This window comes from Streptomyces sp. CRCS-T-1 (assembly GCF_024442335.1).
Taxonomy (GTDB): Bacteria; Actinomycetota; Actinomycetes; order Streptomycetales; family Streptomycetaceae; genus Streptomyces; species Streptomyces koelreuteriae.
Genome location: NZ_CP101651.1, coordinates 115,344 through 345,062, shown reverse-complemented (window position 1 = coordinate 345,062; position 229,719 = coordinate 115,344). Strand labels below are relative to the sequence as shown.

Annotated in this window: 203 protein-coding genes, 1 pseudogene and 3 riboswitches (2 of these 207 running past the window's edge); of the genes and pseudogenes, 122 read left to right on the top strand and 82 right to left on the bottom strand. The window is 71.9% G+C overall.

The window, feature by feature from the left end:
• A protein-coding gene (locus NNW99_RS01525) for a maleylpyruvate isomerase family mycothiol-dependent enzyme (RefSeq protein WP_215116763.1) crosses the window boundary here: on the top strand, positions 1-53 show its 3' end. The gene continues 580 nt to the left of window position 1, outside the view; 53 of the gene's 633 nt are visible here — the last part of the coding sequence; its start codon lies beyond the left edge, outside the window; its stop codon occupies positions 51-53.
• A gap of 83 nt (positions 54-136) precedes the next feature.
• Entirely contained in the window at positions 137-832 is a 696-nt protein-coding gene (locus NNW99_RS01520; protein ID WP_215116762.1) for a L,D-transpeptidase family protein, read from the top strand.
• A gap of 27 nt (positions 833-859) precedes the next feature.
• Here NNW99_RS01520 and NNW99_RS01515 read toward each other — a convergent pair whose 3' ends face one another.
• The 4 genes from NNW99_RS01515 to NNW99_RS01500 are packed head-to-tail and all read right to left on the bottom strand — an operon-like array spanning position 860 to position 5,355.
• The gene (locus NNW99_RS01515) at positions 860-2,059 is read right to left on the bottom strand and encodes a Gfo/Idh/MocA family protein (protein WP_215116761.1); all 1,200 of its coding nucleotides are present in this window, start codon (positions 2,057-2,059) and stop codon (positions 860-862) included.
• Between the two features lie 28 nt (positions 2,060-2,087).
• Positions 2,088-3,437, bottom strand: a complete 1,350-nt coding sequence (locus tag NNW99_RS01510) for a sugar ABC transporter substrate-binding protein (RefSeq protein ID WP_215116760.1) — start codon at positions 3,435-3,437, stop codon at positions 2,088-2,090.
• Between the two features lie 10 nt (positions 3,438-3,447).
• Positions 3,448-4,371, bottom strand: coding sequence for a carbohydrate ABC transporter permease (locus tag NNW99_RS01505; RefSeq protein ID WP_215116759.1), 924 nt, complete (start codon positions 4,369-4,371; stop codon positions 3,448-3,450).
• Positions 4,372-4,389: 18 nt separating this feature from the next.
• The gene (locus tag NNW99_RS01500; RefSeq protein ID WP_215116758.1) at positions 4,390-5,355 is read right to left on the bottom strand and encodes a carbohydrate ABC transporter permease; all 966 of its coding nucleotides are present in this window, start codon (positions 5,353-5,355) and stop codon (positions 4,390-4,392) included.
• 172 nt (positions 5,356-5,527) lie between these two features.
• Between NNW99_RS01500 and NNW99_RS01495 the strand changes: the two genes are divergently transcribed.
• Positions 5,528-6,688, top strand: coding sequence for an ROK family transcriptional regulator (locus tag NNW99_RS01495; protein ID WP_215116757.1), 1,161 nt, complete (start codon positions 5,528-5,530; stop codon positions 6,686-6,688).
• A 100-nt stretch (positions 6,689-6,788) separates the two neighbouring features.
• Complete coding sequence (locus tag NNW99_RS01490) at positions 6,789-6,974, top strand: hypothetical protein (RefSeq protein ID WP_215116756.1); 186 nt, start codon at positions 6,789-6,791, stop codon at positions 6,972-6,974.
• Between the two features lie 107 nt (positions 6,975-7,081).
• Here the strand turns inward: NNW99_RS01490 and NNW99_RS01485 are convergent, their stop codons facing one another.
• The gene (locus tag NNW99_RS01485; protein ID WP_215116755.1) at positions 7,082-8,419 is read right to left on the bottom strand and encodes a S1 family peptidase; all 1,338 of its coding nucleotides are present in this window, start codon (positions 8,417-8,419) and stop codon (positions 7,082-7,084) included.
• A gap of 117 nt (positions 8,420-8,536) precedes the next feature.
• On the bottom strand, positions 8,537-9,550 hold the full coding sequence (locus NNW99_RS01480) for a hypothetical protein (protein ID WP_215116754.1): 1,014 nt from the start codon (positions 9,548-9,550) through the stop codon (positions 8,537-8,539).
• A gap of 24 nt (positions 9,551-9,574) precedes the next feature.
• On the opposite strand from NNW99_RS01480, the gene NNW99_RS01475 reads away from it, so the two are divergent.
• A complete protein-coding gene (locus NNW99_RS01475) occupies positions 9,575-10,753 on the top strand; it encodes a MalY/PatB family protein (protein ID WP_215116753.1) in 1,179 nt (392 codons plus the stop codon).
• A gap of 44 nt (positions 10,754-10,797) precedes the next feature.
• Positions 10,798-11,184, top strand: coding sequence for a PPOX class F420-dependent oxidoreductase (locus NNW99_RS01470; protein WP_215116752.1), 387 nt, complete (start codon positions 10,798-10,800; stop codon positions 11,182-11,184).
• Positions 11,185-11,238: 54 nt separating this feature from the next.
• On the opposite strand, the gene NNW99_RS01465 is transcribed toward NNW99_RS01470, so the two are convergent.
• Complete coding sequence (locus NNW99_RS01465) at positions 11,239-11,652, bottom strand: Zn-ribbon domain-containing OB-fold protein (RefSeq protein ID WP_215116751.1); 414 nt, start codon at positions 11,650-11,652, stop codon at positions 11,239-11,241.
• Positions 11,653-11,805: 153 nt separating this feature from the next.
• Positions 11,806-12,474, bottom strand: coding sequence for a TetR family transcriptional regulator (locus NNW99_RS01460; RefSeq protein ID WP_215124106.1), 669 nt, complete (start codon positions 12,472-12,474; stop codon positions 11,806-11,808).
• Between the two features lie 202 nt (positions 12,475-12,676).
• On the opposite strand from NNW99_RS01460, the gene NNW99_RS01455 reads away from it, so the two are divergent.
• Together NNW99_RS01455 and NNW99_RS01450 are read left to right on the top strand one after the other, a co-directional pair.
• On the top strand, positions 12,677-13,372 hold the full coding sequence (locus NNW99_RS01455; protein WP_215116750.1) for a peptidoglycan-binding protein: 696 nt from the start codon (positions 12,677-12,679) through the stop codon (positions 13,370-13,372).
• 572 nt (positions 13,373-13,944) lie between these two features.
• On the top strand, positions 13,945-14,424 hold the full coding sequence (locus NNW99_RS01450) for a flavin reductase family protein (RefSeq protein WP_215116749.1): 480 nt from the start codon (positions 13,945-13,947) through the stop codon (positions 14,422-14,424).
• A 29-nt stretch (positions 14,425-14,453) separates the two neighbouring features.
• Here NNW99_RS01450 and NNW99_RS01445 read toward each other — a convergent pair whose 3' ends face one another.
• The 4 genes from NNW99_RS01445 to NNW99_RS01430 form a co-directional block, all read right to left on the bottom strand.
• Positions 14,454-16,838 carry a SpoIIE family protein phosphatase gene (locus NNW99_RS01445; protein WP_215116748.1) on the bottom strand — a complete coding sequence of 795 codons (2,385 nt, stop codon included), beginning with the start codon at positions 16,836-16,838 and terminating at the stop codon, positions 14,454-14,456.
• Between the two features lie 107 nt (positions 16,839-16,945).
• A complete protein-coding gene (locus NNW99_RS01440) occupies positions 16,946-17,512 on the bottom strand; it encodes an antibiotic biosynthesis monooxygenase (RefSeq protein ID WP_215116747.1) in 567 nt (188 codons plus the stop codon).
• 60 nt (positions 17,513-17,572) lie between these two features.
• On the bottom strand, positions 17,573-17,953 hold the full coding sequence (locus tag NNW99_RS01435; protein WP_215116746.1) for a hypothetical protein: 381 nt from the start codon (positions 17,951-17,953) through the stop codon (positions 17,573-17,575).
• 285 nt (positions 17,954-18,238) lie between these two features.
• Positions 18,239-19,180: a MurR/RpiR family transcriptional regulator gene (locus tag NNW99_RS01430; RefSeq protein ID WP_189727611.1), complete on the bottom strand. Its 942-nt coding sequence runs from the start codon at positions 19,178-19,180 to the stop codon at positions 18,239-18,241.
• Positions 19,181-19,313: 133 nt separating this feature from the next.
• Between NNW99_RS01430 and NNW99_RS01425 the strand changes: the two genes are divergently transcribed.
• Together NNW99_RS01425 and NNW99_RS01420 are read left to right on the top strand one after the other, a co-directional pair.
• Positions 19,314-19,475, top strand: coding sequence for a hypothetical protein (locus tag NNW99_RS01425; RefSeq protein WP_215116745.1), 162 nt, complete (start codon positions 19,314-19,316; stop codon positions 19,473-19,475).
• Positions 19,476-19,539: 64 nt separating this feature from the next.
• Positions 19,540-19,941, top strand: a complete 402-nt coding sequence (locus NNW99_RS01420) for a DUF3662 domain-containing protein (RefSeq protein ID WP_215116744.1) — start codon at positions 19,540-19,542, stop codon at positions 19,939-19,941.
• Positions 19,942-19,976: 35 nt separating this feature from the next.
• Here the strand turns inward: NNW99_RS01420 and NNW99_RS01415 are convergent, their stop codons facing one another.
• The 3 genes from NNW99_RS01415 to NNW99_RS01405 all read right to left on the bottom strand — a co-directional run bounded on the left by NNW99_RS01415 (position 19,977) and on the right by NNW99_RS01405 (position 24,709).
• Complete coding sequence (locus tag NNW99_RS01415; protein WP_215116743.1) at positions 19,977-21,656, bottom strand: phospholipid carrier-dependent glycosyltransferase; 1,680 nt, start codon at positions 21,654-21,656, stop codon at positions 19,977-19,979.
• A gap of 37 nt (positions 21,657-21,693) precedes the next feature.
• Positions 21,694-23,610 carry a phosphatase PAP2 family protein gene (locus tag NNW99_RS01410; protein WP_215116742.1) on the bottom strand — a complete coding sequence of 639 codons (1,917 nt, stop codon included), beginning with the start codon at positions 23,608-23,610 and terminating at the stop codon, positions 21,694-21,696.
• A 199-nt stretch (positions 23,611-23,809) separates the two neighbouring features.
• Positions 23,810-24,709, bottom strand: a complete 900-nt coding sequence (locus tag NNW99_RS01405) for an N-acetylglucosamine kinase (RefSeq protein WP_215116741.1) — start codon at positions 24,707-24,709, stop codon at positions 23,810-23,812.
• Between the two features lie 239 nt (positions 24,710-24,948).
• On the opposite strand from NNW99_RS01405, the gene NNW99_RS01400 reads away from it, so the two are divergent.
• The 5 genes and pseudogenes from NNW99_RS01400 to NNW99_RS01380 all read left to right on the top strand — a co-directional run bounded on the left by NNW99_RS01400 (position 24,949) and on the right by NNW99_RS01380 (position 31,374).
• On the top strand, positions 24,949-26,070 hold the full coding sequence (locus tag NNW99_RS01400) for an ROK family protein (RefSeq protein ID WP_215116740.1): 1,122 nt from the start codon (positions 24,949-24,951) through the stop codon (positions 26,068-26,070).
• A gap of 274 nt (positions 26,071-26,344) precedes the next feature.
• A complete protein-coding gene (locus NNW99_RS01395; RefSeq protein WP_215116739.1) occupies positions 26,345-27,667 on the top strand; it encodes an ABC transporter substrate-binding protein in 1,323 nt (440 codons plus the stop codon).
• Positions 27,668-27,798: 131 nt separating this feature from the next.
• Positions 27,799-28,710: a carbohydrate ABC transporter permease gene (locus tag NNW99_RS01390; RefSeq protein ID WP_215116738.1), complete on the top strand. Its 912-nt coding sequence runs from the start codon at positions 27,799-27,801 to the stop codon at positions 28,708-28,710.
• Positions 28,707-29,609, top strand: a complete 903-nt coding sequence (locus NNW99_RS01385; RefSeq protein WP_215116737.1) for a carbohydrate ABC transporter permease — start codon at positions 28,707-28,709, stop codon at positions 29,607-29,609. Before NNW99_RS01390 ends, NNW99_RS01385 begins: the two co-directional genes overlap by 4 nt.
• Before the next feature lie 2 nt (positions 29,610-29,611).
• A pseudogene (locus NNW99_RS01380) lies at positions 29,612-31,374 on the top strand (hypothetical protein).
• Here the strand turns inward: NNW99_RS01380 and NNW99_RS01375 are convergent.
• Positions 31,325-31,930, bottom strand: a complete 606-nt coding sequence (locus tag NNW99_RS01375; protein WP_215116735.1) for a hypothetical protein — start codon at positions 31,928-31,930, stop codon at positions 31,325-31,327. The pseudogene NNW99_RS01380 and the gene NNW99_RS01375 sit on opposite strands and share 50 nt — an antisense overlap.
• A gap of 2 nt (positions 31,931-31,932) precedes the next feature.
• Positions 31,933-32,589, bottom strand: coding sequence for a nucleoside/nucleotide kinase family protein (locus NNW99_RS01370; protein ID WP_215124105.1), 657 nt, complete (start codon positions 32,587-32,589; stop codon positions 31,933-31,935).
• 227 nt (positions 32,590-32,816) lie between these two features.
• Here NNW99_RS01370 and NNW99_RS01365 point away from each other — a divergent pair, with 227 nt between their 5' ends.
• Together NNW99_RS01365 and NNW99_RS01360 are read left to right on the top strand one after the other, a co-directional pair.
• Complete coding sequence (locus tag NNW99_RS01365) at positions 32,817-34,325, top strand: hypothetical protein (RefSeq protein ID WP_215116734.1); 1,509 nt, start codon at positions 32,817-32,819, stop codon at positions 34,323-34,325.
• Between the two features lie 89 nt (positions 34,326-34,414).
• Complete coding sequence (locus tag NNW99_RS01360) at positions 34,415-34,906, top strand: DUF5709 domain-containing protein (RefSeq protein WP_215124104.1); 492 nt, start codon at positions 34,415-34,417, stop codon at positions 34,904-34,906.
• Between the two features lie 53 nt (positions 34,907-34,959).
• Here NNW99_RS01360 and NNW99_RS01355 read toward each other — a convergent pair whose 3' ends face one another.
• Complete coding sequence (locus NNW99_RS01355; RefSeq protein WP_215116733.1) at positions 34,960-35,166, bottom strand: hypothetical protein; 207 nt, start codon at positions 35,164-35,166, stop codon at positions 34,960-34,962.
• Between the two features lie 218 nt (positions 35,167-35,384).
• Here NNW99_RS01355 and NNW99_RS01350 point away from each other — a divergent pair, with 218 nt between their 5' ends.
• Positions 35,385-35,621, top strand: coding sequence for a chaplin (locus NNW99_RS01350; RefSeq protein ID WP_215116732.1), 237 nt, complete (start codon positions 35,385-35,387; stop codon positions 35,619-35,621).
• 64 nt (positions 35,622-35,685) lie between these two features.
• Here the strand turns inward: NNW99_RS01350 and NNW99_RS01345 are convergent, their stop codons facing one another.
• On the bottom strand, positions 35,686-36,795 hold the full coding sequence (locus NNW99_RS01345; protein ID WP_251057669.1) for a PP2C family protein-serine/threonine phosphatase: 1,110 nt from the start codon (positions 36,793-36,795) through the stop codon (positions 35,686-35,688).
• Between the two features lie 317 nt (positions 36,796-37,112).
• On the opposite strand from NNW99_RS01345, the gene NNW99_RS01340 reads away from it, so the two are divergent.
• On the top strand, positions 37,113-38,000 hold the full coding sequence (locus NNW99_RS01340) for a GNAT family N-acetyltransferase (RefSeq protein ID WP_215116731.1): 888 nt from the start codon (positions 37,113-37,115) through the stop codon (positions 37,998-38,000).
• Positions 38,001-38,024: 24 nt separating this feature from the next.
• On the opposite strand, the gene NNW99_RS01335 is transcribed toward NNW99_RS01340, so the two are convergent.
• Positions 38,025-38,909, bottom strand: a complete 885-nt coding sequence (locus NNW99_RS01335) for a Gfo/Idh/MocA family protein (RefSeq protein WP_215116730.1) — start codon at positions 38,907-38,909, stop codon at positions 38,025-38,027.
• Between the two features lie 204 nt (positions 38,910-39,113).
• Here NNW99_RS01335 and helR point away from each other — a divergent pair, with 204 nt between their 5' ends.
• On the top strand, positions 39,114-41,327 hold the full coding sequence (helR, locus tag NNW99_RS01330) for an RNA polymerase recycling motor ATPase HelR (RefSeq protein ID WP_215116729.1): 2,214 nt from the start codon (positions 39,114-39,116) through the stop codon (positions 41,325-41,327).
• Between the two features lie 28 nt (positions 41,328-41,355).
• On the opposite strand, the gene NNW99_RS01325 is transcribed toward helR, so the two are convergent.
• Positions 41,356-42,801: a sugar porter family MFS transporter gene (locus NNW99_RS01325; protein WP_215116728.1), complete on the bottom strand. Its 1,446-nt coding sequence runs from the start codon at positions 42,799-42,801 to the stop codon at positions 41,356-41,358.
• Positions 42,802-42,820: 19 nt separating this feature from the next.
• Between NNW99_RS01325 and NNW99_RS01320 the strand changes: the two genes are divergently transcribed.
• On the top strand, positions 42,821-43,768 hold the full coding sequence (locus tag NNW99_RS01320; protein ID WP_370869190.1) for a LacI family DNA-binding transcriptional regulator: 948 nt from the start codon (positions 42,821-42,823) through the stop codon (positions 43,766-43,768).
• Positions 43,769-43,792: 24 nt separating this feature from the next.
• Here NNW99_RS01320 and NNW99_RS01315 read toward each other — a convergent pair whose 3' ends face one another.
• On the bottom strand, positions 43,793-44,206 hold the full coding sequence (locus tag NNW99_RS01315; protein ID WP_215116727.1) for a VOC family protein: 414 nt from the start codon (positions 44,204-44,206) through the stop codon (positions 43,793-43,795).
• 186 nt (positions 44,207-44,392) lie between these two features.
• On the opposite strand from NNW99_RS01315, the gene NNW99_RS01310 reads away from it, so the two are divergent.
• The gene (locus tag NNW99_RS01310) at positions 44,393-45,244 is read left to right on the top strand and encodes an aldo/keto reductase (RefSeq protein ID WP_215116726.1); all 852 of its coding nucleotides are present in this window, start codon (positions 44,393-44,395) and stop codon (positions 45,242-45,244) included.
• Positions 45,245-45,305: 61 nt separating this feature from the next.
• On the opposite strand, the gene NNW99_RS01305 is transcribed toward NNW99_RS01310, so the two are convergent.
• Positions 45,306-45,542, bottom strand: a complete 237-nt coding sequence (locus NNW99_RS01305) for a hypothetical protein (RefSeq protein WP_215116725.1) — start codon at positions 45,540-45,542, stop codon at positions 45,306-45,308.
• A gap of 193 nt (positions 45,543-45,735) precedes the next feature.
• Between NNW99_RS01305 and NNW99_RS01300 the strand changes: the two genes are divergently transcribed.
• The gene (locus tag NNW99_RS01300) at positions 45,736-47,457 is read left to right on the top strand and encodes a hypothetical protein (protein WP_215116724.1); all 1,722 of its coding nucleotides are present in this window, start codon (positions 45,736-45,738) and stop codon (positions 47,455-47,457) included.
• Between the two features lie 76 nt (positions 47,458-47,533).
• Here the strand turns inward: NNW99_RS01300 and NNW99_RS01295 are convergent, their stop codons facing one another.
• The 6 genes from NNW99_RS01295 to NNW99_RS01270 all read right to left on the bottom strand — a co-directional run bounded on the left by NNW99_RS01295 (position 47,534) and on the right by NNW99_RS01270 (position 57,986).
• Complete coding sequence (locus tag NNW99_RS01295; protein WP_215116723.1) at positions 47,534-48,175, bottom strand: cutinase family protein; 642 nt, start codon at positions 48,173-48,175, stop codon at positions 47,534-47,536.
• Positions 48,176-48,324: 149 nt separating this feature from the next.
• Positions 48,325-49,542, bottom strand: coding sequence for a CdaR family transcriptional regulator (locus NNW99_RS01290; protein WP_215116722.1), 1,218 nt, complete (start codon positions 49,540-49,542; stop codon positions 48,325-48,327).
• Between the two features lie 122 nt (positions 49,543-49,664).
• A complete protein-coding gene (locus tag NNW99_RS01285) occupies positions 49,665-50,621 on the bottom strand; it encodes an alpha/beta hydrolase family protein (protein WP_215116721.1) in 957 nt (318 codons plus the stop codon).
• Between the two features lie 22 nt (positions 50,622-50,643).
• On the bottom strand, positions 50,644-54,618 hold the full coding sequence (locus tag NNW99_RS01280; protein ID WP_215116720.1) for a type I polyketide synthase: 3,975 nt from the start codon (positions 54,616-54,618) through the stop codon (positions 50,644-50,646).
• On the bottom strand, positions 54,615-56,378 hold the full coding sequence (locus NNW99_RS01275) for a fatty acyl-AMP ligase (protein WP_215116719.1): 1,764 nt from the start codon (positions 56,376-56,378) through the stop codon (positions 54,615-54,617). The genes NNW99_RS01280 and NNW99_RS01275 overlap by 4 nt, the downstream gene beginning before the upstream one ends.
• A gap of 69 nt (positions 56,379-56,447) precedes the next feature.
• Positions 56,448-57,986, bottom strand: coding sequence for an acyl-CoA carboxylase subunit beta (locus NNW99_RS01270; protein WP_251057668.1), 1,539 nt, complete (start codon positions 57,984-57,986; stop codon positions 56,448-56,450).
• Between the two features lie 219 nt (positions 57,987-58,205).
• Between NNW99_RS01270 and NNW99_RS01265 the strand changes: the two genes are divergently transcribed.
• On the top strand, positions 58,206-58,457 hold the full coding sequence (locus NNW99_RS01265; protein ID WP_215116718.1) for a DUF5133 domain-containing protein: 252 nt from the start codon (positions 58,206-58,208) through the stop codon (positions 58,455-58,457).
• A 44-nt stretch (positions 58,458-58,501) separates the two neighbouring features.
• On the opposite strand, the gene NNW99_RS01260 is transcribed toward NNW99_RS01265, so the two are convergent.
• Positions 58,502-59,473: a GlxA family transcriptional regulator gene (locus NNW99_RS01260; protein WP_215116717.1), complete on the bottom strand. Its 972-nt coding sequence runs from the start codon at positions 59,471-59,473 to the stop codon at positions 58,502-58,504.
• 188 nt (positions 59,474-59,661) lie between these two features.
• Here NNW99_RS01260 and NNW99_RS01255 point away from each other — a divergent pair, with 188 nt between their 5' ends.
• On the top strand, positions 59,662-60,135 hold the full coding sequence (locus NNW99_RS01255) for a hypothetical protein (protein WP_215116716.1): 474 nt from the start codon (positions 59,662-59,664) through the stop codon (positions 60,133-60,135).
• A 147-nt stretch (positions 60,136-60,282) separates the two neighbouring features.
• On the top strand, positions 60,283-60,486 hold the full coding sequence (locus tag NNW99_RS01250) for a hypothetical protein (RefSeq protein WP_215116715.1): 204 nt from the start codon (positions 60,283-60,285) through the stop codon (positions 60,484-60,486).
• 51 nt (positions 60,487-60,537) lie between these two features.
• Here the strand turns inward: NNW99_RS01250 and tgmB are convergent, their stop codons facing one another.
• The 3 genes from tgmB to NNW99_RS01235 form a co-directional block, all read right to left on the bottom strand.
• Positions 60,538-61,521 (bottom strand): ATP-grasp ribosomal peptide maturase, encoded by a 984-nt coding sequence (gene tgmB / locus NNW99_RS01245; RefSeq protein WP_215116714.1) that lies wholly within the window; start codon positions 61,519-61,521, stop codon positions 60,538-60,540.
• A 16-nt stretch (positions 61,522-61,537) separates the two neighbouring features.
• Positions 61,538-61,729, bottom strand: coding sequence for a putative ATP-grasp-modified RiPP (gene tgmA / locus NNW99_RS01240; RefSeq protein ID WP_193482685.1), 192 nt, complete (start codon positions 61,727-61,729; stop codon positions 61,538-61,540).
• A 131-nt stretch (positions 61,730-61,860) separates the two neighbouring features.
• Entirely contained in the window at positions 61,861-62,172 is a 312-nt protein-coding gene (locus tag NNW99_RS01235) for a YkvA family protein (protein ID WP_215116713.1), read from the bottom strand.
• A 1,285-nt stretch (positions 62,173-63,457) separates the two neighbouring features.
• Here NNW99_RS01235 and NNW99_RS01230 point away from each other — a divergent pair.
• The gene (locus tag NNW99_RS01230; RefSeq protein ID WP_215116712.1) at positions 63,458-64,573 is read left to right on the top strand and encodes a hypothetical protein; all 1,116 of its coding nucleotides are present in this window, start codon (positions 63,458-63,460) and stop codon (positions 64,571-64,573) included.
• Between the two features lie 3 nt (positions 64,574-64,576).
• On the opposite strand, the gene NNW99_RS01225 is transcribed toward NNW99_RS01230, so the two are convergent.
• The 4 genes from NNW99_RS01225 to NNW99_RS01210 all read right to left on the bottom strand — a co-directional run bounded on the left by NNW99_RS01225 (position 64,577) and on the right by NNW99_RS01210 (position 69,471).
• Complete coding sequence (locus NNW99_RS01225) at positions 64,577-66,733, bottom strand: xanthine dehydrogenase family protein molybdopterin-binding subunit (protein ID WP_215116711.1); 2,157 nt, start codon at positions 66,731-66,733, stop codon at positions 64,577-64,579.
• Positions 66,730-67,734, bottom strand: a complete 1,005-nt coding sequence (locus NNW99_RS01220; RefSeq protein WP_215116710.1) for a xanthine dehydrogenase family protein subunit M — start codon at positions 67,732-67,734, stop codon at positions 66,730-66,732. Before NNW99_RS01220 ends, NNW99_RS01225 begins: the two co-directional genes overlap by 4 nt.
• Entirely contained in the window at positions 67,731-68,261 is a 531-nt protein-coding gene (locus NNW99_RS01215) for a (2Fe-2S)-binding protein (protein ID WP_215124101.1), read from the bottom strand. Before NNW99_RS01215 ends, NNW99_RS01220 begins: the two co-directional genes overlap by 4 nt.
• Positions 68,262-68,355: 94 nt before the next feature.
• A complete protein-coding gene (locus tag NNW99_RS01210) occupies positions 68,356-69,471 on the bottom strand; it encodes a hypothetical protein (protein WP_215116709.1) in 1,116 nt (371 codons plus the stop codon).
• 425 nt (positions 69,472-69,896) lie between these two features.
• Here NNW99_RS01210 and NNW99_RS01205 point away from each other — a divergent pair, with 425 nt between their 5' ends.
• A complete protein-coding gene (locus NNW99_RS01205) occupies positions 69,897-70,811 on the top strand; it encodes an alpha/beta hydrolase family protein (RefSeq protein WP_251057667.1) in 915 nt (304 codons plus the stop codon).
• On the opposite strand, the gene NNW99_RS01200 is transcribed toward NNW99_RS01205, so the two are convergent.
• Positions 70,805-71,872 carry a D-2-hydroxyacid dehydrogenase gene (locus NNW99_RS01200; RefSeq protein WP_215116707.1) on the bottom strand — a complete coding sequence of 356 codons (1,068 nt, stop codon included), beginning with the start codon at positions 71,870-71,872 and terminating at the stop codon, positions 70,805-70,807. The two genes, NNW99_RS01205 and NNW99_RS01200, sit on opposite strands and share 7 nt — an antisense overlap.
• Positions 71,869-72,507, bottom strand: coding sequence for an RraA family protein (locus NNW99_RS01195; protein WP_215116706.1), 639 nt, complete (start codon positions 72,505-72,507; stop codon positions 71,869-71,871). Before NNW99_RS01195 ends, NNW99_RS01200 begins: the two co-directional genes overlap by 4 nt.
• A gap of 434 nt (positions 72,508-72,941) precedes the next feature.
• Here NNW99_RS01195 and NNW99_RS01190 point away from each other — a divergent pair, with 434 nt between their 5' ends.
• From NNW99_RS01190 to gdhA, 8 genes are read left to right on the top strand one after another with little or no spacing between them, the layout of a single operon-like run.
• Entirely contained in the window at positions 72,942-74,318 is a 1,377-nt protein-coding gene (locus NNW99_RS01190) for an MFS transporter (protein WP_215116705.1), read from the top strand.
• A 28-nt stretch (positions 74,319-74,346) separates the two neighbouring features.
• Positions 74,347-75,153, top strand: coding sequence for a LamB/YcsF family protein (locus NNW99_RS01185; RefSeq protein WP_215116704.1), 807 nt, complete (start codon positions 74,347-74,349; stop codon positions 75,151-75,153).
• A 19-nt stretch (positions 75,154-75,172) separates the two neighbouring features.
• Positions 75,173-75,910, top strand: coding sequence for an allophanate hydrolase subunit 1 (locus NNW99_RS01180; RefSeq protein WP_215116703.1), 738 nt, complete (start codon positions 75,173-75,175; stop codon positions 75,908-75,910).
• On the top strand, positions 75,907-76,935 hold the full coding sequence (locus NNW99_RS01175) for a biotin-dependent carboxyltransferase family protein (protein ID WP_215116702.1): 1,029 nt from the start codon (positions 75,907-75,909) through the stop codon (positions 76,933-76,935). The genes NNW99_RS01180 and NNW99_RS01175 overlap by 4 nt, the downstream gene beginning before the upstream one ends.
• 53 nt (positions 76,936-76,988) lie before the next feature.
• Positions 76,989-77,786, top strand: coding sequence for an SDR family oxidoreductase (locus NNW99_RS01170; protein ID WP_215116701.1), 798 nt, complete (start codon positions 76,989-76,991; stop codon positions 77,784-77,786).
• 23 nt (positions 77,787-77,809) lie between these two features.
• Positions 77,810-78,982: a pyridoxal phosphate-dependent aminotransferase gene (locus tag NNW99_RS01165; RefSeq protein ID WP_215116700.1), complete on the top strand. Its 1,173-nt coding sequence runs from the start codon at positions 77,810-77,812 to the stop codon at positions 78,980-78,982.
• A 32-nt stretch (positions 78,983-79,014) separates the two neighbouring features.
• Positions 79,015-79,602 (top strand): TetR/AcrR family transcriptional regulator, encoded by a 588-nt coding sequence (locus NNW99_RS01160; protein ID WP_215116699.1) that lies wholly within the window; start codon positions 79,015-79,017, stop codon positions 79,600-79,602.
• A 31-nt stretch (positions 79,603-79,633) separates the two neighbouring features.
• Complete coding sequence (gene gdhA, locus NNW99_RS01155; RefSeq protein WP_215116698.1) at positions 79,634-80,980, top strand: NADP-specific glutamate dehydrogenase; 1,347 nt, start codon at positions 79,634-79,636, stop codon at positions 80,978-80,980.
• Between the two features lie 236 nt (positions 80,981-81,216).
• Here gdhA and NNW99_RS01150 read toward each other — a convergent pair whose 3' ends face one another.
• The 5 genes from NNW99_RS01150 to NNW99_RS01130 all read right to left on the bottom strand — a co-directional run bounded on the left by NNW99_RS01150 (position 81,217) and on the right by NNW99_RS01130 (position 87,965).
• The gene (locus NNW99_RS01150) at positions 81,217-82,014 is read right to left on the bottom strand and encodes a nitrilase-related carbon-nitrogen hydrolase (RefSeq protein WP_215116697.1); all 798 of its coding nucleotides are present in this window, start codon (positions 82,012-82,014) and stop codon (positions 81,217-81,219) included.
• A 65-nt stretch (positions 82,015-82,079) separates the two neighbouring features.
• Positions 82,080-82,676 (bottom strand): TetR/AcrR family transcriptional regulator, encoded by a 597-nt coding sequence (locus NNW99_RS01145; protein ID WP_215116696.1) that lies wholly within the window; start codon positions 82,674-82,676, stop codon positions 82,080-82,082.
• Positions 82,677-82,695: 19 nt separating this feature from the next.
• Positions 82,696-84,756, bottom strand: coding sequence for a discoidin domain-containing protein (locus NNW99_RS01140; protein ID WP_215116695.1), 2,061 nt, complete (start codon positions 84,754-84,756; stop codon positions 82,696-82,698).
• A 184-nt stretch (positions 84,757-84,940) separates the two neighbouring features.
• Positions 84,941-86,941: a glycosyltransferase family 2 protein gene (locus NNW99_RS01135; protein ID WP_215116694.1), complete on the bottom strand. Its 2,001-nt coding sequence runs from the start codon at positions 86,939-86,941 to the stop codon at positions 84,941-84,943.
• 118 nt (positions 86,942-87,059) lie between these two features.
• Complete coding sequence (locus tag NNW99_RS01130) at positions 87,060-87,965, bottom strand: LysR family transcriptional regulator (RefSeq protein ID WP_215116693.1); 906 nt, start codon at positions 87,963-87,965, stop codon at positions 87,060-87,062.
• Positions 87,966-88,101: 136 nt separating this feature from the next.
• Here NNW99_RS01130 and NNW99_RS39040 point away from each other — a divergent pair, with 136 nt between their 5' ends.
• The 11 genes from NNW99_RS39040 to NNW99_RS01080 all read left to right on the top strand — a co-directional run bounded on the left by NNW99_RS39040 (position 88,102) and on the right by NNW99_RS01080 (position 99,399).
• Positions 88,102-88,182: a putative leader peptide gene (locus NNW99_RS39040; protein ID WP_370869189.1), complete on the top strand. Its 81-nt coding sequence runs from the start codon at positions 88,102-88,104 to the stop codon at positions 88,180-88,182.
• Between the two features lie 199 nt (positions 88,183-88,381).
• On the top strand, positions 88,382-89,509 hold the full coding sequence (gene sfnG / locus NNW99_RS01125; protein WP_215116692.1) for a dimethylsulfone monooxygenase SfnG: 1,128 nt from the start codon (positions 88,382-88,384) through the stop codon (positions 89,507-89,509).
• A 41-nt stretch (positions 89,510-89,550) separates the two neighbouring features.
• Positions 89,551-90,108 carry an NADPH-dependent FMN reductase gene (gene ssuE / locus NNW99_RS01120; protein ID WP_215116691.1) on the top strand — a complete coding sequence of 186 codons (558 nt, stop codon included), beginning with the start codon at positions 89,551-89,553 and terminating at the stop codon, positions 90,106-90,108.
• Positions 90,105-91,292, top strand: a complete 1,188-nt coding sequence (locus NNW99_RS01115; protein WP_215116690.1) for an SfnB family sulfur acquisition oxidoreductase — start codon at positions 90,105-90,107, stop codon at positions 91,290-91,292. Before ssuE ends, NNW99_RS01115 begins: the two co-directional genes overlap by 4 nt.
• A 32-nt stretch (positions 91,293-91,324) precedes the next feature.
• Positions 91,325-92,482: an LLM class flavin-dependent oxidoreductase gene (locus NNW99_RS01110; protein ID WP_215116689.1), complete on the top strand. Its 1,158-nt coding sequence runs from the start codon at positions 91,325-91,327 to the stop codon at positions 92,480-92,482.
• On the top strand, positions 92,479-93,663 hold the full coding sequence (locus tag NNW99_RS01105; RefSeq protein WP_215116688.1) for an SfnB family sulfur acquisition oxidoreductase: 1,185 nt from the start codon (positions 92,479-92,481) through the stop codon (positions 93,661-93,663). The genes NNW99_RS01110 and NNW99_RS01105 overlap by 4 nt, the downstream gene beginning before the upstream one ends.
• A gap of 7 nt (positions 93,664-93,670) precedes the next feature.
• The gene (locus NNW99_RS01100) at positions 93,671-94,846 is read left to right on the top strand and encodes an acyl-CoA dehydrogenase family protein (protein WP_215116687.1); all 1,176 of its coding nucleotides are present in this window, start codon (positions 93,671-93,673) and stop codon (positions 94,844-94,846) included.
• Positions 94,847-94,869: 23 nt separating this feature from the next.
• Positions 94,870-96,237, top strand: coding sequence for a sugar ABC transporter substrate-binding protein (locus NNW99_RS01095; RefSeq protein WP_215116686.1), 1,368 nt, complete (start codon positions 94,870-94,872; stop codon positions 96,235-96,237).
• Positions 96,234-97,112 (top strand): carbohydrate ABC transporter permease, encoded by an 879-nt coding sequence (locus NNW99_RS01090; RefSeq protein WP_215116685.1) that lies wholly within the window; start codon positions 96,234-96,236, stop codon positions 97,110-97,112. The genes NNW99_RS01095 and NNW99_RS01090 overlap by 4 nt, the downstream gene beginning before the upstream one ends.
• Positions 97,109-97,993, top strand: a complete 885-nt coding sequence (locus tag NNW99_RS01085) for a carbohydrate ABC transporter permease (RefSeq protein ID WP_215116684.1) — start codon at positions 97,109-97,111, stop codon at positions 97,991-97,993. The genes NNW99_RS01090 and NNW99_RS01085 overlap by 4 nt, the downstream gene beginning before the upstream one ends.
• Positions 97,990-99,399, top strand: a complete 1,410-nt coding sequence (locus NNW99_RS01080; protein WP_215116683.1) for an LLM class flavin-dependent oxidoreductase — start codon at positions 97,990-97,992, stop codon at positions 99,397-99,399. Before NNW99_RS01085 ends, NNW99_RS01080 begins: the two co-directional genes overlap by 4 nt.
• Positions 99,400-99,406: 7 nt before the next feature.
• Here the strand turns inward: NNW99_RS01080 and NNW99_RS01075 are convergent, their stop codons facing one another.
• From NNW99_RS01075 to NNW99_RS01040, 8 genes are all read right to left on the bottom strand, one after another.
• A complete protein-coding gene (locus NNW99_RS01075) occupies positions 99,407-100,786 on the bottom strand; it encodes an FAD-binding oxidoreductase (protein WP_215116682.1) in 1,380 nt (459 codons plus the stop codon).
• Positions 100,783-101,886, bottom strand: a complete 1,104-nt coding sequence (locus NNW99_RS01070; protein WP_215116681.1) for an LLM class flavin-dependent oxidoreductase — start codon at positions 101,884-101,886, stop codon at positions 100,783-100,785. Before NNW99_RS01070 ends, NNW99_RS01075 begins: the two co-directional genes overlap by 4 nt.
• 8 nt (positions 101,887-101,894) lie before the next feature.
• The gene (locus NNW99_RS01065; RefSeq protein WP_215116680.1) at positions 101,895-102,878 is read right to left on the bottom strand and encodes an ABC transporter substrate-binding protein; all 984 of its coding nucleotides are present in this window, start codon (positions 102,876-102,878) and stop codon (positions 101,895-101,897) included.
• Positions 102,875-103,642 (bottom strand): ABC transporter ATP-binding protein, encoded by a 768-nt coding sequence (locus NNW99_RS01060; RefSeq protein ID WP_251057666.1) that lies wholly within the window; start codon positions 103,640-103,642, stop codon positions 102,875-102,877. The genes NNW99_RS01065 and NNW99_RS01060 overlap by 4 nt, the downstream gene beginning before the upstream one ends.
• Before the next feature lie 7 nt (positions 103,643-103,649).
• Positions 103,650-104,609, bottom strand: a complete 960-nt coding sequence (locus NNW99_RS01055) for an ABC transporter permease (protein WP_215116679.1) — start codon at positions 104,607-104,609, stop codon at positions 103,650-103,652.
• 35 nt (positions 104,610-104,644) lie between these two features.
• On the bottom strand, positions 104,645-105,508 hold the full coding sequence (locus NNW99_RS01050; protein WP_215116678.1) for a sulfurtransferase: 864 nt from the start codon (positions 105,506-105,508) through the stop codon (positions 104,645-104,647).
• The gene (locus tag NNW99_RS01045; RefSeq protein WP_215116677.1) at positions 105,505-106,236 is read right to left on the bottom strand and encodes an alpha/beta hydrolase; all 732 of its coding nucleotides are present in this window, start codon (positions 106,234-106,236) and stop codon (positions 105,505-105,507) included. Before NNW99_RS01045 ends, NNW99_RS01050 begins: the two co-directional genes overlap by 4 nt.
• Positions 106,237-106,427: 191 nt before the next feature.
• Positions 106,428-106,589, bottom strand: a complete 162-nt coding sequence (locus NNW99_RS01040; RefSeq protein ID WP_215116676.1) for a hypothetical protein — start codon at positions 106,587-106,589, stop codon at positions 106,428-106,430.
• A 96-nt stretch (positions 106,590-106,685) separates the two neighbouring features.
• Here NNW99_RS01040 and NNW99_RS01035 point away from each other — a divergent pair, with 96 nt between their 5' ends.
• Together NNW99_RS01035 and NNW99_RS01030 are read left to right on the top strand one after the other, a co-directional pair.
• On the top strand, positions 106,686-107,564 hold the full coding sequence (locus NNW99_RS01035; protein ID WP_215116675.1) for a LysR family transcriptional regulator: 879 nt from the start codon (positions 106,686-106,688) through the stop codon (positions 107,562-107,564).
• Between the two features lie 60 nt (positions 107,565-107,624).
• Positions 107,625-110,759, top strand: a complete 3,135-nt coding sequence (locus NNW99_RS01030) for a BTAD domain-containing putative transcriptional regulator (RefSeq protein WP_215116674.1) — start codon at positions 107,625-107,627, stop codon at positions 110,757-110,759.
• On the opposite strand, the gene NNW99_RS01025 is transcribed toward NNW99_RS01030, so the two are convergent.
• The gene (locus tag NNW99_RS01025) at positions 110,740-111,531 is read right to left on the bottom strand and encodes an ABC transporter permease (protein ID WP_215116673.1); all 792 of its coding nucleotides are present in this window, start codon (positions 111,529-111,531) and stop codon (positions 110,740-110,742) included. The genes NNW99_RS01030 and NNW99_RS01025 overlap by 20 nt on opposite strands.
• On the bottom strand, positions 111,528-112,511 hold the full coding sequence (locus NNW99_RS01020; RefSeq protein ID WP_215116672.1) for an ATP-binding cassette domain-containing protein: 984 nt from the start codon (positions 112,509-112,511) through the stop codon (positions 111,528-111,530). The genes NNW99_RS01025 and NNW99_RS01020 overlap by 4 nt, the downstream gene beginning before the upstream one ends.
• A 174-nt stretch (positions 112,512-112,685) precedes the next feature.
• On the opposite strand from NNW99_RS01020, the gene NNW99_RS01015 reads away from it, so the two are divergent.
• Positions 112,686-113,432: a sulfite exporter TauE/SafE family protein gene (locus NNW99_RS01015; RefSeq protein ID WP_215124099.1), complete on the top strand. Its 747-nt coding sequence runs from the start codon at positions 112,686-112,688 to the stop codon at positions 113,430-113,432.
• A 256-nt stretch (positions 113,433-113,688) separates the two neighbouring features.
• A complete protein-coding gene (locus NNW99_RS01010; protein ID WP_370869110.1) occupies positions 113,689-115,578 on the top strand; it encodes an ATP-binding cassette domain-containing protein in 1,890 nt (629 codons plus the stop codon).
• Positions 115,579-115,598: 20 nt separating this feature from the next.
• Here NNW99_RS01010 and NNW99_RS01005 read toward each other — a convergent pair whose 3' ends face one another.
• A complete protein-coding gene (locus NNW99_RS01005) occupies positions 115,599-116,816 on the bottom strand; it encodes an MFS transporter (protein ID WP_215116670.1) in 1,218 nt (405 codons plus the stop codon).
• Between the two features lie 120 nt (positions 116,817-116,936).
• Between NNW99_RS01005 and NNW99_RS01000 the strand changes: the two genes are divergently transcribed.
• Positions 116,937-118,136 (top strand): CaiB/BaiF CoA-transferase family protein, encoded by a 1,200-nt coding sequence (locus NNW99_RS01000; RefSeq protein ID WP_251057665.1) that lies wholly within the window; start codon positions 116,937-116,939, stop codon positions 118,134-118,136.
• A gap of 26 nt (positions 118,137-118,162) precedes the next feature.
• Here the strand turns inward: NNW99_RS01000 and NNW99_RS00995 are convergent, their stop codons facing one another.
• The 7 genes from NNW99_RS00995 to ltnD are packed head-to-tail and all read right to left on the bottom strand — an operon-like array spanning position 118,163 to position 125,051.
• Complete coding sequence (locus tag NNW99_RS00995) at positions 118,163-118,909, bottom strand: FadR/GntR family transcriptional regulator (RefSeq protein WP_215116668.1); 747 nt, start codon at positions 118,907-118,909, stop codon at positions 118,163-118,165.
• A 42-nt stretch (positions 118,910-118,951) separates the two neighbouring features.
• Positions 118,952-119,965 (bottom strand): D-erythronate dehydrogenase, encoded by a 1,014-nt coding sequence (gene denD, locus NNW99_RS00990; protein WP_215116667.1) that lies wholly within the window; start codon positions 119,963-119,965, stop codon positions 118,952-118,954.
• On the bottom strand, positions 119,962-120,765 hold the full coding sequence (gene otnI, locus NNW99_RS00985; protein ID WP_215116666.1) for a 2-oxo-tetronate isomerase: 804 nt from the start codon (positions 120,763-120,765) through the stop codon (positions 119,962-119,964). The genes denD and otnI overlap by 4 nt, the downstream gene beginning before the upstream one ends.
• Positions 120,766-120,798: 33 nt before the next feature.
• Complete coding sequence (locus tag NNW99_RS00980) at positions 120,799-122,100, bottom strand: MFS transporter (protein ID WP_251057664.1); 1,302 nt, start codon at positions 122,098-122,100, stop codon at positions 120,799-120,801.
• Between the two features lie 56 nt (positions 122,101-122,156).
• Positions 122,157-122,855 carry an aldolase gene (locus NNW99_RS00975; protein WP_215116664.1) on the bottom strand — a complete coding sequence of 233 codons (699 nt, stop codon included), beginning with the start codon at positions 122,853-122,855 and terminating at the stop codon, positions 122,157-122,159.
• Complete coding sequence (otnK, locus tag NNW99_RS00970) at positions 122,852-124,132, bottom strand: 3-oxo-tetronate kinase (protein WP_215116663.1); 1,281 nt, start codon at positions 124,130-124,132, stop codon at positions 122,852-122,854. The genes NNW99_RS00975 and otnK overlap by 4 nt, the downstream gene beginning before the upstream one ends.
• A gap of 1 nt (position 124,133) precedes the next feature.
• Positions 124,134-125,051: an L-threonate dehydrogenase gene (gene ltnD / locus NNW99_RS00965; protein WP_215116662.1), complete on the bottom strand. Its 918-nt coding sequence runs from the start codon at positions 125,049-125,051 to the stop codon at positions 124,134-124,136.
• 149 nt (positions 125,052-125,200) lie between these two features.
• Positions 125,201-125,388: riboswitch (cobalamin riboswitch) on the top strand.
• Between the two features lie 228 nt (positions 125,389-125,616).
• Here ltnD and NNW99_RS00960 point away from each other — a divergent pair.
• The 8 genes from NNW99_RS00960 to NNW99_RS00925 all read left to right on the top strand — a co-directional run bounded on the left by NNW99_RS00960 (position 125,617) and on the right by NNW99_RS00925 (position 132,674).
• A complete protein-coding gene (locus NNW99_RS00960) occupies positions 125,617-127,140 on the top strand; it encodes a CoA-acylating methylmalonate-semialdehyde dehydrogenase (RefSeq protein WP_215116661.1) in 1,524 nt (507 codons plus the stop codon).
• A gap of 6 nt (positions 127,141-127,146) precedes the next feature.
• Positions 127,147-128,295 (top strand): acyl-CoA dehydrogenase family protein, encoded by a 1,149-nt coding sequence (locus NNW99_RS00955; RefSeq protein ID WP_215116660.1) that lies wholly within the window; start codon positions 127,147-127,149, stop codon positions 128,293-128,295.
• A complete protein-coding gene (locus NNW99_RS00950) occupies positions 128,292-129,356 on the top strand; it encodes an enoyl-CoA hydratase/isomerase family protein (protein ID WP_215116659.1) in 1,065 nt (354 codons plus the stop codon). Before NNW99_RS00955 ends, NNW99_RS00950 begins: the two co-directional genes overlap by 4 nt.
• Complete coding sequence (gene mmsB / locus NNW99_RS00945) at positions 129,353-130,234, top strand: 3-hydroxyisobutyrate dehydrogenase (protein WP_215116658.1); 882 nt, start codon at positions 129,353-129,355, stop codon at positions 130,232-130,234. The genes NNW99_RS00950 and mmsB overlap by 4 nt, the downstream gene beginning before the upstream one ends.
• An 8-nt stretch (positions 130,235-130,242) precedes the next feature.
• Complete coding sequence (locus tag NNW99_RS00940) at positions 130,243-131,022, top strand: enoyl-CoA hydratase (protein ID WP_215124098.1); 780 nt, start codon at positions 130,243-130,245, stop codon at positions 131,020-131,022.
• Positions 131,023-131,117: 95 nt separating this feature from the next.
• Positions 131,118-131,190: riboswitch (cobalamin riboswitch) on the top strand.
• A 63-nt stretch (positions 131,191-131,253) separates the two neighbouring features.
• Positions 131,254-131,475, top strand: a complete 222-nt coding sequence (locus NNW99_RS00935; RefSeq protein ID WP_215116657.1) for a CbtB-domain containing protein — start codon at positions 131,254-131,256, stop codon at positions 131,473-131,475.
• A 21-nt stretch (positions 131,476-131,496) separates the two neighbouring features.
• The gene (locus NNW99_RS00930; protein ID WP_215116656.1) at positions 131,497-132,252 is read left to right on the top strand and encodes a CbtA family protein; all 756 of its coding nucleotides are present in this window, start codon (positions 131,497-131,499) and stop codon (positions 132,250-132,252) included.
• Positions 132,253-132,374: 122 nt separating this feature from the next.
• On the top strand, positions 132,375-132,674 hold the full coding sequence (locus NNW99_RS00925) for a hypothetical protein (RefSeq protein ID WP_215116655.1): 300 nt from the start codon (positions 132,375-132,377) through the stop codon (positions 132,672-132,674).
• Here NNW99_RS00925 and NNW99_RS00920 read toward each other — a convergent pair.
• Both NNW99_RS00920 and NNW99_RS00915 read right to left on the bottom strand, forming a co-directional pair.
• Positions 132,669-133,274: a histidine phosphatase family protein gene (locus tag NNW99_RS00920; protein WP_215116654.1), complete on the bottom strand. Its 606-nt coding sequence runs from the start codon at positions 133,272-133,274 to the stop codon at positions 132,669-132,671. The two genes, NNW99_RS00925 and NNW99_RS00920, sit on opposite strands and share 6 nt — an antisense overlap.
• On the bottom strand, positions 133,271-134,728 hold the full coding sequence (locus tag NNW99_RS00915) for a short-chain fatty acyl-CoA regulator family protein (RefSeq protein ID WP_215116653.1): 1,458 nt from the start codon (positions 134,726-134,728) through the stop codon (positions 133,271-133,273). The genes NNW99_RS00920 and NNW99_RS00915 overlap by 4 nt, the downstream gene beginning before the upstream one ends.
• A gap of 200 nt (positions 134,729-134,928) precedes the next feature.
• Here NNW99_RS00915 and NNW99_RS00910 point away from each other — a divergent pair, with 200 nt between their 5' ends.
• The 5 genes from NNW99_RS00910 to NNW99_RS00890 all read left to right on the top strand — a co-directional run bounded on the left by NNW99_RS00910 (position 134,929) and on the right by NNW99_RS00890 (position 140,084).
• Positions 134,929-136,437 (top strand): MmgE/PrpD family protein, encoded by a 1,509-nt coding sequence (locus NNW99_RS00910; protein ID WP_215116652.1) that lies wholly within the window; start codon positions 134,929-134,931, stop codon positions 136,435-136,437.
• Positions 136,437-137,342, top strand: a complete 906-nt coding sequence (gene prpB, locus NNW99_RS00905; protein WP_215116651.1) for a methylisocitrate lyase — start codon at positions 136,437-136,439, stop codon at positions 137,340-137,342. The genes NNW99_RS00910 and prpB overlap by 1 nt, the downstream gene beginning before the upstream one ends.
• Before the next feature lie 18 nt (positions 137,343-137,360).
• Positions 137,361-138,482, top strand: coding sequence for a bifunctional 2-methylcitrate synthase/citrate synthase (locus NNW99_RS00900; protein WP_215116650.1), 1,122 nt, complete (start codon positions 137,361-137,363; stop codon positions 138,480-138,482).
• 115 nt (positions 138,483-138,597) lie between these two features.
• Complete coding sequence (locus NNW99_RS00895; protein WP_370869109.1) at positions 138,598-139,428, top strand: hypothetical protein; 831 nt, start codon at positions 138,598-138,600, stop codon at positions 139,426-139,428.
• Positions 139,425-140,084, top strand: a complete 660-nt coding sequence (locus NNW99_RS00890) for a class F sortase (protein WP_215116649.1) — start codon at positions 139,425-139,427, stop codon at positions 140,082-140,084. Before NNW99_RS00895 ends, NNW99_RS00890 begins: the two co-directional genes overlap by 4 nt.
• 37 nt (positions 140,085-140,121) lie before the next feature.
• Here NNW99_RS00890 and NNW99_RS00885 read toward each other — a convergent pair whose 3' ends face one another.
• The 3 genes from NNW99_RS00885 to tsaD all read right to left on the bottom strand — a co-directional run bounded on the left by NNW99_RS00885 (position 140,122) and on the right by tsaD (position 142,201).
• Positions 140,122-140,481, bottom strand: coding sequence for an antibiotic biosynthesis monooxygenase (locus tag NNW99_RS00885; RefSeq protein WP_215116648.1), 360 nt, complete (start codon positions 140,479-140,481; stop codon positions 140,122-140,124).
• Positions 140,482-140,573: 92 nt separating this feature from the next.
• Positions 140,574-141,146 (bottom strand): GNAT family N-acetyltransferase, encoded by a 573-nt coding sequence (locus NNW99_RS00880; protein ID WP_215124096.1) that lies wholly within the window; start codon positions 141,144-141,146, stop codon positions 140,574-140,576.
• Positions 141,147-141,151: 5 nt separating this feature from the next.
• Positions 141,152-142,201: a tRNA (adenosine(37)-N6)-threonylcarbamoyltransferase complex transferase subunit TsaD gene (gene tsaD / locus NNW99_RS00875; protein WP_215116647.1), complete on the bottom strand. Its 1,050-nt coding sequence runs from the start codon at positions 142,199-142,201 to the stop codon at positions 141,152-141,154.
• Between the two features lie 193 nt (positions 142,202-142,394).
• Between tsaD and cbiE the strand changes: the two genes are divergently transcribed.
• Together cbiE and cobM are read left to right on the top strand one after the other, a co-directional pair.
• Complete coding sequence (gene cbiE, locus NNW99_RS00870) at positions 142,395-143,666, top strand: precorrin-6y C5,15-methyltransferase (decarboxylating) subunit CbiE (RefSeq protein WP_215116646.1); 1,272 nt, start codon at positions 142,395-142,397, stop codon at positions 143,664-143,666.
• Positions 143,663-144,412: a precorrin-4 C(11)-methyltransferase gene (gene cobM / locus NNW99_RS00865; RefSeq protein WP_215116645.1), complete on the top strand. Its 750-nt coding sequence runs from the start codon at positions 143,663-143,665 to the stop codon at positions 144,410-144,412. Before cbiE ends, cobM begins: the two co-directional genes overlap by 4 nt.
• 34 nt (positions 144,413-144,446) lie before the next feature.
• Here the strand turns inward: cobM and NNW99_RS00860 are convergent, their stop codons facing one another.
• Complete coding sequence (locus tag NNW99_RS00860) at positions 144,447-145,565, bottom strand: cobalt-precorrin-5B (C(1))-methyltransferase (protein WP_215116644.1); 1,119 nt, start codon at positions 145,563-145,565, stop codon at positions 144,447-144,449.
• A gap of 18 nt (positions 145,566-145,583) precedes the next feature.
• Between NNW99_RS00860 and NNW99_RS00855 the strand changes: the two genes are divergently transcribed.
• Together NNW99_RS00855 and NNW99_RS00850 are read left to right on the top strand one after the other, a co-directional pair.
• Positions 145,584-146,348 (top strand): cobalt-precorrin-6A reductase, encoded by a 765-nt coding sequence (locus NNW99_RS00855; protein ID WP_215116643.1) that lies wholly within the window; start codon positions 145,584-145,586, stop codon positions 146,346-146,348.
• 110 nt (positions 146,349-146,458) lie between these two features.
• Positions 146,459-147,607 carry a HoxN/HupN/NixA family nickel/cobalt transporter gene (locus NNW99_RS00850; protein WP_251057663.1) on the top strand — a complete coding sequence of 383 codons (1,149 nt, stop codon included), beginning with the start codon at positions 146,459-146,461 and terminating at the stop codon, positions 147,605-147,607.
• Between the two features lie 16 nt (positions 147,608-147,623).
• Here the strand turns inward: NNW99_RS00850 and cobJ are convergent, their stop codons facing one another.
• From cobJ to cobG, 3 genes are read right to left on the bottom strand one after another with little or no spacing between them, the layout of a single operon-like run.
• Complete coding sequence (cobJ, locus tag NNW99_RS00845) at positions 147,624-149,114, bottom strand: precorrin-3B C(17)-methyltransferase (RefSeq protein ID WP_215116642.1); 1,491 nt, start codon at positions 149,112-149,114, stop codon at positions 147,624-147,626.
• Complete coding sequence (locus tag NNW99_RS00840; RefSeq protein WP_215116641.1) at positions 149,111-149,791, bottom strand: precorrin-8X methylmutase; 681 nt, start codon at positions 149,789-149,791, stop codon at positions 149,111-149,113. The genes cobJ and NNW99_RS00840 overlap by 4 nt, the downstream gene beginning before the upstream one ends.
• Complete coding sequence (gene cobG / locus NNW99_RS00835) at positions 149,788-151,074, bottom strand: precorrin-3B synthase (RefSeq protein ID WP_215124094.1); 1,287 nt, start codon at positions 151,072-151,074, stop codon at positions 149,788-149,790. The genes NNW99_RS00840 and cobG overlap by 4 nt, the downstream gene beginning before the upstream one ends.
• Before the next feature lie 44 nt (positions 151,075-151,118).
• Positions 151,119-151,270, top strand: a riboswitch (cobalamin riboswitch).
• Between the two features lie 69 nt (positions 151,271-151,339).
• On the opposite strand from cobG, the gene cobN reads away from it, so the two are divergent.
• The 11 genes from cobN (at position 151,340) to NNW99_RS00780 (ending at position 167,183) form a co-directional block, all read left to right on the top strand.
• The gene (cobN, locus tag NNW99_RS00830; protein WP_215116640.1) at positions 151,340-154,933 is read left to right on the top strand and encodes a cobaltochelatase subunit CobN; all 3,594 of its coding nucleotides are present in this window, start codon (positions 151,340-151,342) and stop codon (positions 154,931-154,933) included.
• Positions 154,934-155,130: 197 nt separating this feature from the next.
• On the top strand, positions 155,131-155,772 hold the full coding sequence (locus NNW99_RS00825) for a superoxide dismutase (RefSeq protein WP_215116639.1): 642 nt from the start codon (positions 155,131-155,133) through the stop codon (positions 155,770-155,772).
• Between the two features lie 320 nt (positions 155,773-156,092).
• A complete protein-coding gene (locus NNW99_RS00820) occupies positions 156,093-157,934 on the top strand; it encodes an APC family permease (RefSeq protein ID WP_215116638.1) in 1,842 nt (613 codons plus the stop codon).
• A gap of 216 nt (positions 157,935-158,150) precedes the next feature.
• The gene (gene kdpF, locus NNW99_RS00815) at positions 158,151-158,240 is read left to right on the top strand and encodes a K(+)-transporting ATPase subunit F (RefSeq protein ID WP_016434100.1); all 90 of its coding nucleotides are present in this window, start codon (positions 158,151-158,153) and stop codon (positions 158,238-158,240) included.
• An 8-nt stretch (positions 158,241-158,248) separates the two neighbouring features.
• Positions 158,249-159,913 carry a potassium-transporting ATPase subunit KdpA gene (gene kdpA, locus NNW99_RS00810; protein WP_215116637.1) on the top strand — a complete coding sequence of 555 codons (1,665 nt, stop codon included), beginning with the start codon at positions 158,249-158,251 and terminating at the stop codon, positions 159,911-159,913.
• Positions 159,910-162,039 carry a potassium-transporting ATPase subunit KdpB gene (kdpB, locus tag NNW99_RS00805; RefSeq protein WP_215116636.1) on the top strand — a complete coding sequence of 710 codons (2,130 nt, stop codon included), beginning with the start codon at positions 159,910-159,912 and terminating at the stop codon, positions 162,037-162,039. Before kdpA ends, kdpB begins: the two co-directional genes overlap by 4 nt.
• Positions 162,040-162,044: 5 nt before the next feature.
• Positions 162,045-162,713 (top strand): potassium-transporting ATPase subunit C, encoded by a 669-nt coding sequence (locus tag NNW99_RS00800; protein ID WP_215116635.1) that lies wholly within the window; start codon positions 162,045-162,047, stop codon positions 162,711-162,713.
• 123 nt (positions 162,714-162,836) lie between these two features.
• On the top strand, positions 162,837-163,520 hold the full coding sequence (locus NNW99_RS00795; protein WP_215116634.1) for a response regulator: 684 nt from the start codon (positions 162,837-162,839) through the stop codon (positions 163,518-163,520).
• Position 163,521: 1 nt separating this feature from the next.
• Positions 163,522-166,077, top strand: a complete 2,556-nt coding sequence (locus NNW99_RS00790) for a sensor histidine kinase KdpD (protein ID WP_215116633.1) — start codon at positions 163,522-163,524, stop codon at positions 166,075-166,077.
• Between the two features lie 57 nt (positions 166,078-166,134).
• Positions 166,135-166,470, top strand: a complete 336-nt coding sequence (locus NNW99_RS00785; protein ID WP_215116632.1) for a helix-turn-helix transcriptional regulator — start codon at positions 166,135-166,137, stop codon at positions 166,468-166,470.
• Positions 166,470-167,183, top strand: a complete 714-nt coding sequence (locus tag NNW99_RS00780) for a cation transporter (protein ID WP_215116631.1) — start codon at positions 166,470-166,472, stop codon at positions 167,181-167,183. Before NNW99_RS00785 ends, NNW99_RS00780 begins: the two co-directional genes overlap by 1 nt.
• Before the next feature lie 43 nt (positions 167,184-167,226).
• Here the strand turns inward: NNW99_RS00780 and NNW99_RS00775 are convergent, their stop codons facing one another.
• Entirely contained in the window at positions 167,227-169,197 is a 1,971-nt protein-coding gene (locus NNW99_RS00775; protein ID WP_215116630.1) for a potassium transporter Kup, read from the bottom strand.
• 303 nt (positions 169,198-169,500) lie between these two features.
• On the opposite strand from NNW99_RS00775, the gene NNW99_RS00770 reads away from it, so the two are divergent.
• The 21 genes from NNW99_RS00770 (at position 169,501) to NNW99_RS00670 (ending at position 198,110) form a co-directional block, all read left to right on the top strand.
• Positions 169,501-173,778: a HAMP domain-containing protein gene (locus NNW99_RS00770; RefSeq protein WP_215116629.1), complete on the top strand. Its 4,278-nt coding sequence runs from the start codon at positions 169,501-169,503 to the stop codon at positions 173,776-173,778.
• 67 nt (positions 173,779-173,845) lie between these two features.
• Positions 173,846-176,314, top strand: coding sequence for a SpoIIE family protein phosphatase (locus tag NNW99_RS00765; protein ID WP_215116628.1), 2,469 nt, complete (start codon positions 173,846-173,848; stop codon positions 176,312-176,314).
• 184 nt (positions 176,315-176,498) lie between these two features.
• Positions 176,499-176,753, top strand: a complete 255-nt coding sequence (locus tag NNW99_RS00760; protein ID WP_215124093.1) for a hypothetical protein — start codon at positions 176,499-176,501, stop codon at positions 176,751-176,753.
• A complete protein-coding gene (locus NNW99_RS00755) occupies positions 176,753-179,035 on the top strand; it encodes a cation-translocating P-type ATPase (protein WP_215116627.1) in 2,283 nt (760 codons plus the stop codon). Before NNW99_RS00760 ends, NNW99_RS00755 begins: the two co-directional genes overlap by 1 nt.
• Positions 179,032-179,559 (top strand): copper chaperone PCu(A)C, encoded by a 528-nt coding sequence (locus tag NNW99_RS00750; protein ID WP_215116626.1) that lies wholly within the window; start codon positions 179,032-179,034, stop codon positions 179,557-179,559. The genes NNW99_RS00755 and NNW99_RS00750 overlap by 4 nt, the downstream gene beginning before the upstream one ends.
• Positions 179,560-179,568: 9 nt before the next feature.
• Complete coding sequence (locus NNW99_RS00745; RefSeq protein WP_215116625.1) at positions 179,569-180,282, top strand: hypothetical protein; 714 nt, start codon at positions 179,569-179,571, stop codon at positions 180,280-180,282.
• 114 nt (positions 180,283-180,396) lie between these two features.
• The gene (locus NNW99_RS00740; RefSeq protein WP_251057662.1) at positions 180,397-181,041 is read left to right on the top strand and encodes a sigma-70 family RNA polymerase sigma factor; all 645 of its coding nucleotides are present in this window, start codon (positions 180,397-180,399) and stop codon (positions 181,039-181,041) included.
• Between the two features lie 10 nt (positions 181,042-181,051).
• A complete protein-coding gene (locus NNW99_RS00735) occupies positions 181,052-181,816 on the top strand; it encodes an aspartyl/asparaginyl beta-hydroxylase domain-containing protein (RefSeq protein ID WP_215116624.1) in 765 nt (254 codons plus the stop codon).
• Complete coding sequence (locus NNW99_RS00730) at positions 181,813-183,246, top strand: MFS transporter (protein WP_215116623.1); 1,434 nt, start codon at positions 181,813-181,815, stop codon at positions 183,244-183,246. The genes NNW99_RS00735 and NNW99_RS00730 overlap by 4 nt, the downstream gene beginning before the upstream one ends.
• Positions 183,247-183,319: 73 nt before the next feature.
• Positions 183,320-184,213 carry a TauD/TfdA family dioxygenase gene (locus NNW99_RS00725; protein WP_215116622.1) on the top strand — a complete coding sequence of 298 codons (894 nt, stop codon included), beginning with the start codon at positions 183,320-183,322 and terminating at the stop codon, positions 184,211-184,213.
• Entirely contained in the window at positions 184,210-184,707 is a 498-nt protein-coding gene (locus NNW99_RS00720) for an FcoT family thioesterase (RefSeq protein ID WP_215116621.1), read from the top strand. The genes NNW99_RS00725 and NNW99_RS00720 overlap by 4 nt, the downstream gene beginning before the upstream one ends.
• Before the next feature lie 18 nt (positions 184,708-184,725).
• The gene (locus tag NNW99_RS00715; protein WP_215116620.1) at positions 184,726-186,243 is read left to right on the top strand and encodes a long-chain-fatty-acid--CoA ligase; all 1,518 of its coding nucleotides are present in this window, start codon (positions 184,726-184,728) and stop codon (positions 186,241-186,243) included.
• A 64-nt stretch (positions 186,244-186,307) separates the two neighbouring features.
• Positions 186,308-186,553: a phosphopantetheine-binding protein gene (locus NNW99_RS00710; RefSeq protein WP_215116619.1), complete on the top strand. Its 246-nt coding sequence runs from the start codon at positions 186,308-186,310 to the stop codon at positions 186,551-186,553.
• Positions 186,550-190,812 carry a non-ribosomal peptide synthetase gene (locus NNW99_RS00705; protein WP_215116618.1) on the top strand — a complete coding sequence of 1,421 codons (4,263 nt, stop codon included), beginning with the start codon at positions 186,550-186,552 and terminating at the stop codon, positions 190,810-190,812. Before NNW99_RS00710 ends, NNW99_RS00705 begins: the two co-directional genes overlap by 4 nt.
• A 91-nt stretch (positions 190,813-190,903) precedes the next feature.
• The gene (locus NNW99_RS00700) at positions 190,904-191,929 is read left to right on the top strand and encodes an ABC transporter substrate-binding protein (protein ID WP_215116617.1); all 1,026 of its coding nucleotides are present in this window, start codon (positions 190,904-190,906) and stop codon (positions 191,927-191,929) included.
• Between the two features lie 56 nt (positions 191,930-191,985).
• The gene (locus tag NNW99_RS00695; protein ID WP_215116616.1) at positions 191,986-192,960 is read left to right on the top strand and encodes an iron ABC transporter permease; all 975 of its coding nucleotides are present in this window, start codon (positions 191,986-191,988) and stop codon (positions 192,958-192,960) included.
• Positions 192,957-193,850 (top strand): ABC transporter ATP-binding protein, encoded by an 894-nt coding sequence (locus tag NNW99_RS00690; RefSeq protein WP_251057661.1) that lies wholly within the window; start codon positions 192,957-192,959, stop codon positions 193,848-193,850. Before NNW99_RS00695 ends, NNW99_RS00690 begins: the two co-directional genes overlap by 4 nt.
• Positions 193,851-193,925: 75 nt before the next feature.
• Positions 193,926-194,336, top strand: a complete 411-nt coding sequence (locus tag NNW99_RS00685; protein WP_215116615.1) for an SAV_915 family protein — start codon at positions 193,926-193,928, stop codon at positions 194,334-194,336.
• A complete protein-coding gene (lysA, locus tag NNW99_RS00680) occupies positions 194,333-195,676 on the top strand; it encodes a diaminopimelate decarboxylase (protein WP_215116614.1) in 1,344 nt (447 codons plus the stop codon). The genes NNW99_RS00685 and lysA overlap by 4 nt, the downstream gene beginning before the upstream one ends.
• Before the next feature lie 207 nt (positions 195,677-195,883).
• On the top strand, positions 195,884-196,909 hold the full coding sequence (locus NNW99_RS00675) for a magnesium and cobalt transport protein CorA (protein WP_215116613.1): 1,026 nt from the start codon (positions 195,884-195,886) through the stop codon (positions 196,907-196,909).
• A 103-nt stretch (positions 196,910-197,012) separates the two neighbouring features.
• On the top strand, positions 197,013-198,110 hold the full coding sequence (locus NNW99_RS00670) for a magnesium and cobalt transport protein CorA (RefSeq protein ID WP_215116612.1): 1,098 nt from the start codon (positions 197,013-197,015) through the stop codon (positions 198,108-198,110).
• A gap of 41 nt (positions 198,111-198,151) precedes the next feature.
• On the opposite strand, the gene NNW99_RS00665 is transcribed toward NNW99_RS00670, so the two are convergent.
• On the bottom strand, positions 198,152-199,063 hold the full coding sequence (locus NNW99_RS00665) for a MerR family transcriptional regulator (protein WP_215116611.1): 912 nt from the start codon (positions 199,061-199,063) through the stop codon (positions 198,152-198,154).
• 149 nt (positions 199,064-199,212) lie between these two features.
• Here NNW99_RS00665 and NNW99_RS00660 point away from each other — a divergent pair, with 149 nt between their 5' ends.
• Complete coding sequence (locus NNW99_RS00660) at positions 199,213-199,998, top strand: hypothetical protein (RefSeq protein ID WP_215116610.1); 786 nt, start codon at positions 199,213-199,215, stop codon at positions 199,996-199,998.
• A gap of 135 nt (positions 199,999-200,133) precedes the next feature.
• Here NNW99_RS00660 and NNW99_RS00655 read toward each other — a convergent pair whose 3' ends face one another.
• On the bottom strand, positions 200,134-201,018 hold the full coding sequence (locus tag NNW99_RS00655) for a LysR substrate-binding domain-containing protein (protein WP_215116609.1): 885 nt from the start codon (positions 201,016-201,018) through the stop codon (positions 200,134-200,136).
• A gap of 73 nt (positions 201,019-201,091) precedes the next feature.
• Here NNW99_RS00655 and NNW99_RS00650 point away from each other — a divergent pair, with 73 nt between their 5' ends.
• Genes NNW99_RS00650 through NNW99_RS00630 form a run of 5 tightly spaced genes read left to right on the top strand, consistent with a single transcriptional unit; the run spans position 201,092 to position 205,044 of the window.
• The gene (locus NNW99_RS00650; RefSeq protein WP_215116608.1) at positions 201,092-201,757 is read left to right on the top strand and encodes an RraA family protein; all 666 of its coding nucleotides are present in this window, start codon (positions 201,092-201,094) and stop codon (positions 201,755-201,757) included.
• Complete coding sequence (locus tag NNW99_RS00645; protein ID WP_215116607.1) at positions 201,754-202,419, top strand: RraA family protein; 666 nt, start codon at positions 201,754-201,756, stop codon at positions 202,417-202,419. Before NNW99_RS00650 ends, NNW99_RS00645 begins: the two co-directional genes overlap by 4 nt.
• Positions 202,416-203,036 (top strand): RraA family protein, encoded by a 621-nt coding sequence (locus NNW99_RS00640; RefSeq protein WP_215116606.1) that lies wholly within the window; start codon positions 202,416-202,418, stop codon positions 203,034-203,036. The genes NNW99_RS00645 and NNW99_RS00640 overlap by 4 nt, the downstream gene beginning before the upstream one ends.
• 5 nt (positions 203,037-203,041) lie before the next feature.
• On the top strand, positions 203,042-204,220 hold the full coding sequence (locus NNW99_RS00635; RefSeq protein WP_215116605.1) for an aminotransferase class I/II-fold pyridoxal phosphate-dependent enzyme: 1,179 nt from the start codon (positions 203,042-203,044) through the stop codon (positions 204,218-204,220).
• Complete coding sequence (locus NNW99_RS00630) at positions 204,217-205,044, top strand: alpha/beta fold hydrolase (protein WP_215116604.1); 828 nt, start codon at positions 204,217-204,219, stop codon at positions 205,042-205,044. The genes NNW99_RS00635 and NNW99_RS00630 overlap by 4 nt, the downstream gene beginning before the upstream one ends.
• A gap of 30 nt (positions 205,045-205,074) precedes the next feature.
• Here the strand turns inward: NNW99_RS00630 and NNW99_RS00625 are convergent, their stop codons facing one another.
• On the bottom strand, positions 205,075-206,361 hold the full coding sequence (locus NNW99_RS00625) for a cytochrome P450 (protein ID WP_215116603.1): 1,287 nt from the start codon (positions 206,359-206,361) through the stop codon (positions 205,075-205,077).
• A 17-nt stretch (positions 206,362-206,378) separates the two neighbouring features.
• Complete coding sequence (locus NNW99_RS00620) at positions 206,379-207,728, bottom strand: glutamine synthetase family protein (protein ID WP_215116602.1); 1,350 nt, start codon at positions 207,726-207,728, stop codon at positions 206,379-206,381.
• Between the two features lie 337 nt (positions 207,729-208,065).
• Between NNW99_RS00620 and NNW99_RS00615 the strand changes: the two genes are divergently transcribed.
• The 10 genes from NNW99_RS00615 (at position 208,066) to NNW99_RS00570 (ending at position 218,113) form a co-directional block, all read left to right on the top strand.
• Positions 208,066-208,254 (top strand): ferredoxin, encoded by a 189-nt coding sequence (locus NNW99_RS00615; protein ID WP_215116601.1) that lies wholly within the window; start codon positions 208,066-208,068, stop codon positions 208,252-208,254.
• A gap of 1 nt (position 208,255) precedes the next feature.
• Complete coding sequence (locus NNW99_RS00610) at positions 208,256-209,467, top strand: NAD(P)/FAD-dependent oxidoreductase (protein WP_215116600.1); 1,212 nt, start codon at positions 208,256-208,258, stop codon at positions 209,465-209,467.
• Positions 209,464-210,276 carry an acetoacetate decarboxylase family protein gene (locus tag NNW99_RS00605; protein WP_215116599.1) on the top strand — a complete coding sequence of 271 codons (813 nt, stop codon included), beginning with the start codon at positions 209,464-209,466 and terminating at the stop codon, positions 210,274-210,276. The genes NNW99_RS00610 and NNW99_RS00605 overlap by 4 nt, the downstream gene beginning before the upstream one ends.
• A 96-nt stretch (positions 210,277-210,372) precedes the next feature.
• Positions 210,373-211,836, top strand: coding sequence for an aldehyde dehydrogenase (locus NNW99_RS00600; protein WP_215116598.1), 1,464 nt, complete (start codon positions 210,373-210,375; stop codon positions 211,834-211,836).
• Positions 211,829-212,749: a 3,4-dihydroxyphenylacetate 2,3-dioxygenase gene (locus NNW99_RS00595; protein ID WP_215116597.1), complete on the top strand. Its 921-nt coding sequence runs from the start codon at positions 211,829-211,831 to the stop codon at positions 212,747-212,749. Before NNW99_RS00600 ends, NNW99_RS00595 begins: the two co-directional genes overlap by 8 nt.
• Positions 212,742-213,587, top strand: a complete 846-nt coding sequence (locus NNW99_RS00590; protein ID WP_215116596.1) for a fumarylacetoacetate hydrolase family protein — start codon at positions 212,742-212,744, stop codon at positions 213,585-213,587. The genes NNW99_RS00595 and NNW99_RS00590 overlap by 8 nt, the downstream gene beginning before the upstream one ends.
• A gap of 82 nt (positions 213,588-213,669) precedes the next feature.
• A complete protein-coding gene (locus NNW99_RS00585; RefSeq protein WP_215116595.1) occupies positions 213,670-214,272 on the top strand; it encodes a TetR/AcrR family transcriptional regulator in 603 nt (200 codons plus the stop codon).
• A 180-nt stretch (positions 214,273-214,452) separates the two neighbouring features.
• Complete coding sequence (locus NNW99_RS00580; RefSeq protein ID WP_215116594.1) at positions 214,453-215,904, top strand: APC family permease; 1,452 nt, start codon at positions 214,453-214,455, stop codon at positions 215,902-215,904.
• Between the two features lie 29 nt (positions 215,905-215,933).
• Positions 215,934-217,424, top strand: a complete 1,491-nt coding sequence (locus NNW99_RS00575) for an aldehyde dehydrogenase (protein ID WP_215116593.1) — start codon at positions 215,934-215,936, stop codon at positions 217,422-217,424.
• Positions 217,421-218,113, top strand: a complete 693-nt coding sequence (locus NNW99_RS00570) for a gamma-glutamyl-gamma-aminobutyrate hydrolase family protein (protein ID WP_215116592.1) — start codon at positions 217,421-217,423, stop codon at positions 218,111-218,113. The genes NNW99_RS00575 and NNW99_RS00570 overlap by 4 nt, the downstream gene beginning before the upstream one ends.
• A 14-nt stretch (positions 218,114-218,127) precedes the next feature.
• Here NNW99_RS00570 and NNW99_RS00565 read toward each other — a convergent pair whose 3' ends face one another.
• Positions 218,128-218,700: a MarR family winged helix-turn-helix transcriptional regulator gene (locus NNW99_RS00565; protein ID WP_215124091.1), complete on the bottom strand. Its 573-nt coding sequence runs from the start codon at positions 218,698-218,700 to the stop codon at positions 218,128-218,130.
• A gap of 119 nt (positions 218,701-218,819) precedes the next feature.
• Here NNW99_RS00565 and NNW99_RS00560 point away from each other — a divergent pair, with 119 nt between their 5' ends.
• A complete protein-coding gene (locus NNW99_RS00560) occupies positions 218,820-219,761 on the top strand; it encodes a TIGR03619 family F420-dependent LLM class oxidoreductase (RefSeq protein WP_215116591.1) in 942 nt (313 codons plus the stop codon).
• Positions 219,762-219,776: 15 nt separating this feature from the next.
• On the opposite strand, the gene NNW99_RS00555 is transcribed toward NNW99_RS00560, so the two are convergent.
• Positions 219,777-220,808: a LuxR C-terminal-related transcriptional regulator gene (locus NNW99_RS00555; RefSeq protein ID WP_215116590.1), complete on the bottom strand. Its 1,032-nt coding sequence runs from the start codon at positions 220,806-220,808 to the stop codon at positions 219,777-219,779.
• A gap of 227 nt (positions 220,809-221,035) precedes the next feature.
• On the opposite strand from NNW99_RS00555, the gene NNW99_RS00550 reads away from it, so the two are divergent.
• Genes NNW99_RS00550 through NNW99_RS00535 form a run of 4 tightly spaced genes read left to right on the top strand, consistent with a single transcriptional unit; the run spans position 221,036 to position 226,304 of the window.
• Positions 221,036-222,046 carry a sugar ABC transporter substrate-binding protein gene (locus NNW99_RS00550; RefSeq protein WP_215116589.1) on the top strand — a complete coding sequence of 337 codons (1,011 nt, stop codon included), beginning with the start codon at positions 221,036-221,038 and terminating at the stop codon, positions 222,044-222,046.
• Between the two features lie 8 nt (positions 222,047-222,054).
• Positions 222,055-223,569 (top strand): sugar ABC transporter ATP-binding protein, encoded by a 1,515-nt coding sequence (locus tag NNW99_RS00545; RefSeq protein ID WP_215116588.1) that lies wholly within the window; start codon positions 222,055-222,057, stop codon positions 223,567-223,569.
• The gene (locus NNW99_RS00540; RefSeq protein WP_215116587.1) at positions 223,566-224,549 is read left to right on the top strand and encodes an ABC transporter permease; all 984 of its coding nucleotides are present in this window, start codon (positions 223,566-223,568) and stop codon (positions 224,547-224,549) included. Before NNW99_RS00545 ends, NNW99_RS00540 begins: the two co-directional genes overlap by 4 nt.
• Positions 224,550-224,588: 39 nt before the next feature.
• Entirely contained in the window at positions 224,589-226,304 is a 1,716-nt protein-coding gene (locus NNW99_RS00535) for an amidohydrolase (protein ID WP_251057660.1), read from the top strand.
• Here the strand turns inward: NNW99_RS00535 and NNW99_RS00530 are convergent.
• From NNW99_RS00530 to NNW99_RS00515, 4 genes are all read right to left on the bottom strand, one after another.
• Positions 226,267-227,340 carry an LLM class flavin-dependent oxidoreductase gene (locus NNW99_RS00530; protein ID WP_215116585.1) on the bottom strand — a complete coding sequence of 358 codons (1,074 nt, stop codon included), beginning with the start codon at positions 227,338-227,340 and terminating at the stop codon, positions 226,267-226,269. The two genes, NNW99_RS00535 and NNW99_RS00530, sit on opposite strands and share 38 nt — an antisense overlap.
• Positions 227,337-228,167, bottom strand: a complete 831-nt coding sequence (locus NNW99_RS00525; protein ID WP_215116584.1) for a DUF1684 domain-containing protein — start codon at positions 228,165-228,167, stop codon at positions 227,337-227,339. Before NNW99_RS00525 ends, NNW99_RS00530 begins: the two co-directional genes overlap by 4 nt.
• A gap of 130 nt (positions 228,168-228,297) precedes the next feature.
• Positions 228,298-229,473: a homoserine O-acetyltransferase gene (locus NNW99_RS00520; RefSeq protein ID WP_215124090.1), complete on the bottom strand. Its 1,176-nt coding sequence runs from the start codon at positions 229,471-229,473 to the stop codon at positions 228,298-228,300.
• Positions 229,470-229,719, bottom strand: partial view of a bifunctional o-acetylhomoserine/o-acetylserine sulfhydrylase gene (locus NNW99_RS00515; protein WP_215116583.1) — the 3' end only. Its footprint extends 1,112 nt past the window's final position; 250 of the gene's 1,362 nt are visible here — the last part of the coding sequence; its start codon lies off the right edge, out of view; its stop codon occupies positions 229,470-229,472. Before NNW99_RS00515 ends, NNW99_RS00520 begins: the two co-directional genes overlap by 4 nt.

Sequence of the window (229,719 nt, the reverse complement as noted above, 5' to 3'; positions counted from 1 at the left end):
TTCCGCCCGGCCGGCTGACCGGTGAGGTATGTCACCGTTTCGTCGCCGGCTGAACTCCCGCACAACCGAACCGCCCCTTCGCCCGTCTAGCAGGCAGCACACCGCAGACCATCCTCGCGAAAGGGCATGACGAGCCATGGGGGACATCCGCAGACGGGGAGCCGTCGCACTCGGGGTCACCGGCCTGGTGGCCCCGCTCACACTCGCGCTCGGCGCCACCCCGGCGCAGGCCGCGAGCTGCACCACGCAGGCCGGCCCGCACCAGAAGCAGGTCGAGAAGTTTCTCGGCCGACCGGTCGACGGCAAGCAGTCCGCCGCCGACTGCAAGGCGATCCGCGCCTTCCAGACCAAACACGGGATCTCCCCGAACATCGGCTACGCCGGGCCCGTCACCTGGGGCGTGATGGACCTGATGCAGAAGCAGAAGGCTGTCGGGACGAACCCCAACAAGGACGGCAAGTGCCCGGTGAACAAGGGCCGGATCGCCTGTGTGAACCTGACCCTCCAGCTGAGCTGGATCCAGGACGGCAAGAAGCTCGTCTACGGTCCGGTCCCGGTCCGCACCGGCCGTAACGGCGACGAGACCCGCACGGGCCTGAAGAAGATCTACTGGCGCAACATCGACCACGTCTCCTCCATCTACGACGTGCCGATGCCCTACGCCCAGTTCTTCGACGGCGGCCAGGCCTTCCACTCGGTCGGTATCAGCGTCTGGAACCCGCCGGGTTCGCACGGCTGCGTCAACATGACCAAGACCGACGCCAAGAAGTACTGGTCGCTGCTGAAGAAGGGCGACGACGTCTTCGTGTACGGCCGCAAGCCGGGCACCTGATCCCAGGCACCCGGCCCGCCCCGGCACCTACTGGGGCGCGTCCCCGAAGTCCGGGATCTCCAGCCGTACCCCGCCCTGCCGCGCGGACTCGTGCGCGATGATGCCGGGCAGGGTGTAGCGGGCGGCCACCCACGCGTTCACCGACGGCAGGGTGCGCGAGTTGACGGCGGTCACGAAGTCGTCCACCAGGAAGTGGTGGCTGCCCTCGTGGCCGTTGTGGAGGTGGTCGAACTCCCTCGGCAGCCGCTCACGGTCGTGCACGGGAGCCGACCCGGAGGTGAAGGCGGCCCGCAGCTCCGGCGCGATGTGCCGCAGCGACGGGTCGTCGGGAGCCATGGTGGGCTTGGGCTCCAGCAGTTCGCTGATGTCCTTCACCCCCTGCTTGTCCTGCCACAGGGCGACCGTGGCGAGCTGCTCCATGCTCGCCTCGGTGCCGAAGAAGCGGAAGCGCGACTCGCGGATGTGCGAGGGGTAGCCGACCCGCCGGAATTCGTTCGTACGGAACGAGCCGCCGCCGGCGACCTCGAACAGCGCGGTGGCGTTGGAGAAGTCGTTGCCGAACTGGCTGACGTCCTTGTCGAAGACGCCGTCGCCCCGGTCGTCGAGGACACCGATCGCCGACACGCTGACGGCGTGCGTCTGCCAGGCGCCCAGCACCCCGCCGATCGCGTGCGTCGGGTACAGCAGCGGGGGATAGCTGGCGGTGGCCTTCCAGTTCTCGCCGCCGCTGTACTGGTAGGCCTCGTAGAAGCCCAGGTCCATGTCGTGGACGTAGTCGCCCTCGGCGTAGAAGAGCCGCCCGAAGGCGCCTTCGGCGATCTGGTTGCGGGCGTGGACGGTCGCCGGGTTGTACTCGCTGGTCTCGCCCATCATGTACGTCAGGCCGGTGGCCTTGACCGTGTCGATGATCGCCGCGATCTCCTCCGTGCTGATCGCCATGGGGACCGCGGAGTACACGTGCTTGCCGGCGTTGAGGCCCTGCAGCACCAGCGGGCCGTGCGTCCAGCGCTGGGTGAAGATCGCGACCGCGTCGACGTCCTCCGACTCCAGCATGGCCTGGTACGACGGGAAGGTGCCCGCGAGCCCCTGGGCGGAGGCGAGCTGTTCGGCCCTCTCGGGCAGCAGGTCGGTGACGTAGACGTCGCCGACGCCGGGGTGGGCCTGGAACAGGGTGGCGAACTGGCCCGAGAACTGTCCGGCGCCGACGATGCCGAGGGAGAACGTCATAGGAGCATGCCCTTCACTGTGCGGGTGATCACTGCGAGAGGATCAGGTTGATCTGGTCGTTGGTCTGGTCGAGGCTGCTGACGGGCTTTCCGTTGCCGTAGATGTCCTCCATCGCCGGCTGCATGAGCGCCGTCATGTCCGCGGAGTAGCTGGCGATCGGGTAGGAGAACGTCCGGAAGCGCTTCTTGTCGGCCACGGGTTCGGTGAACGACGAGACGTCGATGCCCTTCTTCCGGTACGCGGCGACGGCGGCCTCGGTCCCGGCCGCGGTGGCGGGGAAGACGACGCCGTACTTGCCCACGACGGTCTGGCACTCGTCCGAGGCCAGATACGCCACCCACTTCTTGGCGCCCGCCTTGTTCTTGGACGCCTTCGTGATGGAGTCCGCGAGGCCGTTCATCATGGTGGCGCGCTTGCCGGTCGGTCCGACCGGCGTCGCGGCCGTCTTGATGTCCCGGCCCTTGAAGCCCGTGTAGGTGGAGATCATCCAGGCCCCGTCGAAGGTCGTGGCCGCCTTCCCCGCCGCGACCTGCGTGTTCTGCTGGTTGGACTGGATGTTGTAGTCCGACAGCGGCGGCATGTAGCCCTTCTTCGCCAGGCCGAAGTACCAGTCGACGACCGACTGGAAGGTCTTGCTGTCGTACTGGTACTTCGTGCCCCAGCGCGCCTTGTTCAGGTAGTTCCACCCGGCGGAGCCGGTGAAGGGGCTCCACTGCGTCTGGCCGTCGCCGAAGCCGCCGCCGCCCGTGGCGAGGCCGTACACCTTGACGTTGTTCTTGTCGAAGCCCGGCTCGTCGCCCCGCTTGCCCTTCCTGTCGATCGTGAGGTGGGCGATGGCCTTCTCGAAGGTGCCGCCGTCCTTCGGGTTCCAGGACAGCTCGCCCATCTGCTCGGCGGTGAGCCCGGCCTCCGCGGTCATCTTGGAGTTGTAGAACAGCGAGACGGTGTCCCAGTCCTTGGGAGCGCCGTAGCGGTGGCCGTCCTTGCCGATCCAGTTGGCGGCGAGGCCCGGCTGGTAGTCGGAGTTCTCGATGCCGAGGTCGTCGAGCGGTTCGAGGGCCTTCAGATCGACGAACTGGCCGAAGTTCTGGATGTGGTCGGTGAACACGTCCGGCGCGGTGCCCGCGATCAACCCGGCGGTGAGCTTGGTCCAGTAGTCGCTCCAGCCGAGCTGCGTGATCTTCACCTTGAGCCCGGGGTTCTCCTTCTCGAACCCCTTGGCACAGGCCTGGTAGGCGGGGAGCTGGTTGGCGTCCCACAGCCAGTACGTGACGGTGTTCGCGGAGGATCCGGCAGCGCCGCCCCCCGCGCATCCGCTGACCAGGGACAGCGCCAGCGCTCCGGTCGCCGCGAGAAGCGGACGAAGTCGAATTCGCATCATAGTCCCCTTACTTGATCCCGGTGAAGCCGATGGAGCTGACGATGCGTCGCGCGAAGCAGGCGAACAGCACGAGCATCGGCAGCGCGGCGATCAGCGTCGCCGCCATGAGCCCGGACCAGTCGACGCCGGTCGCCGGGGTCTGCGCCCGGAAGACCGCCAGCGCCACGGTCAGCACCCGCGAGCTGTCGCTGTAGGAGACCATCAGCGGCCAGAAGTAGTCGTTCCAGGAGGTGATGTACGTCAGCACGCCCAGCGTGATGATCGGTGTGGACGCCATCGGCAGCACCACCCGGAAGAAGATCTTGATCTTCCCGGCGCCGTCGAGCAGCGCGGCCTCCTCGACCTCGCGGGGGATGTTCATGAAGAACTGCCGCAGGAAGAACACCGCGAACGGCGTCATGAACATCGTGGGCAGCGCGATACCGAGGAGCGTGTCGATCAGGTGCAGTTGCTTGATGAGCACGAAGTTCGGCAGCAGGGTGAAGATGGCCGGCACCATCATCCCGGCCAGGAACAGCCCGAACACCTTGTCCCGGCCCCGCCAGCGCAGCCGCGAGAAGGCGTACGCGGCCATCGCGGAGAAGAAGATCTGACAGCCGGTGATCAGGGTCGAGACCAGCACGGAGTTGAGCAGATAGCGCCAGAAGTCCAGCCCGCCGCCCGCGCCGCCCTGTTTGACGGCCTCCTCGGCCGACTGCATGCCCAGGGCCCGCTCGAATCCGCTCGTGGTGAGGTCCACCGGCAGCGGGTTGGTCGGGTCGGCGCTGAGGCCGGCGTTGGTGGAGAGCGCGGTGCGCAGGATCCAGTAGAACGGCAGCATGGTGATGAGGACGATCAGTCCCATCACGGTCCAGGCGGCGGCTTTCCCGAAGGAGAACCTGCGCCGGGCCGGTCGCACGGTCGTGGGCGTCGTTGTCGTCACGGTGGCCATGTCGGTGTCTCCCTTCCGTCAGCCGAGGTCGGTCCGGCCGGCCCGGGTGAGCCGGTACTGCAGGATCGTGATCGCGCTCAGCACGACCAGCAGGGCGACGGACATGGCCGAGGCGTAGCCGAACTGGAAGCGCCCGAAGGCCGAGCCGTAGATGTAGTACTGGAGCACGTTGGTCGCGTTCGCAGGACCGCCCGCGGTGGTCACGGCCACGGTGTCGAACACCTGGAACGACCCGATCACGGTCATGATCAGCACCACGGCGAGCACCGGCCGCAGCAGCGGCATGGTGATCCGCCAGAACATCCGCCACTCGCTCGCGCCGTCCACCCGGGCCGCCTCGTACATGTCGTTGGGGATGGCCTGGAGGCCGGCGAACAGCAGCAGGGCGGTGTAGCCGACGTGCCGCCACACATTGATGAGTGCGATCGTCGGGATGGCCCAGGTTTCGTCGGCGAGGAACGGGATGCGGCCGGCGCCGAGGGCGCTGACGATCTCGTTGCCGATGCCGAGTTGTGTGTCGAGGATCCACAGCCAGACGAGGCCGGCCACGACGTTCGACATCAGGTACGGCGTGAGCACGATCCCGCGCAGCATCGCCGACCGGGTCAGCCGCTGCAGCAGGACGGCCATGGCGAGCGCCGCGAGCGTCTGCACGCCGATGTTGATGACGACGTACTCGACGGTGACCCACAGCGAGTCCCAGAAGATGGGGTCGTTGACCATGCGGACGTAGTTGTCCAGGCCCACCCACTCCGCCGGGGTCAGCAGGTTGTAGCGGGTGAAGCTCAGATAGATGCCCCGGAGCGTCGGCCAGAGCAGGAAGACCAGGAAGCCGAGCATCGCCGGCGCGATGAACACCGCGGCCAGCCGTCCGTCTCCCCGGTCGTCCCCCACCTCGGTCCGATGTGTCCTGGGTTTGGTGCGTGCCTCCGCGGCGCCGCCCGCGGGCAGACGCGACGGAGGACTGCTGGAGGCGATGGTCATCGGGCGACTCCCTCGCATACGGCGGCTCGTCCTCTGGCGGGACTTACTTTTGGTGCGAAACAATTGCTGCGTCAAGGGGTGCGCAAACATCTTTTCGCACGAACCTTCATCGCCGTAGAGTGGTCATGTTGGTTTCAGTGCGAAAAAAAGAGCTGAGGGGAGTCGGACGTACATGACCGCAGGCACCGCCGGCTGGCTGCCGCTGAGCGCGGGGGAGCGCTCCGTGGCGATCGAAGTACTCGTCCACGGCCCGCTGTCCCGGACCGAGCTCGCCCGCAGGCTCGGCCTGTCGCCCGGCAGCCTCACCCGGCTGACCAAGCCGCTGATCGAGTCGAACCTGCTGATCGAGGCCGCCGAGGCCGAAGCCCCGGCGGAGGCCCGCCAGGGCCGCCCCTCGCAGCCGCTGGACGTCGTCGCCGACTCGGGGTCCTTCCTCGGCTTCAAGATCACCGAGGACACGGTCTACTGCGTCGTCACCACCCTGCGCAGCCATATCGTCGCCCGCCACGACCGTCCGCTCACCACCCACGACCCCGCCGAGGTCGCCGACCTGCTCGGCGCGATGACCGCCGAACTGGCCGCCGAGCACCCCCGGATCGCCGGGATCGGCATCGGGGTGGGCGGCTTCGTCCGGGACCGGGCCGTGGTCGGAGAGTCCCCCTTCCTGCTGTGGCGGGACGTCCCCCTCGCCGAACTCGTCGAGGAGCGCACCGGGCTGCCCGTGGTCGTCGAGAACGACGTCGCCGCCCTGGTCGAGGCCGAGACCTGGTTCGGCGCCGGACGCGGCCTGGACCGCTTCGCCGTCCTCACCATCGGCGCCGGCATCGGCTACGGGCTCGTCCTGGGCGGCAAGCGGGTGTCCTGCGCCGAGGAGGACCGCGGCTTCGGCCGTCACTGGATCGTCGACCCGAGCGGCCCGCTCACCCCGGACGGCCGGCGCGGCAGCGCCGTCTCGCTGCTGACCATCCCCAACATCCGCTACCAGGTCCAGGCCGCCACCGGCCGCGACCGGACCTACGAGGAGATCCTCGCGCTCGCCGCCGCCGGGGACCCGATGCCCGCCCGGGTCATCGGCGAGGCCGCACGCGCGCTGGGCACGCTCGTCGCCCAGATCTCCAACTTCGTGATGCCGCAGAGGATCCTGCTCGCGGGGGAGGGGGTCGGGCTGATGGATGTGGCGGGCGAGACGGTCGAGGAGACCATCCGCGACAACCGGCATCCCCTGGCCGCACCGGTCGACCTCGAGACGAAGGTGTCCGATTTTCACGACTGGGCGCGCGGCGCGGCCGTGTTGGCTATCAAGGTGCTGGTCCTGGGATCAGCCGAAGCGTGAACAGGCTCACGTTTACCGGGAGATGGACGTGATCAGCAACACTGTCCGGAATGCCCGATTGGCTCGTGATTACTCACATCGCCTTCACGTCCGGGACCGTATGCTTCACACCATGTCCACCACTGTTGAATCCTCACCCGAGCGATCGGCTGACGAGGTCAACGAGGAGATCCGGGCCCTGTGGCGCCGGTCGGGCGGGACACTGAGCGGCGAGCAGCGTGAGGAATATCGGCGGCTCGTCCTGGAGTGGGCCGCCGCGGCCCCGCAGCCCGCGCCGGCGGCCTGAGCGTCATCCAGGTCCGCTGACGCGTCGGACCCTCGTCCCCGGGGCACCCTGAATCCACGGGTGCCCCCCTCGCACTTTCCTCTGCTGTCTGCTCCCGCGGAGCGGGGTCACCCCCAAGTGGCGGAGTAGTACTGCCGATACGCCTTGCGGTCCTGCTCCGAGCGGATCCAGCGCGTCGCCACCAGGGCGAGGAGGCTGCCCGCGATGACCAGCATGCCGGGGCCGACGTTGCGCGGGTCGGTGAGGCGGGTCAGCAGGCCCGCCACGTCCTCACCCGTCACCGGTGCCGACGAACCGGGCGAAGCGGCGCCCGAGGCCGACGGAGCGGGTGCCGTGCCACCGGCCTGCTTGGCCACGATCAGCTTGACCCCCAGCTCGGTCAGCGCCTTCGTCACCGGCTGGAAGAACGTCGTACCGCCCGCGGCGCAGTCACCGCTGCCGCCCGAGGTCAGACCGAGCGCGATGCCGTCGGCGAACATCGGGCCACCGCTGTCGCCCGGTTCGGCGCACACGTTCGTCTCGATCAGCCCGGTGACCGTGCCCTCGGGGTAGTTGACCGTCGCGTTCAGCGCGGTCACCTCGCCCTCGCGCAGCCCGCTGGTGCTGCCGCTGCGGAAGATCTTCTTCCCGACCTCGGCATCGGCCACGCCCGTGATCCGCACACCCTCGCCCTCGCCGACCGCCACGACCTCCGCGCCCTTGCCCGCGTTGCCGCTGTCGTACTTCACCAGGGAGTAGTCGTCGCCGGGAAAGCTCCCCTTCAGCGAGGTGCCGACCTGATCGCGGCCCCGGTCGTCCGAGAACCAGACGGAACCGTCGGGCCCGCAGTGCCCGGCCGTGAGGATGTAGTCGGTCTTCCCGTCGGTCACGTTGAAGCCCGCCGAACAGCGCCCGGCGGTCGACAGGATGGGCTCCGCGCCGTTGATCCGCGTCGTGAAGGTGCCCTCGGTGCGCTCCATGCGCACAAAGCCGCCGATGCCGTCCGCGACCTCGGTCAGCCGGGACCAGTCGGAGGAGGAGACCGTGCTGTCGCCCCGTACCACCACCTGGTTGTTCTGGTAGTCCAGGGACCAGGAGGTCCCGGACACCCGCGGCGCCGAACGCAGCGCCGACGTCGCGGACTTGAGGTCGCTCATGCTGCGGGGCACCATCTTCGCCTGCGCACCGGCGCGCTTGACCTCCGCGGCCGCCTTCTCGTCGGTGACCGCGACGACCGGCCGCCCGGAGGAGTCGACCCAGCTCCCCGCCGTGCGGGAGGTCCCGAGCCGGGACACCAGGTCGCTGCCCATGCCCGTGCCCGGCTTCGCCGAGTAGGGGACGCCGACGGTTGGGTCGGGGGGCTCGCTCGCCACAGCGGTGGTGACCATCGTTCCTCCGAGGAGGAGTCCGCCGACGGCCGCCAGCTGTGTCACTCGCCGGACGACCCGTCGTCGTGCGTGCCTCATGCATGGCTCCCGAACCCGAACATCGCGGTGCGAACACCGCGGGGCCCTCCTGGAGTTGAGCGCCCTGTTCTCCATACGGAGCGGAGCCGTGCCGTGTTCAGCGCGCGCGTGATCTCTTCACCGCCGGCCGGTGGCCGGGGCGGCCGGGGCGGCGAGCAGGGCCAGGCTGCGGGTGTCGCCCCAGACCGAGGCCGGATCGACGTACGGCCGCAGCAGGGCGGTGAGCACGGGGTCCCCGCGCCCGTTCAGCTCGTCGGAGGCGATCTTGCGGGCGATCCCGGCCAGGAAGTCCGCCACCTGCACCCGCGCGTCCTCGCGCGCGACGACGAGCCGCAGCCCGGCCAGTCCGACCCCCGCACGCCGGGCCGCCTCCTCGATCCACGCGATGCGGTCGGGCGTCAGCATGTTCTGCCGGTCGTGCACCAGCCGGACCTCCCGCCCGCCCCCGCTCCACAGCGCGGCCGTCCGCACGATCGCCGGAAGCAGCGGGTTGAGCACCGGGATCAGCGGCGGTCCGTCCAGGAAGTCCGCCCGATAGGACACCGCGCGGGACCGGGTCGCCCCGAGCCGGGCCAGGACCCTCCCCGCGTCGGTACGCGGATACGCCCGACACAGGGCGTCGACCGTGTCGTAGAACCCCTCGACGGGGGCGCCCGGTTCGCCGTTGTTGCGCACCCGCAGCAACTGGTTGGCCGCCTCCAGGAACGCCCGCCAGCCCTCCTCCCCGAAGGTCCGGCGTCCCGCGCGGAACAGGACGACGGCCGCTGCCGGGTCGCCCAGCAGCAGGCCGACCGCCCGGTCCACCACGAAGAACGTCTTCTCCATGAGATGGACCCGCGCCTGACCGTGCATCGGCCCCTCCGGCACCAGCAGCCACTCCAGCACCGCGCGGTGCTTCTCCCGCAGCAGGTGGTTCGCCTTGTACTCCTCGGCGGGCGACCGGATCCGGTCCCGGATCTCCCCTACGGCCGCCGCGGCCGATGCCTCGGACAGCGAGACGCTGGCGTGCGCGAACACGTCCGTGTTCCCGCCCGTCAGGTTCTCGCCGTCCGATCCCGATTCGTCGCAGGCGATCTCCAGGAACGGGCCCGCCGCCCCGCCCCGCACCCCGTCCACAAGATTCCCGGTCACCGCACAGCCCCCTATCGTGTGCCCATGACCAGGATCCCGCACGAGACGTCCGGTGAACCGAATCCTCTGCGAGCTCTCACTCTCGACCGTCTCCGCCGCCGCACGAGCATGAAGTGGCGGACCTACCCCGAGGACGTGCTGCCCCTGTGGGTGGCCGAGATGGACGTGCCGCTGGCCGAGCCCGTCCTGCGGGCCGTCACCGACGCGCTGGACCTCGGGGACACCGGCTACCCCGCCGGCACGGCCTACGCGCAGGCGCTGGCCGCCTTCGCCGAGAAGCGGTGGAACTGGCACGGGCTCGCCGTGGAGCGCACCGCGATCGTGCCCGACGTCATGCTGGGCGTCGTCGAGATGCTGAAGCTGGTCACCGGGAACGGCGATGCGGTGGTCGTGAACCCGCCGGTGTATCCGCCGTTCCGCCAGTTCGTCGCGCACCTGGACCGGCGTGTGGCGGAGGCCCCGCTCGGGGCGGACGGGCGGCTCGACCTCGGTGTCCTGGAGGAGACCTTCCGGCAGGCGGTCGCCGACGGGGGCCGGGCCGCCTACCTGCTGTGCAGCCCCCACAACCCGACCGGCGCCGTCCACACAGTGGAGGAACTGTCCGCCGTCGCCGCGCTCGCCGAGCGGTACGGCGTGCGGGTCGTCGCCGACGAGATCCACGCGCCGCTCGTCGTCGGCGGCACGGACTTCGTGCCGTATCTGAGCGTGCCGGGCGCCGAGCGCGGCCTGTCGCTGATGTCGTCCTCGAAGGCCTGGAACCTCGCCGGGCTCAAGGCCGCCCTGGCCATCGCCGGGCCCGGGGCCGCCGCCGACCTGGCGCGCATGCCCGGGGAGGTCGGGCACGGCCCGAGCCACATCGGCATCATCGCCCACACGGCCGCCCTGCGCGACGGAGGCCCCTGGCTGGACGCCCTGCTGACCGGCCTCGACGCCAACCGGCGGTTGCTCGCGGACCTGCTGGCCGAGCACCTGCCCGCGATCCGCTACCGCCCGGGCGACGCCACCTACCTCGCCTGGCTCGACTGCCGCGCGCTCGGCCTCGGCGACGACCCGGCGGACGTCTTCCTGCACCGCGGCCGCGTGGCCCTCAACTCCGGCCTGCCCTTCGGCACCGGCGGGGCCGGGCATGTCCGCCTCAACCTGGCGGCCTCGCCGGAGGTGATCACGGAGGCGGTACGCAGAATGGCCGCCGCGCCGCGCTGAACCCCGGGGCGCGCCGCGCGGGTCGCGCTCGTACACTGCCCGCCATGGACGACAGTGCGCTGGACGAACTGGGCGCGGGCAAGTACCTGCTGATCACCAGCTACCGCAGAAACGGTACGCCGGTCGCCACCCCCGTCTGGGTGGTACGTGACGGAAACGCGCTCGGCGCTTGGACGGTCGCCGACTCCTGGAAGGTGAAGCGGATCCGCAACCGCGCCGACGTCCTGGTCGGCCCCTGTGACCTGCGCGGCAACCCCACCGGCGAGCAGGTGCCCGCGACGGCGGAGATCGGCGACCCCGACACCACCGCCCGCTACCGGAAGCTGATCGCCCGCAAGTACGGACTCACGGGCCGGCTCACCCTGCTCGGCAGCCGGCTGCGCCGGGGCCTGGACGGAACCGTGGGTCTGCGGATCGTGCTCGCTCCCTGAGGGCGCCCCGGCGTCTCCCCGAGTTCCCGGGCCGGCTCGCACCGTGAAGGGCGGTCAGCTCCAGGCCCGGTAGGGCTCGTCCAGGAGCTGGAAGACCGGCTCACTGCGTACCGGGTCCTTGGCCGTGGACAGCCGCACTCGATCCCCGCTGTGGATGCCGATCGGCGGGCCCATCACCCGGCCGCGCACGACGAACCCCTCGGCCATCTCGACCATGGACACATTGCGCGCCGCGGGCGTGTTGCGGTGCACCACCGTGGAGTGGCGCACCGTGCCCGTGCCCTCGCTGCGCTCCGTCCGCAGGTCGCTGCCCCGGCAGACCGGACACAGCAGGCGGTGGAACATGGCGGTGCCGCACCAGGTGCAGCGCTGGAAGAGAATGGCGTCCGTGTCCTGGCCCCTCGGGTCGAGGAGGCCCGTAGAGGATCCGGCTGCCTGCTGAGTCACGCTTCCTGAGTGGTGGTACACGCTGGTCAACTCCCTGCACTCGGGCGGAATCCCGGGTGCGCGGTCACCCGCGCACATGCGTGCCCGGTTCGCCGTGCCACCGTGCACGCAGCACAGCGTATGGCACTCAGTGCCACTCGTAAAGGCACTCCGTACCCTCAAATGTGCGGACCCTCAGGACCGCCCCAGGGTCGACTCGATCTCCTGCACCACCCGCCACAGCGGTGCCCCGCGCCGCGACACGACCACCACGACGTCCTCCGGCTGCGGGTCCGCCACGGGTGCCGGCGCGTCGCCGAACGCCGACTGCACATACGCCAGCGCGTGGTCCACCGTGGCGCTCGCCTCGTCCTGTCCGTCCGAACGCAGCCAGGAGCGCAGGGCGTTGTTGTGTGCCGCGACCACCGCCGCCGCGATCACATCGGCCTGCAGGGTCCCGTCCCGGCGGGCCGAGAAACGCCGGCGCAGATACTCGGCGAGGGCGCGTTCGTAGCGCCACACCACCGACAGCTCGTAGGCGCGCAGCCCGGGGACCTGCTTGGTCAGGCGGTAGCGCTGCACGGAGAACGTCGGGTTCTCGGCGTACATCCGCAGCACCAGCCGGGCCGCGTCGCAGACCCGCCGCACGGGCTCGTCGCCGTCCGAGCCCTCCGCCAGGAAGGCCGTCATGTCGGCCAGGCACCGCTCGTGGTCCGGGAAGACCACGTCCTCCTTGGAGGGGAAGTAGCGGAAGAACGAGCGCCGTCCGACGCCGGCGAGCGCCACGATGTCGTCGACGGTGGTCTGCTCGTAACCCCGCTCCAGGAACAGCTGGAAGGCCGCCGCCACCAGGGCGTCCCGCATGGGCGGCTTTCCGTTCCCGAGGTCGGATTTCTCGGAGCTCATGGGCTGGAACGTAGCACCCCAAAGGCCACTCATGGCACTGAGTGCACTCACAGGGAGGAACTGAGTGCTCTCTGAACTCCTGGCGCGGCAGCCGCGTATCTAGCGGCGGAACGGTCCTCGAAGACGGGCGCCCCTTGAGCCCGGACGGAAGGAGAGCAACGTGTCGACACCGTCCGAGCCCGGGCAGCCGCACGACGGCCCGGCCCTCGAACCCATCCGCGTCCTGCGGCCCCGGCGCACCGACGGGCTGGCCGAACTGATGCGGGAGTACCGGGAGCAGACCGCCTCCGCGTCCGGCGGCCCCGAGCCCGGCGGCTACGAATCCGTCACCCTGCCGGGACCGCCGCCCGGCTCCGAGGCCCTGACGCAGGAGATCCCGCCGGTGGCTCGCGCCCGCCGCGACGGCCCCGCCGTACGCGCCGGGTCCGGACTGGGTCGCGCCGCCGTCGCGGTGGCGGTCGTCGCGGCCGCGGTGATCGGTTTCGGCGGTGCGCTGCTGCTCCGCGGGGGCGAGAAGACCGAGGACAGCGCGGCCCCGGCCCCCCGCCCGACCGCGTCCGCCGCCACCCCCACACCGACACCCACCCCACCCGCCGCGGCTCCGGCAGACCCCGACGGCCCCGGCACCCTCCGCGAGGGAGCCACCGGCCCGGAGGTGACCGAACTCCAGGAACGCCTCCTGCGCATCCCGGACGTCTACCGCGACGGCTCCACCAGCGGCAGCTACGACCCCACCCTGACCGCGGCGGTCGCCCGCTTCCAGCTCTGGTACGGCATCCGCGGCGACGAAACGGGCGTCTACGGCAACGACACCCGCACGGCCCTGGAGTCCCGCACAGCACCGAGCACGAGCTGACGGGCATTTTGCCGGGCGGGGTGAGGGGGAGTCCGGATGCCACAGCCGCCCAGTGCTCCGCCTGGCGTTCGGTCCGCGTGCCGGACGGCTCCGGGCGTCCGGTGGCCGGTGAGCCCGGTCGGGCCGCTCACCCCAGGCGGGTGACCCGCCGACCGGACGGGGCGCGGGCAGGCCGGCACCCCTCGTGGGACAAGCCGCTCGTCGGGTGGGGCTCACCTCTCGGTGGCGCCGCCCGGGGCGTTCCCTGGTCGGCATCGGCGTCGGCATCGGTCCCGGTGGCCCGCCCGCCGGACGGAGTCTGTCCACCTGGTCGGCGCTGTCGGCCGGCCTGCCGGCTGCCCCACGTCCAGCAAGCCGCCGGCCTCGCGGCGCCATCGGTCGGCAGGCGACCGCACCCGGCAGTGCTGTGGCCCCGCCGCCTCACCGGAACGGCCGCCGCTCGACCGCGAAGGCCGTCAGGGGCCCAGGCCCGCGCGGCGGCACCGGTTCCCGGGATGGCACCCCCACCCCCGGCATGGTGAGGTGATGGCGAGGAGCGTCAGCCGCCGTGGTGGAGGAGTAGTGGTGTGGGCATGGACGCGTTCGTCGGTCGGCTCGATCCCGACATGTGCGTGGTCACGGCCGCCTCGGGGGGTGAACGGGCGGGCTGTCTGGTCGGGTTCGCCTCGCAGTGTTCGATCCGGCCCGTGCGGTTCGTGGTGTGGCTGTCCGAGGTCAACCACACCTTCCGCGTGGCCCGGAACGCCGACGTGCTCGCCGTGCATCTGCTCGACCGCGAACAGCGCGGCCTCGCCGAGCTGTTCGGCGGGCGGACCGGTGACCGGACGGACAAGTTCCAGGGATTGCGGTCGCGGGAGGCGTACGGCGGGGCCGTCGTCCTGGAGGACGTGCCCGCCTGGTTCGTCGGCCGGATCGTGACGCGGGCCGGCGGCGGAGACCACATCGGCTTCGTCCTCGACCCGGTCGAATGGGGCGGGAGAGAGGCGTACGACGGGCCCCTGCTGCGCCTGTCCGACGCCCACGGCATCGCGCCCGGCCACCCGGTCGACTGAACGTCCCCCATGGCCAGGCCCGTGCTGCCCTACCGCTCCCTCGGAACCCGGACGTCCACGACGCACACATCGTCCCGCCGCTCGTCCGGCAGCATCCGCGCGAGCAACGGCCCGAGCGACCCGGGCCCGTCGGTGTGCGGGGCCGCCACCGCCTCGGCGAGCCGCTCCAGCCCTCGGTCGATGCTTTCAGGCGGGTGCTCGACCAGGCCGTCGGTGAAGAGGATGAGCCGGTCGCCCGGTTCGAGGCGGCACTCCGCCTCCTCGTAGACCGGCGTGGCGGTCGCCCCGAGCACCATGCCGCGGGGCCGGCCCAGATATCGCACCTCGCCGTCCCGCAGCAGCAGCGGCGGGGGATGCCCGGCCTGGGCCCAGACCAGGCGCCGCTGCCGGGGGTTGTAGCGGGCCAGCACCATCGTGGCCGTCGCATGGGAGTCGCGGGAGTGCAGCAGCAGCGTGTTCAGCCGGGCGAGCGCGCCGGTCAGCGACGAGCCGGTGATGACCATGCCCTTCGCGGTGAAGCGGAGCTGCGCCATCGTGGCGACGGCGCCGACGCCGTGCCCGGCGACATCGCCGACCACCAGCAGCGCGCCGTCGTCGGGCAGTTCCACGGCGCTGAACCAGTCGCCGCCGACGTGCACCCCCGTCTGGGCGGGCAGATAGGCGACCTCGACGCGCAGCCCCGCCAGTTGCACCGGCCGGTTGGCCATCGGCAGCAGCGCGTGCTGAAGCCGCGACGCCAGGGTCCGCTCGGCCCGCAGCACATCGTTCTGCGTGAGGATCGCCTGCTCGCTCTCGACCAGGGCCAGCTCCGCCCGCCGCCGGGCGGTCAAGTCCTGTACGACACCGTGCACTTCGACGGGCGTGCCGTGCATGTCGGCCACGGTCTCGGCGACCAGGCGCAGATGCCGGATGACACCGGACGCCCTGATGCGGAACGGCAGGTCGAAGGCCCGGCCCTCGTCGACGAGCGCGCGGACGGCCCGGGTCAGCGCCGGCGCGTCCTCGGGCAGCGCGAGCTCCGGAAGACCGGCCAGACTCACCGGACCGTCCGCGGGGTCCCGGCCGAAGATGGCGAACACCTGGGTCGACCAGGAGGCCTCCAGCGTGGCCACGTTCCAGTTCGCCCAGCCGAGGTTGCCCAGCCGCTGGAGATCCGCCAGCCGCTGCTCCTGCCGGTCGGAGGAGCCGTGCCGGACCCAGCTGACCACCAGCGCGTCGCCGAGCCGTGTCACCCGCGCCGTGTACGTGGACAGCGCGGCGATGCCCGCCAGGACCTCCTCGTGCGCGAACGGCTCGCTCTCGTACGGCTCCCCGCTGGTGAGCGTGTGCACGCAGCCCCACCACAGCGGCTCGCCCGCCAGGGCGGGCCGGAAGTCCAGCAGCCGCCGCCCGGCCAGCTCCTCACCGGGACGGCCCAGCAGGTCGCCCGCCTGGGCGGTCGCGGCCTCCACCCGGAAGTCCTCGGTCTCACCCGTCGCGGCGCTGAGCGGGGTGAGCAGCATCGCCGCGAGCGGCAGTGCGTCGAACAGCGTCTGCACCGCGTCCGTGGCCGCGTCGTCGGACCGCTCCGGCGGTGCGTCGAAGGCGCGCAGCCGGCCCGCGCACAGCCCGGTGACGCCCCGCAGGTGAGCGCGGTCGCGGGGTGTGAACGCCCCGGCCCTGCCGCGCAGCACACCGACGCAGACCTCCGCCGAGCCGGCCGCGTGCACCGGCAGCCAGGCACGCGAGCGCCACCGCTCGGGAGGCTCCCCGATCAGCAGGTACCGCCGGGCGTCCGAGGCGAGGTCCTCCAGCCAGCGCGGTTCGCCCGCGCGCAGCGCGTCGAGCGCCGCGATCCCGCTCAGCGGCGGCACCTGGCTCCACTGGGCGGCGAGCTGGTCCTCGATGCCGGCGTGCCCGATCAGTTCGAGGCCGCCGTCGGGCCTGCGGGCGTAGAGCATGACCGCGTCCGCCGCCATGTCCGGCCCGAGATGTTCCAGCAGACACCGGGCGAGGTCGTGCGGTGTCGTCACCCGGACGAGGGCCTGGCCGAGGCGGGCCAGGGCGGCTGCGACGTCGTCCGGCGTGGTCGTCTCCTCGGGCACCGCGGACCCGGGGCCCGTGGTGCCGGCGGGGCCAGGCGCCTCGCCCGGGTCGGGCGCGACCGGCGCCAGACTCCCGAGCGTGATCCAGCACTCCTCCAGCAGGGTGTGACGGGCCGCCTTGGCCCGCTGGAGCAACTGTTCGCCGGCCACGTCCGCGGCACACCCGGTCAGCGCCATCTCGGCGCCCGTGGCCCGCTCCACGACAGCGGACATCGCCGCCTGGTCGCGCAGCCGGTCCAGCTCGGCGCGCTGCCGGGCGACGATCTTGGCCAGTTCGACCAGGTCCGGTGCGGCACCGGGCTGCGCCGGCGTCACAGGCTCGCTCGTCACGGGTCGAGCATGGCACACCCTGGCCCGTTCGAAGACCGCCTTGTGCGCACGGACCGCCCCCGGAATCCGTGGGTGTCCCGTCCGTCAGGTCCGGATCCCCGCGCTGGTCAGTGGCCGTCGCGCGGATACAGCCACAGCCGCAGCAGCCGGCTGAGCCTCGGCATCACCAGATAGGTCAGCACCGGCAGCAGTATCAGGGGAAACACGGCGGCCCGCAGCGGCAGCGGCCAGCCGGTGGTCTGCGGCGTCACCAGCCAGGTGATGAGCAGCGTGAACGGATAGGCGCCGAGGAACGTCGTGAGGACCATCTTCCACCGGGGCGGGGCCTGCACGGTGGTGCCCGGCAGGCTGAACCATGTCTCCATCCCGGTGGTCGACTGGCGCTCGCTGCTGACCTCGGTGGCGATGTCCTCGATCTTCCGGTGCCAGTGCGCCCGCTCCTCGGACTCCAGCCAGGCGGCGAGCCGGTGCTGGTCGGACCAGCGCAGCACCGCGTGGAAGCGGTGGCCGTCCTCCGGTGTCAGCCAGGAGACGCCCTCGTTGCCGGGGAACTCACTGGCGCAGCGGGCGATGCCGCGCGTCCACTCCTCGAACTCCTGCTCATGGCCGGGGCGTACCTGCCAGGTCAGGACGGTGGTCACCGGCTCTTGGCGCCGGACTTCGGTGGTGCTCATTGCCTCACGTGTGCCACGCACGGCGCGGGTCATGCACCCCGGGCCCTCAGGGGCCCCGGGTCACGGATGGCGGTTCGCCTCCACCAGCGCCTGGGAGACCGCCCGGACGCTGCGCGCGATGTGCTGCAACTGCATGACCTCGGCCGCGTACAGCTTGATCGTGTGCTCGATGACGCCCTCGTGCAGGCCGAGGCCGGGCAGATCGGCGCGGGCCGTCTGCAGGGCGGTGCGGGCCACCCGGATCTCCTGCTGGACCTGGATCTGGGCGTGCCGGGCGAGGAGGACGGGGTGGCGGATGAACACCGGGTAGCCGCCGTAGCGCGTGGGCACCAGCTCACGCAGCCACCTGGCCGCCGAGCGTTCCCAGTCGTAGCTCCCGGGGGTCTTGACCTGGCAGGGCCAGTCCGGGCTGATGCGCGTGGTCGTCAGGGGCATGATCATCGCTTCCGGGTGTGCGGCGTCGTGAGGGTGGACGACGGGTCGGGGCGGCCCCGGCCTAGGGGATGGCCGGGGCCGCCACGGACACCCGGGACGCCGGAGTGGGTAGGACCCGGCCTCCTCGGGTGGGAACGGATCCGGAAGGGCCCGGGTCGCGATCCGTGAGCAGTATTTATATATGCCATCCGGTTTGCAAGGAGCATGAAAACATTCATGCGCGCTTTGTTGTGGATGGTCCCTTTGTCTGGTCCTGTGACCGCTCCAGGGGCCGGCCCCGCCGGCTGTCCGTCAGTCCCTGAGGAAGAAATGGTGCTGGTCGGCGACCTGTTCGTACTCCTCCAGCCGGGCCTGCGTCCGCTCCGGGTCCGCGTCCGTCATGGCCTGCAGCAGGGCCGAGCACATCACGCCCGGGGCCGCGTAGGAGTCGAAGACCAGGCGGGATCCGGTGCCGGTGGCGAAGGCGACGTCGGCCTCGTCCGCGAGCGGCCCGAGCGCCAGGTCGGTGATCAGGGCGACCTTGAGCCCGGCACCGCGTGCCACGCGCACGGCCGTCAGGGTCTCCTGCGCGTGCCGGGGCATGGAGAACGCCAGCACCCAGGTGCCGCCTGCCTCACGCGACTGCAGCAGCGCGTCGTAGGCGACACTGCCGCCCCGGGTCACGAGCCTGACGTCCGGGTGGATCCGCCGGGCGGCGTAGGCGAAGTACTCGGCGAGCGAGACGGAGATGCGCAGGCCGAGGACCGTCAGCGGGGTCGACGACGACAGCTTGCGGCCGATGTCGATCACCAGGTTCGGATCGGCGAGGTCCCGCCGCAGGTTCTCCAGGTTCTCGATCTCGGCGTCGACCGCCGCCTGCAGTTCGTTGCCCCGGATCTCCTCGGCCGGGCCGCCCGCGAGGGTGCCGAGCGCGATCGACTGGAGCTTCTCCCGCAGCGCCGGGTACCCGCTGAAGCCGACCGCCGAGGCGAACCGCGTCACCGACGGCTGGCTCACGCCCACCCGGTCGGCCAGGTCCGTGATCGACAGGAACGCGGCCTCGGTGATGTGCTCGATCAGGTACTGGGCGATGCGCCGCTGGCCCGGGGACAGCCGGGGCCGGTCGAAGAGTGTGCGCAGCTGGGAGGACGGGGAGACCTCCGCTTCGGGTGCGGCCTTCCCCGAGGTGATCGCGGATGCCTGTGCGCGTGCCTGCTGCGGCGATGGCACCGGTGCGCCTCCTTCGTCTCCCATTGACGTTCAACATAGCCCACGCACCGTGGTGACCAGGGCTTCTCCGGACAGCACATGAATGGCCCGGCGCGTGGATACCCGGAGGCGGTGCGGGAACCCGCCGTCACACAAGATCCCGAGAGGAGCCCCCGCCATGACCGCCCCCGAGGAGAACCGGCCCAAGGCGCGGACCACGGACGAGATCCCGGAGCACCGGGACGACAACCCGTCCCGGCCGCCCGGCGCCACCGGCCGCACCCTGCGCGAGGCCCTGGAGGAGGCCGAGGTGCGCCCCGACGACTACGACGAGCGGTAGCACCCTTCCCCGGCCGCCCCGCCACTCCGACCGAACCGACGAAGCATCCGGCAGGTGACACCGTATGGGCGCGCTGAGTGCGCTGGAAGAGACACTGGAAAATCGCTGGGACGCCCTGTGGGCGAAGGTCCTCGACAAGGACCCGGTCGAGGTCGTCGACGCCCTGCGACGCGAGTGCGACGACAACGCCGTGGTGTGCGGGAAGGACCATGTGATGGTCCCCAACGCCTACGACGTGGAACTCGCCGACGAGGTGCACGACCGACTGGCCAGCCACAGCACCCATGTGTGCCAGGCCCTCACCGACGCCCTGGTCCGCCACGCGGAACGCAAGGGCTACGAGTTCGCGGGCCCGCTGGCGGTACATGTCGCCAGGTGCCCGGAGGTCCCCAACGGCCGCTACCGCGTGGCCAGTCGCGTCATGGAGCACGTGAGCGTCGACGGCTTCTTCGACGCGGCACACTGAGAAACGACGCGGCACATTGAGCACGGGACGAGCCCTCAACGGCGATAGATCGTGATCGAGTGCCCGACATCGTCAACGGGGCGGCTGCTGCGGATCAACCCGGCCAGCCGCCCCGTCGCCTTCGCGGCAGCCGAGTCGGACACCACCAGCAACCCCCGGACCTCATCGACGGGCACCGCACGCGGATCCCCGGCCTCGACGCCGTAGGCGGCCGGCACCCCACTGCCCTTGTACACGAGCCACACCCGCTCACCCGCGTACCGCTCCTCCCGCAACCGCTCCGCGAGCCGCCCGAGATCCTGCCCCCAGTCCACATTGGAGTCGTGCAGCAGCTCCCGTGTCCGGCCCGGCCCGCCGAACGCCTCGTTGGAGTACGGCAGATAGCAGGGAAACGTACGCACCGAACTGACGGCGACGAACACCACCAGCGCCCCCACCGCACCGGAGACCCACAGCCGTCGCACCACGAGAACGCAGCCCGCCCCCACCGCGAGAAACAGCGGCAGGAAGACGGCGTACCGGGTCCCGAAGTCCCGTGCCCCCTGCATGGAGGCCAGCAACAGCACCACGGGAGCGGCCAGCACGTACGGCGCCGCGGGCCGCAGCCGTCGCACCGCGATCACCACCACCGCACCGCAGACCCACAGGCCGAGCATCCCCAGCGGTGTCTTCACCAGCAGCGCGGCCGGCAGGTAGTACCAGAGCGAGCCCGAGTACAGCCGGCCGAACAGAAACCCCTGCCACGGCCGGTTCTCCAGGCCGAACTGGATCCGCATCCCGTCCCGGTACGCCTCAGGGAACGGCAGCATCTCGACCAGCAGCCCCCGCACCCCTCGTACGTGCGGCACCTGCTGCTCGGGGTCCCAGCGCAGCCGCGGATCGACCATCAGATACGTGGCCCACACGACCGCGACCGCGGCCAGCGCCACCACCCCCGCGCCCGCCACCGCCCTCAGCAGCATCCGGCCCCGGCCGCCCGCCGACGCGTGCCACACCGATACGGCGCCCAGCGCCATCAGCACCGGTACGGCAGGCAGTGTGCTTATCCTCGTCGCCAGGGCCGCCCCCAGCGCCACCCCGGCGAGCGGCACGTACAGCCGGGGCCTGTGGCGGGCCCGCCACAGCAGCCACGCCGACGTCAGCACGAACCCCGCGGCCGGCACGTCGAGCGTGGCGAGTGAACCGTGGGCGATGACATCGGGGGAGAAGCAGTACAACGCGAGTGCGGTCAACGCCCCTGCGGTCCCGGCCAGTTCACGGGCGAAGGCGAGCACGACCAGACCGAACAGCAGCGTCAGCGCGATCACGGGAAGCCGGGCCCAGAGCATCAGCCGCCAGGGATCGTTGCCCGACTCGTAGAGCAGGTGCCGCCCCAGCTCGCCCTGGTCGCCGCTGAAGGAGGGGTCGAGGTGGGGATCCGCGAGCGTCACCCCGGCGCCGATGAGCAGCTTGCCGAGCGGCGGATGCTCGGGGTTGCGGCGCAGCCGGTGCTCCTGTGTGTACTCGGCTGCCGCGCCCACGTACACCGGTTCGTCGATGGTCGGGGTCTGCCGCACGGCGGTCGTGACCATCGCGAAGGCCATCTGCGCGAGCAGCACGACCACCAGGAGCGGCACCCACCACCGGCGGCCGGGCCGCCGCGCGGCCCCGGCCGGTGCCGGGGGAGGGAACGGCACCGGCCGGGGAACGGCGGGAGCGATCCGGAGGTCCCACATGGACCCAACTCTGCATCAGCCCCCGCCGCGCACGGCGCTACCGCCGCACGAGTCGCACCGACAGGCCCTGAGACGTGTGCACGGGCACGGCCCGCAGCGTGTCGGAGTCCAGCTCGACGCGGGCGAACCCGCCGCGCAGCGCCGGAGCGGACAGCACCGGGACGGTCGTCCCCGCGACCGGCGGGCGCTCGGTGTCGAGCCGCAGCGACAGCACGCTGTCCCGGCCCAGCAGGACCCGCCGGCTCACCGTGAGCGCCGGGCCGTGGTTCTTGCGGAGCAGCAGCTCCAGCGTCGACTCGCCCTCCTGGACGTAGGAGCCGCGCACCCGCAGGACCTTGTCCGCGCGGAGTGTGCCGCCGGCGACCCGGACGTCGCCCTCGCCGAGGGCGTTGGGGGAGGCGGCGACCAGCACGCCGTTCTCGACGACGGTCCCGCCGTGGTAGCGGTTGTGGCCCGTGAGGGTGAGCGTGCCGGTGCCGCGCTTGGTGAGTCCGCCGTCGCCCTCGATGTCGTTGCGCCAGCGGTCGGCCGCGTGGAAGCCGCCGGCCGCCGCGTCCAGCGTCACGGTGACGTCGCGGTCGAAGGAGCCGTACCCGTCCGCCGCCGCGAACAGGTTCAGCCGGCCCCACTGCTCGAAGCCGTCCAGCAGGACGTACCCGGAGGGCAGCGCGGTCGTGCGCAGCACCTCGCGCCGCTGGGCCGCGTCCAGATAGGGCAGCCGGGTCTCCAGCAGGACCTCCGCGCCCTTGGGCACCGTGAGCGGGTCCTTGCGGCCGTGGCGGGTCAGGACGTACGTCAACCGGGGCTCGATCGCACGGGCGTTGGCCTCGCGGTCGGCGTAGGCGTCACCGGCGTCCGGGTGCGCGTGGGCGTACAGCGTGTCCGGCGTCGTGCCCGTCTGCTGCGTGAAGTAGGCGAGGGCCTGGGCGCGGGCCGCGGCCTTGAGCTCCGCGTTCGCCGGGTCGGCCAGCGTCGCCGCGGTCAGGGCGGTGGCCATGATCCGGCCGCCGATGACATCGACCGTGGAGTGCATGCCCGACATGATCCGGGTGTGGCTCAGCTCGAAGGCGCGCGTCACGAGCTCCTGGAAGCGCTCGGGCACCGCGTACGCGTAGGCCAGTCCGGCCAGGTGGAAGGCGTTGGTGTGGCCGCTCGGGAAACCGCCGTCCTCCTTGGGCTCCTCGGCGCGCTGACGCAGCAGCTGCGTGGCGACGACCACCTCCGAGTCGTACACCGGGTAGCCGAGCGCGTCCTTCTTCCCGGTGTCGACGACCTCGCTGTCCTCGTTCATCCGCCAGGGACGCGGGTACTGGAAGGCGAACTTGCCCGGGTTGCCCGAGGCGAACGGCCCGCGCACCGTGTCGACCAGCTTGGCCACCTTGCCGAGCTCCGAGTCGTAGGAGCCGGCGCCGAGCGCGGAACCGGCCGGGGCGTCGGCGGGCACCGCGTCGTTGATCTTTCCGGCGGGCGTGCCGTCCGGGGCACCGGTGATCGACGTGACGGCCTTGGCACCCGCCTTGTACAGCTCGGCCAGCGGGCCCAGCGCGGCGATCATGGCGTAGCTCTGGTGCTGGCGGTCGTAGAGGAAGGCCTCCTTGGCCTGGGCCTCGGTGCGGGCCTGCGTGATCCGGGCGCAGTAGCGCATGTTGGCGCGCAGCACCTCGCCGTCCAGGACCCGGCCGGTGTCCCAGGTGCCGCCGGTCTTCCACACCTTCGACATGCCGCCCAGGATCCGGACGACCGCGTTGGTCTCGGGGGTCAGGTTCGTCGTGACGTTCGACTTGTAGTCGTCGACGAACGCGGCGGGACCGGTGGCGGCCTTCGCGTCGGCTGCGGTGAGCCAGGTGGCGAAGGCCGGTGCGGCGAGCAGGCCCGCCGAGGCCCCGAGGGAGGTCTTGAGGAAGCCCCGTCGGTCGACGGTTGCGGTGCTGCGGTGCCCGGCTGATGACGGCATGGGTGCGCCTCTCTTGAGTTCTGCGACGGGTGCATCGGCCGTACGGCCGGGGGCGGTGCGGAGTGTGCGACTCGGGGTGCCTCTGGCGACTTCTGTGGCACCTGTTGCGTACGAGCGAAGATCTACGGCCGTGTTGTGACCCTTCGGAGAGGGAACGGCCACGGGCCGGTGTCCGGGATGTGAACGGCGGCCGTCCGGCTCACAGGAGTGAACGGGCCAGCGCCAAGGCGCCCTCGACCGGCGGCACACGCAGGGGGTGCGGCCGGGCCCCGGGCAGGACTTCGGTGAGCGCGGAGACGAACGCCGTGTACAGCGCGGGCTGAGCGAGCACCATGCCGCCCGCCACCACCACGTCGTCCACCGCGACCCCGCGCCGGGCGAGCCGTACGACGAGCGCGGCCAGCGCCCGGCCGCCCTCGGCGATCACGGCCCGGGCGAGCGGCGAGCCCGCCTCGGCGGCGGCGAACACCACGGGGGAGTGGCGGCCCCACTCGGCGGAGACGTCCGCGGCGGCCTCCAGTGCCGCGCCGAGCGCGGGCACCTCGGCCACCTCGAAGGCGGTGATCAGCCCGGCGGCCAGCGCGTCGGGCCCCTCGCCGCGGTCGTGCGCCGCCCAGACGGCCCGCGCGGCCTCGCGGACGAGTCCGGCCGCGCCGCCCTCGTCACCGAGTACGGCACCCCAGCCGCCGACCTGGACCGGACCGCCGTCGGGCAACCGCCCCACCGCCACCGAACCGGTACCGGCGACCAGACCGACGCCCTTGTCCAGCCCCGCGGCCGGGACGAGCAGTTCGGCATCGCCCACCACCAGGACGGGCGCCCCCAGCCGCTCGTGGAGCGCGGCCCGGATCGCTTCGCACTGGCGTGGTGTCTCGCAGGCGTGAGCGCCCACGGCGACGGCGGACGGATGTGCGCCGGCCGGAAGGGCGTCGTGGATCAGAGCGGCCAGCCGGTCGGCGGCGGCCCCGGGGTCGTGCGGTCGCCAGCCCGTACTGCTGCGGACGAGGTCGACGACGACGCCACCGCCCGAGAGGGCGCGGAGCTGTGTCTTGGTGCCGCCCACATCGATACCGACCGCGTAAGGAGTGGAGTCCTGCACGGGTCCTCTTTCGTCGTTGCGCGGTCATGACGGACGCAGGCGAACTACCCGTCGGACCACGGCAGTTGAAGAGGTAGGGAAGCCCCGGGACGGGCTTCTGCCGACCACGGCAGGCGAGTACCGTGAAGTTCGTTAGGAAGTTAACTAACGAAGTATGGTGCGTCAAGAGGCACGGAAGACCCGATGCCGCGCCACCCTCGCGACCGGCCGGCACGGCCGCAGCACGATCTGGGGAGACCATGCACCTGAGTGAGAGTGCCCGTGTGGTGTTCGACGTACTGGCCGAGGCGGGCACGGCCACCCGCCCCCAGCTCGCGGCCGGTGCGGGCCTTTCCAAGCCGACCGTCTCCGCCGCCGTCGCCGAGCTCGAGGCGGCGGAGCTGGCCGCCCACTCCGGGCGGGCCTCCGGCGGCACCGGCCGCAGCGCCGCCGTCTACCGGCTCGGCCCGGCCGCCGGGGCCGTGCTCGCGGTCGACCTGGGCCCGGCCAGGACCCGGGTGCGCGGCTGCGCCCTGGACGGCACCCTTCTCGCGGAGGACACCGGCTCCCGCCGGGAAGCCGCCGGCACCGTCCGCAAGGTCCTCGGCGCACTGCCCGCAGGTGCCCCGCTGCGGGCCGTCGTCGCGGCCGTCGGCGACGTCACCACGCGCGACGGGGAGGGCGCCGGGGAACGCCCCGCCACCGCCAAGGCCGGACCCGTATTCGACGCCATGGCCGTCGCCCTGCCTGAGGGTGTGCCCGTCCACCTGGAGAACAACGTCAACTGCGCCGCGCTCGCCGAACTGCACGAGGGCGCCGCCGTCGGCCGCGACACCTTCGGCTATCTGCGCATCGGCGTCGGCATCGGTCTCGCCGTCGTCATCGGCGGCCGGGTCCTGCGCGGTGCGAACGGCGCCGCCGGCGAGGTGGCCCGGCTGCCCTACCCCTGGGACGACAGCCGCGCCCCGCACTACGAAGGCCTGGAGCAGCGCATGGGCTCGCGCACCCTGCTCCGCCGGGCGGCCGAGACCTGGCAGGACACCGACGGCCCCCGCCCGCGCACCGCCGAGCGGCTCCTCGCCCTCTCCGCGCAGGGGCACGCCACGGCCCGTGCCGTCCTCGACGCGCACGCCACCGACGTGGGCCGGCTCGCCGCCGCCGTCGTCGCCGTCATGGACCCCGGGCTGATCGTGCTGGGCGGAGCCACCGGCGCCGATCCGCAGCTCCTGCCCGGTGTGCGGGCCGAGCTGGCCCGGCTGAGCTGGCCCACCGAGGTGGTCAACAGCGTGGTGGGGGACACCGGCACGGTCGCGGGCGCCGCCAAGCTGGCGGTCGCACATGGAATTCAAACCGTGACCGGAGCGGTGCTGGCGAAGCATTGACGGCTGCGCCATCGGTCTGCCAATGTCCGGACAAGCGCTTTCTGAGTCGGCCGGGACGCCGACTCCGGGTGAGCCTCCCGTCCGTACGCGAAGTACGGCAGCCGCACGAGGGCGTGCTCGTGCGACGTCGGCCGACATGGCCGGGGACCCCACCCGTCAAGGCGTCGCGGCCGGGCGAGGCCGTGCCCCCGGAAAGCGAAATTTCCTGCAAAATGCACCCGTGCCGCCTCGGCTGGCGCCGTGCTTCTTCCGCTACGACGAAAAGGGACTGAAGATGACCAGTCTGGGTGTGCGGCGCTCTCGCCGAATCGGCCGCGGTGGCATACGCCGCGTTGTTCCCCTCGCTGCCGTGGCGACGGCGGGCGCCCTCCTGCTCTCCGCCTGCGGGTCGGAATCCGACTCGGGCGGGACCTCCAAGTCGCTGACGTTCTGGATCTCCACGGTTCCGGGCCAGGACGCGGGCTGGAAGAAGATGGTGGCGCAGTACAAGAAGGAAACCGGCGTCAAGGTCAACCTCGTCAACATCCCCTACGACGGTTACGACGCGAAGCTGCGCAACGCCGCGCAGGCGAACTCCCTGCCCGACGTGGCGGCGGTGCCGAAGCTGGACCCGATCTGGGCGAACAAGCTGATCGACCTCGGCTCCATCGCCAACAAGAAGAGCAACAAGATCAACAAGAACTTCATCGCCAAGGACTCGTCCGGGAAGGTGCTGTCCATCCCCTCGGACATCACCGCGTCCGGCCTGTTCATCAACGAGACGCTGTTCAAGAAGGCCGGCGTCTCCGTCCCGGCCTCGCCTGAGAAGACCTGGACCTGGACCGAATTCATCAAGGCGGCGAACAAGGTCCGGGAGAAGACCGGCGCCAAGTACTCCCTCACGTTCGACCAGTCGCCCTCCCGGCTCCGCGCCATGGTGTACGAGCTCGGCGGGAAGTACGTCCACGCGGACTCCTCCGGCAAGTTCTCGGTGGACGCCGCGACCAAGAAGGCCGTGAAGACCTTCGTCGAGATGAACGACGACAAGACCATGCCGAAGTCGGTGTGGACCAGCGGCGCCGACCCGTCGGCCATGTTCCAGAGCGGTGACGTGGTCGCCTACTGGTCCGGCGTGTGGCAGGTGCCCGCCTTCGCGGAGAGCATCAAGAAGTTCGACTGGGCGAGCGTCCCGACTCCCGCCGAGCCGGTGCAGGCCAGTGACGTCAACAGCGGCGGCATGACGGTGGGCTTCAACAACAACGCCGCCGCGGCCGACGCCGCGACGAAGTTCCTGTCCTGGCTGTACGAGCCGGCCCACTACCAGGCGCTGTGCGAGGCGTCCGGGTTCCTGCCCGTCGAGAGCGGTCTGAGCCCGAAGTACCCCTTCAAGTCCGAGGCGGCGCAGGCGGCGTTCAAGCTGTACAACGAGTCGATCCCGCTGTACGCCCCGATCTCCGGCTACTTCAACACCGCGCAGACGAACTGGGTGCTGAAGGGCAAGAGCCTCACCGAGGACCCGACCAAGACGGAGCTCGGCAAGGCGATCAACGGCCAGCAGTCGGTCGACAAGGCGCTGGACAACATCGTGGCCGGCTACAACCAGCAGGTCGGCGGCTGAGCGCAGGCCGACGGGCCAGGGCGGCGGGGTCGAGACTCCGCCGCCCGGCCTCGGGCCCCCGTGATGCCGGGCTCATGGTCTGAGTGGTCTGAGCCCACCGGAACCCCCTTCACCAGCACGGAGTCAGGAAGATGACCAAAAGCGCCTCGGACGTGTCCGTGAGCCCGCCCAGGAGACGCAGTAAGTACACCCTCGCGCCGCTCGTCCTCATCGCGGCCAGCGTCGTGCTCTTCGCGCTGTTCTTCATATGGCCGGCGGTGATCGGGCTCGTCTACTCCTTCACGAACTACACGGGCGTAGGGGCGTTCCAGTTCGTCGGACTGGACAACTACAGCACCCTGTTCGGGGACTCCATCTTCTTCGACGCGCTGACCCGGACGCTGCTGTACACCGTGCTCTTCGTTCCGCTGAACTTCGTGCTCTCGCTGCTCATCGCCAACGTGCTGGTGAGCAAGCACGCCAAGGGCGTGTCGGTCGCCCGCGTCTTCTTCTTCATCCCGTGGCTGCTGTCGCCCATCGTCGTGGGTGTCCTGTGGCGGTGGCTGTTCGGTGAGAACTTCGGACTGGTCAACTACCTCATCGAGAAGGTCGGCGGCAGCGCCGTGCCGTGGCAGTCGAACGCGGACCTGTCGCTGATCGTGGTGGTGGTGGCCGCGTCCTGGGCCTGGACGGGCTTCTCGATGCTGCTGTTCATCGCGGCGATCAAGAACGTACCGACGTCGTACTACGAGGCGGCCGCGCTCGACGGCGCCGGTCCTTGGCGCCAGTTCGTCAGCATCACACTGCCGAGCATCGCGCCCACCTCCTTCATCGTCATCCTGCTCAACACGATCCACGGGATGAAGGAATATCCGCTGTTCGCCTCCCTCAACAACGGCGGACCCGGAACGTCGAACAACCTGCTGGTCCAGTACATCTACCAGACCGGCTTCAAATCGGGCCAGATCGGCTACGCGAGCGCCGCGTCGTTCGTGCTCATGCTCATCCTGATGGCCGTCGCGATCATCCAGCTGATGGTCAACCGGCGGGTGGAGAACCGATGACAACCACAGACATGCCACGCAAGGTCGACTCCGCGCACGGACGGGCTGTTTCCAGGAAGCGGCCCGGTAGCGCGGCCGGTGGTGGGCTTCGGCGCGCGATTCCCGCGACGACACTGCTGTGGGTCCTGGCGGCCCTCTACGGGTTGCCGGTGCTGTGGTTCGTCCTCAGCTCCTTCAAACCGGCCGGAGACCTGTTCTCCCTTCCGCTGACGCTGTTCCCGCACGACCCCACCGTGTCGGGATACAAGGCGGCGTGGGACAGCGCCAACTTCTCCCAGTACTTCATCAACTCGACCATCGTGTGTGTGATCGCGACGATCCTCACGGTGGGAGTGAGCTGCTGCACCGGGTACGCGCTGGCCAAGTACGACAACAAGTGGCTCAAGGTCTTCTTCGTCGGCATCCTGGCCACCACGATGCTGCCGGGCGAGGTCATGCTCGCCCCGCAGTTCCTGGTGGTCCGCGACCTCGGCCTCTACAACTCGCTCGCCGGCATCATCCTCCCGGCCGTGCTCACCGCGACCGGCTGCTTCATGTTCCGCCAGTTCTTCCTGACGGTCCCCGACGAGCTCATCGAGGCCGCCCGCATCGACGGCGCCCGTGAACTGTCGATCTTCCTGCGGATCATGGTGCCGATCTCCCGGCCCATCATGCTGACGCTCGCCATCCTGTCGTTCCAGTGGCGGTGGAACGACTACATCTGGCCGCTGCTGATGCTCAACGACCCCGAGAAGTTCACCGTGCAGATCGGCATCCAGAGCCTCGTCGGGGCGCAGAACATCAACTGGTCGGTGGTGCTCGGCGGATCGGTCATCTCCATGATCCCGCTGATCGTCGTCTTCCTGGTGTTCCAGCGCTACGTCATGAACGCCGACATCAACGCCGGACTGAAGGACTGACCTTGCCCACCCCGCTCGACCACGAGTTCGTCCGCGCGGCGGCCCGCGCCGCCGACCGGTCGGTCGCCCCCTGGCGGCCGACCCCGACGAGGAACCCGCCGGTCTGCCCCACCGCGCTCTGGCGCGCCGGGTGAAGACCCTCGTCGCGGCGTACCGGTCCCCGGACTCGGCACTGCACGGCAGCGGAGGGGCCGTCGCGGCGGCGACGACCCACCTCCGCGCCCTGCGGGCCACGCAGACATCGACCGGCCTCTTCGCCGGCGGCGACAACGTGCAGTCACCGCCGGACTCCGGGTTCACCGTCAACGACGTGTGCGACGCGCACGTCCTCGCCGCGGGCGCGGGGCCGGAACTGCACGACGTGACGGCGGCGCTCGCCGAGATCGCCGGCGCCGCCTCCGGCAGCCTCCTGACCGGCGGGGTGCACACCCCGAACCACCGCTGGGAGCTGTCCGCGGCGCTTGCCCGGCTGCACCGGTCGTTCCCCGACGACCGGCTGCTCGCCCGCATCGAGGAGTGGCTCTCCGAAGGCGTCGACATCGACGCGGAGGGCCTGTACTCGGAACGCAGCGCCAACTACGCGGCCCATGTGTCCAACCCGTCGCTGCTGCTCCTGGCCGAGGTGCTCGGCCGCACCGACCTGCTGGACGCCGTCGAACGCAATCTCGCCACCACCCTGGACCTGATCAGGCCGGACGGCACGGTGGAGACCGTCCTCTCGCGACGGCAGGACCAGAAGCACCCGTTCCCGCTGGCGCCCTACCTGCCGCACTATCGGCTGCTCGCGATCCGCACCGGCCGGGGCGACTTCGCCCGGGCGGCACGGCTGGCGGCCGCCGGCGGCATCGACGACCCCGACCTGCTCGCCGAGACCCTCCTCACCCCGGACCTGTGCCGCGTGCTGCCGGAACCGGACGCGGAGACACTCCCGCGCGACCGGTACCTCACCACCGCGCGCCTCGCCGCCCGCGCCTCGGCCACCGCGCACACGGTGGTGTACGGCGGCTCCGACGTGCCCGAGCACCGGCGCATCCGCTCGGGCCTCGCCTGCAACCCCACCTTCCTGCGCCTGTTCGCCGGTGACGCGGTCCTCGACGCGGTCCGCCTCTCGCGGGGATTCTTCGACCTGGGCCCGTTCCGCGCCGCCGGCATGGAACAGCCCGCCGACCACCGGTATCGGCTCACCGAAACCCTCACGGCCGCCTACTACCAGCCGCTGCCGCCGGACCTGCGCCGGGACGACGCCGCCTACCGGATGGCGGACGAGGGACGCTTCTCGGCCGCGATGGCCTTCCCGGAGCGGCCCCGGGACGAGGTCTCGCACACGACCCGCGTCGAGGTGGACCTGAGGGACGACGGCGCCGACCTGCGGATCGACATCAGCGGACCACGGGTGCCCTGGGCCCTCGAACTGACCTTCCGGCCCGGTGGAGTGCCGGAGGGCGCCGTACCGCTCGGCGACGGGCGCTGGTGCCTGACGACCGGGCCGATGACCTACCGGGTCGGTGACGACGAGATCCGGATCGAGGCCGACGTCGAGGCGGGCGAACCGCTGGCCGGGCCGGAGCGGAGCGACGTACTGCGGTACGACCCGGGGCAGGACTACACCGTGGTGGGCGGCACCGACGCGACGACCGGGAACCGCGTCTACATCGGCGGACTCGGCCCGCACACCCTGACCGTCGCACTGCGCGCCCACCGGCCCGGCCCCGGCATCACAGGGGCAGGCCGACCAGACCCCACCCCCGCCGTTCGGTCTCGGTGACCACCACGCCCCACTCGCGCAGCAGCACCGAGAACTCGTCGAAGTTCTCGATCCACCGACCGGGGCGTGTGGGATGCACGCGGAAGGGCTCGCGCAGGCTTTCCAGCATGGGCTCGACTCGTGCCCAGTGGCCGGCCAGGGTGGAGACGGTCGGTGGCGGGCAGGCGAGCAGCAGCCGGGGGCGCCAAGGGGTGGGGTCCCCGGCAAACAGGGCGGAGACCGTATCGTCCTCGGTTCCTTCGTCCCAGATCAGTTCCCGCAGGAAGCCGTCCAAGTGCTCACGCGGCTCCGGGGCCGCGTGCCTCCGTATGTCCTCCCATGCCTGCCCAGCCCAGAAGTGGGGCTTGTAGGAGCCGCTGGTGCTGTGGAACTCATACCGGCCGCACCACGGGACGTTCGACGCGGCCGGCCACACCCAGCCCTCCTGAAGGTCCGCGTCCCAGTCGAGGTCGTCGTCGGGCGCGGCGGCGTCGGTGAGCCGCGCGTACCTCTCCTCGAACGGCGTCCGCTCGAGCCGCTCCCAGTCGACCGCCAGCACCGTGATGTCCAAACCCATGGTCACGTCTCCACACGCGGCAGCGCCGACTCCGGCACCACCAGGTCGGCCCGTGCCCGGGTCGTGGCGACCAGTTCGGCGTTGGGCTGGTCCGAGCGCGACACCCACGCGACCGCCCCCTCGTGGGACTTGCCGAACTGCTCGTGACGAGCGATGAGTCGGCGGACGCGCTCCCGCTCGGGGAGTTCGCAGAACCACACCTCGTCGAGCCCGTGGCGGACCCGGGCCCAGGCGCCGGTTTCCAGGAGCAGGTAATTGCCCTCGGTGACGACGAGCCGGGCCGTCGGCGGCACCGGGATCGCCCCCGCGAGCGGCTGCTCCAGGACGCGCTCGAAGCCGGGCGCGTACACCACCTCGTCGTCCGTCCCCTCCCGCAGCCGCCCCAGCAGGGCCGCGTACCCGGCCGCGTCGAACGTGTCGGGCGCGCCCTTGCGGTCTCTGCGGCCGAGCCGCTCCAGTTCGGTGTCGGCGAGGTGGAAGCCGTCCATGGGGACGTGCGCGACCCAGGGTTCGCCGGATCCGTTCAGTTCCCGCACCAGGTGCTCGGCGAGCGTCGACTTGCCCGCGCCGGGGCTGCCCGCGATACCGAGGATCGTGCGCCGGCCGCCTCGGGAGAGGGCGCGGGCACGGTGGACGAGGTCGTCGAAGGTGAGCGGCACACCGCAGAGTGTGTCACCCGGCGCCCGGGCCAAAGCCATCCAGGCCTGCCCCTTCGACCTTGACGGCGTCGTCTCTGATGCTCCATCACCCGCACCATGCCCCGCACGCCCACTGACGTTCACTTCGCGTCAGGCACTTGGCCGTATTCCGCCCTGCGTTCCCTCACACCGCGGGTTAGTTTTTCCGTGTTTGTCAGTTTATGTGACACAAGGGCAAGGGGCGGAACATGACCATCGGCTCGAGCGCCATCCTGGTTCGCAGGCGAAGACGCGAACCGACGGCCGGGCCGGGCGCGCCCCTCGGGGTCCGGGGGAACCGGGCGCTCGCCGCGGTGGCGGTCGTCTTCGCGCTGGCCCAACTCGCCCTGGTCCAGCCCGTCCTGGGTCTCGGCTGGGACGAGATCGTCTACGTCAGCCAGGTTACCCCCCACACCCCCGCGGCCTTCTTCAGCGCACCGCGCTCCCGGGGCGTCTCGCTGCTCGTGGCGCCCGTGGCGTCCTGGTCGACATCCGTGCCGCTGCTGCGCGTCTACCTCGCCTTGCTGTCCGGCCTCGCCCTCTACCTGGCCCTGCGCGCCTGGCGGGGGCTGTTCCCGACCCGTGTCCTGGTCGTCGGCGGCGCCCTCTTCGCCTCCCTGTGGGTCACCCTCTTCTACGGCCCGCAGGCCATGCCCAACTACTGGGTCGCGATCGGAGCCCTGATCTGCGTGGGCTGCTTCCTGCGAGCCCGGCGGGAACCTTCCGCCCGAGCGGCCCTGTGGGGCGTCGCCGCCGGCGCCGCGCTCATGGCGTGGATGCGGCCCACCGACGCGGTCTACGTCACCGTGCCGCTGCTCGTCCTCGCGCTGGTGCGCCGCCATCGGCGCCTGCTCCTCACCCTCCTGGCGGGCCTCGCCGCGGGCGCCGTCCCGTGGGTGATCGAGGCGTACGTGGGCTACGGCGGTCTGGGGGAGCGCCTGGCGGAAGCCTCCCGCATCCAGGGCGGTCTCGGCTGGCACATCGCCGTCGACGACCAGCTCCGCAGCCTGGGCGGCCGGGCCCTGTGCCGGCCGTGCACCGGGCCGATGCCCAACCCCCTGGTCGTCATCTGGTGGTTCGTCCTGCCCGTACTGGCCGGCCTCGGACTGCTCGTCGCGGCCCGGGCCCGGCGCCTGGGACGGACCCTCGTCCCGCTGGCCTGCGCCGCCACGGCCGCCCTGCCGTACCTCTTCATGATCGGCTACGCGGCGCCCCGCTTCCTCACCCCCACCTACGCCCTGCTCGCGCTCCCGGTCGCCGACGCCCTGTGGCACCTGGTCAAGGCCCCGGGCGGGAAGTGGCGCCCGGTGGCCGCGACCCTGGTCGCGCTCGGCCTGGCCGGGCATCTGGCGGCACAGCTCGCCGTCCTGAACGGCGCCGTGTCCCGCAACACCGAAAACCGCCGCGACTGGGACCGCACCGCCACCGCGCTGCACCGGCTCGGCGTCCGCCCGCCCTGTCTGCTCACCGGCCACGAGGCCATCCCGATCGGCTACTACACCGGCTGCTCCTCGGGCGCGACCTCCGGCAACAACGAGAACACCACCCCGGGCGCCGTCCTGCGCACCGCCGACCGTCTCCCGGTCGCCCACATCGCACCGGCCGGCGGCACCCCGCCCCGCTACGCCCGCGCCTGGCCCGTCCACCGGATCTCGGACCTGGACGTCCGCGTCGCACCCGCGCCCGCCGCGGGACAGGGTGCCGGCCGCCGAGGTTAGAGCCCGCGTATCGGGAAACGCGGAACGGGCACATGAGACCGACGAGTCGACGCAGCGACAGGGAGGCAGAAGTGATGGGCACGCAACCCATGCGCCCCGAACCGATGGCGGACGACGCGTACCAGCCCACCGGGACCAACGAGGAGCAGGCGGACGCCGCGCCGCTGGATCTGCAGGACGCCGTCGGTGAGCGGACCTACGACGACACTCTCGACGAGGGCTACTCCCCGCCGGAGAAGCCGCTCGGAGTCACCAAGACGGGCACCACCGCCGCCGAGCAGCACGAGGGCGAGACCCTCGACGAGCGGCTGTCCCAGGAGGTCCCCGACGTGTCGGCCGAGCCGGCCGGGGACGGCGTGGGCGACAGCCCCGACAGCGACGGCGAACCGGTGGACCCGCAGGCGGGCACCGCCCGTGCCGGCCGTCTGGTCGCCCCGGACGAGGGAGCCCACGCCGACACCACGAGGGAGACCGTCGCGACCGACATCGGCATCGACGGCGGAGCGGCCGGCGCGGAGGAGGCCGCCGTGCACGTGGTGGAGGACGACAGCACCCTGCCCGGGGACGACGACAGGGCGTGAACCGCCAGCGGCCCCAAGTCGGCCCCCTCGGCGTCCGCCGAGGGGGCCGTCGGTTACGGAAGCAGCTTCTCGAGCGCGGCGGGCCCCTCGGCCGCCAGCTTGCGCTTGGCCCATTCGAGGTTGTGCGGGGTGAGGTCCTTGCCCGAAGCGAGGACGAGGTCCTCCGGCGACACGTCGGTGCCGGTGCGGGCGTGGAGCAGGCGGTCCGGGGTGGCGCGGTCCTCGGGCGGCCGGGACGCGGGGGGCTGTGACGTCGACATGTTCTCTGCTCCTAGGGTCCGGATCGCTGGGGGCGGCCCCGGTGCTGAAAAACGGGTCCGCTATCACCATTCCCCGCGGGAGCGCGGCGTGCATCCGGAGGGCGTGGTTCCGGCCCGGAGAAACCCCTGTCCCCGTTCGGACGCCCACCGATGTCGCGGCGCCGCACCCCGGGCGACGGTGGAGACACGTGTCCCCACCGAATGACAGGAGCTCTCCCATGCGCACACGTATGACCGCCGCGTTCGGCCTGGCCTGCGCCGCCCTGCTGGCCTGTGCCGGTACGGCCAGCGCCGACGCGGAGGCCGAGGCCATCGCCGTCGGCAGCCCCGGCGTCCTTTCCGGCAACGTCGTACAGATCCCCATCGACATCGATGCCAATATCTGCGGCAACTCGGTCAACTTCATCGGCGCGTTCAACCCCGCCATCGGCAACAAGTGCTCGATCGAGGACTGATCCACCGGTCGTACGGCCCGCCGGCGGCGGCCCGCGCTGTTTCGCGGGCCGCTGTCGGCCGCCGTCAGGGCCCGGCCTGCGGACGGGGCGCGAGCACGAGCATCGTGACGTCGTCCCGCACGTCCGGGCAGTGCCGTACGAGGTCGGCCCACACCCGCTCGGCCAGGGCGGCCGGCTCCTCCCCGGCGAAGCCCGGCAGCCGCTCGGCCAGCGGGTAGAAGACCCCGTCGGCGTCCCTGGCCTCGGTGACCCCGTCGGACGCCAGGAAGAGCAGGTCACCGGCGCGCAGCCGCACCGAGACCACCCGGGGCGGAGCCGCGTCGGCGAGTCCGAGACCGAGCGGTGTGCACGGCTCGATGTCCAGCTCCATGGCCCGCCCGTCGCGCAGCAGCAGCGGCCCCGCCTGCCCGCACGCCACGATCCGCACCACCCCGGCGTCGGCGGAGAAACCGAGCAGCACCGCCGTCGCGAACAACTCGGCGTGCGGCACTCCCGCCGAGTCCACCACCAGCCTCCGGTCGAGCCGGGCCGCCACCGCCGCCGGATCCGGCTGGTCCAGCACCGCCTCCCGGAACGCCCCCAGCAGCGACGCGACCGTGGCGACGGCCGAGAGACCGTGTCCCTGGACATCGCCCATGACCGCCCGGACGCCGTAGGGACCCGCCCGTACGTCGAAGAAGTCGCCCCCGACCAGCGTCCCGCTCTGCGCGGCCCGGTACAGCCCCGCACACCGCACCGGCCCGACCCGCTCCCGCAGCGGCGGCACGACGGCCCGCTGCGCGGCCTCGGCGACAGCCCTTTCGGTGACCAGCTGCGCGTCACGCCGACTGCGGACGAACGACAGCAGCACACTCAGCACCGCCACGAAGCACACGGTCAGTAAATCGGTGCTGCCCGGGTCGTTCAGGCTGAAGACCGGGATGGTCAGCACGACCACCACCAGAGCGCCCAGCACGGCCGTCGCCACCGGCCCGTGCGCGAGCACGGCCAGCGGCGGGATGGCACCCAGCAGAAAGCCGATGTCGAGCGGCTCCGGACTGATCAGCTCCGCCGCGCACACCCCCGCCAGCAGCGCGGACGGCAGCACCCGCGCCCAGCCCGGCGGGGGCGCGCCGCGCAGCCAGCCGCGCCGGTCCCGGTCCCGGCGCGACAGCCGGCCGCGCACACTGCTCACACCACCACGCTGCTACGCCCGACCGGGCGCCGCACGCCGGGCCCGCACGGACGCCCCACGGCCGGCCGCAAGGGCGCGAGCCCCGGCCGGGCGTCGTCGTCGGTCAGGCCCGGGGGCCACTCGAGCCGAGCCGATAATTCGGTGGACGGTCCGCCGGTGGCCCCGTAGCGTGTGGCGCGCCACGCCCCGAGACCCGTGGAAGGAGGGCAGAGCCGTGCAGTTCACACCGTTCCAGCGCTCCCTGCTCCCCGTCCCCGGCGTGTCTCGACCGACCTGACCGGGAGCGCTCCTCGCAGCACGCTTCCCGGAGGAAGTCCATGACCGACGTGGTCATCCGCGCGCTCGACGCGAGCGACGCCGAACTCTTCGACACCCTGCCCGACCCGCTGGGCGCCCGTGAGGTGCACCAGCGGACCCTGCACCGCCCCGACTGGAAGCGGGTGGCCCTGCGCGACGGCGAGGTCGTCGCCCGCGGTGCCTGGTGGGGCGGACCCGACGACACCGAGCCCCTCAGCCTCAACTGGTTCGACGTGGCGGAAGGCGAGGAGGAAGCGGGCGCCGCACTCCTGCGCACCGCGCCCTGGCAGGTGGAACTCGAACTGAACCTGCCCGTCGGCTGGCGCGACACCCCGGCCCTGCGCACCGCCGCCGAGACCCGCTTCACCGCCGCACGAAACGCAGGCTACGAGCTCCTGGTCGAACGCCTGCAGTACCGCTGGACCCCCGAGCACGGCCTGCCCGAACGCCCCGGCCGCCTGGTGTTCCGCCCCGAACCGGACGACGCCGTGTTCTTCGACGCGCTGCGCCGGATCCACGCCGTCACCCTGGACGCGCACGCGCTGAAGGCCATCGAGGAGGGCGGACTCGACCGGGCGGCCCAGGAGGAACTCGACTTCTTCCACTGGTGCCCCTCGCCACGCGCATGGTGGCAGGTCGCCTACACCCCGGAGGGCGAGCCGGCCGGCATCCACATCCCGGCCCACAACCCGTCGGGCCCCTGCATCGGCTTCATCGGGGTCCTGCCGGACCAGCGGGGCCGCGGCTACGCCTACGACCTCCTGGTCGAGTGCACCCGCTTCCTGGTCGAACAGGGCGCGGAGTTCGTCGCCGCGGCCACGGACCAGGGGAACTTCCCCATGGCCGCGAACTTCGCCAAGGCCGGGTACCCGGTGGTCAAGGAACGGCTCAACTTCCACCCGGTGTAGGCAGGTGTTCGGCGGCGACGCGCACTAGCGTGCGCCGCCGTTCAGCAGGTCGTCGGCCGCCGTGAGGATCTCCGTGACACGGAGGCCGAAGGCCGCGTCGCAGGCGTGCGGACGACCGGTGCGGGCCGCGGTGAGCAGGGCGTCCGCGGCCCGCATCAGGGCGGGCACCGCTCCGTCGGAGCTCTCCGGCAGGACGGCGACCCCGGCCTCTCCCCGCAACTCCACCGCGGCACCGGCGGCGGCGGGCGGGGCTGTCAGGCTCAGGGTGAGGGTGCTCGATGCGCCGACGGCATGGTCGAGGACGACATGCACCGTGTCCCCGGGACCGTAGGCGGCGGCCGTCACGCGCCGTACGTCGCCGAGTACCGGCAGCAGCACGGACAGGGCGTGCGGCCCGACGTCCCACAGGGCGCCCTTCTCCCGCCGCCACGGCGTCGCGAAGGGGCTCTCGCTGGTGAACACCGCCCCGAGCCACTGCGCCCGCCCCGTGAACCAGCCCGGCACTCCCGCCTGTTCGGCGATCCACGCCTCCGGCTCCGGCTGGAAGCGGGTCGTGAAGAACACGACCGAGGCGACCCCCGCCTCCTCGACGGCCTCGACCACGGCCCGCCCCTGCTCCACCGTCGGCGCGAGAGGCTTGTCGAGCAGCAGATGGCACCCGGCCCGGGCCGCCCGCGCGGCCAGGTCCGCCTGCACCTGGGGAGGCAGCGCCACGGCGACCGCGTCCACATCGGCGAACAGTTCGTCGGCGTCGTCGTACGCGCGCACGCCGTGCAGCTCGGCCAGCTCCTTCGCGGCCTCGGGACGGCGGCCCCACACACCGGCGAAGTCCAGCTTTCCGTGCCGGCTCAGTGCGGGTGCGTGGGCCATCTGCGCCCACGGTCCGGTGCCCAGCAGTCCTATCCGCATACCGCCGCCTCTCCACGGTGCCTGAACGAAGAGAGTGCCACAGGGAATGGACCGACGACCGGGAGGGCCGGACAAAAAGAAAGGCAAGGAGCTGTCTCCTTGCCACTCTCAACTTATAGCGCACAGGGGGTCTTGCGGCAAGGCCCCCTCCATGCCGCAAACTGTCCGGCCTAAGCCCAGGACCTGCGCAAACGGGAGCATGACGTGACCCCCCTGACCACGAGCGCGTTCGCTCTTCCCGACCGCCTCGCCCACAAGGCCGACCCCGCGCTGATCGCCGGGGACGAGCGGCACTTCGCCGCCGTCGCCGCGTGCCTGGAGCAGTCGATCGCCGAGGTGTCCGGCCGGCTGGAGGCCGAGCGCCGGGCACCCGGCGGCACGGGCCGGCAGGCGATGGACCGGGACGCGGAGATCCACCGGCTCACCGGCCGGCTGCGCACACTGCGCCGCTTCGGACTGGACCTGTGCCTCGGGCACATGGTCGGCGCCGACGACTCCGATCCCGTGTACGTGGGACGCCTCGGCCTCACGGACGGCGAGGGCCGCCGGCTCCTGGTCGACTGGCGTTCCCCCGCCGCCGAGCCCTTCTTCGGAGCCACCCACGCCGACCCCATGGGCCTGGCCAGCCGCCGCCGATACCGCTGGACCGGCGGCCGGATCGGCGACTACTGGGACGAGGTGTTCACCGCGGACGGCATCTCCGGGCACGCCGCGCTCGACGACCAGTCCGCCTTCATCGCCAGCCTGGGCACCGACCGCTCGCCCCGGATGCGGGACGTGCTCGGCACCATCCAGGCCGACCAGGACGCCATCATCCGCGCGGGCTCCCGCGGCGCCCTCGTCGTCGACGGCGGCCCGGGCACCGGCAAGACCGTCGTCGCCCTGCACCGCTCCGCCTACCTCCTCTACTCCGACCCGCGCCTCGGACAGCACCGCCGGGGCAGCGTGCTCTTCGTCGGCCCGCACCGGCCCTACCTGTCCTACGTCTCCGACGTCCTGCCCGGCCTCGGCGAGGAGGGCGTACAGACCTGCGTCCTGCGGGACCTCGTCGACGAGGGAGCCACGGCCGGGACCGAGACCGACCCGGACGTGGCCCGCCTGAAGTCGACCGCGGACATGGTGAGGGCCATCGAGAAGGCCGTCGCGTTCTACGAGGAGCCGCCCACCGAGCCGATGACCGTCACGACCCACTGGAACGACGTCCACCTCGGCGCCCGCGACTGGGCCGTGGCCTTCGCGGCGGCGGAACCCGGCACCCCGCACAACGAGGCGCGTGAGCAGGTCTGGGAGGAACTGCTCACGATCATCGAGGACAAGCACGACGGCGACGTGTCGACGGACCTCCTGCGCAGATCGCTGTCGCGGAACAGGGAACTGCTCACGGCCTTCAATCGCGCCTGGCCGCTGCTCGAAGCGACCGACCTCGTGTCGGACCTGTGGTCGGTGCCCGCCTATCTGCGGATGTGCGCGCCCTGGCTGAGCCGCGACGAGGTCCGCACGCTGCAGCGCGCGGACGCCCGGGCCTGGACGGTCTCCGACCTGCCGATCCTGGACGCCGCACGGCAGCGGCTCGGCGACCCGGAGGCGGCCAGGCGGGGGCGCCGGAACAAGGCCGTCCTCGCCGGCCAGCGCGAGCACATGGCGCGGGTCGTCGACACCCTGATCGAGGCCACGGCCAACTCGGGCGCCGACGGTGACGAGGGCGAAGGCCTGGTGTCCATGCTGCGCGGCGAGGACGCCCAGGTCAGCCTGGTCAACGAGGCCGAACTGACCACCGTCGAACCGGACGTGCTCACCGGCCCCTTCGCGCACATCGTCGTGGACGAGGCCCAGGAACTGACCGACGCGGAATGGCAGATGCTGCTGCTGCGCTGCCCGTCCCGGAGCTTCACCATCGTCGGGGACCGCGCCCAGGCCCGGCACGGCTTCACGGAGTCATGGCGGGAGCGGCTGGAACGGGTCGGGTTCGGCAGGATCGACCTGGCTTCCCTGAGCATCAACTACCGCACGCCGGAGGAGATCATGACGGAGGCCGAGCCGGTCATCCGCACCGTGCTCCCGGACGCCAACGTGCCGACCTCCATCCGCAGCGGCGGCGTCCCCGTCGTCCACGGAGCCGCCGCGGAGCTGCACTCGGTCCTCGACACCTGGCTGGCCGCCCACGCCGAGGGGATCGCCTGTGTCATCGGCGATCCCGCGTTCCGGCCCTCTTCCTCCCGCGTCCGGTCGCTGACCCCGGAGCTGTCGAAGGGGCTGGAGTTCGATCTGGTCGTCCTCGTCGACCCGGAGGACTTCGGCACCGGCGTCGAAGGAGCGGTCGACCGCTATGTCGCGATGACCAGGGCCACCCGGCAGCTCGTCGTCCTCACGACCCCGGTTCCTACGCGGCGAGCTCCTTCCGCATCCGGTCGGGCATGAACGCCGAAGGTGTCCCAGTCGACCTCGCTCAGGAAAAGCGCGCCCGAAGCTCCGCCTCGAGGGTCTCGAGGGTGCGGCCCCTGGTCTCGGGGACGTACAGCTTCACGAAGGTGAGGGAGAGCAGGCCCGCCACCACGAACAGGAAGAAGGTGCTGGATATCCCGATGCCGGAGACCAGGGACGGGAAGACCAGGCCGATCACGAAGTTGGTCAGCCACAGCACCACGGCCGCGACCCCCATGCCGAAGCCGCGCATCCGCATCGGGAAGATCTCCGACAGCATCAGCCAGGTCACCGGCGAGATCGCGCCCTGCTGGAAGGCGAGGAAGGTGACCGTCATGGCGAGCACCGCGAACGCCCGCGGATCACCGGAGGGCAGCACGAGGGAGAACACGCCGATCAGCAACAGGGCGACGGTCGTGCCGAGCTGGCCGGTCATCAGCATCGGGCGGCGGTCGACCCGCCCGAGCAGCCAGATGCCGACGAAGGTGGCCAGCACCGAGATCACACCGTTGGCGATGTTCGCCGTCAGCGCGCTGTCGGCGGTGAAACCGGCGTCGGTGAGGATCTGCGTGCCGTAGTACATGATCGTGTTGACGCCGGTGATCTGCTGCACGATCGCGATGCCGAACCCGACGAACATCAGCTTGCGCACCCACGGTGTGCTCTTGATGTCCTGCCAGCCGCCGAGCTTCTCCCGCTCGTCCTTGACGGCGAGCGCGGAGACCTCCTTCAGCTCGGCCTCGGCCCGGGCCTGGGACCGCACCTGCTTGAGGACGTCGAGGGCCTCGCCGAAGCGGCTCTGGGAGGCCAGCCAGCGCGGGCTCTCCGGCATCACCAGCATCCCGAACCAGAGCACCACCGCCGGCAGGGTGGCGATGACCAGCATCCAGCGCCACACACCGCCGGACTCGCCGCCGAGCCGCGCGATGATCGCGTTGGACGTGAACGCCAGCAGCTGACCGGAGACGATCATCAGCTCGTTCCGGGTGACGAGAGCACCGCGCCGCTCGGCGGGCGACACCTCCGCGAGATACACCGGCACGGTCACCGAGGCGCCGCCGACCGCGAGACCGAGCACGAACCGCGCCACGATCATCACCTCGGTCGTCGGGGCGAGCGTGCAGCCGAGCGCGCCGACGAAGAACAGCACGGCCAGCAGCAGGATGTTGTGCCGCCTTCCGCGCGCGTCCGACAACCGGCCGCCGGTCACCGCGCCCAGCGCGGCACCCAGCAGCAGCGAGCTGGTGACCATGCCCTCGGTGACCGGGGTCAGGCCGAGGTCGTCGGTCATATAGGGCAGGGCGCCGTTGATGACGCCCGTGTCGTAGCCGAAGAGCAGACCGCCGAACGTGGCGATGATGGTGATCATCCGCAGCCGCCGGGAGACCGCGGGCGGGCTCTCGTCCGCGACGCCGCCGGCCGGGGCCGGGGCCGGGTTCGAGGCTGCTGTCGTGTCATCCCTGACGTCCATGGCCGCTCCTTACCTGTCGATGGCCGGGCGGAGGGTACCCGAGAGACCGACGCGAAAGATTGCGCGGGTCCTGCGCGTGGCCGACGAGATCGGTTACCGGCCCGACAGCGCGGCCCGGCTGCCGGCCCGCGGCCGCAGTCGCACGCTCGGCGTGATGTTCGCCGTGCACCAGACCTTCCACACGGATCTCATCACCGGCATCTGTCCCGAGGCCGAGCGGCTCGGATACGACGTCCCGCTCTCCGGCGCCACCCAGGGGCGCAGCGAGGCCAAGGCGGTCGAGGCGCTGCTCAGCCACCGCTGCGAGGCGGTGATCCTGCTCGGCCCGGACGCCCAGCCCGAATACCTCGGCGAACTCGGGCAGCGCACGCTCACGGTCTCGGTCAGCCGCCGCGTGCCCCAGGCCCATGTCGACTTCGTCCATTCCGCCGAGGGCAAGGGCGTCCGGCAGGCCATGGACCATCTGGTGGAGCTGGGGCACCGCCGGATCGTGCACATCGACGGCGGACGCGGTCCCGGTTCGGCGGAGCGGCGGCGTGCCTACCGCGCCGCGATGCGCCGCCACGGCCTGGAGGCCGAGGCCCGGGTGATTCCCGGCCGTCACACCGAGGGCTCCGGTGTCGAGACCGGCCTGCTGCTCCTGGCCGAGCGCGACAGCGGGCAGCCGCTGCCGACGGCGGTCCTCGCCGGCAACGACCGCTGCGCGATGGGCCTGCTGATGTCCCTCACCCGGGCGGGCATCGAGGTGCCGCGCGATCTGTCCGTCGTCGGCCACGACGACAGCCACCTCTCCCATCTGACGCCGATCGGCCTGACCACGGTCCGTCAGGATGCGACCCGGATGGCCGAACACGCCGTCCGCTTCGCCGTCGAGCGACTGGAGGACGGGGAACCGCAGCCGCGCGAGGCGGTGCTGGACCCGAAGCCGGTGATACGGGGGACGAGCGGCCCGGCGCGGACGGAGTAGCCGGCTTGCCCCGGCCGGTCCCGCTCAGCTCTCCGTTCTGCCGATGTTGACCATCCACGGGGTGCCGAAGCGGTCCGTACACATGCCGAACTCGTCGCCCCACATCTGCTTCTCCAGCGGCACCGACACCGAGCCGTTCTCCGACAGCTTCTCCCAGTAGCCGCGCAGCTCGGCGTCGTCGTCGCCGCTCAGACTCACGGAGAAGGGGTTGCCCGGCGCGGACTCCATACCGGGCGGGTTGTCGGCGCCCATCAGGGTGAAGCCGCTGGTGGTCTCCAGCATGCCGTGCATGATCTTGTCGGCGTTCGGGGCGTCCGCCTGGCCGAAGTCGCCATAGCTGTTGAGGGTGAGGCTGCCGCCGAAGACCTCCTTGTAGAACTCCATCGCCTGCCGGGCTTCGCCGTTGAAGGTGAGGTACGGATTGAGGCGCGTGACCATGTGAACCTCCCGGAGGGACAAAAGGGTCATGTGCGCGCAGCGTAGCGCCGGGCACTGACAACGGCTCGCCGAGCGCGCCGCGCAGGGGGCGGGGGAGCGGGGCGCGGGGCGGGTGCCGAAAAGCCGCGGTGGTCGGCAACCGAGTTGTTAGCGTTGGCCTTTGAGCGGAGGGGGCGGCGACAGCTCATGACATCGACCATGTTCCGCATCGGCGGGGATCTGGACGTGCGCCGGCTCGGTTTCGGAGCCATGCATCTGCCGACCGAGCCCGGGCCCGACCGGGAGAACGCCCTCGCGGTCGCCCGGCGGGCCGTGGAGCTGGGCGTCACCCTGATCGACACGGCGCATCTGTACGGCGAGGGAGCCAACGAGGAACTGCTCGCCGAGGCGCTGCACCCCTACCCGGAGGGGCTGCTGATCACCACCAAGGTCGGTGTCGCGCGGACCGGCCCGGGCGGCGAGTGGAAGTACGACGGACGGCCCGGGATCCTGCGCGCCCAGGTCGAGCAGGCGCTGCGCCGGCTGCGGGTCGAGCGGATCGAACTGCTCCAGCTGCACCGGATCGACCCCGACACACCGCTCGCCGACCAGCTCGGCACGCTGCGGGAGCTGCAGACCGAGGGCCTGGTCGGACGGATCGGGCTGTCGGAGGTCACCGTCGCCGAGCTGGCCGAGGCGCGGCAGATCGTCGACGTCGTGAGCGTGCAGAACCGCTACAACCTCCTCGACCGGGAGCACGAGCCCGTACTCGCGGCATGCGCGGCGGCCGGTATCGCCTTCCTGCCGTGGCGGCCCGTGGCGTGGGGGAAGGCGGGGGCCCAGGCCGAGATCGCCGCCGTGGCGGCCGACCTCGGGGCCACACCCACGCAGGTCGCGCTCGCCTGGCTCCTCGACCGCGCACCGGTCGTCCTGCCGATCCCCGGTACGGCCCGGATCGAGCACCTGGAGGAGAACCTCGCCGCGGCGGACCTCGCCCTGACGCCCGCCCAGCGCGACCGGCTGGCCGAGGGGGCAGAGGCGGAACCAGGGTCGGACTAGGCGGAGTGCTGTCCGAAATCCGGGCCGTCCGGGGCAGTGCCTTCAGGTATCGCCCCGAAGCTCACGCCTCGTCGGACCCGGGCTCCCCGCTGTTCCAGTCGTACGGGCCTCCGCCGCGCCACTCGATCAGCTCGGTGTCGTCGACGGCCGTGTCATGGGTGGGCAGGCCCTCGCGGTGCAGGAGGTCCAGCACGTCGAACAGGCTGTAGGCGACGCCCATGCGCTCGCCGTGGATGGTCACCAGCCGTCCGCCGTCCGACGCGGGCGGCTGCACGACCACGGGGGGTTGACCGTCCATAGCCCCACCATGCTCCCGAAAACGCCGTTTCGCAGCTCGGCCTGGACCATTCGCGGGACGAACCGGTACGGACCGGGGTCCCGAGGTCTCGATGCCGGGTGCGCTGTGCGCCGGTGACAAGGCGCGACCGGGAAACTGAATTCTCGTCAGCACCCCCTGAGGGCCCTCCCGCCACCGCCCTAGCGTCCGTGGCATGGACATGAACCGCAGGAGCAGAGGGAAGTGGCGCGGTGCCGCGCTCGCGGTACTGCTGACCGCCGGGACACTCACGGCCGCCGCCCCGGGCGCCCGGGCCGACGGGGCGCGAACCGAGACGCCGGTCGCGTCGACGTCCCCCGTCACCGGGGTGACCGAGTCGGTCGTACGGGTGAAGGTGCCGCTGCCGGAGTCGGCCGGGCCTCGTCCGGCCGCGTGTGACTGGCTGTCGTATCTGCGCTACCGCTCGGCAGGCGGGCCCGCCGAGTCGGCCGGCGCGGACCGGATCCTCATCGCCCAGCCCGGCATCCTGGAAGGTGCCGGGGCGTTCGACAGCGTCGCCCGCAACACCGTGGCCAGGGCCGCCGAGCAGGGCGCGCCCATCGAGTTCTGGGCGCTGGACCGGCGCTCCAACTGTCTGGAGGACCACACCGGCATCGCCTCCGGCGACCAGCACAGCGCCGTCGACTACTACTACCGGGGCAAGCAGGTCGACGGCCGGACCTTCGGCGGCTACGCGGGCAACGGAGAACTGGGCTGGATGGCGAAGCTCGGGATCGAGCAGACCGTACGGGACCAGTACGACCTGCTCACCGCCGAGTTGCCCGACCAGGCGCAGCGCAAGCGGAAGGTGCTGTGCGGCGGGCACTCGCTGGGCGGTGTCGTCACCGGGTACTTCGCCGCCGCCGACTTCGACGGAAACCGGGCCACCACGGCGGACGCCGGGTACAACCAGTGCGCCGGCTACTTCGCCCTCGACACCACCGTCTCCACGTCGCTCGCCGACCTCAGCGGCAACCTGCCCGACGACACCAACCTGCCCGACATCGGCCTCGGTTACGGCGTCGTCCAGGCCGGACTGGACAGCGGACTGCTGTCTCGCACGCTGTCCGCGCCGGTGCTGCTCAACCCCGAGACCATGATGCTGCTCGGCATCGCGGGCCTCGGCGCCCTCAACGATCTGGAGGGTGAGGCCGACCTGCCGAGCTATCTGCCCTCCAACCTCAACATCGAGGCCACCAACCGCTTCCTGTTCGCCAAGGACACCGCCGCGTTCCTCAGCGGCTCGCCGTCCGTGAAGGACTTCCGGCTCACCAACGGGGCGGTGCTCGGGGCGCTGCTGGACGACAACTCCGTACCGCTGGCGTTCCTGCAGACCAGCGTCGGCTTCTTCGACGGCGGGCCCATCGCCGACAAGAGCTTCCCCGTCGCCAACGGCGGTGCGCAGCAGCCCGGTCTCTACGGCACCGCGTACAAGGCCATCCCGGACCGGCCCGAGGGCCCCCTCTACACCTGGCGCAACTACGACCGCGTCGGCGACCCCGACGACCCCGGCTACCGGTCGGCCGACGGCACCCCGTTCACCGGTGCGGGCGAGGAGGTCACCGACATTCGGCAACTGGCCCGCAGCCTCGCCGAGCAGCCGCTGGACTTCACCGAGCAGTACTTCCCGACCAAGCTGGTCACGGACATCCAGCTCTCCACCTCGCCGCAGGTGAAGAAGCTCGTCGTCCATCCGGGCGGGCTCACCGCCAACCCGGTGCTCACCGTCCTCGCCGGTGAGGGACTGCTGGCCGGCCGGGTGCCGCCGGAGCTGCACCCCGTGGTCGCCGACGGCTATCAGCACCTCGACGTGCTGACCGCCGCGCCCACGCAGAACGACGGCGGTCCCGAGATCGTCTCCACCAGCCTCGCCGGGTTCGCCCGGTCACCCCGCTAGACACCGGAAACGGGGCCCGGGAGGAGATCCTCCCGGGCCCCTTGATGTGCCGGTGAGGCTCAGAGCCTGGCCTGCCTCAGAGCCTGGCCGCGGCGAACGTGGCGGCCGCGTCGGCGTCGTCGCGGTAGCTCAGATGCGCCCCGACGTCACCCCCGCCGTTCTCGCAGACGGGGTCGCCCTGGGCGCAGAGGTCCAGGGTGCGGCTCTGGTAGGTGCCGGTGACGCTCTTGCCGAGGGCCCGGATCGGGTTGCCGAACAGCAGCACCGCCGCGACCTTCGGCTCGACCGCGGCGGGCAGTGTGGCCACGATGGGGCTGCCGACGACCGCGCCCGCGCTGCTGATGCCGATCGAGTTGTCGACGACGTTCGCGCCCTGCGAATAGCCGACGAGAACGAACTTCTGGTTCGGGCAGGCGGCGGCCTGGCTCTTCACATGGTTCACCAGGTCCAGATTGCCCTGCGCCGCCGACGTCGGGGAGAGGTCGGCTGGATAGTTCACCTTGTAGCTGGTCAGGTTTTTGCCCGCTGCTTTCTTCTGCAGCGCGGAAAGCACCGGGTCGCCGACGATGAAGCCGAGCGTCCCGGGCTCGAAGGTGCCGCGTGCCGAGACGAGTTCCACGTCGGAGCAGGCCGCGGCCGAGGCCGGGGGAGCCGAGAGGGTGGCGAGCCCGGCCCCGCCGGCCAGCGAGAGCGCGGCGAGACACAAACGGATACGCATGGGGGATCCTCCGCGTGTGAGGCGCGTGAAGCGCCTGCGAAAAAGGACGGCCCGAACGTATTCGCTTTCGCCTGCCGGGAGTTATGGACGGGATTATGGAATCCCCGCTGTTTTTTGTCGCCGATTGAGTACGACGCCGAATGCGGCAGTCAGTTCTGCGGTGTGTGCAGCGATTCCGCGCGCAACGCGAGAATGAGATCGAGGCGGGTGCCCGGATCGTGCAGGGCGTCCCCGAACAGCTTCTCCAGCTGGCGCAGGCGGTAGCGGACCGTCTGCGGGTGGATGTGCAGCCGCGCGGCCACGTCCGGCACATTGCTGCCGCTGAGCAGCCAGGCCAGCAGTGTCTCGGCGAGCCGCTCGCGCTGCCCCGCCGATACCGCGTCGAGCGGCGCCATGACCCGCGCCTGAAGCCGCTCCAGCAGCGGCTCGTCGCCGTACAGCAGCAGGGTCGACAGATGGTCGGAGCAGTGCTCCACGCCCTGGCGGGGCAGGATGCCACGCCCCATCAGCCCGAGCGCCCTGGTGGCCAGGCGCAGCGATCGCGCCGCCTCCGTGACCGCCACCGTCGGGCCGATCGCGGCGGGCCGGCCGCGCAGGGCGAGCGTGAACGCCCGGCCGAAGCGGCCCGAGCCGTCCGGGTCGGGCACCAGCATGCGCGGCGGCCGGGACTCCATGTCCACCAGCGCGCCCGCCGCCGCCAGCGGCCGGTCCTCCTCCCGCCGGTCCGGCGCCGCCGCGAGCGCCACCACGGCGACCGTCCGGGGCACCGGCCAGCGCGCGCCGTGGGCCAGATCCTGCACGGCCTCCAGCGCCACCGGACCGTCCTCCAGCAGCAGGTCCAGCAACCGCCTGCGGCGCCGCTCCAGCTCGTCGGTGCTGCGCAGCTGGGCCTCCGCGTAGCCGGCCGCTGCCGCCTGGGCGACCTCGTGCACGGTCCGGAACGCCAGCTCACCGAGCGCGGCGACGACGGTGGAGTCGAGGCCCAGCTGCTCCGCAGTGGAGCCCATCAGCCGCCAGGCGTGCAGTCCGCCCACCCGCAGCGCGGACTGCAACGCGTCCAGGCTGCGGCCCTCCAGAGCCTCGCCGCGCCCCAGTTCGTAGTACGTCGCCGCGATCGCGCCCCCGTCATCGCGCGGATCGGCGATGTGGTCGACGAACAGGGTGAGCGCCTGCACCACCCCGGACCGCAGATTCCTGCGGTACGTCCCGTCGGCGGGACGCGCGTACTCGGGAACCTGACGGCAGACCTCTTCCTCCACCAGGTCGGCGACGGCGGCCAGTTGGGCGCGCAGCAGCTCCGCGAGCTCGGGCGGCACCGGCGGCGTGCCGGGACGGTCCGGCACGCCGTGCGGGGTGGGCACGGCCATCACGGACACTCCTTTCGACCGGAAGCGGCTCACCCGCGGGCTGTTGCCGGTGGGACGAGCGGGAAGTCCTGTGTTGGACGGACGTCCCCTCCGCTCCGTTCCGTGCCCCGACGGCACCCCCGTCACTCCGGCACGCCCAGTGCGGGGGCGAGCATCGGCCACGAGGCGGTGAACTCCCGCTTCCAGTAGGGCCAGTCGTGTCCTCCTCCCGAGTAGAAGTGCGTGGTGGCCCGGATGCCCAGCAGGGCCAGCGCCCCGGCGAAGCCCTGGGCCGAGGGCCACAGGGCGCTCTCCAGCACCCCGGGCAGCGGATCGCCGCTGCCCGGGCCCACTCCGCTGCCCTGCGAGACGTACAGGGCGGTGCCGCGCAGCCCGGTGGCGCGGGTCCGCGGGTTGAAGTCGCGCCAGGTCAGGGCGTTGAGCAGCGGATGACCCCACAGGGACTGGGCCGGCAGGTTCTCCCGGGCCACGATGGCGTCCATGATGGCGGGAACACCGGGGGCGGTGGTGTCGAGGATGCCGCTGTAGGAGGCCGCGGCCTTGAACGCGCCAGGGTGGCGGGCCGCGTGGGCCATCGCGCCGTAGCCGCCGGTGGAGACCCCGGCGACCGCCTGCACTCCGGAGGCCCGGTAGTCCCGGGCGAGCAGCGCCGGCACCTCCTCGACCTGGAAGGTCTCGTAGTCGGGGCCGCCGCGCCACACCGTGGGGATGCCGGTGGGGCCCGCGTCCGGCATCGCCACGATCAGGCCGCGGTCCTCGGTGAAGGCCTCGATGTCCGTCTCGCGGGTCCAGGACGTGTAGTCGTCGTGAGCGCCGTGCAGCAGATACAGCACGGGGTACCTCCGCTCCGGCCGCGTACCGAAGTCCGACGGCAGGATCAGCCGGACGGGCGCGCTGCGGCCGAGTGCGGCGGAGGGCACGGACACGTCCAGCGTGCGCGGCCCGAGCCGGGTGGCCGCCCCGGCACGGGCCGTGCCGCTCGCGGCCCCGAACAGTGCGGCGAGACCGGCGGCGGCCGTCGCTCTGGCGACGGTGCGCCGGGACACTCCGGCGGCGGGCTTCGGCGACAGGTCGGACATGGCGGCTCCTCGGGTTCCGGTATCAGGGGGCCCGCTCGGCGAGCACCCGGCTCAGATGGGCGGCGATCTCGTCGACGTGCGGCGGATCGAGCAGCGACAGATGGTGACCGGGCACCGGCACGACCTCCAGGCGCGGGCACACCTCGTCCCAGCCCAGCGCCTCGTCGTCCCGCTCGTACGCCGGGTCGCGCACGGTGTGCGGCGCGGGCTCGGTGGCCCGGTAGAGGACCACCGGCCCGTCGTGGTCCCCGGGCCGGTGCGACTCCCCGATGCCCAGGTCCAGATAGGAGGCCCGCTGATGCTCCAGCGCGGCGGCCGGCACATCGGCGGCCTCGCTCAGAGCCCGCAGCACGGTGTCGATACGGGCCCCGTCGTCGTCCAGGGCCACCAGCTCGTCGTACGGCAACTCCAGCCGCACGCCCCAGGTGTCGGCGACGTGGCGGGCGAAGCCCTCGACATGCGCCCGGATCCGATCGGCCCGTGTCAGTCCCGGCCGGGGGAGCGGGCGTACGGAGTCGATCAGCACGACCAGCGGCACCTCCCGCCCCGCGGCGGTCAGCTGCCGCGCGGTCTCCTGGGCGACGAAGCCGCCGAAGGACCAGCCGCCCAGCACACACGGCCCGTCGGGGTGAGCGGCGTTGATCGCCTCGGCGTAGCGCCGCGCCTTCTCCGGCACGGTCCGGGCCTCCTCGATCCGCTCCAGCCCGTACACCGGCCGGTCGTCCCCGAGCCGTTCGGCGAGCGTGCGGTAGACGGCGACCGGGCCGCCCGCGGCGTGGACGAGAAACAGCGGGGGCCGTGAACCGGTGGCACGCAGCGGGCGCAGCGGGGTGTCCTCGCGGGGGAGGGCCTGCCGGATCCGGGCGGCGGCGTCCTCGACGGTGACGGCGGCGAACAGGTCGCGCAGGGGCAGCGCGATGCCGAACTCGCGCTCCACCGCGGTACGGACGCGGACGGCCATCAGCGAGTCCAGGCCCAGGTCGGCCAGCGCGGTGCCCGGGGCGACACGGGCGGGCGGGTGGCCGGTGACGGCGGCGATGTGCCGGGTCAGCCGGGCTAGGACCGAAGCGGGCTCGGCGACTTCGACGGGAGGATCCTCCGTGACCGGCTCGGGGTGTGCCCGGCCGTCCGTCCACCAGTGCCGTATGTGCCGCCACCGGGGCAGGGGCAGGTCGACGACCCGGCCGGGCGGCACGGGCAGCCGCCCGCCCGCGACGTACAGGGCGCCGAGCTGTCCCGCGAACGCCTCCGAACCGTCGGCGTCCCGGCGCAGGGTGGCCAGGGCGAGGGCGCCGGGAACGGAGTCGGCGACGGCCCCCGTCAGGACCGGATGGGGCGAGATCTCGACGAACGCCGTGTGGCCGTCGGCCGCGGCCGAGGCCAGCGCCCGGTCCAGCCGCACGGGCCGCCGCAGGTTGGCCGCCCAGTGGTCCGCGCCGAACCCGCAGTCGCCGCACGGGTCGTCGAGGACGGTGGAGTAGACGGGGACACGCGGCTGCCGCCCCCGGATACCGGCCAGCGCGTCGACGAGCTCCGGCAGCAGCGGGTCCACCTGGGGCGAGTGCCCGGCACCGACGACCCGCATGGCCCGCGCCGCCCGGCCCTGCCCCTCCAACCGGCGCACGAGCCCGGCCACCGCCGCTTCCTCTCCCGTGACGACCTTCTGCCGGGGTGAGGAGTGCACCGCGACATGCACACCCGGGAAGTCCCCTTCCAGGGAGTCCAGTTCGGCATCGTCCAGGTCCACCACGGCCATCGCGCCGCCGCTCAGCCCGCTCAGCAGCCGCGCCCGTACGGCGATGACCCGCGCCCCGTCCGCCACGTCCAGCGCGCCCGCGCACACGGCCGCCGCCACCTCGCCCATGGAGTGGCCGATCACCGCCGCGGGCTCCACCCCGTACGAACGCCACAGCTCCGCCAGCGCCAGTTGCAGCCCGAACAGGACGGGTTGGGCGACCTCCAGTCGGTCGAGGCCGGCACCGGACGACAGGTGGTCGTACAGGGACAGGCCGCACTCCGGTGCGAGGTGCGGGTCGAGCTTCTCCACGGCGGCGGCGAACGCGGGTTCCTCGGCCAGCAGCCTGCGTCCCATGCCGGGCCACTGGCTGCCGTACCCGGAGAAGACCCACACAGTGCCGGGCCCGACGCGGTCGCGGTCCCCGGTCACCACCCGCGCGTCCGGCTGCCCTGTCGCCAACGCCCCCAGGGCAGAGGCCAGTTCGGTACGCTCCCGGGCGGTCACGGCGGCCCGTACGGGACCCCGGCCCGTCCGCCCCGCCAGGGTCCGGGCCACGTCGGCGGGGTGCGCGGCGCTGTCGCGCAGCCAGTCGGCCAGACGGCCCGCCGTGTCGCTCAGGCGCTCGGCGTCGAGGTCGGAGAGCAGGTGCAGGTAGGCCGCGGGCTCCTCGGCCGACCGGGTCGGGACCAGTCCGGGCGGCCCCTCCTCCAGCACCACATGCGCGTTGGTGCCGCCGAAGCCGAACCCGGACACCCCCGCGACAGCGGTGCCGCCGTAGCGCGGCCAGGGCTCCGGCTCGGTCACCATCCGCAGCCGGTCATCGGAGAGGGAACTGCCCTCCGCACAGTGCAGCGAGGGCGGGAGGCTGTCGTGATGCAGGGCCAGCACGGTCTTCACCAGGCCCGCGATGCCCGCCGCCGACTCCAGATGACCGAGGTTGCCCTTGACGGAACCCAGCAGCAGCGGCTGGTCCGGGTCACGGTCGGAGCCGAGCACCGCGCCGAGTGAGCCCGCCTCGATCGGGTCGCCCAGCGGGGTGCCGGTGCCGTGCGCCTCGACGTAGTCGACGAGTTCTGTGGCGAGCCCCGCCCGTGCGTACGCGTTCCGCAGGAGCGCCTGCTGAGCGGCCGGGTTGGGCGCCATGAGGCCGTTGGAGCGGCCGTCGGAGTTGACGGCGGTGGCGCGGACGACGGCCAGGACACGGTCGCCGTCCCGTTCGGCGTCGGAGAGCCGCTTGAGGATCACGGCCGCGCAGCCCTCGCCGCGCCCGATGCCGTCCGCCGACGCCGAGAACGGCTTGCACCGTCCGTCCGGCGCGAGGGCTCCCGCTCGCCGGAAGGCGACCGAGACGGCCGGTGACAGCAGCAGGTTGACCCCGGCGGCGATCGCCGTGTCGCTCTCGCCCGTGCGCAGGCTGACACAGGCGTGGTGCACGGCGACCAGCGAGGACGAACAGGCCGTGTCGACGGCCATGCTCGGCCCCCGGGTGTCCAGGACATAGGAGAGCCGCCCGGCGGCGACGCTCAGGGCGCCCCCGGCCGGCGCCCAGGGATCGACTGCGCCCGGGTCGGCGCCCGTGAGCTGCCCGTACTCGGGGGCGGAGACACCGACGAACACGCCCGTGGCGGTGCCCGCCAGGGACCCGGCCGGTACGGCGGCGTGGTCGAGCGCCTCCTGCACGACCTCCAGCAGGATCCGCTGTTGCGGGTCCATCACGATGGCCTCGCGCGGGGTGATGCGGAAGAAGTCCGCGTCGAATCCGGCGATGTCGTCGAGATAGCCGCCGTAGGGGTGTGCGTCGGCGGGCGGGAAGGCGGTGAAGTCGCGCCAGCGGTCCTCCGGGACGCGCCGGATCGCGTCGACGCCCTCGCTGAGCAGCCGCCAGTAGTCGTCCGGGCCGTGCACCCCGCCGGGCAGCCGGCAGCCGATCCCGACGACCGCGACCGGCTCGGCCGTACCGTTCTGCAGTCCGGCTCGCGGGACCTGCGCGGCGTCCAATCCCGGGGTGTCCGGGGATCCTGCCCCGCACAGCCGCGCCACCAGCGCCTCTCCGGTCGGCGTCTCCCACAGCAGGGTCGGCGGCAGTTGCCGCCCGGTCGCCCGGGACAGCTCACCGGCCAGGGCGACCGCGTCCCGTGACGACATGCCGAGGTCGGCCAGGGGCCGGTCCATCGGGACGGCCTCGGGGGACGAGCCGCACCAGGCCGCCAGCCGCTCGGCGATGAGCCGGCGCAGCGCGCCCTCGTCGACGGGCCTCATCCCGCGCTGCCCGCCGTCGCCGCCCGGGCCCGGCCGCCGTACGCACCCTCCAGATACCGGGCCCGGGTCAGCGCCCGCGACACCTTCCCGCTGGAGGTACGCGGCACCGTACCCGGCGGCACCAGGACCACATCGGCGAGCCGCAGCCCGTGCCGGGCGGAGACGGCGCCGCGCACGGCACGCACCACGGCCGGTACGTCGAGCTCGGCGAGGCGGGCGGTCCGCGCGTGCTCCGCCACGACCACCACCCCCTCACCGGCGCCGCCCGGCACGGCGAACGCCGCCAGCCGGTCCCGGCGCACCGCCGGGTCCGCGTCCTGGGCGGTCGCCTCGACGTCCTGCGGATAGTGATTGCGGCCGTCCACGATGATCAGGTCCTTCAACCGCCCCGTGACGACCAACTGCCCCTCCAGCACCGTCCCCAGATCGCCCGTGCGCAGCCAGCCGCCCGGAACGGCCGCGGAATCCGCGAACTCCGCGCCGAACACCTCCCCCGGCCCCCGGTTCCAGTAGCCGCGTCCCACGTTCGGCCCCTGCACCCAGATCTCGCCGACCTCCCCCTCCGACAACAGGGCCCGCGTCACCGGGTCGGCGACCCGGACCCGCTGGCCCGCCGGGGTGCCACAGCCCGCCAGCAGCACGGCCCGGGGATCGTCCGGCCGCGCGGGCAGGGCCTTCCCGGCCGCCAGGGCCTCACGGTCGAGCGCGAACCGGGTGAGCGGCTCACCCGGCCGGGCCGCGCAGACGAACACGGTGGCCTCGGCCAGGCCGTACGACGGGCAGTGCGTCTCCGGGGCCAGGCCCTGGCCGGAGAACGCCGCGTGGAAACGGTCGGCCGTGCCCGGGCGGACCGGCTCGCTGCCGTTGATCAGCGCGGTGACCCTGTCGAGCCGCAGCCCCTCCTTCTGCTCGGCGGTCACGGTCGCGACGCAGTAGTCGTAGGCGAAGTTGGGCGCGGCGCTCACCACGTTCGGATGCGCGGCGAGCAGCCGCAGCCAGCGCACCGGCTCGTGCAGGAACGCGGCCGGGTCCATGAGGACCGACAGCAGCCCGCGTGTCACCGGGGCCGCGACGCTGAGCACCAGACCCATGTCGTGGTAGAGCGGCAGCCAGCCCACGCAGGTCAGCGGGCCGGCGTCGACACCGTAGGCGGTCAGCGCCTGGCGGGCGTTGGCGACGACATTGCCGTGGCTGATCTCCACGCCCGCCGGGGCGCGGGTCGAACCCGAGGTGTACTGGAGATAGGCCGTCGCGTCGGCGTCCGGCGGGACGGGCCGCCAGTCGCGGGCGGCGTCGTCGGGCACCTGGTCCGCCAGGACGATCCGCGGCCCGTCGGAACCGAGGAAGTCCCGCACCTCGTCCTGGACCCGGCTCGTGGTCACGACCACCGAGGGACGAGCGTCCGCCAGCACACCCGCCAGCCGGTCCGCGTGCCCGGGCAGGTCCGGCGGATACAGCGGTACGGCGACCAGCCCCGCGGCCAGGGCCGCGAGGAAGGCGGTCACATACTCCGTGCCCTGCGGACACAGCAGGGCGACCCGGTCCCCGGGCCCGGCCCGCTCGGCGAGGCGCGCGGCCAGCGCCCGCACCCGTACGTCCAGGCGGCGCCAGGTCAGGGTGCGGTGTACGCCGCGCGAGTGCTGTGCCGGATGCTCGACGAAGGTGAACGCCCGGCGGTCCGGGGTGGTCTCGGCCCAGTGCCGCACGTACTCCGGCAGCGTCGGGCACGCGGGCGCGAGCGGGGGGCGGCGGCTGTCCATCAGGCGGGGCTCCTCACGGCGCGGATCGGCGTACGGGGTGAATCGGCTCACGAGTCGGGAAGGGCGAGGTCAGAGCGGGATGTTGCCGTGCCGGCGTTCCGGCATCGGCGCGCGTTTGCCGCGCAGGGCGCGCAGCGCGCGGCAGATCTGCTCCCGGGTCTCGCGCGGCGCGATGACGGCGTCGACATAGCCGCGCTCGGCGGCGAGATACGGCGTGCCGTGGGTGCGCTCGTACGCGGCGAGAAGCCGGGCGCGCAGCGCCTCCGGGTCGTCGGACGCGGCGAGTTCACGCCGGTGCAGCACGCCCACGGCCCCCTCGGCGCCCATCACGGCGATACGGGCGGTGGGCCAGGCGAGGTTGACGTCGGCGCCCAGATGCTTGGAGCCCATCACCGCGTATCCGCCGCCGTACGTCTTGCGCACCACCACCGTCACCTTGGGCACCGTCGCCTCGGCGTAGGCGTACAGCAGCTTCGCGCCGCGCCGGATGATCCCGGCCTGCTCCTGCCGCACCCCGGACAGATACCCGGGCACATCGGCGAAGGTCAGCAGCGGGATGCCGAACGCGTCGCAGAACCGCACGAACCGCGCCGCCTTCTCCGACGCGTCGATGTCGAGGACACCGGCGGCACACAGCGGCTGGTTGGCGACGACACCCACCGAGCGGCCCTCGACCCGGGCCAGGGCGCAGATGATGTTCGGCGCGAACAGCTCCTGCACCTGGAGCAGTTCACCGTCGTCGACGACCGCGTGCAGGATGTCCCGCATGTCGTAGGCCTCACCGAGCCGGTCCGGGACGACCTCGTCGAGCCCGGCCCCGGGCGCAGCGTGCCCGGGCGCGTACTCCGGGGGCCGTTCCAGGTTGTTGGCCGGGAGGTACGACAGCAGGTCGCGCACGGTGTCGAGGGCGTCCTCCTCGTCGGCGGCCAGGAAGTGGGCGTTGCCGTTGACGGTGTTGCTGGTGCGGGCGCCGCCCAGCTCCTCGGCGGTGGTGCGCTCGCCGGTGACCGTCTCGATGACGTCGGGGCCGGTGACGAACATGTGCGAGGCGCCCTCCACCATCACCGTGAAGTCGGTGATCGCCGGGGAGTAGGCGGCGCCGCCCGCGCACGGCCCGAGGACGACCGAGAGCTGCGGGATCACCCCGGACGCCTTGACGTTGCGGCGCACCAGCTCGGCGTAGAGGGCGAGGGCGGCGACGCCCTCCTGGATACGGGCGCCGCCGGAGTCGTTCAGGCCGATCACCGGGCAGCCGGTCTTCAGGGCGAGGTCCATCAGGGCGACGGTCTTCTCCCCGAAGGCCTCGCCCATGCTGCCGCCGAACACCGTGGAGTCCTGGGCGAACACGCACACCGGGCGGCCGTCGACCGTGCCGTACCCGGTGACCACCCCGTCGCCGTAGGGGCGGCGGGCGTCCTGGCCGGCGGGCCGGGCCCGCACGAACAGACCCGTCTCGGTGAAGGAGTCCTTGTCCACGAGCCGTTCGATCCGCTCCCGCGCCGAGAACTCCCCGCGTCTGCGCGGCCCTCCCGGGGCCAGAGCCCGGTCCCGGCGTGAGGCCAGTCCGGCGACGCGTCCCGCGGTGCTCCCGCTCACCTCTGTGCTCACAACCACCTCCGAAGGGGCTCTCGACTATGGCAGCGAGGCGGGAGGTGCCGGGCGAATCACCGTTCTGTGTGGGGGAGTTGAGTCCTCCGACAGGGGGTTTCATCCCCCGGTGACAACAGACCGATCAATTCCAGTCATTTCCACCCGGGGTGCGTAAAACATGTGAATGGTTCCGCGTGGTTCGGGCATACGCAGCGAAAACAGAGAGAGGGGCGCTACGTGCTCGTACCGGACCGGAAGGTCGTCAGGGAGTTGCTGACGCGGTACGCGTCGCTGAGGATCGCTCAGGCGGAGAGGCACGTGCCGACGACGGCACGCGAGCTTGAGGACGTCAGCTACACGCTGTGCGTGATGATGGGAACGTCCGTCATCCACGACGCCATCGCCAAGGCCGACACCCTGCTGCTCACCAAGGGGCGGTCCGAGGCCGCGGAGGCGGACGGGGAGAACGGCTTGACGCTGGTCGGCTGAGAACGTGTGAGACCCGGCGCACGGCCGGGTACCGCCCCGGTGGCCTATGGACGGGCCGCCGGGGCGTTCGTCTTCCCGTGGAACGCCGAGCGGTACGCGTACGGCGTGGTGCCCACCACCTTGCGGAACCGCTCCCGGAACGCCGTCGGCGAGCCGAACCCCGCCTGGCGCGCGATCCGTTCCACCGAGTGGTCCGTGTTCTCCAGCAGATACTGGGCGCGCCGCACCCGCGCCCGCAGCAGCCACTGCAAGGGCGTGGTGCCGGTCTGCTCACGGAAGCGGCGGCTGAAGGTCCGCTCGCTCATCCCCGCCCGCGCCGCCAGTGTGCCCAAGGTCACCTCGTGCGCGAGATGGTCCTCGATCCACTCCAGCAGCGGCTCGAACGCCGACCCCCGGGGCACGGGCGGGTGCTCGTGCACGATGAACTGGGCCTGCCCGCCCTCCCGTTCCAGCGGCATCACCGACATCCGGGCGATGTTCGCCGCGACGGCCGACCCCAGATCCCGGCGGATCATGTGCAGACACAGATCCAGCGCCGCCGCCGCGCCGGCCGAGGTGAGGATCTGCCCGTTGTCCACGTACAGCACGTCCGGCTCCACCTCGACCCGCGGGAACCGCCGGGCCAGTTCACCGGCGGCCACCCAGTGCGTGGTGGCCCGCAAACCGTCCAGCAGCCCGGCCTCCGCCAGGACGAAGGCACCCACGCACACGGACGCGATCCGGGTACCGGACTCGGCCGCCCGCCGCAGCGCCGTCAGCACCCGGGCGGAGGGCGGCGCGGCGTCGGGGAAGCAGCCCGGCACGATGATCGTGTCGGCCTCCGCCAGCGCCTCGAGCCCCTGGTCGATGCGCAGGGTGAAACCGCCGTCCGCGCGCACCTCCGGTGTCTCGGCGCACAGCCGGACCCGGTAGGCGGGACGCCCGTCCGGCATATGGGTCCAGGCGAACGTCTGCTGGGGTGCCGCCATGTCGAACGGCACCACTCGGTCGAGAACCAGGATCGCCACGGAGTGCATGCCCGCCACCCTAGGCGGATTCCCGCCAGCAGAGTGACCCGGGGACGGAGCGGCCCCGCAGGGGAGAGCGCAGGTCGGAAGAGTTGGCGAGAACCCGTTGGAAGCTGGCGTTCCAGCCCATGGGAGATTTCACCCCGGCTCCCTAACGTGGGCCCGGCATCGTCGAACACGTCGTGGAAAGAGCCCCGGTGACCAAGATCCTGCTGTCCCTCCATGTGCTGGCCGCCATCGTCGCCATCGGTCCCGTGACCGTCGCGGCCAGCATGTTCCCGCCGGCGGCGCGCCGCGCGGCCGCGGCGCTCGGAGAGACGGCCGGCCCCTCGGCGGTCGGCACGGTCGCGCTGCTGCACCGCATCTGCCGCGTCTACTCCGGTATCGGACTGACCGTCCCGGTCCTCGGGCTCGCCACCGGTGCCGCGATGGGCGTCCTGGGCAGCGGATGGCTCGTCACCTCCATCGCGCTGACCGCGGCCGCCGCCGGGATCCTGGCCGCCTTCGTCCTGCCCCGCCAGGAAGAGCTCCTCGACCGGCTGAACGGCGAACAGGCCGTCGAGCACGGGAACACCGTGCAACTCGCCATGTTCACCGGCATCTTCAATCTCCTGTGGGCGACGGTCACCGTCCTCATGATCGTCCGGCCGGGTTCCACCACGGGAGCCTGAGACCGAGAGCCCCATCACTTCGCCTGGCACAGATGTCCGTTCTGCGTCAAGTCATCCCAGGGAATTCACACTCCGGGATGCCGGGCCGCCTAGACTCGTCAGTCTTGCCCCCGCACGGGGACGACGAGCAGAAAGGCACGTTGCCGGGTGTTCCAGGATTCCCCCATCTACGACCGACTCATCGCGGAGTGCGGCGATGTGCCCACACAGGTTCGCCGCGAAGCCGAACGCGTGAGCAGGGAACTGGAGCTGGTCATGCGGCCCGCACAGTCCCCCGGCTACGACCGCCCGCAGTCCCCGGGCGCGGGCTGGCAGCGCACGGCCATGCTCCCCGCCCCGCGCCAGCCGTGAGGCCTCTCGTCATGGGACCGCCCGGGGCCGGCGCGTGGCCGGCCCTGGTGCTCAACGGACCTTTGTGTTCGAACCGTTGACATGCGGCGACTCCTCGGGGATCGGGCGGGCCAGCCACTCGGCGATGGTGCGCGCGATCGGCTGCCCCGTCTCCACCTCGACGAAGCCGAACTGCCCCGACTGGTTGCACTCCAGGAACCACCAGGTCCCGTCCGCGTCCTCGACGAAGTCGAAGGCCCCGTAGGCCAGTTCCGCCTCACGCAGGTACGAGTGGACGCCCGCCGCGATGCACGACGGCACATCGGTGGGCTGCCACGGCGAGCCGGGCGCGGCGAAGCGCACGTCGACGTCGTCCGGGTCCGCGTCCGAGGCGGTCGCCTTGCGGGCGGCCAGCAGCCGCTCACCGACGACGGTGAGACGGATGTCGGCCCGCTTGGCGACCCGGCGCTGTAACAGCGTCGGCCCGAACGCGACGGCGGAGAAGTCCGTGTCCGGCGCGACCCGGCTGGTCGGCACCGCCCGGGGCGGGTCCTGCGGATGCGCGCCCGACACCGGCTTGACCACCAGGTCCGGATAGCGCTCGGCGAACTCGCGGGCGGCCCGCGGGAAGGTCGTGATCAGCGTCGCCGGCACGGGCAGTCCGCACCGCTGGGCGACTCTGAGCTGCCACGGCTTGTGCCGGGCCCGGCGGGCCGCGTCCGGGTGGTTCATCCAGCGCGCGTCCGAGCCCCGCAGCATGCCGTAGAGCGCCTGAGCGGCCTCCTCGGTCAGCCACGCGGACGGCTGGGCCGCCCGCCCGGCCGGGGTGCCGGGCCGGCGCACCCAGACCGAGCGCAGTCCCCCGATGCTCACCAGCCGCCCCCCGGCGGACAGATGGCCACGGAAGCGGCCGTGGACGAACTCACCCGACAGTGCGACACCGCCGGTCAGGTCTGCGGGATCGACGCGGACCACCGGAACCCCCGTCGCGTTCAGGTGCACGACCACCATGTCCGCGGTCACGTCCTCCTCGCAGGTGAGGATCAGTACGGTCATCTTCGGCGGCCCGCGGTCAGTCGTCGAAGTGGGTCTTGGAGCCCGCGGTGGAGGTCGTGGTGCCCACCTCTCTCAGCAGGCCGAAGTCGCTGGCCGCGACGCGGCCGTCGAGGAGCACGTTCAACTGCAGTCCGGTGTCGTACACATACGGAATAGCAGCTTCCAACTCCACTGCCGGGCGCGCGTAGTTGAGCGCGAACGGTTGCATCGTCTCTCCCTCGTCGGTACTGCGCCGACCAAGCGTTGGTCATTGGGCGCGGCCCCCCGGCCGCTCGCTTGTTTCGGCTTCCAGAGACTTATACGAATCGAACGGGTGGTTGGTTTCCTTACTCTCCGTAGTTATTTTGCCGGTTCGTGGTCAGCCCGGCGTGTCGTCCTGCGATCCCGTTCGCCGAGGGAGCCGCGGACGGTACGCAGAGCGAGCAGCAGAACACCGATGTCGTCCAGGTACACCGGGTCCGGCAGCACGTCGGCAGGCAGGACGAAATAGGCGACCGCGCCCCAGAAGACCCAGCGCGGCCCGGTGGGCAGACCCGCGCTCCGCAGATCGCGCCGGGTCCGGACCAGTCTCAGGAAGACGCTGACGGCGAGGACGAGGACGACGGCCGCGAGAATCGCGGCCAGGGTGATCACCGTTGCGGTCGTATCCACGGGTTGCCCTCCTCCTGGCGTGCCGCGACACGGGGTGTCTTTACGTGGATTCCCGTTTCCGGCGGCTGTATTGCGGCCGGGGCCCGACATGTCGGCGCGTCGGCGGATTTTCCCGTGCGGGTGGTCATCCCGGTGGCTCACACGAGTGGCACGGGGTGAAGGGGGCGCCTAGTAATGGTCAGCGTAACGTCGCTCGTCACACGACGGGGGGCGCAGGAGCGGCCGCACTCTTCCCATGGAGGCGAGTATGACCACCTGCTCTTCATCACCCCGCTCGAACGGGTCCGCCATAACCGGCGAGTCGAACGGGTCCGCCCAGCCGTCCGCCGAGACCACCGTCGCCACCGGCGCGTACCAGGTGGAGCAGACGAGCACACAGCCCGCCGCCCCCTCGCACGAGACGTACCGTGCGGGCACCGAGCCTCCCGCCGCGCCTCACCCCGCGGGCCCGCCGGGCACGGAACCGGCCGCCCTCGCTGGGGACGGGCCGCACCAGGTGTCGGCGCCGACGCCTGCTTCTGGCGTGGACGAGATCGCTCCGTCGTCTGCCACGCCTGTCGCCCCTGTCGTAAACGGGGCGGATCCCGTGCGGTCGGCTGCCGCCGGTGTGGCTGAGAATGTTCGGCCTGCCGGCCCCGATGCGGCCCCGACGGACCAGGAGCCGGCGCGCCCGGCGACCCCTGCGTCTGCCTCTGCTGCTGCCCCTGCCCCTGCCCCTGCTTCTGCCTCTGCCTCTGCCTCGGGCGAGGCGGCTGTGGCTTTCGACCGGTCCGCCGCCCCCGGCTCGGACGACGCGGACCGGCCGTCGGCCGCGCCCTCTCGCCCGAACCCGGTGGTCTCGCCGCCCGTCGAGCCCGCCGTCTCAGCGCCGCAGCAGACGGACCGGCCATCGCCCGCGCCCGAGGGTCCCCCTGCGAACTCGGTGAACTCGCCGTCGGCCAAGCCCGTTGACTCGGAGCCGGGCCAGGTGGACCGTCAGTCCGCCGCGCCTGCGGGCCCCCGCCCTGACCCGGTGAGCCCGCCGTCCGCCCCGCATGCCGCCGCAGGGTCTCCCCAGGCGGACCGTCAGTCCGCCGCGCCCGGGGGTCCCTCTGCGAACCCGGTGAGGCCGCTCTCGGCCGAGCCCGCTGTCTCGGGGGCTCAGCAGGCGGATCGTCAGGCCGCCGCGCCTGTGGGCCCCCGCCCGAACCCCGTCAGCCCGCCGTCCGCCCCGCCCGCTGCCGCAGGGTCGTCCCACCAGCCGGCGCGGCCCTCCACCCCGCCCACGGGCCTCCGCAAGGAGCCGGTGGATGCACCGCACGCCCCGCTCGACGGCCCCGGTCCGGACCGGGCCGACGTGGAGCAGTCGGGGGCGCGGCCGTTCGTGATTCGGTCGCTGGACGACAATCCCGTGGAGCTGCGGCCCGGCACGGGGCCGGTTCCCGCGCCGTACGGTGACGCGGTCAGCGACCTGGTGCACGCCGCCGTGGTCGACCGGCCCCTGGAGGAGGTCGTCGCCCTCATCACATCGCTGGGGAAGTCGCCCGACCACGCCGAAGCGATGGTCGACGCCCTCCGTACGGCCGGTGTGGAGCGGCGCGTGGAGGACGTGAGCCGGATGATCGCCCTGCTGACGAAGCCCCCACGGGACGCCGACAGCGCGGACGAGGCGATCCGGGCCGCGGCCGCCCACCGGCCGGTGGAGGAAGTGACCCGGCTGGTGACCCTGCTGCACAAAGAGCCGCAGATGCCCCACGTCCGCGAGGAGGCACTCCGCGCGGCCGCCACCGGCCGGTCCGTCGGGGAGCTGGTGGAGCTGATCGACCGCCTCGGCCTGGAGCGGCTGGACCGCAACGGCCGGGTGCCCGCCGCGCCTCCGGCCCCCGATGCCGAGACCACACAGCCCCTGACACCCGTCCGGCCCGCCAAGCGTCGCGAGACCCGCCGGACCCTCGACTCCGCACCGTCGGACCGCGACCGCGCGACGGAGCGGCTCACCAGGTCCATGGCATGGTCGAGTTGGCTGACGGCTCTGGGCCTGGCCGTATGCGCGGTGGCCCACTTCCCGCTGCAGCGCGGCGGAGCCTCCCTGGACCTGCACGCCATAGCTCTCGGCCTGTCCGTGCTCTGCACGGTGCTGGCGCTGCTGCTGGCCCTGCGCCCCGTGGCGCCGGTGCTGGTCGGGGCGGTGGTGGTGCCCACGGTGCTGGCCGGGGCGCAGGCGTACGGGAGTTCCTTCCCGTCGGCGTCCCTGACCCGGGCCGTGGACCTCGCGCTCGCCCCGCCGTGGTTCGCCGCCGGTGCCGCCGTGTGCACGGCGCTGCTGGCCCTCGTCTCGCTGGTCTTCCGCGCGGTGGCGCCGCTCGTCAGCGGCCAGTGGGCGCCGTTGCCGGCGACCGAGGCACGCAGTATGGCGGAGTGACGTCTACGACCGCCGTACCGGACCGGATCCGCTCGCCGCGGGTCCGGTCCGGTCGTCGTTCGTCCCCCGGCGCTCGAGCAGCCCGGCCAGCACCCGGTCCGGCGTGAGCGGGAGTTCCCGGAAACGGACGCCGGTGGCGTGGTGCACGGCGTTGCCGATCGCCGCGGCCGTCCCGACGATGCCGATCTCCCCGATGCCCTTGCTGCCCATCGGGTTGAGACGGGCATCGTCCTCGTCGAGCCAGTGCGCCTCGATCTCGCCGATGTCGGCGTGCACGGGCACGTGGTACGACGCCAGGTCCGACTCGGTGAAGTCCCCGAACGCGGCGTCCATCGTGCTGCCCTCGGTCAGCGCCATGCCCAGCCCCATCGTCATGCCGCCGACGAACTGGGAGCGTGCCGTGCGGGCGTTGAGGATGCGCCCGGCGGCGTACACCCCGAGCAGCCGGCCGACCCGGACCTCGCCGGTGACCGTGTCCACCGCGACCTCGGCGAAGTGCGCCCCGAAGGCGTGCCGGGCCCAGGCGCTCTCCGCTTCCGCCACGCCCCCGGTGTCCGCACGGACGTCGAGACCCTGCCCGGGCAGCGGCCCCGCGTGCTCGGCCAGCCGCCGCGCCAGCAGCGAACAGGCCTCGTGGACCGCCCAGCCCCAGGAGGCCGTGCCGGACGAGCCGCCCGCCAGCGGCGCCGACGGAAGCTCACTGCTGCCGACCTCCGTGCGCACCCGCTCCAGCGGCACCCCGAGGGCGTCGGCGCCGATCTGCGCGAGCACGGTCCGGGCCCCCGTACCGATGTCGGTGGCGTTGATCCGCACCAGGAACGTCCCGTCGGGCAGCGCGCGGGCCGTCGCCGCGGCGGGCCACACCATGACGGGATACGTCGCGGCCGCCACGCCCGTCCCCAGCAGCAGGGGCCCTTCCCCACTGGAGCCCGTGCGTGGATCGCGCCCCGCCCATCCGAAGCGCCGGGCACCCTCGCGCAGACACTCGACCAGGTGCCGGCTGCTGAACGGCTTGCCGCTGTCGGGTTCGACGTCCGGCTCGTTGCGGATCCGCAGCTCGACCGGGTCCATGCCCAGCTCTTCGGCGAGTTCGTCCATGGCGGACTCCAGCGCGTACATCCCCGGAGCCTCGCCCGGCGCCCGCATCCACGAAGGCGAGGGCACGTCCAGGGCGGCGACCCGGTGCACCGTACGGCTGTGGGGCGTCGCGTACATCACGCGCGCGGGCACGGCCGCCTGCTCCACGAACTCCTTGATGCGCGAGGTGTGGGTGGTGACCTCGTGCACCAGGGACGTGAGGCGGCCGTCCGTGTCGGCACCGAGGCGCAGCCGGTGCAGGGTGGGAGCGCGGTGCCCGACGACGGCGGGCAGATACCGGCGGGGGAGGGCCACGGTGACCGCCCGCCCGGTCTGCCGTGCCGCCAGCGCCGCGAGCACCACGTCGGGCCGGGGCGTGCCCTTGGACCCGAAGCCGCCGCCGACATGCTCGGCGGTGACGACGACCCGGTCCTTCGGAACGCCGAACAACCCGGCGAGCACGCCCCGTACGGCACCGGCGCCCTGACTGGAGGTGTGCACGGTCAGCCGCCCGTCGTCCCAGCGGGCGGTGCTGGCGTGCGGTTCCATCGGGTGGTTGTGCAGCGGCGGAACCCGGTACGCGACGTCCACCTGGACGGCGGAGGACCCGAAGGCTCCGTCGGGGTCGCCGTGTTCACGGACGGCGGGATGACCGCCATTGGCCTCCTCGGGCACGTACACGCCCGGGTGCGAGGCGGTGAGGGTCACGTCGTGCTCTTCGGCGTCGTAGGCGACCCGGACCGCGGCGGCACCGGCCCGGGCCGCCTCCAAGGTCTCGGCCACCACCAGGGCCACGAACCAGCCCCGGTGCGGAACCCGGGCGTCCTGGAGCACGGCCAGCGTCGGATCGTCCGGCTCGGCGAGCCGCGGCGCGTTCTCGTGGGTGAGCACGGCGAGGACACCCGGCACGGCGAGGGCCGCCTCCGTGTCGACGCCGGTCACCCGCCCCCGGGCGACGGTCGCCGGCACGGGCCAGGCCTGGGCCCGGCCGGGGGAGGGGTACTCGGCGGCGTAGCGGGCGGTGCCGCTGACCTTCTCCCGTCCCTCCCGGCGCTCGGCGGGAGCACCCACGCTGCCGGTCATGGAGTCCTCCGCGTGAGCGCCGGTTCCGCGAGCCGGGACAGCACGTCCACGGCGAGATTGCGGGCCAGCGGCACTTTGAACGCGTTGTCCCGCAGCGGCCGCGCGGCGGACAGTTCGAGGTCGACGGCGTGTTCGAACGCGGCGGTGGTCGGAGCCGCGCCCAGCAGCGCCTCCTCCGCCCGCCGGGCCCGCCAGGGCCGGTGCGCCAGCGCCCCGAAGGCGAGCCCGGCATGAACGACCACACCGTCCGACACCCGCAGCACCACCGCGACGGACGCGAGCGCGAAGGCGTACGAGGCACGGTCACGGGCCTTGCGGTACGCCGACGGCAGCCCGGCCGTGACAGCGGGCAGCACCACGCCGGTGATCAGTTCGCCGGGCCGGATCTCGGTGTCCTGCTCGGGCCGGTCCCCGGGCAGCCGGTGGAAGTCCGCCGCCGCGACACTCCGGGCACCGTCCGGCCCGGACAGTTCGACACGCCCGTCCAGAGCGGCCAGCGCCACCGCCATGTCCGAGGGATGGGTGGCGACGCAGTGCGCGGAGTGACCGAGCACCGCGTGATCGCGGTGGACGCCGTCCCGCGCGCCGCAGCCGCTGCCCGGCTCACGCTTGTTGCACGGCTTCGACACATCCTGGAAGTACGGGCACCGGGTGCGCTGGAGCAGGTTTCCGCCGGTCGTCGCCGCGTTGCGCAACTGTCCCGAGGCACCCGCGAGCACCGCCTGCGACAGCGCCGGGTACCGGTCGCGTACGAGGGGGTGGGCCGCGAGGTCGCTGTTGCGGACCAGCGCCCCGATCCGCAGCGCGCCGTCGGGCAGCTCCTCCACCGCGTCCAGGGGCAGCCGGGTGATGTCGATGAGGGTGGCGGGCCGCTCGACGCCGAGCTTCATCAGATCGACGAGGTTGGTGCCGCCGCCGAGATAGCGGGCGCCGGCGTGGGAGGCGTACGCGGAGGTCGCCTCCTCCACGCTCGCGGCACGGACGTAGGCGAACTCCTTCACGGGACCACGTCCTCCACCGCCTCGGCGATCCGTGGGTACGCGCCGCACCGGCACAGATTGCCGCTCAGCCGCTCCCGGATCTCCTCCCGGCTCAGCGGCACCGGCTCACCGGAGGGCGTCGCCGGGTCGGTGACGTGCGAGGGATGACCGGCCGCCGCCTCGGCGAGCACACCGGCCGCGGAGCAGATCTGGCCCGGGGTGCAGTAGCCGCACTGGAAGGCGTCACGCTCCAGGAAGGCCTGTTGCAGCGGGTGCGGCTCCTCACCGTCGCCGGACAGGCCCTCGATCGTGGTGACCTCGCAGCCGTCGAGGGCGATCGCGAACAGCAGACAGCTGTTGACGCGCCGCCCGTCCACCAGGACCGTGCAGGCGCCGCACTGGCCGTGGTCGCAGCCCTTCTTGGCGCCGGTGAGGTCGAGATCCTCCCGCAGGAGGTCCAGCAGGACCCGCCGGTGGTCGACGGTGAGGGTGTGGGGCTTGCCGTTGACGCGGAGAGTCGTCTCCGAGTGGTACTGGTCGTTGCCCATGGCGTGGAGGACCTTCCCGGGCGGGCCGTACTGCCGTACGGACCGCGTATCCACCTGGCCACGACTGACACGTGCGCCCCGCGAGGAAGGCTTCCTAGTGCTCGTCCCGGGAGGGGGCCACGGGGCGCTGGGATTTGCCCTTGAAGCGTTCGAACGTCCGTGTGAGCTGCTGGAGCGGGGACCCGACGGGAGCACCGGAGGGCTGCTGCCGCGCGGGCGCGGTCCCGTCGGACTCCTGGTAGGCGGTCAGGGCCTCGTGGGCGCGCTCGGCCGCCTCCCGGTACAGGTCGCGGGACTTCGTCATGGCCTCCAGCGCGTCGGCGTACATGGCCACCAGACCGCGCTGGCGGTCCAGCTCCTCCTGGAGATTCAGCAGGTGCCAGTCCTCCCGCAGCGCCTTGAGGGCGTTCTCGGCGCCGTCGGGCAGGGGCCGCGGCAGCGCGCCGAACCGCTTCACCGCGTGGACGAGGTCGGCCGGCTCCGAGCCGTCGAGGAAGACCGCGCGGATCGAGAAGTCCTCGGCGTCGTACCCCTCCGGTGCCGGGGTGCCCGGCAGCACGACGGCGCCGCCGCGCGCCACCTGCACGCCGGAGTCCCGCAGGGCCCAGTTGAGCCCGCGCGACTGCTGCGGGAGGGCGCGGTGCTCCACCACCCGGGGCCGCAGGCCCGGCGGCAGCCACCGCGCGATCGGCATGCGGCCCTTCTCGTCCGTGGTCATCGCCTCGTGGACGACCACATGGATGTGCCAGCCGCCGCGCACCGCGTTCCGGAGCAGGCGCTTGGTCTCCTTGTCGTCCTGGGGGAGCGGATTGATCTCCCGCAGGGACAGATCCGCGCCGTCCCGGTCCCAGGCGGCGTCCGGCTCCTTCGGCCACATCAAACCGGTCGGCGACGGCCAGTCGTCGCTCCATGGCTCCTCGGCCTCCGCGACCAGGATCCACTCCTGCCCCTCGCCGTCCGGGCCGGGCGTCACACTCAGCCGGGCCCGCACGGTCACCCCGTCACCGACCTGCCAGCGGGCTTCGAAGACCCGCTCCGACGGGCCGGCCTCGGCCTCGGGCAATTCCAGAAAGTCGTCGATGTCCCGACTGTCCTTGCGCTGCTGGAGCGAGCACCGGAGAACGTCTTCCGCGGCACCGGAGGCATGACGGCCGCGCGCCAGCCACACCGTGGCGGGCGTCTGCGGGCGGACGGTGGAGGAGAGAGGCATGGGTCCATCTGTGAGCTGGGAGCGGGTGTGCCTGCCAGTATCGTCACCGCAGGCCGACCGGGATAACCCGGGGTCACACCTATGGGCGTACCCCCGATGTGCGCTGCCATGTGAGGTGCGCCCGTGCGCACGGGGTGTGCGCGCCGCGCGCACACCGACGGTTCACACTCATGGCCCAGCCGACCCGCGCTCCCGACAATGGACCCCACGAGCAGGACCCGCCCACCATCCGCATCGGGGCGGGTCCTGTTCGCTGCACCGGCGCTGTCGTGTCGCCCGGGTGAGGGGTGTCCGGGGCTCGTATCGTGCGAGACGTGATGGCTGACCGTCGACGGTTCCTGGCGCTGGTGAGCGCGGCAGGTCTTCTGGTGCCCGGGGCGCAGCGGGCCGCAGCCCATGGTCGTGCTCGTGAGGGTGCACGGGTCGTGGACGAGCAGCGGACGGAGAGGCGGATCGTCGACCTCACCGTGCGCTCGGCCGCCCTCGGCCGCGACGCGCGCGTCCGGCTGCTGACCCCGGACGGCTGGGAGCGGCGCGGCCGGGACGACCGATGGCCGGTGCTGTATCTGTTCATCGGAGGAGACGGCGACCACGAGGCCTGGACCAGGGAGTACGAGGTCCAGAAGAAGCCGGAGTTGCGCGGCACCCTCGTCGTCATGCCCGAGATGCCGCTGTACGGCTTCTACAGCGACTGGTGGAATCACGGCCGTGGCGGACCGCCCGCCGTCGAGAGTTTCCATCTGCGCGAGGTGCTGCCCCTGCTGGAGCGCGACTACGGCGCGGGCACCCGGCGGGTGGCGGCAGGGGAGTCCCAGGGCGGTTTCGGCGCACTCTCCTACGCGGCTCGGCACCCGGGGCTCTTCCGTGCCGTGGCCAGTTACAGCGGATTCGTGCACCCGCTGCAGCATCCGCACGCCGTACGGGCGGGCATGACCTATCTGGGTCTCGACTGGCTGGCGTTGTGGGGCGATCCCGTGGCCCAGCGCGCGATCTGGCAGGCGCACGACCCCTACCATCTGGCCGAACGTCTGCGGGGCACCCGCGTCCATCTGTCCAGCGGCGACGGCCGGGCAGGAAAGCTCGACCCGCCGGGCACCGAACCCGATCCGCACGTCCCCGGTCTGGAGGACCCGGACCGTCCGTTCCCGGAGGACGTGATCTCGCCGACGGAGACCCTGATGGGGGAGGAGTCGCGTGCCGTCGCCACCCGTCTCAGGAGGGCCGGTGTCCAGGTGAGCACGCACTTCTACGCCGGTACCCACTCGCCGCCGTACTGGTGGCGGGAGCTGGACCGCACCCTGCCGATGCTGCTGAGCCGCAGCCAGGGTGTGGCTCAGTAGAACTCGACGGTGTTCACCCGGTTGACCAGCTCCTGTCCGTCGAGGAGCCGGGTGGCGTTGGCGGCGAAGAGTTCGGCGATGAGGCGGTCCTCCGAGGAGTCGAGCGCGGCGGTGTGCGGGCTCACCAGCACCCGGTCGTGGTGCCAGAGCGGACTGCCGTCCGGCAGCGGCTCCGTCTCGAAGACGTCCAGCGCGGCGAAGCCGACCCGGCCGGAGTCGAGGGCGTCGGCGAGGGCCGCCTCGTCCACGACAGAGCCCCGACCGACGTTGACCAGCGTGGCCCCGGGCCGCAGGGCGTCGAAGAACCGCTTGCCGAGGAGGTGTTCGGTCGCCTCGGTTCCGGGGAGCGTGTTGACGACGGCGTCCACGGTGGGAGCCACCTCGGTGATGCGGTCGGGATGCACCACGGTCGAGACACCCGGGACGGTGACGTCCCTTCTGCTCGTGCCGATGACCGTCGCGCCCAGGGCATGCAGTGCCGTGGCCACCGCCCGGCCGATCCCGCCCAGCCCGAGCACCAGCACGGTCTGCCGGCTCACCTGCCCCATCGTCCAGCGGCCGCTCCACTCACGGTCGCGCTGCTGGCGGTTGAGGCGGGGCAGATCCTTGGCTCCCGCGAGCACACCGAAGACGGCGAACTCGGCGAGCGGACGCCCGTGCACCCCGGCCGAGGTGGTGAACAGGACCCGGCCGAGCTCCTCGGCGTTCAGCCCGGCGGCCCTGACCTGGCCGCCTCCGCCCGCGGCCATGGTGTGCACCCAGCGCAGCCGCGGATTGGCCCGGACGGCACGGGCCAGGGCGGCCGGGTCCACATCGGGGATCCCGTACAGGGCGTCGGCCGAGTCGATCGCGGCCTCGTAGGCACGCTGCCGCTCGGGGCCGCGCCGCCAGTCCGGATCGCCCGCGAAGTCGGCGGGCCAGCGCATCGGGGGCAGCAGGGCGTGGTCGACGACGAGGTCGATCCGCGGCTCCAGCCGCCGGACGAGCGCGGCGTTCTCCTCGGACAGCGGGGCGGCGACGGCGACGCGCAGGCGGCCCGGCACCCGGTCCCGGCCGGTCACCGCACGGCCTGGGCGCGCAGCGCCTCGACCTCGGCGTCGAGCGCGGCCTCGCGGGCGACGATCTCCTCCACGGCCCGGAGCGCCTCCTCGGCGCGGTGCGGCGGGATGACGATGACGCCGTCCCCGTCGGCGGCGACGATGTCGCCCGGGTTCACCACGACACCGCCGATGGCGACGGCCTCGCCGATCGTGCCCGGGCCGTTCTTGAAGGGCCCGGCCGGAGTCAGACCCCGCGCGAAGACCGGGACGCCGAGCCGTTCGATGATCGCGGCGTCGCGGACATAGCCGTCGACGACCGCGCCGGCCGCACCGTGCACGGCGAACCGCTGGGCGAGGTTGTCACCGATGATCGCGCGGCCGTCGTAGCCGAAGGCGTTGATGACGAGGACGTCGCCGGGGCGGATGTGCTCGAGCGCCTCGATCACGGCCTTGTTGTCGCCCGCGACGGTGAGGACCGGGAGCGCCGTGCCGACGGCCGCGGCGCCGTTCCAGATGGGGGCGATGCCTCCGTCGACGATGTTCAGCCGGTCGAGGGCGTCGCCGAGGTTGGCCACGGAGTGGGCGCGGAACCGCTTGAGCACCTGCTCGTCGACGCGTTCCCACGCCGTGTTGACGCGCACGTTGTCCTGGGTCATCGCAGAATCCTTCCAGAAAATGCGAAACCTTTCGCGTTTCGCGTCAGTCAGTGTGCATCCATCGGACGTGCGGCACAAGGGGTGCCCGACGGGCGCGACCGGGGCGGGAGCGCGAGTTTGACCAGAGGGTGAACGCATCCTTGACCACCCGAGAATGCGAACCTATTCTCATTCGCGATTCCAGTCGCAACTCGGCTCCGGCGCTGTTCCGCGGTCTTCCACCGTGACGTTTCCGCCCGCCCCCTCGGGCGCGGGCCGCCTTCGAACAGTGCCGTGGTCACCCGCCCCTGAGGCACTGTCACCGCTTTCCCCTCCTGGCCCCCACCTTTCGTGGGCGCACCTCGGCGCATGAGCGATCACCGGCCCTCACTCCGCTCGGCGCACGATCCTCAGGACACCGTCCCCGGAGTCCGCGACACCGAAAGTGAACGCGTATGACTACGTCAGATCGGCTCGACATCCCCTCAGACCGTGACGAGGCATCGTCCGATGCGCCCGGCGCGGCAGCGGTCGACGTCGTCTCCGCCAACCGCAAGGTCGTCCGCAAGGCCACCGTCGCGGGCTCGATCGGCTCCTTCGTCGAGTGGTACGACTACGGCATCTACGGCCTGCTCGTCACCTATCTCGCGATCAACATCATGGGAGAGGCCGAGGCCGGAGGCCTCTTCCTCACCAACGTCGGCTTCCTCGTCAGCTTCGTCGCCCGCCCCTTCGGCAGCGTGATCTGCGGCTACCTCGGCGACCGGCTCGGGCGCAAGAGCCTGCTCGCTGCCCTCCTGGTACTGATCTCCGCGGCCACCGCGGCCATCGGCCTCATCCCCTCCCACGCCGTCATAGGCGTGGCCGCGCCCGTCCTGCTGGTGCTGCTGCGCGTGCTGCAGGGCTTCTCCGCCGGCGGCGAGGTGGCCGGCGCCATGTCCTTCGTCGGCGAGTACGCCCCGGACGCCCGCCGCAACTACATGATGAGCTTCATCGCCGTCGGCTCGTTCGTCGCCCTGATGTTCGGCAGCGCCTTCTCCGCCGTCCTCATCACGACCCTCGGCGACGACTCCATGACCTCCTGGGCGTGGCGGGTGCCGTTCCTGCTCGCCGTCCCGCTCGGCTACGTCGGCTTCTACATCCGCCGCCGGCTGGAGGAGACCCCGCACTTCACGGCGCTGCGCGAGCAGAACACCGTCGCGCGTAACCCGCTCAGGGAGGCCTTCACCAACCGGCGCCATCTGAAGGCGATCGTCCTCACGATCTTCCTGCCCGCCCTCAACGGCCCCGGCTACTACCTGCTCTTCGTCTACATGCCGACCTACTTGAAGACCTCGCTCGGCGAGCACAACTTCTCGATGCTGCGGGCGCTCACGGTCACCGCGGTCAGCCTGGTTGCCATCGTCGTCTGTATCCCGCTCATGGCCCGCCTGTCGGACCGGATCGGCCGCAAGCCCGTGCTCGCGGGCTCGGCCGTCGCCATGGCCGCCGTCTCGTACCCGATGTTCCGGCTCATCACCACCGGCGAGTTCGGGCTCGCCTGCGTCGGCACGATCGTCCTCGCGATCGCCTTCTCCGGGCACGCCGCCGTCGTGCACACCGTGCTCGCCGAGATGTTCCCGACGACCGTGCGCTACTCCGCCTACAGCATCGGCTTCAGCCTCTCCACGATCATCTTCGGCGGCAGCGCCCCGCTGGTGATGACCGAGCTGATCGAGTCGACCGGCTCCAACCTCGTCCCGGCGTTCGCCTCCATCATCACCGCCCTGATCACCCTGGTCGCGATCGCCTTCGTGCGCGAGACCAAGGGCCGGCCCCTCGCGGCCCGCTGAACCATCCCCCCCCACGAGGAGAGACACCATGGGAATCAACTCCGTAGCCGTCGTCGCCGACCTCGGCGAGAGCTTCGGCAACTACACGATCGGCGACGACGAGGCCCTGCTGGGCCTGGTCACCTCGTCGAACATCGCCTGCGGCTTCCACGCCGGTGACCCGCGCATCATGGACCGGACGGTTTCCGACTGTGTCGCGCGCGGCATCGAACTGGGCGCCCACCCCGGCTACCCCGACCTGGTCGGCTTCGGCCGCCGGCTCATCGAGGCGACCGAGGAGGAGATCCGCACCGACGTCCTCTACCAGCTCGGCGCCCTGGACGCCTTCGCCCGGGTGCACGGCGGCACCATCAGCCATGTCGCCCCGCACGGCCGCATGGGCTCGATCGCGCAGACCGACGCCAAGCACGCCCGCGCCATCACCGACGCGATCGCCGCGTACAACACCGACTACATCGTCATCTGCCAGCGCGGCCTGCTCGCGGAGGAGTCACGCAAGCGCGGCCTGGAGGTCGGCTACGTCTTCCTCGCCGACCGAGGCTACGGCGACGACGGCATGCCCGTGCCCCGCTCCCACGAGGGCGGACTCATCTACGACCCGGAGCTGATCGGCGAGCGTTCGGCCCAGGTCGTGCGGGAGGGGACGGTGCGCTCGGTCAACGGCAACGTGGTCCCGCTCGGCCATGACGCCGACGTCCTGCTGCTGCACGGCGACCACCCGACCGTCCTCGCGAACGGCACCGCGCTGCGTGCCGCGCTCGACAAGGCGGGCATCCAGGTCGGCGGCCTGCGCGAGGTCCTGGCGCAGAAGGCGGAGGTCGCGCTCGCCGGCTGAGGGCGGGGCGCACCAGGTGATGACCACAGCACAGTACGGCGACCTCACCGTCGAGCCCTACGGCGACTCGGCGGTGATGGTGACCATCCCGCATACCGACCAGGCCATCCGCAGGGCCGGGATCGTGGCGTTCCGCGACCGCTTCCTGGCGCACCGCCCGCACGGTGTGCTCGATGTCGTCTCCGGCCTCGAATCCCTGCTCGTCGAGTTCGACCCGCTGCTGACCGCGTTCGAGCACGTGGAGTACGCGGCGCGGCTCGTGGCGCGGTGGGCGCCGTCACCCACGGACGGACCGGCCCGCACGCGGCAGGTGCGGACGTTCGCCATCCCCGTGGTCTTCGACGACGACACCGGCCCCGACCTGGGGTCCGTCGCCGAGGAACTCGGCCTCGCCACCACCGATGTCGTCGAGGCGATCGCCCGCTCCACCTTCACCATCTGCCTCCTCGGCGCGGCGATGGCCCCGATGATGGACGGCCTCAAGGTGCCCCGGCCGGTGCGCCGGCGGGCCGAGCCGCGCACGGACGTCGCCCCCGGCGCCGTCATGATCGCCGGGACCAACGCGATCATCCAGCCGTTCCCCGGCCCGACCGGCTGGCGAGTGGTCGGACGCACGCCCCACACCATCGTCGACATCTCCCGCCCGGACCCCGTGTCCTTCGGCACCGGCGACGTCGTGCGCTTCGTCCCCGTCACCCGGGACGAGGCCGAGGCGCTCGGCGAGGGCTTCCTGCTGCCGACGGAGGTGGCCGTATGACGACCGTGACGCTCGACTTCACCGGCACCGGCTGGATCACCACGTTCCAGGACCTCGGCCGGAGCGGCACGGAACAGCGCGGCGTTCCCACCGGGGGAGCGGCCGACCAGCACTCGGCGGCCGTGGCCAATCTCCTCGTGGGCAACCCACGCGGCGCGACCCTGCTGGAGAACCTGGGCGGCGAACTGGCCCTCGTGCCCGACGCCGACGTGCTGCTCGCGGTGACCGGCGCACCCGCCGAGGTCACCGTCGGGGGCTCGCCCGCCGACGGCTGGTCGCCGCTGGTCGTCCCCGCGGGCCACGAGGTGCGGATCCGCGGCGACATGAGCCGGGGGACCCGCACCTATCTGGCGGTGAACGGAACGCTGAGCACGGAAACGCTGCTGGGCAGCGCCGCCCCGGACGCCCGGATGGGCTTCGGGCAGGCCCTCGCCCCCGGCTCGCGGGTCCTGCTGGAGACGGAGTTCCGGGGGTTCAGAAACCGCCCGTTCGAGGCGCAGCTCTTCCGGCTTCCCGTGCCCGTGCCGCGCTTCGACGACGGACCGTGGGTCGTCGACGTCGTCCCCACCCCCGGCATGCGGACGATCGCGGGGATCCGCGAGGTGATCGAGGAGGCGACCTACGTCGTCACACCGCGCTCCAACCATGTCGGGCTCAGGCTCGACGGGCCGGTGCTCCACCCGGACACCGACACCGAGATCGTGTCGCACGGGGTGCCCATCGGGGCGCTGCAGATCCCGCACGCGGACGAGCTGATCGTCCTCGGCCGCTACCGGAGCCTGACCGCCGGCTACCCGATCGTCGGTGTCGCCGCCCGGGCGTCCCTGCCGCTGCTCGGGCAGGCCGGGCCGGGGCGGGAACTCAGGTTCCGCTGGATCGACCGCGAGACCTCGCTGCGCCGGTTCGCCCACCGCGAGTCCGAGGTCCGCGCACTCGGACGGGCGGCTGCCGAGGCGTTCGGCGCGCTCGGTTTCACCCCGCCCCTGCCCACGCCCTTGCCCGAACCCTTGCCCCAGACAATCTGAGAATCTATTCTCATATGCAAGGTGACTCTCATGTCGCTGATGGAGGAGAAACGGTGACGACATCGTCCGGCGCGATCGCGCTCATCACAGGAGCCGGCAGCGGAATGGGGCTCGAGACCGCGCGCCTTCTCGCCCGGGACGGCGCCGCGGTGGTCCTGATCGGCCGCAGACAGGAAGCCCTCGACGCGGTCGCCGCCACCATCCGCGCCGAAGGCGGGACCGCTCTCGCCCTCGCCGCGGACATCACCCGCGCCGACGACGTGACACGCGTCCTCGACCGGGTGCGGAGCGAACTCGGCCCGGTCGACATCCTCGTCAACAACGCGGGCAGCTCCTCCTCGGTGCTCAACCCGCAGTGGCTCCCGCACGACGAGTGGCGCCAGGTCCTCGACGTGAACCTCACCGCCGTCTTCCAGCTCACCCAGGCCGTCCTGCCCGACATGCTCGACCGCGGCGCCGGGACCATCGTCACCGTCTCCTCGCTCGCCGCCGTCAACCCCAACCTGCTCGGCGGCGCCGCCTACGGCGCGGCCAAGGCGGGCGTCCGCAACTTCATGACCTTCCTGCACAACACCTTCCGCAACCAGGGCCTGCGCGCGATCACCGTGCTGCCGGGTGAAGCGGACACCCCCATCCTCGACAACCGCGCCCGGCCCCCGGCGCCGGAGGAGCGCGCCGGCATGGTGCGGCCCGAGGACGTCGCCGAGGCCATCCGCCTGGCCGTCGCGCTGCCCCAGCGCGTCGTCCTCCAGGAGATCGTCGTCGCCCCCACCCGCCAGCGGGACGTCTCCGCCGACCTCGAGATCAGCCGCCGGACGGGCGCACCCGCCGACACCGCACCGCACGCCTGACACCCCGTCACCAGGAGGAGCGCATGCCGCCCATCGTCACCACCCAGCCGCCTCTGCACGACACCGCCGCCGCCGTCGCCCGGATCGCCGCCGCCTCCCGCCGGACCCAGCAGCCGCAGTCCCGGTCCGACCTCGTCTCCCTCGCGATGGGCGAACCCGACTTCGACACCCCCGAGCGGGTCACCGAGGCGGCCCACGCCGCACTGCGCGCCGGCCGCACCCACTACTCGCCGCTCCTCGGCGAACCGGCCCTGCGCGAGGCCCTCGCCGCCAAGCTCACCGCCACCGCCGGGACCCCGGCCTCCGCCGGCGACGTCCTGATCACCCAGGGCGGCACCGCCGGACTGGCCGCGTCGATCCTGTCCCTCGTCGACCCCGGGGACAAGGTGGTCGTCCCGGACCCCACCTACTCCCTCTACGGCGACCTGGTCGCGATGGCCGGCGGCACCGTCGTCCCCGTCCCGCTCGCACCGGACCTGCACTGGGACCTCGACCGGCTCGCCGACGCCCTCATCGACGCCAAGCTCTTCGTCTTCTGCAACCCCGTCAACCCGACCGGCATCGTGCACGGCCGGGAGGAACTCGAAGCGCTCGCCGCCCTGCTCGACGGCACCCCCACCATCGTCGTCTCCGACGAGGCCTACTCCGACCTCGACTACACCGGCCGCCCCTTCACCTCGGCCCTCTCCGTCGACGGCCTGCGCGAGCGGACCGTTTACTGCCAGACCTTCTCCAAGAGCTACGCCATGACCGGCTGGCGCGTCGGCTACCTCTGGGGCCCCTCGCCGCTCATCCAGGCGGCCGCACGCGTCCACAACACCTTCAACGGCTCCGTCAACACCGTCATTCAGGACGCCGCGCTCGTCGCCGTCGAGAGCTGCGACGACGACGTGGCCCGGATGCGCGCCGCGTACCAGGAGCGCGGCGAACTCATGCGCAGGGAACTGTCCGCGATCCCCGGCCTCACCCTCAGCGCACCCGAAGGCGCCTTCTACCAATTCCCGCGCTACGACATCGATCTGCCGTCCGTGGAGGTCGTGGCGGCGCTGCGCACACAGCACGGCGTCGCCGTCCGGCCCGGGAGCGAGTTCGGAGCGCGGGGTGAGGGGCACCTGAGGCTGTCGTACGCTGCCAGCCCGCAGTCCATCACCGAGGGTGTCCGCCGCCTGGCCGCCGGTCTTTCGGCCCTGCGATGAGCACCGTCCCGTACACGACGAGGAATCGACCCATGCGCAGTGACACCGAGCGCAACCGCAGGCACCTCATCAAGGCGGCCGCGCGACTGTTCGAGAACTCGCCCACGCCCGTCAGCCTCGCCGAGATCGCCAAGCACGCCGAGGTGTCCACCGCGACGGCCTACCGCCACTTCTCATCCGTCGAGGAGGTGCTGCATGCCTTCCGCGCCCAAGTGGGCTCCGAACTGCGGGACTTCAGCGCCCGGCAGACCACCCGCGGCATGACCAAACTCGAAGCGGTCTCGCGGCACTGGGTCTCCCTGGTCCTCGAACACGGCGGGGCGATGGCCCAGATGCGCTCGCACCGCGGCTATCTCGAGCGCCTGCGCGAAGGAACCGGCTACCTCACGCCCCAGGCCGAGGCGCTCGCCGAGCCGCTGCGGCAGACCACCGAGGAACTGGGCCTCGACGACCTCGGCGACGAAGCCCTCTATCTGTGGAACGCGCTGTTCGACCCGCGCGACATCCTCGACCTCATCAAGAGCGGACGCACCGAGGACGAGGCCGCCGGCCGTCTGGTGGCCGCACTGCGCGGCGCCCTGACCGGCTGGGCGGCGGCGGAACAGCAACAGGCCGACTGACCGGCCGCACCGGAACGGAGACACCGCACGTATGGACGTCAGCGCCCACATCGACGCCGTCTACGACACCCTCCGCAGGCGAGACCCCGGGGAAACGGAGTTCCACCAGGCCGCGCACGAAGTCCTGCACGCCATAGGCCCCGTGCTCCGGGCCCACCCGGAGTACGCCGAGGCCCGGATCGTGGAGCGGCTCTGCGAGCCCGAGCGGCAGCTGATGTTCCGGGTCCCGTGGGTGGACGACCAGGGCACCGTACGGGTCAACCGCGGTTTCCGGGTGGAGTTCAACAGCGCGCTCGGCCCGTACAAGGGCGGCCTGCGCTTCCATCCCAGCGTGAACCTGGGCATCGTCAAGTTCCTGGGCTTCGAGCAGATCTTCAAGAACGCGCTGACCGGTATGGCGATCGGCGGCGGCAAGGGCGGCTCGGACTTCGACCCCAAGGGCCGCTCCGACGGCGAGGTCATGCGCTTCTGCCAGGCGTTCATGACGGAGCTGTACCGCCACCTGGGCGAGCACACGGACGTGCCCGCCGGCGACATCGGGGTGGGCGCCCGAGAGATCGGCTACCTCTTCGGCCAGTACAAGCGGATCACCAACCGCTACGAGGCCGGCGTCCTCACCGGCAAGCCCGTCGGCTGGGGCGGCTCCCACGCCCGCACCGAGGCCACCGGCTACGGCGCCGTGTACTTCGCCCAGGCGATGCTCGGCACCCGCGGCCAGGACTTCGACGGACGCCGGGTCGTGGTCTCCGGGTCGGGAAACGTCGCCGTCTACGCGGCCGAGAAGGTCCACGCCCTGGGCGGGCGCGTGGTGGCCTGCTCCGACTCCTCCGGCTACCTCGTCGACGAGGACGGCCTCGACCTGGACCTGCTCAAGGAGGTCAAGGAGGTGCGCCGGGCCCGGATCTCCGCCTATGCCGAGGCGAAGCCGACCGCGCGGTTCTCCGCCCGGGGGTCGGTCTACGACGTGCCGTGCGACATCGCCCTGCCGTGCGCCACCCAGAACGAGCTGGGCCGCCAGGACGCCGTAGCGCTGGTGAAGAACGGTGTGCTCGCCGTGGCCGAGGGCGCGAACATGCCCTGCACGCCCGAGGCGATCGAGGTGTTCCGCGAGGCCCGGGTCCTCTTCGCCCCCGGCAAGGCGGCCAACGCGGGCGGGGTCGCCACCTCCGCGCTGGAGATGCAGCAGAACGCCTCGCGCGACAGCTGGACCTTCGAGCGGACGGAGGACCGGCTCGCGACCATCATGGGACAGGTGCACGCCCAGTGCCGTGTCACCGCCGAGACCTACGGCGGCGACGCCGACGACTACGTCCTCGGCGCCAACACCGCGGGCTTCCTCCGCGTCGCCGAGGCGATGACGGCCCAGGGCGTCGTCTAGGGCCTGCCGTTTGGATCACGCCGCAGACGCGGGGTCTGGCACACACATCTGCCGCGTTGTCGTCGGTTGCCGATTCCCCCACGCTCGGCTTCGCTCGCGCGGGAGGTGCCCCCATCGCGTCGACGCCCTCCTCCGCCTTGCAGCTGCACGCGCCAGACCCCGCTCACGGCGATGACAAGCCGCTGCCGATTCCCTGCGACCTGATCCGAACGACAGGCCCTGGGCGGAGGGCCCGGTCACCGCCCGGCGGCGGACCCCACGGCGAGGACACGATCACGCAGGACGGGGAGTTCGGAGCGGATCCGGGCGACCTCGCCCATGTCGACCCCCACCGTCACCGTCTCCGCCGCGGTGCCGGCCTCGCCCAGGACCGTCCCCCAGGGGTCGACGGCCACGCTGTGCCCGCCCTGCCGCATACCGCCATGGGTGCCCGTGGCGCAGCAGGCCAGCAGGAAGACCTGCTCCTCCAGCGCCCTCGTGCGGGTCAGGAGCTGCCAGTGCGCGAGCCGGGCCGCGGGCCAGGCGGCGGGCACGATGATCAGCTCCGCCCCCTCGTCGATCAGCCCCCGGAAGAGCTCGGGGAAACGCAGGTCGTAGCAGATGGCGAGGCCGATCACCCCGAATTCGGTGGGCACGGTGACGATGTCGCCGCCCCCGCCCATCATGGTCGCCTCACCCGTGTCGAAGCCGTACCGGTGGATCTTGCGGTAGTTGCCGCGCAGGTCACCGGCCCGGTCGAAGAGGAGCGCGGTGTTGTAGAGGGTCCCGTCCGCGTCCCGTTCGACGATCGATCCGGCGTGCAGCCAGACCCCGGCCGCGCGCGCCGCCGCGGACATGGCCTCGGCGGTGGGACCGTCGATCCCCTCGGCGTCGTGCCCCCAGCCGTCGTACGCCCAGGCCCCGGCCGTCCACAGTTCCGGCAGGACCACCAGATCGTCGCCGGTCCGGCCCCGGACCAGCGAGGACGCCCTGAGACGGCGCTCCTCGGCGGAGTCCGACGCGTCCACGGACAGCTGTATCAGCGAGGCTCGCATGACTGTCACCTCCGGGAGAACCCGTTCCCTACGAGCCTAAGGAGCCCGAGGTGCATCCCGCCTGTTCAGGGCTCGCACACCAGGCCGGCGATATGCGCGGTGACCGTGTCGAGGATGCCCGACCAGGCGTCGTCGTCGCCGAGCACGAGGTAGTTGAGGGTCAGGCCGTCGGTCATGGCGGCCAGATAGCGCGCCAGGACCGGGGCGGGGACGCGCAGCCGCAGGCCCATGGTCTGCCGCAGCTGGTCGATGAGCTCCAGGTACGTCTCGGCGTACAGCTCGTACTGGCGCCGCGCCAGATGCTCGAAGCCGGGCTGGCGCAGCGCGTACTGCGTGAGCTCATAGGTGAGCATGTGCTCGTCGGGGTGGGCCCGGACGTGCTCCCAGTACGCCTGGAAGCCCGCCCGGACGGTCTCCTCCAAGGAGGCCCTGGGCCGCAGGGCCTCCTTCACCACTGTCACGTAGTGCCCGGTGATGGTGGTGATGACGGACTCGATCAGCTCCTGCTTGGAGTCGAAGCAGTAGTGGAAGACGCTCAGCGAGACGCCCGCTTCGGCTGCGATGGACCGGGTCGTCGTCCTGGGGACGCCGTCCCGGGCCATCGCCCTGATCGCCGCTTCGGTGAGCTGTCGCCGCCGCTCGGCGGACGGCAACCGTGCCATGGAACCCCTCTCGTGGGTGTCAGCCGTGGACACCGACGTCGTAGAGGGAGTAGCCCCAGCCGGTGCCGCGTTCCACCCCCTGCACGCGTACGTACCTGGCCGGTGTGGCGGTGAATCTCGCGGTGTCCAGGCCGCCGTCGCCCGCCGTCGTGGACCAGGCGGTCCGCCAGTTCGCCCCGTCGGTGGAGAGCTCGATCCGGTACGCCTTCGCGTACGCGTCCTCCCAGTCGAGGGTGACCTTCTTGACGCGCTTCTCCGACCCGAGGTCGACCCGGAACCACTGGTCGTCGCTCCAGTCGCTCGCCCAGCGGGTGCCGCGGTCGCCGTCGACGGCCCGGTGCGGCTTGTAGCTCGTGAACAGGCTCCACTCCGAGGAACTGGCCGATGTGGCCGCGCCGCGCGCGAGATCGGCCCCGGCCTCGTGCTTCTCGGAGGCCCCCCAGGTGTCGAGGTAGGACTCGGCGCCGCGGAAGAGGTCGTCCACCACGTCCTGGCCGCCGACCCGGCGGATGTCCTCGATCCAGTCCGGCACCAGGCCGTAGTGGGCCGCTCCGTCGGTGTTCAGGTCCCAGGTGCGCTGACCGGTGGTCTGCCGGTCGATGACGGAGCCGCCGTCGACGCTCTTGAAGGGATAGGTGACCTTGTTCGGGGCGTCCGCTCCGCGCGGGCCCGGCCAGCCACCGACGCCGTTCATGTCGGTGCCGTAGCCGTAGCCCACCCCGTACTTGTCGCGCAGCGCCTCGGTGCGCTTCGCCTCCGAGATGAAGCCCTCGGAGCCGTGCATGTACTGCGCGATGAAGCCGCCCAGGCCGTAGACCCGCTCGGTCCAGTCCAGGTCCATCCAGCTGTGCGAGGAGAGCACGCCGGGGTAGGACTCGGCCTCGAAGATGTCGAGCACCCGGCCGGTGGCCTTGACGCTCATGTGGTCGATCTCCAGCATCATCCCGCGCTGCATCATGCCGCGGACGGCGTACTCGCCGAGTCCGGTGAGTCCTCTGACGTTGCATTGGGCGTCAGCGCTGTACGACGGGACCTCCTCGCCCGCCGGGAGCTTCTTCTCGGCCGCGGCCGCCGAGGCGTTGCCGATGGGGTTGTCGGCTTGCGGCCCCTTGCACTGCTCCGTCTTCCAATAGGTGCCCGTCGACAGGAACTGCCCGACGTTGATGGCCGTTCCGAGCGAGCCCGAGTCGAAGCGGACACCGCACAGCGCGTTGTCGAACTTGTGGCACAGGAACATGCTGCGCACACCCAGCGCGTGCAGCTCGTCCAGGCCCTTGTCGATGTCGGCCTTGCTGCACTGCGCGATGTCGAGGATCTGCTTGCAGCCGAAGGGCTCGGACGTCTCCACGCCGAGGACGACCGCCAGCTTGCCCTGCTCGATGACCTGACGGGCCTGTGCGCTGTCGGTGACGATCCGGAAGAAGCCCTTGCCCGGCCCGCCGTAGATCTTGTCGATGTAGGCCTGCATGTCGTACGTCAGCTTGGCCTGCAGCCGGATGGACGTCATCTCGTCACAACCGCGGTCCTTGAAGAAGTACACGGAGCAGATCACGCCGTTGGTGACGAGGTCGTTGACCAGCACCCGCTGGCCACCGCGCCAGGCCCGTTCCACCCAGGCGTAGTAGTTCTGCTGGTGTGTCAGGGAGTCGTGGGCCGGCCAGTCCTTGAAGGTGGGCCAGCCGTTCGGGTCGTGCTTGCCGTCACCGCCGTTGGTGATGAAGTCGAAGATCGCGAGCGAGCCGTCCGGGTAGTGCTCGGGACAGTCCTTGAGCGCGTCCGCGATCCCCTGCTCGGAGAACGGCTTTCCGCAGATCAGCCGGCCGCCGAAGGCCTCGTTGGAGAAGATGTGGTCGTGCGCGTCGACGAACCCGCGCACCTCGCCCCGGTCGTTGGTGCCGGTGAAGGGCTCCCCCGTGACGTTGACCCCGGAGTCCGGCGCGGGCCGCGCGGTCGGGTTCCACCAGTCGGTTCCTGCCGCCGAACTCGGTGTGGGGCCGAGCGCGATCGACAGCACGAGCAGGAGGAGCGACACAACGGTGATGTTCTTGCGTCTGCGGTACGGGCGTCCGGAACTGGTCACAGCCCACGTCCCTCGGTCGGCGGGATGGCGGGGTCGACGTATCGGGCTGTCCTTGGCCTTGTGGGCCGGAGAGCGACAGCCCGATTGTCATGACCTCGCCCATGGTGCGACGAGGATGACCACTGCCGCCGTACGAGTCAAGAGTCCGGGACAGATGACCTACTGACGGGTCATCAGAGCGGTGTTACCGGCGAGAGCCGGATCCGAGTCGACCGAGCCGTCGGCGAAGGCCCGCCGCCAGGCCGACCGGCGCCACGCGCAGCACCAGGGCCCCCTTCGAGCCGTGGGGGAGCGGCTTGGCGTACGAGGGGCGGCCCAGCCGGGCGGTGCGGAACCAACGGGTGCCGGTCAGCCCCTTCAGCGGCGGCACGGGAATCCGGCTGTGCGGCTCGTCCGTACGGAGGGTCAGCGTCCAGCGTCCCGGAGGCAGCTTCCTGACCGGCAGGCGGGCGGTGAACCCGGTGCCGCCGCCGTCCGGCGCGTACCGCAGGGGCACCTCGCGCACCGAGCCCGAATCGCCTTCGGCGCGCAGGGCCGTGGGCCCGGGGCGGCCCGCGGCGTCATCGGTCAGGCGTCCGGTGACGACGAGCGTGCCGGGCGCGTCCCAGGCGAGTGCTGCCACCTGGCAGACCGGCTCGTCCTCGGTGCGCCGGATGTCCAGGGAGAAGTTCCCGTACGGAGTGAAGAACGGACGCGCGGTGGTGGCCGCGACCTCGCGCCGCGGCGGGGCGGTCCTCTGGCCGTTCGCGTCGGTCCCGGCCTGCCGGAGCCTGACGGTCCGGCTGACTCCCTTGGCCCGCACATCCAGGTGGAGGTCCCACACCCCTGCGCCCAGCGGTGCGCCCGAGTCGACGGTGCTCAGGTCCACCTCGACGAGGAAACCGGTGGCCTGATCGTCGGGCTGGTGGGAAGCGGTTCGGACGGTCACGGGCACGCGGACGTCCGGGTGCGGAAAGCCGCGCGGGCGCAGGACCAGCCGGGTGGTGGGCTCCAGGGCGCCCAGCGACTCGATACGGGCGTGGCCGGCGAGCCGGAGCACACCGCCGTCGCCCTGCCACGCCGCTTCGGCCAGTTCATGGCGGACCGGGAGCCGGTCCGTGGCGTCGAAGCAGGCGTCCGGGACCGCCTTCGCGGGGTCCCGGAAGAAGGGGTGGCACCAGTAGACGCGGCCCTTGTCGACGACGTTGCCGCGCGCCGCGTCCTCCTTGGCGTGCCGGGCGACGGTGATGAGGTCCTCGTACCGGTCCGCCCGCAGCAGGTGCACGATGAGCCGGTCCGGCGGGGCGAGCTGCTGGAAGACACCCTCGGTGACATGGCTCAGCGCCCACTCCCGGAACTGCGGATAGAAGCGCTCCCGCGCCTGCTGTTCGCTCTCCTTGGGCAGCAGCGCGCGCAGCGGCCCGCACAGCTCCCACTCCACATGGCGCCGCATGATCTGGTCCCGGCGCGGGCCGGGTTCCAGATAGCGGGCGACCGTCTCGAAGCACAGCCGGGTGCCGTCCATGCGGTGGACCAGGTCGGCGGCGGTGAGGGTGAGGTTGTTGCCGTTCTGGCGGTTGCGCGAGTAGTAGCAGTCGTAGTCGGCGACCACGGAGATGCCGTCGGCGTTGAGGAAGGCCGCTGCGGTGAACGGTTTGTCCTCGCAGTTGCGGTACGGCGGGAACCTCAGGTCAAGCCGCTCGATCAGCGAGCGCCGGAACAGCTTCCAGCAGCCCAGGGTGCGGTAGGCGGCGGAGGAGAAGACATCGGTCCGGGGCTGGTTGTGCGAGAAGACGGCCGTCGGCACGGCACGTCCGCCCACGGACACCATCTTGCCGAGGACCACGTCGGTGCGGTTCTCGTCCGCCATCGCCACCATGCGGCGCAGCGCGTCGGGGCCCAGGTAGTCGTCGGAGTCGAGGAAGAAGACATAGTCACCGACGGCCATGTCCAGCCCGGTGTTGCGTGGGCCTCCGGCTCCGCCGCTGTTGGGCTGGTGGACGACGCGCAGGCCGGGGCAGCCGCCCGCGAGCCGGTCCAGCTCGTCCGCGGTGCCGTCGGTCGAGCCGTCGTCGACCGCGATGATCTCGATCTTGTCCAGGCCGAGCGTCTGCTCCATGACGGAGGCGACGCACTCGGTCAGTTCCGGCATCGAGTTGTACGCGGGGATGATCACGCTGACCCGGGGCGTTTTCGTACGGACCATGACGACTCCCCTCTCCTCGGAGCGTCCGGCGGGCCCCGGCCCGGCCGCCCCGCGAGAGGCGCCCCCTTGCGCCGACGGAGTGTGCGAACCACCCGTTCGGCCCCGGGAGGCCCCCGCTTCACGACGCCCGGTGCGCGTCCGCGTTGCGTACGAACAGCGTGTGCAGATCACGCACGGCCCGGGGGACCGAGACGGCATGGCGGCGCTGCAGCACCAGCAGCACATCGGTCTCGTCCCCGGCCAGCGGCCGTACGGTGAGGGTGCCCCGCCGCTCCAAGGGGTCGCCGATGACACTGAAGTCGGGCAGCACCGTCGCCCCCAGCCCCTCGGCGACCATCAGCTTGCCCATCTCGGCGCCGTCGGTGGAGTACGAGAAGGACGGCGTCCGGCCGCGCAGCAGCCGGTGGACGTAGCGGTGCATGACGTAGCCGGACCGCATCACGATGAGCGGCTCGGCGAGGAGACTGTCCACGTCCACGGCGTCCATTGCCGCCAGGGGACTGTCCGGGCGTACGCACACCACCGGGCGCCCGCGCAGCAGCTCGGTCGTCTCGAAGCCGGGCGGTATGTCGTCGCCGTGGAGGTAGTTCACCAGCCCCAGGTCGTAGGCGCCCTCCAGCAGCCCGCGGTGGATGTCGGCCTGCTGCGCGCCGACCACCTCGACCTGGGTGGCCGGGTGCGCCGAGCGGAACTCCCGCACGGTCGGGATGAGCAGCGGCACGGTGGCCGTGTTGACCGTGCCGAGCCGCACCATGCGGCTGATGCGGTGCTGGTCGCCGGCCGCGCCCCGCAGCCGGTCCACCGCGTCCAGCACCGTCATGATGTGCGGCAGCAGCTCCCGGCCCTCGTCACTGACCTTCGCCCCCGACCGCTTGCGCTCCAGCAGGTCCACCCCGAGTTCCCGCTCCAGATTGCGCACGGTCTCGCTCAACGCGGGCTGGGACAGGTGGAGTTCCTCGGCGGCACGCCGCAGCGAACCGAACCGGGTGACGGCGGCGATGTATTCCAGCTGTTCTATACGCACGACAGGAGACTGCGTCCGCCGCGGGCCCGGTTCAAGGGAATCCCTGTCACAACCTCGTGAATACCGACTCTCACCATGTGGAATCACCACCCGGTCTGCTTGACCGGCCGGACCCACGCTTGGTTGGATCGTTGACATGAAGCGACTGGACCTCACGCAGCGACGCCACGTCGATCTCGCGCGTGTCTCCAGCTCCTGCTGTCGCAGCCGCGTCTGAGCGCAGCGCACCGAGGGAAACCCTCCCACCCGCTTTCTGCGCCCTCTCCCTTCCTGAATTCCGGTCCCGGACGTTCTCCGTCGCCCTGACGGCTTTCCCGGGACCGCTGCTCCAGCGCGTCTGAATTCCCCTCGCGAGCACGATTTCGTGCCGACGCCTGTGTGTTTCGCGTGCCTTTCCGCTCTCCCAGGAGTCCCCCATGCCCGTACCGCCCGCATCCGACCCCGTCCGTTTCGCCTACTGGGTGCCGAACGTCAGCGGCGGCCTCGTCACCAGCACCGTCGAGCAGCGCACCGACTGGGGCTACGACTACAACCGCGAACTGGCCGTCCTCGCCGAGAACAACGGCTTCGACTACGCGCTCAGCCAGGTCCGTTACATGGCCAGCTACGGTGCCGAGAACCAGCACGAGTCGACCAGCTTCAGCCTCGCCCTGCTGCTCGCCACCGAGCGGCTGAAGGTCATCGCCGCCGTCCACCCCGGCCTGTGGCACCCGGGCGTCCTCGCCAAGCTCGGCGCCACCGCCGACCACCTCTCCAACGGCCGCTTCGCCGTCAACGTCGTCAGCGGCTGGTTCAAGGGCGAGTTCACCGCGCTGGGCGAACCGTGGCTGGAGCACGACGAGCGCTACCGGCGCGCGGAGGAGTTCATCACCGCCCTGCGCACCATCTGGACCGAGGACCACGCCGAACTCGCCGGCGACTTCTACCGGGTGCGCGACTTCTCCCTCAAGCCCAAGCCGCTGAACACCCCCGAGCGCCCGCACCCCGAGATCTTTCAGGGCGGCAACTCCACCGCCGCCCGCGCCATGGCCGGCCGGGTCTCCGACTGGTACTTCAGCAACGGCAAGGACTTCGACGGCGTCACCGAGCAGATCGCCGACGTACGCGCCTCCGCCGCCGAGGCCGGCCGCACGCCCCCGAAGTTCGGACTCAACGGCTTCCTCATCGCCCGCGACACCGAGGCCGAGGCCCGCGAGCAGCTCCGCGAGATCGTCGCCCATGCCGACACCGAGGCCGTGCACGGCTTCCGCGACGCCGTCCGGCAGGCCGGGCAGTCCACCGCCGATGGCAAGGGCATGTGGCAGGACTCCGGCTTCGAGGACCTCGTCCAGTACAACGACGGCTTCCGCACGGGCCTCATCGGCACCCCCGAGCAGATCGCCGAACGGATCGTCGCCTACAAGCGGCTCGGCGTCGACCTCTTCCTCCTCGGCTTCCTGCACTACCACGAGGAGGTCGAGTACTTCGGCAAGCGGGTGCTGCCCCTCGTACGCGAACTGGAGGCCCAGGAGGCCGACTTCGAGCCCGCAGCGGCCCACGCCTGATCACCGCCCGCCCGAGCAACAGCCACGAAGGGAACACCCCCATGGCCACCATCCTGTCCGTGTCCGGCAGCCCCTCCGCCACCTCCCGCACCCAGCGACTGCTGCGCCACCTCGACGCCCGGCTCACCGCCCAGGGCCACGAGGTCATCCCGCTGGACGTCCGGAACATCCCCGCCGAGGCGCTCCTCGGGGCGGACTTCCGCCACCCCGAGATCGTCCGGGCGACCGCCCTGGTCGAGCAGGCCGACGGGGTCGTGGTCGGCACCCCCGTCTACAAGGCCGCCTACTCCGGGCTGCTGAAGTCCCTGCTGGACCTGCTCCCGCAGTACGCGCTGGCCGGCAAGACGGTCCTGCCGCTCGCCACCGGCGGGTCCGTCGCCCACGTCCTGGCCATCGACTACGCCCTGCGTCCCGTGCTGAGCTCCATGGGCGCCGCGCACATCGTCCCGGGCTGGTTCACCCTCGACAAGGACATCACCGTGAGCGACGACGGCTCCCTGGCCGTCGCGCCCGGCTCGGCCGAGGCCCTGGCCCAGGTCACGGACCAGTTCTCCACCGTGCTGGGCGGCCGTACGACCGTACTGGCGGCCACCGGATGAGCACGGCCCATGTGATCGCCGACGACGCCGAGGCCCTGGCCGTCGCCGCCGACCTGGCCGCCGACTTCCGCAAGGACGCCGCCGAACGGGACGCACGGCGCAGGCTCCCGCACGCCGAGCTGGAACGGCTCTCCGCCTCGGGGCTGTCGGCCGTCAGTGTCCCGGGCGAGTTCGGCGGCGCGGACGTGAGCACCGAGACGCTCGCCGAGATCTTCCGGCTGCTGGCCTCCGCCGACGCCAGCCTCGCCCAGATCCCGCAGAGCCACTTCGTCTACGTCAACGTGCTGCGCCGCCAGGGCACACACGCCCAGCAGGAGTTCTTCTTCGGTGAGGTACTGCGGGGCAAGCGGTTCGGCAACGCCCAGTCCGAGGCCGGCACCAAGCACGTCCAGGACATCCGCACCAGGCTGGCGCTGCGCCCGGACGGCTCGTACGTCCTGGACGGCGTCAAGCACTACTCCACGGGCGCGCTGTTCGCCCACTGGATCCCCGTCCTGGCCCGTGCCGAGGACGACACCCTGCATGTGGCGTACGTGCCGAGCGACGCCCCCGGCGTGACGGTCGTCGACGACTGGGACGGCATGGGGCAGCGCACCACCGCCAGCGGTACGGTCCGTCTGGAGCGGGTGCCCGTCCCCGCCGACCGGGTCCTGCCCCACCATCTCACCTTCCAGGGACCGCAACTCCACGGAGCCGTGGCTCAGTTGCTGCACGCCGCCATCGACGCGGGGATCGCCTCCGGGGCGCTGGCGGAGGCCGTGGAGTTCGTCCGTACGAAGAGCCGGCCCTGGTTCGAGAGCGGCTTCGAGACCGCCGTGGAGGATCCGCTGCTGATCCAGCGGTTCGGCGAACTCGCGATCCGCCTCCGGGCGGCGGAGGCCCTGCTGCGGGAGGCCGCGCGGGCGGTCGACGCCGCCCGGGGCGACCTGACCGACGACTCGGCCGCCGAGGCCTCGATCGCGGTGGCCACCGCCAAGGTGACCGCCGCGGAGACCGCCGTGGAGATCGGCAGCGCCCTCTTCGAGGTCGCCGGCACCCGCGCCGCGCTCGACTCCCTGGGCCTGCACCGGCACTGGCGCGACGCCCGCACCCACACCCTGCACGACCCGGCCCGCTGGAAGGTCCAGCACATCGGCCGCTATGTGCTGAGCGGCACCCGGCCGCCCCGGCACGGCCTGCTCTGACCCGCCCCCCACCTCACGATCGGAGACCCCTCGTGTCCCTCACCTTCCACTGGTTCCTCCCCACCAACGGCGACAGCCGCCATGTCGTCGGCGGCGGCCACGGCACCCCGGCCACCGCCTCCGGCCGGGACCGGCCGCCGACGGTCGCCTACCTGAGCCAGATCGCCCGCGCCGCAGAGGACCTCGGCTTCGTCGGCGCCCTCACCCCCACCGGCGCCTGGTGCGAGGACGCGTGGCTGACGACGGCGATGGTCAGTCAGAACACCGAGCGGCTGAAGTTCCTGGTCGCCTTCCGGCCCGGCTTCGTCTCGCCCACGCTCGCCGCGCAGATGGCCTCCACCTTCCAGCGGCAGAGCGGTGGACGGCTGCTGCTCAACGTCGTCACCGGCGGCGAGAGCCACGAGCAGCGCGCCTACGGCGACTTCCTCGACAAGGACGCGCGCTACCGCCGTACCGGCGAGTTCCTGCAGATCGTGCGGGAGCTGTGGGAGGGCAAGACCGTCGATCTGCACGGCGAGCATCTCCAGGTGGCGGACGCGACGCTGGCCCGGGTGCCCGACCCGGTCCCCGAGGTCTACTTCGGCGGCTCCTCGCCGATCGCTGGAGAGATCGCCGCACGTCACGTGGACGTGTACCTCACCTGGGGCGAACCGCCCGCGCAGGTCGCCGAGAAGATCGCCTGGATCAGGAAGCTGGCGGCCGAGCAGGGCCGCACCGTCCGCTTCGGCATCCGGCTGCACGTCATCACCCGCGACACCTCCGAGCAGGCGTGGGCGGAGGCCAACCGGCTGCTCGACGGCTTCGACCCGGAGACCGTGGCGTCCGTGCAGGCCGGGCTCGCCCGCAGCGAGTCCACGGGGCAGCAGCGCATGCTCGCCCTGCACGAAGGCGGCAGCCGGGACGCCCTGGAGATCCACCCCAACCTGTGGGCCGGCATCGGTCTGGTGCGCGGCGGGGCGGGCACGGCCCTGGTCGGCAGCCACGACGAGGTCGCCGAGCGCATCAAGGAGTACGCGGCCCTCGGCATCGAGGAGTTCGTCCTCTCCGGCTACCCCCACCTGGAGGAGGCCTACTGGTTCGGCGAGGGCGTCCTGCCGAGGCTGGAGGCACAGGGCCTGTGGAAGCACCCCTTCCCTCGGGTCGCGGCCGCCGCCCAGGTCCCCTTCGCGGGCGCGGGAAACCCACGATGACGCAAGTGATCGCCGACGACGCCGAAGCGGTCGCCGTCGCGGGCGAACTCGCCGCCGAGTTCGCCCGCGAGGCGGCCCTGCGCGACGCCGAGCGCATCCTGCCGCGCGCCGAACTGGACCGGCTGTCCGCCTCCGGGTTGCTGGGCATCACCGTGCCCCGCTCCCACGGCGGCGCCGGCGTCGGCGCCCGCACCCTCGGAGAGGTCGTCCGGCTGCTCTCGGCCGCCGATCCGAGCATCGGCCAGATCCCGCAGAACCACTTCTTCTTCGTCGAGGTACTGAAGGAGAACGGCACGGCCGCACAACGCGACCTGTTCTACGCCGAGTTGCTGGCAGGACGCAGGTTCGGCAACGCCCTCGCCGAGAAGGGCACCCGGCACGCCCTGGAGTTCGCCACCCGCCTGGAGCCCCGCCCCGACGGCTCCTACACGTTGACCGGCACCAAGAACTACTCCACGGGAGCCCTGTTCGCCCACTGGATCCCGGTCTTCGCCCTCGGCCCGGACGACAGCCTCACCGCGGCCTTCGTCCCGTACGACGCCCCCGGGGTCACGGTCGTCGACGACTGGGACGGCATCGGGCAGCGCGGCACCGCGAGCGGGACCGTGCGGTTCGAGGACGTACATGTGCCCGCCGACCGGGTGGTGCCCCACCACCTCACCTTCGAACGGCCCGAGGTCTTCGGCGCCTTCGGCCAGTTCATCCACGCGGCCGTCGACACCGGCATCGCCCGCGGGGCCCTGGAGGAGGGCGGTGAGCTGATCCGGGACATCGCCCGGCCGTGGGGCGAGTCGGGCGCCGACCGGGCGAACGAGGAACCGCTGGTGATCCACAGGTTCGGCGAGCTGGCCCTGCTCGTACGCGCCGCCGAGGCCCTTCTCGACCGGGCCGGGGACAGCATCGACGCGGCCCGTTCCGCGTCGGACGACGCGGGCCTCGCGGCCGAGGCCTCCGTCGCCGTGGCCGCCGCCCGCGCCCAGGCCGACACCGCCGCGCTGACCGTGGCGAACGACGTCTTCGCCCTGATCTGCACCCGGTCCGTGACCGGCGGCCGGGGCCTGGACCGGCACTGGCGCAACGCCCGCACCCACACCCTGCACGACCCGCGCCGCTGGAAGATCCAGCACCTCGGCAACCACGCCCTGAACGGGGTCGCCCCGCCCGCCAACGGAATCGTCTGAGGACCCCATGACCACGACCGACTGGATCGCCACCGCCCGTGCCGTGGCCGCCGACCTCGCCCAGGACGCCGCCCAGCGCGACAAGGCCAACAAGCCGCCCTTCGAGGAGGTGGAACGGCTGCGCGCGGCCGGGCTGCTCACGCTGCTGGTTCCCGCAGAGTACGGCGGCGGGGGAGCGGACTGGCGCACCGCCTACGCCGTCATCCGCGAGATCGCCGCCGGGGACGGCTCGATCGGCCAACTCCTCGGCTACCACTACCTGCTGTCCTGGAACCCGCGCTTCTTCGGCGAGCCCGCCATCGTCGAGCGACTGGAGCGCGCCGCGGCCGAGGGACAGTGGCTGTGGGGCGGGGCGTTCAACCCCCGGGACCCGGACGTCACCCTGACCCCCGAGGGCGACGGCTTCCGGCTCGACGGGCGCAAGAGCTTCGCCACCGGCGCCCGTGTCGCCGACCGCCTCGTCGCCGGTGCCACCCGCACGGACACCGGCGAACCGGTCGTCGTCTTCCTCGATCCGGCCCACCCCGGCGTCGTACGCCACGACGACTGGGACAACTTCGGGCAGCGGCTCTCGGCCAGCGGCAGCGTGGAATTCCACGCCGTGCCGGTGGCGGCGGACGACATCATCGGGTCCCTCTCCGAGGAGGCGGGCACCCTCACCCCGTTCGCCACCCTCGTCACCCCCGCGATCCAGCTGGTCTTCGTCCACTTCTACCTGGGCATCGCCGAGGGCGCGCTCGCCGCGGCCGCCGAGTACACCCGCGACACCACCCGCCCGTGGCTGCTGTCGGGCGTCGACTCCGCCACCCAGGACCCCTACACGCTGGCCACCTACGGCGAACTCGCCGTGTCCGCACGCTCGGTGCGGCTCCTCGCCGACCACGCCGCCGAAGCCGTCCAGCGCGGCATCGACCGGGGCCAGGACCTCACTGCCGAGGAGCGCGGCGAGATCGCCGTCACCGTCGCCGCCGCCAAGGTCGCCTCGACCAAGGCAGCCCTCGACATCACCGCCCGGATCCTCGAAGTCACCGGCGCGAGGGCGACGGCCTCCGCGCACGGCTTCGACCGGTTCTGGCGCAACGTCCGCACCCACACCCTGCACGACCCCGTCGCCTACAAGCTCCGCGAGGTCGGCGACCACTTCCTGAACGGCACCCACGCGCCTTTCACCCTCTACACGTAAGAAGAAGCCAGGAGAACCACCAAATGACCCCGACCCCGCGCCTGTCGCGTTCCCCGCTCTCCCGCAGACACCTGCTGCGCGCCGCCGGCGGTGCCGCCGCCCTCGCCGCCGCCGGACCGCTCCTGACCGCCTGCGGCTCCTCCGAATCCGTCGCGCTCGACCCGACCGCCAAGCCCGACCTCGACGGGGTCACCCTCAAGATCCTGGCCAACCAGCCGAACGCCCTGTCGTTCAAGTACCTGAGCAAGCCCTTCGAGGAGGCCACCGGCGCCAAGCTGTCGGTGACCCCCGTGCCGTACGACAAGCTCACGGCGAAGGCCGTGCTCGACGTGCAGTCCGGGGCGGGCCAGTTCGACGTCTTCATGTACTGGTACGCGGCCGTCGGCACCCTCGCCGAGGGCGGTGTCATCGAGGACCTCACCGCCTACATCAAGGCGCACAAGGACATCGAGGAGAGCGACTTCCTGCCGTCCCTGTACGACACGTACACCCGCTACGACGGCAAGCGCTGGGGCCTGCCCTACGACGGCGACACCCACATCCTCTTCTACAACACCGAGATCTTCGAGCGGCACAAGGTCGAGGCGCCCCGCACCTGGGACGAGTACAACGACATAGCCGCGAAGATCACCAAGGACGCCAGGGGCAAGTACTACGGCACCATCATCGAGGCCCAGCAGGTCCCCGTGATCCTCGGCTGCGCCTTCGCCAACCGCCTCGCCGGATACGGCGGTTCCTTCCTCGACGCCTCGGGCGCGCCCACCCTCGACACCCCGGAGGCGATCGAGGCCGCGCAGGTGCTGTTCGACGCCGCGCCCAGCGCGCTGCCCACCCCGCTGCAGATCGGCTTCGACCAGGCGCTGCCCGCCTTCCTCGACGGCAAGGGCGCCATGCTCGACTTCTGGACCGACTTCGCCAAGCGCGCCCAGGACCCCAAGCAGTCCAAGGTCGTCGACAAGTGGGCCGTCACCACCCTCCCCGTCGGCGGCGACAACACCAGGCCCCGCACCTCGCTCGACGCGGGCTTCGGACTGGCCGTGTCCACGGCGTCGAAGCAGAAGGAGGCCGCCGCCGCCTTCATCAAGTGGGCGACCGCCGCACAGCAGAACCTCCTCGTGCTCGCCCGGCCCGACGCGGGCGCCGACCCGATCCGCACCAGCACCCTCAGCTCCTCGGCGTTCCGCAAGAACTCGCCCGACTCCTACGAGGTCGTCCGCACCGGCCTCGCGGGCGACCCCCTGCCCTGGCCGACCGTGCCCAAGGCCCCCGATCTGCTCCAGACCCTCGTGGACGAGCTCGCCCTCGGCCTGCAGGGCAAGCAGAGCGCGAAGACCGCCCTGGGGAACACGCAGCGCGCCTGGGCCAAGGAACTCAAGGGAGCCTCCGGATGACAGCCAGGACGGCCGCCCGGGTCCCCGGAGCGCTCGCCGCGCCGTCCGTGGCCTTCCTCGCGGTCTTCGCCGCCTACCCGCTCGTCTACGTCATCGGCCTGGCCTTCACCGACTCCACCCTGGCCCGGCCCCTGCAACGCTGGACCGGGTTCGACAACTTCCGTACCGCGCTGGAGAGCCAGTCGTTCACCGGCTCGCTGTGGCGGTCGGTGCTCTTCGCGGTGCTCGCCGCCGCCGTGCAACTGGTGCTGGGCACGGCCCTCGCGCTCCTGCTGCGTGCCCGGGCCGCCCGCCCGGGCCTGCTGGGCACGCTCCTGCTGCTTCCGCTGGTCACGCCGCCCGTCATGGTCGGCGTGGCGTGGAAGCTGCTGCTGGCCCCGGTGGGCGGCGCCCTCAACGGCGTCCTGCAGGCGGCAGGACTGCCCGGCGTGAATCCGCTCGGCAGCGGTACGGGGGCGTTCATCACCCTCGTCGTCATCGACAGCTGGCAGTGGACACCCTTCGTGATGCTGCTCGTGTACGCCGCGCTCCTCGGAGTACCGGACGAACTGCGCGAGGCAGCCGCCCTCGACGGCGCCGGCCGTGCGCGCACCCTCCGCTCGATCGTCCTGCCGTACATCGAACCGACCCTGCTGTCCGTCCTGCTGCTCAAGCTGGTGATCGGCTTCAAGGTCTTCGACATCGTCTACGTCGTGACGTCCGGCGGCCCCGGCTTCTCGACCACCACGAGCACGTACGACATCCAGCGCACCGCCCTGCAGGAGTTCGACGTCGGCGGCGCGGCGGCCGCGACCGTGCTGTTCTCCCTGCTCATCGGCCTGGTCACCAGTCTGGTGGCGATCCGCCGCAAGAAGTACGAGGAGGTGGCGGTGTGACCACGCTCGAAGCCGTACGGGAAGAGGTCGGGGCCGAACCCGAGACCGAGAAGCCCCTGCACCGCCCGGCCGGGCGCCGCCGTCCCACCGGCGTCACCGCGCTGCTCACGGTCATCGCCCTGCTCATGGCCGTACCGCTGCTGTACGTCGTCTCCCTCTCCGTCCGCTCCCGCGACGACGTCCTCAACGGCGGACTGCTGCCCTCGCACCTGTTCTGGCGGAACTGGCCCGACACCTTCCGGGCCGTCGAGGTCGGCCACTACATCGTCAACTCCTGGACGGTCGCGGCCGGTTCCGTCATCCTCACGCTGGCGATCGCCGTACCGGGCGCCTACTTCACGGCTCGGGCCGGACGCAGAGGGGGACGGCTCGCGACCCTGGTGCTGTCCAGCTACTGCGCCCCGCCCGTCGTCGCCGTCCTGCCGCTCTTCTATCTGCTGCGGAACCTGGAGCTGAACAACACCGTCACCGGGCTCGCCCTCGTGGACGGTCTGGCGAACGTGCCGGTGGCGATCTGGCTGCTGGACGGCTTCGTACGGAAGGTGCCCAAGGAGATCGAGGAGGCCGCCTGGCTCGACGGACTCGGACCCTGGGCGAGCCTCAGGCGGGTCGTCCTGCCGCTCATCGCGCCGGGTGTCGCGGCCGCCGCGCTGATCTGCTTCTTCCTCAGCTACAACGAGTTCCTCTTCGCCCTCAGCTTCGCCCAGGACAGCAGTGCGCAGACCCTGCCGGTGCTGCTCTCCCTCTTCCAAGGCGACAAGAACGTGGAGTTCGGCCAGCAGGCCGTCGTCTCCCTCATCGGCATCGCGCCCGTCTACGTCCTGGCCGTGGCCGCCCAGCGCCGGCTCGTCGCCGGCCTGTCCTCCGGAGCCCTGAAATGACCCGCCGCATCCATCTGAACGCCTTCGACATGGCCTGCGTCGGCCACCAGTCGCCCGGCCTGTGGCGGCACCCCGACGACCAGGCGCACCGCTACACCGACCTCGCCTACTGGACCGACCTGGCGCGGCTGCTGGAACGCGGCGGCTTCGACTCCCTCTTCATCGCCGACGTGCTCGGCGCGTACGACGTCTACCAGGGCTCGCGTGACGCCGCCGTCCGCCAGGGCGCGCAGATCCCGCTGTCCGACCCGCTGCCCGCCGTCTCCGCCATGGCCGCGGTGACCGAGCGCCTCGGCTTCGGCGTGACCGTCTCCCTCACCTACGAGCAGCCGTACAAGCTCGCCCGCACCCTCAGCACCCTCGACCATCTGACCAAGGGCCGGATCGCCTGGAACGTCGTCACCTCCTACCTGGAGAGCGCGGCCCGCAACCTGGGGCTCGGTGAACAGGTCGGGCACGACGACCGCTACGAGGTCGCCGAGGAGTTCCTCGAGGTCTGCTACAAGCTGTGGGAATACTCCTGGGACGACGACGCGGTGGTCCGCGACCGTGAGCGGGGCGTCTTCACCGACCCCGACCGCATCCGGGACATCGCCCACAAGGGCCGCCACTTCACCGTGCCCGGCGTGTTCCTGTCCGAGCCGTCACCGCAGCGCACCCCGGTGGTCTTCCAGGCCGGCGCCTCCCCGCGCGGCCGGGCCTTCGCCGCCCGGCACGGTGAGGGCGTCTTCATCAACGCCGTCACACCGGAGGCGACCCGCCGTGTCGTCGACGACATCCGGGCCAAGGCCGCCGCCGAGGGCCGCGACCCGTACGGCGTCAAGATCTTCATCCTGCTCACCGCGATCACCGCCCCCACCGACGAGGAGGCCCGGGCCAAGTACGACGACCTGATCTCCTACGCCTCCTATGAGGGCGCCCTCGCCCTCTACGGCGGCTGGAGCGGCCTCGACCTGTCCGAACTCGCCCCGGACGAGCCCCTGGAGTACGTCGACACCGAAGCCGTGCGCTCCGCGCTCGCGATCTTCTCCACCGCCGATCCGAGCCGCCGGTGGACCCCCGACCAGGTGGCCCGCTACCTGGGCATCGGCGGCATCGGGCCCGTGGTCGTGGGATCCCCGGCCGCGGTCGCCGACGAGCTCGAACGCTGGGTGGAGGAGGCGGACATCGACGGCTTCAACCTCGCCTACGCCGTGACGCCCGGCACCTTCGCCGACTTCGTCGACCTGGTCGTCCCGGAGCTGCGTTCCCGAGGCCGGCTCCCGGAGGAACCCACCGCCGCAACCCTGCGCGAACGCCTGCACGGCCCGGGCGGCGGACCTCGTGTCAGGGCCGACCACCCGGCCGCCGAGTACCGCGAACTGGCCGCCCAGGAGCGGAAGTCGGCCGAGGACCGCCGGGACTGACGGGAGGTCAGAGGGCCTTGCCGGGGTTGAGGACGTGGTGCGGGTCGAACGCCGCCTTCACACGCCGCTGCAGCGCGTGCTGCTCGGCGCCGAGCTCCTCGGCGAGCCAGCGCCGCTTGAGCGTCCCCACCCCGTGCTCGCCGGTGAGCGTGCCGCCCAGGCGCAGCGCGGTGGCGAAGATGTCGCTCGCCGCCTTCCAGGCCGCCTCCGGAATGTCGGGGGAGTCGGGGTCGAGGACGAGGATGGGGTGGAGATTGCCGTCGGCGGCGTGGGCGAAGGTGAAGATCCGTACGTCGTGGCGCTCGGCGACGGCCGCGATCTCCCGGACCGCTGTCGCCAGTTGAGCCCGTGGCACCGCGATGTCCTCGATCAGCACCCGGCCGATGCGTTCCAGGGAGGGCAGGACGAGCCTGCGGGCGGTGAGAAGCCGGTCCGCCTCCACCGGGTCGGTGGTGGTCTCGACGGACGCCGCACGCTTCCGCAGCAGCCGTACCGCCTCCTCGGCCTCCGCTTCCGCGGCCCGCCCGTCGCACTGCAGAAGCAGCAGCGCACCGCCGCGCGAGCGCAGATCGGTGCCCTGGGCGGCGTCCACGGCCGCCAGGACCGGACCGTCCAGCAGCTCGGCCATCACGGGCTCGACACGGGCGGCGGTGAGCTCGGACACGGCCTCGGCGCCCTCGGCGAAGGTGTCGAAGTACGCGGCGACGGTGGCGGTCGACTCCGGTACCGGCCGCAGCCGCAGCGTCGCGGCGGTGATCACGCCGAGGGTGCCCTCGGAGCCGGTGAGCAGCGCCGTCAGGTCGTAGCCGGTGACGCCCTTGACGGTGCGCCGGCCGGTCCGGATCAGCGTCCCGCCGGCGAGCACCGCGTCGAGCCCGAGCACGGCGTCCCGGGTCACCCCGTACTTGGCGCAGCGCAGCCCGCCCGCGTTGGTCGCGATGTTGCCGCCCACCGTGGAGATCGCAGCGCTCGCCGGGTCGGGCGCGTAGCGCAGTCCGAACTCGCCCGCCGCACGGTCCAGTTCGGCGGTGATGACGCCCGGCTCCACGACGGCGGTCTGTTCCTCGGGGTTGAGCTCGACGATCCGGTTCATCCGCGACAGGTCGACGACGACACTGCCCGCCCCCGCGTTCGCCCCGCCGGACAGTCCGGTGCCCGCCCCGCGCGGTACGACCGGCACCCGCAGCTCGTGCGCGTGCCGCAGCGCGGTCCGGACGTGCTCGGCGCGGGTGGCGTGCACGACCGCCAGCGGCTCCCCGTCCGGGCGGCTGCCCGAGCGGTCGGCGGCGTACGGCGCGGTGGCCTCGGAGCCGACACTGAGCGTGCCCTCGGGCAGCTCGCGGCGGAGCGCGGTGAGGAGCCGGGCGGCCGGAGCGTCCCGGCTCATGCGGCCGCCCCCGAGGAGGCGCGGTGCTTCAGCTCCTGGCGGACCAGTGGAAGGACGTGGCGGGCGTAGTCGATCGCGTCGTTGAGCGGGTCGTAGCCACGCATGGACAGCAGCTCGCAGCCGATGTCGACGTAGTCGAGCAGCGCCTTGGCGACCGTCTCGGGGGAGCCGACCAGCGCGGTGGAGGCGCCGGCGGCGTTGGTGGCCGTGGCGGGCGCGGTCCACAGGCAGCGGTCGTGGACCTCGCCGCGTTCGGCGACGGCCAGCAGCCGCTGCGAACCGACATTGGCCGGGGTGCCCTGGCCGCGGGCCGGGTAGTGGCGCCGCTTGGCCCGCTCCTCGTGGTTCGTGGTGATCGTGCCGAGGATGCGGTGCGCCTTCTCCCAGGCCAGCTCGTCGGTGGGCGCGATGATCGGGCGGAAGGACACCCAGATGCGCGGGTGGGGCCGGCCGGCGGCGTCGGCGTACTTGTTGACGGCCGCGATCTGTTCGGCGGTCTCCTTCAGCGGCTCGCCCCACAGCCCGAAGATGTCGCCCTGCTGCCCGCCCACCCGGTAGGCGTCCTCCGAGGAGCCGCCCACCGAGAGGGGGATGGTGCCGTGGTACGGGGTGACATCGGAGCGGAAGCCCTCGAAGCGGTAGTACGGGCCCTCGTGCGAGACGGGCCCGTCGGCCGCCCACACCTCGCGCAGGATCCGGATGTACTCGTCGGAACGCGCGTACCGCTCGCTCTTGTTCAGGTAGTCGCCCTCGCGGCGCTGCTCCTCGTCGTTGCCGCCGGAGATGATGTGCACCGCCAGACGGCCCTTGCTGATCCGGTCCAGGGTGGCCAGGGCCCGGGCCGCGTGGGTCGGGAAGATCACGCCGGGGCGGTGGGCGAGGACGGGCTTGATGCGCTCGGTGTGGTTCGCGACGAACTGCGCCAGTTGCAGCGCGTCGGGCGAGGCCGAGTGGTAGGTGACGAGGGTGTAGTCGAAGCCGCCGTCGTCCAGGGCGCGGGCGTAGCGGCGGGCGTAGTCGACGTCGATGCCCGTGCCCGCGGTGGGGTCGCCCTCGGTGGCGGGGTTGGGGTGGACGGCGCTGATGAACTCGACGGGCATGGCGGGGCTCATTCCTTGACGAGGCTGGAGTCGACGTGGTCGGCGACGGTCGGGTTCGGGGTGAGGACACCGATGCCGTGCATGGTGTCGCCGACCTTCTGCACGGACTCGACCACCTGTGAACCGACCGGCAGCAGCTCGCCGTTGGACTGGCTCACCAGTGTCTTCGCGATCGCGGGAGAGGCCCCGTTGTTGCGCTGGATGGCCTTGGCGTAGTCGTCCGGGTGCTTGCGCGACCAGGCCAGGGCCTTGTCCAGACGGCGCAGATAGTCGGCGATGGCGGCCTTCTTGGTCTTGTCGGCCAGGGCCTTCTCGGAGGCGCCGATGAAGCCGTAGCCGCTCACCCGCCCGTCGGCGCCGTTGACCAGGAGCCGGCCGCCCTGCTGCTCGGCGACGGCCTTGTAGACCCCGAAGGTCGCCCACGCCTCGATCTTGCCGGACGTGAACGCGGCCTGCGCGTCCGTCGGCAGCAGGTACTGCACCTTGACGTCGGAGTACTTCAGCCCGGCCCGCTGCAGCACATGCGCGAGCAGGTACTCGGCGATGGACCCCTTGGCGGAGGAGACCACGACCTTCTTGCCCTTGAGGTCCTTGACGCTCTTCACCGACGAGTTCCCCCGGACCACGATCCCGGTGTGCGTGCCGTCGTTGCGCAGCGCGCCCACCGCCTTCACCGGCACACCCCCGGACAGCGCCTGGAGCGTGGGCAGATCGGCGGCGTAGGAGGTGTCGGCGGCCCCGGCCTGCACGGCCTGGAAGAGCGGCGCGGCCCCCTCGAACTCGGCCCATTTGACCTTGTACGACGTCCCCTTGAGGGCCCCGGAGGCGTTGAAGAGGGTCTGCAGGTTCTTGGCCTGGTCGCCGATGACGAGCGTCCCGGAGTCGCTTCCGCCGGAGGCGGCCGCACCGCTGCCGCCGCAGGCGGTGGTGGCGAGCAGGGCGGTCAGGGAGAGCGCGGCGCCGAGGGCGCGGCGGGTGGTCGTGCGGATCATGAGGTGGATGCCGTTTCTGTCGTGGCCTCTTCGCGAGGCGCCGAGGCGTCGTGGACGCCGAGCCGGTGCAGCAGTTCGCCGCGCAGCCGTACGAAGTCGGGGGAGCCGAGCGCACGGGGCCGTTCCAGGCCGACCTCGGCCTCGTGGGCGATGCGCCCGCCGTCCATCACCAGGACCCGGTCGGCCAGCAGCAGCGCCTCCTCCACGTCGTGGGTGACCAGCAGCACCGAGCAGCCGTGCCGCTGCCACAGGTCGGCCACCAGCCGTTGCGCCCGGCCGCGGGTGAGGGCGTCCAGGGCGCCGAACGGCTCGTCGAGCAGGAGCAGTTCGGGCTCGCGGACCAGCGCCCGGGCCAGCGATACGCGCTGGGCCTGGCCGCCGGAGAGGGTCTTGGGCCAGCTGCCCGCGTACTCCTCGATGCCGACCTCGGCGAGATAGCGCTCGGCGAGCTGCCGGTCCTTGGAGCGGGGCAGCCCGAGCACGACGTTGCGCCACACCCGCAGCCAGGGCATCAGCCGCGGCGACTGGAAGGCCACCGAGCGGCGTTCGGGCACGGTCACCTCGCCCTCGGTCTCGCTGTCCAGCCCGGCGAGGATCTTCAGCAGGGTCGACTTGCCGCAGCCGCTGTGTCCGAGCAGGGCGACGAACTCGCCCCGGCGGATGGTCAGATCGAGGTCGTCGATGACGGTCTTGTCGTCGAAGGCGCGGCTCAGGCCGCGTACCTCCACCTGGGTGCCCACCGTCGTACTCGCAGTCGTGCTCATCGCTCCCTCACGCCCCTTCGCCGTCGAACGAGGCCCGCCAGGCCAGCAGCCGCCGCGACAGCAGCCGTACGGCGAAGTCGCACAGCAGCCCCAGCACCGCGTAGACGGCGAGGCACAGGACGATGACGTCGGTCTGGAAGTACTGCTGGGCGTTGCTCATCAGATAGCCGATGCCGGCGTCGGCGTTGACCTGCTCGGCGAAGACCAGCGCGAGCCAGGCCGTGGACAGCGCGTAGCGCAGGCCGACCAGGGCACCGGGCAGCGCGGACGGCAGGATCACGTACCGGACCAGACCGATCCGGCCGAGCCCCGCCATCCGTCCGGCCTCGATGAGCTGGGAGTCGGCCGATCGGATACCGCCGTAGATGTTGAAGTAGAGCGGGTAGGTGACGCCGAGCGCGACCAGCGCGATCTTCGGGGTCTCGTCGATGCCGAACCAGACGATGAACAGCGGGATGAGACCCACCCACGGGATGGCCCGGAACATGCCCATCGACGCGTCGATGACGTCCTCGCCCAGCCGGAACAGCCCCGCGGTGAGCGACAGCGCCAGCGCGACGGTCGCACCGATGAGGAACCCGGTCGCGGCGCGGCGGCCGGACGCGGCGATGGCCTGCGGCAGTTCACCGGTGCCGATCAGGTCACCGGCCCGCCGGACGACGTCGACGGGGGAGGCCAGTACCGACTCGGGCAGTACGCCCGTGGCGCTGGCCAGGAACCAGACCAGCACCAGCCCCAGGGGCCCGGAGGCCCGGCGCACACCACGCGGTACACGGAAACGGGAGCGGGACCGAGGGCGGGACTGCTTGCGCGGGGCGCCGGGGCGGACCTTCTCCGTGGCGGTGGGGCGAGGCGGCTGCTCCGGTCCGTCTGCCGCCGCGGCTTCCCGCGCGGTGGATGTCGTCGGTGGTGCGGACCCGTGTGTGGGCAGGGAGGGTTCGGACACGGTGGAGTGCGGGGAGGGCATGAGGGGCCTCTCGTTGAGGGGACGGGGGCAGAGGGTCAGCCCGGCTGTTCTCCCTGTGCCGCGGGGCGTGTGGGGTCGGCGGACCAGGCGGACCAGGAGCCGGCGTAGAGGGCGGCCGGGATGCCGGCGTGGGCCAGGGCCGCGACGGTGTGGGCGGCCGTGACGCCGGAGCCGCAGTAGACACCGACCTCGGTCGCGTCGTCGGCGCCCAGCGCGGTGAAGCGCAGGGCGAGGTCCTCGGCGGAGCGGAAGGTGCCGTCCGCCGCCAGGTTGTCGCCCGTCGGGGCGGAGCGGGCGCCGGGGATGTGCCCGGCGCGCGGGTCGACCGGCTCGACCTCGCCCCGGTACCGCTCGGCGGCCCGTGCGTCCAGCAGGACCCCGCCACGGGCGACTTCGGCCGCCCCGTCCGCGTCCAGGACGGGCAGCTGCCCCGGCTTGAGCACGATGTCGCCGGGCGCCGGCGTCTCCGGCTCGCCGCTCGCCGTCGGCAGCCCCGCCGCGCGCCAGGCGTCCAGGGCCCCGTCCAGCAGGAGCACCTGCTCGACCCCGGCCCAGCGCAGCAGCCACCAGGCGCGGGCGGCCGCGGTGTTGCCGTTGTCGTCGTAGACCACCACCGGACGCCCGGCGGTCAGCCCCCAGCGGCGCGCCGCGGCCTGCAGCGACTCCCGGTCCGGCAGCGGATGACGGCCGCCCTCCGGTGTCGCGGGAGCGGCGAGCTCGGTGTCGAGGTCGACGTAGAGGGCGCCGGGAATGTGCTCCCTGAGATAGTGCTCGCGTCCGTGCGGATCGCCGAGCCGCCACCGCACGTCGAGGACGACCGGGGCCGGATCAGCGGTGCGTGCGAGGAGGTCCAGTCCGGCGGCGGTGGTCAGCACGGGGAGGGTCTCGAACGCGGTCATGCGATGTCCTCGGCGACGGCGATGGGCGCCAGGTCGGGGGAGAGCCGCAGCCGCTCCAGGAAGAGCACGACGGTGGCGGCGGCGGTGCGGTGGGTGAGGTCGTTGAGGACGTCGTGCCGGGTCCCGGCCAGGCTCACCAGTTCCGCTTCCGGGAGCGCGCTGTAGACGCGTCGGGCCTCGTCGAGGGGGCTGATGCCGTCCTCGGCGCCGTGCAGACCGAGCACGGGCAGGGAGATCCGGTCCAGCGCGGGCAGTTCCAGTGCCGCGGGCTCCTCCAGGGCACCACGCCGGAAGGCGGTGTCGGAGGTCAGCCGGCCCCGGTGCGTGGGGCAGGCGGTGCGCTGTTCCAGTTCGCCTTCCCAGTCAGGTGCCGTGGTGCCCGTGTCGGTGGCCGTCGGCAGGCCGGCGAGGATCAGCGCGTCCAGGCCGGGGGTGTCGCGGGCGGCCAGCGTCGCGGCGTACGACGCGCCGGTGTCGGAGCCGACCAGCACCCGCGGACCGGGCAGCGTCTCGTCGCGCAGCAGCTTGGCCGCGGAGTCGAGGACGGCGACCGGGTCAAGGGCGGCGTCCCCGAGGGCCCGGACGCGGTACCCGTCGGCGGCGATACGGCGGCCGAACCGCTCGTACACACCGCCGTGTTCACCCCGGCCGGGGAGCAGGATCAGGGTGCCGCGCGGGGCGCTTCCTTCGGGTTCGTCCCAGGAGTGGACAGGCTGAGAAGAGCTCATGGCGACTCGATTCATCGACAGCGGCGACGCCCGGGCAGGGCGTGGCGGTGCGGTGGGCGGGAGGGGGAGGCGGTGCACGGCGGTACGGAGCACGCGCGGCGGGCGCGGCATGGTCCGAACGGCGAAGCGGGGGCGCGCTCGCAGGTGGGCGCTCGAAGGGGGCGCGCGCTCGAGAAGGGGCGCGAAAGGGGTCAGCGACAGCGCATGGCGCCGCTGCGGCCGAAGTCGACCACGCGCCGCTGCGTCAGCCAGGCACCCGCGCCGCAGCGCGCCGCCGACCCGGTGGCCGACGGCCGGGGTCCGACGCGGTGGGCGCGCGGCCGGTGGGCCGTCGCGAGGGCTGAACGCAGCATGCGCTCAGCATGCACGAGGCAAGAGACCGACGTCCAACGACGATTCGCCATCAGAACCGATCAGGATCCGTCATCGATGGCTGCTAACCTGCGGTCATGCGGCCGGTTCTGGACATCGTGGCACTGCGCAGCCTCATCGCCGTCGCCGACTACGGCGGCTTCCACCGGGCTGCCGCGGAACTCTCCCTCAGCCAGTCCGCCGTCAGCCAGCACGTACGACGCCTGGAGAAGTCCCTCGGACATCCCGTCGTGGAACGCGACGGCCGCAAGACCCGGTTCACCGCCCTCGGCGCCCAACTCCTGGAAGAGGCACGGCTGATCCTCGGGGCGCACGACGCCGCCGTCCAGCGCCTCCTGGGCGAGGAGGGCGCGACGGCCGCGACCGTCGTCATCGGCGCCACCGAACACGGCGCCGACCAGATCCTCCCGGCACTCACCGACGCCGTCCGCGAGGTCCGCCCGGACGCCGAGGTGCGGGTACGGATCGACCGTTCGGCGCGGCTGACCGAGGCGGTCGAACGCGGTGAGCTCGACCTCGCCGTCTACGTCACCGAGGCGACCGCCACCGAGGGCACCTCCGTGGGAGACCTCCCGCTGCGCTGGTACGCCGCCCCGGGCTGGCAGCCGCCCGCCACCGGCCAGCTTCCCCTGGTCGCGGTCAACGCGCCGTGCGTCATCCGCCGTCGCGCCCTCACCGAACTGGCCGCCCGCCGGATGCCGGCCACCGTGGTCGCCGAGGCCGGATACCTCGCGGGCGTCCTCGACGCGGCCCGCGCCGGGCTCGGCGCCGCACTGCTCGCCGTCCCCGGCGGACAGCACCCCGACGGCCTCGCCCCGTACCGAGGTCTGCCCGCGGTCCCGCCGGTCCGGCTCAGCGCCCTCGCCCGACGCGGCTCCGACCCCTCCCTGACGGGGGCCGCGGTCCAGGCCGTGCGCGCCCTGCTCGCCTCCCGCGCGACGGACCGGGCGGCGTAGCGTGCCGCTCCGCCGCCGAGGCCGGGGTCGCGGCGGCCGGGCCTTGGCTAATCTGCACGGGTGACCACCGACCTGACCCTGCTGCCGCGTGTCTCCTACCGGGGACAGGAGGTCACCGCGCCCCGGCTCCGGGGCCTCCTCGCGCTGCTCGCGGGCGACTTGCGCACCGGCTGCAGCACCGAACGGCTCGTGGCGGGGCTCTGGCCCGACGCGTTGCCGGAGCGGCCGGGAAAGGCGCTGCAGGTCCTCGTGTCCCGGGCGCGGGCCCAGCTGGGCGCCGACGTCATCGCCGGCACGCCGACCGGATACCGGCTCACCCTCGCCGAGGACCAGGTCGACAGCTCCGCCCTGCTGCGGCACGCCGCCGCCGGCGCGGACCGGGCCAGGGCCGGGGACCACGCCGGATCGCTGGCCGCCGCCGAGGCCGGGCTCGCACTGTGGGAGGGGACCGCGGACCAGGGCGGCGACAGCGACGACCCCGTGGCCGCGCTGCGCACCGACCGCGCCCCCGTGCGCGCCACCCTCGTCCGCGCGCGGGCGCTCGCGCTCGCCCGGCTGGGCCGGCACGCGGAGGCCGCCGGGCCGCTGGCCGCCGTGGCCTCCGAGCGTCCGCGCGACGAGGAAGTCCTCGCCGAACTCCTGCGCGCCGAAGCCGCGACGGCCGGCCCGTCCGCCGCGCTCACGCGGTACGAGGCCTACCGCCGCGAGCTGCGCGACGAACTCGGTACGGACCCCGGCGCCGGACTCAAGGCCGTACAGCGGGAGCTGCTGCGCGGGGAGGCGCCCGCGGTCAGACACGGCGTGCCGCACGAGCCGAACCCGCTCCTCGGCCGGGACGAGGACATCGCGGCGGTGGAGCGGCTGCTGAGCGCCTCCCGCGCCGTCACCGTCGCCGGGCCCGGCGGTCTCGGCAAGACCCGGCTCGCGCACGCCGTCAGCCGCCGGGCCGAGCAGCGCGTGGTGTACTTCGTGCCGCTCGCCGGTGTCACCGCGGACGCGGACGTGACCGCCGAGGTGGCCTCCGCGCTCGGCGCCGGCGAAGGGCGGCCCGGTGCCGCCCTGAGCGGCCACGACCCCGTCTCCGGCATCCTCGGCGTACTCGGCCCCGGCCCCGCCCTGCTGGTGCTGGACAACTGCGAGCAGATCGTCCGGGGCGCCGCCGACCTCGTCCAGGCCCTGGTCTCCGCCTCGAAGGACCTGCGGGTCCTCGTCACCAGCCGGGCGCCCCTCGGCCTGACATCGGAGGCCGTGTACGCGCTGCCGGAGCTGGGCCTCGCCACCTCGGTCGAGCTGTTCACCCAGCGGGCCCGCGCCGCCCGGCCCGGCGTGCACCTGCCGCCGGACGCGGTGGCCGAACTGTGCCGCCAGCTCGACGGGCTGCCGCTCGCCGTGGAGCTGGCCGCGGCGCGGGTACGGGTGCTGTCGGTGCCGGACATCGCCCGCCGCCTCGGCGACCGGTTCGCGCTGCTGCGCGGCGGGGTGCGCAGCGTGCCGGAGCGGCACCGCACGCTGCACGCCGTCGTGGACTGGAGCTGGAACCTCCTCGACGAGGAGGCCAGGGCGGCGCTGCGCCTGCTGTCCGTCTTCCCCGGCGGCTTCACGGGCGAGGCGGCGGACCAGGTCCTCGGCGAGGACGCGCTGTTCCTGCTGGAGCAGCTGGCCGATCAGTCGCTGCTCACCGTCGCCGACACCCCGGCCGGTGTGCGGTTCCGGATGCTGGAGACCGTACGGGAGTTCAGCGCGGCCCGGCGCGCGGAGGCGGGCGAGGACGAGGAGGCCGTCCGCCGGTTCCTCGTCTGGGCGCGGGACTTCGGGGTCGCGCACCACGACTGGTTCTTCGGCTCGGGACCACTGTCCGCCTGGGAGCGGATCAGGGCCGAGCAGGACAACCTCGTGTCGGCCCTGCGGCACGCCCTGGCCCGTACGGACGGCCCCACCATCGCCGCCCTCACCGCGGTCCTCACCGCCCTGTGGTCCACCGGCTCCAACTTCACCCGCCTCACCACCCTCGCCGCGGACACCGGTCCGCCCCTGTCGCACTACCACCCCGAGCCCGAGTACGTCGAAGTCGCCCGCTCCGCCGCGGTGTTGTCCACGGCGACCCTGTTCATGGGCTACGGCCCGCACGTCGTACGCCAGCTCGTCACCCTCCGGCGGCTGCCCCCGGCCCCGCCGGACACCCTGGTGCGCGCCATCGCGGTGGTGCTGGGCGCGGTCCCCGAGATGCGGCCTCCCGACTACGAGGTGCTGCGACAGCTCTGCGACAGCGAACAGCCGCTGCTCGCCGGCATCGCCGAGTGCGTCGCCACCTACGTCTGGGAGTACGAACACGACATCGATCGCGCGCACGCCTCTGCCCGCCGGATCATCGCCGCACTCGCGCCGGTCGACAACCCGTTCCTCCAGGTCATAGGCCACGCACGACTCGGCGAGCTGTGCCTGAGGACGGAGCGGGGCGACGCCGCGTACGAGCATCTCAAGGCGGCACTGGAGGCGCTGCCGCGCCTCGGTGACGAGCACGACTCCCTCGGGATACGCAGTGGCCTCGTCCTCGCCTGCCTGCACCGCGGCGACCCCGACGAGGCCGAGTACTGGCTGCGGCAGGCGGAGGGTCACAACGCCCAGCTGCAGGACGACTTCCACAGCCCCGGCCTCGGCGGGCGCGCCGAGATCGCGCTCGCCCGCGGGCTGACGGAGGTCGGTCTCGGCCTGTGGCGCAGTGCCGTGGAGGGGATGGCCGAGGCCGGCCCGATGCACAGCGGCGATCCCTTCCTCGACCGGTGGGTGCTGCAGATCCAGTCGGCGGCGGTGACGGCGCACGCGCACGTCGGCCGTCTCGAGCCGGTCGCGGAGGTGGTCGACGGGCTGCGGCAGGAGCTGCGGACCATGCTCGACGGTCCGGCCGGCTCGCCCATGGAGCTTCGGTACGGGACGGTGCTGCACGCCCTCGGCATGGCGGGGCTCGTGTCCGGCGACGCCTCCGCCGTACGGATGATCGCGCTGGCCGAACGGCTGCGGGTGCTGCGCGACTACCAGCCGACGATGTCGGCGGCCCGGGCCCGGCAGGCGGCCGAGAAAGCCGACAGGGCGGCCTACGCCGACGCGGTGTCGGAGTACGCCGCCCTGGAGCGGAACGAGTTGCGGGATGCGGCCCGCGCCGTCATGGCGGTCGCTTCTACTTCGGGTCGCGGTTGAACTGTGCCGTCGACCAGCGGTAGCCGAGGGCGCTCAGGCCGACGCACCAGGCGACGGCGATCCAGCCGTTGTTGCCGATCTCGGTGCCGAGGAGCAGACCGCGCAGGGTTTCGATGGCGGGGGTGAAGGGCTGGTACTCGGCGATCGGCTGGAACCAGCCCGGCATGGTGTCGGCCGGGATGAAGGCGCTGGAGATGAGCGGGAGCAGGATCAGCGGCATGGCCATGTTGCTGGCCGCCTCGGGGTTCGGGCTGGCCATGCCCATGCCGACCGCGATCCAGGTGAGGGCGAGGGAGAACAGGGCCAGCAGTCCCACCGCCGCGACCCATTCCAGGATCGTGGCGTCCGTGGAGCGGAACCCGATGGCCACCGCGACGGCACCGACGAGGACCAGGCTGGCCATCACCTGCAGCACACTGCCGACGACGTGCCCGATGAGCAGGGAGCCCCGGTAGATGGACATCGTCCGGAAGCGGGCGATGAGGCCCTCGGTCATGTCCATCGAGACGGCGATCGCGGCCCCGATCACGGTGGAGCCGATGGTCATCATCAGCAGGCCCGGGACGATGTAGGCGATGTAGTCGGAGCGGTCGGCGCCGCTGCCGCCGATGCCCGCGCTCATCACGTCGCCGAAGATGTAGACGAAGAGCAGGAGCAGCATGATCGGAGTGAGCAGCAGGTTCAGCGTCATCGACGGATAGCGGCGGGCGTGCAGCAGGTTGCGGCGCAGCATCGTGGACGAGTCGCGCACGGCGAGGGCGAGGGAGCTCATCGGACGTTCTCCTTGGGCTGGTTGGGGACGTTGGTGGGGCCGGTGGTGGTGCTGGTCAGGGCGAAGAACACGTCGTCGAGGTCCGGGGTGTGCACGGTGAGCTCGTCGGCCTCGACGCCGGCCGTGTCGAGCCAGTCGAGGATGGAGCGCAGCTCGCGCTGGCTGCCGTCGCTCGGGATCTGCAGGGCGAGGGCCTCGTCGTCGCGGGTGACCTCGCGCAGCGCGGAGGCGGCCGACCGGTAGGCCTCCGGATCGGTGAAGCGCAGCCGCACATGCCCGCCGGGGATGAGCCGCTTCAGTTCCTCGGCGCTGCCCTCGGCGGCGATCGTGCCGTCGTGCAACACCGCGATGCGGTCGGCGAGTTCGTCGGCCTCTTCCAGGTACTGGGTGGTGAGGAAGACGGTCGCCCCGTCCGAGACCAGCTCGCGGATGATGCCCCACATGTTGTGGCGGGAGCGGGGGTCGAGGCCGGTGGTGGGCTCGTCGAGGAAGATGATGCGCGGGTTCCCGACCAGGGTCATGGCGAGGTCGAGGCGGCGCTTCATGCCCCCGGAGTAGGTGGAGGCCGGCTTCTTCGCGGCGTCGGCGAGGTCGAAGCGCCCCAGCAGTTCGGCGGCCACCCGCCGCCCCTCCTGCCTGGGCAGATGGTGCAGGTCCGCCATGAGGAGCATGTTCTCCTCGCCGGTGATCAGCCCGTCGACGGCGGAGAACTGCCCGGTGACGCCGATCGCGGCCCGCACGGCCTGCGGGGCGGTGGCGAGGTCGTGTCCGCCGACCCGCAGCTCACCCGCGTCTGCGGTGATGAGGGTGGAGAGGATCTTGACGGCGGTGGTCTTGCCGGCGCCGTTCGGCCCGAGCAGGGAGAAGACCGTGCCGGCCGGCACCGCCAGATCGATGCCGTCGAGGACCGTCTTGTCCCCGAAGGCCTTGCGCAGCCCCTGGGCCGCGATGGCGAGTGAGTGCAATGTCGTTGTCGTCATGCCGCAGAGCTTGCGGCAGGGCGCATTCAGCGCGGTTTCACGACGGTTTCAGCGCCCTGGAACCGGGCGGCGGAGGGTTCGCGATCTACGCTGTCGCCGGAAAGCCGGGCGGGACAGGCAGCACGGGGGCATCGGGTGGCGTGGGAACTGGGGGCGGCAGGCCTCGCGGCCGGGATGCTCATAGCCGTGGTGACCGCGCCGGTCGGCGTCTCCGGGGCGGTGTTCCTGCTTCCGGTGCAGCTCAGCGTCTTCGCCGTGCCCGACCCGGCTGTCACGCCCACGAACCTGCTCTACAACGTGGTGGCGGGCCCCGGCGCCCTGCTGCGCTACCGACGCGACGGCGCCCTGGCGGGACCGCTCGTCCGCCGCCTGGTGCTGGGCACCCTGCCCGGGGTCGTCCTCGGCGCGGTCATCCGGGTGTTCGCCCTTCCGGGCCCGGGCGTCTTCCGCCTCCTGGTCGCCGCGCTGATGCTGCCGCTCGGCGTCTGGCTCATCACCCGGACCCTGCGCCCCGCGCCCCGCGAGATCCGGCGGCCCGAGCCGTCGCCCCGGACGGTCACCTCCTTTGCCCTCGTGGTCGGCGTGGTGGGCGGCATCTACGGCATCGGCGGCGGCTCGATCCTCGGCCCCGTCCTGGTCGGACGCGGTGTCCCCGTCTCCAAGGTCGCCCCGGCCGCACTCGCCTCCACCTTCGCCACCTCGCTGATCGGCGCCTGCACCTACGCCCTGCTGTCCCTGGCCCACAGCGGCAGCATCGCCCCCGACTGGTTCCTCGGCCTGTCCTGCGGCCTCGGGGGCCTCCTCGGCGGCTACCTCGGAGCCCGCCTCCAGCCCCGCCTGCCCGAGCCCCTGCTCCGCCTCGTCCTCGGCACTCTGGCGACGGCGCTCGGCGTCCTGTACGCGGTCGACGCGCTTCGCTGATCCCCGTCACGGGAGCCCTGAGACACACGACGGAAATCCTCGAACCCCATCCGTCACTCGCGTTTCAGACACCGGTGTTTCGGACAACTCCGGCCGCCCGACGGCGGCTTCAGCGCGGCGTTCACGCGTCCGAGCCCTTGCCGCGTCCGGGGCCGTACGCGTCCGGAATCGCTCGCGTTCGATTCCCGGTCCGGGTCGTTATGCCGTGCACCGCCGAGCCACCCAGGCGCGGCATCGACCCTGAGGAGGGATGCAGGTGACTGTGACTGACACCTCGACCGACGAAGCGAAGACGCCGCCCCCTCCACCACCGGCCACCATCAACTTCGAGGGCAAGTTCGGCAAGAACCCGCTGGCAGACGCCGGTTTCACCGCGATGTGCCGACGACTGCCGTCCGTCCTCGTACACACCGCCCGGATGGCGTGGGCCGTCGACAGGCCCGGTGTCGTGCTGCTTCTGGCCTGCCAGTTGCTCACCGGCACCGCGGCCGCCGTCGTCCTGGCCTTCACCGCACAGGCCATGACCCACATCCTCGGCACCGGCACCGTGTCCGAACGCCTGCACGCCGCGCTGCCCGCCCTGATCGTCGTGACGGTGGCCGCCGCCATCGGCCGCGTCAGCAGCGCCCTGGCCGCGTACGCCGACGGCAGGATCACCCCGCTGCTGATGACCGAGGCGGACATCGCGCTCGTGACCGCCGTGTGCCGCGTGGAGTCGAGCGCCTACGGCGAGGACGGATTCGCCGACCGGCAGGAGGCCGCCGAGATCGGCGTCACCCGCACCCGGCTGATGGTGCAGGACGCCCAGCGGTTCATGTCCGCCCTGATCCGCATGATGGCCGCGAGCGGCGTGGTCACGACCCTGCACCCGCTGCTGCTTCCGCTGCTCCTGCTGGCCGTTCTCCCGGCAGGCGCCGGAGCCGTCCTGTCCGCACGCGTCGACTACGAGACCCACTACCTCAACCTCGCCGACCGCAACGTGCGTTCCATGATGCGCTGGTGGGCCACCTACTCCCGCTTCGGCGACGAGGTCCGCGCCAACGGCATGACCGGCTACCTCACCTACTGGTACCGCGCCCTGTCCGACCGGATCGACCAGCGCACCCTGACCGCCGCGCCGCGCATGCTGCACATCACCCTGGGCGCCGGCGCCCTGGGCGGCATCTTCCTGCTGTGCACCTGGTCCACCCTCGCCTGGCTGGCCGCCACCGGCCGGATCGCCCTGCCCGTCGCGGCCACCGCTGTGATCGCCGTCCAGACCACACTGGCCGCCCTGTCCCAGTTCGTCATCCACGGCGCCGCCCTGTTCCACACCTCGCTCTACCTCGCCGACATGCGCTCCTTCCTCGACCTGGCGCGGGAACGCGCCCCCAGGCGCGGGGAATCGACGATCCCGGAACGCGTGGACCAGATCCGCCTCGACGAGGTCGTGTACCACTACCCGGGCAAGGAGGAACCCGCCGTCGCGGGAGTGTCGCTCACGCTGCGCCGCGGCGAGATCCTGGCCGTCGTGGGCGAGAACGGCTCGGGCAAGTCGACTCTGACGAAGCTCATCACCGGCATCCTGCTCGCCGACAAGGGCCGTGTCCTGTGGGACGACATCGACCTCGCCCAGGCCGATCAGGACGCCGTGTGGGACCGCACCGCGCTCGTCCCGCAGAACTTCGCCTGCTGGCCCCTGCGTGCCCGGGAGAACATCACCCTGGGCCAGCCTCGGACGGACGACGACGCACCGGTGTGGGACGTCGTCGACGCCGTCGGCATGCGCGAGGCGATCGAGAAACTGCCCGAGGGGCTCGACACCCTGCTCGCCAAGGAGCTGTGGGGCGGCGCCGAGTTGTCCGGCGGGCAGTGGCAGCGCCTCGCGTGCGGCCGCGTCCTCTACCGGCGGACCCCGCTGCTGATCCTGGACGAACCGACCTCGCAGATGGACGCCCGTGGTGAGCACGCCATCTTCCTGGAGATCAAGCGCGTCGCCGCCGAGCGCATGACGATCGTCGTCACCCACCAACTCGAGAACACCAGGCTCGCCGACCGCATCCTCGTCATGGACCAGGGCCGGGTCATCGAGCAGGGCACGTACGAGGAACTGGCGAACGCCGGAGGGCTCTTCGCGGAACTCCTCTCCCTGTCACAGGACCGGTGAGGCCCGCCGCCTTCACGCGCTCACGGCCGTGCCGCCGGCTCGGTGGCCGGTGAGGCCGTGGTGGAGCGTTTGCCGACGGCGGGCGCGAGGACGATCGCCACGGCGGTGAAGGCGAGGACGACGACCATGGCGACGCGCAGCCCGTAGTGCTCGCCGAGGAAACCGAGACACGGGGGCCCGACGAGGAACGCGACGTAGCCGATCATCGCCACCAGGCTGACGCGCGCGGCCGAGTCGGGCCCGGAGTCACCGGCCGCCGAGAGGGTGACCGGGAAGCCGAGCGAGGCTCCCAGGCCCCAGAGAAGAACGGCGGCCCCCGCGAGGACGGCCGAGTCGGCGAAGACGACGACGGAGATGCCCAGCGTCGCGCAGACGGCACTGGCCCGGACGACGGGGGCGCGGCCGATCCGGTCGATGAGGAGTCCGCCCGCGAAACGGCCGATCGTCATGGCGGCGGCGAAGCCCGTGTAGACGGCCGACCCCAGGGCGGGGTCCATGCCGTGGCCGTCCACCATGAGCAGGGGCAGCCAGTCGTTGGCGGAACCCTCCGCCAGTGCCATGGCCAGGATGACACCGCCGATCAGCAGCAGTCGCGGGTCCTTCCAGACCCGCGACTCGGCCGGCGCGGCCCCCGCGTCGGGCCGTGAGCCGCCGTCGCCCCGGGTCTTGCCGACGGCGTGGGGAATGGCGCGGAAGGCGTAGGCGAACATGACCGCCGTGACGGCGGCCATACCGGTCAGATGCCACTGCACAGGCCAGGAGACAGCGGTGCACAGAATGCCGAACGCGGCCCCCACGACGGTGCCCAGGCTGAAGAACCCATGGAGCGTGGGCAGGACCGTCCGCCCCGTGATCCGCTCGACATCGGCACCGTCGATGTTGATCGCCACCTCCCCACCGCCCATACCGGCCCCGAAGAGGAACAGCCCGGCGGTGGTCGCGGGGGCGGAGGAGAGCATCGTCCCGCCGCCGATGACGGCCATGCTCGCGATGATCAGCACCGTCGCGACGCCCATGACGGGCCGGGTGCCGAACCTCGCCACGAGCGTTCCCGAACCGAGAATGCCGATCATCGAGCCGACGGACAGCCCGAACAGGACGATGCCCATCTGCGCCGTCGAGACATCGAGTTGGTCCCGGATGTCGGGCGTCCGGGTGACCCACGAGGAGATCGACAGGCCGGGTATGAGAAAGAAGAGGAACAGCGCGGTTCGGCGTCGGCGGGTGGCCAGGTCCATCAGGAAACTTGCTCTCTCACAGGCGTCGGTGGTCTGCTCACAGGCCTCCGATCGTAGTCACGGGCAGGGCCGGGCAACCCGCTCCGCATGGCCGGGCGGGATGACCAGAGAGGAGGGTGCGTGAGCACCCAGGACAACAGGCCGGACGGACGGGGCGCACTGGGTGGCGTGCGCATCGCCGACTTCTCCCGGGTTCTCGCGGGACCCTACGCCACCATGCTCCTCGCCGACCTGGGCGCCGACGTGGTCAAGATCGAGCGGCCGGGCACCGGGGACGACACCCGGGCCTGGCGGCCTCCGGCGGACCACGACGGTACGTCGACCTACTACCTGAGCGTGAACCGGAACAAGAGGTCGGTCACCCTGGACCTGGCCACGGACACCGGCCGCGAACAGGCGCGGGCCCTGGTCGCCGAGTGCGACGTGGTCGTGGAGAACTTCCGGCCCGGCACGATGGAGCGGCTGGGCCTCGGCCACGACGAACTCCGTGCCCGGCGCCCGGAGCTGATCTACTGCTCGATCAGCGGCTTCGGCAGCGGCCCGGGCGCGTCGATCCCCGGATACGACCTGCTCGTACAGGCCGCCGGAGGCCTGATGAGCGTGACCGGGGAGGCGCACGGGGAGCCGGTGAAGGCCGGTGTGGCCCTCGTGGACGTGATCACCGGGCTGCACGCCTCGCTCGGCATCCTCGCCGCCCTCCGGCACCGGGACACCACCGGCGAGGGGCAGCTCGTGGAGGTGAACCTGCTCAGCTCCCTGCTGTCGGCCATGGTCAACCAGGCCTCGGCGTTCGCCGTCGCCGGCGTGGTCCCGGGCCGGATGGGCAACGCCCATCCGAGCATCGCCCCCTACGAGACCTTCCCGACCGCCGACCGTCCGCTCGCCCTCGCCGTGGGCAACGACAAGCAGTTCGCGGCCCTCGCCGAGGTCGCCGGCGAACCCGGTCTAGCCCTCGACGACCGCTTCCGGACCAACGCCGACCGCGTCGCCCACCGCACCGAACTGAAGGAGATCCTCACCCGGCTGCTGAGCACCGACGGCGCGGACCACTGGTCGGCGGTCCTGCTGGCCGCCGGAGTACCGGCCGGCCCGGTCAACAACCTGGACGAGGCGTTCGGCTTCGCCCACGAACTCGGCCTCCCGGGCATCGTCGACCTCCCCGCCGACGCCTCCGGCACTGAAGGAGACCGGCCCTCCCGCCAGGTCGCGCACCCTGTCGCACTGAGCGCGACACCCGCCCGGTACCTGCTGCCGCCGCCCCTGCTGGGACAGCACACCGAGGAGATCCTCCGCGGCATCTCCGGCCACGAAGCCCCCTGACCCGGCCCACCGGCCGTACGAGCACGTCAGGGAGCGGCGTCGAGATCCACCTCGATGTCCTCGGCGTCGGTCCAGAAACCGTCGTCCGCGTCCTGGAGGCGGGCGGCGGCGTGGTTCATGTGGAGGCGTGCGGCCGTGCGCGCCGCCTCGGGGTCGCGGGCCTCGATGGCGGCGAGGATGGCGTGGTGCTCCGCCCGGACGGCTTCGATGAAGTCGTTCCGGCGTGCCTCGTTCGCCCGTGTGACGCGGATACCGCTGCGCGACACATCGCCCAGGTACCGCAGGGTCGAGACCATCACCGTGTTCCCGGTCGACTCGGCGATGGACCGGTGGAAGGCGAGGTCCTCGTCCACGCCGTCGCCACCGGCCGCCACCGCCGAGTCGATCGCGTCCAGGGCCTGACGCATCCGCGCCAGGTCGAGGGGCGTGGCCCGGGTGGCCGCGATATGGGCCGCCTCACCCTCCATGGCACGGCGCACCTCCACGATCTGGAGCACCTTCGCCTTGGTGTCGGCGGCCTCCAGGTCGAGCGGCCGGGTGCGCCGCGGCAGGACGAACACACCGATGCCCTGGCGCGGTTCGATCAGACCCGCGTTGCGCAGCCGCGACAGGGCCTCGCGCACCACCGTGCGGCTGACGCCCAACTGCCTGACCAGCTCGACCTCGGTCGGCAGTCGGTCGCCCTCGGCCAGCCGCCCCGACTCGATCTCCTCCGAGAGGGTCGCGGCGACCTGATCCGCGAGCCGGACGGGACCGCTTACCTTGGAAAACATGGTTTTCAGTCTATAGGCCGGGTCTGGTCGTCCCGCTGTCCACTACGCCTTGACCAGGACCGCTTCGGGGTGGTCGGCGAGATAGTCCCGCACCACCGATTCGAAGCTCGGATCGGGCCCCAGTCCGAGCGCGGCGGCGCGCGTGTTGTCGAAGACGGAGGGCCACGACCCCACGACGGCCTCGATGTCGGGATCGGGCGCGACGGTCACCAGATCGGCCGCGGCGTCGCCTGCCACGCGCCGCAGCGTTGCCAGCATCTCGGCGACCGTGACCGTGAGGGCGGGGAGGTTGACGGGCAGCCCGCCGTCGAGCCTGCCCTCCCCGCTGCCGCGCTCGGCTTCGGCGATGCGGAGGATGCCCTCGACCGTGCGCCGCGGTGACGCCAGGGCCACCCGCAGGTCGGGGCGTACGGGGCAGATCGCGGGGAGGCCCGCGAGCGGCTCGCGGACAATGCCCGACAGAAAGCCGGAGGCGGCGGCGTTCGGCTTGCCGGGGCGTACGGACACGGTCATCAGCCGGGCCACGCGCCCGTCGATGAAGCCCCGGCGCGTGTAGTCCGCGACGAGCTGCTCGCAGACGAGCTTCTGGATCCCGTAGCTCGACCGGGGCGTGGGCAGGGTCGACTCGCTGACCACCGGCGGGAGCGGCAGTACCGGGTCGGAACCGTAGACCGCGACGCTGCTGGAGAACACCAGGCGCGGCGTCGGCCCCCCGGAGGCCGACTGGGCCCGGGCGGCTTCGAGGAGGGCTCGGGTGGTGTCCAGGTTGGCGCTCATCCCGAGGTCGAAGTCGGCCTCGCACTCGGCCGAGACGGCGGCGGCGAGGTGGATCAGCACGTCCACCGGCTCCGCGAACACCTCGTCGAGACACTCGACCAGGTCGCCCCGTACGACCTCCACCAGGGGATCGGCCGCCTGCGGAGCCTCGGCCGGAACGAAGCGGTCGGTGAGCACCAGTCGGTCGATCGGCGCACCACCGAGCGTCCGGGACCTCAGCAGGGTGTCGGTGATCTCGCGTCCCAGAAAGCCGAAGCCGCCCGTGATGACGATCCTCATGCGCTGTCTCCTCGGTAGTGGTTCAGCCAGCCGAGGCCCTCGCTCGTGCCGGCCCGGGGGATGTACTCGCAGCCGATCCACCCGTCGAAGCCCAGGTCGTCGACGACGCCGAACAGATGCCGGATGTCGAGCTCGCCGCTGTCCGGCTCGTGACGGTCCGGCACACCGGCGATCTGCAGATGACCGACCCGGCCGGTCGGCAGGTCGCGGCGCAGCGTCGTCGTGAGATCGCCTTCGACGATCTGGCAGTGGTACAGGTCGAGTTGGACCTTGAGATTGGGGGCGCCCACCTCCCGTACCACCGCGTGGGCCTCCGCCTGCCGGGACAGGAAGTAGCCCGGCATGTCGCGGCCGTTGATCGGCTCCACCAGGATGTCGACCTCCGACCCGGCGGCCTGCTCCGCCGCCCATTCCAGATTGGCCAGGTAGGTGTCGCGGTGCTCGGCCCGCTCCTTCGGAGTCAAGTCCGGCGGCACGAGACCCGCCATCACGTGCAGCCGCGGGCAGTCCAGTGCGGCGGCGTACTCGAGCGCCCGGGCGATCCCGGAGCGGAACTCGGCCTCGCGCCCGGGCAGCGCCGCGATCCCGCGCTCTCCGGACTCCCAGGCCCCGGGAGGCGCGTTGAAGAGCACCTGCGCGAGGCCGTGGTCGTCGAGCCGGAGCCGCAACTCCGTGCTGTCGTAGGCGTAGGGGAAGAGATATTCGACGGCGTTGAAGCCGTCCGCCGAGGCCGCGGCGAAGCGGTCGGGGAAGTCGTGCTCGGGATACATCATGGACAGGTTCGCTGCGAACCTCGGCATGCTGGCTCCTGTGAGGCGACCGGGAGGGACCGGTCAGCGGTTGACGGTCTTCTTGTCGGTGGTGAGCACCGCGGCGGCGCCGACGACGAGGCTGAGCGCCAGGACGTACATCGGGAGCGATGTCGAGCCGGTGGCGTCCTTCAACGCGCCGATCATGTAGGGACTGACGAAGCCGGCGAGGTTGCCGACCGAGTTGATCACGGCGAGGCCGACCGCGGCCGCCGTACCGCCGAGGAACGCGGTGGGGAGCGACCAGAACAGCGGCGAGCAGGTCAGCACACCGGCCGCGGCGACGGACAGCGCGACCAGGGACAGCGCGGTGGACCCGGCCCAGCCGGCCGCCAGCGAGAAGCCGACGGCGCCCATGAGGCTCGGGACGACCAGGTGCCAGCGGCGTTCGCGGCGCTTGTCCGCCGAACGTCCGAACAGGTTCATCGTGACGAGTGCGGCCAGGAACGGCACCGCGCTGAGCACCCCGATCGCGAGATTGCCCTCGATGCCGGTGGACTCGATGAATGTCGGCATCCAGAACGTCAGGGCGTACTGGCCCATCACGAAGCAGAAGTAGATGAAGCACATCAGCCACACCTTCGGCTCGCGGAAGGCGTCCCAGACCCGGCCGTGCACGGTCTGGTGCGCGGCGTCCTCGGCGACCGCCCGCTCGACGACGTCCTTCTCCTCGTCGGTGAGCCACTTCGCGTCGCGCACGCTGTTGTCGAGGTAGAACAGCGTGGCCACGCCGATCAGGAGGGCGGGGATCGCCTCCAGCAGGAACATCCACTGCCAGCCCTGCCAGCCGTTCACCCCCTGGAACCGGTCCATGATCCAGCCGGACAGCGGGTTGCCGAAGATGCCGGCCACCGGGATGGCGGACATGAACATCGCGATCACCCGGGCACGACGCTGCGACGGGAACCAGTACGTGCAGTACAGGATCACCCCCGGATAGAACCCGGCCTCGGCGGCACCGAGAAGGAACCTCAGGACGTAGAACGTCGCCTCGTTGTGGACGAACATGAACGCCGCCGAGACGACGCCCCAGCTGATCATGATCCGGGCGATCCAGGTGCGGGCGCCGACGCGCTGCAGCATCAGGTTCGACGGCACCTCGAAGAGGAAGTAGCCGATGAAGAACAGCCCGGCGCCGAGGCCGTACGCCGCCTCGCTGAATCCCAGGTCGTCGGACATCTGCAGCTTCGCGAAGCCGACGTTGACCCGGTCCAGGTAGGAGACGACGTAACAGAGGACGAGGAAGGGGACGATACGTCGTACGACCTTGCGGAAGACGGCGTTCTCACGGGCGACGTCGGAGACTTGGGACGCCGATATAGGCATGGACATGGAGATCCTTTGAGCGGCTCAGGGGAATTCTCCGGCAGGGGAGAGGCGGGTCACCACGCGGCGTTGAACGTGGACCTCAGTTCATCGAGCGCGTGAGGGGGGAGCGGCTCGGGGCGACGGTCGGTCAGGAGCCAGAGACGTGCCGTCTCCTCGAGTTCTTCGAGGACGGCGAGTGCGGTGGCCGCGTCGGGGCCCCAGACCACGGGGCCCAGCCGGTCCAGCAGCACCGCCCTGATGGGCGTTCGGCTCGCTGCGTGGTCGGCGATGAGGGCGGTCACCAGGTCGGCTACGCGGGGGTCGCCGGGCCGGTGGTAGGGGATGAGCGGCACGTGCCCGACCTTCATCACGTAGTAGGGCGTGATCGGCGGCAGCACGTCCGCGGCGCTCCACACCCCGGCCAGGGTGAGCGCGACCAGGTGCGTGGAGTGGGTGTGGACGACGAACCGGGCCGTGGGGTCGGCGGCACAGATGCGCCGATGGAGCGTAAGGGTCTTGCTGGCACGGTCGCCCGCGATCTGCTCGCCCCGGGCGTCGACCAGTGCCAGGCGGCCGGGTTCGAGGAATCCCAGGGCGGCGTCGGTGGGCGTGATCAGATGGTCGTCGCCCACCTTGGCACTGATGTTGCCCGCGCTGGCATGGACGTAGCCCCGGGCGAACAGGCTGGTGCCGACGCGGACGATCTCGCGGCGGGCGTGGTCGACCGCCTCGTCCTGCGCTGCCTGGGCGGCGGTGCTCGGCTGCGGGGTCATGCTGCCTCCTCGTCCAGGAGTGCGAAGGAGCGGGTGAAGAAGTCGGGGCCGCCGAAGTTGCCGGACTTGAGCGTGATGTGGAGCGTCTCCCCGTCGGGCAGTGCCGCGGCGCACCAGGGCACACCGGGGTCGATCTGCGGCCCGATCCGGAGCCCGGTGACACCGAGCGCCTGGACGACCGCCCCCGAGGTCTCACCTCCCGCGACGACGAGCCGGCGCACGCCACGGGCCACGAGCCCCTGGGCGATGCGGGCCAGCGTCCGTTCCACCAGCTCACCGGCCTCGGCGGCTCCGAGCCGGCCCTGCACGGTACGGACGGTGTCGGCGGACTCGGTGGAGTAGACGAGCACAGGACCGTCGTCCAGATGCGATTCGGCGAAGGCCAGGGCCTGTTCGACCACGTCCTCGCTGGCGGCCACGCGCAGCGGGTCCACGCTGAAGGCGGGCCGGCCTGTGCTCAGGTATTCCAGGACCTGACGGTTGGTCGCTGTGGAGACCGACCCCGAGACGATCGCTCGGTGGCCGGCGGGAGGCGGCAGCTGCGCGGCGGCGCGGGACGGCTCGAACCCCCAGTTCGCGGGCAGGCCGATCGCCAGCCCCGAGCCCGCGGTCACCAGCGGGAACCCCTGGACCGCCGCGCCCAGACGCACCAGGTCGTCATTGGAGACGGCGTCGACGATGGCGAGCCCGAAGCCGTCCTCGCGCAGGGCGTCGACGCGGGCCCGGATCGCCTCGACGCCGTCGGCGACCACCGTGTGGTCGACTAGGCCGACCTCCCGCGTGGTCTGCGCGCCGAGCACGGAGACCAGATTGGAGTCGGTCATCGGCGTGAGCGGGTGGTGGCGCATGCCGCTGTCGCTGAGCAGCACGTCGCCGACGAAGAGATGCCCCTTGAAGATCGTGCGCCCGTTGTCGGGGAACGCCGGCGTCGCGACCGTGAAGTCGGTGCCCAGCGCGTCCATCAGGGCCTCGGTCACCGGCCCGATGTTCCCGGCCGGGGTCGAGTCGAAGGTGGAGCAGTACTTGAAGTAGACCTGCTCGGCGCCCAGGGACCGCAGCCACGCCAGTGCCCGCAGCGACGCCTCGACGGCGTCGGCGGCCGGGACGGTCCGCGACTTGAGGGCGATGACCACGGCGTCCGCGTCGATCGCCTGCTCGGCGTCGGCCGGTGGTGTGTCGATCAGCTGGACCACGCGCATGCCCGCGCGCACCAGATTGTTGGCGAGGTCCGTGGCGCCGGTGAAGTCGTCGGCGATGCATCCGAGACGGATTGACATGTCAGGCCTCCACCGGCTTGGGCAGGTCGACCCCCGGGAAGATCTTGATGACCGCGCTGTCGTCCTCGGCACCCAGTCCGGACGCCGACGCCTGGAGGAACATCTGGTGGGCGGTGGCGGCGAGGGGGAGCGGGAAGCGTTCCGGCCTCGCGGAGTCCAGCACCAGCCCGAGGTCCTTGACGAAGATGTCGACGGCCGAGAGGGGCGTGTAGTCGCCGTCGAGCACATGGGCCATACGGTTCTCGAACATCCAGGAGTTGCCGGCGCTGTGCGTGATGACCTCGTAGAGCGCCTCGGCGGGGACGCCCGCCTTGATGCCGAGGGCCATCGCCTCGGCCGCGGCGGCGATGTGCACGCCCGCGAGCAGCTGGTTGACGATCTTGACCTTCGAGCCGAGCCCGGCGCGCTCTCCCAGGCGGTAGACGGTGCTGCTCATGGCCTCGAGCACCGGGTCGGCGAGCGAGTACGCCTCGGTGGAGCCGGACGTCATCATGGTGAGTTCACCGGCCGCCGCGCGGGCGGCGCCGCCGGAGATGGGAGCGTCCAGGTAGAGCACGCCCCGCTCGGCCAGGCGGCCTTCGATCGCGGCGGACCAGCCCGGATCGACCGTGGAGCACATGACGAAGACGGAGCCGGGGCGGAGCCGGCCGGCCGCGCCCTCGGCACCGAACAGCACGGCCTCGACCTGCGCGGCGTTGACCACCACGCCGACCAGGACGTCCACCGAGGCTGCCAGCTCGCCACAGGTCCCGAACGCCGTCCCGCCCTCGCGGGCGAAGTCCGCGGCCGTCTCCGGCCGCAGATCGTGGACGCCGACGTCGTACCCGGCCGCCCGCAGGCTCCGGGCCATCCCGAGGCCCATGGCTCCTAGACCCACCACGCCCACCCGCGGTCGCGCGGGCTCGTTCCGGTCGCTCATGCCCTGCCCATCCTTGCCGTGCCGTGCTGTCCGGAGGCAGGTCGCATCAACCAGCCCGCCGGGAGATCAGGTCATATGATGACCTGAGGACGACGGAATGCAAGGTGTGATGTCCGTCACGCACTGATGGGGGATGGATTTACTAGGACGTCCAACTATATAGTCGCGGTGTAAGCCCGCGGTGCAGGGAAGCCGGTGTGAATCCGGCACGGTCCCGCCACTGTGACCGGGGAGTACGCCGTCGAGCAGGACGCCACTGACGAGCTGGATGTCGGGAAGGCGGACGGCGTGTGCTGATCCGGGAGTCAGGATACCGGCCGTGGGATGTTCCGTGTTGTCCACGAGGATGGAGCTGACACGCATGGCACCGGTGTGCACCCACGACCCCGGAGGACCCGCCCGACGCGTCCGTCGTGCCCGACGGATCGTCCAGCGCCCGGCCGTCACCCTCTGACGGTCCTCGCCATACGCGATCTCGCGCAGCCCCCGCACCCGCACGCCACCGCGTCCGTGTGCGACGGACCCGCGCGCCGTCCCGGACCACCTGACGAGAGAGCAGGCACCGATGGTCCGCGTACAAGACCACGCCCCCGTCCGTGAGTTGACCCATTTCGTCGGCGGCAAGCACACCCCGGGAACCTCGGGGACGTACGGCGATGTGTACGACCCCAACACCGGCGAGGTCCAGGCCCATGTGCCCCTCGCGAGCCGGGCCGAGACCGAGGCGGTGATCGCCGACGCCGCGCACGCGCAACGCGAGTGGGCCGAGTGGAACCCGCAGCGCCGCGCCCGGGTGTTCATGAGGTTCCTGCAACTCGTCGAGGAGGAGAAGGACTCGCTGGCCCGGCTGCTGTCCTGCGAGCACGGCAAGACCATCGCGGACGCCCACGGAGACCTCCAGCGCGGGCTTGAGGTCGTCGAGTTCGCGGCAGGAATCCCGCACCTTCTCAAAGGCGAGTTCACCGACAACGCCGGCACCGGCATCGACGTCCACTCCCTGCGCGCGCCCCTCGGTGTCGTCGCCGGGATCACGCCCTTCAACTTCCCGGCGATGATCCCCCTGTGGAAGGCCGCACCCGCCCTCGCCTGCGGAAACGCCTTCATCCTCAAGCCGTCCGAGCGCGACCCGTCCGTCCCGCTGCGCCTCGCCGAACTGTTCCTGGAGGCCGGTCTGCCGCCCGGCGTCCTCAACGTCGTCAACGGCGCCCGGGAAGCCGTCGACACCCTGCTCGAGGACCCCCGGGTCGAGGCCCTCGGCTTCGTCGGCTCCACGCCGATCGCCGCGCACGTCTACGCCACCGCCGCCGCCCACGGCAAGCGCGCCCAGTGCTTCGGCGGCGCCAAGAACCACATGATCGTGATGCCGGACGCCGACCTCGACCAGGCCGTGGACGCCCTCATCGGCGCGGGCTACGGCTCGGCGGGGGAGCGGTGCATGGCGATCTCCGTCGCCGTCCCGGTCGGAGAGGACACCGCCGACGCGCTGGTGGCCCGCTTGAAGGAACGCATCGGCAGCCTGCGCATCGGCCGCAGCGACGACCCGGAGGCCGACTTCGGGCCGCTGGTCGGCCAGGACGCCGTCGACCGCGTGCGCTCCTACGTCGATCTCGGTGTGGAGGAAGGCGCGGAACTCGTCGTGGACGGAAGGGACTTCGTCCTGCCCGGACACGAGAACGGCTTCTTCGCCGGCGCCTCCCTCTTCGACCGGGTCACCCCGGCGATGCGCGTCTACCAGGAGGAGATCTTCGGCCCGGTCCTCTCCGTCGTACGCGCCGCCGACTACGAGGAGGCCCTGCGCCTGCCCAGCGAGCACCTCTACGGCAACGGCGTCGCCATCTTCACCCGCGACGGGGACACCGCCCGCGACTTCACCCGGCGGGTCAACACCGGCATGGTCGGCGTCAACGTGCCCATCCCGGTGCCGGTCGCCTATCACACCTTCGGCGGCTGGAAGCGCTCCGGCTTCGGCGACCTCAACCAGCACGGCCCCGACGCCATCCGCTTCTACACCCGTACGAAGACGGTCACCTCGCGGTGGCCCGCCGGGCTGCGCGAAGGCGCGAGCTTCACGATCCCCACGATGGGCTGAGCGACCATGACCAGCACCCTGCTCACCGAGGACCAGCAGGCCCTCGTCGAGACCACCCTCGACTTCGCCCAGGACCACCTCGCCCCGCACGCCCTCGACTGGGACCGCGACAAGCACTTCCCCGTCGACGTCCTGCGCAAGGCGGCCGGACTGGGGCTCGGCGGCGTCTACGTCGGTGAGGAGTCGGGCGGTTCGGGCCTGACCCGCGCCGACGGTGTCCTCGTCTTCGAGTCCCTCGCCTCCGGCTGCCCGTCCATCGCCGGGTACCTCTCCATCCACAACATGGTCGCCTGGATGATCGACCGGTACGGCGACGCCGCCCAGCGCGAACGCCGGCTGCCCCGGCTGTGCGCCATGGAGGACCTCGCCAGCTACTGCCTGACCGAACCCGGCGCGGGCTCGGACGCCGCCGCCCTCACCACCCGGGCCGTCCGGGACGGCGACCACTGGATCCTCACCGGCGTCAAGCAGTTCATCTCCGGAGCCGGGGCCTCCCAGCTGTACATCGTCATGGCCCGCACCGGCGGCGACGGGCCCGACGGCGTCTCCGCGTTCATCGTCGACAAGGACGACCCCGGCGTCACCTTCGGCGCCAACGAACGGAAGATGGGCTGGAACGCCCAGCCGACCCGCCAGGTCGTCCTGGACAGCGTCCGGCTGCCCGCCGACCGGCTCCTCGGCCGCGAGGGGCAGGGCTTCCGCATCGCGATGAACGGCCTCAACGGCGGACGGCTCGGCATCGCCGCCTGCTCGCTCGGCGGCGCCCGCAGCGCCCTCGACCGCAGCCTCGCCCACCTCGCCGACCGTGAGGCGTTCGGGCAGCGGCTGCTCGACGCGCAGGCACTGCGCTTCCGGCTCGCCGACATGGCCACCGAACTCGCCGCCGCCCGCGCCCTCGTCCAGCAGGCCGCCCACGCGCTCGACGTCGGCGACCCGCAGGCGCCGTACCTGTGCGCGATGGCCAAGCGCTTCGCCACCGACACCGGGTACTCGGTGGCCGACCGCGCCCTCCAACTGCATGGGGGGTACGGGTACCTCAGCGAGTACGGCATCGAGAAGATCGTCCGTGACCTGCGAGTCCACCAGATCCTGGAAGGAACCAACGAGATCATGCGCGTCATCGTGGCCCGCGGCCTGACGGAGGCACTCGGATGACCGACGTCCTCTTCCGTACGACGGGCCGGGCCGCCCACATCGTCCTCGACCGGCCCAAGGCCCTCAACGCCCTCACCCACGGCATGGTGCGCCGCATCGACGAGGCCCTGACCGAATGGGAACGGGACCCGGCCGTCGAGACCGTCGTCATCACCGGCGCGGGGGAGCGCGGCCTGTGCGCGGGCGGCGACATCCGCGGCATCCACGACGACGCCCGCGACGGGGACGGCTCCGCCTCGGGCGCGTTCTGGCGCGACGAGTACCACCTCAACGCCCGTATCGCCCGCTACCCCAAGCCCTACGTCGCCGTCATGGACGGCATCGTCATGGGCGGCGGCGTCGGCGTCTCCGCGCACGGCAGCGTCCGGATCGTCACCGAGCGGTCGAGGATCGCCATGCCCGAGACCGGCATCGGCTTCGTCCCGGACGTCGGCGGCACCTACCTCCTCGCCCTCGCCCCGGGCGAACTCGGCACCCACCTCGCCCTGACGGGCGCGCAGATCGGCGCCGGGGACGCCCTGCTGTGCGGGCTCGCCGACCACTACGTCCCGTCCGAGGCGCTGGAGCGGTTCGTCGACGACCTCGCCGGCCTGCCCGTACGGGAAGCCCTGGACCGGCATGTGAGGCCCGCGCCGGAAGGGGAACTGGCCGGGCGGCGGGAGTGGATCGACTCCTGCTTCGCCTCCGACACCGTCGAGGAGATCGTCCAGCGGCTGCTCGCGCACGGCGACCCGGCGGCCAAGGAGACCGCCGAGACCCTGCTGGCCAAGTCGCCCACCGCGCTCAAGGTCACCCTCACCGCCCTGCGCCGCGCCGGCCGGCTCGGCCCGCTGGAGCGGGTGCTGGAGCAGGAGTACCGGGTCTCCTGCGCGGCGCTGAGCGCACCCGACCTGGTCGAGGGCATCCGCGCCCAGGTCATCGACAAGGACCGAAACCCACGCTGGTCACCGGCGACGCTCGACGAGGTCACCGACGCCGACGTGGAGCGCTTCTTCGCACCCCTGGGCGAGCGCGAACTCGGGCTCGCCGGATCCGGCACGACCGAGGAGGTCGCCTGGTGAGCAGGACCGTCGCGTTCATCGGACTCGGGAACATGGGCGGCCCCATGGCCGTCAACCTGGTGAAGGCCGGACACCGGGTGCGGGGCTACGACCTCGCCGTCACGCCCGGGCCGGAGCTGGAGCAGGCCGCCTCCGCCGTGGACGCCGTCGCGGACGCCGACCTCGTCCTCACCATGCTGCCCGCCGGACGCCACGTCCTGGGCGTCTACGACGACATCCTCCCCGCCGCCCGGCCCGGCACCCTCTTCGTCGACTGCTCCACCATCGACGTCGCCGACGCCCGCACCGCCCACGAGCGCGCGGTCGCCGCGGGCATGCGCGCCCTGGACGCGCCGGTCTCCGGCGGGGTCGTCGGCGCCGAGGCCGCCACGCTGACCTTCATGGCCGGCGGCGGAGAGACCGAGTTCGCCGAGGCGCTGCCCCTGCTGGAAGCCATGGGGAAGAAGGCCGTGCACTGCGGAGAGGCGGGCGCCGGACAGGCCGCCAAGATCTGCAACAACATGATTCTCGGCGTCTCCATGATCGCCGTCAGCGAGGCCTTCGTCCTCGGTGAGAGCCTCGGCCTGTCCCACCAGGCCCTGTTCGACGTGGCCTCCACGGCCTCCGGACAGTGCTGGGCGCTCAGCGTCAACTGCCCCGTCCCCGGCCCCGTCCCGGGCAGTCCCGCGGGCCGCGACTACCGGCCGGGCTTCGCCGCCGCCCTGATGGCCAAGGACCTGGGCCTGGCCGCCAACGCGGTCCGCGCCGGGGGCGTGGACGCAGAACTCGGTCTGCGCGCGGCCGAACTGTACGCGGCGTACGCGGAGCGGGTCGGTGCCACGGAGGACTTCTCGGGCATCGTACGAACCATCAGGGACCGGAGCGGAGACCCCACGTGACCGCGGACATGACCACCGACTACGAGACGATCCTTGTCGAGCGCAAGGGCCGCACCGCCCTGCTCACCCTCAACCGCCCGAAGGCCCTCAACGCCCTGAACCTCCAGGTGATGAACGAGGTCGTGGCCGCCACCGAGGCCCTGGACCGGGACCCGGACTGCGGCTGCGTCGTCATCACCGGCTCGGCGAAGGCGTTCGCGGCCGGGGCCGACATCAAGGAGATGCAGCCCCAGGGCTACCTGGACATGTATCTCTCCGACTGGTTCGCGGCCTGGGACCGGCTCGGACAGCTGCGCACACCGACCGTCGCCGCCGTTTCCGGATACGCGCTCGGCGGCGGCTGCGAACTGGCCATGCTCTGCGACATCCTGCTCGCCGCCGACACCGCCGTCTTCGGCCAGCCGGAGATCAAGCTCGGCGTGATCCCGGGGATCGGCGGCTCCCAGCGGCTGACCCGGGCGGTCGGCAAGGCCAAGGCCATGGAGCTGTGCCTGACCGGGCGCACCATGGACGCCGCCGAAGCGGAACGCGCCGGGCTCGTCTCCCGGGTGGTGCCGGCCGACGAGCTGATCGGCGAGGCCCTGGCCGTCGCCGAGACCGTCGCCGGGATGTCCCTGCCGGTGGCGATGATGGCCAAGGAAGCCGTCGGCCGGGCCTTCGAGACGACACTCACCGAAGGTGTCCGCTTCGAACGCCGCCTGTTCCACGCGGTGTTCGCCACCGCCGACCAGAAGGAGGGCATGGCCGCCTTCGCCGACAAACGGCCGCCCGAGTTCCGCCACCGGTAAACATCGGGTAAGAGCACGCTCCCGAAGGCCGGTGTCGTCTTGGTCCGGCACCGGCCGAGGGTTACGGTCGCTGAAGAAATCGACGACGGCGACACGGAAGCCGGTGGGAATCCGGCACGGTCGCGCCACTGTGAACGAGGCCCGCGTCAGCGGCCCCGTGAGTCAGACCCGTGGGCCGTCGTCCTGTCGCAGCACCGAGCGGGGACGCGAACTCCCCGAGGAGGCCCCGCCATGGCGCATCACGCCGTCCCGCCGACAGCCACCACCCCCGTCGTCCCCACCAAGCTGCCGCTGAAGGACATCCTTCCCTGGGCGGTCTTCTTCGGCATCCTGATGCTGGTCCTGCTGTACTTCGTCGGCGCCGAGCAGGGCGCCACCTCCGTCGTCTCCGGCGAGGACGTCCACGAGTGGGTGCACGACGCCCGCCACCTCCTCGGCTTCCCCTGCCACTGACGCGAGGGACGCCGCACACCCATGAACTCCGCAACTGTGAGAAACCTGCTCGTGCGGGGGATGCTCGCCGGACTCGCTGCCGGTCTGCTCGCCCTGGTCGTCGCCTACCTCCTCGGCGAGCCGAACGTCGACAAGGCGATCGGCTTCGAGGAGGCGCACGCCCCCGCGCACGAGCACGAGGTCGAAATCGTCTCCCGCGGCCTGCAGTCCACCGCGGGCCTGGCCACCGGGGTCCTGATCTACGGGGTCGCCTTCGGCGGCATCGCCGCCCTCGCCTACTGCTTCGCGCTCGGCCGCGTCGGCCGCTTCACCCCGCGCGCGACCGCGCTGCTGCTGTCCGGCTGCGCGCTGCTCGCGGTCTATGTCGTGCCGTTCCTGAAGTACCCGGCCAACCCGCCCGCCGTCGGCAACCCCGACACCATCGGCAAGCGGACCACCCTGTACTTCCTGATGATGGTGCTCAGCCTGCTTCTCGCGATCGCCGCCACCCTGCTGGGCAAGCGACTCGCCCCGAAGCTGGGCGCCTGGTGGGCCACCGTCGCCGCGGTGGCCGCCTTCGGCGTCGCCATCGGCCTGGCGTTCGCCTTCCTGCCCGTCGTCAACGAGGTGCCGTCGGACTTCCCGGCCGCCGTGCTGTGGCGGTTCCGCCTCTCCGCCCTGGCCATCCAGGTCACGCTGTGGGGAGCCTTCGGTCTTGTCTTCGGCGAACTGGCGCAGCGGCTGCTGAACCCCAAGCCCGCCACGCTGTCCGGCAGCGCGGCCGTAGCCGCCTCCTAGTGAGCTGACCGGCACGGCGAACCGAGCCGACCGACACGACGCGAGGGCCCGCGGAACCATCCGGGGGCCCTCACGCGTTTCCCGGCAGCGAGGACTCGGATGATCAGAAGCGGAGAGACCGAGTGGCCAGACAGCCCCAGCCGCGCCGCATCACCCTCGGTGGCCGCGAGGCGGTCGCCCTCACCCTGGAGGAGTATGAGCAACTGATCGCGAGCCGACGGCAGATCGGCGGCCAGAGCGCCCGGGTACGCGCCCTCGGCCAGCGGGTGAGACAGACGGAGCGGCTCCTGGACGACCTGGAGACACTGCTCGCCGCCACGCCCGAGGGCTGCGAGCGGGCGGACGACGACGCAGCGGACGTCACCTGTCTGCGCTGCGCGATAGCGGCGTTACTGCGCCGGCACCGCGACACCGCGTCATGACCCACCAGGAGACGCCGCCCGTGTCTCCTCGGCCCCCTCCAACGGGTCCCCGAGCCGCAGATTCCACCGGCCGCCGCGCCCACTGACCGTCGTGGCCGTCAGCGGCGGTACGTCGAGCCGCCAGAAGGCCGACGAGGGCGCGCCCAGGACATGCACCACCACGGCCCGTACGACGTCCGGCTCGACCACCGCGAGCGTACGGCCGTCCACGTCCCGGCACGCCTCCAGCCACCGCGCCACACGAGCGCGCACATCCTCCACGGACTCCCCGCCGTGCGGCGCCGACGCGGGATCACCGAGCCACCGGGCCACCGCCTCCGGCTCGCGCGCGGCCACCTCGTCGAGCACGGCACCGCGCCAGCGGCCCACATCGAGACCCGCGAGCTCCTCCGCCTCGGCACCGTCGAGGCCCAGCGCGGCCGCCGTCTCCCGGCAGCGCACACTGGGCGAGACCAGGACCCGCGCCGCCGCGGGCAGGAACTCGCCGGCGGCACCCGCGCGTTGTGCACCGCCCGCGTCGATCGAGGCCCCGTCGTCGAAACGGGCCTGCCGCAGCGAAGCGTTCATCGCGGGAGTGATGAGGGTGACACGGCTGGTCACGGAGGGTTCCTCCTCGTACGGGTCTCCACCGGGTACGGCACATAGGTGCGCCGGTCGGGGTCGATGGCCAGCCGCCCGCCGGCCGGGGGCCGGGCCCGCTGCGCGCAGTCGCGTCGCTCGCAGATCCGGCAGCCGAGGCCGATCGGTGTGGCGGCGCGCGGGTCGTCGAGGGCGATGCCCTCGGCGTAGACGAGCCGGTGCGCGTGCCGCAGTTCGCAGCCCAGAGCGACCGCGAACTCGGCGCGCGGGGCGTGGTGGCCGAATCCGCCGCGTGTGATGGTGCGGGCGATCCAGAAGTACCGCTTGCCATCCGGCATTTCGGCGACCTGGGTCAGTATCCGCCCGGGCGAGGAGAACGCCTCGTACACCGTCCACAGCGGGCAGGTGCCGCCCAGTCGGGAGAAGTGGAAGTCGGACGCGGACTGGCGCTTGGAGATGTTCCCGGCCCGGTCGACGCGCAGGAAAGAGAACGGCACGCCTCTGCGGCCGGTCCGCTGGAGGGTGCTCAGGCGGTGGCAGACCGTCTCGAAGCCGACGCCGAAGCGTGCGGACAGCAGCTCGACGTCGTAGCGCACCTCCTCCGCCGCCGTGTGGAAGAGGGTGTACGGCATGAGCAGGGCACCGGCGAAGTAGTTCGCGAGGCCGATGCGGGCCAGCGCGGACGACTCGGGCGAGGTCGGTTCCGTGGCGCCGCCGGCGAGTCGGTCGAGCAGCGGGCCGTGCTCCAGGAGGGCCAGTTGGGTGGCGAGCTGGAAGGCGCGCTGGCCGTCGCTGAGCCAGGGGGAGAGGAACAGCAGGCCGGTGTCGGGGTCGTAGCGACGGGCGTCGGCGGAGCGGCCCGCCGCGGTCTGCACGACCCGCACGCCGTGCCGTGCGGCCAGGCGTGTGATGAGGGGGTCGGCGGCCCGGCCGGGGCGCAGCTCCATGGCCGCGGCGGCCCGTTCGGCCTCGGTGTCCAGCGGCTCGAAGTGGTTGTGGTGGGCGTAGAAGAAGTCCCGCACCTCGTCGTGCGGCTCCACGGGCGGCAGCGCCGCTCCGGTTCCGCTTCCGGGTACGGCGAGGGCCGCGGCCTGTTCGGCGGCGTCACGGTAGCGGCGGTGCAGGGCGACCAGGGCGCGGGCCACCTCCGGATGGTCGCGGGCGGCCTCGGTGACGTCCTCGGCGGCGGGCAGCGGCACCCCGCACGCCTCGTCGGCGAGCGCGGCCCGCAGATCGGCGGCCAGCCGGTCCTCCGCCGCCTCGGAGAAGAACTCGGTGTCCACTCCGAAGACCTCCGCGATCCGCAGCAGCACCGGAGCCGTCAACGGACGCTGGCTCTGCTCGATCTGGTTCGCGTAGCTGGTCGAGATGCCGAGGGCGCGGGCCATGTCGACCTGGTTCATGCCGTGCTCGCGGCGCAGCCGGCGCAGCTTGGCATGGGCGTAGACCTTGCGGCCGGACGGTCCCCGGGACATGGCTCACCACCTTCGTCTCGCGAGGCTCCTCGCGAACCTTGTTGCGAAGATAGCATCCGCATTATTCGCAGATTTCGCAGTTTCGCAGCGCGGGGATGTACGGATTCCACACCCGGGAGCGGTGGTCCGAAGGGCTTCCGCCGGGCAGTCTCGATCACAGCAGGATCGCCGCCGCCCACCAGACGCCCACAAGGAGTCCCGTGATCGAGCACCACGTCCGCGTCCACCCCAGCGCCGACCGGCTGGCCCGCGAGGACCAGCTCGCCTGGAAACTGGCCGCCGTGGCCACGGCCACCGGGGAACCGGACGCCGACAGCGCCGCCATGGCCGTCAACCGGGTCATCGACAACGCCTCCGTGGCCGTGGCCTCCCTGCTGCGCCGCCCGGTGGCCGTCGCCCGCGCCCAGGCCACCGCCCACCGCGGGGCGACCCCCGGCGCCTCCGTCTTCGGTACCGGCGCCCGCGTCTCCCCCGAGTGGGCCGCCTGGGCCAACGGAACGGCCGTGCGCGAGCTGGACTTCCACGACACCTATCTCGCTGCCGACTACTCCCACCCCGGCGACAACATCCCGCCCCTGCTAGCCGTAGCCCAGCACACCGGCCGTACGGGCGCCGACCTGCTGCGCGGTGTCATCGCCGCCTACGAGCTCCATGTCGCCCTGGTGAAGGGCATCTGCCTGCACCGGCACCGCATCGACCACGTGGCCCACCTCAGCGCCGCCACCGCCGGCGGCCTGGGCGCGCTGCTCCGGCTGCCGACGGAGACGGTGTACCAGGCGGTGCAGCAGGCCGTGCACACCACGACCGCCACCCGGCAGTCCCGCAAGGGCGAGATCTCCAGCTGGAAGGCGTACGCCCCGGCCTTCGCCGGCAAGGCCGCCATCGAGGCCGTCGACCGGGCGATGCGCGGCGAGACCTCACCCTCCCCGATCTACGAGGGCGAGGACGGCTTCCTCGCCTGGATGCTCGACGGCCCCGGCGCCGACTACACCGTCCGGCTCCCCGAACCCGGCGAGCCGCGCCGGGCGATCCTCGACACGTACACCAAGGAGCACTCCGCCGAGTACCAGGCGCAGGCGATCATCGACCTGGCGCGGCGACTGCGGGAGAAGACCGGCCCGCTGGACCAGGTGCGCTCGGTGGTCCTGCACACCAGCCACCACACCCACCAGGTGATCGGCTCCGGTGCGAACGATCCGCAGAAGTACGACCCCACCGCCAGCCGCGAGACCCTCGACCACTCCGTGCCGTACATCTTCGCCGTCGCCCTGGAGGACGGCACCTGGCACCACGAGCGCTCCTACGCACCCGAGCGCGCTCGTCGCTCCGGGACCGTCGCGCTGTGGCGGAAGATCAGCACGGTCGAGGACCCGGAGTGGACCCGCCGTTATCACGACCCCGACCCGGACCGCCGGGCCTTCGGCGGCCGCGCGGTCATCACCCTCGACGACGGATCGGTGATCGAGGACGAACTGGCCGTCGCCGACGCCCACCCGGCCGGCGCCCGCCCCTTCGACCGCCCCGCCTACACGGCCAAGTTCCGCACCCTCGCCGAGGGGATCGTCGCGCCCGCGGGCCAGGACCGTTTCCTGGCCGCCGCCGAGCGCCTCGCCGAGCTGGGCTCCGCCGACCTCGACGGGCTGTTCCCGGCCGTGGACGTCCGGGCCGTCGGCGACGTCGACGCGAACCTGCCGAAGGGCCTGTTCTGATGCTGCACACCCGCACCACCCCCGCCGAACGCCGGCGAGCGCTCAGGGAGCGGCTCGGCGAGAACCGCCTGCTGCCCATGCCCGGCGCCCTCAACCCGCTCTCCGCCCGCCTCATCCAGGACACCGGCTTCGAGGCCGCCTACCTCTCCGGCGCCGTCCTCGCCGCCGACCTCGGCCTGCCCGACATCGGCTTGACCACATCGACCGAGGTCGCGGCACGCGCCCAGCAGACGACCCGGGTGACCGATCTGCCGGTTCTCATCGACGCCGACACCGGCTTCGGCGAACCGATGAACGCCGCCCGCACCGTCCAGTTGATGGAGGACGCGGGGCTGGCCGGCCTGCATCTGGAGGACCAGGTCAACCCCAAGCGCTGCGGCCACCTGGACGGCAAGTCGGTCGTCCCCCGGGAGGACATGACCCGCCGGGTCCGGGCCGCCGTGGACGCCCGACGCGACCCGGACTTCCTGTTCATGGCCCGCACCGACGCCCGGGCCGTCGAGGGCCTTGACGCGGCGATCGACCGAGCGAAGGCCTACGTCGACGCCGGAGCCGACGCGATCTTCCCCGAAGCCCTCGCCGACGAGCGGGAGTTCGAGGCGTTCCGCAAGGCGGTCCCGGTACCGCTGCTGGCCAACATGACCGAGTTCGGCAAGGGGCGCCTCCTCGACACGCGCACCCTGGAGAACCTCGGCTACGACATCGCCCTCTACCCGGTCACCCTGCTGCGCCTGGCCATGGGCGCCGTCGAGGACGGCCTGCGCACCATCGCGGCCGAGGGCACCCAGGAATCCCTGCTGCCCCGTATGCAGACGCGCTCCCGCCTCTACGAACTCCTCGGCTACGAGGACTACTCGACGTTCGACTCGGCCGTCTTCGACTTCACCCTCCCGCCCGGCACCTGACGCACCGGAGGCACATCCATGCCCATTCACCGCGGCCTCGCCGGTGTCGTCGTCGACACCACCGAGATCTCCACCGTCATCCAGGAGACCAACTCCCTCACCTACCGCGGCTATCCGGTCCAGGACCTGGCCGCCCACCGCTCCTTCGAGGAGGTCGCCTACCTCCTGTGGCACGGCGAACTCCCCGACGAGGGACAGCTCCGGGATTTCCGCGCCCGCGAACGCGCCCTGCGCCCCCTGGACCGCACCACCTCCGAGCTGCTGGCCCGGCTGCCCCAGACCTGCCACCCGATGGACGTCCTGCGCACCGCCGTCAGCTTCTTCGGCGCCGAGGACCCGACCGAGGACGACGGCGGTCTCGCCGTCAACCGGGCCAAGTCCCTGACCCTGCTGGCGAGACTGCCCACCGTGGTCGCCGCCGACCAGCGCAGGCGCCGCGGCCTCGCCCCGATCCCGCCGCATCCCGAACTCGGCTACGCCGAGAACTTCTTCCACATGTGCTTCGGCAGCGTCCCCGACCCCGATGTGGTGCGCTGCTTCGAGATCTCGCTCGTGCTCTACGCCGAACACAGCTTCAACGCCTCGACGTTCACCGCGCGCGTGGTCACCTCCACCCTCTCCGACCTCTACAGCGCGGTCACAGCGGCGATCGGCGCGCTCAAGGGCCCGCTGCACGGCGGCGCCAACGAAGCCGTGATGCACATGCTGAACGAGATCGGCGACCCTGGGCACGCCGAGGACTGGCTCACGGAAGCGCTGACGGGCAAGCGGAAGATCATGGGCTTCGGCCACCGGGTCTACAAGGCCGGCGACTCCCGCGTCCCGATCATGCAGGACGCCCTCGACCGCCTGGTCTCCCGTGCCGCCGACCCCGAGGTCACCCGTCTCGCCACCCTGCACGCGGCGCTCCGCCACGCCATGCTCACCCACAAGGGGATCCATCCGAACCTGGACTACCCGGCAGGCCTGGCCTACCACCTCATGGGGTTCGACATCCCCCTCTTCACACCGATCTTCGTGATGAGCCGCATCACCGGCTGGACGGCCCACATCACCGAACAGCTCGCCCACAACGCGCTGATCAGGCCCCTCGCGTCATACGCGGGACCGGATCAGCGCGCGGTACCGGCGATCGGCTAGCCGCCGCTCCAAGGCGTCGGCGCCGGTGTCGTTGAACACCCGGAAAAGTTCCTGCGTTCTATGGGTAACTGCGAACCCGTCGCAATAACACCCCCACGGACAAGGAACGAACCTGATGCCCAAGCGACCCGGCCGTCTCACGGTTCTCGCCGCTCTGCCCGCCGCCGCCCTGCTCACCCTGGTCGGCTCGTCCCCGGTGTTCGCGGAGTCGGACACCCCGGCCTTCCAGCTCGATCTGGAGCAGTTGAACGACTCCGGCGCCAAGGGCACGGCCCTGGTGAGCCTGCGCGGCGACGAGATGACGGTGTGGATCAAGTCCGAGGGCATGGTGCCGGGCCAGCCCTCGGCACAGCACCTGCACGGCTCGACCGACGGGCACGACTTCGTCTGCCCGGACGGCAGCGCCGACACCAACAAGGACGGAATCCTCAACAACACCGAAGCCACCGTCCACTACGGCGACATCAACATCGCGCTCACCGTCTCCGGCGACACCGACGCGGCGACCAGCGGACTGGCGGTGGACCGGATGCCGGTGGCCGACGAAGAGGGCAAGATCGCCTACAAGCGGACCATCAAGGTCGGGCAGGACGTGGTCGAGAAGATCAAGGACCTGCACATCGTCCAGCACGGCATCGACCCCAACGGCAACGGCGAGTACGACTTCGAGGGCGCGGGCAAGAGCGAACTCGACCCGAAGCTGCCTCAGGAGGCCACCGCGCCCACCAACTGCGGGGAGGTGAAGGGCGCCGCGGTCGGGTCCGTCCCGGTCGGCGGGATCGAGACCGGCAGCGGGGCGGAGCAGTCGAGCATGTCCCCGGGGATGACGGTCGGCGTCGCGGGTGCGGCCTCGGCGGCGGTGGCGGGTGCGGCGGGGGTTCTGTTCGCCGCCCGCCGGCGGAAGGCGTCCGGTGTCGCGGCGGCGGAGACCGGGGGTGCCGCGTGAACCGCTCGGCCGGGAGCGCACGGGTCGGGGGGCGACGCGTTCCCGCCGCCCTGATCGCCGTCGCCACCGCGTCCCTGCTGCTCACCGCCTGCGGGGGCCAGGACACGTCGGCCTCCCAGACGTCCCCGGGGCAGAACGCGACGGCCGGGGCGGCGGGCGGCGCGACACCGGGCTCGGGCACCGGCCAGGCGGTCGCCGCCCTGGACCGGTCCGTGCCGCAGGAGGTCAGCATCCCCTCCCTCGGGGTCTCCAGCGCCCTGGAGACCCTGGGGCAGAGCAAGGACGGGGTGATGACCACCCCCAAGAACCCGGACCTGGCGGGCTGGTACGAACCGGGACCCACCCCCGGCTCCCAGGGGCCCGCGGTGATCGCCGGGCATGTGACCTGGAACGGCGCGGACGCGGTCTTCAAGGGGCTGAAGACGTTGACGGCCGGCGACAAGGTCGAGGTGAAGCGCCAGGACGGGAAGACCGCCACCTTCACCGTGGACCGCGTCGAGGAGTATCCGAAGAAGGAGTTCCCCACGCTGGAGGTCTACAAGAACCTCGACCACGCGGGCCTCAGGCTGGTCACCTGCGGAGGTGAGTTCGACGCGGACCGGCACTACTACCCCAACAACGTCGTGGTGTTCGCCAGCATGACGGGCGTCGCGTAGGACACGGTCAGGTACGGCAGAGTCAGGCAGGACAGGGTCAGGATCGTCCCTCGCCGGGTCGCTGTGCCCGGCGATGCGTGGAGCGCACCTGGAACAGACGTGGCTGTACGTCCGTCGCGATCTTCGCGGCCTGCTCCATGTGGACGCGGGCTTCCGGGTTCGCCAGCATCGCGCGGTAGTGCTCCTCGGACTCCCACTGGGCGTAGTTGATGACACGCTCGCCATCGTGGGAGGCGTGGAAGTTGGCATGGAGGAAGCCCGATTGGTGCTTCATCGTCTCCTCGGTGGCGCGGGCGAGCAGCTCGATGAGTTCGTCCTGGCGGTCGGGCGTGACGGTGAAGACGTTGATGAGCGTCGCCACCGGGCGTGCGCTGTCGATCTGTGCGGTAACGGCCATGCCACTCTTTCTCCCCTTACGGAAGAGGCGGTCGACCGAGGCGGGTCCGTATTCCCCCGATCGGACGCGGACCCGCGCTGCCCGCCGGCCGCCTACAGCGGCAGGACGGCCAGGGAGCGGGCCGGATGGCGAGGGCTCAGGAAGACGGCGATGCCCTTGCCGTCGGGGGAGGGGTGGGTGGCCTGGGTCCAGCCCTGGCGGCGGTAGAAGGCCATGGCCCGGGGCGCATGGGCGGAGGTGAGCAGCCAGGAGCGGCCGTCGGGGGCGTCCTCGGTGACCGCGTCCAGCAGTGCGCCGGCGAGACCGGTGCCGTGCGCGTCGGGGCGGACGGCGAGTTCGTCGATCTCCCGGGCGCCGCACAGCCAGTCGGCCGTGTGACCGGGGCCCAGCCCGGCGGCGGCCTGGGGGTAGCAGCGGTCGGTGGGGAAGGGGGTGAGGGTGGTCCAGGCCGTGGCGAAGCCGATGACCTCCGGCCCGGCGAAGGCGAGCGCGGCGATGAAGCCCGGCCGCCGCACGTCCACCGGGAGCCGCTCGGCGAACTCGGCCGCCTGCGCCTCGTCCTCGTTCCAGGGCGGGGCGCAGAAGGCGTCGGCGTAGACGCGGCGCAGGGCCGTGGTGTGCGCGAGGAGCCCGGCGTCCTTGAAGGTCCTGATCTCTGGGTTCATGTCCATCAGGCCGCACCCGCCAGAGCGGCCCCCGGGTGCAGCGCGGCGTACTCCAGCGGCGCCGACGGGTCGATCGACAGGTTCAGCGCCGCCGGTTCGGCCCCGGAGCGTACGAGGAGGTCGCCGACGGCGGCGATCATCGCGCCGTTGTCCGTGCACAGCCTCAGCGGCGGCACGCGCAGTTCGATGCCGGCGGCCCGGCAGCGTTCCTCGGCCAGCGACCGCACCCGCGAGTTCGCGGCGACCCCGCCCACGACGACGAGCGTGCCGACACCGTGCTCGGCGCAGGCCGCGACCGCCTTGCGAGTCAGTACGTCCGCGATCGCCTCCTGGAGCGAGGCAGCCCCGTCGGCCACCGGCAGCTCCCGGCCCGCGTGGCCCTCGGCCCAGCGTGCGGCGGCCGTCTTCAGCCCCGAGAAGGAGAAGTCGTACGACCCGGGCAGCGGGCGGGGAAAGGGGACAGCGCGCGGATCCCCCGCGCGCGCTGTCCGGTCGATGGCCGGACCGCCCGGGTACGGCAGTCCGAAGACCCGCGCGACCTTGTCGAAGCACTCACCGGCCGCGTCGTCGAGCGTGTCGCCGAGGTGCAGGATCGGGTCGCGGACCAGGTCACGGACGAGCAGCAGAGAGGTGTGGCCGCCGGAGACGATCAGCACCATGCAGGGATCGGGCAGCGGGCCGTGCTCCAGGGTGTCGGCGGCGACATGGCCGGCCAGATGGTGCACGCCGTACAGCGGGACACCGAGCGCGTACGCCATGCCCTTCGCCCCGGCGAGGCCGACCTGGAGCGCGCCCGACAGGCCCGGCCCGGTGGTCACGGCGACGGCGCCGATGTCGGACAGCCGCAGGCCCGCGTCGTCCAAGGCCCGCTGGATCACCGGCCGCAGGGCGTGCACATGCGCGCGGGCGGCGATCTCGGGGACGACACCGCCGAAGCGGGCGTGCTCGTCCATGCTCGACGCCAGCGCATGGCCCAGCAGCCGCCCGTCCCGGACCAGCCCCGCCCCGGTCTCGTCACACGACGACTCGATGCCCAGCACGATCCCAGAGCCCATGCCCACCCTTCCCACGACCTCAGTTCCGCGACCCGGTTCCGCGGCTCAGTTCTGCAAGGAACAGGCTATTGCAAGGAGTGTGCAATAAGCCCCGCGGGAGGTGTACCCGAGCAAAGGTGTGCTGGTCGGCGCCCAGTAGAGTGCGCTTCTGTCGCCCCATGAGAGCTGCCCCCGAATCCCGAGGTACCGCGCAGTGAACCCCGCACGTCCCGCACCTACCGCCGCCGTGACCGTCGTCGGGATCGGGGCCGACGGCTGGGAAGGCCTGACCGACACCTCCCGGGCCGCGCTGAGCGAGGCCGAGGTCCTGATCGGCGGCCCGCGCCAGCTCGACCTGCTGCCCCCACGCTGCGCCGGGGAGCGGATCGCCTGGCCCTCGCCCCTGCGCCCCGCCGTGCCCGGCCTGCTCGCGGCACACGCCGGCCGCCGGATCGCCGTACTGGCCAGCGGGGACCCCATGTTCTACGGCATCGGCCGAGCCCTCGCCGAGGAGATCGGGGAAGCGGGCGCCCTGCGCGTCCTGCCCCACCCCTCCTCCGTCTCCTACGCCGCCGCCCGCCTCGGCTGGCCCTTGGAGGACGTCGAGGTCGTCACGCTCGTCGGCCGTCCCGCCGCCCGTCTCGCCGCCGCCCTGCACGACGGTCGGCGGCTCCTCGTCCTCAGCGCGGGCGCCGGCACACCCGGCGAGGTCGCCGCCCTGCTGCGGGACCGGGGATTCGGCGCGAGCCGCATGCGGGTCCTGGAACAACTCGGCGGCGCGAAGGAGCACACGACCACTGAGGCCACCGCGGACGACTGGCCGGACGAGCGGCCCCCCGGCGACCCCCTCAACATCGTCGCCGTCACCTGCCACCGCGCCCCGGACGCCCCGCGCCTCGGCGCCGTGCCCGGCCTCCCGGACGACGCCTACGAGCACGACGGGCAGCTCACCAAGCGGCACATCCGCGCCGTCACGCTCAGCACACTCGCCCCCGCGCCCGGGGAACTGCTGTGGGACATCGGCGGCGGCTCGGGCTCGATCGCCATCGAGTGGATGCGCACCCACCCCTCGTGCCGCGCGATCACGATCGAGCGCGACCCGGTGCGCGCCGCGCGCATCACCCGCAACGCCGAGCGCCTCGGCGTGCCCGGCCTGCGGGTCGTCACCGGTGCCGCGCCCGCCGCCCTGGCCGAACTGCCCGCCCCCGACGCCGTGTTCGTCGGCGGCGGCCTCACCGCCCCCGGTCTCCTCGACGCCTGCTGGGAGGCCCTGCCGGCCGGTGGGCGGCTGGTCGCCAACACCGTGACACTGGAGTCGGAGGCGCTCCTCGCCGACGCCCGCCGTCGTCATGGCGGCGAGCTGGTGCGGCTCGCGGTGGCGCACGCCGTGCCCGTGGGCGGCTTCACCGGCTGGCGGCAGGCGATGCCGGTGACCCAGTGGGCCGTACAGAAGACCGTCGACACCCCTTCGGGAGCCAACAGATGACCGTGTACTTCATCGGCGCCGGACCCGGTGCCGCCGATCTGATCACCGTGCGCGGCGCCCGCACCCTCGGCGCCTGCCGGGTCTGCCTCTACGCGGGCAGCCTGGTCCCGCGCGAACTGCTGGCCGAATGCCCGCCGGACGCACGCCTGGTGGACACCGCGCAGCTCACCCTGGACGAGATCACCGCCGAGCTGGTCCGCGCCCACGAGCAGGGACACGACGTGGCGCGGCTGCACTCCGGGGACCCGTCGGTGTTCAGCGCGGTCGCCGAGCAGATGCGCCGCCTTGACGCGGCCGGGGTGCCCTACGAAGTGGTCCCCGGAGTCCCGGCCTTCGCCGCCGCGGCGGCGTCCCTGAAGCGTGAGCTGACCGTGCCGACCGTCGGCCAGACCGTGATCCTCACCAGGGTCGCCCAGCGCGCCACCGCCATGCCCGACGGGGAGGACCTGGCCACCCTCGGCCGCAGCGGCGCGCTGATCGTGCTGCACCTGGCCGCCGGCTATGTGGACCGCGTCGTCGACGAACTCCTCCCGCACTACGGCGCCGACTGCCCGGCCGCGGTCGTCGCCTACGCCTCCCGCCCCGACGAGGTGATCATCCGCGGCACCCTCGACGAGATCGCCGCCAAGACCAAGGAGGCCGGTGTGCTGCGCACGGCCGTGATCATCGTCGGTCGGACGCTGGGGGCGGAGGGGTTCCGGGACAGCCACCTCTACTCGGCGGAGCGGGAGCGTCACGTGTGCTGAGCGGCTCGGCAACGCACCGGCGGCGCAGGGGCCCTCAGGCCACGGAGCTGCGCCCCACCACCGTGCCAGCCCGGTCGATGCAGATCACGTCGACGGTGACCGGCGCACCCCGCAGCACGGCCAGCGCCTCGTCACGAGCCGTCCTGGCGACCAGGTCACCGAGCGGCACCCCGGCGGCCATGCACAACTGGAGCGCGGCCAGCCCGGTGTTGGCCCCGGCCACCTCGGCGCGCAAGGCCTCGTCCGCGCCGCCCTGCCCGGCCAGTTCGGCGAGGAAGCCCTTGTCGACCTGGGAGCGGGCGGAGTGCAGGTCGAGATGGCTGGCGGCGAGCTTGGACAGCTTGGCGAAGCCACCGCAGATCGTCAGCCGGTCGACGGGGTGGCGGCGGATGTACTTCAGCACGGCGCCCGCGAAGTCGCCCATGTCGAGCAGCGCGTCCTCGGGCAGCCCGTACTCGGCGACGACCGTCTTCTCCGACGTCGACCCGGTGCACCCGGCGACATGCGTACGGCCCGCCGCCCGCGCCACGTCCACGCCCCGGCGGATGGAGTCGATCCACGCCGAGCAGGAGTACGGCACCACGATCCCGGTGGTGCCGAGGATGGACAGGCCGCCCAGGATGCCGAGGCGCGGGTTCCAGGTGGAGCGGGCGATCTCCTCGCCGTGGTCGACGGAGACGGTGATCTCGACGTCGCCGGTGCCACCGTGGCGGGCGGCGACCTCGGCCACGTGCTCGCGCATCAGCCGCCGGGGGACGGGGTTCACGGCGGGTTCGCCGACGGGCAGCGGCAGACCGGGGCGGGTGATCGTCCCGACCCCGGGCCCCGCCCTGAAGACCACCCCGGCCCCGGCGGGCAGCCGCCGTACCGTGGCCCGGATCAGCGCGCCGTGCGTGACGTCCGGGTCGTCGCCCGCGTCCTTGACGACGCCCGCCATCGCGGATCCGTCGCCCAGTTCCTCGGCCGCCAGCGCGAACGACGGGGTCTGCCCCTTGGGCAGGGTGATCGTCACCGGGTCGGGGTACTCCCCGGTCAGCAGTGCCGTGTACGCGGCCGTCGTGGCCGCTGTCGCACAGGCGCCCGTGGTCCACCCGTGCCGCAGGCCGGTGTGCTCCAGCTGGGCCCTGCGGCCACCCTTCACTTCGCTGCTCATGAACGGACCTGGACTTCCATGCACGTACTGATTCTGGGCGGGACCACCGAAGCCCGCCGTCTCGCCGAACTGCTTGACGGCACACCCGGCCTGACCGTGACCAGTTCTCTCGCCGGGCGGGTGGCCGGACCCCGGCTGCCTCCGGGCGAGGTCCGGATCGGAGGCTTCGGGGGAGTGGAGGGGCTGACCGCGTGGCTCGTCGAGCACCGGGTGAACGCACTCATCGACGCCACCCATCCTTTCGCCGGGACGATCGGTTTCCACGCGGCACGTGCCGCCGCCACCGCCCATGTTCCCCTGCTCGCGGTGCGGCGCCCCGGCTGGGTCCCGGTCGAGGGCGACGACTGGCACGAGGCCGGCTCCCTGGAGGAGGCCGCGGCGCTGCTGCCCGCCCTCGGCAGCCGGGTGTTCCTCACCACCGGACGCATGGGCCTGGCCGCGTTCGCCGGTCTGGACGCCCTGTGGTTCCTCGTACGCTCCGTGGACGCGCCCGAGTCCCCGTACCCCGCCCGCATGGAGGTGCTCCTCGACCGAGGCCCCTTCACCCTCGACGCGGAACGCGAACTCCTGCACCGCCACCGCATCGACGTCCTGGTCACGAAGGACAGCGGCGGAGCCGCCACCGCGCCCAAACTCACGGCCGCGCGGGAGGCGGGAGTGCCCGTGGTCGTGGTCCGCCGGCCGCCCGTTCCCGAACAGGTGCCGGCCGTGGCCGGTCCGGAAGAGGCGGCCCGGTGGATCAGGGAACTCCCGCACGGGCGGGCTTTCCCGACTACTGGCTGAAACCTGACGGGGGCTTTGCCACACCTGGCTTGTACCTGCAAGGAACACGCAGAAGCCTTGTGAGCGCGGCTGAGAACAGCCGTTCCTCGACCCGTGAGGCCTGCGCCCCCATGACCACCGCTCCCGGCTCCGCCCGGCACCGCATCCGCACGTCGATGACCCGGAAGGAGTGGGCGAGCGTCGGCGGGATGGCCGCGTTCATCCTGGCCCTGCACCTCGTCGGCTGGTTCACGCTCGTCGTGATCGTCGCCCCGGAGCACTACACCTTGGGGGAGAGGACGTTCGGGATCGGCATCGGCGTCACGGCCTACACCCTCGGTCTGCGTCACGCCTTCGACGCCGACCACATCGCGGCGATCGACAACACCACCCGGAAGCTGATGAGCGAGGGGCAGCGCCCGCTGTCGGTCGGCTTCTGGTTCTCGCTGGGCCACTCGAGCATCGTGTTCGCGCTGGCCTTCCTGCTCTCCGTCGGCGTCAAGGCACTGTCCGGGCCGGTCGCCGACGACGACTCCGCACTGCACAGCGTCACCGGCTGGATCGGCACGACCGTCTCGGGAACCTTCCTCTACCTCATCGCGATCATCAACATCGTGATCATGGCGGGCATCTGGAAGGTCTTCCGCCGGATGCGCACCGGCCACTTCGACGAGGCCGCCCTGGAGGAACAGCTCGACAAGCGCGGCTTCATGAACCGGCTCCTGGGCCGTCTGATGAAGTCGATCACCAAGCCGTGGCAGATGTACCCCCTGGGCCTGCTCTTCGGCCTCGGCTTCGACACCGCGACGGAGATCGCCCTGCTGGTCCTCGCCGGTTCGGGCGCCGCCTCCGGCCTGCCCTGGTACGCGATCCTGTGCCTGCCGGTCCTGTTCGCGGCCGGTATGTCCCTGCTCGACACCATCGACGGGACGTTCATGAACTTCGCCTACGGCTGGGCCTTCTCCAAGCCGGTGCGCAAGGTCTACTACAACCTCACCGTCACCGGCCTGTCCGTCGCCGTGGCGCTGCTCATCGGCACCGTCGAACTGCTCGGCCTGATCGCCGAGCAGGCGGATCTGCACGGCCCGTTCTGGGACTGGGTGTCCGGCCTCGACCTGAACATCATCGGCTACGTCGTCGTCGGGCTGTTCGTCCTCACCTGGGCGGTGGCCCTGCTGGTGTGGAAGGTCGGCCGGATCGAGGAGAAGTGGACGCGGGGCCTGGCCCGGCCCGCCCCGGCCGCCTCCCCGGCCGCCGCTTCGGTGGCCGAGGAGAGCTGAACCGGGCCGCACCCGCCTACGCCTCCGGATACCGGCGCGGAGTCCAGACGATCTCCTCGCCGTCCCCGCGCCGGACGGCCCGCGTCTGCGAGGACCCGACCAGCAGGATCGTGCGCATGTCGACCTCGGCCGGGTCCAGATCGGCCAGCCGCACGATGCGGACCCGCTCACCGGAGCCGCCCACGTCCCGTGCCACCACCACCGGGGTGTCCGGTGCGCGGTGCTCCAGCAGCAGCTCACGGGCCTTGCCCACCTGCCAGGTGCGGCTGCGGGAACCGGGGTTGTACAGGGCGAGCACCAGATCCGCCGAGGCCGCCGCCCGCAGCCGTTCCTCGACGACCTCCCAGGGCTTCAGCCGGTCGGAGAGGGAGATCGTGGCGTAGTCGTGCCCGAGCGGGGCGCCCGCGCGGGCCGCCGCGGCGTTGGCGGCGGTCACCCCCGGCAGCACCCGCACCCCGACGTCCGCGTACTCCTTCTGCGACGCGACCTCCAGCACGGCCGTCGCCATGGCGAAGACGCCCGGGTCGCCGCCGGAGACGACCGCGACCCGCCGCCCGCGCCGGGCCAGATCGAGGGCGAACTCGGCGCGCTCCGACTCCACCCGGTTGTCCGAGCCGTGCCGGACCTGACCCGCCCGCCGCGGCACCCGGTCCAGATAGGTGGTGTAGCCGACCAGGTCGTCGGCGGCGGCCAGCGCGCCCCGCGTCTCGGGCGTCAGCCACAGTGGACCGGCCGGCCCGGTCCCGACCACGACGACCTCGCCCCGCTCCCGGGCCTCGGGCCGCTCGGCGTCGACCTGGCTCGGCAGCACGGCCACCGAGAAGTACGGCACCGACTCCGGATCCACGTCCGCCAGTTCGGCGAGCCGCTCCCCGGGCATGGTGGCCCGCTCGACATAGCGGGCCTCGCCGAGCCGCCCCGAACTCTCCAGCGCGCCGCGCACCTTGGTGAAGGTCCGCCCCAGCTTCATCACCACGGCCACGTCCGTCGCGGCGAGCCGTGCGGTCAGCTCCTCCTCGGGCAGCGTGCCCGGCAGGATCGTCAGCACCTCCTCGCCCTCGGCGAGCGGCGTGCCCAGCCGGGCCGCGGCGGCGGACACGGACGTGACGCCGGGGATGACCTCGGTGTCGTAGCGGTCGACCAGCCGCTTGTGCATGTGCATGTAGGAGCCGTAGAAGAGCGGATCGCCCTCGGCGAGGACCGCGACCGTCCGTCCCGCGTCCAGATGCGCGGCGAGCCGGGCCGACGCCTCGGTGTAGAACTCCTCCATCGCGCCCTTGTAACCGCCGGGATGGTCGGTGGTCTCGGTCGTGACCGGGTAGACCAGCCGCTCCTCGATGTGGTCGGCGCGGATGTGCTTCGCCGCGATCGAGCGCGCGATGGAACGACCGTGCCGCGCACTGTGGTACGCGATCACGTCCGCCTCGGCGATGGCCTCCACGGCCCGTACGGTCATCAGGGACGGGTCACCGGGGCCGAGCCCCACCCCGTACAGCTTCCCGCTCACTCTTCCTCACTCGCGATCGCGTTGAGCGCGGCGGCGGCGATGGCGCTGCCCCCGCGACGGCCGCGCACGACCAGGTGCTCCAGACCCGACGGGTGCGCGGCCAGAGCGTCCTTGGACTCGGCGGCCCCGACGAAACCGACCGGGACACCGATGACGGCGGCCGGCCGGGGCGCGCCCTCGTCGATCATCTCCAGCAGCCGGAACAGGGCGGTGGGCGCGTTGCCGACGGCGACCACCGAGCCCTCCAGCCGGTCCCGCCACAGCTCCATCGCGGCGGCGCTGCGCGTCGTGCCGAGCTTCGCCGCCAGCTCCGGCACGGACGGGTCGGAGAGCGTGCACAGCACGTCGTTGTCGGCGGGCAGCCGCTTGCGCGTCACACCGCTGGCCACCATCTGCACATCGGTGAAGATGGGCGCCCCGGCCCGCAGCGCCTCGCGGGCGCGGGCGACGACGGCCGGGGAGTAGGCCAGGTCCCGTACGAGGTCGACCATCCCGCAGGCGTGGATCATCCGGACCGTGACCTGGCTGACATCGGCGGGCAGGGCCGCGAGGTCCGCCTCCGCGCGGATCGTGGCGAAGGACTGGCGGTAGATGGCCGGGCCGTCCTTCTCGTAGTCGTAGGTGGTCACGGTGCTCTTCTCGCTGCTCTCGGTCGTCGTGGTCGTCGTAGGGGTCATGAGGTGATCGCCGCCAGGGCGGTGGCGAGCCGGGCGGGGACGTCCATCGAGGCGGTCCGGGGTTCCTGGCCGCTCACCGCGGTGGAGAGCAGATAGCCGCCTCCCGGGGCGGCGACCACGTCGACGCGGTCGCCCCGGGGGTGCCCGCAGCGGCGTTCGCACCCGGACCAGTACAAGGGGAGGCCGCCCGGCTCGATCGTGTCGAGGGCCTCGGCCGCGTCGGCCCGTACGTCCGCCCGCGACTTGGCGCATCCGGGGCTGCCGATACAGGCACCGACACGGAGCCAGGGGTCACCTGGGCCGGTGACCAGGCCGGTGGCCGCGAGGCGGGCGAGGGATACGTCCGGGTCCGTCCCGTGTGTGGGAAGAACCACACCGCGCCACGGGGTGAGACGCAGCTCACCGGCGGCGACGCGGGTCAGTTCCCGCCACTGGTGTGCCGAGAGGCGTCCCAGAGGTACGTGCACGGAGAGCGCGGTGCCTAGGACTCCCGGGGGCGGTCCGGCCGTGCGGACGGTCTCCCGGTCCCGCCGCTCGTGACGGATGCCCTCGGCCCGCAGCCGTCGGCCGACCGCGTCGAGCAACTCGTCGCCGGAGAGGGACAGTTCATCAACGCGCCAGACGCGGTCCCCGCTCGTTCGCGCCGCCTCCAGGAAGGTTTCCGCGGCCGCCAGCGCGGCCCGGGCCGCTTCCTCGGCACCGACGCGCAGCGCTTGTCCGGCCGCTCCGAGCGTGAGTTCCGCGCCGCCGTCCGCCGTCGCCCGTACCGTCACATCGGCATCGAGTCCGGCCACGTCGCCGCGTCCGTCGTCGAGCGCGAACAGGAAACGTCCCGACAGGGCCCGCGCCGCCTCGCTCGCGCACAGCGCCGCGTCCAGGGCCGTCAGCCAGGGGCGTACGTCCAGAAAGCCCCGCCCGTCGAGACCGGACAGCGGCGAGGCCACGATGTTGCGCACCCGCTCGTGCCCGTGCGAGGGCAGCAGCCCGGCCGCGTCCAGCGACTCGGCCAGCTCCCCGGCGCATCCACCGGGCAGACCCCGCAGTTGCGCGTTGCCGCGCGAGGTCAGATGCAGGTCGCCGTCGCCCAGCCGCACCGCCACGTCCCCGAGCGTCTCCGCCTGCGCAACGGTCAGCACACCACCGGGAATCCGGACGCGAGCCAGCGCTCCGTCGTCCGCCGCGTGCAGCCGCAGCGTCCCCGGACAGGCGTCACCGCGGTCTCGTGGGACCGCTGTGGCCTGGGGCGATGAGCGCGGGGCAGCCGTGGACATGGCGGCGAGCATACCTACCATCACACCTGGTGTATGCCGTGCCCTCTTCCCCTGGCACTTACTATGATCGCGGCGGGTCATCCGGTCCGCCATCGCCACGACGGCGACAGGGGAGGAAGCCGGTGCGAGTCCGGCGCGGTCCCGCCACTGTGAGTCCGGCCCATGCGGCCGGACGAGTCAGGAACTCCCTTCCCCGAACGCTCGGCATCGCCCGAGCAGGGGAGACCCCATTTCGAACCACCCGGGGCGCGGACACCCCGAGGAAGGCCGACGCCGCATGATCCTGCTCCTGTCGACGTCCGACACCGATCTGCTGAGCGCCCGCGCGGCCGCGGGTCCGGTGCCCTACCGCTTCGCCAACCCCTCCCGTCTCGCCCTCGACGACCTCCCCGGCCTTCTCGACGGCGTCGACCTGGTCGTCGTACGTCTCCTCGGCGGCATCCGCGCCTGGCAGGACGGCCTCGACCTGCTGCTGGCCGACGGCCGCCCGGTCGTCGTCCTCACCGGCGAACAGGCTCCGGACGCCCAGCTCATGGAAGCCTCCACCGTCCCCGTCGGCATCGCCGCCGAGGCACACGCCTACCTCGCCCACGGTGGCCCGGCCAACCTGGAGCAGCTCGCCCGCTTCCTCTCCGACACGGTCCTGCTCACCGGCCACGGCTTCGAGTCGCCGGCGGCAGCACCCACCTGGGGCCCGCTGGAGCGCACGCCCCGCGCCGGCGCCGACGGTCCGACCGTCGCCGTGCTCTACTACCGGGCCCACCACATGAGCGGCAACACCGCCTTCGTCGCCGCCCTGTGCGACGCCGTCGAGGACGGGGGCGGCCGGGCCCTGCCCCTGTACGTCGCCTCCCTGCGCGCCCCCGAGCCCGAGCTGATCGAAGAGCTCCGCACCGCCGACGTGATCATCACCACGGTCCTTGCCGCGGGCGGCACCAAGCCCGCCCAGGCGTCGGCCGGCGGCGACGACGAGTCCTGGGACGCCGGAGCGCTCACCGAGCTGGACGTCCCGATCCTCCAGGCCCTGTGCCTCACCGGTTCGCGCGCCGCCTGGGAGGAGAACGACGAGGGCGTCTCCCCGCTCGACGCGGCCAGCCAGATCGCCGTCCCCGAGTTCGACGGCCGCCTCATCACCGTCCCGTTCTCGTTCAAGGAGATCGACGAGGACGGCCTCCCCGCCTACGTCGCCGACCCCGAGCGCGCCGCCCGCGTCGCCGGAATCGCCGTACGCCACGCCCGGCTCCGCCACATCCGTCCCGCCGACAAGCGCCTGGCGCTGGTCCTCTCCGCCTACCCGACCAAGCACTCCCGCATCGGCAACGCGGTCGGCCTCGACACCCCCGCCAGCGCGGTGGCCCTGCTGCGGCGCCTGCGCGAGGAGGGCTACGACTTCGGCACGGACGCCGAGGTGCCGGGCCTCGCCTCCGGCGACGGCGACGAGCTGATCCGCGCCCTGATCGAGGCGGGCGGCCATGACCAGGAGTGGCTCACCGAGGAGCAGCTGGCCCGCAACCCGGTGCGTATCCCGGCGGCCGACTACCGCCGCTGGTACGCCACGCTCCCCGAGGAGCTGCGCACGTCGGTGGAGGAGCACTGGGGTCCGGCGCCGGGCGAGATGTTCGTCGACCGCAGCCGCAACCCGGAGGGCGACATCGTCCTCGCGGCCCTCCGCTTCGGGAACCTGCTGATCCTCATCCAGCCCCCGCGCGGCTTCGGCGAGAACCCGATCGCGATCTACCACGACCCGGACCTCCCGCCGTCCCACCACTACCTGGCCGCCTACCGCTGGATCGCCGCCCGCGCCGAGGACGGCGGCTTCGGCGCCGACGCGATGATCCACCTCGGCAAGCACGGCAACCTGGAGTGGCTGCCCGGCAAGAACGCCGGCCTGTCCGCCGCCTGCGGCCCCGACGCCGCCCTCGGCGACCTGCCCCTGATCTACCCGTTCCTGGTCAACGACCCGGGCGAGGGCACCCAGGCCAAGCGCCGCGTCCACGCCACCCTCGTCGACCACCTCGTGCCGCCCATGGCCCGCGCCGACTCCTACGGCGACATCGCGCGCCTGGAGCAGCTCCTCGACGAGTACGCCCAGATCTCCTCCATGGACCCCGCCAAGCTCCCGGCGATCCGCGCCCAGATCTGGACCCTCATCCAGGCCGCCAAGCTCGACCACGACCTCGGCATGGACGACCGCCCCGACGACGACGGCTTCGACGACTTCCTGCTGCACGTCGACGGCTGGCTCTGCGAGGTCAAGGACGCCCAGATCCGCGACGGTCTGCACGTCCTCGGCAACCCGCCCACCGGCGCCGACCACGTCAACCTGGTCCTCGCCGTCCTGCGCGCCCGCCAGATCTGGGGCGGCACCACGGCCCTGCCCGGCCTGCGCGAGGCCCTCGGCCTCGACGAGTCCGCCGCCACCCGCACCACCGCCGACGCGGCGGAGGAGAAGGCCCGCGCCCTGGTCCAGGCGATGGAGGACGCGGGCTGGGACCCGGCCGCCGTCCCCAGCGAGCACGGCGAACAGGTAGCCGCCATCCTGGAGTTCGCGGCCCGCGAGGTCGTGCCGCGCCTCGCCGCGACCACCGCCGAGATCGACCACGCGGTGCACGCCCTGAACGGCGGCTTCGTCCCGGCGGGCCCCTCCGGCTCCCCGCTGCGCGGCCTGGTCAACGTCCTGCCGACCGGCCGCAACTTCTACTCCGTCGACCCCAAGGCCGTCCCCTCCCGCCTCGCCTGGGAGACCGGCCAGGCCCTCGCGGACTCCCTGCTGGAGCGCTACCGCGCCGACAACGGCGAATGGCCCACCTCCGTCGGTCTCTCCCTGTGGGGCACGAGCGCCATGCGCACGGCGGGCGACGACGTCGCCGAGGCCCTCGCCCTGCTCGGCATCCGCCCCGTCTGGGACGACGCCTCCCGCCGCGTGACCGGGCTGGAGCCTGTCCCCGCCGAGGAGCTGGGCCGACCCCGCATCGACGTCACCCTGCGCATCTCGGGCTTCTTCCGGGACGCCTTCCCGCACACCATCGGACTGCTGGACGACGCCGTACGCCTGGCGGCGTCGCTGGACGAGCCGGCCTCGGTGAACCACGTCCGGGCCCACGTCCAGGCGGACGTCGCCGAACACGGCGACGAACGCCGCGCCACCACCCGTATCTTCGGCTCCCGCCCCGGCACCTACGGCGCCGGTCTGCTCCAGCTCATCGACTCCCGCGACTGGCGCACCGACGCCGACCTCGCCGAGGTCTACACGGTCTGGGGCGGCTACGCCTACGGCCGTGAACTCGACGGCCGCCCGGCCCGCGAGGAGATGGAGACGGCGTACAAGCGCATCGAGGTGGCCGCGAAGAACACGGACACGCGCGAGCACGACATCGCCGACTCCGACGACTACTTCCAGTACCACGGCGGCATGGTCGCCACGGTCCGCGCCCTGCGGGGCACGGCGCCCGAGGCGTACATCGGCGACTCGACCCGCCCCGAGACGGTCCGCACCCGCACCCTCGTGGAGGAGACCTCGCGTGTCTTCCGCGCCCGCGTGGTCAACCCCAAGTGGATCGAGGCGATGCGCCGCCACGGCTACAAGGGCGCCTTCGAACTGGCCGCCACGGTGGACTACTTGTTCGGCTACGACGCCACGACCGGCGTGATCGCCGACTGGATGTACGACAAGCTCACCGAGACCTACGTCTTGGACGAGACCAACCGCGAGTTCCTCCAGCAGGCCAACCCCTGGGCCCTGCACGGCATCGCCGAGCGGCTGCTGGAGGCCGAGTCGCGCGGGATGTGGGAGAAGCCCGACCCGGCGGTGCTGGAGGGACTGCGGCAGGTCTACCTCGAGACCGAAGGGAACCTCGAGGGCGAGGACTGACCGCTCCGGCTCCTCGTCGCAGCCGCTGTCACCCACCGGGGTGCGGGACTTCGTCCCGCACCCCGGTTTGCGTTTCGCTCCCTCGAACCCCGCGACACGGCCATGGTCCTAGGCCCAACGCCTGATCGAAAAGCTCTGGCTCCTACTGTTAGCGTGCAGCTGCACACCATTCGCAATAACGTCGGAGGACGTTGGACATGGCGGTTTACACGCTCCCGGAGCTTCCGTACGACTACTCGTCGCTGGCGCCGGTGATCAGCCCCGAGATCATCGAGCTGCACCACGACAAGCACCACGCGGCATACGTGAAGGGCGCGAACGACACGCTCGAGCAGCTCGCCGAGGCGCGGGACAAGGAGACGTGGGGCTCGATCAACGGCCTGGAGAAGAACCTGGCCTTCCACCTTTCCGGACACATCCTGCACTCCATCTACTGGCACAACATGACCGGCGACGGCGGCGGCGAGCCGCTGGAGAAGGACGGCGTGGGCGAGCTGGCGGACGCCATCGCCGAGTCCTTCGGTTCTTTCGCGGGCTTCAAGGCGCAGCTGACCAAGGCGTCGGCGACGACGCAGGGTTCCGGCTGGGGCGTCCTCGCCTACGAGCCGCTGAGCGGCCGCCTCATCGTCGAGCAGATCTACGACCACCAGGGCAACGTCGGCCAGGGCTCGACCCCGATCCTGGTCTTCGACGCCTGGGAGCACGCCTTCTACCTGCAGTACAAGAACCAGAAAGTGGACTTCATCGAGGCGATGTGGCAGGTCGTCAACTGGCAGGACGTGGCCAAGCGCTACGCCGCCGCCAAGGAGCGGGGCGACAGCCTGCTGCTCGCGCCGTGACGCCGTAACACCCCGCAGTCGTCCTGCTCGTGATCGTCTTCTCAACCGTCACCGGGCAGGCGGTACGACGAAGGGCTCTCGCATGGACGTGACATGCGGGAGCCCTTTGCCGTGCCGTCAGCTCGTACCGCGATCGCGGTCAGCGCCCCTCGTGCGGGTGTCGCGCAGGCCACTCCGCCGTCAAGGTCGCGTCAAAGTCGAGGGGCTGGGCGCGAAGAACTCGCAAGGACCGGTCGGCTCCGATCGGTAGGGGACAGAACCTGAGCGCACCCGCGCACTTCTCGTCGACCGCGCGGCCGTACGTGAAGGAGCGCCCACCCATGTCCGTCCTGACCACCGTGCCGGGATCCGCCCCCGCCGAAGAGGAGCCGCCGGATACCGGCGAGCGCCACCGTCTTACCTCCGTCACCGGGCTCGCGGCCCTGTCCCTGGACGCGATGGCGTCGGTGGCGTACGGCCCCGAGGCCATCGTCCTCGTGCTGGCCGCCGCCGGAGCGCACGGCCTGGGCTTCACCCTGCCGGTGACACTGGCCATCGCCGGGCTGCTGGCCGTGCTGGTCGCCTCCTACCGGCAGGTGATCGCCGCGTTCCCGGACGGCGGCGGCTCCTACGCGGTCGCCAAGGCACATCTGGGCAAGTGCACCAGCCTGGTCGCCGCGGGATCCCTGGTCCTGGACTACGTCCTGAACGTGGCCGTGGCCGTCACCGCCGGTGTCGCCGCGCTGACCTCGGCCTTCCCCGCGCTGTACGAGGACAGGCTGTGGCTCTGCCTCGCCGTCCTCGTACTGATCACCGGGGTGAACCTGCGCGGGATCGTGGAGTCGGCACGGGTCTTCATCGCGCCCACGGCCGTCTTCGTCGCCTCGATCTTCGCGCTGATCGCCGTCGGGCTGTTCCGGTCCGGGCCGGTGAGCACCGAGGCCGCCGCCGGGCACGCCTCGGGCCTCGCCGACAGCGCCACGACGGTCGGGGCCCTGCTGTTGCTGAAGGCCTTCGCCTCCGGCTGCAGCGCCCTCACCGGCGTCGAGGCGATCGCCAACGCCGTGCCCTCCTTCCGGGTCCCGCGCGTCAAGCGCGCCCAGCGGGCGGAGGTCGCCCTCGGCGCCGTGCTCGGCGTGATGCTCATCGGACTGTCGGTGCTGATCTCCCGCTTCCACCTCCAGCCGGTCGAGGGCGTCACCGTCCTGGCCCAGCTCGCGGACGCCTCGCTCGGCCACAACTGGGCCTTCTACGTCGTCCAGTTCGCCACGATGATCCTGCTGGCCCTGTCGGCCAACACCTCGTTCGGCGGGCTGCCCGTACTGCTGAAACTGCTGGCCCGCGACAACTACGCGCCGCACGTGTTCGCCCTGAAGGCCGACCGGCAGGTGCACCGGCACGGTGTGCTCGCGCTGGCCGTGGTCTCGGCCGCGCTGCTGGTCTTCTCCGGCGGTGACACCAACACGCTCGTGCCGCTCTTCGCGATCGGTGTCTTCGTCGGCTTCACCATCGCCCAGGTGGGCATGGTCCGGCACTGGCGGCTCGAGAAGGGCCCGGGGTGGCGCGGCAAGGCCCTGCTGAACGGCTTCGGCGCGCTGCTCACCGGCGTCTCCGCGGTCGTCGTCACCGCGACCAAGTTCGAGGAGGGCGCCTGGCTGATCGTGATCGCCCTGCCGCTGCTGGTCCTGGCCTTCGAGACCGTGCACCGCGCCTACGTCCGGATCGGCGAGCGGCTGGCCCTCGGCCGGGTCCCGGAACCCCCGCACCGCGACCGCTCCATCGTGATCGTCCCGGTGTCGTCCCTGTCCCGGCTGACGTCCGAGGCGCTCACGGCCGCGGTCTCCCTCGGCGACGAGGTACGGGCGGTCACCGTCTGCCCTCCCGACACCGAGGACCGGGCGCAGGCCCACGCCCTGGCCCGCGACTGGGCCGACTGGAACCCCGGGGTCCCCCTGATCCCGCTCACCTCCGAGCACCGGGCCCTGGGCCGCCCCATCGCCGCCTACGTCCGTGAGACGGCCGCCGCCGCGCCGGACGCGCAGGTCACCGTGCTGATCCCCGAGGTGGAGCCGGAGCGCCTGTGGCAGCGGCTGCTGCAGAACCAGCGGGGCGCGGTCGTGGCCCACGCGGTGCGGCGGGACACCGACGCGGTGATCTGCCGGCTGCGCTTCCGGCTGGGGTGAGCGCTTGCCGCGTAAGAGCCTCGTCAAAGGCGTCGGCACCGCCGTTAGGGAGACGTCAACGAGGCTCGAATCCGGCCACGGAGGCGGTTTCCTCTACTCGTCCGTATCTGTTTCGACCCTCTCCTAGGAGTTCGCGATGGCCGATCTGGCCTTCGTCGTCGCCGCGCTCGCGGGTTTCGCGCTGGTGGCCCTCGTCGCCAAGGGGGTGACGAAGCTGTGACTGCCGAGAACATCGTCGGTCTGGTCGTGGCCGTCGCCCTGCTGGGCTATCTCGTCCTCGCCCTGATCTTCCCGGAGAGGTTCTGAGATCGACTATGGGACCTGTACTGGCCGGTGTGCTCCAGCTGCTCGCCCTCATGGCGGCGCTGGCGCTCGCCTATGTCCCCCTGGGCAACTACATGGCCCGGGTCTACTCCTCCGACAAGCACTGGCGGGTCGAGAAGTGGATCTACAAGGGCATCGGAGCGAACCCCGACACCGAGATGCGCTGGCCCGCGTATCTGCGGGGCGTCCTCGCCTTCTCGGTGATCGGTGTGCTCTTCCTGTACTTGCTGATGCGTCTGCAGGGGGTCCTGCCGGGTTCGCTGGGCTTCGCGGCGATCGACCCCGACCAGGCCTTCAACACCGCCGTTTCCTTCGTCACCAACACCAACTGGCAGTCGTACTACGGCGAACAGGCCATGGGCCATGTCGTGCAGACCGCCGGTCTGGCCGTGCAGAACTTCGTCTCCGCGGCCGTCGGCATCGCGGTGGCGGTGGCGCTGGTGCGCGGATTCGCGCGCTCGCGCACCGGTGAGCTGGGCAACTTCTGGTCGGACCTGGTGCGCGGTGTCACGCGGATCCTGCTGCCGGTGGCCGTGGTCGCCGCGCTGGTGCTGGTGGCGTGCGGCGCGATCCAGAACTTCTCCGGCATCCACGAGGTCGGTCAGTTCATGGGCGGCTCGCAGCAGTGGAACGGCGGCGCGGTCGCCTCGCAGGAGGCCATCAAGGAGCTGGGCACCAACGGCGGCGGCTACTTCAACGCCAACTCAGCCCACCCCTTCGAGAACCCGACGCCCTTCTCCAACCTCTTCGAGATCTTCCTGATCCTGGTGATCCCGTTCGCGCTGACCCGCACCTTCGGTGTCATGGTCGGCTCGGTGAAGCAGGGCTACGCGATCCTCGCGACCATGGCCACCATCTGGATCGGCTTCACGGCCCTGATGATGTGGACCGAGTTCGCCCACCACGGCCCCGCGTTCGACATCGCCGGCGGTGCGACGGAGGGCAAGGAGGTCCGCTTCGGCGTCGGCGCGTCCTCGATCTTCGCGACGGCGACCACGCTCACCTCGACCGGTGCGGTGGACTCCTTCCACTCGTCCTTCACCGGGCTGGGCGGCGGCATCACGATGCTCGGCATGATGCTGGGCGAGATCGCGCCCGGCGGCACCGGCTCCGGCCTCTACGGCATGCTGATCATGGCGATCATCGCGGTGTTCATCGCCGGCCTGATGGTCGGCCGCACGCCCGAGTACCTGGGCAAGAAGATCGGCACCCGCGAGATCAAGCTCGCGGCCTGCTACATCCTCATCACCCCGGCGCTGGTGCTCGTCTTCACCGCCTTCGCGATGGCCCTGCCGACCCCGGCCGACTCGATGACGAACAGCGGCGCGCACGGATTCTCCGAGATCCTCTACGCCTACACGTCCGCCTCGAACAACAACGGCTCGGCGTTCGCCGGTCTGAACGCGGACACCCAGTGGTTCAACAGCACCCTGGGCCTCGCGATGCTCCTCGGCCGCTTCCTGCCGATGGTGTTCGTGCTGGCACTGGCCGGCTCCCTCGCCGAACAGAAGCCGGTGCCGGTCACGGCAGGCACCCTGCGCACCGAGAAGCCGCTGTTCACCGGGCTCCTCGTCGGGGCGATCCTGATCATCACGGGTCTGACCTACTTCCCGGCCCTCGCGCTGGGTCCGCTGGCCGAGGGGCTGGCGTCATGACAACCGACGTAACGAAGCAAGAGGACTCCATGTCCACAGCCACTCCCGCCCGGGCACCGCACCAGGACGTGCCCACCGGTCACAAGGAGGGCCGGGTCGGTGCCGGCCTCTTCGACCCCAAGCAACTGGTCAAGTCGCTGCCGGACGCCTTCCGCAAGCTCGACCCGCGGGTGATGGTCAAGTCGCCCGTGATGTTCGTGGTGTGGATCGGCTCGATCCTGACGACCGTGTTCTCCTTCAGGGACCCGGGCGACTGGTTCGGCTGGGCGATCAGCGCCTGGCTGTGGCTGACCGTCATCTTCGCCAACCTGGCGGAGGCGGTCGCCGAGGGCCGCGGCAAGGCCCAGGCGGACACCCTGCGCAAGGCCAAGACCGACACCGTCGCCCGCCGCCTCCTGGACAACGGCTCCGAGGAGCAGGTCCCCGGCACCGCGCTGCGCATCGGCGACCTGGTCGTCTGCGAGGCCGGCGACATCATCCCCGGCGACGGTGACGTCGTCGAAGGCGTCGCGAGCGTGGACGAGTCGGCGATCACCGGCGAGTCGGCCCCGGTCATCCGGGAGTCGGGCGGCGACCGTTCGGCGGTCACCGGCGGCACGAAGGTGCTGTCCGACCGCATCGTCATCAGGATCACGACGAAGCCCGGCGAGACCTTCATCGACCGGATGATCAACCTGGTCGAGGGCGCCGCACGGCAGAAGACGCCCAACGAGATCGCGCTGAACATCCTGCTCGCCTCGCTGACGATCGTCTTCCTGCTGGCCTGCGCCACCCTGCCGCCCTTCGCCGACTACGCGGGCACCCACCTGACGATGGTCGTGCTGGTGGCGCTGCTGGTCTGCCTCATCCCGACCACCATCGGCGCGTTGCTGTCCGCGATCGGCATCGCGGGCATGGACCGGCTGGTGCAGCGCAACGTCCTGGCCATGTCCGGCCGTGCGGTCGAGGCCGCAGGTGACGTCTCGACGCTGCTGCTCGACAAGACCGGCACCATCACCCTCGGCAACCGGCAGGCCGCCGAGTTCGTGCCGGTCAGCGGCACCACCCAGGCCCAGGTCGCCGACGCCGCCCAGCTCTCCTCGCTGGCCGACGAGACGCCCGAGGGGCGCTCCATCGTCGTCCTGGCGAAGGAGAAGTACGGGTTGCGCGAGCGTCATCAGGGCGAGCTCGCCCACGCCGAGTGGATCGAGTTCACCGCCCAGACCCGTATGTCGGGCGTGGACGTCGACGGCCGCAAGATCCGCAAGGGCGCGGCGGGTTCCGTCATCGCCTGGGTCCAGGAGCGCGGCGGCACCGTCGCCGACGACGCGGACACGAGCGCCAACCGCATCTCCGAAGCCGGCGGCACCCCGCTGCTGGTGGCCGTCGAGGACGTCGACGGGGCACGGATCCTGGGTGTCATCCACCTCAAGGACGTCGTCAAGGACGGCATGCGGGAACGGTTCGAGGAACTGCGCCGCATGGGCATCAAGACCGTCATGATCACGGGCGACAACCCGCTGACGGCCAAGGCGATCGCCGAGGAGGCCGGCGTCGACGACTTCCTCGCCGAGGCCACCCCCGAGGACAAGATGGCCCTCATCAAGCGCGAGCAGGCGGGCGGCAAGCTCGTCGCGATGACCGGCGACGGCACCAACGACGCCCCGGCCCTCGCGCAGGCGGACGTCGGCGTGGCCATGAACACCGGCACGTCGGCCGCCAAGGAGGCCGGCAACATGGTCGACCTCGACTCCAACCCGACCAAGCTCATCGAGATCGTCGAGATCGGCAAGCAACTCCTCATCACCCGGGGCGCGCTCACCACGTTCTCCATAGCCAACGACGTCGCGAAGTACTTCGCGATCATCCCGGCGCTGTTCGCGGCGGTCTATCCGGGCCTGGACAAGCTCAACATCATGGGCCTGTCCTCGCCGGACTCCGCGATCCTGTCGGCCGTGATCTTCAACGCGCTGATCATCATCGCGCTGGTGCCGCTGTCGCTGAAGGGCGTGCGCTACCGGCCCGTCAGCGCCGACAAGCTGCTGCGCCGCAACCTGACCGTCTACGGCGTCGGCGGTCTGATCGCGCCGTTCATCGGCATCAAGCTCATCGACCTGCTCATCTCGCTGATCCCCGGGATCGGGTGAAGGACATGAACAACTCTTTCGCGAACACCGCCCGGTTGCTCGGCGCGGGCCTGCGCGCCCTCCTCGTGCTGACCCTGGTCACCGGCGTCCTCTACCCGTTGCTCGTCACCGGCATCGCCCAGGGCCTGTTCAACGACAAGGCCAACGGCTCCGAGATCACGTCGGAGGGCAAGGTCGTCGGCTCGTCCCTGATCGGGCAGGCCTACAACCTGCCCCTGAAGAAGGGCCAGGAGAGCCCGGAGCCGGACCTGAAGTGGTTCCAGGGCCGTCCGCAGAACGGCCTGGGCACCAACAGCGTCAACACCCAGTACAAGCTCATCCTGTCCGGCGCGACCAACCGCTCCGGCGACAACGAAGAGCTCATCCAATGGGTGAAGGACGCCAAGGCCGCCGTGGTCAAGGACAACTCGACCGCCGACTACCGGGTCAAGCCGTCCCAGGTCCCCGCCGACGCGGTCACCTCCTCCGGCTCCGGCCTCGACCCGAACATCTCCCCGGCCTACGCCGACCTCCAGGTCCACCGGGTGGCGGCGAAGAACGGCCTGCCCGTCGCCCAGGTCGACAAGCTCGTCGAGGAGCACACCGAGGGCCGCACCCTCGGCTTCATGGGCGAGCCCCGCGTGAACGTCCTCGAACTCAACATCGCCCTCAAGGAACTCGTGGCGAAGAGCTGATGGCGTGATGCGACCGGCGCGGGAGCCGGCGGCCCGGAGGAGACTCCGCACCGCCGGCTCCCGCCGCCACGAAGCCGGCGGCGGTTTCCACGGCCACATGTACGACATGAAAGGCGCACACCGATGACCCGGGTGCTGGTCGTGGAAGACGACCCTCAGCTGGTACGAGCCCTCGTGATCAACATGCAGGCCCGTCGGTACGGGGTGGACGCGGCCCCCGACGGTGCCACGGCCCTCAGACTGGCGGCGGCCCGGCAGCCCGACGTCGTGATGCTCGACCTCGGACTGCCGGACATGGACGGCGTCGACGTCATCAAGGCCCTGCGCGGCTGGACCCGCGTGCCCATCCTGGTGCTGTCCGCGCGCCGCGCCTCCGACGAGAAGGTCGCCGCCCTCGACGCGGGCGCCGACGACTACATCACCAAGCCGTTCAGCATGGACGAACTGCTGGCCCGGCTGCGCGCCGCCGTCCGCCGCACCGAGGACACCCCGCTCACCGCCGAGACGACGCTCGTCGAGACGGCCGGCTTCACCATCGACCTGCTCGCCAAGAAGGTCGTCCGCGACGGACACGACGTGCGCCTCACCCCCACCGAATGGCATCTGCTGGAAATCCTGGTCACCAGCCCCGGACGGCTCGTCACCCAGAAGCACCTGCTGCAGGAGGTCTGGGGCGTGTCCCGGAGCAACAAGACCAACTATCTGCGGGTCTACATGGCGCAACTGCGCCGCAAGCTGGAGTCGGACCCCTCCCACCCGCGCTATCTGATCACCGAACCCGGCATGGGCTACCGTTTCGAGGGATGACATGGCACGCGGCAAGCTCCGGATCTACCTCGGCGCCGCACCCGGCGTCGGCAAGACCTACGCCATGCTCTCCGAGGCACACCGCCGGATCGAGCGCGGAACCGACTGCGTGGTCGCGTTCGTGGAGCACCACCACCGGCCGCGCACCGAGGTGATGCTGCACGGCCTGGAACAGATACCGCGCAGGGATCTGGAGTACCGCGACACCGTCTTCACCGAGATGGACGTCGACGCGGTCCTGGCCAGGCGCCCCCAGGTGGCGCTGGTGGACGAACTCGCCCACACCAATGTGCCGGGCTCGCGCCACACCAAGCGCTGGCAGGACGTCGAGGACCTGCTCGCAGCCGGGATCGACGTGGTCTCCACCGTCAACATCCAGCATCTGGAGTCCCTCGGGGACGTGGTGGAGTCCATCACGGGCGTACGGCAGCGGGAGACCGTCCCCGACGAGGTCGTCCGGCGCGCCGACCAGGTCGAGCTGGTCGACATGTCGCCGCAGGCGCTGCGCCGCCGTATGGCCCACGGCAACATCTACAAGCCGGACAAGGTCGACGCGGCCCTCTCCAACTACTTCCGGCCCGGCAACCTCACCGCCCTGCGGGAGCTGGCGCTGCTGTGGGTGGCCGACCGCGTCGACGAATACCTCAACGCGTACCGCAGCGAGCACGAGGTCTCGACGATCTGGGGCTCGCGCGAGCGGATCGTGGTCGGCCTCACCGGCGGTCCCGAGGGCCGGACCCTGATCCGCCGCGCGGCCCGGCTGGCCGAGAAGGGCGCGGGAGGCGAGGTCCTCGCGGTCTATGTCTCCCGCAGCGACGGACTCACCTCCGCCTCCCCGAAGGAACTCGCCGTCCAGCGCACCCTCGTCGAGGACCTGGGCGGCACCTTCCACCATGTCGTCGGCGACGACGTCCCCGTGGCGCTGCTGGACTTCTCCCGGGGCGTGAACGCCACCCAGATCGTCCTCGGCGTCTCCCGCCGCAAGGGGTGGCAGTACGTGTTCGGGCCGGGCGTCGGCGCGACGGTGGCCACGGACTCGGGCCCCGACCTCGACGTCCATCTGATCACCCACGACGAGGCGGGCAAGGGCCGCGGACTGCCGGTGCCCCGCAGCGCGCGCCTCGGCCGGTCGCGGATCATCTGGGGCTGGCTGACCGGTGTGGCCGGCCCCGTGCTCCTCACCCTGCTGCTGACCACCATCAGCGTGGACCTGGGCCTGCCCAACGACATGCTGCTGTTCCTCACGGTGACGGTGGCGGCGGCCCTGGTCGGCGGCCTCTACCCGGCGTTGGCCTCGGCGGCCTTCGGCTCGCTGCTGCTGAACTACTACTTCACCCCGCCGCTGCACGAACTGACCGTCGCCGACCCCAAGAACATCGTCGCCATCGTCATCTTCGTCCTCGTCGGAGTGTCCGTGGCGTCCGTGGTCGACCTCGCCGCCCGCCGCACCCACCAAGCGGCCCGGCTGCGCGCGGAGTCCGAGATCCTCTCGTTCCTCGCGGGCAACGTGCTGCGCGGCGAGACCGGCCTGGAGGAACTGCTGGAACGGGTCCGTGAGACCTTCGCCATGGAGTCCGTCGCCCTGCTGGAGCGGGCGGGCGACGTGGCGCCGTGGACCTGCGCCGGAAGCGTGGGTCCACGGCCGTGCGAGAACCCCGAGGGCGCGGACGTCGACGTACCGGTCGGTGACCACATGGCGCTGGCGCTGACCGGCCGCGTCCTGCCGGCCGAGGACCGCCGGGTGCTCGCCGCGTTCGCCGCCCAGGCCGCCGTCGTCCTGGACCGCCAGCGTCTCCAGCACGAGGCCGACCAGGCCAAGGAACTGGCCGAGGGCAACCGCATCCGCACCGCGCTGCTGGCGGCCGTGAGCCACGACCTGCGCACACCGCTCGCCGGCATCAAGGTGTCGGTGTCCTCCCTGCGGTCGCACGACGTGGCCTGGTCGGAGGAGGACCAGGCCGAACTCCTGGAGGCGATCGAGGAGGGCGCCGACCGCCTCGACCTCCTCGTCGGCAACCTCCTCGACATGTCCCGCCTCCAGACCGGCACCGTCACCCCGATCGTCCGCGAGGCCGACCTCGACGAGGTGGTGCCGATGGCCCTGGGCGGCGTCCCGGAGGACAGCGTGGAGCTGAACATCCCCGAGACGCTGCCCATGGTCCAGGTGGACAAGGGACTGCTGGAGCGGTCCGTCGCCAACGTCGTCGAGAACGCCGTCAAGTACAGCCCCCCGGGCACGCCCGTGCTGGTGAAGGCGAGCGCGATCGCCGACCGGGTGGAGGTCCGGGTGATCGACCGCGGTCCCGGCGTCCCCGACGAGGCCAAGGACCGCATCTTCGAACCCTTCCAGCGCTACGGCGACTCACCGCGCGGCAGCGGGGTCGGCCTCGGCCTCGCGGTCGCCCGCGGCTTCGCCGAGGCCATGGGAGGCACCATCGACGCCGAGGACACCCCCGGCGGGGGCCTCACCATGGTCCTCAGCCTGCCGACGGCACCGGCACGCCCGGCAGCCGCCTCGCCTCCCCGTTCGACGGCTTCGCGCGTTCCCGGACTCTGACGGCCCGTGCGACAGTCCATGGTTTCCTGAATTCAGGAAAGGCTGTACTGTCGCAGGGTGCTGACCGTCGCTTCCGACATCGAGGTGCTGGCCCGCTTCGGCCGCGCGCTCGCCGACCCGATCCGCTGCCGCGTCCTGCTCGCCCTGCGCGAGGCCCCGGCCTATCCCGCCGAACTCGCCGACACCCTCGGCATCTCCCGCACCCGGCTGTCCAACCACCTCGCCTGCCTGCGCGACTGCGGCCTCGCCGTCGCCGTGCCCGACGGCCGCCGCACCCGCTACGAGCTGGCCGACGTACGCCTGGCCCACGCCCTGGACGACCTGCGCACCGCCGTCTTGGCCGTCGAGACCGACCGCACCTGCGTCGACGCCGACGCCCAGGGGTGCTGCTGATGACCGCGCTCTCCCTCGGCCCCACCCCGGCACGCCGTGATGTGCTCGCCCGCCGGATACGCCTGCTCGTGGCCGCCACCATCGGCTACAACGTCGTCGAGGCGGTCGTCGCCCTCACCGCCGGCACGCTCGCCTCCTCCACCGCGCTGATCGGCTTCGGACTGGACTCGGTCATCGAGGTCTCCTCGGCCGCCGCCGTCGCCTGGCAGTTCTCCGCCCGCGACCACGCCGTACGCCAGGCCCGCGAGCGGACCACCCTGCGCATCATCGGCGTCTCGTTCCTCGTGCTCGCCGCCTACGTCGCCGTGGACTCCGTCCGCGCCCTCACCGGCACCGGTGAGGCCGAACGGTCCGTCCCCGGCATCGTCATCGCCGCGCTCTCACTGGCGGTCATGCCGTTCCTGTCCGCCGCTCAGCGCAGGGCAGGCCGCGAACTCGGCTCGGCGAGCGCCGTGGCCGACTCCAAACAGACCTTGCTGTGCACCTATCTCTCCGCCGTGCTCCTGGCCGGCCTGGTCCTCAACGCCGCCCTCGGCTGGTCATGGGCCGACCCCGTCGCCGCCCTCGCCATCGCCGCCATCGCGGTCAGGGAAGGGCTCGACGCCTGGCAGGGCAAGGGCTGTTGCGCGCCCTCGGCCGCCGAAGTGAAGGCCGCCGACGCGAAGGCGGGCGACGCCTGTGGTTGCGGCCCCGGCCGCGCCTGCTGCGACTGACCGTCCCCGTACCCCGAGCAAGCCTGGCTCCCCGGGCGGCGCGCTACACCTCGATCTGCGAGCCCATGATGACCGTACGGTCGCGGGGCAGGCCGAAGTACTCGGCGGCGTCGGCCGTGATGTAGGAGGTGGCGACGAACAGCCGCTTGCGCCAGGGCGCCATCGTCGGGGCCTTCCCGCGCCGGATCTCGATCTTCGACAGGAAATAGGACGCCTGGTCGAGATGCAACGGCCCCTCGGTGTCGGCCGGATCGAGCAGGGCCAGCGTGCCCGGCACATCCGGCGTCTCCATGTAGCCGAACCGGGCGGTGACATGGATGATCCCGTCGTCGGCGTACCCGAGGTCGTCCACGGCGACCCGCCGGTCGGCCTGAACGCGGGGCACGGGCTCGGTCTTGATGGACAGGATCACGACATGGTCGTGCCGCACCCGGTTGTGCTCGACGTTGGCCACCATCGCCAGAGGCGCGGTCTCCTTCCCCCGGTTCAGGAAGACGGCCGTGCCGGGCGCCCGGACCGTCGGCTCGTCCCCCGAGCGGAGGCGTTCGATGAACTCGGGCAGCGGGCCCTCCTGGCGCGCCCGTTCCGCGGTGACGAGCTGCCGGCCGCGTTGCCAGGTCGTCATGACGGTGAACGCGGTGAGACCGATCAGCAGCGGCAGCCACGCGCCGTGCACGAGCTTGGTCATGTTGGCCGCCACGAACAGCAGGTCCACGAAGAGGAGCACGCCCGCGCCGATGCCGAGCAGCCACCGGGGTGTACCCCACTTGGCGCGGGCGACGTAGAAGAACAGCAGGGTGGTGATGGTGATGGTGCCGGTGACCGCCATGCCGAAGGCGTAGGCCAGTGCCTCGGAGGCCCGGAAGGCGAAGACCAGGGTGAGGACCGAGACCATCAGGAGCCAGTTGATCCAGGGGACGTAGATCTGGCCGATGGTGGATTCGGAGGTGTGTGCGATGCGCAGCCTCGGCAGATAGCCGAGCTGGGCCGCCTGGGAGGCGACCGAGTACGCCCCGGTGATCACCGCCTGGGAGGCGATCACGGTCGCCGCCGTGGCGAGCACGACCATCGGCCAGCGTCCCCAGTCGGGCACGAGCAGGAAGAACGGGCTGCTGATGTTGTCCGGGTCGTCGAGGATCAGGGCGCCCTGGCCCATGTAGCTCAGCACGCACGCGGGCAGCACGAGGAACAGCCAGCCCCGGGTGATCGCCCGGCGGCCGAAGTGCCCCATGTCGGCGTAGAGCGCCTCGGCGCCGGTGACCGCGAGGACGATCGCGGCCAGCGCGAAGAAGGCCGTACCCCAGTGGCCGAACAGGAAGCCCAGCGCGTACGTCGGCGACAGGGCCTTGAGGATGTCCGGGTGGTCGGTGATGCCGACGACGCCGCAGGCGCCGATGGCCACGAACCAGATGATCATGACCGGGCCGAACACCCGGCCCACGGCCGCGGTTCCCCTGCGCTGCACCAGGAAGAGGAGCACGATGATCACCGCGGTGATGGGCACGACCGCGTCTTCCAAGGACGGCTGGACGACCTTGAGGCCCTCGACCGCGGACAGCACCGAGATCGCCGGTGTGATCATGCTGTCGCCGAAGAACAGCGACGCACCGAAGATGCCGAGCGCGGCCAGTGCGGCGGCGGCCCGGCGCCCACGCTGTGAACTCCACCGCCGCAGCAGGGTGATCAGCGCCATGATGCCGCCCTCGCCGTCGTTGTCGGCGCGCATCGCCAGCAGCACATAGGTGACCGTGACGATGATCATCACCGACCAGAAGACCAGGGACACCACCCCGTAGACGTTGTCCGTGCTGACCGGCACCGGGTGCGGGTCGCTCGGATTGAACACCGTCTGCAGGGTGTAGATCGGGCTGGTCCCGATGTCGCCGAAGACCACTCCGAGAGCACCGATGACCACCGCGAGCCGCACCGTGTCGTGCGTGGCCGCCCGCCGGTCCTCCAGTGCCGGCGACGGGGACCCGTCGTCCGACGCGTTTCCCTGCCGGCGATCGGCCATGGCGCTCCTCCTCGTGCGGGCGGCTGAGCCGCGGACCCGGGGCATCGGGGCGGACGATACCCACCCCCCGGCACAACCGTGGGTAGGGGCGCCTCGTCGTTTCGCGCGGCGCGGGGCGGCGACGACTGGAGGCCTGGGCGCGGCGTGGCCGAGTCGGTGACCGGAGACTCGCCGGTCGACCTTCAGCCGTTGTCGCGTGACAATACTTGCCGGAATCAAGTCCGGGGCCGGCCTGGCCATACGATGAGACCTTCGTAGGCGGCCGGTGGGGGAACGCCGTGGGCGTTCGGGGAGAGGCAGAGCATGGACAAGGCGGGTACCGCGATCCAGGATCCGAGCGTAGTGCCGGGGGAGCCGGAGCTACGGCGGTTGCTGGCCGGGCTGACGGCGGTACGCGACGGCGACTTCGGCACCCGGCTGCCGGAGGAGGCCGGCGGCCTGCTCGGCGAGATCGCGTCCGTGTTCAACGGCATGGTCGACCAGCTCTCGCTCTTCACCTCCGAAGTGACCCGAGTGGCCCGAGAGGTCGGTACCGAGGGCACGCTGGGCGGCCAGGCGCAGGTCCCCGGGGTCTCCGGAACCTGGGCCGACCTCACCGACTCCGTCAACGCCATGGCCGGCAACCTGACCACCCAGGTGCGTGACATCGCCCAGGTGGCCACCGCCGTCGCCAAGGGCGACCTGTCCCAGAAGATCGACGTCGACGCGCGCGGCGAGATCCTGGAGTTGAAGAACACCATCAACACGATGGTGGATCAGCTCTCGGCGTTCGCGGACGAGGTGACGCGTGTGGCGCGGGAGGTGGGTACGGAGGGTCGGCTCGGTGGTCAGGCGGACGTCAAGGGTGTGCGGGGCACCTGGCGGGATCTGACCGACTCGGTGAACTTCATGGCGGGGAACCTCACCGGTCAGGTCCGCTCCATCGCCCAGGTGGCCACCGCCGTCGCCAAGGGCGACCTGTCCCAGAAGATCACCGTCGATGCCCGGGGCGAGATCCTGGAGTTGAAGAACACCATCAACACGATGGTGGATCAGCTCTCGGCGTTCGCGGACGAGGTGACGCGTGTGGCGCGGGAGGTGGGTACGGAGGGTCGGCTCGGCGGCCAGGCCGACGTCAAGGGCGTGCGGGGCACCTGGCGTGACCTGACCGACTCGGTGAACTTCATGGCGGACAACCTCACCGCCCAGGTCCGCTCCATCGCCGAGGTGACCACCGCCGTGGCGCAGGGCGACCTGTCGCAGAAGATCCGTGTGGACGCGCGGGGCGAGATCCTGAAGCTGAAGGAGACCATCAACACGATGGTCGACCAACTGTCGTCCTTCGCCGACGAGGTCACCAGGGTCTCCCGTGAGGTGGGCACCGAGGGCAACCTCGGCGGCCAGGCCACCGTGCGCGGGGTGTCGGGCACCTGGAAGGACCTCACCGACAACGTCAACGTGATGGCCTCCAACCTGACCGGGCAGGTCCGCTCCATCGCCCAGGTGGCCACGGCCGTGGCCCGCGGCGACCTGTCGCAGAAGATCACCGTGGAGGCCAAGGGCGAGGTCGCCGCACTGGCGGGCACGATCAACACCATGGTCGACACCCTGTCCGCCTTCGCGGACGAGGTGACCCGCGTGGCCCGCGAGGTCGGCACCGAGGGACGCCTCGGCGGCCAGGCCCATGTCCCCAACGTCGCCGGGACGTGGAAGGACCTCACCGATAACGTCAACTCGATGGCGAACAACCTGACCGGGCAGGTCCGCAACATCGCGCTGGTGACCACGGCCGTCGCCAACGGCGACCTGTCCAAGAAGATCGACGTCGACGCCCGCGGCGAGATCCTGGAACTCAAGACCACCATCAACACCATGGTCGACCAGCTCTCGTCGTTCGCCGCCGAGGTCACCCGCGTGGCCCGGGAGGTGGGCAGCGAGGGCCGGCTCGGCGGCCAGGCCGAGGTCGAGGGCGTCTCGGGCACCTGGAAGCGGCTCACCGAGAACGTGAACGAGCTGGCCGGCAACCTGACCCGGCAGGTCCGGGCGATCGCCGAGGTGGCCAGCGCCGTCGCCGAGGGCGACCTCACCCGGTCGATCACGGTGGACGCCTCCGGCGAGGTGGCCGAACTCAAGGACAACATCAACGCGATGGTGGAGTCCCTCCGCGACACGACCCAGGCCAACCAGGAACAGGACTGGCTGAAGTCCAACCTGGCCGGGGTGTCCTCCCTCATGCAGGGACACCGGGACCTGGACATCGTCGCCGAACTCATCATGGACGAGCTGACACCGCTGGTCTCCGCGCAGTACGGGGCGTTCTACCTGGCCGAGGAGACCGGCACCGGCGTGGAACTGCGGCTCATCGGCTCCTACGGCTACCCCGCCGACAGCGACCGCCTGGAGCGCATCCCCCTCGGGCACACCCTGATCGGCCAGGCGGCCCGCAGCCGCCGCACCATCACCGTGGACGAGGTCCCCGCCGACTACGTGACCATCTCGTCCGGGCTCGGCAGGACGACACCGGCCTCGCTGACGGTGCTGCCCCTCACCGTCGAGGAACAGGTCCTCGGCGTCATCGAGCTGGCCTCGGTCACCCGGTTCACCCAGATCCACCAGGACTTCCTGGAGCAGCTCAGGGAGACCATCGGCGTCAACGTCAACACCATCCTCGCCAACGCCCGCACCGACGAACTGCTCGGCGAGTCCCAGCGACTGGCCGAGGAACTGCGCGTCCGCTCCGACGAGTTGCAGGCAGGCCAGGGCGAGCTGCAGCGCTCCAACGCGGAGCTGGAGGAGAAGGCCACCCTGCTGGCCACGCAGAACCGGGACATCGAGGCGAAGAACCTGCAGATCGAGCAGGCCCGCCAGGAGCTGGAGGACCGCGCCAAGCAACTGTCGCTGGCCTCGAAGTACAAGTCGGAGTTCCTGGCCAACATGAGCCACGAACTGCGCACCCCGCTCAACAGCCTGCTCATCCTCGCCCAGCTCCTCGCGCAGAACCCCTCCCGGAACCTGACGCCGAAGCAGGTCGAGTACGCGGGCATCATCCACTCCGCCGGCTCCGACCTGCTGCAGCTCATCAGCGACATCCTCGACCTGTCGAAGGTCGAGGCGGGCAAGATGGACATCGCCCCCGAACGCGTGCCGCTGCGCCGCCTCCTGGACTACGTCGAGGCCACCTTCCGGCCGATGACCACCCAGAAGGGCCTGACCTTCGCCATCACCAGGGCCCCGGGCGCGCCCGCCGACCTGGTCACGGACGACGCGCGGCTGCGCCAGGTGCTGCGCAATCTGCTGTCCAACGCGGTGAAGTTCACCGAGCGGGGCGGCGTCGAACTGCACATCGAGCCGGCCGCCGACGACGACGTACCCGAGATCGTGCACCGCGGCGGGCCCGTGGTGGCCTTCCGCGTCGAGGACACGGGCATCGGCATCCCCGAGCAGCAGCTGGAGACCATCTTCGGCGCCTTCCAGCAGGCGGACGGCACCATGAGCCGCAAGTACGGGGGCACCGGCCTCGGCCTGTCCATCACCCGGGAGATCGCCCATCTGCTGGGCGGCGCGGTGACCGTGGACAGCAACCCCGGACAGGGCAGCACCTTCACGCTCTACCTTCCGGTGGCGCGCGCCGACTTCGAGGACCTCTCCGCAGTGCCTCGGCCCGACGGGACGCAGGAAGACGACAGCGCCGTCGGTCCGGCCGAAGGACAGCGCCCGGGGACGGCTCTCGCGCTGCCGGTACCGCACACGCGGCGGCTGCTGATCGTCGAGGAGCGGGTGCGCGGGCTGCTCTCCGTGGTCGCCGAGAGCGCCGTCGCCGACCTGGACCACAGCCGTGCGGCGCGGGATCAGCACGACGCCGTGGAGATCGTCACCGCCATGGACGCCCAGGAGGCGGCCTCCGCCCTGGCCGCCGGGCCGTGCCACTGCGTCGTCCTCAGCATGGATCTGCCCGACGGCGAGGGCCCGCGGCTGCTGGAAGCCGTGGACGGCGACGCCGCGCTGGCCACCGTCCCGGTCCTGGTCCACAACAACCACCGTCCGAGCGCGGCCCAGGAGGCCGACCTGCAGGCCCGGGCCGACAACCGCCCCCTGGAGGTGCTGTCGAGCCTGGACGAGCTGAAGGAACGGATCACCCTGCATCTGTCGGCCGAGCAGCCCGGCGACGTGGTGCCGCTCGTACGGATGGAGGAGAGTCTGGGCACGGCCCCCGAGGTCGACATCACCCTGGCGGGACAGACGGTGCTCGTCGTCGACGACGACGCCCGCAACCTGTTCGCCCTCAGCGGCATCCTCGAACTCCACGGCCTGCGGGTGCTGCACGCGGAGAACGGCCGCAAGAGCATCGACATCCTCACCGCGCACCCCGAGATCCGGCTCGTGCTGATGGACGTGATGATGCCGGAGATGGACGGGTACGCCGCGACCGCCGAGATCAGGAAGATGCCCGAGTACCGGGGCCTGCCGATCGTCGCGGTCACCGCCAAGGCCATGCCGGGCGACCGGGAGAAGAGCCTGGCGGCCGGCGCCAGCGACTACGTGACCAAGCCCGTCGACGCCAACGACCTCATCGCCTGCGTGCGGCACTGGCTGTCCGCGTGACGCCGAAACCCACCGACATCACGACGCCTCCCACACGGTGTGCGGGTCAGAAGGAGCAAGCGTCCACGTGAGCAGCACCGATCTGTCCGGGGACCCCTCCCGGGACGATGAGCCGCGACGGCACGCCGCCGCGGAGGGCCTGCCGGCCGCCGAGGCCGCCGGAGGCGACGTCATACCGGCGGCCGAGCCGCCCGGCGGACCGCTGGCCTCTCCGGTCGGCCGGCTGGCCGTCACGGTGGAACGCCTGCGCCACGAGGTGCAGGCGGCGCACGCCGCGGCCGACGGACGCGCCCTCATGGATCTCGCCAAGGGCGTGCTCGTCGAACGCCTGCACTGCGGTCCCGCCGAAGCCGCCCGGCAACTGGCCGAACTCGCCGAACAGTCGGCGATGACGCCGCTCGAACTGGCCGTCGACATCATCAACCAGGCGGCACGCGACCGCCTGACCGAGGTCGCGGTCGACTTCGCGACGGCGGTCCGGGGCACCCCGCCCGCCGCGCCGGCCGCCGTGTCCGCCGTACGGCTGCGCACAGCGGAGAGCAGCGCCCTGGCCGCCGAGGACACCCAGGCCGTCGCCGACTCCCTGCTGCAGCACGCGCTGGAACCTCTCGGGGCGACCGGCGTGGCGATCTGGGCGGCCGGCGCCGACGGCTCCCTGACCCTCGCGGGCAGCTCCGGGTTCCCCGAGGGCGAGGCGGAGCGCTGGTGCTATGTGCCGCCGGGCGTGGCGACCGTCGCCCGCACCGCGCTGACCGAGCGCCGGCCCGAGTGGATCCGGTCCCTGGCAGCGTCCGGGCCGCCGTCCATCGGCCGTACCCATCACCCCGACGGCGGAAGGGTCGCCGTCCCCACCGGAGTGGGCGGACGGATCCACGGCGTGCTCGAGATCTGCTGGCCGACCCCGCTGGTCCCGCAACCACCCGCTGTCGTCCGGCAGTTCGAGGCGCTCGCGGAACTGTGCGCGCACACCCTGGAGATCCACTCGCCCTCCACCCTGCCGCTCGACGGCCCTCCGCTGAGGTCCGGCCTGTCGGAACTGGCGGACCTGGCCGACTCGCTGTACGACCCCACGCTGGTGCTCACCCCCCAGGTGGACGACACCGGACATCTCACCGACTTCCGTATCCACCACGTCAACCACCGCTTCCGCGACCCCGCGGGACGCCCCCGCAGCACCGTCGACGGCGCCCTGCTGCTGGAGGCGTACCCCCTGGCAGCGGACGAGAACGGCCTCTTCAGCCACCTCGAACGGGTCTACGCCACGGGCGAGCCGTTCCGGGCCGGCCACATGACACTCACCGCGCTCGTGGACCAGGTGCCGCTGTCCTCCGTCGCAGAGGTCAGCATGACCCGACACGGCGACAGCGTGCTGCTGATCTGGCGCATCGAGGACGAGATGGCCCGCCTGGCCAATCTCCTCGAACACGCGCAACGCCTCGGCCGGATCGGCGGTTTCGAGGAGAACTTCGTCACGGGCGAGATCACCTGGAACAGCCAGCTCTTCGCCCTCTACGGCCGCGCGGAGACCGACGGGCCCGCCCCCGTCGAGGAACTGCGGGCCCACGCCCACCCGGACGACGCCGTCACCATCGGCCGCTTCCTGCGGACCGTGCTGCACCACCGCAAACCGGCGTCGGCGGCCTTCCGCCTGCTGCGCCCGGACGGGGTGACCCGCCACATCCGGGTGGTCGCCGAACCCGTCGTGGACATCGACGACAGCCTCCTCGCCGTCCGGGGCGCCTACCAGGACGTCTCGGCCCAGCACTGGACCGAGGTAGCCCTCGCCGCCACCCGCGACCAACTCGCCCACTCCGAACAGCAGTCCGCGGAGCGGAACCGACTGGCCCTGCAACTGCAACAGGCCATCATGCCCTCCACGGCGGCACCCCTCGACGCGCCGGGACTGCGCACGGCCGTGCGCTACCGGCCCGCCGAGACCGATCACCTCGTGGGCGGCGACTGGTACGACGCCGTGGTCCTGCCCTCGAAGCACATCCTGCTGAGCGTCGGAGACGTCGCCGGGCACGGCATCGAGGCGGCCACCAGCATGGTCGTGCTCCGCAACGCCCTGCGCGGCCTCGCCGTCACCGGAGCGGGCCCGGCCCAGCTGCTGTCCTGGCTGAACAGCGTCGCCCACCACCTCTCCGACTCGGTGACGGCGACCGCAGTCTGCGCGCTGTACGACCCCTCGAGCCGGGTCCTGCGCTGGGCCCGAGCCGGACATCTGCCGCCGGTCCTCGTACGGGACGGTCAGGCGACGACCCTGCCCCTCCTCAAGGGCCTGCTGCTCGGCGCCGCGTCCGACATCACCTACCAGGAGGAGGAGATGCGGCTGGAGATCGGCGACACGCTGCTGATGTACACCGACGGACTGGTGGAACGCAGGGACCGCTCCATGGAGGAGTCCCTGAAGCACCTCCTGGTGACCGCCAGTGCCAAGAAGACCACCCTCGACCAGCGCCTCGACCATCTGCTCACGTACAGCAGGTCCGACACGGACGACGACACCTGCATCATCAGCATCGAGGTCATGTAGATCGAAGCCATGGAGGCGGCCTCAGGCTGTCGCGCGTCAGAGGCGTGTCCGGAACGCGTGCTCCGGCCTCGTGTGACACGCGCCATACACAGCCTCGGGAACTCATCTGACGGCCCGTCCGACCTCTGAACCGGTGCGGCGCGATCCGAGCGACGTCGTACGACGTGACCTGGAGACGCGGTTGATGGACGAGGCTCAGCAGTCCCCTTCGAGCGGCGTGGGCGCGGGCCTGCGGAGAGCGGCGCCTCCGCCCGCGCTCTGCGGCTTCCTCCTGCTGCTGGTTCTGATCTTCGCGGTGTCCTACGCCGTCGGCGTCGGCGCCGGCCCCGTCGCACCCGGGATGCGCGGCGACAGCACGAGCCGCGACGGCGGCGAACCGGGCGGTCACGGTGGCGGCGGCATGGGAGACATGGATGGCATGCAGGGGGGACACGGCTGATGGGCGCTGAAGCGGGGACGGTCCTGGTGACGACCGACCTGACCGTCGGCGGCATGACCTGCGCTGCCTGTGTGACCCGGGTCGAGAAGAAGCTCGGCAAGCTGGACGGGGTCACCGCGACCGTCAATCTGGCCACCGGCATGGCCCGCGTGAGTCATCCGGCGGACATCGGCCCGGAGGAACTCGTCGCCACCGTCGAGAAGGCCGGCTACACCGCCGCCCTGCCCGAGCCGCCCAGGAAGGCGGAGGAGCCGGCGAGCGACGACGGCGGCGATGCCGAGGGCACCCGGCAGGAACGGAACCGGCTCGTCGTCACTGCCCTGCTCGCGCTGCCCGTACTGGTCCTGTCCATGGCGCCCGCCTTGCAGTTCCGCAACTGGCAGTGGCTCTGCTTCGCACTCGCCGCGCCCGTGGCCGTATGGGGTGCCTGGCCCTTCCACACACGGGCGGTCCGGGGACTGCGGCACTCCGCGGCGACCATGGACACGCTCGTGTCGCTGGGTGTGGTGGCGTCCTTCGCCTGGTCGGCGTACGCGCTCTTCCTCGGGGGCGCCGGCGACCCCTGGATGAAGATGCCGTTCACCCTTGTACCCACCGCCTCGGACGGCGTCGCTCACCTCTACCTCGAAGCGGCCGTGGGTGTACCGCTGTTCGTGCTCGCCGGGCGGTTCCTGGAGGCACGGGCCCGGCACGGGACGGGGGAGGCGCTGCGGTCGCTGGCCCGGCTCGCGGCCAAGGAGGTCTCCGTCCGGACGGCCGACGGCTCGGAACGGCTCATCGACGTCGAGGAGTTGAGGGCCGGACAGGTCTTCCTCGTACGACCGGGCGAGCGGGTCGCCACCGACGGGGAGGTGACGGAGGGCAGTTCGGCCGTGGATCTGTCCCTGGTCACCGGCGAGAGCGAACCCGTGGAAGTCGGACCGGGATCGGCGGTGGTGGGCGGAGCCGTCAACGCCGGAGGGCTGCTGCTCGTCCGCGCCACGGCCGTCGGCGCCGACACCCAACTCGCCCGGATCACCCGGCTGGTGACCGAGGCGCAGGCCGGGAAGGCGCGCGCCCAGCGGCTGGCCGACTCGGTGGCCGGGGTGTTCGTGCCGGTCGTGCTCGCTCTGGCCGTCACCGCGCTCGGCTTCTGGCTGGGCGCCGGCGCCGATCCGCAGGCCGCGCTCACCGCGTGCGTCGCGGTCCTGGTGGTCGCCTGCCCGTGCGCGCTGGGCCTCGCCACACCGACCGCGCTGATGGCCGCGACCGGCCGGGGCGCTCAGTTGGGCGTGCTCGTCACCGGCCCGCAGGCCCTGGAGGGGCTTCAGCATCTCGACGCCGTCGTGCTCGACAAGACCGGCACCCTCACCACCGGCCACATGACCGTCGCCCGGATCACGGCCGTAGCGGACGGGCTCGGAAAGGCGGCGGTACTGCGGCTGGCGGGCGCCGTGGAACAGGGGTCGGAGCATCCCCTGGGGCGGGCCGTCTGCGCCTGCGCGCGGCGGGAGCAGGGCGAGCAGAGGCTGCCGGAGGTGAGCGAGTTCAGCGCGCTGCCGGGGCGCGGAGTGCGGGGGCGCGTCGAGGGGCGGCTGGTCGAAGTCCTCGCCCCCGACGACGACCTGCCCGGCGAACTCGTGGACGCCCTGGCCGGGGCCGAGGACGCCGCGCGTACGCCTGTCGTGGTCCGCGTGGACGGCAGGGCCGAGGCCCTGATCGAGGTCGGGGACGTCCTGCGGCCCGGCAGCTACCGGGCCGTGGACCGGCTGCGGCGCCTCGGAGTACGGCCCGTCCTCGCCACCGGCGACCGTGAGGCGCCCGCCCGGGCCGTCGCGCGGGCGCTCGGCATCGAGGAGGTGCACGCCCGCCGCACCCCCGAGGACAAGGCCGCTCTCGTACGGGACCTGCAGGAGCAGGGGTACCGGGTCGCGGTCGTCGGGGACGGTGTCAACGACGCGGCCGCGCTGGCGGGTGCCGATCTGGGCATCGCCATGGGCGGCGGCACGGACGTGGCGGCCGGCGCCGCCGATGTCACGCTCGTGCGCGGCGACATCGAGGCCCTGGCGGACGCGGTCCGGCTCGCCCGGCGCACGCTGGCCACGATCCGCGCCAACCTGGTGTGGGCCTTCGGCTACAACGTCGTCACCGTCCCGCTGGCCATGGTGGGTCTGCTGAACCCGATGCTCGCCGCCGCGGCGATGTCGGCCAGCTCGGTGCTGGTCGTCGCCAACAGCCTGCGGCTGCGCGCCTGGCAGCCCTCGCCCTCGGCCTCCGCCGCCGCCCGGAGGCACACCCGATGACCGGACAGCTCCCCTGGCGCCCGACCCGCCGCCGGCTCACCGACACCCTCGTCGCCGCGGTCGCACCCGTCGCCGCGTGCGGGCTCGCCCTCGGCGGACTGAGCCTCTGGACCGCCTACGGCAACGCCGGCACCCCGGCCTCGATCAAGGTCACCGACGGCAGGATGTTCGCGCCCACCGGTAGCACCCCGGACACGGCGGCCTACTTCCGCATCGCCAACAGCGGAGGCGCGCCGGACCGGCTGCTGAAGGTGACGACCGCCGGAACCGGCGACCGCGGGCCCACCCTGAGCCGCCACGTCATGACGAGTTCCAACACGGCCTCCGACCGCACGGTGTCCTCGGTCGGAGTCCCGGCCGGAACGAGCCTCGCGATGTCACCGGCGAGCCTCGGCGTGATCGTGCCGGTGAGGAAGGGCGGCTGGCGGACCGGTGACCTCGTCGCCTTCACGCTGCACTTCGAACGCGGCGGGGCGGTGAAGACCCTCGCGGTGGTGGTCCGACCCGGACAGGACCGTGGGTGAGCGGGCGTCATGACCGCTGGGTGGTGTGCGCGCACGGTGCGGGCCGCGGTGTTCGCGGCCCTCTGCGTGCTGCTCGCCGCCCTCGGGCACGTACTGATGTCGGGCTCCGCCGTGCCGTGGTGGACCCTGGCCGCCGGGTTCGCCGTCACGAGCGGCGCCGGCTGGGCGCTGGCGGGCCGTGAACGGGGCTTTCCGCTGGTCGTGACGGTGGTCGTCGTCGCGCAGGGGACGCTCCACTCGGCCTTCTCCTGGGGCCAGTCGACGGCGCCGGGCTCCGGCACAGGTGCCGGGGTGCCGTCGGACATGGGCTCGATGGGCATGGGATCCATGGGCATGGGCCACGCGGCGCACGCCCAGCACATGGGCCACATAGGCCACATCAGCCACATGGGCCACATCAGCCACATGGGCCACATGGGCCACATGGACCCTATGGCCCACGGCACCGGCGACCCGTCGTCGCTCGGCATGCTCGCCGCCCACCTGCTGGCCGCTCTGCTGACCGGTGTGTGGCTGGCGTTCGGTGAACGGGCGGCCTTCCGTCTTCTGCGGGCCGTCGCCGGCCGGCTGGCCGCTCCGCTGCGGCTGCCGTTGCCGCTGCCCGTCCCGCCCCGTCGGCCCCGCCTGCGGCCGACGCGTGAACGTGCGGAGCGGGTCCCGCGGCTGACCTTCGCGTACACGATCGTCTCTCGGGGGCCTCCGGCCGGGACCGCTGTCGTCTGAGACAGCCGGCTCCGTCCCACTCCCGTCCAGGGCCCCTTCGGCCGTGGCGTGCTCAACCATGCCACCACCCTGCCGAACCGGCCCCGGATCACCCGAGAACGAGAAGGACATCAGGTGATCACTCCTGTCCGCGACGACCGCGCCACGGCCTGGGCTCTCGCCGCCCGGACCGGCGACCCCGACGCCGTCGACCGCTTCGTACGCGCACTCCACCCGGACGTCGTCCGCTACGTCACCTACCTCTCCGCCGACCGTCAGGCGGCCGACGACCTGACGCAGGACACGTTCCTGCGGGCGCTCGGCAGCCTGCACCGGTTCGAGGGGCGCTCGTCGGCACGCACCTGGCTGCTGACCATCGCGCGCCGCACGGTCGTCGACAGCCTGCGCTACGCCGCCACACGGCCGAAACAGGCCGACGTCGACGACTGGACGGCATGGGTCGAACGCGCCCAGCCGACCGGTCTGCCCGGCTTCGACGACGGCGTGGCCCTGCTCGACCTGCTGGACGCGCTGCCCGCGGAGCGCCGTGAGGCGTTCGTCCGCACCCAACTGGCGGGACTGCCCTACGACGAGGCGGCCCGGGCGGGCGACTGCCCCGTGGGCACGATCCGTTCGCGGGTGGCACGGGCCCGGGCGGCCCTCGTCACGCTCCTGGAGGAGGCCGAGAAAGCCGGCGCGGGCGGGGAACTCGAGCCCGTCCCCGACCGACTACTGGTCCGACACGACAGTCCCAGGGCGAAGGCGGTTCGGAACAGGTGAGAGGCAGACGGTGACACCAGAGATAGAGAACGCCTTCGCCGCCGTCCGAGCCGAGTTCGGCGCGGAATCGATCACCCGGGTCGAGCGGATGCTGCAGCCGGGCGGGGTCGAACGGCATCCGCTGCAGAAGGCGGCCAAGTGGATCATGCCGGGCCTCTCGCCCACTCCCTGGCACGACCCCTACGCCCACGCCGAACTGGCCCCCGTCGTACGGGAGCTGGAGGCTCACCACCGGACCATCAAGAAGGAGCTGCTCAGCGCGTGGGAGGAACGCCGGGAGGCGTTCGCCGACTACGAGCACTATCTGACACGCCAGGAGAACTGGCAGGCCCTGTACCTCTACCGCGACGGCGGCCTGGTCGAGGAATCGGCCATCGCGGCTCCGACCGCCTATCGGGTACTGAAGGACGTCGCTGTCGACACGGGCAAGATATGCCCTCTCCTGGAAAGCCACTTCTCCACCCTGCTGCCGGGCGCCTTCATCGAACCCCACTGCGATCTGTGGAACTTCAGCATCAATCTGCATCTCGCGGTGGACATCCCCGAAGGGTGCCGCATCACGGTCGCGGGGGAGACCCGCTCATGGGAGGAGGGCAAATGCCTCCTCTTCGACTACTCCTTCGAGCACGAGGCACGTAACGACGGCACCAGGCCACGGACCTGCCTGCTCATCGACCTCTGGCACCCGGAGACGACCCTTCCGGAACGTCGGGCGCTGGTCGCCCTGATCACCGAGATCCGCCGGCTGATGGGGGAGAGCGGGGGCGACCGATGACGGCCGCGACAGAGCCGGGAAGAACCGCCCCGCGAAAGCCGCTCGGGCTTCCGCTGCTCGTGCTGGCGGCGGCGCAGCTCGTCATCTCGCTCGACTACAACATCGTGTACGTCGCGCTGCCCGACATCGGCAGCGGGCTGGGCTTCTCCGACCATGACCTGCAGTGGGTGGTCAGCGCCTATGTCGTGGCCACCGGGGGCTGTCTGCTGCTGGGCGGGCGGGCCGCGGATCTGCTCGGCCGGCGCCGGATGTTCGTCCTGGCGGCCCTGCTGTACGCGGGTTCCTCCCTCGTGGGCGGAGTCTCGGAGTCACCCGGCGTCCTGATCGCCGTCAGGGTGGTCCAGGGGATCGGCGGCTCTCTGCTGTTCCCCGCGACGCTGTCCCTGATCAACACCCTGTACGACGAGGGACCGGACCGGAACCGTGCCCTGGCGGTGTGGAGTGCCGCCGGCGCCGGCGGGCTCTGCTTCGGCTCCCTCCTCGGCGGCTTCCTGGTGGAGGCGTTCGGCTGGCCGGCTGTGTTCTTCGTCAACGTGCCCGTGGCCGGGGCTCTCGCGGTCGCCGGGTGGTCGCTCTTCCCCGGGGACGGGCCGGTCGACCGCTCGCGGCACTTCGACGTGGCGGGCGCGCTGACCGCGACGGGCGGGGTCACACTCCTGGTCTTCCTGCTGGTGAGGGCCCCCGCGGAGGGCTGGGCCAGTCCCACGGCCCTCACGAGCGCGGCGCTCTCGGCCGTTCTGCTGACGCTGTTCGCCGTCATCGAGACACGGTCCCGTGACCCGCTCATGCCGGCCCGGCTGTTCGCCCACCGGGGCCTGCTCACGGCCATGGGGGTGACCGCCCTGTTCAGCGCCACGTTCAGTTCGGTGCCGTACTTCTTGACCCTGTATTTCCAGACCGTCCACGGCTACAGCGCGATCGCGACGGGGCTCGCGTTCCTCGTGCCCGCCGTGGTCGTGGCCCTCGGTACGCAGGCGGGCGAACGGGCCGTGTCCGCCTTCGGCACGCGCCGCATGCTGGTCGGCGGCATGGCGCTGGGTGCCGCCGGGGCCGCGGCCCTCGGCCTGGCGCTCACCTCCGACGGTTCGTACCCCGCTCTGCTGCCGGGGATCGTGCTGCTGGGGCTCGGCCAGGGGGCCGCGTGGACGGGGATGTGGATCGCCGCGTCCGCCGGAGTGGCCCCAGAAGACCAGGGCATCGCCTCGGGGCTGGCGTCGACCACGCTCCAGGTGGGCGGGGCGGTCGGCCTCGCAGTCCTGGTCGCGGTCGCCGGGGGAGTCGGGCAGAACGGCTCCGGCCCCGGGCTCCTCGACGGCATCCGTACCGCTGTCCTCGTGATCGCGGGCGGTATCGGCTGCGGCGCGCTCGCGCTGCTCCTCCTCCCCAGGGCCACCGGCACCACCGCGGCCGAGGGGACCAGCGGTCCCTGAGCCCTCCTCTCTGCCCCGGCCACGCGCAGGTCGTGGGCTGTCTCGTCTCACTTTCACGTAAGGACACCTCGTCATGGAGATCAAGCAACAGCCCGGCGACGCGATGGGCGCGACGGTCGAGGACTTCGACCACACCACCGCCTCGGAAGCCGATATCGCGGCGCTCAAGAACACCGTCTACACCAAGAAGATCGCGATCCTGAAGGGCCAGGACCTCGCTCCCGAGCAATTCCTGGAACTCGGAAAGCGGCTCGGCCGCCCCGAGACGTACTACGAGCCCATGTACAAGCACCCCGAGGTGCCGGAGATATTCGTCTCCTCCAACGTGCCGGAGAACGGCAAGCAGATCGGCGTACCGAAAACGGGCAAGTTCTGGCACGCCGACTACCAGTTCATGCCGAACCCCTTCGGTATCACCCTCATCCACCCTCAGGTCGTCCCCGAGAAGAACCGCGGCACGTACTTCATCGACATGGGCCGGGCCTACGAGAGACTGCCCGCGGACCTCAAGAAGGAGATCGCCGGAACCTACTGCCGGCACTCCGTGCGCAAGTACTTCAAGATCCGGCCCCAGGACGTCTACCGTCCGCTCTCCGAAATCATCGACGAGGTCGAACGGAAGACCCCGGCCGTCCGGCAGCCGACCACCTTCACCCACCCCATGACCGGCGAGACGGTCCTCTACATCAGTGAGGGCTTCACGGTCGGCATCGAGGACGAGGGCGGCCGGCCGCTCGACGAGGAGCTGCTGAAGCGGCTGTTCGACGCCACCGGCCAGCTCGACGAGGCCTTCGAGCACGAGAACATCCACCTGCAGGGCTTCGAGAAGGGCGACCTGCTGGTCTGGGACAACCGCAGCCTCATCCACCGCGCCCGGCACACCACCACACCCGAGCCGACCGTCTCCCACCGCGTCACCGTGCACGACGAGCGTCGGCTCCACGACGGGATGGAGGTGGCGGCATGACGGACGAAGCGCTGCTGGCCCAGGTGCTGGCGCCCTACAAGGAGCACTGCAAGTACCTGCGTTCGGCTGCCGTGACGGAAACGGACGGCCGGGCTTTCGCCCATTGTGAGTTCGAGATCCCCGAGTCGTGCTACATCGACGACACCGGGCATCTGAATTCCGTCGAGGTGAACATCTGCTACAACCAGATGATGTATTACCTCGTCGCCAAGTCCGTGAAAGACGGGATCGGTACGGGGTTCGAATCCTGGACAATGGACGACTTCTGGAAGCATCAGCTGCCGGACATTCTCATCGCCCGTTTCTCGGCGCGTTTCCGGCGTCCGGTCGATCCCCGGGCCTTCTCCGGGGAGATGGAATTCCGGTCCGTCACCCGGCGCACCCGGGCCGACGGCACCCCGTTCCTGCACGCCGATACCGCCTTCCGCTACCGGGACGCCGCATCGGGCCGCTGCGACGGCGAGGTGACCCTCGCGTTCGTCAACGTCCCCTGACCGCCGAAGGGTTCACCTGTGAAGACACTCGTCCAGACCACCCGGCACCACGCCGAGCACCGACCGGACCACCCGGCGGTGCTGTGCGAGGGCCGCAGCCTGACCTACGCGGCCCTCCACCGCGAGAGCAACCGCGTCGCCCACGCCCTGCGCGCCGCCGGGCTCACCCCCGGTGACCGGGTCGCCTACCTCGGCAAGGAGTCCGAGCACTACTACGAGATCCTCTTCGCCTGCGCCAAGACCGGCACCGTCCTCGTCCCGGTCAACTGGCGGCTCACCGCACCCGAGGTCGGCCACATCCTCCAGGACTCCTGCACCCGGCTGCTGTTCGTGGAGGAGGAGTTCGCGGCAGCCGTCGCATCGGAGCCCGAAACCGTCGTACACCTGGGCTCCCTGGAGGAATGGCGCGCACCGCACCCGCACCATGACACGGAGTTCGAGGCCACCTCCGACACCCCCGTCGCCCAGCTCTACACCAGCGGCACCACCGGACTGCCCAAGGGCGTCGTCCTCGCCCACCGCAGCTTCTTCGCGATCCGCGACGCCCTGGGGAGCGAGGGGCTTGACTGGATCGACTGGCGGGCCGACGACATCGCCCTGATCGGCATCCCCGGATTCCACATCGGCGGACTGTGGTGGGCCACGCAGAACCTCGACGCCGGCACCACGGTCGTCGCCCTGCGCGCCTTCGCCGCCCGCCAAGCCGTCGACCTCATCCGCGACCTCGGCATCACGACCGCCTGCGTCGTGCCCGCCATGCTCCGCATGATGCTCTTGGAACCCGGCGTCGGAGCCGAGGACTTCACCACCCTGCGCAAGACGGTCTACGGCGGCTCCCCGATCTCCGAGGCCCTGCTGGAGGAGAGCCTCGCCGTCCTCGACTGCGAGTTCGCCCAGATCTACGGCCTGACCGAGACCGGCAACACCGCCGTCTGCCTGCCACCGGCCGCCCATGTCCCCGGCAGCCCCCTCATGCAGGCCGCGGGCCGCCCCTACCCGGGAGTCCGCAGCAAGGTGATCGACGGGGAGGGCCGCGAACTGCCGCCGGGCGCCGTCGGCGAGGTCTGCCTGGCCACGCCCGCGCACATGGTCGAGTACTGGGGCCTGCCCGACAAGACCGCCGAGACCCTGGTCGACGGCTGGATCCACACCGGGGACGCCGGATACGTCGACGAGGACGGCTACGTCTTCATCCGCGACCGCATCAAGGACGCCGTCCTCGTCGCCGGCGAGAACGTCTACCCCGCCGAGATCGAGAACGTCCTGGAAAGCCACCCCCAAGTCGCCGAGGCGGTCGTCGTCGGCGCCCCCGACGAACGCTGGGGCGAGTACGTGCACGCCTTCGTCGTCCCCACCGCCGGGCTGCGGCCCAGGCCCCGGGACCTGCACACCTTCCTCGTCCCGCGCCTGGCGAGCTTCAAGCTGCCCGCCCGCTATGAGTTCATCGACAGCGTCCCGCGCAACCCCAGCGGCAAGATCCTGCGCCGGGAACTGCGCGACCGCTTCTGGGGCGACTCCGCACGCAAGGTCAACTGACCGGACGCCACGGCCCACCGGTCCATCGGTCCACCGGTCCATCGGCTCATTGAGAGAGAACGACATGCCTGCTCCCCTCACGCTGGAGGGTTTCCGCGCCGACCTGGCGGAACTCCTGCACCAGCAGCCCCACGAAGTCGACCTCGACGAGAACCCCTTCCACGCGGGACTGGACTCCCTGCGCGTCGTCACCCTCATCGAACGGTGGCGGGAGTCCGGCGTGGAAGTGACCTTCGTCGACCTCGCCGAGTGCACCTCGTTCGCCCAGTGGTGGCGGCTGCTCTCCGTATCCGGGGGAGGAACCGCGTGACAGCGGTGCGCCATCCGCTGCTGGCCGCCCAGGAGGGCATCTGGACCGGCCAGCACCTCGACGCGGACAGTCCCGCCTACAACACCGCCGAGTACGCGCACATCCACGGCCCGCTGGACCCCTCCGCCTTCGAAGCGGCGCTGCGCCACGTGGTCGCGGAGACGGAGGCCCTGAACGCCGCCTTCGTCGTCGACGACCAGGGCCGCCCCTGGCAGACCGACGCCCCGGCCGCCGACTGGCGCCCGTACACCGCGGACCTCACCGGCGAGCCCGACCCGTACGCGGCGGCCCTGGCCTGGATGGACCAGGACATGGCCCGACCCGTCGACCTCACGCGCGACCCCCTCTTCGGCCACGCCCTGCTCCGCATCGCACCGGAGGAGTACCTCTGGTACCACCGCGTCCACCACATCGCCCTCGACGGCTTCGGGCTCTCGCTCGTCGCGCGCCGGATCGCCGAGGTCTACACGGCACTCGTGGCGGGCGAGCCGCCGGGGGACAGCGGGTTCGGCACCCTGGCCTCGGTGCGGGACGAGGAACGGGCCTACCGCTCCTCACCCCGCTTCGCCCAGGACCGCGCCCACTGGACGGACCGGTACGCGGACCGGCCGCCCGTGGCCACGCCCGCCGGCCGTACGGCCCTGCCCGCGCGCACGTTCCACCGCAGGGTGGTCGACCTCGACGCCGCTCGGACGGTGTCCCTGCGTGCCGTCGCCCGCGACATCGAGATCACCTGGTCGGAGATCCTGCTGGCCGTGACCGCGGCCCATCTGCACCACACGACCGGAGCCGGGGAGATCGTCCTCAGCCTGCCGGCGATGGGCCGCCTCGGCTCCGTCTCACTGCGCGTCCCCTGCATGGTGCGCAACATCCTGCCCCTGCGCGTCACCGTCACCGCTTCGGACAGCCTGCGCGACCTGGCGGCCCGGGTCTCCGCCGAACTCCGCACCGGACTCCCGCACCAGCGCTACCGCTACGAACATCTGCGGCGCGACCTCGGACTCGTCGGCGGACAGCGCCGGTTGTCCGGCCCCGGCGTCAACATCATGCCCTTCGCGTACGACCTGCGATTCGCCGGACACCGCAGCACGGTCCACAACATCTCCGCGGGCCCCGTCGACGACCTGTCCGTCAACGTCTACGACCGCTCCGAGGGCGGGGGCCTGCGCATCGCCTTGGACGCCAACCCCGACCTCTACGACGAGGCGGACGTCACCGCGTTCCAGGAAGGGCTGCTCTCCCTGCTCGAAGAGGCCGTCGCAGCCCCCGACCGGGCGCTGGGGGAGTCGCGTGCGCGTGAAGCGGTCCAGGTATTGGACGGAGGGCCGCTGCCCGGCCCGGCGCGTGGGGTCCTCGACCTGATCGCCGGCCAGTCCGCCCGGAACGGTGGATCCGTCGCCGTGGAACACGACGGGCGCACCATCACCTACGCCAGACTCCTCGGCTCGGCACGCTCGCTCGCCCGACGCCTGTCCGCTCACGGGGTCGGCCACGGTGACCTGGTGGCCGTCGCCCTGCCGCGCGGCATCGAGGCCGTCACCGCCGTCCTGGGAGTCCTGGCGTCCGGGGCGGCCTACTGCCCGCTCGATCCGGCAGCGCCCCCGGCGCGCAGGGCCGAGCTGCTGGCCGACGCCCACCCCGCGCTCGTGGTGACGTCCGGCGCCCGTACGGGCGACTTCACCGACCTGCCGATACTGCGACTCGACCAGCCGGAACCCGAGTCCCCGGCCGCCACGCCGACGGCACCGACGCCGGACGGTCTCGCCTACGTCCTCCACACCTCGGGCTCCACCGGCCGTCCCAAGGGCGTGGAGATCGACCACCGTGCCCTGGCCCATTTCGTGGCCGGCGCCACCCACCGCTACGGCCTCCACCGCGGTGACCGCGTCCTGCAGTTCGCCCCGCTCCACTTCGACACCAGCGTCGAAGAGCTCTTCCTTACGCTTTGCGCGGGCGCCACCCTCGTGGTCCGCGACGGCGACATGACCGAGTCGGTCCCCGGGTTCCTGGACGCCTGCGCCCGGCTGCGGATCAGCTTCCTTGACCTGCCGACGGCGTACTGGCACGAACTGGCCTACGCCGTCTCGACCGGTACCGCGACCCTGCCCACCGAGGTGCGTACCGTCGTCATCGGCGGCGAGCCGGCCCTGCCCGCCCGGGTCGACGGCTGGCGCAAGGCCGTGGGGACGTCGGTCCGGCTGCTGAACACCTACGGCCCCACAGAGGCCACCGTGGCCGCCACCGTCGCCGACCTCCACGACCCCTCACTCGCCCCCGGGGACGTCCCGATCGGGCTGCCCCTCCCCGGCACGAGGGCGGCGGTCGTCGACGGCGAACTCCACCTCCTGGGCGACAACCTGGCCCTCGGCTACCGAGGAGAACCGGTCCCGGACACCTCGCGCTTCGCCCCGCTCGACCGCCTCCCCGGGGCGCCCCGCGCCTACCGCACCGGTGATCTCGTGCGGATCGGCGACGACGGGCAGCTACGCCATCTGGGCCGCGCGGACAGCGAGTTCAAGATCAGCGGACATCGGGTGCACCCGGCCGAGGTCGAGAGTGCGCTGGTGACCCAGCCGGGGGTCCGAGACGCCGCTGTCGTCGGCCAGGTGCTGGGCGACGGAACACGGCGGCTGTGCGCGTACGTCGTCCCGGACGGGCCCGCCCCGGCCGCGGCCCTGATCCGCGAGCGCCTCCGGGAGGTGCTGCCCGCGGCGATGATCCCGACGGCCGTGGAGTTCCTGGACCGCCTGCCCCGGACCAGCTCCGGGAAGACCGACAGGAAGGCGCTGGCCACCCCCGGCGAGCAGCCGGAGAGGGCGGTGGCCGACAGCTCGATGGAGCGCACCATCGCCGCCGCCTGGCAGCACATGCTCGGCGTGTCCGCCGTATCCGCCGAGGACGATGTCTTCGACCTCGGCGCCCAGTCGCTCCAAGCCATCCAGGTAGCGAACCGGCTCGGCGTCGAACTGGGCCGCGAGGTGAAGGTGGCCTGGCTGTTCCAGCACCCGACCCCGGCCGGGCTGGCCCGCTACCTGGAGCGGCAGGGCCGGCCGACCGTGCCGGGTCTTCCGGCGTCCCTGCTCACCGACAGCGTCCTCGACCCGGACATCAGGCCCGGCGACGGCGGCCGGACACACGGCACACCGGACAGGGTCCTGCTCACCGGCGCCACGGGCTTCGTCGGCGTACACCTGCTGGCGGAACTCCTCACCGGCACCGACGCGGAGGTCGTCTGCACGGTCCGCGCCCCGAGCGCCGCCGAGGCCACCGCCCGCCTTCACCAGGCCCTGGAAACCCACCGCATACAGCTCCCTGAAGCGGCGAGGAAACGCGTCACGGCGGTCTGCGCCGACCTGGCCCGACCCCGACTCGGCCTGGACGAAGAGACGTTCAGCGAACTCGCCCGCACCTGCGGGGCGATCCTCCACAACGCGGCGACCGTCAGCATCATGCGCGACTACACCACCCTCCACGCCGCCAACACCCAGTCCGTCAAAGACCTGTTGCGCATGGCGGCCGTACGGTCGGCCCCCCTGCACTTCGTCTCCACCCTCTCCGTCGCCCCGCCCTTCGCCCTCAGCCCTGAGGTGCCGGAGGCGTTCCTGCCGCCCCACCCCGGACTGCGCTACGGCTACCAGCAGTCCAAGTGGGCGGCCGAGCGCCTGCTCGAACAGGCCGCCGAGCGGGGTCTGCCGGTCACCGTGCACCGGCTGGGCCGCGTCGTCGGCCCGCACGCCACCGGCTACGTGAACGAGCGGGACTTCCTGTGGAGCGTGCTGCGCGCGGGCGTTCCCGCGGGCATCGTGCCCGACCTGTTCGAGGAGGAGGTCTGGACGCCGGTCGACCACGCCGCGAAAGCCCTGGTCCACCTCAGCCTCGGTCAACCCCTCTCGGCGGCACGGGTGTTCAACCACGCCGACAGCGTCCCCGTGCGACTGGGCGAGGTCTACGACTGGCTGGAGGAGTACGGCTACCCCCTGCGGCGCATGCCGCTGGACCAGTGGCGTGCCGAGCTTCCCCGTACGTCCGGTGCGGCGGCGACCACGCTCGCCTTCTTCGACTCCTGGGACACCGAGCCCGACCTGCGTCTCGGACGGGTCCGCGCAGACAACGTCGTGAGCGGACTGCACGGCAGCGGCATCACCCGCCCGTCCGTCGACCGGGACCTCGTCTTCCGCTACCTCGACCACTGCGTGGCCACGGGCGTGCTGCCCCCGCCGCCCCGAAAGCGGAGCCATCTCGCCTCGTCCGCAAAGTAGTTGGCCGCGTCGGGAACTCAACGGCTCCGCCCCCCGACTACTGCACCGGAACCCACCACGGCTCACGAACAGCCCGCACCAAGGAGCAAGCATGTCGACGAAACGGCCGGTCGCCGTAGCCCTGGCCGGCGCCCTCTGCCTCATCACCACGGCATGCGCCGGCTCCTCGACGGACCAGGGAAAGGCGTCCAAGGCCGCCGCGCCCGGCTACCCCGTGACCCTCGACAACTGCGGGGTGCCGGAGAAGTTCACCAAGACGCCCGAACGCGTCGTCCTCATGAACGGAGCCTCGGTCGCCGAGGTCTCCACCCTGCTCGCCCTGGGCCTCGGCGACAAGATCGTCGCCAACCAGCAGAGCTACGGCATGTCCGAGGTCCCCGGCCGCGCCAAGGCGATCAAGGCGCTCCCGAACGGCGACGTCAAACTCAACGACGCCTACGACATCCCGCGCGAGGCGATGATCGGCCTGCGCCCCGACCTGGTGCTCTCCACGACCTCCTACGGCTTCGACGAGAAGAACGGCTTCGCCACCCGCGAGCAGCTGGAGCAGGTCGGAGCCAACAGCTACGTCTCCCCGCAGGGCTGCGACCAGGACACCTCCAAGATGACCATCGCGGACAGCTACACGCTGCTGCGCGACATGGGCAAGATCTTCGGCAGGAGTGAGCGCGCGGAGAAGCTGATCGCGGCCTCGGAGGAGAACATCGCCGGCGTCTCCGCCAAGGTGAAGGGCGAGAAGAAGCCCAAGGTCATGGTCCTGTTCTCCAACATGGCCATGGGCGGCAACGACTTCAGCTCGGTCGTCGCCAAGGGCATCTACAACGACATCCTCGCCCAGGCCGGCGGCTCCAACGCCTTCGAGAACGCCTCCAAGACCTCCTTCGCCGACCTGAGCAAGGAGAAGGTGGCCGCCACCGACGTCGACGCCCTCGTCGTCATCGGCTACAACGACCCCGATCCGGCGGCCTACGCCAAGAAACTGCTGAAGGAGTTCCCCCAGTGGCCGGCCGCGAAGAACAAGAAGTACGTGGCGCTGTCGGACTCGATGTACCTCGGCCCGAGCAACGACCTGGCCGTGGAGAAGATCGCCGGGATGCTGCACCCCGACAAGGTCTGAACGGCCTGCGGCTGTCGCTCGCCGTCGGTGTCCTGCTGGTCGTCCTCGTCGCCGTCATGGTGGTGGCGGTGAGCATCGGAGCGGTCACCGTCCCGGTGACCGACGTATGGCGGATCCTCCTGCACCACATCACCGGGCAGGGCGCCACCGCCGACCCGGCGACCGACCAGATCGTCTGGAGCTTCCGGGCTCCCCGCGTCGCCCTGGCCGCCCTGGTCGGCGCGGGCCTGGCCGTCGCCGGGGCGGTCCTGCAGACCCTGGTCTCCAACCCGCTCGCCGACCCGATCGTCCTGGGCTTCTCCTACGGAGCCTCGCTCGGGGCCGTTCTGGTCATCACCCTCGGCGGTGTCGCCCTCGGCGGGCTGGCCGGTCTCGGGGTGTCGGGGGCCGCGTTCGTCGGCGCCCTGGCTGCCGGGGCCCTGGTCTTCGCCCTGGGACAACGACGGGGCCGACTGGCCCCCACCCGACTGGTCCTGGCCGGAGTCGCGGTCGGCTACGTCCTGCTGTCGCTGACCAGCTTCGTCCAACTGATGGCCACCCCAACCGAGTTGCGGACGGTGATGTTCTGGATGCTGGGCAGCGTCGCCGGAGCCCAGTGGGACCAACTGCCCACCGTCACGGTCGTGGTCCTGACGAGCACCCTCGTACTGACCCTGTTCGGACGGCGGCTCAACGCCCTGCTGGCCGGCGACGAGTCCGCCACCGCGCTCGGCGTGGACGTCAACCGGCTGCGCGCCGTCCTGCTGGTCATCAGCGCCCTGCTCACCGGCACCGTCATCGCCGTCGCGGGCGGCATCGGCTTCGTCGGCCTGATGATCCCCCACCTGGTCCGCCTCACCGTGGGCGCCGACCACCGCAGGCTGCTGCCCCTGACCGCGCTCCTCGGAGCCGTCTACCTGGTCGTCGTGGACCTGCTCTCCCGGACCGTCAACCGCCCCAACGAACTGCCGCTGGGCATCCTCACCGCCCTGCTCGGCGCCCCCTTCTTCCTGTGGCTGCTGCGCCGCAACAAGGGCCTGGACACCGTATGAAACTGACCGTGGACAACCTCCACATCACCCTGGACCGCCGGCCGATCCTCCGCGAGGTGAACCTGGAGGCCGCCAAGGGCGACATCGTCGGGCTCGTGGGCCCCAACGGCAGCGGCAAGTCCACCCTGCTCCGCACGGTCTACCGCTCACTGCGCCCGGCCGACGGCGTCGTCAGAGTGGGCGACGACGACGTCTGGGCGCTGTCCGCGCGCACCGCCGCCCGCCGCACGGCAGCCGTACTGCAGGACGCCGGCACCAGCACCGGCCTGACCGTGACCGAGATCGTCGCCCTGGGCCGGACCCCCCACCACGGCCTCATGGGCCGGGACGGCGCCGAGGACCGCCGGGCCGTGGCGGAGGCCGTCGACCGCTGCGGCGTCGCACCCTTCGCGGACCGCGACTACGCCACCCTCTCCGGCGGCGAACGCCAACGCGTCCTCCTGGCCCGCGCCCTCGCCCAGCGCCCGCATCTGCTGGTCCTGGACGAACTCACCAACCACCTCGACATCCGCGCCCGTTTCGAACTCCTGGACCTGATCCGCAGCACCGGCATCACCACCCTGGCTGTCCTCCACGACCTCGACCTCGCCGCCCGGCTCTGCGACCACCTCGTGGTGCTTCACGAGGGCGAGGTGGTGGCGGCCGGACCCGTACTGGATGTCCTGACGCCGGACGTCCTGCGTGGCGTCTTCGGCGTACGGGGCAGGACGGAGCGGCACGAGGACGGCGTCGTCCGTATCACGTACGCGGCCCAGCCGCTCGCCCCGGAGCCGCCCGGGACGGCGTACTCCGAGGCCCCGGCCCCTCGCGTCAAAGATCCGTCAGCATCGGCCCGGCAGCCGTCAGCGTCCCGTCATGAAGGGTCAAAGGACCTGGGGGCCCGGGCATAGCGTCACTGGAGAGCACCGGCACGCACCCCCGCACCGGGGGTTGTCAGCCGGCCGGTCCCTTCCAGGAGGCGTCCCATGCCAGAACTCTTGCCCGGCGAAGACCCGGAGCCTTCCGATCGTCTCCCGGCCGGACTCCTGTTCGTGCCCGTCCGGCCGGGACCAGACGGGTGCGTGGCCCGTCTCTTCCGCACACCGCTCGGTGAGCGCACCACCGTCGGATTCACGTCCCGACGCGCACTGGCCGAGACGCTCGGCCCCGACCAGGCGTGGATCAGGCTCGCCGAGCCCGCGCTGCGCGCACTGACCGCACCGCTCGGCGTCACCGCCCTCACGGTCGACCCCCAGCTGTGCGCACCGGCGCCCGCACGGACCGCCCCCCGATCCGCCGCCTGCGGACCGGGGAAGTCCACGGCGCCGCTCCAGGAGGCCTCCGCACTCGTCCCGGCACTGGCGCTGCTGATCGCAGGAGAGGGGATCACCCGATGACGACCGTCCACGAACCCGCGGTCACCACCGCTGCCACCACCGCCGCCGACCTGTCGGTGTGGCCCGCCTCCACCACCGAGCCCCGTGCGGGGGACCTGACCGTCGGTGGCGTACCGCTCGCGGAGATAGCGGACCGCTTCGGCACCCCCGTCTACGTCCTGGACGAGGGCGAGGTCCGCGAACGCTGCCGCACCTACCGGACAGCCTTCCCCGACACCGAAGTCCTCTACGCCGCCAAGGCGTTCCTGTGCCGGGCCATGGTCCACTGGATGGAGGAGGAAGGCCTGGGCCTGGACGTCTGCTCCGCCGGTGAGCTGGAACTCGCCGTCACCACGGGCTTCCCGCCCGAGAAGATCGTCCTGCACGGCAACGCCAAGTCCCCGCGCGACCTGGACACCGCCCTGCGCCTCGGCGTCGGACGGATCGTGATCGACAGCCCCTCCGAGATCGCCCGGCTGGCGGCGGCGGTCGGACCCGACGGCCACCAGAAGGTCATGGTCCGCGTCGTGCCCGGCATCAGCGCAGGCGGCCACGCCAAGATCCGCACCGGCACGGAGGACCAGAAGTTCGGCCTGTCGATCTCCGACGGCTACGCCCAGCACGCCATCGCCCGCATACTCGACCAGCCCCAGCTCGAACTGACCGGTCTGCACTGCCACCTGGGCTCACAGATCACCAGCGTCAAGCCCTACCTCTCCGCCGTACGCCGCATGGTGGGGCTGATGGCCCGGCTGTACGAGCAGCACGGACTGGTCCTGCCGGAGATCGACCTCGGCGGCGGCCACGGCATCGCCTACCGCCCCGGCGACGAGGCCCTCGACCTCACCACCCTGGCCCGCAAGGTCCGCGCGGAGCTGACCGAGGCGTGCGCGTCGGCCGGCCTCACCGTGCCGCGCCTGATCATCGAGCCCGGCCGGGCCATCGCCGGCCCCGCCGGCATCGCGCTGTATCACGTCCTGTCCGTCAAGCGCACCGGAGGCCACACCTTCGTGGCCGTCGACGGCGGCATGAGCGACAACCCCCGGCCGGCGCTGTACGGGGTGCGGTACGCGCCGCGCCTGATCGGCCGCCGCGGCAGCGCGTCCCCGGCCCTGGTGACCGTCGTCGGCCGGCACTGCGAGGCCGGTGACGTGATCGCCGCCGACGTCCCGCTGCCCGACGACGTACGCCCCGGGGACCTCCTCGCCGTCCCCGTCGCGGGCGCCTACCACCTGTCGATGGCGAGCGGCTACAACCTGGTCGGCCGCCCGCCCGTGGCCGCCGTGCGCGACGGCCGCGCCCGGCTCCTCGTACGCCGCGAGTCCCTGGACGACATCCGCAGCCGGGACGTGGGCCTGTAGCCCGCCGCGTCCCCCGCACACCACCTCCGGGCGAGCCTTGGCCCGGCCCTCGCCCGGAGGTGTTCCAGAAAGCCCCCATGACACCGGACGGGGACGTACTGCCCGTGGCCGCATCACGCTCCACGCGTCCCATGACGCTGCCGCGCTTCCATGCCATCGTGGTAATCGCGGCGCGCGCGGCACCCGCGTCCCGCGAGGAGGTGAGCCATGACGGCCCACGACACGCCCCGGCAGGAGATCCCCGTCGTCGACTGCGCCCTGTACGAGCACGGGCGCCGCAGGCCCGGACACCTCCCGCTGGACGAGGCCATGGACGTCACCCGCACCAGCCCCGGCGGATTCGTCTGGATCGGCCTGCACGCCCCGACCGCCGGACAGCTCCAGATCGTCGCCCGGGCCTTCGGCCTGCACTCGCTCGCCGTCGAGGACGCCCTCAACGCCCACCAGCGCCCCAAGCTGGAGCGCTACGACGACACCCTCTTCCTCGTCCTGCGCACCGCGGTCTACCTGGAACACGAGGAGCTGACGCCCACCACCGACATCGTCGGCACCGGCGAGATCATGGCCTTCGTCGGCCGCGACTTCATCGTCGTCGTACGCCATGACCCCGCCCGGCACCTGAGCGGTGTCCGCACCGCCCTGGAAGCCGACCCCGAGCGCCTGGCCCACGGACCCGTCGCGGTGCTGCACGCGATCGCGGACTCGGTCGTCGACCAGTACCTCGATGTCGTCGCCGCGCTGGAGGCGGACGCCGACCAGGTCGAATTCGACGCCTTCTCCCCGGACGCCAGACACGACGTCGGCCGCGTCTACCAGCTCAAACGCGAGCTCCTCGAACTGCGCCGCACCGTCGCGCCACTGGCCCAGCCCCTGGGCGATCTCGCCGAGCGCCGCGTCCCCGGCGTGGACCGGGAGCTGGCCGCGTACTTCCGTGACGTCGCCGACCACCTCGCCCAGGCCGCCGAACGGGTCACCGTGCTCACCGAGCTCGTCGACAACGCCCTGACCATGGCCCTCGCGCAGACGAGCGTCCAGCAGAACCACGACGTGCGGCGCATCAGCGCGGCCGCCGCCCTGATCGCCATCCCCGTCGCGATCGCGGCCGTCTACGGCATGAACTTCGCCCACATGCCCGAGCTGGGATGGCTGTTCGGCTACCCGGCCATGCTGATCACCACAGCGGCCCTGGTCACCCTTGTCTACCTGGTCTTCCGCAAGAAGCGCTGGCTCTGACAGCGGCCGTCTCGCTCTTTGGCACACTGTCCGGATCCGACGGTTCGGTGAAGCGGCCGGTGAAGCGGTCCCGGTGAAGCGGTCTGGTGAAGGAGAAGCACGCATGTCCATGGTCGGCAACCTGCGCAAAGTCGCGAATCTGGCGCGGCGCGCTCGCCGCCGCGTGGACCTCAGCCACCCGGCCCGCTCGCCGCTCGGCTCGACGGTGGTCAACTGCGTCGTCTACCGCGACGGCCTTCGCGGGCCGGGCACGGACTCGGTGGAGGAAGCCGTCCGGCAGGTCCGCAAGCACCGGGGCAGCTTCGTCTGGCTGGGCCTGCACGAACCGGGCGAGGAGGAGATCGCCGGTGTCGCGGAACTGTTCGGCCTGCACCCCCTCGCCGTCGAGGACGCCGTCCACGCCCATCAGCGGCCCAAGGTCGAGCAGTACGGCGATGTCCTCTTCGCCGTCTTCAAGACCGTCACGTATGTCGAGCACGCCGAGCTGACCTCCACCAGCGAGGTCGTCAACACGGGCGAGATCATGGTCTTCACCGGCCCCGACTTCGTCGTCACAGTCCGCCATGGCCGCCATGGCTCCCTCGGTCCCCTGCGCGAGGACCTCGAAGCCGACCCGCGGCAGCTGGCCCACGGCCCCTCCGCCGTGCTGCACGCCATCGCCGACCATGTCGTCGACGACTACGTCACGGTCGCCGACGCCGTGCAGAACGACATCGACCAGGTCGAGACCGACGTCTTCTCCCCGCGCAGTCCCCGCAACGCCGACGCCGGCCGCATCTACCAGCTCAAGCGGGAACTCCTCGAACTGAAGCGGGCCGTCGTCCCGCTCGCCCGCCCCCTGGACCGGCTCGCCACCGAGCCCCGAGGCTGCCTCGACCAGGAGATACAGGCCTACTTCCGGGACGTCGCCGACCACCTCACCCGCGTCACCGACCAGATCAACTCTTTCGACGCCCTGCTCGACTCCATCCTCCAGGCCCACCTCGCGCAGGTCACCGTCGCCCAGAACGAGGACATGCGCAAGATCACCGCCTGGGCCGCGATCATCGCCGTACCCACCATGGTGTGCGGCGTCTACGGCATGAACTTCGACCACATGCCCGAACTGCGCTGGCGCTTCGGCTACCCCCTCGTCCTCGCCGTCATCGCCACCGCCTGCTTCGTCATCCACCGCGGCTTCAAGCGCAACGGCTGGCTGTAGCCGCAGCGGTGGACCCGCCGCCGGCGCCGCTGGACGGCCGGTCAGGTCTGATCCGCGGCGCGCAGGGCCCGCGCCAGCCACTCCAGTTCCTCGGTCGCGTCGGGCGATGAAGCCTGCCCGCGCACCCGGGCGACGAGCCCGCGGTAGCGCTCCGCCTCTGCCTCGATCCCGGCCTCCAGACTGCGCAGCACGGCGCCCCGATCGGCGTCACCGAACAGCTCGGACAGCACCTCGGCCGCTGCCGGCCCCTCCGGGGCGACCCCGCGCTCTCTGACCTCGGCCACGGTCCGCACGACCTGCCTGGCCCACCAGATGGACGCCCCTGGGGGACGACCCTGCCCCGGAGCGGGCGTGTTGAGCTCCATCCAGGTGCGCAACCGGGCGCGAAAGCCGGGGTCCCGCACCAGTTCGGCCAGTTCGATCCAGGCGTCGACCTGCTCAGGTGTGGGATCGTCGGGCAATTCGATGCTCAGGGTGCTCAGGCGGTCGCGCACGGGCGGCTCGACATCTAGTCCGCTGAACACCTCCTCCTTGAACTCGTCGATGATCTGCTTGCGTTCGGCGGCGGAGAGCCGCGCCAACCGGTTCATCAGTGCTGTCTCCTCAGCGGTCGAACTCCGTTTCGCCACGGTGGACAGAACGGCCCGGCTCACCTTGAGCGAGCGGATCTGCACGTCGAGCGCGGCCACATGCGCGTCGGCGACCTCGGCGACCGTGCTACGGCCGCTCAGGACACGGCACACGTCGTCGAGCCCGAGCCCCAACTCCCGCAGCGTGCGCACCAACTCGACACGGGCCACGGACTCGCCGTCGTACAGCCGGTAACCACTCACGGACCGCGCCACAGGCGGCACCGCTCCCTCATCCGACCAGAAGCGCAAGGTACGCACCGGAACCCCGGTACGCCGCGCCAGCCGGCCGATCGTGAGCACATCGGGGCGTTCGTCGTCCATGAGCAAGATCCTGGACCTTCCAGCCGCTGGAGACTCAAGTGTCTCAGCGCGACATCCCGCGAGAACGCCGACCGGACCAACGTGTCCCACCCCTTGGCCTTATGTCGCAATAAGCCTCCCAGGCAGGGGAGTTGCGTCATTCTTGCCGCATGGTCCAGAACGAAGGCGCAGCGAGTCCGTCGGAGTCCGAGGGAGGTGCGGGGGTCTCCGGGGGCGGTGACGGCAGCGGCACGCCGGAGAACGTGTCCTCGCCCGGGGCGGGGCCCGTCGCAGCACAGAACCCGCCCGCGCCCTCGCTGGAGGAGCCCGCACCAGCCGTGGACCCGGACGCCTCCGAGGAGTCCGGTGCTGGCCCGTACCGCGTCACCGCGCTGGATCTGGGACGGTTCGCGGTCGGCGCCGTCACGGTGGTGGCGGCACTGGTCGGGCTGGTTCTCGGTATCCGGGCCGAGCTGTACGCCGGCAGGGAGGACCAGCGCGCCGAGAAGGCGGAGCAGCGGGCGGCGGCGGAGGAGCTCCGGTCGAAGGAGGACCGGGAGAAGGCGTACGCGAACCTCGTCGACTTCTACCGGATGGGCTCGGGGGTGATCGTGGTGAACGGAAGCTCCCGCGTCATGACGATGCGGCTCACGCTCCCGGCGAACAAGGTGAGCTGGGACCTGGACCTCCTCCAGCCCTGCAAGCAGATCGCCGTCCAGAACAAGGCACTGCTCCACTCCATGGCCGTGGAGCAGCCGTCGGTGAGTCTGGCGGAAGGGGACCTGGCCCAGCTCCGGCTGGAGTTCATGGACCCCGAGAGCAAGGCCTGGATCCGTCACAGCGGCGGTGCCCTGGCCCGTATGGACGCCTGGGTGCCGTCAAGGCGGCCCAACCTGGTGAGCTCGGAGGAATGGAACGTGTCGGCGCAGGACTCACCCCAATGCGACGGATCCTGACCCGCTGCATCGGACACGGGGGCAGGCGCCGTAGGGGCCTGGGTGAGACGCCTGCCGCCGCGCAGTGCAGATTCCCCCTCCAGGGGGAACCAGGCGCTCGTGACGTCCCTTTGAAGGCGCGTCAGGTGTGTCGCATCACGTCGCGGTCAGTCGCGTCGCGAGCTTCGTGAGGCGCTCCGCCAGAGCTCCTGGTGCGGAGCGTGTCATGACGGTGAGTTCGATGGTCGCCGTTCCATGACGCAGCGGTCTGAAGCGCACGGCCGGGTGCGCACCGGACGCCGCGGCGGGTACGACGGTGACGCCGAGGCCGCATTCGACCATGGCGATCTGCGAGGTCACCGACCGTGCCCAGTGGGTGGGGACGGGGCTGAACCCGGCCGTGCGGCACATCGTGGCCATGGCGTCGTGGTAGTCGGGTGAGATGTGGCGGTTCAGCCACACCCAGGTGTCACCCGCGAGGTCCGCCAGATCCAGCGGGTCGCCGTCGGCGGCGGCGGGATGGCCGGCCGGGAGGGCCGCGACGAAACGGTCGACGAAGAGCGAGGTCGCCGTGGTGCCCCGTACCGGGGCGGTCTGGCGCACGATGGCCCAGTCGAGTGTGCGGTCGAGGAGCCCCGCCGCGGCCTCGTGCGTGTCGATCTCCTGGGTGCGGATCTCGATGTCCGGCGCGTCCTCGTGGAATCGCTCCAGCACCAGCGGCAGCGGCCAGGAGAAGGCCGAGGCGACCGCGCCCAGGCTCAGCCGCCCGCCACGCCCGGTGGCCGCGTGCCGGGCGGCGATCTCGGCCTCCTCGGCCTGGCGGATCAACGCGCGGCACTGCTCCAGGAACACGGCGCCGGCCTCGCTGAGGGCCACCGACCGCTGGGTGCGGTGCAACAGCGCGAAACCCAGCTGCCGTTCGAGCTGCTTGATCGCCTGGGACAGCGGCGGCTGGGACATCCGGAGCCGCTCCGCCGCCCGGCCGAAGTGGAGTTCCTCGGCCACCGCGACGAAGTACCGCGCCTGGCGGATCTCGACCATGATTCGCGCAGCCTCTCACTGAGATAGGGAATCAGACCTTCCGAATATAGCCGCACGCTGTTGAAGTGGAGGCATGAGCAACTCATCCCTCCTCGATCGGTACGCGGCGCTCGACTCCGCCGCGGTCAGCGACGCGCTCGACCAGCTCGGACTTCCCGCCGGCGTCGGCGGCATCCGTCCGGTGTGGGGCACCACGGCCGTCGTCGGGTTCGCCGTCACCGTCGGCCTGGAACCGCGTTCCGGTCGTCCGGCCGGAGCCCACATCGCCACGACGGCCATCGAGACCGCGGACGAGCAGAGCGTGATCGTCGTCGACAACCAGGGCCGTACCGACGTGTCCTGCTGGGGCGGCATCCTGAGCCTGGGCGCGGCCCGGCGCGGGGTTCGAGGTGTCGTGGCGGACGGCGTCTGCCGCGATGTCGCGGAGGCCCGCGAGCTGGGCTTCCCGGTGTTCTCGCGCGGTGCGGTCCCCGCGACGGCGCGGGGCAGGCTGCGCCAGCGTGCCACCGGCGAGCCGGTCGAGATCGCCGGGCTCACGGTCGAGCAGGGCGATGTCGTGGTCGCCGACGAGACCGGTCTCGCCGTCGTACCGCGAGAGCGGGCCGAGGAGGTGGCCGGGATCGCCACCGCGATCGTGGCCCGGGAGCGCGCGATCGCGGACGAGGTCCGCGCGGGCGCCCGCCTCTCCCACGCCATGCACGACAACCGCCTCGCCGGAGAGCGGGAGGCCGCCCGATGACCACCGCTTCCTCCCCTGCGCCCCTTGCCGCCGACCTGTCCACCGCGTCCGTCTCCGACGCCCTCGACTCCCTCGGCCTGCCCGGCTCCCTCCACGGCATCGGCGCCCTGCGCCAGGGGCAGCGAACCGCGGGGCCGGTCTTCACCGTGACCTACGAACCCGTCGACGAGACCGGCGGCACCGTCGGTGACTTCCTCGACGACGTCCCCACCGGCTCCGTGATCCTGATCGACAACGCCGGCCGCACCGACTGCACGGTGTGGGGCGGCATCATGAGCGAGACCGCCCACGAGCGGGGCATCGCGGGCACGGTCATCCACGGCACCTGCCGTGACGTCGCCGTGGCGACCGACGTCGGCTACCCGATCTGGTCGGTCTCCCGGTTCATGCGGACGGGCAAGGACCGGGTCCGGGTGGCCGCGGTCCAGAGGGCCGTGACGATCGACCAGGTCCTCATCCGCCCCGGAGACATCCTCGTCGCCGACGACGACGGAGCCGTGGTCGTCCCGGCCGCCCGCTGGGACGAGGTCGCCGAGCTCGCCCGGCGCATCGACCAGGTCGAAGAGGCCATCGTCCGGGCCGTCCGCGACGGGGCGACGCTCGCCGAAGCGCGCACCCGGCACGGCTACCACTCCCTGCAGACCCGGAAGGACCCGTCGTGAGCGACAGCGTCACGGACGACCCCGCCCGCGGGCACTCCAGCGCGACGCTGCTGGAGGCGTCCCGACTCGGCATCGCCCTCACCCCGGAGCTGCGACCGCTCTGGACCGGCGCCCGGCTGTGCGGCCCGGCGTTCACCGTGCAGGGAGCCGGAGGCGACAACCTCGCCCTGCACCACGCCGTCCTCCAGGCCCCGCCCGGATCCGTACTGGTGGCCGACCTCGGCGGGGCCCGCTTCGGCCACTGGGGCGAGGTCCTCACGGTGGCCGCCCTGCACCGTGGGATCACCGGCCTGCTCATCGACGGCGGCGCCCGGGACGCCGCGGAGATCGAGGCCCTCGGCTTCCCGGTGTTCTCGCGCAGCAACGCCATCCTCGGCACCCGCAAGGACTTCCGCGGCGTGTTCGGGCGACGGGTCACCGTCGGCGGCATCACGGTCGGCACCGGCGATCTCGTCGTCGGCGACGTCGACGGCGTCGTTGCCCTTCCCGCCGCCGAGGCCGGGCGGATCCTCGACCGCGCCGATGCCCGGGTGGCGCACGAGACGGAGCTGATGGCGCGGCTGCGGGAAGGCCGCAGCACGCTCGAACTGTACGACTTCGAAGCAGCAGGGCGGTGACACGGATGACCGACAACCCGATCTTCGCCGTGGCCGCGAGGGCCGAGGCCCTCCGGGCCCGGGGCGCGGACGTCATCACCCTCGCTGCCGGGGAGCCCCAGGCGGCCACCAGTGCCGTGGTCGTGGAAGCCGCCGTGGCCGCGGTGCGCGATCCCGTCGCCCACCACTACGGACCGGCGCAGGGAGATCCCGCCCTCCGCGCGCTCGTCGCCGCGAGCCTCACCGACGACACCGAAGCGGCCTGGAGCGCCGACGACGTGCAGATCGCCCTCGGCGCGAAGCACGCCCTCTTCCTCGCCCTCCAGGCGCTCGTCGGCGCCGGGGACGAGGTCCTGGTCGCGGCGCCCGGCTGGCCCGGGCACACGGAGGTCGTCACCGCTGCCGGCGGCATCGCCGTGCCGGTCACCGCCGACAGCGAGTTCCGCCTCTCGGCAGAAGCCCTCGACCGCTGCCGCACGCCCCGCACCCGCGCACTGATTCTCTCCAGCCCGGGCAACCCCACCGGCGCCGTCCATCCCGAGCCCCGGCTGCGGCAGATCGCGGACTGGGCCCAGCGGCACGGCGTCTGGGTCATCAGCGACGACATCTACCGGGCGTTCGACCACACCGGGACCTACCGGCCGATCCTGCGCGTGGCTCCGAGCCTGCGCGACCGTACCGTCGTCGTCGGCGGAGTGTCCAAGGAACACGCCATGACGGGCTGGCGCGTCGGCTGGCTCGCGGCACCCCCGGAGATCATCGCCGCAGCGCGCCTCCACGTCTCCCGCACCATCACCCACGTCCCCACGGTCAACCAGCGCGCCGCGCTCGCCGCCCTCGACGACCACGGCACCCCCGCCGAGGCCGCCCAGGACTACCGGCGCCGGCGCACGATGCTCGTCGAGGCGCTCAACCGGATCGACGGCATCGACTGCCCGCTGCCCGACGGCGGCATGTTCGCCTTCCCCGACGTCAGCGCGCTCCTGAACGACCACGGCTGGAGCAGCGGCGCCGACCTCGCCGCATGGCTCCTCGACACCGCCCACGTCGCGGTCGTACCCGGCGAGGCGTTCGACGCCCCGGGCCGGATCCGCCTGTGCTTCGCCGTCGACGACGACACGCTGATCACCGCGATCGACCGCCTGAGAACCGCGCTGAGCCCCGTACCCGAGGCCGACAACCAGCAACTGGAGGAGGCACGTTGAGCCCCGACACCGTCAGCAAACTCGAACCCTTCACGCTCCCCCTCACCGTCGACGGGACCCGTGTCGAAGTGGCGGGCCTGCGCCGCGACGGAACCGGCACACCCCTGGTGTTCCTCCACGGCTTCGGCTCGACCAAGGAGGACTACGCCGACGTCATCCAGCAGGAACAACTCGCCGGCCGCCCCGTCCTCGCCTACGACGCCCCCGGCTGCGGCGGCACCACCTGCTCGGACCTCGACGCCGTGTCCGTCCCGTTCCTGGTCACGGTCGCCGAGCGGGTGCTGCGCGCCCAACAGATCGACCGCTTCCATCTCGTCGGACACTCGATGGGCGGCCTGACCGCACTCCTGCTCGCCGACCGCGACCCCGGCAGGGTCGCGAGCCTCGTCAGCATCGAGGGCAATGTCGCCCCCGAGGACTGCTTCCTCAGCCGGCAGATCGTCACCCACGCCGACGACGACCCCGACGCGTTCCTGACCCGCTTCGCCGAACGCGTCGCCGGCTCCCGCTTCTACTCCGGTGGCCTGTACGCGGCGAGCCTTCCGTACAAGGTCAGGTCCGGAGCGGTCCGAGCGATCTTCGAGTCCATGGTCGACCTCTCCGACCACGGCAACCTGCTCGACCGCTTCCTCGGGCTCCCCCTGCCGAGGATGTTCATGTACGGCGAGCAGAACGACTCCCTGTCGTACCTCCCGAAGCTGGCCGAAGGCGGCGTGGAACTCGCCGAGATCAGCCACAGCGCCCACTTCCCGATGTACTCCAACCCGCCACAGATGTGGGCCCGGATCACCGGCCTCGTCGCGCGCGCGGAGGCCGGTGCCTGATCCTCGCGGGCGGCGCGTCTTCCCGCGGAGTCAGGCCAGGCTGACCTCCACCGGAAGCTTCTTGATGCCGTTGACGAAATTGGAGCGCACCCGCGGCACGTCACCGGCCAGACGGATGTCCGCGAGGCGGGGGATCAGCTCCTCGAACATGATGCGGATCTCGGTGCGCGCGAGGAGATTGCCCAGGCACAGATGGGGGCTGCCCTTGCCGAAGGTGACGTGGTCGTTGTCGGCGCGTGTGACGTCGAAGGCGTACGGATCGCCGAAGACGTCCTCGTCGCGGTTGCCGGAGGCGAACCACATCACGACCTTGTCGCCCTCCCTGACCAGCCTGCCGCCCAGTTCGACATCGCGCGTGGCGGTGCGGCGGAAGTGGTAGACGGGGGAGGCCCAGCGCAGGAACTCCTCCACCGCGACCGGGATCAGCGAGGGGTCCTCCTGGAGGCGGGCCAGCTGCTCGGGGTGCTGGATGAGGGCCAGCATGGAGTGGGAGATGGTGTGCCGGGTGGTCTCGTTGCCGGCGACGACCAGCAGCAGGAAGTAGTTGTCGAAGTCCTGCGGGGAGAGCGGCACACCGTCCCGGGGCATGGTGTTGACCAGCCGGGAGACCAGATCCGTGCCGTCGCCGCCCCGTCGCCGCCGCGCCAGCTCCCGGCCGTACTCGAAGACCTCCAGCGAGGCGGGGGAGCGGAAGGGCAGATCGCGGTACCGCTCGCTCTCCTCGCTGTGCAGCAGGACGTCCGCGTAGTCGGGGTCGGTGTGGCCGATGATGCGGTTGCCCCAGTCGATCAGCCGCTGGTTGTCCTCCGGGGGCACGTCCAGCAGCCGGGCCAGGACGTTGATCGGGAAGTCCGCCGAGACGTCCTCGACGAAGTCGAAGCGGCCCTTGGCGAGGGCGGCGTCGAGGGTCCGTGCCGTCAGTCCGCGCAGGAAGTCGGTGTAGCCGCTGATCACGTTCGCGCCGAACTGCCGCTGGATCAGACTGCGCAGCGCCCGGTGCCGGACCCCGTCCAGTTCGAGGATCGAGGCGCGCTTCTTGATCTGGTCGTCGTCGACCTCCTCCAGGTTGACGAACCTCGTGGAGGTGAACGTCTCCGGGTCGCGGTCGACCCGGACGATGTCCTGGTGCCGGGTCACCGCCCAGAAACCGGAGTTGGGCGCCTCCTCGGGCTGCCAGTGCACCGGGTCCTCGTGGCGCAGGGTGTGGAACATCCGCCAGGGCGTGACACCGTCCGTGAACCGGTCCAGGTCGGCGAGGTTCACATCGGCCAGGGGCAGCGGCTCGCGCAGGGCGTCGGTCGGGATCTCGGTGGTCATCGAACAGCTCCAAGGCGTCACAGGTGGTAGGCGTACTCGGTGAACTCCCAGTCGGTGACGTGCCGGTGGAAGCGTTCGACCTCGTCGCGCTTGTAGGAGAGGAAGGACGTGGTGAAGCCCTTGCCGAGCAGATCGGTCAGGGCGGTGTCCGCCTCCAGCGCGTCCAGCGCGGCGGACAGGGTCTGCGGCAGGACGGCGGACCGGGCGGTGTCGTAGCCGTAGCCCTCCAGCGGGGCGGGCGGCTCCTCGCCGGCCAGGATGCCCAGCAGGGCGGCGGCCGTGGTGGCGGCGATCGCCAGATAGGGGTTGGCGCTCGCGTCGCCCAGCCGTAGTTCGAGCCGGGCACCGGAGCCGCGCTCGGGCGGGATGCGCACCATGGCGCTGCGGTTGTCCAGCCCCCAGTCGATCAGCCAGGGCGCGAGGGTGTCCGGGCCGAAGCGCTTGTACGAGTTGACGGTGGGGTTGAGCAGTGCGGCCAGGGCGGGCGCGTGGGCGAGGACACCGGCCACGGCGTGCCGGGCGACGGCGGACAGACCGTACGGGCCCGACGGGTCGTCGAACGTGTTGCCGCCCTGGTCGTCCTCACCGGAGAGGTGCAGGTGGAAGCCGGAGCCGCCCGCGTCGTTGAAGGGCTTGGCCATGAAGGTGGCCAGTCGGCCCTCCTTGCGGGCCAGTTCCTTGATCGCTGCCTTGAAGCGGAAGGACCGGTCGGCGGCCGAGAGGGCGTCGGAGTGCGCCAGGTTGATCTCGATCTGGCCGCCGTCGAACTCGTGGTTGCCGCTGATCGCACCGATCCTCAGATCGCGTACGTGGCGCAGGGTGCGCAGCAGGTGGTTGTCGGGGTCGGCGCGCAGCCCGGCGGTGTAGACGACGCCCGGGTCGGGTGCGTAGCGGCGCCAGCCGCCGGACGGGTCCGGATCGCACAGGAAGTACTCCAGCTCGGGCCCGACCACCGGCCGCAGCCCGTGCTCGGCACACCGGGCGAGGACGGCGCGCAGCAGGTCGCGGGGCGACTCCGGGGCGGGCGCGCCGGTCGCCGGGTCGACGACCTCGCCCAGACAGACGGCCACCCCCGGCTCCCAGGGCAGGGGCGCCAGCGTGCCGAGGTCCGGCCGTACGCAGATGTCCGGCAGCCCCGCGTCCAGCCCGCCGCTGACCGGCACCACATCGCCCTGCGGACTGGTGTGGTAGACGGCCCGGCAGAACGCGAGACCGTGCGCGCAGGCCCGGGGCAGCTCCTCGAGCAGCACATCACGCGCCCGGTCGGTGCCGATGAGGTCGGGATAGGTCACCCGGACCACATCGATGCCGTCGGCGGCGAGCCGCTCCATGTGGCGGCGGACTTCTTCAAGGTCGTGAGCGCTCACCGTTGTCTCCTCGGGCGGACGTCGGGACACCTCCGGGACACGAGGGCCGGGGAGGCGGGTGGCGGGAGAGCGAGCAGGCCGGGCGCGGCGGAGCCAGGGACCACCCGGTGCTTGTTTGATGCCAAACGGTAGGGCTGGGCGAGGGGTGCCGCAAGGGGGCGGGGGCAAGAATTTATCCATCCGGATAGCTATTGACCAGACCCCTGCCCCTGCCTACCTTGTTTGAAGCCAAACGAGTTCGGGACGCGGCTCACCGCACCCCGTTGGCCGGGGCCCGGCCCCTTCCGGCCGGGCCCCCTTTCCCCCTTCGACGCCCTCACATTCAGGAGGACCGGCCATGAAGGTCGTCGTCGACATGAACAAGTGCCAGGACCACGGCCAGTGCGTCTTCGCGGCCCCCGACGTCTTCCACATGGACGACACCGGCCGCCTGGCGTACGTCCCCGACCCCGACGACGCGCTGCGCGACGAGGTCGAGGAGGCCGCGGACGTCTGCCCGCTCCAGGCCATCCGGATCGAGGACTGACATGAGCGGGCGCATCGTCGTGGCCGGCGCCTCCCTGGGCGGCCTGCGCGCGGCCGAGCAGCTACGCACCGCCGGCTGGACCGGCGGCATCACGGTGATCGGCGACGAGCCGCACCCGCCGTACAACCGGCCCCCGCTGTCCAAGGAGGTCCTCGCGGGCAAGGCGGACTTCGCGTCTCTGGCCTTCACTCCGAAGGCGTCCGTCGCGGACGTGGAGTGGCGGCTGGGCACGAAGGCGGTCGCGGCCCGGCTCGCCGAGCGAACCGTCGAGCTGGACGACGGCTCGGAGCTCTCCTACGACGGTCTGGTCATCGCCACCGGCATGCGGCCCCGGCGGCTGCGCTGCCCCGGGCCTGCCGCCGGTCGCCACACCGTCCGCACGATCGACGACGCCCAGGCCCTGCGGGGCGAACTCACCCGGCCCGGGGTGCGGGTGGTCGTGGTCGGGGCGGGATTCATCGGCTGCGAGGTCGCCGCGACGGCCGTCGGACTGGGCGCGGCCGAGGTGACGGTGGTCGAGCCGCTGCCCCTGCCGATGGTCGGGCCGCTCGGCGAGCTGCTCGCCCGCGCGCTCTTGCGACGGCACGAGGAACGGGGGGTGCGTTTCGTGCTCGGCGCGGCTGTCGCCGGGTTCGAGGGGCAGGACCGCGTCACCGGTGTCGTCCTGGGCGACGGCTCCGTGCTGGACGCCGATGTGGTGGTGGAGTCCGTCGGCTCGGTCGCCAATACGGAGTGGCTGGGCGGCAACGGACTCGACCTGGACGACGGTGTGCTCACCGACGCACACCTGCGCGTCGGCGGCCGGCCCGAAGTCGTGGCCGTCGGCGATGTCGCCCGCTTTCCCAATGCCCGCTACGACGGGGTGCCGCGCAGGGTCGAGCACTGGTCCGTCCCGGCGGACTCGGCCAAGCATGCCGCGAAAGTGTTGGTCGGCGGCGTGGCCGGCCTGACGCCCTTCGCGCCGTTGCCGACCTTCTGGAGCGACCAGCACGACTTCCGGCTCCAGTCCTTCGGCGCGCCCGTCCTGGGGCTCGGCGACGTCCGGGTCCTCGACGGCGATCCGTCGGGGGACGTCCTGGTCGGCTACCACCGCGACGGACTGCTGGTCGGGGTCGTCGCGCTCGGCGCACCGGCCGCCACGCGGGGTGCCGCCCGTTACCGCGCCGAGCTGCTGAAGCAGCCCGCCCTCACTGTGCAAGGAGCCCTCAAGTGACCGTTGTTCGTGGTTACTTCCAGCCCAAGACGGCGAGCGGTGCCTCGTCGCTGATTCCCGCGCCGCCGTGGCGCTACTCCGGTGATCTGCTCACGGTCGAGTACCGCACTGATCCCGCGCGGGTGCGTGAACTGCTGCCCGAGCCATTGGAGTTGGCCGATGAGGATCCGGGGGCCGTCGCCCTGATCTGGGCGGACTGGCAGTCGTGCTCGGGGGCGGGGGAGGAGCTGCTCGATCCTGTGCGGGCGCAGTACAAGGAGGCGTTCGCGGTCGTGCGGTGCGGGTTCCGCGGGCGGACCTACTCGCGGTGCGTCTACATCTGGGTCGACAAGGACTTCGCGATCGCGCGGGGGCTGCACCAGGGGTATCCGAAGAAGCTCGGGTCCATCCATCAGACGCGGCCGCATCCGTACGGGCCCGCGCCGCGGATCGAGGCGGGCGCGCGGTTCGGGGCGACATTGGCCGCGGCGGATCGGCGGTTGGCTCAGGCCGTGGTGACGCTGCGCGAGCCCTCTGAGAGTGGCGGCTTCGTCAATGCGCATCCCATGGCTCATCACCGGTGGCTGCCGTCCATCGAGACGGGGAAGGGGCTGGCTCTCGATGAGCTGATCGAGTCCGGGGCGGCTTCGTTCGAGGGTGGGCAGCCGTGGCTGGGTGATGCGGAGTTGGAGTTGTTCGAGGCGCCTACGGAGGAGTTGGCGCGGCTGGAGGTGCGTGAGCCGATCGCTGCGTATTTCCGGCAGGTGGGGGTGGTTTGGGATGGGGGGCGGCTCTTGGAGGTCGGTACGTCGGGGGTGTCTGCCGAGTGAGGTTTGTGGGTGGGTGCGGGTTCGTTGTGGCTGGTCGCGCAGTTCCCCGCGCCCCTGAGGACGTGCACAGCCCCTCTTCTGAAGGGAACTCTTCTCATGCCTGACAAGATCACTGTCGCCGGTGTCTCCGTCGACACCCGGCACTGGATCGGCGGTGAGCGCGTCGCCTCCGCCGGCACTTTCGCCGACCACTCTCCGATCGACGGCAGTGCCCTCGGTGAGATAGCCCGGGGCGGTCCCGCCGAGGCCGAAGCCGCGGTCGCCGCCGCCCGGGACGCCTTCCCGGAATGGGCCGCCACCCCCCGAACCGAACGTGCCCGCCTCCTCCACGCCATAGCCGACGGCGTCGAGAAGCGGATCGAAGAGCTGGCGATCGTCGAGACGACCGACAACGGCGCCCTTCTGCGCTCGCACCGCAGGGGTGTGATACCCCGCGTCGCGCACAACTTCCGCTTCTTCGCCGACTGGCTGCTGTCGCTCGACCACGAGGACTTCGAGACGCGCGGTCACACCAATCACGTCTCATGGGACCCGGCAGGTCCCTGCGTGTTGATCACGCCCTGGAACGCCCCCCTGATGCTGGCCACCTGGAAGGTCGCCCCCGCCCTCGCCGCGGGGAACACCGTCGTTCTCAAGCCGGCGGAGTGGTCTCCGCTGACCGCTTCCCTGCTGGCCGACATCGCGGCCGAGGCGGGGTTGCCGGCCGGGGTGCTGAATGTCGTGCAGGGGTACGGCTCGGAGATCGGGGATGCCCTGACCTCGCATCCGGACGTGCGCCGGATCAGCTTCACGGGGTCCGTGCCGACCGCGAAGCGGATCGCGGAGTCGGCCGCAGCGCAGCTGACGCCCCTGAGCCTCGAACTCGGCGGCAAATCACCGCTGTTGGTGTTCGCCGACGCCGATCTCGAGCTGGCCGTCGACCTCGCCGTGGAGCAGTACGACAACGCCGGTCAGGTCTGTCTGGCGGGCACCCGGCTGCTGGTCGAGGAGACGGTCGCCGAAGAGTTCACTCGGCGTTTCGTCGAGAAGGCCACGGCTCTGGAACAGGGCGACCCGCGGGACGAGACCACCGACATCGGGCCGAACATTCACCCCCGTCAGCTGGAGAAGATCGACGGGTTCGTGCGGCGGGCGGTCGCGGCCGGGGCGCGGACCGTCATCGGCGGGCACCGGAAGGACGGGCAGTACTACGCGCCGACCCTGCTCACCGATGTCGCCCAGGACTCCGAGATCGTGCAGGAGGAGGTCTTCGGGCCGGTCCTGACCCTCCAGACCTTCGCGGGCGAGGACGAGGCCGTCCGGCTCGCCAACGACACCCGCTTCGGGCTGGCAGCCACCGTCGTCACCGGCGACCGCGACCGTGCCGAGCGGGTCACCGCCCGGCTCGTCGCGGGCACGGTCTGGGTCAACTGCTTCTTCGTACGCGACCTCCAGGCACCCTTCGGCGGCTCCCGGCAGTCCGGTGTCGGCCGGGAGGGCGGCACCTGGAGCTTCGACTTCTACTGCGATCTGAAGAACACCGTCACCGCCCCGAAGGGATGGAACCAGGATCATGGGTGAGATCGTCGGGGCCGGGCTGCTCGCCCACGTCCCCACCATCGTGCTGCCCGAGGCGGACCGGCTGGAGCTCAACGAGGGCAAGGAGATCACCCTCGTGACCGGGCTTCGGCAGCTCCGCGGGGACGTCTTCGCACGCGACGACTACGACACCGTGGTCGTCCTCGACTCCCACTGGGCGACCACCGTCGAGTTCGTCGTCACCGCGCAGGAGCGGCGCGCGGGCCTGTTCACCTCCGAGGAGCTGCCGCGCGGCATGTGCAGGATGCCGTACGACTTCCCCGGCGACCCCGAACTCGCCCACAACGTGGCCACGTTCGCCGACAAGCACGGCACCTGGATCACGCCCATCGACGACGCCTACCTGCCGATCTACTACGCCACCCTCAACCTCTGGAAGTACCTGGGCGAGGGCCTGCCCGACAAGCGGTGGGTCACCATCGGCGTCTGCCAGACCGGCGACATGGAGGACCATCTGCGCCTCGGTCGGGCGCTCGCCGACGGGATCGCCGCCACCCCGGGGCGACGGGTCCTGGTCATCGCCTCCGGCGCCCTGTCGCACACCTTCTGGCCGCTGCGCGAACTGCGCGACCACGAGGCCAGCGACCCCGTCCACATTCGTACGCCCGAAGCGCGCGAGGCCGACTACGAGCGGATCGCCTGGTTCAAGGAGGGCCGCCACGACAAGGTCCTCGACACCATGGACGAGTTCTGGCGGTACAAGCCCGAGGCGAAGTTCTTCCACTATCTGATGCTGGCCGGCGCCCTCGGCGAGCGGGCCTGCGTCGCCCCGGCCCGTCAGTACGGCGCGTACGAGAACTCCGTCGGCACCGGCCAGGTCCATCTCTGGTTCGACCGCCCGGCCGACGGCTGGACCGCAGACCACACCCCCGCGCAGGAGACCTCCCATGCCTGAGTACCGCCGTATCCTCCTCGACGGCGCCGCCGTCCAGGTCACCGTCGACGGTGACGAACTCGTCGCCGGGGACGGCCGCCGCGTCAAGGCCGAGGACGCCCGGCATCTTCCGCCGGTCGTACCGTCCAAGGTCATCGCCGTCCATCTCAACCACCGCAGCCGGGTCGACGAGTTTCAGATCGGCTTGCCCGACACGCCCACGTACTTCCACAAGCCGACCTCCTCCCTCAACGCCCACCAGGGCGCGATCGTCCGGCCCGAGGGCTGCAAGTGGCTCAACTACGAGGGCGAGGTCGCCATCGTCATCGGGCGGACCGCGCGGAACATCGCACCGGCCGAGGCGGCGGAGTACATCGCCGGCTACACCGTCGCCAACGACTACGGGCTGCACGACTTCCGCGACACCGACGCCGGCTCCATGCTCCGCGTCAAGGGCTCCGACACCCTCTGCCCGCTCGGCCCCGGCCTCGTCACCGACTGGGACTTCCACGGCAAGCGGCTGCGGACCTACGTCAACGGAGAGGTCGTGCAGGACGGTTCCACCGACGAGATGACGTGGGACATGCACTACCTCGTCGCCGACATCGCCCGCACCATCACCCTCCACCCCGGGGACGTCCTGCTGTCCGGCACCCCCGCCCACTCGCGTCCCGTCCAGCCCGGAGACGTGGTCGAGGTGGAGGTCGAAGGGCTCGGGCGGCTCACCAACCACATCGTGACCGGGCCGACCGCCGTCCGCACGGACGTGGGTGCCCAGCCCACCGAGTCGGAGGAGGTGCTGTCGACCGCGCTCGGCGGCGACTGGGAGTTCCGTGGCATCCGGCCACCGCGTCGCTGACGCGGGAACCGGACGCGGCCTGGCCGACGAGGAGACCGGCCACCGCGTTGCCGACCGGGACGCCCCGGGTAGGGTCGCGGGCATGACCGAGCCCGCCGGCCGCCGCCCCCGCAAGCGCGTGAACTACGGCACGGGCCGCGAGGCCCTGCTGGAGGCCGCCGTGCGGGTCGTCGCCCGGGGCGGGCTGCGCAAGCTCACCTACCGGGCGGTCGCGGAGGAGGCCGGGGTCACCCACGGCCTGGTCGTGCACCACTTCGGCTCCCGCGACGCGCTGATCGAGGAAGCCCTCACCCACGCCATCCGCTCCTCCCTGAACAGCAGCGCCCTGGAGCCCGGCACGGGCAAGGCCGACGACTTCTCGGTGGGCCAGACGGACATGGTGGAATCGGGGCCGGACCTCCAGGCGTTCCAGTACGAACTGCTGCTGGAGTCCCGGCGCCGCCCCGAGCTCCTGGCCCACCTGCGCTCGCTCTACGACGAGTACTTCGACGCGACCCGGCGCGAACTCACCCAGATGCTGCCCGGGCCGGTCGACGAGGGCCTGTCCCGGATGGTCTTCGCCACGCTGGAGGGCCTCGTCCTGCACCAGTTGGTCTTCGGTGAGCGCGAGGTCATCGAGGAGGCCCTCGACGAGCTGCGCTCGGTGCTGCGGCTGCTCGCCGAGCGGCGCGACGACGAGGCCTGACCTCACCGCGCCTCTTCACGACTCCCCGCGCCGCCTCGGCCCCGGAGCCCTGGACCACTTCGGCCTCGAAGCCCTGGAATTCCTCGTCCCTCACCCCTTGCCAAACGGATAGTTCCGCCCCACGATGAGGCAACTCGTTTGGCCTGAAACGATCCTTCCTCCCTCTGGCAGGTGATCCGAGTGGACAGTCAGACGGTCTCCCCGCACACGGCGAAACCGGACGCGCCCACCGCAGGCACGCTCAAGCCCGACGCCCTCGGCGTCCTGGGCATCCTCTTCTTCGTCCTGTCCGCACAGGCCCCGCTCACCGGCATCGCCGGCGCGGCCCCCATCGCCGTGGCGCTCGGCAACGGGCCCGGCGTGCCCGCCGCCTATCTGGTGGCGGGCCTGGTGATCCTGCTGTTCTCGGTGGGCTTCGTCGCCATGGGCCGCCATGTCGTGGACGCGGGCGCCTTCTACACGTACATCGGCAAAGGCCTGGGCCGGACCACCGGCACCGGCAGCGCGGGCCTCGCACTCTTCGCCTACTGCACCATCCAGGCCGCCATGTACGGGCTCTACGGCTCCATCGTGAGCGGTCTGGTCGCGCACCACACCGGCCTCGACCTGCCCTGGTGGGTGTGGACGCTGGCCACCATGGCCGTCGTGCAGGTGCTCGGCGCCGCCGGTGTCGAGATGGGCGCCAAGGTGCTGGCCGTCTTCGTCCTGGCGGAGTTCAGCATCCTCGCCGTCTTCGCCCTGGTCACGCTTGTCCAGGGCGGCGGCCCCGAGGGCCTCGGCCTCGCCGACAGCTTCTCCCCGTCCGCAGCCCTCGACGGAGCGCCGGGCGTGGCCGTGATGTTCGCCGTGGCGTCCATGTTCGGCTTCGAGGCCACCGCGATCTACGGCGAGGAGGCCCGCGAGCCGAAGAAGACCGTGCCACGGGCCACGTATCTCGCGGTCGCCGTCGTCACCGGCTTCTTCGCCCTGACCTCCTGGATGATCATCTCCTCCTACGGCGCCTCCCAGGCCACCGCGGCCGCGGGCAAGGCGCTGGAGGGCGGTGACGGGGCCGGGTTCGTCTTCGCGCCCATCGCGGCCGAGTTCGGCGGCTGGGTGGGCGATGTGCTGCCGATCCTGCTCGCCACCTCGCTCTTCGCGGGCATCCTCACCTTCCACAACTCCGCCAACCGCTATCTGTTCTCGCTCGGCCGCGACCGGCTGCTGCCGCGCCGGCTGTGCGGCCTCAACCGCCGCCACGCTCCCTGGGCGGCCGGGTGCGTCCAGACCGTCCTGGCGCTCCTCCTCGTGCTCCCCTTCGCCTTGGCGGGCAAGGACCCGGTGCTGACACTGTTCTCCTGGTTCAGCGGGGTCGCCGTCCTGGCGATGATGCTGCTGTACCTGCTGACGTCGGTGTCCGTCGTCGTCTTCTTCCGCCGCGAACGCCTCGACACCCGCCCCTGGAACACCCTGATCGCACCCTCGCTGGGGGCGCTCGGCATCGCCGGGGCGATCTGGCTCATCCTCGCCAACTTCACCACCCTCATCGGCGGCGAGCGCACCACGGCCCTGTGGCTCACCTTGTCGGTGCCGGTGGTCATGGCGCTGGGTCTGGCGGCCGCGCGGCTGCGCAAACCGTCCGCCGGCGAATGAACTGATCTCAGACATCCCAAGGAGGTTCCATGCCGGCCGTCACCCACGACGAGTGGCTGCGCCGCGCCAAGGCGTTCCAGCTCTCCGGCGCCCATCACCTCGACGGCGCCGACGAACCCGGCAGCGGGGCGACGTTCCCGGTCGTGTCCCCGAGAGACGGCCGGATCATCGCCGAGGTCGCCGACGCGGGCACCGCCGAGGTGGACGCGGCCGTCGCCGCCGCCCGGCGGGCCTTCGACACCGGCCCCTGGCCGCGCCTGGCACCCGCCGAGCGCGGCCGGGCCCTGCTCCGCCTCGCCGACCTGCTAGACGAGCGGCGCGAGGAACTGGCGTTGACCGTCAGCCTGGAGATGGGCAAACCCATCTCCGACGCCGACGGCATCGAACTGCGCGCCGTCATCAACACCTTCCGCTGGTACGGCCAGCTCGCGGACAAGCTCACCGACGAGTCCCCGCACACCGCCCCCGACGCCCTTGCCCTGGTCACCCGGGAGGCCGCCGGGGTGGTCGGGGCGGTCGTCCCCTGGAACTTCCCGCTGACCCTGGCCGGCTGGAAGATCGCCCCCGCCCTGGCGGCCGGCTGCACGGTCGTCCTGAAACCCTCCGAGCACTCCCCGCTCTCCGGCCTGCTCCTGGGCCGCCTCGCGACCGAGGCCGGGCTGCCGCCGGGCGTGCTCAACGTCGTGGGCGGCGACGGACCCACAGCCGGCCGGGCCCTCGGGCTCCACCCCGACGTCGACGTCCTGGCCTTCACCGGCTCCACCGCCGTCGGACGCCACTTCCTGCGCTACGCCGCCGACTCCAACCTCAAGCGGGTCTGGCTGGAACTCGGCGGCAAGTCGCCCAACATCGTCCTGCCCGACGCCCCCGACCTCGACCAGGCCGCCGCCACGGCCGCCTGGGGCATCTTCTTCAACCAGGGCGAGATGTGCACGGCGCCCTCCCGGCTGCTCGTGCACTCCTCGATCGCCGAGCGCGTCACCGAGGCCGTCGTCCGGCGGGCCCGGGAGCTGCGCGTCGGCGACCCTCTCGACCCGGAGACGGAGATGGGAGCGCTGGTCGGCCGGGCACACCTGGACCGGGTGCACGACCACGTCCGGCGCGGCGTCGACGAGGGCGCCCGGCTGCGCACCGGAGGCGAACGGGTCCTCGCCGAGACGGGCGGGACATACCTGGAGCCCACCGTCCTCGACCAGGTCGATCCCGGTTCGCGACTGGCCCGGGAGGAGATCTTCGGCCCCGTCCTGTCCGTGCTCGCCTTCGACGACCTCGACGAGGCGGTCCGCCTGGCCAACGCCACCGAGTACGGTCTCGCCGCCGGCCTGTGGACCTCCGACCTGTCCACCGCCCACCAGGTCTCCCGCAGGCTGAAGGCGGGCACGGTCTGGGTCAACTGCTATGAGGAGGGCGACCTGACCGTGCCCTTCGGCGGCATGAAGCAGTCGGGCAACGGCCGCGACAAGTCCGTCCACGCGCTGGAGAAGTACACCGAGCTCAAGAGCACCTGGATCCAGCTATGAGGCCGCTGATCGCCGTCCCCGCCCGGTTCTCCGCACGGACCTCCGCCCTCCGCTACGCCGCCGAGGTCACCGCCCGTGCCCTGATCGAGGCCGTCTGGCGGGCCGGCGGCGAACCGGCGAGCATCCACCCGGCGGACAACGGCACCGCCTCCCGGCTCGCCCGCTTCGACGGCGTCCTGCTCCCCGGCGGCGGCGACCTCGCCCCCGCCCGCTACGGCGCCGCCCACACCCACGACACCGTCTACGACGTCGACACCCTCCAGGACACCTTCGACCTCGACGTCGCCCGCCACGCCCTGGAGTCGGGCCTGCCCCTGCTCGCGATCTGCCGCGGCCTCCAGGTCGTCAACGTGGCCCTCGGCGGCACCCTGGAGCAGGACATGGGCGGCCCGGAGCACGAGCACCGGCACCTGACGCACCCGGTCGCCCTGGAACCGGACTCAATCGTCGCCCGCGCCACCGGCGCCGAGAAGACCGACGCGTCCTGCTACCACCATCAGCGCGTCGACCGCCTGGGCACCGGCCTGCGCGTCACGGCCCGGGCGGCCGACGGCACGACCGAGGCCCTCGAACTCCCGGGCACCCGGGGCTGGTTCACGGCCGTCCAGTGGCACCCCGAGGACACCGCCCACGACGACCCCGCCCAACAGGGCCTGTTCGACGCGCTCGTACGGGCCGCCGCCCGGTGAGGCCGCCACGGGAGTCAGGCCCGGGGCCGCCGGCCACTGCGCCGCGGTGCTGGCTCGGCACCGCCCAGCAGCGACTGCCGCCGCTCCTCACCCTGCTCCTCCACCTGGAGCACGACACTGCGCAATCCCTCGGCGAGGCTGCGGCACTCGGCGTCGCTGAGCCGGGCCGTCACGAACGCCTCCTCCTCGTTGAACGCCGGAAAGACCCGCCGCATGAACGCGTCGCCCTCCTCGGTGAGGCTCAGCAGCACCAGCCGCCCGTCGCTCGGATGGTCCGTCCGCCGTACCAGCCCCCGAGACTCCAGCGTGCGCACCACACCCGTCAGCGTGCCCTTGGAGATCCCCGCCTCCTCCGCCACGTGCCGGGTCTCCGACTCGCCCCACACCCAGACCACCCACAGCACCACGAAGGCCGTCCAGGTCAGGTCGGAACCGCGCAGCACCGAGTTCTCCAGGTGTTGCCGCACCGCGGACGCGGCCCGGTAGATGTTCGCCACCGCCGCCATCTGCTCACGGCGGATCGGGGAACCGCCGAGCTTCGCCGCCGCGAGCTTCTCGGCCTCGGTGATGGATCGGTGTCCCGGCACGGGCACCTCCTTCTTCTGGTCGCGCTTCTTCTGGTGGCGACGCGTCACGCACGGGCGGCTCATCCGCGCCACCCCATCGTTCGGGCTCAAATTGTACGGAGATGAAAGGGAAACCCGACATGCCCACGCCTCCCCGCATGCTCCTCGTCCTCAGCGAGAACTGGACCCTGACCGGCGGCCGGGCCGATCTGCCCGCCGCCGTCCGCTGGGCACGCGAGGCCGAGGACGCCGGCTTCGACGCCGTCATGGTCAGCGAGCACGTCGTCCTCGGCCCGGACGCGGCAGCCGCCGGCATCATGGGCAACCCCCGCGACTACGCCCTCCCCGGCAACCAGGACCCCAGCACCCCCTGGCCCAACTCCCTGCTGCTGCTCGCCGCCATCGCCTCCGTCACCTCCCGGCTGCGCCTGGCCGCCGCGGCCGTCCTCGCCCCGCTGCGCCACCCGCTGCTGCTCGCCCGTGAGCTCGGCACCCTCGATCTCCTCAGCGAGGGACGGCTCGTCGTGCAGCCCACGGTGAGCTGGAGCAAGGACGAGTACGACGCCCTCGGCGTGCCCTTCGCGCGGCGCGGACGGCTTCTCGACGAGCATCTGGAGGTCTGGGCGAAGGCCTGGGGCCCCTCCCCGCTGTCCCACGACGGACCGCACTACCCCTTCCAGGACGTCTGGTTCGAGCCCAAGGCCCACCGCCCGGACGGCCCCCGGCTCTGGTTCGGCGGACAGCGCCTGCACGGCCCCGTCCTGCGCCGCCTCGTACGCCACGGCCACGGCTTCCACCCCCTCGGCCGGCCCGCGCCCGAGGACCTTCAGACACTCAAGGAGGCGATGGCCGCCGCCGGGCGGGACATCGCCGACCTCGAGATGATCGGCGGCACCCAGGCTGTCTTCCCCGACGACCGTTCCCCGGCGGACCTCGGCGCCGCGCTCGCCGTGCTCCCCGAGCAACTGGAGCAGGGCTTCACCACCTTCTGCGTGAAACCGAACCAGTTCATCGACGACCCCGACGGGGTCGGGCCGTTCTGCCGTGACGTCATGCGGCGTGTCGAGGTCCTGACCTCGTGACGGCCGGGGCCCGGATCACCGCTCCACGAAACGCGCGAGGTGGTCCGGGTCCGGCCGCAGCAGCCCGTCCCGGACCGCCAGCGCGGTCGCCTCGGCGCGGGAGGCACAGCCGGTCTTGCGCAGCAGATGCTCGACATGGCTGTGCACGGTCCGCGGAGACAGGAACAGTGCCTGCGCGATGGCCTGGTTGGTCTGCCCCGTGGCCGCCCGCGTGAGCACCTCCAGCTCCCGGGGACTCAGCCCGTACGGCAGCTCCGTGGACGTCTCGTGCACCAGCACCGCATCCGGCACGAGGCCGGGCACCGACGGGTGCCGGTGCAGCACGACCCGCCGCCAGTCGCCGCCGGCCCGCCACAGCAGCCGCAGCCGCCGCCCGCCCGTGGCGGTGAAGGCGTCGAGCAGGGCGCGGAAGGAGTCGTCCTCCCGCAGTACCCGGGGCCGGTCCCGGCCCGGCAGGTCGATCACCCCGCCGTCGCCGGTGACCAGGCTCGCCGCGCCCTCCTCCGCCAGACCGTGCAGATCACCGGCGTGCGCCAGCGGGTCGGCGAGCGCGGCCAGGGCGGGAATCACGGACGCGAGCAGCATCCGGGCGTCGGTGTCGTAGGCGTCCGCGCTCTCCGTGGAGAGATGGACCAGGCCCACCAGACGGCCCTGATGCCGCAGCGCTCCCGTGACACCGTCGCGGAACCCGGCCGGGCGGACGCGCTCGGCGTAGAACCAGCCGTGCCGGAAGCGCGGCCCGGCGTCCTCGGGATCCTCCGCGTCCTGCGAGATGGACGGCGGCAGCTCCCGCCGTACGACGTTGCGGTACCAGGGCGTCCCGACGAACTCGCCGGCCAGGACCTGCGAGGCCTCGGCGGTGTAGCCGATGCTCGCGACCTGGATGTGGGATCCGGACAGCGGGTCGATCGTGAGCAGGGTCGCGGCGTCCAGCGGCAGGGCGCGGGCGAGTTCGCGCAGGGCCTGCGCGGAGGCCGAGGCGGTGTCGCGTTCGCGGGTGAGCATGCCGATGCGGGCGGCTGCCGCGATCTGGTGATGGCTGGGCATGGCGAGCCTCCGGGCGGCTCGGACGCGATGTCGTTTGGGCCCTAACGATAAGCCTGCGGTTCGCGCCCGACAAGGTGTGGGCCGGGCCGACTTCTCGTGCGCGAGCGCCGGATCCTCCTCGGCAGTCGGTATTTGTACGGATGGTGCGTCGGACCCGCCGGGACTTTCCTGTTCGGCACAGCCGGACGCCCGCCCCAGTCGGGCCCGCCCCTCGGAGAGCCCCTGCCATGACCCCACCGCCGTACACCACCTCCCGCAGACACTTCCTCGCCCTCTCCGCCGCCACCGCCCTGGCGGCCGCCGGATGCTCCGCCCCGCAGGACACGGCCGCCTCGGCCAAGCCCGCCCCCTCCGGCGGCACCCGCCTGACGAAGATCGGGCTCGACTACCCCTTCACCCAGCTCCCGCTCTACTCCACGCTGGTGAAGCTCTCCACCGCCCAGGCAAAGCAGCACGGCATCTCCCTGCTCACGACCAGCGACAACGCCAGCGCCGACACCCAGGCCAGCAACCTCAACACCTGGGTCGCCCGCAAGGTCCCGGCCATCGTGTCTTTCCCGATGGTCTTCGAGGCCGCCGAGCCCATCGCCAAGGCGGCCCTGGACGCGGGACTGATCTGGGTGACCTACGGCGGCTCCCTGAAGCACCAGAGCGCCGACATCCAGTTCAGCTTCCGCGAGGGCGGCACCCTGCTCGGCGAGGCTGCGGCGAAGTGGGCCGAGGAACACCTCGGCGGCAAGGGCAAGATCGCCTTCCTCACCGACAGCACCATCGAACTCGGCCGGGAACGCACCAAGGGCATGATCGACGCCTTCACCAAACTGGCGCCCGGCGTCGACGTCGTGGCGCGGGAACAGGCCATCGACCCGGACACGGGCCTGTCCAAGACGAAGGCGATCCTCGCCAAGCACCCCGACCTCAATCTCGTCCTCGGCGTCACCGACGCCGCCGCGTACGGCGGATTCAAGGCACTCCAGCAGACGGGCCGCGGGAAGGACGACGCCAAGACCTTCGTCGGCGGGCAGGACGGCGCCGCGCCCTCCCTCCTCGCCATCAAGCAGGGCACCTTCTACCGGGCCTCCGCCGCCCTCGCGCCCAAGGACATCGCCGCCGCGGTCGTCGACGTGCCGCGCGCGGTCGCCGCGGGCAAGGCCAACCCCAGCGCCCAGGTCCCGATCACCCTCGTCCAGCGGGCCGACGGCGCCGAGATCGACAAACTGCTCGCGCAGAACGCCTAGGCCCCGCCATGACGACCACGAACCTCCGCATCCGCGGCCTGACCAAGTCGTTCGGCGGCGTCAGGGCCCTGGACGGCGTGGACCTCACCGTCCCCGCCGGCCAGGTGCACGCCCTCCTCGGCCACAACGGCGCCGGCAAGTCCACCCTCATCAAGTGCCTGGGCGGCGCGTTCCCGCCCGACGCAGGCACGATCGAGGTGGGCGGCACGTCGTACCTCCGGCTCAGCCCACGCGAGTCGATCGCGGCCGGCGTGGCGATCATCTTCCAGACACTCAGCGTGGTCGACGCTCTGACCGTGGCGGAGAACATCTTCCTCGGCCAGGAGTGGACCCGGTACGGCCGCATCGACCGGCGCGCCCAGGAGGAGGTCGCAGCCGGGCTGCTGGAACGGGTCGCGGCCCGGTGCTCCCCGCGTGACCGCGTGGGCGATCTGCCCATGGGCCAGCGGCAGTTGGTCGAGATCGCCAAAGCCCTCAGCCGCAGCGCCTCCGTCCTGGTCCTCGACGAGCCGACCGCCGCCCTGTCCGGCGCGGAGACCGACGCCCTCGCCGAACGCGTCGAGGACCTGCGCACCCAGGGGCTCGCCATCGTCTACGTCACCCATCTGCTGGCGGAGGTGGAACGGCTCGCGGACGCGGTCACGGTCCTGCGCGACGGACGGGTCGCGCACCAGAGCACGGTGGCGGGGCAGACCCGGGCCGAACTGGTCGCGGCGATCGCGGGACGGCCGGCGCAGGAGGTGCGCAGGCCCCAGCCCCGCCGTACGTCCACCGTGCCCCGGCTCGTCGTCGACGCCTTGCGCGGCCCCGGCTTCGGCCCCGTCGATGTCACCGTCGCCGAAGGCGAACGCGTCGGGCTGTTCGGGCTCATCGGCTCCGGCCGCACCCGCGTCCTGGAGACCCTCTACGGCAGGCGCCGCGCCACCGCCGGAACGATCAGGGTCGGTGACCGTACCGTCGCCCCGGCCCGCCCGGCCGACGGACTCGCCGCCGGGATCGCCCTCGTACCGGCGGACCGGCGCGCCCAGGGTCTGTTCCCGTCGCTGTCCGCGCAGGACAACACGCTGCTGCCGTCCGTCCGGCCCCTGGCCCGCCACGGCGTACGGGCGTTGCGCTCCGAGCGGCGGGTGTTCGAGGCCCTGGCCTCGGCGGTGGGGCTGCGCCCGGCCCAACCCGACTTGCCGGCCGGCGCGTTCTCCGGCGGCAACCAGCAGAAGCTCGTCCTCGGACGGTGGATCAACGAGGCCCGGCATGTGGACGTGTTGCTGCTGGACGAGCCGACACAGGGCGTCGACGTCGGGGCACGCCAGGAGATCTACCGGGTCGTGTCTTCCCTCGCCGCCGAGCGCGGAACCGCCGTGCTGTTCGCCTCCGGTGACCCCGAGGAGATCGTGGCGCTCGCCGACCGCTGCCTGATCGTCGCCCGGGGCCGGATCGTCGGCGAACTCTCGGGTGCCGAACTCACCGAACAGGCCCTGCTGTCGGCCGTCCACACCTCCCTGCCCGCCGAAGGAGCAGCATGACCACCGCCGACCGCGTCCTCACCAGGCCGCACCTCCTGGCCACGGGCGGACTGACCGTCGTACGCCGCCAACCCCTGCTCGTCGTGCTCGTCGCGATGGTGCTGGTCTTCCAGCTGACCACGGGCAGTTTCCTCGAGCCGGCCAACCTGAGCGGCATCGCCACCGACGCCGCCACCCTCGCCATCGTCGCCGTCCCACTGGCCCTGCTCGTCATCAGCGGCTACCTCGACCTGTCGGTCGGCTCCACGCTCGCCCTGGGCGGGCTGGTCGCGGGCTGGCTGGCCGGACAGCACCACCAGTCGCCCGCCGTCGCCCTGCTCGGGGCGCTCGCCGCCGGGGCGCTGGTGGGCGCGGTGAACGGCATACTGTGCTGCTACTTCGGTCTGTCCGCGTTCATCGTCACCCTCGGCATGCTGACCGCCGTACGGGGCCTCGCGCAGCAGTTGTTCCCGCTGCCGCTGAGCGGCTTCGGCTCCGGGTTCGCCTGGATCGGCGGCGCGCGGATCGCCGGGATCGCGACGCCGGTCGTCATCGCGGCGCTGGTACTGGCGGCGGGCGCGCTGTTCCTGGCGCTCACCCCTGCCGGACGCCACGTCTTCGCCATCGGCGTCAACCGGGAGGCCGCCCACCTCTCCGGCATCCACGTCCGCCGCACCCCGTTCGCGCTGTTCGTCGTCACCGGCGTGGCCGCCGCCCTGGCCGGGGCCGTCAAGGCGTCGGTGCTGGACAGCGTGGTCGCCGGAACATCAGGATCCGGTTTCGAGCTGGCCGTGCTCACCGCGGTGCTCGTCGGCGGGGTCGCGCTCACCGGCGGCACCGGCTCGATCCTCGGCGTCCTGCTCGGCGTGCTGTTCCTCGGCGCGCTGCAGAACGGCCTGACCCTGCTGAACGTGCCGACGTTCTGGCAGCAGATGGCCCAGGGCGTCGCGCTGGTGGCCGGCGCGGCGCTGGCGTACTTCGCACCCCGTACGGGGCGCTGACCCACCACCTTCCTCCCCGAACCCGAAATGAGGTCACCCGTGAGCCACACCGCATCCGAGGGCGACACCGCACCCACCCTCGTCCTGACCGGCGGCCAGGTCCTCACCGTCGACGCCGCCTTCACCGTCGCCGAAGGCGTGGCCGTGCGCGGCCGGGAGATCCTGGCCGTCGGCAGCGACACGGAGATGCGCGCCCTGGCCGGACCCGGCACCCGGATCGTCGAGCTGGGCGGCCGGACCGTGCTGCCCGGCATCAACGACTCGCATCTGCACGGGGCCGCCTACGGGATGACGAAGCCGCCGTTCGCCATCGACGTCGGCCATCCGGCGGTGGGGTCCATCTCGGACATCGCCGCGACGGTGGGCCGGGCGGCCTTGCAGGCACCGGACGTCGAGTGGATCGTCGGCCTGGGCTGGGACCCCGGCTATCTCGCGGAGTGCCTGGCCGACCCGGGCCGCTTCCCGCACCGCCGGGACCTGGACGCGGTGGCACCGGACCACCCGGTCTGTCTGACCGACTTCTCGTCACACATGGTGTGGGCCAACTCCGAGGCACTGCGCCGCTGCGGCATCGACGCGGACACCGCGCCCCCGCCCGGCGGCGTCATCGACCACGACCCCGACGGCCGGCCGACCGGCATCCTGCGCGAGGCCGCCGGGCGCCTCGTCCAGGCCGAGCTGCCCGCCCCCACGATCGCCCAGCGCCGCCAGGCCATCCAGGGCGTGATCCGTGAGCTGCACACGCGCGGCATCACCAGCTACACCGAGCCGGGTCTCGGCCCCGGCGGCGCCGGCACCCTGTTCGGCGGCCTGAGCACCGACAACTGGACCGCGTACGCCGAACTCGCGGCGAGCGGCGAACTCCAGGCCCGCGTCAGCGTCCTGCTGCTGCCCGCCCCGATGGGAGGCTCCGCCGACGACGTCCGCAAGGGCCTGGCCGAACTGCGCCGCCCCGAGTCGGCCGACCCCCGGCTGCTGCGGGCCATCGGCGTCAAGGTCTTCGGCGACGGCGTACCGCCCAACCGCACGGCCTGGATGAACGAGCCGTACCCGGAGGGCGGTCACGGCGCCCTCTGCGTGCACGGCGCCACCCCCGCGCTCCAGGCCGACGAACTGCGCGAGATGATCCGGGTCGCCCACGAGGCCGGCTTCCAGCTCGGCGTGCACGTCACCGGCGACCGGGCCATCGACACGGTGGTGGACGCGTTCGTCGCCGCGAACGAGGCCGCGCCGCGCCCCGACGCCCGCCACTACGTCATCCACGGCGACTTCATCGGCCCCGGCAGCCTCGCCAAGCTCGCCGCACACGGCTACGGCGTCAACATGAACCCCGCCATCAAGTGGACCATCTCCGACCTGATGGACGAGGTCGTCGGCCCCGAACGCTCCGCCTACCAGTGGCCGGTGCGCTCCGCGCTCGACGCGGGCGTACGGGTCTGCGCCAGCTCCGACGCCCCGATCACCGAGCCGGACTGGCGTCAGGGCGTGGCCTCGATGATGCTCCGCGAGTCCAAGGCCAGCGGCCGCCCCAGCGGCCCCGAACAGTGCGTGCGGCTCGCCGACGCCCTGCGCGCCTACACGGCCACCCCCGCATGGCAGGACTTCGCCGACGACTACAAAGGCACCCTCGAACCGGGCCGGGCCGCCGACCTGTGCGTCCTGGACCGGCCGCTGCTGGACCTCGACCCGCACGAGATCACCGAAGTGCGGGTCGATCTCACCGTGTTCGACGGCCAGGTGGTCTTCGAACGCTGACCGGCCGACCGCAGGGGTGTGGTCGCCAGCCCAGCCGGGGCGCGATGTGGTGGCGCACATCGTGCAGGATCTGCTCGTAGTCGCCCGGTTCGAACTCGTAGGGCAGTTCCAGGCGCAGCTCCGACACCCCCGCGAGGGCGGCGTCCGCGCCGAGCGCCTCCAGGATCTCCTCCGACGTCCCCACCACGTCGGGGGCGAACAGGGTGCGTCTGGGCCCCTGTGGTGCGAGGGTCCGCTCGTGGCGGCTCGCCGCGTAGGCGCGGTAGCGCCGCCGGGTCGCCGCGTCCGCGCTGTCGAGGGGCACGATCACCCGGCCGATCGCCACCCGCCCCGGCCGCTGCGGCCCGAGCAGGCGACGGTACGCGCGGATCAGCGCGAGCTGCGCGGTGGAGAAGTCGTCGGTGCCCTCGCCGGAGACGATGTTCCCGCTGAGGAGGTTCAGCCCCTGTTCGCCCGCCCACCGTGCCGATCGCAGGCTGCCGGCCCCGTACCAGGTGCGGTCGACCAGCCCGGGGCTGTACGGCTGCAGACGTGGCCGCTGAGCGCCGCCCGGCGTCTGGATGACGGTGTCCGCACGGCCCAGCGGCCGTCCGCGCAGATGGTCGCGGACCCGGGCGATACGGCCGTACGACAGGTCGAAGGTGCCCCAGTCGCCGTCGTGGACGAGGTGCGCCATCAGCTCCCCATGGGGCATGCCCGTGCTGAAACCGACCTGCAGCCGCCCACGGGAGAGCACATCCGCGAGGGCGAGGTCCTCGGCGAGCCGGAAGGGGTTCTCGTACCCGATCGGGATCACCGCGGTGCCCAACTCGATGTGCTCGGTGCGCTGGCCCGCGGCGGCGAGGAACACCGCCGCCGAGGACACTCCGTGTTCCAGGTGCCGCTGCCGCACCCAGGCACCGTCGAACCCCGTGCGTTCCCCGTACTCGAACAGCCGAAGGGTGGCTTCGAGACCTGCATGCGGATCGTCATCGGCGTAGTTGCCGGGCGTCAGGAACGACAGCGACCGGATCCGGGGGAGGGGAGTGGCGCTCACTGCGCGGTCCGCTTCCGCTCGTGCGGGATCTGCTCACCGGCCTCGATCGCGACCGGGAGCCGGTTCTCGCCGGGCGGCAGCGGGCAGGTCGCGAAGTCGGTGTAGGCGCACGGGAGGTTGGTGGCGCGGTTGAAGTCCAGCACCACGGTGCCGTCGGGTCCGGGGGCGTCGATCCGCAGGGCGCGATTGGCGGCGTACGTGGTCACGCCCGAGGTCGCGTCGGTGAACAGCACCATGAGGCTGCCCGGTGTCTGCCCGTTGAACGCGGTCAGGCCCAGCGTCCGGCCCTCGATCCGGAAGCGGATCCTGCCGGGGGCGTCGTAGACGTGCCGCAGTCCCTCGACGGAGGCACCGACCGAGGTCGGTCGCGGCTCCGGGAACGGCGTGTACGTGCCGGTGACCACCCACCGCGGGTCCGGTGCGTACGTGGGCGTCCCGGTGAATCCGGTACGCAGCGGGTGATCCGGGTGCCGAGGCCGGATCACGTCGTGGCCACCGCGCCTGGCGATCTCGATGACCGCGTCGCCCCAGACGGCGGTGAGGTCACCGCGCTCCGGTACGACGCCGAACGTGTGCCGTCCGCGCACCGCGGTCCCGTCGACGACGAGTTCCTCCCCCTCCCCGAGCACGACGGTGACGCCGTCGCCGCCCGACGACCAGGTGCCGGGTGCGCCGGGAAAGCGCTGGGGTTCGGCGTCCGGCCAGTACAGGCCGGTGACGGCGAGGAATCCGTGTTCATGGGCGAGGGCGGAGTCCCTCCGCTGATGCCATGCCTCCCACGCGGCGGCGAAGGCGTCGATGTCGGTGGGGGCGTCCTGGACGGTCATATGTGCTCCTGCGGAGTCGGCGCTGATGGTCGGGAGAGTGCGGGCGGGAGGAGATCCGCCGAGGCCAGGGCCCCGATCGCGGTGACGGTGAGCGGCCGGTAGCCGTCCGGGACGTCCAACGACGCGCGCATCATGGGGCGAGTTCTGATGGTGCCCGCGGAGGGCGGACGAGTTCCTTCACGAGCGCGGCGACCTGGTCCGTCTCGATGAGGAAGCCGTCGTGTCCGTAGGGCGATTCGATGACCCGTACGTCGTCTGCCGTGGGGATGCCCGCCGCCAACTCCGCCTGCTGGGACGGCGGGTAGAGACGGTCGGAGTCCACCCCCGCGACGAGGGTTCTGGCGGTCACCCGGCTCAGGGCGGCACGCACGCCGCCGCGTCCCCGGCCGATGTCATGGCTGTTCATGGCCTCGCACAGCACGACGTAGCTGCCCGCGTCGAAGCGACGCACCAGCTTGGCCGCATGATGGTCGAGATAGGACTCGACCGCGTACCGGCCGCCGTACCGGGGATCCTCCGCGCCCTGGGCCGAGCGGCCGAAGCGGACCTGGAGCTCCGGCTCACTGCGATACGTGACATGGGCGATGCGCCGGGCCAGGCCGAGCCCGGCGTGGGGGCCCCGGCCGGTGTCGTGGTAGTGCCCGCCCCGCCAGTCCGGGTCGGACCGTACGGCGTTCGACTGGACGGTGGCCCAGGCGATCTGCTCGGCACTCGCCGCGGCGGCCGTGGCGAGCAGCAGGAGCGCGTCCGTCCGTTCGGGACGGGACACCGCCCACTCCAGCGCCCGCATCCCGCCCATCGAGCCACCGACCACCAGGGCCCAGCGGTCGATGCCCAGCGCATCGGCCAGACCGGCCTCGGCCGCGACCTGGTCACGCTGCGTCAGAAAGGGGAAGTCACCGCCCCAGCGCCGGCCGCGAGGGCTCACCGAGGACGGCCCGGTGCTGCCCTGGCAGCCCCCGAGCACGTTGGGCGCCACGACGAACCAGTGGTCCGTGTCCAGCGCCCGCCCGGGCCCGATGAGCCCGTCCCACCACCCGGGAGTGGGGTGGCCGGGCTCGGCGGGCCCGGCCGCGTGGCTGTCGCCGGTGAGCGCGTGCAGCACCAGCACCGCGTTGGACCGGTCCGGCGCGAGCCGCCCCCACGTCTCGAACGCCAGCCGGACACCGGGCAGTTCACCTCCCGTCTCCAACGCGAGCGCGCTCTCGCGCACGTACCACCGGCGGCGCCCGGGCGGGTCCCCCTCCCGCCAGGCCCCGGAGGCCGGCGGGAGAGGAACCTGAGAAGGCGTCAGTACGGTGTTCAGGACGCGCCCTTCGCCGCTCGGAACCCGGCCTCCAGGTCCGCCTTGAGGTCCGCGACGTTCTCGATACCGACCGAGAGGCGCACCAGGCCGGGTGAGGCGCCGGTGGCCGCCAGCTGCTCCTCGTCGAGCTGGCTGTGGGTGGTGGAGGCCGGGTGGATGATCAGGCTGCGTACATCGCCGATGTTGGCGAGATGGCTGAACAGCTCGACCGCGTCCACGAACCGCTTGCCCGCCTCGACGCCGTCC

Bases quoted from the DNA above. Each gene is read 5' to 3' on its own strand.
- NNW99_RS01520 (WP_215116762.1), top strand. From the start codon at position 137: ATGGGGGACATCCGCAGACGGGGAGCCGTCGCACTCGGGGTCACCGGC.
- NNW99_RS01515 (WP_215116761.1), bottom strand. From the start codon at position 2,059: ATGACGTTCTCCCTCGGCATCGTCGGCGCCGGACAGTTCTCGGGCCAG.
- NNW99_RS01510 (WP_215116760.1), bottom strand. From the start codon at position 3,437: ATGCGAATTCGACTTCGTCCGCTTCTCGCGGCGACCGGAGCGCTGGCG.
- NNW99_RS01505 (WP_215116759.1), bottom strand. From the start codon at position 4,371: ATGGCCACCGTGACGACAACGACGCCCACGACCGTGCGACCGGCCCGG.
- NNW99_RS01500 (WP_215116758.1), bottom strand. From the start codon at position 5,355: ATGACCATCGCCTCCAGCAGTCCTCCGTCGCGTCTGCCCGCGGGCGGC.
- NNW99_RS01495 (WP_215116757.1), top strand. From the start codon at position 5,528: ATGACCGCAGGCACCGCCGGCTGGCTGCCGCTGAGCGCGGGGGAGCGC.
- NNW99_RS01490 (WP_215116756.1), top strand. From the start codon at position 6,789: ATGCTTCACACCATGTCCACCACTGTTGAATCCTCACCCGAGCGATCG.
- NNW99_RS01485 (WP_215116755.1), bottom strand. From the start codon at position 8,419: ATGAGGCACGCACGACGACGGGTCGTCCGGCGAGTGACACAGCTGGCG.
- NNW99_RS01475 (WP_215116753.1), top strand. From the start codon at position 9,575: ATGACCAGGATCCCGCACGAGACGTCCGGTGAACCGAATCCTCTGCGA.
- NNW99_RS01470 (WP_215116752.1), top strand. From the start codon at position 10,798: ATGGACGACAGTGCGCTGGACGAACTGGGCGCGGGCAAGTACCTGCTG.
- NNW99_RS01460 (WP_215124106.1), bottom strand. From the start codon at position 12,474: ATGCGGGACGCCCTGGTGGCGGCGGCCTTCCAGCTGTTCCTGGAGCGG.
- NNW99_RS01450 (WP_215116749.1), top strand. From the start codon at position 13,945: ATGGACGCGTTCGTCGGTCGGCTCGATCCCGACATGTGCGTGGTCACG.
- NNW99_RS01440 (WP_215116747.1), bottom strand. From the start codon at position 17,512: ATGAGCACCACCGAAGTCCGGCGCCAAGAGCCGGTGACCACCGTCCTG.
- NNW99_RS01435 (WP_215116746.1), bottom strand. From the start codon at position 17,953: ATGATCATGCCCCTGACGACCACGCGCATCAGCCCGGACTGGCCCTGC.
- NNW99_RS01430 (WP_189727611.1), bottom strand. From the start codon at position 19,180: ATGGGAGACGAAGGAGGCGCACCGGTGCCATCGCCGCAGCAGGCACGC.
- NNW99_RS01425 (WP_215116745.1), top strand. From the start codon at position 19,314: ATGACCGCCCCCGAGGAGAACCGGCCCAAGGCGCGGACCACGGACGAG.
- NNW99_RS01420 (WP_215116744.1), top strand. From the start codon at position 19,540: ATGGGCGCGCTGAGTGCGCTGGAAGAGACACTGGAAAATCGCTGGGAC.
- NNW99_RS01415 (WP_215116743.1), bottom strand. From the start codon at position 21,656: ATGTGGGACCTCCGGATCGCTCCCGCCGTTCCCCGGCCGGTGCCGTTC.
- NNW99_RS01410 (WP_215116742.1), bottom strand. From the start codon at position 23,610: ATGCCGTCATCAGCCGGGCACCGCAGCACCGCAACCGTCGACCGACGG.
- NNW99_RS01400 (WP_215116740.1), top strand. From the start codon at position 24,949: ATGCACCTGAGTGAGAGTGCCCGTGTGGTGTTCGACGTACTGGCCGAG.
- NNW99_RS01395 (WP_215116739.1), top strand. From the start codon at position 26,345: ATGACCAGTCTGGGTGTGCGGCGCTCTCGCCGAATCGGCCGCGGTGGC.
- NNW99_RS01390 (WP_215116738.1), top strand. From the start codon at position 27,799: ATGACCAAAAGCGCCTCGGACGTGTCCGTGAGCCCGCCCAGGAGACGC.
- NNW99_RS01385 (WP_215116737.1), top strand. From the start codon at position 28,707: ATGACAACCACAGACATGCCACGCAAGGTCGACTCCGCGCACGGACGG.
- NNW99_RS01375 (WP_215116735.1), bottom strand. From the start codon at position 31,930: ATGGGTTTGGACATCACGGTGCTGGCGGTCGACTGGGAGCGGCTCGAG.
- NNW99_RS01365 (WP_215116734.1), top strand. From the start codon at position 32,817: ATGACCATCGGCTCGAGCGCCATCCTGGTTCGCAGGCGAAGACGCGAA.
- NNW99_RS01360 (WP_215124104.1), top strand. From the start codon at position 34,415: ATGCGCCCCGAACCGATGGCGGACGACGCGTACCAGCCCACCGGGACC.
- NNW99_RS01355 (WP_215116733.1), bottom strand. From the start codon at position 35,166: ATGTCGACGTCACAGCCCCCCGCGTCCCGGCCGCCCGAGGACCGCGCC.
- NNW99_RS01350 (WP_215116732.1), top strand. From the start codon at position 35,385: ATGCGCACACGTATGACCGCCGCGTTCGGCCTGGCCTGCGCCGCCCTG.
- NNW99_RS01340 (WP_215116731.1), top strand. From the start codon at position 37,113: ATGACCGACGTGGTCATCCGCGCGCTCGACGCGAGCGACGCCGAACTC.
- NNW99_RS01335 (WP_215116730.1), bottom strand. From the start codon at position 38,909: ATGCGGATAGGACTGCTGGGCACCGGACCGTGGGCGCAGATGGCCCAC.
- NNW99_RS01325 (WP_215116728.1), bottom strand. From the start codon at position 42,801: ATGGACGTCAGGGATGACACGACAGCAGCCTCGAACCCGGCCCCGGCC.
- NNW99_RS01320 (WP_370869190.1), top strand. From the start codon at position 42,821: ATGGCCGGGCGGAGGGTACCCGAGAGACCGACGCGAAAGATTGCGCGG.
- NNW99_RS01315 (WP_215116727.1), bottom strand. From the start codon at position 44,206: ATGGTCACGCGCCTCAATCCGTACCTCACCTTCAACGGCGAAGCCCGG.
- NNW99_RS01310 (WP_215116726.1), top strand. From the start codon at position 44,393: ATGACATCGACCATGTTCCGCATCGGCGGGGATCTGGACGTGCGCCGG.
- NNW99_RS01305 (WP_215116725.1), bottom strand. From the start codon at position 45,542: ATGGACGGTCAACCCCCCGTGGTCGTGCAGCCGCCCGCGTCGGACGGC.
- NNW99_RS01300 (WP_215116724.1), top strand. From the start codon at position 45,736: ATGGACATGAACCGCAGGAGCAGAGGGAAGTGGCGCGGTGCCGCGCTC.
- NNW99_RS01295 (WP_215116723.1), bottom strand. From the start codon at position 48,175: ATGCGTATCCGTTTGTGTCTCGCCGCGCTCTCGCTGGCCGGCGGGGCC.
- NNW99_RS01290 (WP_215116722.1), bottom strand. From the start codon at position 49,542: ATGGCCGTGCCCACCCCGCACGGCGTGCCGGACCGTCCCGGCACGCCG.
- NNW99_RS01285 (WP_215116721.1), bottom strand. From the start codon at position 50,621: ATGTCCGACCTGTCGCCGAAGCCCGCCGCCGGAGTGTCCCGGCGCACC.
- NNW99_RS01280 (WP_215116720.1), bottom strand. From the start codon at position 54,618: ATGAGGCCCGTCGACGAGGGCGCGCTGCGCCGGCTCATCGCCGAGCGG.
- NNW99_RS01275 (WP_215116719.1), bottom strand. From the start codon at position 56,378: ATGGACAGCCGCCGCCCCCCGCTCGCGCCCGCGTGCCCGACGCTGCCG.
- NNW99_RS01260 (WP_215116717.1), bottom strand. From the start codon at position 59,473: ATGCACTCCGTGGCGATCCTGGTTCTCGACCGAGTGGTGCCGTTCGAC.
- tgmB (WP_215116714.1), bottom strand. From the start codon at position 61,521: ATGACCGTACTGATCCTCACCTGCGAGGAGGACGTGACCGCGGACATG.
- tgmA (WP_193482685.1), bottom strand. From the start codon at position 61,729: ATGCAACCGTTCGCGCTCAACTACGCGCGCCCGGCAGTGGAGTTGGAA.
- NNW99_RS01225 (WP_215116711.1), bottom strand. From the start codon at position 66,733: ATGACCGGCAGCGTGGGTGCTCCCGCCGAGCGCCGGGAGGGACGGGAG.
- NNW99_RS01215 (WP_215124101.1), bottom strand. From the start codon at position 68,261: ATGGGCAACGACCAGTACCACTCGGAGACGACTCTCCGCGTCAACGGC.
- NNW99_RS01210 (WP_215116709.1), bottom strand. From the start codon at position 69,471: ATGCCTCTCTCCTCCACCGTCCGCCCGCAGACGCCCGCCACGGTGTGG.
- NNW99_RS01195 (WP_215116706.1), bottom strand. From the start codon at position 72,507: ATGACCCAGGACAACGTGCGCGTCAACACGGCGTGGGAACGCGTCGAC.
- NNW99_RS01190 (WP_215116705.1), top strand. From the start codon at position 72,942: ATGACTACGTCAGATCGGCTCGACATCCCCTCAGACCGTGACGAGGCA.
- NNW99_RS01185 (WP_215116704.1), top strand. From the start codon at position 74,347: ATGGGAATCAACTCCGTAGCCGTCGTCGCCGACCTCGGCGAGAGCTTC.
- NNW99_RS01180 (WP_215116703.1), top strand. From the start codon at position 75,173: ATGACCACAGCACAGTACGGCGACCTCACCGTCGAGCCCTACGGCGAC.
- NNW99_RS01175 (WP_215116702.1), top strand. From the start codon at position 75,907: ATGACGACCGTGACGCTCGACTTCACCGGCACCGGCTGGATCACCACG.
- NNW99_RS01165 (WP_215116700.1), top strand. From the start codon at position 77,810: ATGCCGCCCATCGTCACCACCCAGCCGCCTCTGCACGACACCGCCGCC.
- NNW99_RS01160 (WP_215116699.1), top strand. From the start codon at position 79,015: ATGCGCAGTGACACCGAGCGCAACCGCAGGCACCTCATCAAGGCGGCC.
- gdhA (WP_215116698.1), top strand. From the start codon at position 79,634: ATGGACGTCAGCGCCCACATCGACGCCGTCTACGACACCCTCCGCAGG.
- NNW99_RS01150 (WP_215116697.1), bottom strand. From the start codon at position 82,014: ATGCGAGCCTCGCTGATACAGCTGTCCGTGGACGCGTCGGACTCCGCC.
- NNW99_RS01145 (WP_215116696.1), bottom strand. From the start codon at position 82,676: ATGGCACGGTTGCCGTCCGCCGAGCGGCGGCGACAGCTCACCGAAGCG.
- NNW99_RS01135 (WP_215116694.1), bottom strand. From the start codon at position 86,941: ATGGTCCGTACGAAAACGCCCCGGGTCAGCGTGATCATCCCCGCGTAC.
- NNW99_RS39040 (WP_370869189.1), top strand. From the start codon at position 88,102: ATGAAGCGACTGGACCTCACGCAGCGACGCCACGTCGATCTCGCGCGT.
- sfnG (WP_215116692.1), top strand. From the start codon at position 88,382: ATGCCCGTACCGCCCGCATCCGACCCCGTCCGTTTCGCCTACTGGGTG.
- ssuE (WP_215116691.1), top strand. From the start codon at position 89,551: ATGGCCACCATCCTGTCCGTGTCCGGCAGCCCCTCCGCCACCTCCCGC.
- NNW99_RS01115 (WP_215116690.1), top strand. From the start codon at position 90,105: ATGAGCACGGCCCATGTGATCGCCGACGACGCCGAGGCCCTGGCCGTC.
- NNW99_RS01105 (WP_215116688.1), top strand. From the start codon at position 92,479: ATGACGCAAGTGATCGCCGACGACGCCGAAGCGGTCGCCGTCGCGGGC.
- NNW99_RS01100 (WP_215116687.1), top strand. From the start codon at position 93,671: ATGACCACGACCGACTGGATCGCCACCGCCCGTGCCGTGGCCGCCGAC.
- NNW99_RS01095 (WP_215116686.1), top strand. From the start codon at position 94,870: ATGACCCCGACCCCGCGCCTGTCGCGTTCCCCGCTCTCCCGCAGACAC.
- NNW99_RS01090 (WP_215116685.1), top strand. From the start codon at position 96,234: ATGACAGCCAGGACGGCCGCCCGGGTCCCCGGAGCGCTCGCCGCGCCG.
- NNW99_RS01080 (WP_215116683.1), top strand. From the start codon at position 97,990: ATGACCCGCCGCATCCATCTGAACGCCTTCGACATGGCCTGCGTCGGC.
- NNW99_RS01075 (WP_215116682.1), bottom strand. From the start codon at position 100,786: ATGAGCCGGGACGCTCCGGCCGCCCGGCTCCTCACCGCGCTCCGCCGC.
- NNW99_RS01070 (WP_215116681.1), bottom strand. From the start codon at position 101,886: ATGCCCGTCGAGTTCATCAGCGCCGTCCACCCCAACCCCGCCACCGAG.
- NNW99_RS01065 (WP_215116680.1), bottom strand. From the start codon at position 102,878: ATGATCCGCACGACCACCCGCCGCGCCCTCGGCGCCGCGCTCTCCCTG.
- NNW99_RS01060 (WP_251057666.1), bottom strand. From the start codon at position 103,642: ATGAGCACGACTGCGAGTACGACGGTGGGCACCCAGGTGGAGGTACGC.
- NNW99_RS01055 (WP_215116679.1), bottom strand. From the start codon at position 104,609: ATGCCCTCCCCGCACTCCACCGTGTCCGAACCCTCCCTGCCCACACAC.
- NNW99_RS01050 (WP_215116678.1), bottom strand. From the start codon at position 105,508: ATGACCGCGTTCGAGACCCTCCCCGTGCTGACCACCGCCGCCGGACTG.
- NNW99_RS01045 (WP_215116677.1), bottom strand. From the start codon at position 106,236: ATGAGCTCTTCTCAGCCTGTCCACTCCTGGGACGAACCCGAAGGAAGC.
- NNW99_RS01040 (WP_215116676.1), bottom strand. From the start codon at position 106,589: ATGCTGCGTTCAGCCCTCGCGACGGCCCACCGGCCGCGCGCCCACCGC.
- NNW99_RS01035 (WP_215116675.1), top strand. From the start codon at position 106,686: ATGCGGCCGGTTCTGGACATCGTGGCACTGCGCAGCCTCATCGCCGTC.
- NNW99_RS01025 (WP_215116673.1), bottom strand. From the start codon at position 111,531: ATGAGCTCCCTCGCCCTCGCCGTGCGCGACTCGTCCACGATGCTGCGC.
- NNW99_RS01020 (WP_215116672.1), bottom strand. From the start codon at position 112,511: ATGACGACAACGACATTGCACTCACTCGCCATCGCGGCCCAGGGGCTG.
- NNW99_RS01015 (WP_215124099.1), top strand. From the start codon at position 112,686: ATGCTCATAGCCGTGGTGACCGCGCCGGTCGGCGTCTCCGGGGCGGTG.
- NNW99_RS01005 (WP_215116670.1), bottom strand. From the start codon at position 116,816: ATGGACCTGGCCACCCGCCGACGCCGAACCGCGCTGTTCCTCTTCTTT.
- NNW99_RS00995 (WP_215116668.1), bottom strand. From the start codon at position 118,909: ATGTTTTCCAAGGTAAGCGGTCCCGTCCGGCTCGCGGATCAGGTCGCC.
- denD (WP_215116667.1), bottom strand. From the start codon at position 119,965: ATGAGGATCGTCATCACGGGCGGCTTCGGCTTTCTGGGACGCGAGATC.
- otnI (WP_215116666.1), bottom strand. From the start codon at position 120,765: ATGCCGAGGTTCGCAGCGAACCTGTCCATGATGTATCCCGAGCACGAC.
- NNW99_RS00980 (WP_251057664.1), bottom strand. From the start codon at position 122,100: ATGCCTATATCGGCGTCCCAAGTCTCCGACGTCGCCCGTGAGAACGCC.
- NNW99_RS00975 (WP_215116664.1), bottom strand. From the start codon at position 122,855: ATGACCCCGCAGCCGAGCACCGCCGCCCAGGCAGCGCAGGACGAGGCG.
- otnK (WP_215116663.1), bottom strand. From the start codon at position 124,132: ATGTCAATCCGTCTCGGATGCATCGCCGACGACTTCACCGGCGCCACG.
- ltnD (WP_215116662.1), bottom strand. From the start codon at position 125,051: ATGAGCGACCGGAACGAGCCCGCGCGACCGCGGGTGGGCGTGGTGGGT.
- NNW99_RS00960 (WP_215116661.1), top strand. From the start codon at position 125,617: ATGGTCCGCGTACAAGACCACGCCCCCGTCCGTGAGTTGACCCATTTC.
- NNW99_RS00955 (WP_215116660.1), top strand. From the start codon at position 127,147: ATGACCAGCACCCTGCTCACCGAGGACCAGCAGGCCCTCGTCGAGACC.
- NNW99_RS00950 (WP_215116659.1), top strand. From the start codon at position 128,292: ATGACCGACGTCCTCTTCCGTACGACGGGCCGGGCCGCCCACATCGTC.
- NNW99_RS00940 (WP_215124098.1), top strand. From the start codon at position 130,243: ATGACCACCGACTACGAGACGATCCTTGTCGAGCGCAAGGGCCGCACC.
- NNW99_RS00935 (WP_215116657.1), top strand. From the start codon at position 131,254: ATGGCGCATCACGCCGTCCCGCCGACAGCCACCACCCCCGTCGTCCCC.
- NNW99_RS00930 (WP_215116656.1), top strand. From the start codon at position 131,497: ATGAACTCCGCAACTGTGAGAAACCTGCTCGTGCGGGGGATGCTCGCC.
- NNW99_RS00915 (WP_215116653.1), bottom strand. From the start codon at position 134,728: ATGTCCCGGGGACCGTCCGGCCGCAAGGTCTACGCCCATGCCAAGCTG.
- prpB (WP_215116651.1), top strand. From the start codon at position 136,437: ATGCTGCACACCCGCACCACCCCCGCCGAACGCCGGCGAGCGCTCAGG.
- NNW99_RS00900 (WP_215116650.1), top strand. From the start codon at position 137,361: ATGCCCATTCACCGCGGCCTCGCCGGTGTCGTCGTCGACACCACCGAG.
- NNW99_RS00895 (WP_370869109.1), top strand. From the start codon at position 138,598: ATGCCCAAGCGACCCGGCCGTCTCACGGTTCTCGCCGCTCTGCCCGCC.
- NNW99_RS00885 (WP_215116648.1), bottom strand. From the start codon at position 140,481: ATGGCCGTTACCGCACAGATCGACAGCGCACGCCCGGTGGCGACGCTC.
- NNW99_RS00880 (WP_215124096.1), bottom strand. From the start codon at position 141,146: ATGAACCCAGAGATCAGGACCTTCAAGGACGCCGGGCTCCTCGCGCAC.
- tsaD (WP_215116647.1), bottom strand. From the start codon at position 142,201: ATGGGCTCTGGGATCGTGCTGGGCATCGAGTCGTCGTGTGACGAGACC.
- cobM (WP_215116645.1), top strand. From the start codon at position 143,663: ATGACCGTGTACTTCATCGGCGCCGGACCCGGTGCCGCCGATCTGATC.
- NNW99_RS00860 (WP_215116644.1), bottom strand. From the start codon at position 145,565: ATGAGCAGCGAAGTGAAGGGTGGCCGCAGGGCCCAGCTGGAGCACACC.
- NNW99_RS00855 (WP_215116643.1), top strand. From the start codon at position 145,584: ATGCACGTACTGATTCTGGGCGGGACCACCGAAGCCCGCCGTCTCGCC.
- NNW99_RS00850 (WP_251057663.1), top strand. From the start codon at position 146,459: ATGACCACCGCTCCCGGCTCCGCCCGGCACCGCATCCGCACGTCGATG.
- NNW99_RS00840 (WP_215116641.1), bottom strand. From the start codon at position 149,791: ATGACCCCTACGACGACCACGACGACCGAGAGCAGCGAGAAGAGCACC.
- cobG (WP_215124094.1), bottom strand. From the start codon at position 151,074: ATGCTCGCCGCCATGTCCACGGCTGCCCCGCGCTCATCGCCCCAGGCC.
- cobN (WP_215116640.1), top strand. From the start codon at position 151,340: ATGATCCTGCTCCTGTCGACGTCCGACACCGATCTGCTGAGCGCCCGC.
- NNW99_RS00825 (WP_215116639.1), top strand. From the start codon at position 155,131: ATGGCGGTTTACACGCTCCCGGAGCTTCCGTACGACTACTCGTCGCTG.
- NNW99_RS00820 (WP_215116638.1), top strand. From the start codon at position 156,093: ATGTCCGTCCTGACCACCGTGCCGGGATCCGCCCCCGCCGAAGAGGAG.
- kdpA (WP_215116637.1), top strand. From the start codon at position 158,249: ATGGGACCTGTACTGGCCGGTGTGCTCCAGCTGCTCGCCCTCATGGCG.
- kdpB (WP_215116636.1), top strand. From the start codon at position 159,910: ATGACAACCGACGTAACGAAGCAAGAGGACTCCATGTCCACAGCCACT.
- NNW99_RS00800 (WP_215116635.1), top strand. From the start codon at position 162,045: ATGAACAACTCTTTCGCGAACACCGCCCGGTTGCTCGGCGCGGGCCTG.
- NNW99_RS00795 (WP_215116634.1), top strand. From the start codon at position 162,837: ATGACCCGGGTGCTGGTCGTGGAAGACGACCCTCAGCTGGTACGAGCC.
- NNW99_RS00790 (WP_215116633.1), top strand. From the start codon at position 163,522: ATGGCACGCGGCAAGCTCCGGATCTACCTCGGCGCCGCACCCGGCGTC.
- NNW99_RS00780 (WP_215116631.1), top strand. From the start codon at position 166,470: ATGACCGCGCTCTCCCTCGGCCCCACCCCGGCACGCCGTGATGTGCTC.
- NNW99_RS00775 (WP_215116630.1), bottom strand. From the start codon at position 169,197: ATGGCCGATCGCCGGCAGGGAAACGCGTCGGACGACGGGTCCCCGTCG.
- NNW99_RS00770 (WP_215116629.1), top strand. From the start codon at position 169,501: ATGGACAAGGCGGGTACCGCGATCCAGGATCCGAGCGTAGTGCCGGGG.
- NNW99_RS00760 (WP_215124093.1), top strand. From the start codon at position 176,499: ATGGACGAGGCTCAGCAGTCCCCTTCGAGCGGCGTGGGCGCGGGCCTG.
- NNW99_RS00755 (WP_215116627.1), top strand. From the start codon at position 176,753: ATGGGCGCTGAAGCGGGGACGGTCCTGGTGACGACCGACCTGACCGTC.
- NNW99_RS00750 (WP_215116626.1), top strand. From the start codon at position 179,032: ATGACCGGACAGCTCCCCTGGCGCCCGACCCGCCGCCGGCTCACCGAC.
- NNW99_RS00745 (WP_215116625.1), top strand. From the start codon at position 179,569: ATGACCGCTGGGTGGTGTGCGCGCACGGTGCGGGCCGCGGTGTTCGCG.
- NNW99_RS00730 (WP_215116623.1), top strand. From the start codon at position 181,813: ATGACGGCCGCGACAGAGCCGGGAAGAACCGCCCCGCGAAAGCCGCTC.
- NNW99_RS00725 (WP_215116622.1), top strand. From the start codon at position 183,320: ATGGAGATCAAGCAACAGCCCGGCGACGCGATGGGCGCGACGGTCGAG.
- NNW99_RS00720 (WP_215116621.1), top strand. From the start codon at position 184,210: ATGACGGACGAAGCGCTGCTGGCCCAGGTGCTGGCGCCCTACAAGGAG.
- NNW99_RS00710 (WP_215116619.1), top strand. From the start codon at position 186,308: ATGCCTGCTCCCCTCACGCTGGAGGGTTTCCGCGCCGACCTGGCGGAA.
- NNW99_RS00700 (WP_215116617.1), top strand. From the start codon at position 190,904: ATGTCGACGAAACGGCCGGTCGCCGTAGCCCTGGCCGGCGCCCTCTGC.
- NNW99_RS00695 (WP_215116616.1), top strand. From the start codon at position 191,986: ATGGTGGTGGCGGTGAGCATCGGAGCGGTCACCGTCCCGGTGACCGAC.
- NNW99_RS00690 (WP_251057661.1), top strand. From the start codon at position 192,957: ATGAAACTGACCGTGGACAACCTCCACATCACCCTGGACCGCCGGCCG.
- NNW99_RS00685 (WP_215116615.1), top strand. From the start codon at position 193,926: ATGCCAGAACTCTTGCCCGGCGAAGACCCGGAGCCTTCCGATCGTCTC.
- lysA (WP_215116614.1), top strand. From the start codon at position 194,333: ATGACGACCGTCCACGAACCCGCGGTCACCACCGCTGCCACCACCGCC.
- NNW99_RS00675 (WP_215116613.1), top strand. From the start codon at position 195,884: ATGACGGCCCACGACACGCCCCGGCAGGAGATCCCCGTCGTCGACTGC.
- NNW99_RS00670 (WP_215116612.1), top strand. From the start codon at position 197,013: ATGTCCATGGTCGGCAACCTGCGCAAAGTCGCGAATCTGGCGCGGCGC.
- NNW99_RS00665 (WP_215116611.1), bottom strand. From the start codon at position 199,063: ATGGACGACGAACGCCCCGATGTGCTCACGATCGGCCGGCTGGCGCGG.
- NNW99_RS00660 (WP_215116610.1), top strand. From the start codon at position 199,213: ATGGTCCAGAACGAAGGCGCAGCGAGTCCGTCGGAGTCCGAGGGAGGT.
- NNW99_RS00655 (WP_215116609.1), bottom strand. From the start codon at position 201,018: ATGGTCGAGATCCGCCAGGCGCGGTACTTCGTCGCGGTGGCCGAGGAA.
- NNW99_RS00650 (WP_215116608.1), top strand. From the start codon at position 201,092: ATGAGCAACTCATCCCTCCTCGATCGGTACGCGGCGCTCGACTCCGCC.
- NNW99_RS00645 (WP_215116607.1), top strand. From the start codon at position 201,754: ATGACCACCGCTTCCTCCCCTGCGCCCCTTGCCGCCGACCTGTCCACC.
- NNW99_RS00635 (WP_215116605.1), top strand. From the start codon at position 203,042: ATGACCGACAACCCGATCTTCGCCGTGGCCGCGAGGGCCGAGGCCCTC.
- NNW99_RS00625 (WP_215116603.1), bottom strand. From the start codon at position 206,361: ATGACCACCGAGATCCCGACCGACGCCCTGCGCGAGCCGCTGCCCCTG.
- NNW99_RS00615 (WP_215116601.1), top strand. From the start codon at position 208,066: ATGAAGGTCGTCGTCGACATGAACAAGTGCCAGGACCACGGCCAGTGC.
- NNW99_RS00610 (WP_215116600.1), top strand. From the start codon at position 208,256: ATGAGCGGGCGCATCGTCGTGGCCGGCGCCTCCCTGGGCGGCCTGCGC.
- NNW99_RS00600 (WP_215116598.1), top strand. From the start codon at position 210,373: ATGCCTGACAAGATCACTGTCGCCGGTGTCTCCGTCGACACCCGGCAC.
- NNW99_RS00595 (WP_215116597.1), top strand. From the start codon at position 211,829: ATGGGTGAGATCGTCGGGGCCGGGCTGCTCGCCCACGTCCCCACCATC.
- NNW99_RS00590 (WP_215116596.1), top strand. From the start codon at position 212,742: ATGCCTGAGTACCGCCGTATCCTCCTCGACGGCGCCGCCGTCCAGGTC.
- NNW99_RS00585 (WP_215116595.1), top strand. From the start codon at position 213,670: ATGACCGAGCCCGCCGGCCGCCGCCCCCGCAAGCGCGTGAACTACGGC.
- NNW99_RS00575 (WP_215116593.1), top strand. From the start codon at position 215,934: ATGCCGGCCGTCACCCACGACGAGTGGCTGCGCCGCGCCAAGGCGTTC.
- NNW99_RS00570 (WP_215116592.1), top strand. From the start codon at position 217,421: ATGAGGCCGCTGATCGCCGTCCCCGCCCGGTTCTCCGCACGGACCTCC.
- NNW99_RS00560 (WP_215116591.1), top strand. From the start codon at position 218,820: ATGCCCACGCCTCCCCGCATGCTCCTCGTCCTCAGCGAGAACTGGACC.
- NNW99_RS00555 (WP_215116590.1), bottom strand. From the start codon at position 220,808: ATGCCCAGCCATCACCAGATCGCGGCAGCCGCCCGCATCGGCATGCTC.
- NNW99_RS00550 (WP_215116589.1), top strand. From the start codon at position 221,036: ATGACCCCACCGCCGTACACCACCTCCCGCAGACACTTCCTCGCCCTC.
- NNW99_RS00545 (WP_215116588.1), top strand. From the start codon at position 222,055: ATGACGACCACGAACCTCCGCATCCGCGGCCTGACCAAGTCGTTCGGC.
- NNW99_RS00540 (WP_215116587.1), top strand. From the start codon at position 223,566: ATGACCACCGCCGACCGCGTCCTCACCAGGCCGCACCTCCTGGCCACG.
- NNW99_RS00525 (WP_215116584.1), bottom strand. From the start codon at position 228,167: ATGACCGTCCAGGACGCCCCCACCGACATCGACGCCTTCGCCGCCGCG.